The sequence below is a fragment of the Ensifer sp. Root142 genome (assembly GCF_001426785.1).
Classification (GTDB): Bacteria; Pseudomonadota; Alphaproteobacteria; order Rhizobiales; family Rhizobiaceae; genus Ensifer; species Ensifer canadensis.
The window spans coordinates 1-230,686 of sequence record NZ_LMFK01000049.1; the positions used below are offsets into that span (position 1 = coordinate 1).

General features: G+C 61.8%; 196 protein-coding genes and 2 pseudogenes (1 of these 198 cut by a window edge). 80 read left to right on the plus strand and 118 right to left on the minus strand.

Features of this window, described 5'->3' with window-relative positions; all coding sequences use genetic code 11:
* Positions 1–655, plus strand: a 655-nt coding sequence (locus ASD52_RS35005; protein WP_200954115.1) for a TOBE-like domain-containing protein, incomplete at its 5' end; no start/stop codon positions are given.
* Positions 656–719: 64 nt separating this feature from the next.
* Here ASD52_RS35005 and ASD52_RS35010 read toward each other — a convergent pair.
* The 4 genes from ASD52_RS35010 to ASD52_RS35025 all read right to left on the minus strand — a co-directional run bounded on the left by ASD52_RS35010 (position 720) and on the right by ASD52_RS35025 (position 5,516).
* Complete coding sequence (locus ASD52_RS35010; protein ID WP_057211208.1) at positions 720–2,162, minus strand: amidohydrolase family protein; 1,443 nt, start codon at positions 2,160–2,162, stop codon at positions 720–722.
* A complete protein-coding gene (locus tag ASD52_RS35015; RefSeq protein ID WP_198956823.1) occupies positions 2,155–3,261 on the minus strand; it encodes an amino acid ABC transporter permease in 1,107 nt (368 codons plus the stop codon). The genes ASD52_RS35010 and ASD52_RS35015 overlap by 8 nt, the downstream gene beginning before the upstream one ends.
* Before the next feature lie 3 nt (positions 3,262–3,264).
* The gene (locus tag ASD52_RS35020; RefSeq protein WP_057226601.1) at positions 3,265–4,413 is read right to left on the minus strand and encodes an ABC transporter permease subunit; all 1,149 of its coding nucleotides are present in this window, start codon (positions 4,411–4,413) and stop codon (positions 3,265–3,267) included.
* 74 nt (positions 4,414–4,487) lie between these two features.
* Entirely contained in the window at positions 4,488–5,516 is a 1,029-nt protein-coding gene (locus ASD52_RS35025; protein WP_057211213.1) for an amino acid ABC transporter substrate-binding protein, read from the minus strand.
* A 748-nt stretch (positions 5,517–6,264) separates the two neighbouring features.
* Here ASD52_RS35025 and ASD52_RS35030 point away from each other — a divergent pair.
* On the plus strand, positions 6,265–7,854 hold the full coding sequence (locus ASD52_RS35030; protein ID WP_057211215.1) for an ABC transporter substrate-binding protein: 1,590 nt from the start codon (positions 6,265–6,267) through the stop codon (positions 7,852–7,854).
* 199 nt (positions 7,855–8,053) lie between these two features.
* On the opposite strand, the gene ASD52_RS35035 is transcribed toward ASD52_RS35030, so the two are convergent.
* From ASD52_RS35035 to ASD52_RS35050, 4 genes are all read right to left on the minus strand, one after another.
* The gene (locus ASD52_RS35035; RefSeq protein ID WP_057211217.1) at positions 8,054–8,728 is read right to left on the minus strand and encodes an HAD family hydrolase; all 675 of its coding nucleotides are present in this window, start codon (positions 8,726–8,728) and stop codon (positions 8,054–8,056) included.
* 127 nt (positions 8,729–8,855) lie between these two features.
* On the minus strand, positions 8,856–9,524 hold the full coding sequence (locus ASD52_RS35040) for a metallophosphoesterase family protein (RefSeq protein WP_057226603.1): 669 nt from the start codon (positions 9,522–9,524) through the stop codon (positions 8,856–8,858).
* A 197-nt stretch (positions 9,525–9,721) separates the two neighbouring features.
* Positions 9,722–10,099, minus strand: a complete 378-nt coding sequence (locus ASD52_RS35045) for a hypothetical protein (RefSeq protein ID WP_057226604.1) — start codon at positions 10,097–10,099, stop codon at positions 9,722–9,724.
* 182 nt (positions 10,100–10,281) lie between these two features.
* The gene (locus ASD52_RS35050; RefSeq protein WP_025428705.1) at positions 10,282–12,012 is read right to left on the minus strand and encodes a phosphoethanolamine--lipid A transferase; all 1,731 of its coding nucleotides are present in this window, start codon (positions 12,010–12,012) and stop codon (positions 10,282–10,284) included.
* A gap of 278 nt (positions 12,013–12,290) precedes the next feature.
* Here ASD52_RS35050 and ASD52_RS35055 point away from each other — a divergent pair, with 278 nt between their 5' ends.
* The 8 genes from ASD52_RS35055 (at position 12,291) to ASD52_RS35090 (ending at position 21,492) form a co-directional block, all read left to right on the plus strand.
* Complete coding sequence (locus ASD52_RS35055) at positions 12,291–12,965, plus strand: response regulator transcription factor (RefSeq protein WP_025428704.1); 675 nt, start codon at positions 12,291–12,293, stop codon at positions 12,963–12,965.
* Positions 12,962–14,326: a HAMP domain-containing sensor histidine kinase gene (locus ASD52_RS35060; protein ID WP_025428703.1), complete on the plus strand. Its 1,365-nt coding sequence runs from the start codon at positions 12,962–12,964 to the stop codon at positions 14,324–14,326. Before ASD52_RS35055 ends, ASD52_RS35060 begins: the two co-directional genes overlap by 4 nt.
* Before the next feature lie 160 nt (positions 14,327–14,486).
* The gene (locus ASD52_RS35065) at positions 14,487–15,650 is read left to right on the plus strand and encodes an HPP family protein (RefSeq protein WP_057226606.1); all 1,164 of its coding nucleotides are present in this window, start codon (positions 14,487–14,489) and stop codon (positions 15,648–15,650) included.
* Between the two features lie 141 nt (positions 15,651–15,791).
* Positions 15,792–16,493, plus strand: coding sequence for a CerR family C-terminal domain-containing protein (locus ASD52_RS35070; protein WP_107027242.1), 702 nt, complete (start codon positions 15,792–15,794; stop codon positions 16,491–16,493).
* Complete coding sequence (hlyD, locus tag ASD52_RS35075; RefSeq protein WP_025428700.1) at positions 16,490–17,500, plus strand: secretion protein HlyD; 1,011 nt, start codon at positions 16,490–16,492, stop codon at positions 17,498–17,500. Before ASD52_RS35070 ends, hlyD begins: the two co-directional genes overlap by 4 nt.
* Positions 17,497–19,233: an ATP-binding cassette domain-containing protein gene (locus ASD52_RS35080; RefSeq protein ID WP_057226607.1), complete on the plus strand. Its 1,737-nt coding sequence runs from the start codon at positions 17,497–17,499 to the stop codon at positions 19,231–19,233. The genes hlyD and ASD52_RS35080 overlap by 4 nt, the downstream gene beginning before the upstream one ends.
* Positions 19,230–20,378 carry an ABC transporter permease gene (locus tag ASD52_RS35085; protein WP_057226610.1) on the plus strand — a complete coding sequence of 383 codons (1,149 nt, stop codon included), beginning with the start codon at positions 19,230–19,232 and terminating at the stop codon, positions 20,376–20,378. Before ASD52_RS35080 ends, ASD52_RS35085 begins: the two co-directional genes overlap by 4 nt.
* Before the next feature lies 1 nt (position 20,379).
* Positions 20,380–21,492, plus strand: a complete 1,113-nt coding sequence (locus tag ASD52_RS35090) for an ABC transporter permease (protein ID WP_057226612.1) — start codon at positions 20,380–20,382, stop codon at positions 21,490–21,492.
* Between the two features lie 3 nt (positions 21,493–21,495).
* On the opposite strand, the gene ASD52_RS35095 is transcribed toward ASD52_RS35090, so the two are convergent.
* Positions 21,496–22,098, minus strand: coding sequence for an alpha/beta hydrolase (locus ASD52_RS35095; RefSeq protein ID WP_025428696.1), 603 nt, complete (start codon positions 22,096–22,098; stop codon positions 21,496–21,498).
* Positions 22,099–22,177: 79 nt separating this feature from the next.
* A complete protein-coding gene (locus ASD52_RS35100; protein WP_057226614.1) occupies positions 22,178–23,110 on the minus strand; it encodes a VOC family protein in 933 nt (310 codons plus the stop codon).
* Positions 23,111–23,360: 250 nt separating this feature from the next.
* Here ASD52_RS35100 and ASD52_RS35105 point away from each other — a divergent pair, with 250 nt between their 5' ends.
* Together ASD52_RS35105 and ASD52_RS35110 are read left to right on the plus strand one after the other, a co-directional pair.
* Positions 23,361–25,187 (plus strand): sensor histidine kinase, encoded by a 1,827-nt coding sequence (locus ASD52_RS35105; RefSeq protein WP_057226824.1) that lies wholly within the window; start codon positions 23,361–23,363, stop codon positions 25,185–25,187.
* Entirely contained in the window at positions 25,184–26,551 is a 1,368-nt protein-coding gene (locus tag ASD52_RS35110; RefSeq protein ID WP_025428693.1) for a sigma-54 dependent transcriptional regulator, read from the plus strand. Before ASD52_RS35105 ends, ASD52_RS35110 begins: the two co-directional genes overlap by 4 nt.
* 145 nt (positions 26,552–26,696) lie before the next feature.
* Here ASD52_RS35110 and ASD52_RS35115 read toward each other — a convergent pair whose 3' ends face one another.
* The 4 genes from ASD52_RS35115 to ASD52_RS35130 are packed head-to-tail and all read right to left on the minus strand — an operon-like array spanning position 26,697 to position 31,999.
* Positions 26,697–28,298, minus strand: a complete 1,602-nt coding sequence (locus ASD52_RS35115) for an ABC transporter ATP-binding protein (RefSeq protein ID WP_057226617.1) — start codon at positions 28,296–28,298, stop codon at positions 26,697–26,699.
* A 1-nt stretch (position 28,299) separates the two neighbouring features.
* Positions 28,300–29,430 (minus strand): ABC transporter permease subunit, encoded by a 1,131-nt coding sequence (locus tag ASD52_RS35120; RefSeq protein WP_025428691.1) that lies wholly within the window; start codon positions 29,428–29,430, stop codon positions 28,300–28,302.
* Positions 29,423–30,346 carry an oligopeptide ABC transporter permease OppB gene (gene oppB / locus ASD52_RS35125; RefSeq protein ID WP_025428690.1) on the minus strand — a complete coding sequence of 308 codons (924 nt, stop codon included), beginning with the start codon at positions 30,344–30,346 and terminating at the stop codon, positions 29,423–29,425. The genes ASD52_RS35120 and oppB overlap by 8 nt, the downstream gene beginning before the upstream one ends.
* A gap of 54 nt (positions 30,347–30,400) precedes the next feature.
* Complete coding sequence (locus tag ASD52_RS35130) at positions 30,401–31,999, minus strand: peptide ABC transporter substrate-binding protein (protein ID WP_025428689.1); 1,599 nt, start codon at positions 31,997–31,999, stop codon at positions 30,401–30,403.
* A 752-nt stretch (positions 32,000–32,751) separates the two neighbouring features.
* Here ASD52_RS35130 and fba point away from each other — a divergent pair.
* Positions 32,752–33,795 carry a class II fructose-bisphosphate aldolase gene (gene fba / locus ASD52_RS35140; RefSeq protein WP_057211221.1) on the plus strand — a complete coding sequence of 348 codons (1,044 nt, stop codon included), beginning with the start codon at positions 32,752–32,754 and terminating at the stop codon, positions 33,793–33,795.
* A 202-nt stretch (positions 33,796–33,997) separates the two neighbouring features.
* On the opposite strand, the gene ASD52_RS35145 is transcribed toward fba, so the two are convergent.
* From ASD52_RS35145 to ASD52_RS35165, 5 genes are all read right to left on the minus strand, one after another.
* Positions 33,998–35,791 carry an ABC transporter ATP-binding protein gene (locus ASD52_RS35145; protein WP_057226619.1) on the minus strand — a complete coding sequence of 598 codons (1,794 nt, stop codon included), beginning with the start codon at positions 35,789–35,791 and terminating at the stop codon, positions 33,998–34,000.
* A gap of 11 nt (positions 35,792–35,802) precedes the next feature.
* A complete protein-coding gene (locus ASD52_RS35150) occupies positions 35,803–36,831 on the minus strand; it encodes a glycosyltransferase family A protein (RefSeq protein ID WP_082555518.1) in 1,029 nt (342 codons plus the stop codon).
* A gap of 1 nt (position 36,832) precedes the next feature.
* Entirely contained in the window at positions 36,833–37,936 is a 1,104-nt protein-coding gene (locus tag ASD52_RS35155; protein ID WP_057220667.1) for a glycosyltransferase family A protein, read from the minus strand.
* A gap of 15 nt (positions 37,937–37,951) precedes the next feature.
* Positions 37,952–39,151, minus strand: a complete 1,200-nt coding sequence (locus tag ASD52_RS35160) for an acyltransferase (RefSeq protein WP_057226621.1) — start codon at positions 39,149–39,151, stop codon at positions 37,952–37,954.
* Between the two features lie 321 nt (positions 39,152–39,472).
* The gene (locus ASD52_RS35165) at positions 39,473–40,285 is read right to left on the minus strand and encodes a cupin domain-containing protein (RefSeq protein WP_025428682.1); all 813 of its coding nucleotides are present in this window, start codon (positions 40,283–40,285) and stop codon (positions 39,473–39,475) included.
* Positions 40,286–40,515: 230 nt separating this feature from the next.
* Between ASD52_RS35165 and ASD52_RS35170 the strand changes: the two genes are divergently transcribed.
* The 3 genes from ASD52_RS35170 to htpG all read left to right on the plus strand — a co-directional run bounded on the left by ASD52_RS35170 (position 40,516) and on the right by htpG (position 45,465).
* The gene (locus tag ASD52_RS35170; RefSeq protein ID WP_057211377.1) at positions 40,516–41,784 is read left to right on the plus strand and encodes a 4-aminobutyrate--2-oxoglutarate transaminase; all 1,269 of its coding nucleotides are present in this window, start codon (positions 40,516–40,518) and stop codon (positions 41,782–41,784) included.
* A gap of 137 nt (positions 41,785–41,921) precedes the next feature.
* Complete coding sequence (locus tag ASD52_RS35175) at positions 41,922–43,397, plus strand: NAD-dependent succinate-semialdehyde dehydrogenase (RefSeq protein ID WP_025428680.1); 1,476 nt, start codon at positions 41,922–41,924, stop codon at positions 43,395–43,397.
* A gap of 178 nt (positions 43,398–43,575) precedes the next feature.
* Positions 43,576–45,465 (plus strand): molecular chaperone HtpG, encoded by a 1,890-nt coding sequence (gene htpG, locus ASD52_RS35180; RefSeq protein ID WP_057211223.1) that lies wholly within the window; start codon positions 43,576–43,578, stop codon positions 45,463–45,465.
* 59 nt (positions 45,466–45,524) lie between these two features.
* On the opposite strand, the gene ASD52_RS35185 is transcribed toward htpG, so the two are convergent.
* Both ASD52_RS35185 and ASD52_RS35190 read right to left on the minus strand, forming a co-directional pair.
* On the minus strand, positions 45,525–46,718 hold the full coding sequence (locus ASD52_RS35185) for a CaiB/BaiF CoA-transferase family protein (protein ID WP_057226623.1): 1,194 nt from the start codon (positions 46,716–46,718) through the stop codon (positions 45,525–45,527).
* Positions 46,719–46,728: 10 nt separating this feature from the next.
* Positions 46,729–47,916, minus strand: a complete 1,188-nt coding sequence (locus ASD52_RS35190; protein ID WP_025428677.1) for an acyl-CoA dehydrogenase — start codon at positions 47,914–47,916, stop codon at positions 46,729–46,731.
* A gap of 300 nt (positions 47,917–48,216) precedes the next feature.
* Here ASD52_RS35190 and ASD52_RS35195 point away from each other — a divergent pair, with 300 nt between their 5' ends.
* From ASD52_RS35195 to hutU, 13 genes are all read left to right on the plus strand, one after another.
* Positions 48,217–49,173, plus strand: a complete 957-nt coding sequence (locus tag ASD52_RS35195) for a LysR family transcriptional regulator (RefSeq protein ID WP_057226625.1) — start codon at positions 48,217–48,219, stop codon at positions 49,171–49,173.
* Between the two features lie 80 nt (positions 49,174–49,253).
* On the plus strand, positions 49,254–50,381 hold the full coding sequence (locus ASD52_RS35200) for an FAD-binding oxidoreductase (protein WP_025428675.1): 1,128 nt from the start codon (positions 49,254–49,256) through the stop codon (positions 50,379–50,381).
* A gap of 168 nt (positions 50,382–50,549) precedes the next feature.
* Positions 50,550–51,392 carry a phosphonate ABC transporter ATP-binding protein gene (phnC, locus tag ASD52_RS35205; RefSeq protein ID WP_025428674.1) on the plus strand — a complete coding sequence of 281 codons (843 nt, stop codon included), beginning with the start codon at positions 50,550–50,552 and terminating at the stop codon, positions 51,390–51,392.
* An 86-nt stretch (positions 51,393–51,478) separates the two neighbouring features.
* On the plus strand, positions 51,479–52,384 hold the full coding sequence (phnD, locus tag ASD52_RS35210) for a phosphonate ABC transporter substrate-binding protein (RefSeq protein ID WP_025428673.1): 906 nt from the start codon (positions 51,479–51,481) through the stop codon (positions 52,382–52,384).
* A gap of 107 nt (positions 52,385–52,491) precedes the next feature.
* Positions 52,492–53,454 (plus strand): phosphonate ABC transporter, permease protein PhnE, encoded by a 963-nt coding sequence (gene phnE, locus ASD52_RS35215; protein ID WP_057226828.1) that lies wholly within the window; start codon positions 52,492–52,494, stop codon positions 53,452–53,454.
* Between the two features lie 9 nt (positions 53,455–53,463).
* Positions 53,464–54,981 (plus strand): phosphonate ABC transporter, permease protein PhnE, encoded by a 1,518-nt coding sequence (gene phnE / locus ASD52_RS35220; RefSeq protein WP_057226831.1) that lies wholly within the window; start codon positions 53,464–53,466, stop codon positions 54,979–54,981.
* A 126-nt stretch (positions 54,982–55,107) separates the two neighbouring features.
* Positions 55,108–55,815 carry a DUF1045 domain-containing protein gene (locus ASD52_RS35225; RefSeq protein WP_057226627.1) on the plus strand — a complete coding sequence of 236 codons (708 nt, stop codon included), beginning with the start codon at positions 55,108–55,110 and terminating at the stop codon, positions 55,813–55,815.
* A 1-nt stretch (position 55,816) separates the two neighbouring features.
* Positions 55,817–56,956, plus strand: coding sequence for an alpha-D-ribose 1-methylphosphonate 5-triphosphate diphosphatase (locus ASD52_RS35230; RefSeq protein WP_025428669.1), 1,140 nt, complete (start codon positions 55,817–55,819; stop codon positions 56,954–56,956).
* On the plus strand, positions 56,953–57,540 hold the full coding sequence (phnN, locus tag ASD52_RS35235) for a phosphonate metabolism protein/1,5-bisphosphokinase (PRPP-forming) PhnN (protein WP_057211228.1): 588 nt from the start codon (positions 56,953–56,955) through the stop codon (positions 57,538–57,540). Before ASD52_RS35230 ends, phnN begins: the two co-directional genes overlap by 4 nt.
* Positions 57,541–57,733: 193 nt before the next feature.
* Positions 57,734–58,978, plus strand: a complete 1,245-nt coding sequence (gene hutI / locus ASD52_RS35240) for an imidazolonepropionase (protein ID WP_057226629.1) — start codon at positions 57,734–57,736, stop codon at positions 58,976–58,978.
* Positions 58,975–60,510 carry a histidine ammonia-lyase gene (hutH, locus tag ASD52_RS35245; protein ID WP_057226631.1) on the plus strand — a complete coding sequence of 512 codons (1,536 nt, stop codon included), beginning with the start codon at positions 58,975–58,977 and terminating at the stop codon, positions 60,508–60,510. The genes hutI and hutH overlap by 4 nt, the downstream gene beginning before the upstream one ends.
* Position 60,511: 1 nt before the next feature.
* Positions 60,512–61,330: an N-formylglutamate deformylase gene (gene hutG / locus ASD52_RS35250; protein ID WP_057218078.1), complete on the plus strand. Its 819-nt coding sequence runs from the start codon at positions 60,512–60,514 to the stop codon at positions 61,328–61,330.
* A 2-nt stretch (positions 61,331–61,332) separates the two neighbouring features.
* Complete coding sequence (hutU, locus tag ASD52_RS35255; protein ID WP_057218298.1) at positions 61,333–63,006, plus strand: urocanate hydratase; 1,674 nt, start codon at positions 61,333–61,335, stop codon at positions 63,004–63,006.
* A 43-nt stretch (positions 63,007–63,049) separates the two neighbouring features.
* On the opposite strand, the gene ASD52_RS35260 is transcribed toward hutU, so the two are convergent.
* The 6 genes from ASD52_RS35260 to ASD52_RS35285 all read right to left on the minus strand — a co-directional run bounded on the left by ASD52_RS35260 (position 63,050) and on the right by ASD52_RS35285 (position 69,824).
* On the minus strand, positions 63,050–64,261 hold the full coding sequence (locus ASD52_RS35260; RefSeq protein WP_057218079.1) for an MFS transporter: 1,212 nt from the start codon (positions 64,259–64,261) through the stop codon (positions 63,050–63,052).
* An 87-nt stretch (positions 64,262–64,348) separates the two neighbouring features.
* A complete protein-coding gene (locus tag ASD52_RS35265) occupies positions 64,349–65,791 on the minus strand; it encodes a M81 family metallopeptidase (RefSeq protein WP_057218081.1) in 1,443 nt (480 codons plus the stop codon).
* Positions 65,792–65,802: 11 nt separating this feature from the next.
* A complete protein-coding gene (locus ASD52_RS35270; protein ID WP_057226633.1) occupies positions 65,803–67,722 on the minus strand; it encodes a beta-N-acetylhexosaminidase in 1,920 nt (639 codons plus the stop codon).
* A gap of 25 nt (positions 67,723–67,747) precedes the next feature.
* On the minus strand, positions 67,748–68,524 hold the full coding sequence (locus ASD52_RS35275) for an SDR family oxidoreductase (protein ID WP_057226635.1): 777 nt from the start codon (positions 68,522–68,524) through the stop codon (positions 67,748–67,750).
* Between the two features lie 21 nt (positions 68,525–68,545).
* Positions 68,546–69,409, minus strand: coding sequence for a MurR/RpiR family transcriptional regulator (locus ASD52_RS35280; protein WP_025428659.1), 864 nt, complete (start codon positions 69,407–69,409; stop codon positions 68,546–68,548).
* A gap of 25 nt (positions 69,410–69,434) precedes the next feature.
* A complete protein-coding gene (locus ASD52_RS35285; RefSeq protein WP_025428658.1) occupies positions 69,435–69,824 on the minus strand; it encodes a RidA family protein in 390 nt (129 codons plus the stop codon).
* A 113-nt stretch (positions 69,825–69,937) separates the two neighbouring features.
* On the opposite strand from ASD52_RS35285, the gene ASD52_RS35290 reads away from it, so the two are divergent.
* Both ASD52_RS35290 and ASD52_RS35295 read left to right on the plus strand, forming a co-directional pair.
* Positions 69,938–70,429 carry a hypothetical protein gene (locus tag ASD52_RS35290; RefSeq protein ID WP_025428657.1) on the plus strand — a complete coding sequence of 164 codons (492 nt, stop codon included), beginning with the start codon at positions 69,938–69,940 and terminating at the stop codon, positions 70,427–70,429.
* Positions 70,430–70,449: 20 nt separating this feature from the next.
* Positions 70,450–71,925: a M81 family metallopeptidase gene (locus ASD52_RS35295; RefSeq protein WP_057220673.1), complete on the plus strand. Its 1,476-nt coding sequence runs from the start codon at positions 70,450–70,452 to the stop codon at positions 71,923–71,925.
* 151 nt (positions 71,926–72,076) lie between these two features.
* Here the strand turns inward: ASD52_RS35295 and ugpC (ASD52_RS35300) are convergent, their stop codons facing one another.
* The 9 genes from ugpC (ASD52_RS35300) to ASD52_RS35340 all read right to left on the minus strand — a co-directional run bounded on the left by ugpC (ASD52_RS35300) (position 72,077) and on the right by ASD52_RS35340 (position 81,606).
* The gene (gene ugpC / locus ASD52_RS35300) at positions 72,077–73,210 is read right to left on the minus strand and encodes a sn-glycerol-3-phosphate ABC transporter ATP-binding protein UgpC (RefSeq protein ID WP_025428655.1); all 1,134 of its coding nucleotides are present in this window, start codon (positions 73,208–73,210) and stop codon (positions 72,077–72,079) included.
* An 88-nt stretch (positions 73,211–73,298) separates the two neighbouring features.
* Positions 73,299–74,528: an ABC transporter substrate-binding protein gene (locus tag ASD52_RS35305; protein ID WP_025428654.1), complete on the minus strand. Its 1,230-nt coding sequence runs from the start codon at positions 74,526–74,528 to the stop codon at positions 73,299–73,301.
* A 35-nt stretch (positions 74,529–74,563) separates the two neighbouring features.
* A complete protein-coding gene (locus ASD52_RS35310; protein ID WP_057226637.1) occupies positions 74,564–75,421 on the minus strand; it encodes a carbohydrate ABC transporter permease in 858 nt (285 codons plus the stop codon).
* On the minus strand, positions 75,418–76,302 hold the full coding sequence (locus ASD52_RS35315; protein ID WP_025428652.1) for a sugar ABC transporter permease: 885 nt from the start codon (positions 76,300–76,302) through the stop codon (positions 75,418–75,420). Before ASD52_RS35315 ends, ASD52_RS35310 begins: the two co-directional genes overlap by 4 nt.
* A gap of 13 nt (positions 76,303–76,315) precedes the next feature.
* Positions 76,316–77,473 (minus strand): Gfo/Idh/MocA family oxidoreductase, encoded by a 1,158-nt coding sequence (locus ASD52_RS35320; RefSeq protein WP_025428651.1) that lies wholly within the window; start codon positions 77,471–77,473, stop codon positions 76,316–76,318.
* Positions 77,474–77,740: 267 nt separating this feature from the next.
* A complete protein-coding gene (locus ASD52_RS35325) occupies positions 77,741–78,478 on the minus strand; it encodes an ABC transporter permease (protein ID WP_057226638.1) in 738 nt (245 codons plus the stop codon).
* Positions 78,478–79,416 (minus strand): ABC transporter ATP-binding protein, encoded by a 939-nt coding sequence (locus ASD52_RS35330; protein WP_057226640.1) that lies wholly within the window; start codon positions 79,414–79,416, stop codon positions 78,478–78,480. The genes ASD52_RS35325 and ASD52_RS35330 overlap by 1 nt, the downstream gene beginning before the upstream one ends.
* Complete coding sequence (locus tag ASD52_RS35335; RefSeq protein WP_057226642.1) at positions 79,413–80,579, minus strand: ABC transporter permease; 1,167 nt, start codon at positions 80,577–80,579, stop codon at positions 79,413–79,415. The genes ASD52_RS35330 and ASD52_RS35335 overlap by 4 nt, the downstream gene beginning before the upstream one ends.
* 115 nt (positions 80,580–80,694) lie before the next feature.
* Positions 80,695–81,606 carry an ABC transporter substrate-binding protein gene (locus ASD52_RS35340; protein WP_025428647.1) on the minus strand — a complete coding sequence of 304 codons (912 nt, stop codon included), beginning with the start codon at positions 81,604–81,606 and terminating at the stop codon, positions 80,695–80,697.
* 335 nt (positions 81,607–81,941) lie between these two features.
* Between ASD52_RS35340 and ASD52_RS35345 the strand changes: the two genes are divergently transcribed.
* A complete protein-coding gene (locus tag ASD52_RS35345) occupies positions 81,942–82,409 on the plus strand; it encodes a hypothetical protein (RefSeq protein WP_057211231.1) in 468 nt (155 codons plus the stop codon).
* Positions 82,406–83,782 (plus strand): FAD-containing oxidoreductase, encoded by a 1,377-nt coding sequence (locus ASD52_RS35350; protein WP_057226645.1) that lies wholly within the window; start codon positions 82,406–82,408, stop codon positions 83,780–83,782. The genes ASD52_RS35345 and ASD52_RS35350 overlap by 4 nt, the downstream gene beginning before the upstream one ends.
* 30 nt (positions 83,783–83,812) lie before the next feature.
* On the opposite strand, the gene ASD52_RS35355 is transcribed toward ASD52_RS35350, so the two are convergent.
* From ASD52_RS35355 to ASD52_RS35390, 8 genes are all read right to left on the minus strand, one after another.
* Positions 83,813–84,964: a M20 aminoacylase family protein gene (locus ASD52_RS35355; RefSeq protein WP_057226647.1), complete on the minus strand. Its 1,152-nt coding sequence runs from the start codon at positions 84,962–84,964 to the stop codon at positions 83,813–83,815.
* A gap of 10 nt (positions 84,965–84,974) precedes the next feature.
* The gene (locus ASD52_RS35360; protein ID WP_025428643.1) at positions 84,975–85,739 is read right to left on the minus strand and encodes an ATP-binding cassette domain-containing protein; all 765 of its coding nucleotides are present in this window, start codon (positions 85,737–85,739) and stop codon (positions 84,975–84,977) included.
* Positions 85,740–85,776: 37 nt separating this feature from the next.
* Positions 85,777–86,478 carry an ABC transporter permease subunit gene (locus tag ASD52_RS35365; protein ID WP_057226649.1) on the minus strand — a complete coding sequence of 234 codons (702 nt, stop codon included), beginning with the start codon at positions 86,476–86,478 and terminating at the stop codon, positions 85,777–85,779.
* Entirely contained in the window at positions 86,478–87,191 is a 714-nt protein-coding gene (locus ASD52_RS35370) for an ABC transporter permease subunit (RefSeq protein WP_057226651.1), read from the minus strand. Before ASD52_RS35370 ends, ASD52_RS35365 begins: the two co-directional genes overlap by 1 nt.
* A gap of 124 nt (positions 87,192–87,315) precedes the next feature.
* A complete protein-coding gene (locus ASD52_RS35375) occupies positions 87,316–88,116 on the minus strand; it encodes a transporter substrate-binding domain-containing protein (RefSeq protein ID WP_057226654.1) in 801 nt (266 codons plus the stop codon).
* A gap of 30 nt (positions 88,117–88,146) precedes the next feature.
* On the minus strand, positions 88,147–88,950 hold the full coding sequence (locus ASD52_RS35380) for an arginine deiminase family protein (protein WP_057226655.1): 804 nt from the start codon (positions 88,948–88,950) through the stop codon (positions 88,147–88,149).
* A 31-nt stretch (positions 88,951–88,981) separates the two neighbouring features.
* Complete coding sequence (locus ASD52_RS35385; protein ID WP_057226657.1) at positions 88,982–89,953, minus strand: arginine deiminase-related protein; 972 nt, start codon at positions 89,951–89,953, stop codon at positions 88,982–88,984.
* Between the two features lies 1 nt (position 89,954).
* Positions 89,955–91,007 (minus strand): ornithine cyclodeaminase, encoded by a 1,053-nt coding sequence (locus ASD52_RS35390; protein ID WP_277996393.1) that lies wholly within the window; start codon positions 91,005–91,007, stop codon positions 89,955–89,957.
* 124 nt (positions 91,008–91,131) lie between these two features.
* On the opposite strand from ASD52_RS35390, the gene ASD52_RS35395 reads away from it, so the two are divergent.
* Positions 91,132–91,557, plus strand: coding sequence for an Lrp/AsnC family transcriptional regulator (locus tag ASD52_RS35395; protein ID WP_025428636.1), 426 nt, complete (start codon positions 91,132–91,134; stop codon positions 91,555–91,557).
* Between the two features lie 41 nt (positions 91,558–91,598).
* Complete coding sequence (locus ASD52_RS35400) at positions 91,599–92,120, plus strand: hypothetical protein (protein WP_038578194.1); 522 nt, start codon at positions 91,599–91,601, stop codon at positions 92,118–92,120.
* A gap of 44 nt (positions 92,121–92,164) precedes the next feature.
* On the opposite strand, the gene ASD52_RS35405 is transcribed toward ASD52_RS35400, so the two are convergent.
* From ASD52_RS35405 to ASD52_RS35415, 3 genes are all read right to left on the minus strand, one after another.
* Positions 92,165–92,593, minus strand: coding sequence for an OsmC family protein (locus ASD52_RS35405; RefSeq protein ID WP_025428635.1), 429 nt, complete (start codon positions 92,591–92,593; stop codon positions 92,165–92,167).
* Positions 92,594–92,739: 146 nt separating this feature from the next.
* A complete protein-coding gene (locus ASD52_RS35410; protein ID WP_057218105.1) occupies positions 92,740–94,329 on the minus strand; it encodes an ABC transporter substrate-binding protein in 1,590 nt (529 codons plus the stop codon).
* A gap of 10 nt (positions 94,330–94,339) precedes the next feature.
* On the minus strand, positions 94,340–95,026 hold the full coding sequence (locus ASD52_RS35415; protein ID WP_025428633.1) for an XRE family transcriptional regulator: 687 nt from the start codon (positions 95,024–95,026) through the stop codon (positions 94,340–94,342).
* 204 nt (positions 95,027–95,230) lie between these two features.
* On the opposite strand from ASD52_RS35415, the gene ASD52_RS35420 reads away from it, so the two are divergent.
* The 5 genes from ASD52_RS35420 to ASD52_RS35440 are packed head-to-tail and all read left to right on the plus strand — an operon-like array spanning position 95,231 to position 99,239.
* Positions 95,231–96,223: an ABC transporter permease gene (locus ASD52_RS35420; protein ID WP_038578191.1), complete on the plus strand. Its 993-nt coding sequence runs from the start codon at positions 95,231–95,233 to the stop codon at positions 96,221–96,223.
* 12 nt (positions 96,224–96,235) lie between these two features.
* Complete coding sequence (locus ASD52_RS35425) at positions 96,236–97,141, plus strand: ABC transporter permease (RefSeq protein ID WP_025428631.1); 906 nt, start codon at positions 96,236–96,238, stop codon at positions 97,139–97,141.
* Complete coding sequence (locus ASD52_RS35430) at positions 97,141–97,974, plus strand: ABC transporter ATP-binding protein (RefSeq protein ID WP_025428630.1); 834 nt, start codon at positions 97,141–97,143, stop codon at positions 97,972–97,974. Before ASD52_RS35425 ends, ASD52_RS35430 begins: the two co-directional genes overlap by 1 nt.
* Entirely contained in the window at positions 97,971–98,711 is a 741-nt protein-coding gene (locus ASD52_RS35435; protein ID WP_025428629.1) for an ABC transporter ATP-binding protein, read from the plus strand. Before ASD52_RS35430 ends, ASD52_RS35435 begins: the two co-directional genes overlap by 4 nt.
* Before the next feature lie 21 nt (positions 98,712–98,732).
* Positions 98,733–99,239, plus strand: coding sequence for a GAF domain-containing protein (locus tag ASD52_RS35440; RefSeq protein ID WP_025428628.1), 507 nt, complete (start codon positions 98,733–98,735; stop codon positions 99,237–99,239).
* A gap of 46 nt (positions 99,240–99,285) precedes the next feature.
* On the opposite strand, the gene ugpC (ASD52_RS35445) is transcribed toward ASD52_RS35440, so the two are convergent.
* The 15 genes from ugpC (ASD52_RS35445) to ASD52_RS35515 all read right to left on the minus strand — a co-directional run bounded on the left by ugpC (ASD52_RS35445) (position 99,286) and on the right by ASD52_RS35515 (position 117,523).
* Positions 99,286–100,377, minus strand: coding sequence for a sn-glycerol-3-phosphate ABC transporter ATP-binding protein UgpC (gene ugpC, locus ASD52_RS35445; protein WP_025428627.1), 1,092 nt, complete (start codon positions 100,375–100,377; stop codon positions 99,286–99,288).
* Between the two features lie 239 nt (positions 100,378–100,616).
* Positions 100,617–102,071 carry an extracellular solute-binding protein gene (locus ASD52_RS35450; RefSeq protein ID WP_025428626.1) on the minus strand — a complete coding sequence of 485 codons (1,455 nt, stop codon included), beginning with the start codon at positions 102,069–102,071 and terminating at the stop codon, positions 100,617–100,619.
* 41 nt (positions 102,072–102,112) lie between these two features.
* Positions 102,113–103,141: a carbohydrate ABC transporter permease gene (locus tag ASD52_RS35455; protein ID WP_057226659.1), complete on the minus strand. Its 1,029-nt coding sequence runs from the start codon at positions 103,139–103,141 to the stop codon at positions 102,113–102,115.
* Entirely contained in the window at positions 103,138–104,016 is an 879-nt protein-coding gene (locus tag ASD52_RS35460; RefSeq protein ID WP_057226661.1) for a sugar ABC transporter permease, read from the minus strand. Before ASD52_RS35460 ends, ASD52_RS35455 begins: the two co-directional genes overlap by 4 nt.
* Positions 104,013–104,945, minus strand: coding sequence for a ribokinase (gene rbsK / locus ASD52_RS35465; RefSeq protein WP_025428623.1), 933 nt, complete (start codon positions 104,943–104,945; stop codon positions 104,013–104,015). The genes ASD52_RS35460 and rbsK overlap by 4 nt, the downstream gene beginning before the upstream one ends.
* A 121-nt stretch (positions 104,946–105,066) precedes the next feature.
* Positions 105,067–105,522, minus strand: a complete 456-nt coding sequence (locus ASD52_RS35470; protein ID WP_025428622.1) for an RbsD/FucU family protein — start codon at positions 105,520–105,522, stop codon at positions 105,067–105,069.
* A 154-nt stretch (positions 105,523–105,676) separates the two neighbouring features.
* Positions 105,677–108,061, minus strand: coding sequence for an aldehyde dehydrogenase family protein (locus ASD52_RS35475; protein ID WP_057226663.1), 2,385 nt, complete (start codon positions 108,059–108,061; stop codon positions 105,677–105,679).
* A gap of 5 nt (positions 108,062–108,066) precedes the next feature.
* Complete coding sequence (deoC, locus tag ASD52_RS35480; protein ID WP_025428620.1) at positions 108,067–109,080, minus strand: deoxyribose-phosphate aldolase; 1,014 nt, start codon at positions 109,078–109,080, stop codon at positions 108,067–108,069.
* Between the two features lie 178 nt (positions 109,081–109,258).
* A complete protein-coding gene (locus ASD52_RS35485) occupies positions 109,259–109,990 on the minus strand; it encodes a DeoR family transcriptional regulator (protein ID WP_038577837.1) in 732 nt (243 codons plus the stop codon).
* A gap of 226 nt (positions 109,991–110,216) precedes the next feature.
* Positions 110,217–112,019, minus strand: a complete 1,803-nt coding sequence (locus ASD52_RS35490) for an aminopeptidase P family protein (RefSeq protein WP_057226665.1) — start codon at positions 112,017–112,019, stop codon at positions 110,217–110,219.
* A 28-nt stretch (positions 112,020–112,047) separates the two neighbouring features.
* Positions 112,048–113,061 (minus strand): oligopeptide/dipeptide ABC transporter ATP-binding protein, encoded by a 1,014-nt coding sequence (locus ASD52_RS35495; RefSeq protein ID WP_082523801.1) that lies wholly within the window; start codon positions 113,059–113,061, stop codon positions 112,048–112,050.
* Complete coding sequence (locus ASD52_RS35500; RefSeq protein WP_025428617.1) at positions 113,058–114,071, minus strand: ABC transporter ATP-binding protein; 1,014 nt, start codon at positions 114,069–114,071, stop codon at positions 113,058–113,060. The genes ASD52_RS35495 and ASD52_RS35500 overlap by 4 nt, the downstream gene beginning before the upstream one ends.
* Position 114,072: 1 nt before the next feature.
* Entirely contained in the window at positions 114,073–114,942 is an 870-nt protein-coding gene (locus ASD52_RS35505) for an ABC transporter permease (RefSeq protein ID WP_025428616.1), read from the minus strand.
* On the minus strand, positions 114,939–115,880 hold the full coding sequence (locus tag ASD52_RS35510; RefSeq protein WP_057226667.1) for an ABC transporter permease: 942 nt from the start codon (positions 115,878–115,880) through the stop codon (positions 114,939–114,941). Before ASD52_RS35510 ends, ASD52_RS35505 begins: the two co-directional genes overlap by 4 nt.
* A gap of 65 nt (positions 115,881–115,945) precedes the next feature.
* Positions 115,946–117,523: an ABC transporter substrate-binding protein gene (locus ASD52_RS35515; protein WP_057226669.1), complete on the minus strand. Its 1,578-nt coding sequence runs from the start codon at positions 117,521–117,523 to the stop codon at positions 115,946–115,948.
* Between the two features lie 230 nt (positions 117,524–117,753).
* Here ASD52_RS35515 and ASD52_RS35520 point away from each other — a divergent pair, with 230 nt between their 5' ends.
* Positions 117,754–118,374 (plus strand): cupin domain-containing protein, encoded by a 621-nt coding sequence (locus ASD52_RS35520; protein ID WP_057226671.1) that lies wholly within the window; start codon positions 117,754–117,756, stop codon positions 118,372–118,374.
* Between the two features lie 11 nt (positions 118,375–118,385).
* Here ASD52_RS35520 and ASD52_RS35525 read toward each other — a convergent pair whose 3' ends face one another.
* Positions 118,386–119,417: a proline racemase family protein gene (locus ASD52_RS35525; RefSeq protein WP_057226673.1), complete on the minus strand. Its 1,032-nt coding sequence runs from the start codon at positions 119,415–119,417 to the stop codon at positions 118,386–118,388.
* A gap of 285 nt (positions 119,418–119,702) precedes the next feature.
* Between ASD52_RS35525 and ASD52_RS35530 the strand changes: the two genes are divergently transcribed.
* From ASD52_RS35530 to hpaH, 6 genes are all read left to right on the plus strand, one after another.
* Positions 119,703–120,368, plus strand: a complete 666-nt coding sequence (locus ASD52_RS35530) for a GntR family transcriptional regulator (protein WP_025428611.1) — start codon at positions 119,703–119,705, stop codon at positions 120,366–120,368.
* 156 nt (positions 120,369–120,524) lie between these two features.
* On the plus strand, positions 120,525–125,975 hold the full coding sequence (locus ASD52_RS35535) for an alpha-2-macroglobulin family protein (protein ID WP_057226834.1): 5,451 nt from the start codon (positions 120,525–120,527) through the stop codon (positions 125,973–125,975).
* Positions 125,976–125,983: 8 nt separating this feature from the next.
* Positions 125,984–128,065, plus strand: a complete 2,082-nt coding sequence (gene pbpC, locus ASD52_RS35540) for a penicillin-binding protein 1C (RefSeq protein WP_057226675.1) — start codon at positions 125,984–125,986, stop codon at positions 128,063–128,065.
* 317 nt (positions 128,066–128,382) lie between these two features.
* Positions 128,383–129,042: a response regulator transcription factor gene (locus ASD52_RS35545; protein WP_057211243.1), complete on the plus strand. Its 660-nt coding sequence runs from the start codon at positions 128,383–128,385 to the stop codon at positions 129,040–129,042.
* A gap of 207 nt (positions 129,043–129,249) precedes the next feature.
* A complete protein-coding gene (locus ASD52_RS35550; RefSeq protein ID WP_057226677.1) occupies positions 129,250–129,861 on the plus strand; it encodes a LysE family translocator in 612 nt (203 codons plus the stop codon).
* A 146-nt stretch (positions 129,862–130,007) separates the two neighbouring features.
* On the plus strand, positions 130,008–130,823 hold the full coding sequence (hpaH, locus tag ASD52_RS35555; protein WP_025428606.1) for a 2-oxo-hept-4-ene-1,7-dioate hydratase: 816 nt from the start codon (positions 130,008–130,010) through the stop codon (positions 130,821–130,823).
* 40 nt (positions 130,824–130,863) lie between these two features.
* On the opposite strand, the gene ASD52_RS35560 is transcribed toward hpaH, so the two are convergent.
* From ASD52_RS35560 to gcl, 4 genes are all read right to left on the minus strand, one after another.
* Positions 130,864–132,132: a glycerate kinase gene (locus ASD52_RS35560; protein ID WP_057226679.1), complete on the minus strand. Its 1,269-nt coding sequence runs from the start codon at positions 132,130–132,132 to the stop codon at positions 130,864–130,866.
* Positions 132,133–132,255: 123 nt separating this feature from the next.
* Positions 132,256–133,140: a 2-hydroxy-3-oxopropionate reductase gene (gene glxR, locus ASD52_RS35565; RefSeq protein ID WP_025428604.1), complete on the minus strand. Its 885-nt coding sequence runs from the start codon at positions 133,138–133,140 to the stop codon at positions 132,256–132,258.
* A gap of 5 nt (positions 133,141–133,145) precedes the next feature.
* Complete coding sequence (hyi, locus tag ASD52_RS35570; protein WP_057226681.1) at positions 133,146–133,961, minus strand: hydroxypyruvate isomerase; 816 nt, start codon at positions 133,959–133,961, stop codon at positions 133,146–133,148.
* Positions 133,962–133,987: 26 nt separating this feature from the next.
* Complete coding sequence (gene gcl / locus ASD52_RS35575) at positions 133,988–135,772, minus strand: glyoxylate carboligase (RefSeq protein WP_057226683.1); 1,785 nt, start codon at positions 135,770–135,772, stop codon at positions 133,988–133,990.
* 169 nt (positions 135,773–135,941) lie between these two features.
* Between gcl and ASD52_RS35580 the strand changes: the two genes are divergently transcribed.
* The gene (locus tag ASD52_RS35580; protein WP_025428601.1) at positions 135,942–136,763 is read left to right on the plus strand and encodes an IclR family transcriptional regulator; all 822 of its coding nucleotides are present in this window, start codon (positions 135,942–135,944) and stop codon (positions 136,761–136,763) included.
* Between the two features lie 111 nt (positions 136,764–136,874).
* On the opposite strand, the gene guaD is transcribed toward ASD52_RS35580, so the two are convergent.
* Both guaD and ASD52_RS35590 read right to left on the minus strand, forming a co-directional pair.
* Entirely contained in the window at positions 136,875–138,230 is a 1,356-nt protein-coding gene (gene guaD / locus ASD52_RS35585; protein ID WP_057226685.1) for a guanine deaminase, read from the minus strand.
* The gene (locus ASD52_RS35590; protein WP_025428599.1) at positions 138,227–139,465 is read right to left on the minus strand and encodes a urate hydroxylase PuuD; all 1,239 of its coding nucleotides are present in this window, start codon (positions 139,463–139,465) and stop codon (positions 138,227–138,229) included. The genes guaD and ASD52_RS35590 overlap by 4 nt, the downstream gene beginning before the upstream one ends.
* 147 nt (positions 139,466–139,612) lie before the next feature.
* On the opposite strand from ASD52_RS35590, the gene ASD52_RS35595 reads away from it, so the two are divergent.
* Positions 139,613–140,527 (plus strand): LysR family transcriptional regulator, encoded by a 915-nt coding sequence (locus tag ASD52_RS35595; protein WP_025428598.1) that lies wholly within the window; start codon positions 139,613–139,615, stop codon positions 140,525–140,527.
* A gap of 34 nt (positions 140,528–140,561) precedes the next feature.
* Here the strand turns inward: ASD52_RS35595 and ASD52_RS35600 are convergent, their stop codons facing one another.
* Positions 140,562–141,542 (minus strand): zinc-binding dehydrogenase, encoded by a 981-nt coding sequence (locus tag ASD52_RS35600; RefSeq protein WP_057226689.1) that lies wholly within the window; start codon positions 141,540–141,542, stop codon positions 140,562–140,564.
* Positions 141,543–141,641: 99 nt separating this feature from the next.
* Between ASD52_RS35600 and ASD52_RS35605 the strand changes: the two genes are divergently transcribed.
* Positions 141,642–142,019: a helix-turn-helix domain-containing protein gene (locus ASD52_RS35605; RefSeq protein WP_025428596.1), complete on the plus strand. Its 378-nt coding sequence runs from the start codon at positions 141,642–141,644 to the stop codon at positions 142,017–142,019.
* Positions 142,020–142,022: 3 nt separating this feature from the next.
* On the opposite strand, the gene xdhC is transcribed toward ASD52_RS35605, so the two are convergent.
* Genes xdhC through uraH form a run of 4 tightly spaced genes read right to left on the minus strand, consistent with a single transcriptional unit; the run spans position 142,023 to position 147,115 of the window.
* Positions 142,023–142,892 (minus strand): xanthine dehydrogenase accessory protein XdhC, encoded by an 870-nt coding sequence (xdhC, locus tag ASD52_RS35610; RefSeq protein ID WP_025428595.1) that lies wholly within the window; start codon positions 142,890–142,892, stop codon positions 142,023–142,025.
* Positions 142,892–145,243: a xanthine dehydrogenase molybdopterin binding subunit gene (gene xdhB, locus ASD52_RS35615; RefSeq protein ID WP_057226690.1), complete on the minus strand. Its 2,352-nt coding sequence runs from the start codon at positions 145,241–145,243 to the stop codon at positions 142,892–142,894. The genes xdhC and xdhB overlap by 1 nt, the downstream gene beginning before the upstream one ends.
* Before the next feature lie 12 nt (positions 145,244–145,255).
* A complete protein-coding gene (gene xdhA, locus ASD52_RS35620; RefSeq protein WP_057226692.1) occupies positions 145,256–146,737 on the minus strand; it encodes a xanthine dehydrogenase small subunit in 1,482 nt (493 codons plus the stop codon).
* 6 nt (positions 146,738–146,743) lie between these two features.
* Positions 146,744–147,115 (minus strand): hydroxyisourate hydrolase, encoded by a 372-nt coding sequence (gene uraH / locus ASD52_RS35625; RefSeq protein WP_025428592.1) that lies wholly within the window; start codon positions 147,113–147,115, stop codon positions 146,744–146,746.
* A 170-nt stretch (positions 147,116–147,285) separates the two neighbouring features.
* Here uraH and puuE point away from each other — a divergent pair, with 170 nt between their 5' ends.
* From puuE to ASD52_RS35640, 3 genes are read left to right on the plus strand one after another with little or no spacing between them, the layout of a single operon-like run.
* Positions 147,286–148,701: an allantoinase PuuE gene (puuE, locus tag ASD52_RS35630; protein WP_057226694.1), complete on the plus strand. Its 1,416-nt coding sequence runs from the start codon at positions 147,286–147,288 to the stop codon at positions 148,699–148,701.
* A 9-nt stretch (positions 148,702–148,710) separates the two neighbouring features.
* The gene (gene alc, locus ASD52_RS35635) at positions 148,711–149,733 is read left to right on the plus strand and encodes an allantoicase (protein WP_057226837.1); all 1,023 of its coding nucleotides are present in this window, start codon (positions 148,711–148,713) and stop codon (positions 149,731–149,733) included.
* A gap of 29 nt (positions 149,734–149,762) precedes the next feature.
* The gene (locus ASD52_RS35640) at positions 149,763–150,248 is read left to right on the plus strand and encodes an ureidoglycolate lyase (RefSeq protein ID WP_025428589.1); all 486 of its coding nucleotides are present in this window, start codon (positions 149,763–149,765) and stop codon (positions 150,246–150,248) included.
* A gap of 71 nt (positions 150,249–150,319) precedes the next feature.
* On the opposite strand, the gene ASD52_RS35645 is transcribed toward ASD52_RS35640, so the two are convergent.
* The gene (locus ASD52_RS35645; RefSeq protein WP_025428588.1) at positions 150,320–151,168 is read right to left on the minus strand and encodes an AraC family transcriptional regulator; all 849 of its coding nucleotides are present in this window, start codon (positions 151,166–151,168) and stop codon (positions 150,320–150,322) included.
* Positions 151,169–151,280: 112 nt separating this feature from the next.
* On the opposite strand from ASD52_RS35645, the gene ASD52_RS35650 reads away from it, so the two are divergent.
* Together ASD52_RS35650 and ASD52_RS35655 are read left to right on the plus strand one after the other, a co-directional pair.
* Positions 151,281–152,534, plus strand: a complete 1,254-nt coding sequence (locus ASD52_RS35650) for a cytochrome P450 (RefSeq protein ID WP_057226696.1) — start codon at positions 151,281–151,283, stop codon at positions 152,532–152,534.
* Positions 152,535–152,602: 68 nt separating this feature from the next.
* Positions 152,603–152,923: a 2Fe-2S iron-sulfur cluster-binding protein gene (locus ASD52_RS35655; protein ID WP_025428586.1), complete on the plus strand. Its 321-nt coding sequence runs from the start codon at positions 152,603–152,605 to the stop codon at positions 152,921–152,923.
* Between the two features lie 131 nt (positions 152,924–153,054).
* On the opposite strand, the gene ASD52_RS35660 is transcribed toward ASD52_RS35655, so the two are convergent.
* Positions 153,055–154,347, minus strand: a complete 1,293-nt coding sequence (locus ASD52_RS35660) for an NCS2 family permease (RefSeq protein ID WP_025428585.1) — start codon at positions 154,345–154,347, stop codon at positions 153,055–153,057.
* A gap of 434 nt (positions 154,348–154,781) precedes the next feature.
* Between ASD52_RS35660 and ASD52_RS35665 the strand changes: the two genes are divergently transcribed.
* The 11 genes and pseudogenes from ASD52_RS35665 (at position 154,782) to ASD52_RS35715 (ending at position 163,887) form a co-directional block, all read left to right on the plus strand.
* Entirely contained in the window at positions 154,782–154,979 is a 198-nt protein-coding gene (locus tag ASD52_RS35665; protein ID WP_057226698.1) for a heavy-metal-associated domain-containing protein, read from the plus strand.
* A gap of 150 nt (positions 154,980–155,129) precedes the next feature.
* On the plus strand, positions 155,130–155,645 hold the full coding sequence (locus ASD52_RS35670; protein ID WP_025428583.1) for a DUF4396 domain-containing protein: 516 nt from the start codon (positions 155,130–155,132) through the stop codon (positions 155,643–155,645).
* A gap of 111 nt (positions 155,646–155,756) precedes the next feature.
* The gene (locus ASD52_RS35675; RefSeq protein ID WP_082571919.1) at positions 155,757–158,279 is read left to right on the plus strand and encodes a heavy metal translocating P-type ATPase; all 2,523 of its coding nucleotides are present in this window, start codon (positions 155,757–155,759) and stop codon (positions 158,277–158,279) included.
* 108 nt (positions 158,280–158,387) lie between these two features.
* Positions 158,388–158,858: a Cu(I)-responsive transcriptional regulator gene (cueR, locus tag ASD52_RS35680; protein ID WP_025428581.1), complete on the plus strand. Its 471-nt coding sequence runs from the start codon at positions 158,388–158,390 to the stop codon at positions 158,856–158,858.
* A 90-nt stretch (positions 158,859–158,948) separates the two neighbouring features.
* On the plus strand, positions 158,949–159,377 hold the full coding sequence (locus ASD52_RS35685) for a hypothetical protein (RefSeq protein WP_156613073.1): 429 nt from the start codon (positions 158,949–158,951) through the stop codon (positions 159,375–159,377).
* A 97-nt stretch (positions 159,378–159,474) separates the two neighbouring features.
* Complete coding sequence (locus ASD52_RS35690; RefSeq protein WP_063991881.1) at positions 159,475–159,705, plus strand: hypothetical protein; 231 nt, start codon at positions 159,475–159,477, stop codon at positions 159,703–159,705.
* Complete coding sequence (locus ASD52_RS35695) at positions 159,702–161,153, plus strand: TolC family protein (RefSeq protein ID WP_057226703.1); 1,452 nt, start codon at positions 159,702–159,704, stop codon at positions 161,151–161,153. The genes ASD52_RS35690 and ASD52_RS35695 overlap by 4 nt, the downstream gene beginning before the upstream one ends.
* A 14-nt stretch (positions 161,154–161,167) precedes the next feature.
* On the plus strand, positions 161,168–162,517 hold the full coding sequence (locus ASD52_RS35700) for a copper oxidase (RefSeq protein ID WP_057218306.1): 1,350 nt from the start codon (positions 161,168–161,170) through the stop codon (positions 162,515–162,517).
* A gap of 38 nt (positions 162,518–162,555) precedes the next feature.
* Positions 162,556–163,042: pseudogene (locus ASD52_RS35705) on the plus strand (plastocyanin/azurin family copper-binding protein).
* Positions 163,043–163,068: 26 nt separating this feature from the next.
* Positions 163,069–163,341 carry a copper-binding protein gene (locus ASD52_RS35710; protein WP_025428575.1) on the plus strand — a complete coding sequence of 91 codons (273 nt, stop codon included), beginning with the start codon at positions 163,069–163,071 and terminating at the stop codon, positions 163,339–163,341.
* 81 nt (positions 163,342–163,422) lie between these two features.
* Positions 163,423–163,887 (plus strand): DUF411 domain-containing protein, encoded by a 465-nt coding sequence (locus tag ASD52_RS35715; RefSeq protein ID WP_057226843.1) that lies wholly within the window; start codon positions 163,423–163,425, stop codon positions 163,885–163,887.
* Between the two features lie 26 nt (positions 163,888–163,913).
* On the opposite strand, the gene ASD52_RS35720 is transcribed toward ASD52_RS35715, so the two are convergent.
* Complete coding sequence (locus tag ASD52_RS35720; protein WP_057211279.1) at positions 163,914–164,594, minus strand: phosphoribosyltransferase; 681 nt, start codon at positions 164,592–164,594, stop codon at positions 163,914–163,916.
* Between the two features lie 193 nt (positions 164,595–164,787).
* Between ASD52_RS35720 and ASD52_RS35725 the strand changes: the two genes are divergently transcribed.
* A complete protein-coding gene (locus tag ASD52_RS35725; protein ID WP_025428572.1) occupies positions 164,788–165,969 on the plus strand; it encodes a M20 aminoacylase family protein in 1,182 nt (393 codons plus the stop codon).
* Positions 165,970–166,332: 363 nt separating this feature from the next.
* On the opposite strand, the gene ASD52_RS35730 is transcribed toward ASD52_RS35725, so the two are convergent.
* The 7 genes from ASD52_RS35730 to ASD52_RS35760 form a co-directional block, all read right to left on the minus strand.
* Complete coding sequence (locus tag ASD52_RS35730) at positions 166,333–168,114, minus strand: adenine deaminase (protein WP_113567523.1); 1,782 nt, start codon at positions 168,112–168,114, stop codon at positions 166,333–166,335.
* Positions 168,111–169,034 (minus strand): nucleoside hydrolase, encoded by a 924-nt coding sequence (locus tag ASD52_RS35735; RefSeq protein WP_057220114.1) that lies wholly within the window; start codon positions 169,032–169,034, stop codon positions 168,111–168,113. The genes ASD52_RS35730 and ASD52_RS35735 overlap by 4 nt, the downstream gene beginning before the upstream one ends.
* Before the next feature lie 6 nt (positions 169,035–169,040).
* On the minus strand, positions 169,041–170,069 hold the full coding sequence (locus tag ASD52_RS35740) for an ABC transporter ATP-binding protein (RefSeq protein ID WP_057211284.1): 1,029 nt from the start codon (positions 170,067–170,069) through the stop codon (positions 169,041–169,043).
* Positions 170,062–170,841 carry an ABC transporter permease gene (locus ASD52_RS35745; protein ID WP_025428568.1) on the minus strand — a complete coding sequence of 260 codons (780 nt, stop codon included), beginning with the start codon at positions 170,839–170,841 and terminating at the stop codon, positions 170,062–170,064. The genes ASD52_RS35740 and ASD52_RS35745 overlap by 8 nt, the downstream gene beginning before the upstream one ends.
* Positions 170,838–171,665, minus strand: coding sequence for an ABC transporter permease (locus ASD52_RS35750; protein ID WP_025428567.1), 828 nt, complete (start codon positions 171,663–171,665; stop codon positions 170,838–170,840). Before ASD52_RS35750 ends, ASD52_RS35745 begins: the two co-directional genes overlap by 4 nt.
* 110 nt (positions 171,666–171,775) lie before the next feature.
* Entirely contained in the window at positions 171,776–172,798 is a 1,023-nt protein-coding gene (locus tag ASD52_RS35755) for an ABC transporter substrate-binding protein (protein ID WP_025428566.1), read from the minus strand.
* Positions 172,795–173,898: a LacI family DNA-binding transcriptional regulator gene (locus ASD52_RS35760; RefSeq protein ID WP_082523803.1), complete on the minus strand. Its 1,104-nt coding sequence runs from the start codon at positions 173,896–173,898 to the stop codon at positions 172,795–172,797. The genes ASD52_RS35755 and ASD52_RS35760 overlap by 4 nt, the downstream gene beginning before the upstream one ends.
* A 250-nt stretch (positions 173,899–174,148) precedes the next feature.
* On the opposite strand from ASD52_RS35760, the gene ASD52_RS35765 reads away from it, so the two are divergent.
* From ASD52_RS35765 to ASD52_RS35795, 7 genes are all read left to right on the plus strand, one after another.
* Positions 174,149–174,829, plus strand: a complete 681-nt coding sequence (locus tag ASD52_RS35765; RefSeq protein ID WP_025428564.1) for a YoaK family protein — start codon at positions 174,149–174,151, stop codon at positions 174,827–174,829.
* Between the two features lie 209 nt (positions 174,830–175,038).
* Positions 175,039–176,583, plus strand: coding sequence for an ABC transporter substrate-binding protein (locus ASD52_RS35770; RefSeq protein ID WP_057211286.1), 1,545 nt, complete (start codon positions 175,039–175,041; stop codon positions 176,581–176,583).
* Positions 176,584–176,904: 321 nt separating this feature from the next.
* Positions 176,905–177,855: an ABC transporter permease gene (locus ASD52_RS35775; protein ID WP_256435857.1), complete on the plus strand. Its 951-nt coding sequence runs from the start codon at positions 176,905–176,907 to the stop codon at positions 177,853–177,855.
* Positions 177,852–178,703, plus strand: a complete 852-nt coding sequence (locus ASD52_RS35780) for an ABC transporter permease (RefSeq protein ID WP_057211290.1) — start codon at positions 177,852–177,854, stop codon at positions 178,701–178,703. Before ASD52_RS35775 ends, ASD52_RS35780 begins: the two co-directional genes overlap by 4 nt.
* Complete coding sequence (locus ASD52_RS35785) at positions 178,700–179,512, plus strand: ABC transporter ATP-binding protein (RefSeq protein WP_025428560.1); 813 nt, start codon at positions 178,700–178,702, stop codon at positions 179,510–179,512. The genes ASD52_RS35780 and ASD52_RS35785 overlap by 4 nt, the downstream gene beginning before the upstream one ends.
* A complete protein-coding gene (locus ASD52_RS35790) occupies positions 179,506–180,252 on the plus strand; it encodes an ATP-binding cassette domain-containing protein (RefSeq protein WP_025428559.1) in 747 nt (248 codons plus the stop codon). Before ASD52_RS35785 ends, ASD52_RS35790 begins: the two co-directional genes overlap by 7 nt.
* A gap of 175 nt (positions 180,253–180,427) precedes the next feature.
* Positions 180,428–181,132 (plus strand): OmpW family protein, encoded by a 705-nt coding sequence (locus ASD52_RS35795; protein ID WP_025428558.1) that lies wholly within the window; start codon positions 180,428–180,430, stop codon positions 181,130–181,132.
* Positions 181,133–181,330: 198 nt separating this feature from the next.
* On the opposite strand, the gene ASD52_RS35800 is transcribed toward ASD52_RS35795, so the two are convergent.
* From ASD52_RS35800 to ASD52_RS35850, 11 genes are all read right to left on the minus strand, one after another.
* Positions 181,331–181,753, minus strand: a complete 423-nt coding sequence (locus ASD52_RS35800; RefSeq protein WP_025428557.1) for a CBS domain-containing protein — start codon at positions 181,751–181,753, stop codon at positions 181,331–181,333.
* A 90-nt stretch (positions 181,754–181,843) separates the two neighbouring features.
* On the minus strand, positions 181,844–184,009 hold the full coding sequence (locus ASD52_RS35805; protein ID WP_057226706.1) for a hypothetical protein: 2,166 nt from the start codon (positions 184,007–184,009) through the stop codon (positions 181,844–181,846).
* A complete protein-coding gene (locus tag ASD52_RS35810) occupies positions 184,009–185,007 on the minus strand; it encodes a glycosyltransferase (RefSeq protein WP_025428555.1) in 999 nt (332 codons plus the stop codon). The genes ASD52_RS35805 and ASD52_RS35810 overlap by 1 nt, the downstream gene beginning before the upstream one ends.
* Before the next feature lie 158 nt (positions 185,008–185,165).
* A complete protein-coding gene (locus tag ASD52_RS35815; RefSeq protein WP_025428554.1) occupies positions 185,166–185,555 on the minus strand; it encodes a VanZ family protein in 390 nt (129 codons plus the stop codon).
* An 85-nt stretch (positions 185,556–185,640) separates the two neighbouring features.
* Entirely contained in the window at positions 185,641–186,741 is a 1,101-nt protein-coding gene (locus tag ASD52_RS35820) for a glycosyltransferase family 4 protein (RefSeq protein WP_225906306.1), read from the minus strand.
* Between the two features lie 370 nt (positions 186,742–187,111).
* Positions 187,112–188,356, minus strand: a complete 1,245-nt coding sequence (locus ASD52_RS35825) for a glycosyltransferase family 4 protein (RefSeq protein WP_225968515.1) — start codon at positions 188,354–188,356, stop codon at positions 187,112–187,114.
* A gap of 10 nt (positions 188,357–188,366) precedes the next feature.
* Positions 188,367–189,128, minus strand: coding sequence for a polysaccharide deacetylase family protein (locus ASD52_RS35830; RefSeq protein ID WP_057226709.1), 762 nt, complete (start codon positions 189,126–189,128; stop codon positions 188,367–188,369).
* Positions 189,121–190,452, minus strand: a complete 1,332-nt coding sequence (locus tag ASD52_RS35835) for an O-antigen ligase (RefSeq protein WP_057226712.1) — start codon at positions 190,450–190,452, stop codon at positions 189,121–189,123. Before ASD52_RS35835 ends, ASD52_RS35830 begins: the two co-directional genes overlap by 8 nt.
* A 13-nt stretch (positions 190,453–190,465) precedes the next feature.
* Positions 190,466–192,079: a GumC family protein gene (locus tag ASD52_RS35840; protein ID WP_057211299.1), complete on the minus strand. Its 1,614-nt coding sequence runs from the start codon at positions 192,077–192,079 to the stop codon at positions 190,466–190,468.
* A 127-nt stretch (positions 192,080–192,206) separates the two neighbouring features.
* Complete coding sequence (locus ASD52_RS35845) at positions 192,207–193,295, minus strand: GNAT family N-acetyltransferase (protein ID WP_244497548.1); 1,089 nt, start codon at positions 193,293–193,295, stop codon at positions 192,207–192,209.
* A 40-nt stretch (positions 193,296–193,335) separates the two neighbouring features.
* Positions 193,336–194,658, minus strand: a complete 1,323-nt coding sequence (locus tag ASD52_RS35850) for a lipopolysaccharide biosynthesis protein (RefSeq protein WP_057226718.1) — start codon at positions 194,656–194,658, stop codon at positions 193,336–193,338.
* Positions 194,659–194,945: 287 nt separating this feature from the next.
* On the opposite strand from ASD52_RS35850, the gene ASD52_RS35855 reads away from it, so the two are divergent.
* Positions 194,946–195,617 carry a HemK/PrmC family methyltransferase gene (locus ASD52_RS35855; RefSeq protein ID WP_081789000.1) on the plus strand — a complete coding sequence of 224 codons (672 nt, stop codon included), beginning with the start codon at positions 194,946–194,948 and terminating at the stop codon, positions 195,615–195,617.
* The gene (locus ASD52_RS35860) at positions 195,614–196,729 is read left to right on the plus strand and encodes a hypothetical protein (RefSeq protein ID WP_057226721.1); all 1,116 of its coding nucleotides are present in this window, start codon (positions 195,614–195,616) and stop codon (positions 196,727–196,729) included. The genes ASD52_RS35855 and ASD52_RS35860 overlap by 4 nt, the downstream gene beginning before the upstream one ends.
* A 37-nt stretch (positions 196,730–196,766) precedes the next feature.
* Here ASD52_RS35860 and nadE read toward each other — a convergent pair whose 3' ends face one another.
* The 8 genes from nadE to ASD52_RS35900 all read right to left on the minus strand — a co-directional run bounded on the left by nadE (position 196,767) and on the right by ASD52_RS35900 (position 206,260).
* Entirely contained in the window at positions 196,767–197,774 is a 1,008-nt protein-coding gene (gene nadE / locus ASD52_RS35865; RefSeq protein WP_057211307.1) for an NAD(+) synthase, read from the minus strand.
* Positions 197,771–199,318 carry a class I adenylate-forming enzyme family protein gene (locus tag ASD52_RS35870; protein WP_025428543.1) on the minus strand — a complete coding sequence of 516 codons (1,548 nt, stop codon included), beginning with the start codon at positions 199,316–199,318 and terminating at the stop codon, positions 197,771–197,773. Before ASD52_RS35870 ends, nadE begins: the two co-directional genes overlap by 4 nt.
* A 25-nt stretch (positions 199,319–199,343) precedes the next feature.
* Positions 199,344–199,610 carry an acyl carrier protein gene (locus ASD52_RS35875; RefSeq protein ID WP_025428542.1) on the minus strand — a complete coding sequence of 89 codons (267 nt, stop codon included), beginning with the start codon at positions 199,608–199,610 and terminating at the stop codon, positions 199,344–199,346.
* Between the two features lie 27 nt (positions 199,611–199,637).
* Entirely contained in the window at positions 199,638–201,575 is a 1,938-nt protein-coding gene (gene asnB, locus ASD52_RS35880) for an asparagine synthase (glutamine-hydrolyzing) (protein WP_057226723.1), read from the minus strand.
* A 143-nt stretch (positions 201,576–201,718) separates the two neighbouring features.
* Positions 201,719–201,922 carry a hypothetical protein gene (locus tag ASD52_RS35885; protein ID WP_025428540.1) on the minus strand — a complete coding sequence of 68 codons (204 nt, stop codon included), beginning with the start codon at positions 201,920–201,922 and terminating at the stop codon, positions 201,719–201,721.
* Between the two features lie 209 nt (positions 201,923–202,131).
* Entirely contained in the window at positions 202,132–202,902 is a 771-nt protein-coding gene (locus ASD52_RS35890) for an FkbM family methyltransferase (RefSeq protein WP_057211309.1), read from the minus strand.
* A gap of 99 nt (positions 202,903–203,001) precedes the next feature.
* Positions 203,002–203,466 carry a Crp/Fnr family transcriptional regulator gene (locus ASD52_RS35895; protein WP_025428538.1) on the minus strand — a complete coding sequence of 155 codons (465 nt, stop codon included), beginning with the start codon at positions 203,464–203,466 and terminating at the stop codon, positions 203,002–203,004.
* Positions 203,467–203,557: 91 nt separating this feature from the next.
* Positions 203,558–206,260, minus strand: a complete 2,703-nt coding sequence (locus tag ASD52_RS35900) for an ABC transporter ATP-binding protein (protein ID WP_057211311.1) — start codon at positions 206,258–206,260, stop codon at positions 203,558–203,560.
* Positions 206,261–206,577: 317 nt separating this feature from the next.
* On the opposite strand from ASD52_RS35900, the gene ASD52_RS35905 reads away from it, so the two are divergent.
* Entirely contained in the window at positions 206,578–207,252 is a 675-nt protein-coding gene (locus tag ASD52_RS35905; RefSeq protein WP_025428536.1) for a hypothetical protein, read from the plus strand.
* Here ASD52_RS35905 and ASD52_RS35910 read toward each other — a convergent pair.
* From ASD52_RS35910 to ASD52_RS35950, 9 genes and pseudogenes are all read right to left on the minus strand, one after another.
* The gene (locus ASD52_RS35910) at positions 207,230–208,393 is read right to left on the minus strand and encodes a glycosyltransferase (protein ID WP_128090385.1); all 1,164 of its coding nucleotides are present in this window, start codon (positions 208,391–208,393) and stop codon (positions 207,230–207,232) included. The genes ASD52_RS35905 and ASD52_RS35910 overlap by 23 nt on opposite strands.
* Positions 208,393–209,637 carry a glycosyltransferase family 4 protein gene (locus ASD52_RS35915; RefSeq protein WP_025428534.1) on the minus strand — a complete coding sequence of 415 codons (1,245 nt, stop codon included), beginning with the start codon at positions 209,635–209,637 and terminating at the stop codon, positions 208,393–208,395. Before ASD52_RS35915 ends, ASD52_RS35910 begins: the two co-directional genes overlap by 1 nt.
* A 4-nt stretch (positions 209,638–209,641) precedes the next feature.
* Positions 209,642–210,859, minus strand: coding sequence for a glycosyltransferase family protein (locus ASD52_RS35920; RefSeq protein WP_025428533.1), 1,218 nt, complete (start codon positions 210,857–210,859; stop codon positions 209,642–209,644).
* Between the two features lie 63 nt (positions 210,860–210,922).
* Positions 210,923–212,095: pseudogene (locus ASD52_RS35925) on the minus strand (ABC transporter permease); the annotation flags it as partial.
* Positions 212,092–213,090, minus strand: a complete 999-nt coding sequence (locus ASD52_RS35930) for an ABC transporter permease (protein ID WP_025428531.1) — start codon at positions 213,088–213,090, stop codon at positions 212,092–212,094. The pseudogene ASD52_RS35925 and the gene ASD52_RS35930, both read right to left, overlap by 4 nt.
* A gap of 1 nt (position 213,091) precedes the next feature.
* Complete coding sequence (locus ASD52_RS35935) at positions 213,092–214,993, minus strand: ABC transporter substrate-binding protein (RefSeq protein WP_057218195.1); 1,902 nt, start codon at positions 214,991–214,993, stop codon at positions 213,092–213,094.
* A complete protein-coding gene (locus tag ASD52_RS35940) occupies positions 214,990–216,882 on the minus strand; it encodes an ABC transporter ATP-binding protein (RefSeq protein ID WP_025428529.1) in 1,893 nt (630 codons plus the stop codon). Before ASD52_RS35940 ends, ASD52_RS35935 begins: the two co-directional genes overlap by 4 nt.
* A 122-nt stretch (positions 216,883–217,004) precedes the next feature.
* A complete protein-coding gene (locus ASD52_RS35945; RefSeq protein ID WP_082571921.1) occupies positions 217,005–217,955 on the minus strand; it encodes a polysaccharide lyase in 951 nt (316 codons plus the stop codon).
* Between the two features lie 8 nt (positions 217,956–217,963).
* Positions 217,964–219,313 (minus strand): adenylate/guanylate cyclase domain-containing protein, encoded by a 1,350-nt coding sequence (locus ASD52_RS35950; RefSeq protein WP_057226726.1) that lies wholly within the window; start codon positions 219,311–219,313, stop codon positions 217,964–217,966.
* A 389-nt stretch (positions 219,314–219,702) separates the two neighbouring features.
* On the opposite strand from ASD52_RS35950, the gene ASD52_RS35955 reads away from it, so the two are divergent.
* Positions 219,703–221,040, plus strand: a complete 1,338-nt coding sequence (locus ASD52_RS35955) for a nucleotide sugar dehydrogenase (RefSeq protein WP_025428526.1) — start codon at positions 219,703–219,705, stop codon at positions 221,038–221,040.
* Here the strand turns inward: ASD52_RS35955 and ASD52_RS35960 are convergent.
* Positions 221,030–222,190, minus strand: coding sequence for a DUF3095 domain-containing protein (locus tag ASD52_RS35960; protein ID WP_025428525.1), 1,161 nt, complete (start codon positions 222,188–222,190; stop codon positions 221,030–221,032). The two genes, ASD52_RS35955 and ASD52_RS35960, sit on opposite strands and share 11 nt — an antisense overlap.
* Positions 222,191–222,632: 442 nt before the next feature.
* On the opposite strand from ASD52_RS35960, the gene ASD52_RS35965 reads away from it, so the two are divergent.
* Both ASD52_RS35965 and ASD52_RS35970 read left to right on the plus strand, forming a co-directional pair.
* Positions 222,633–225,167: an autotransporter outer membrane beta-barrel domain-containing protein gene (locus ASD52_RS35965; RefSeq protein ID WP_025428524.1), complete on the plus strand. Its 2,535-nt coding sequence runs from the start codon at positions 222,633–222,635 to the stop codon at positions 225,165–225,167.
* A 378-nt stretch (positions 225,168–225,545) separates the two neighbouring features.
* Positions 225,546–226,376: an MBL fold metallo-hydrolase gene (locus ASD52_RS35970; protein WP_057226730.1), complete on the plus strand. Its 831-nt coding sequence runs from the start codon at positions 225,546–225,548 to the stop codon at positions 226,374–226,376.
* On the opposite strand, the gene ASD52_RS35975 is transcribed toward ASD52_RS35970, so the two are convergent.
* From ASD52_RS35975 to ASD52_RS35995, 5 genes are all read right to left on the minus strand, one after another.
* A complete protein-coding gene (locus ASD52_RS35975; RefSeq protein WP_057211321.1) occupies positions 226,363–227,133 on the minus strand; it encodes a polysaccharide deacetylase family protein in 771 nt (256 codons plus the stop codon). The two genes, ASD52_RS35970 and ASD52_RS35975, sit on opposite strands and share 14 nt — an antisense overlap.
* Positions 227,130–228,227: a glycosyltransferase family 4 protein gene (locus ASD52_RS35980; RefSeq protein WP_025428521.1), complete on the minus strand. Its 1,098-nt coding sequence runs from the start codon at positions 228,225–228,227 to the stop codon at positions 227,130–227,132. Before ASD52_RS35980 ends, ASD52_RS35975 begins: the two co-directional genes overlap by 4 nt.
* A gap of 90 nt (positions 228,228–228,317) precedes the next feature.
* Complete coding sequence (locus tag ASD52_RS35985; RefSeq protein ID WP_051509226.1) at positions 228,318–228,602, minus strand: hypothetical protein; 285 nt, start codon at positions 228,600–228,602, stop codon at positions 228,318–228,320.
* A gap of 232 nt (positions 228,603–228,834) precedes the next feature.
* The gene (locus tag ASD52_RS35990; RefSeq protein WP_057226733.1) at positions 228,835–230,289 is read right to left on the minus strand and encodes a lytic transglycosylase F; all 1,455 of its coding nucleotides are present in this window, start codon (positions 230,287–230,289) and stop codon (positions 228,835–228,837) included.
* Between the two features lie 27 nt (positions 230,290–230,316).
* Positions 230,317–230,686: the 3' portion of a mechanosensitive ion channel family protein gene (locus ASD52_RS35995; protein WP_234907897.1), read on the minus strand. The gene runs 1,709 nt beyond the window's last position; 370 of the gene's 2,079 nt are visible here — the last part of the coding sequence; its start codon lies off the right edge, out of view; its stop codon occupies positions 230,317–230,319.

Sequence of the window (230,686 nt, forward strand, 5' to 3'; positions counted from 1 at the left end):
GGTCGAGCCGAACGTGCTTCTGCTCGACGAGCCCTTCGGCGCACTCGATGCCCAGGTCAGGAAGGAACTCAGGCGCTGGCTGCGCGAGATCCACGACCGCACCGGCCACACCACCATCTTCGTCACCCATGACCAGGAAGAGGCGCTGGAACTTGCCGACCGGGTGGTGGTGATGAGCAAGGGCACGATCGAACAGGTCGGCACCCCCGACGAGATCTACGACCATCCGGTGTCGCCGTTCGTCTACGGCTTCATCGGCCAGTCGAACGCGCTTGCCGTCACCCTTGCCAACGGCGAGATCTGGTTCGAGGACCGGCCGATCGGCCTCAGAGCCCCGACCGAGCCCGACGGCCCGGCCACCCTCTACTTCCGCCCGCACGACATCGAGCTGATCGATGGCTGCGGCGGCTGTCTCGCCGGCCTGGTCACCGCCAGCCGCCGCGTCGCCGGTACCCGCCATCTCGAACTCGACCTCGGCCGCAACCATCCGCATGCCGAAATCGAACTGCCGCCCGAACGCACCACAACACAGGACCGCGCAAGGGTCGCATTCCGCCCGACAAAGTGGAAGTTGTTCAGGGAGGGGCAGCCCGTCGCGAAGTCGAAACGGGACGAAGCCGCCACCGAAAAACCGCGACTGGTCGCGCAAGCCTGACCTTGCAAGAGCGCCAGCCCTAGCCGGCGCTCTTTGGATCAATGATTACCGCCCGCGTCGTGTTCTAGGAAGGGACGGGCAGCGACAACGGCGCCAAGTCGCGCATTGGCCGCTTCTTGGGATCATTCTCAGGCGCCTTGCGGCACGCGTAATTCTGCGCGTCCTGTAGCAGCGCCACGGCTCCGTCGTAGTCGATTTTGGTCGCGCGCCCATGGCGCACGACGCATTGTCCATCGACATAGACTTCCTCGATAGCGCGCTCTGCCGCGCAATGCAGCAGATTGCGCAAGGGGTCGTAAACCGGCTGCATCGCGTGGTGTTTCAGGTCAACGATGAGAAAGTCGGCTTTTGCGCCGACGGCAATCCGGCCGATATCGTCACGGCCAAGCGCGCGGGCGCCCGCAAGCGTTGCCGTATCGAGAATATCCGCGGTCGATACGTCGAACACGGATTTGCCCGAAAGCCTCGCACAGATCATCGCCTGGCGCATTTCTTCAAGCATGTTGAAGGGATAGCTGTCAGTCCCGAGGGCGACGTTGACGCCGGCGCGGCGATAGCGCCCGACCGATTCCAGCGCCATGCCGCTGCGCGAGAACGTCACCGGGCAATGGGCGACCGTCGTGCGCCGCTCTGCCAGCAGGCCGAGATCGATATCGGTGCGCTGGCGCGTCCAGGAATGGCTGTCGAGGAAGATGCAATGGCCAAGGATCAGGTTGTCGCCGAGGATCCCCAGGCTTTCCAGATACTGCACCGCGGTCAGGCCAGTCCGGCGCAGCATTTCCTCATGTTCCGCCATGGTCTGGGCGGAGTGGATGGTGATCGGCATGCCGCGCTTGCGCGCCTCTGCGGCCGCGTCTTGCAGCAATTCGGCCGAGCAGGTCTCGATCTGCGATGGCGCCACCACCCCGCCAAGGCGTCCGGAGGGATGGGCTGCGGCAGTGTCGAGGACATCAAGCGCCCGGGCGAAAGCCTCGCGGCCTCGAGCCTTGTCCCAGATGAAATCAAGGCGATGGCTGTCTTCGACATGCCATTGCGCTTCGCGGAAGCCTGGAGCGACGAAGGCGCGAGCACCGCTTCGCGCCAAGGTCGGCAGCCAGCTTTCATGCGGCCCGGCAATGTCCAGCAGCGTGGTGACGCCGCTACGCATGAGGTCGCCGAGCATCACGGTCAACGACGCCTCGATCGCGCCATCGTCGATTTCCAGCAGGTTGGAATACTCGTAGAGGGCGTTGCCCCAAAGTGCTGCCGTACCCGCGTCTTCGAAGATGCCCTTGGAGATCGGTTCCTCGCCGGAGTGGCAATGCACATTGACGAAACCCGGCATCACCATCCGGTCGGCACCGGAGGTTTCGCTGGCAAAGGCGCCGTCATAATGTCCTCCGACATGGACGAAACCGGTATCGTCATAGGCGACGTCGACGTCGTTGAGATAGACATGGCTTTTCGTCTCGGTGTCGAAGCCGACAACCGTATGCGCCCTGCGGATGACGTGAATATTGCTAGTCATGCGTGGTCCTGAAATATTGCTCGAGGAAACGGCTATAAGCGCCCATTAATGCGCTGAAAAAGAAGTAAACGACCGCAGCAAAGACGTAGCCTTCGAGCACGGCGATGCCCTGCCATTGCGGATCGCGCATGGCGGTGCGCACGGTATCGAGAAAATCGAGCAGGCCGACAATCGTCACCAGGGTCGTATCCTGGAAAAAGCCGATGAACAGACCGACGAGCGGCGGGATAACCTTCTTCAGGGCTTGCGGCAGCACGATCTTGCGCATGATCTGCCAATAGTGCAGCCCGAGCGAATGGCCCGCCTCGATCTGCCCCTTGGGAACGGCCTGCAATCCGCCGCGGACGATTTCGGCGATGTAGGCGGCGGCAAAGAGAATGATCGCCACCTGGGCCCGCAGTAGTTTGTCGATGGTGACACCATCGGGCATGAACAGCGGCAGCATGACGGTCGCCATGAACAGGATGCTGATCAGCGGTACGCCGCGGACGATTTCGATGAAGCCGACGCCGAGAATGCGGATCGCCGGCAGGCTCGAAGCACGCGCAAGCGCAAGTGCAATGCCGAGCGGCAAGGCGCAGGCGAGCCCGACGAAGGAAAGCATGAACGACAGCGGCAGGCCGCCCCACTGGGTGGTCGGCACGACGGTCAACCCGAACAGGCCACCGGCCATCAGCGCGTAAAGCGTCGGCAGGATCACCACGATCCATGTGACCGCAAGCGCCCGGCCCCAAGTGCGCGGCACCATCGACACGCCGCAAGCGCCGAGAAACAGCAGCATCGCCGTGAGCGGTCGCCACTGCTCGTCGAAGGGATAGAAGCCGAAGAAGACATAGCGCAGCTTGGTCGACAGGAACGGCCAGCAGGCGCCGCTTGAAACCTTGCACTCCGCCGGCGTGCCGGAAAAGATCGCGTCGACGAACAGCCAACCGATCGCGAGCTTGGCAAGGCCGAAGATCGTGCCGAGGCAAAGGATGGTGATCAGTGCGTTGCCCGGCGTTCCGAAATAGGCGGAAAGCCAGGTACGGTTGCGCACCATCGGGCGGGCGGCGGGCGCCATCAGGATCGGGTCGGCAACGAAGCCTTCGAACTGGGCCATGGCTCAGCGCTCCCTCAGCGCAACGCGCGCGTTGTACCAGTTCATCACCAGCGAGATCAGGATGGACAGGCCGAGATAGACGGCCATGAAGATGGCAATGGCTTCGATGGCCTGGCCGGTCTGGTTCATGATGGTGTTGGAAACCATCACCAGATCCGGATAGCCGATGGCAATCGCGAGCGAGCTGTTCTTGAAGACCGTGAGATAGGTGTTGGTCAACGGCGGCACGATAATACGCAGCGCCTGCGGCAGGATGACGAGTTTCAGCGTGCGCGAGCGCGGCAGGCCGAGGGCCGTCGCGGCCTCCCATTGTCCCTTGCTGACGGCTTGAATGCCGGCGCGCACGATCTCGGCGACATTTGCCGAAGCGCTCAACGTCAGGCCGATCAGCAGTGCCACGAATTCCGGGCGCACGTGATAGCCGCCGGTCAGGCGGAACCGGCCGAGTTCGGGGACATCCATCGAGACCGAGATGTCGGCGAACAGCAGTGTTGCCGCCAGCGGCAGCAGGAAGGCAAGCGCCGCTATGGTGGCAACGGGCATCTGCTTGCCCGTGGCAATCCGACGACGCGCAAGGACGCGCTCGATCGCAACAGCGGCAGCGGCGCCGACGAACAGGGCGATGAGGAGCGATTCAAAGCCGCTCGCCCATCGCATGGCCGGCATGACCAGACCGCTATTTGACAGGAACACGCCCGGCAGCATCTCGATCGCCTGCTTTACCGGCGGGAAAACGGAGATGATCAGCGAATACCAGAGCAGCAGATAGAGGAGCAGCGGCACATTGCGCAGCGCTTCGACATAGGCAAGCATCAGGCGCGACAGGACCGGATTGTGCGACAGCCTGCCGATGCCGACGAGCACACCGAGGATCGTACCGAAGAAGACGGCGAGTGCCGAAACCTTCACGGTATTGGCGATGCCGACAAGGATGGCACGGCCGAATGTGTCGGTCGGCTCGTAGGCGATCGCAGTCTCGGTGATGACGAAACCTGCCTGACGCGCCAGGAAGCCGAAGCCGGTGGCAATATCCTGCTTGGCAAGGTTGGCGCTCGCGGTGCTGAACATCGCCCAGGCGACGAAGACAACAGCGCCGATCGCGATCGTTTGATAGAGGAAGGCGCGGATGCGCGCGTCATAAAACAGGGACATGGCGACACGTCTGCCGGGCAAAGGGGAACGTCGAAGACGAAAAAGGCCCGCGCCAGGGCGCGGGCCGACGAATATCAACGGAACGGCGGTGCGTAGAGCAGACCGCCCTCGCTCCAACGGGTGTTCGGCCCACGGGTCAGGCCAAGCGCGGTCTTGGTGCCGAGGTTGCGCTCGAACACTTCGCCGTAATTGCCGACGCCCTTGACGATGTTGTAGCCCCACTTGTTGTCGAGGTTGAGCATCTTGCCGAGCTCTTCGTTGACACCGAGCATGCGCTGGATTTCCGGATCCTCGCTCTTCGTCATTTCGTCGACATTGGCCTGGGTGATGCCGCGCTCTTCGGCCGCCATCAGCATCCAGACGGACCAGGAAACGATATCGCGCCAGTTGGAATCGTTCTGCCGGACCGACGGAGCGAGCGGCTCCTTGGAGATGGTCTCGGGAAGGACGACATAGTCGTCCGGATTGTTGGCAACCGCACGGATCGACGCCAGGTCAGACCGGTCGGACGAGATCGCCTCGCAACGGCCCGAGAAGAAGGCGTTGCGGTTTTCATCCGGGCTTTCGAAAACAACCAGTTCGAACTTGCCGCCGATCGTGCGGAAGAAATCGCTGAGGTTCTGGGCCGTCGTCGTGCCGGGCAGTGTGCAGATCGCTGCGTCCGTCAGCTCCTTGGCGCTGTTGACACCGAGCGACTTCGGCACCATCAACCCCTGGCCGTCATAGAATACCGTCGGGCCGAAATCGAGACCGAGCGAGACTTCGCGCGAGAAGGTATGGGTGGTCTGGCGCGACAGCATGTCGATTTCGCCTGACTGCAGAGCCTGGAACCGGGTGTTGATGTTCGTCAGAACGAAATCGACTTTTTCCGGGTCGCCGAAAACAGCCGACGCAACGGCACGGCACACGTCCACATCGAAACCCTGCATGTGGCCCTTGGCGTCAGCCGTCGCAAACCCGGGCGTGCTCATCGAGACACCGCAGATCAGCTTGCCGCGCGCCTTGACTGTCTCAAGCGTGGTGGCGGCGCTGGCGGTGAACGCCGTGAGGCCGACCACGATGCCTGCTGCGGTGGCGCAAAGTTGCAGAATTCTTTTCTTCATTTTCCCCTCCCGTTGACTTCGACAATCTCCGCCTCTGCGGGTCATGCGATCCACGTCGCATGCCTCCTCCCGCCTAGGCACACAGCGGATCAACCCGCCGTGTCACCAATTGCATACGATAGCCGGATACGAATGGCAACATTATTGTATACAATATTGACGCGTATAGTTTGGAGACACTATCGAGGTTATGGGGCATGTATTGCAGACCCGCCCGGCTTGCTTGGGGGGACAGCGTTGTCTGAGAGATCAAGTCGCAGCGAGTCCGTCTATCGGTTGTTGCGCAGGCCGTCCTGGAGCACGCGCTGAAGCCCTGCACCAAGCAATCCGAAGACACGATCGCCGATCATTTCAAGGTCAGTCGCACCAGCGTTCGCGGTGCATTCGTGCGCCTGAATGCCGAAGGTTTCGTCGATCTCAGTGCCGACAGGAGTGCGTGTGTCTCCGACCGCGGCCGCTCTCCATCCGCCTTGCCGGCGAATATCACATCCTGCTTGCCGAACTGACGGGACCCCGGCGCAGACACGGTTCGTGCGTGAGGTGGTCTCACGCTGCTTGTTGATCTTAGCCCGCTTCGCGCGTCTGCGACGGATGGACTGAAGGATTAAGGCAGAGCCGAATACGACGTTGTGTTCATCATCTGCGGCATGAACTGTCGTCGGGTGAGAATCTCAGACGTCTCTTCTCCCACACTATCCTGCAACGTTGCCGGTATGCCGGGCGCGTCTTGCGAGGGAGGGAGTAAGCGATGCCAACAGAACTGGAATACATGAGCCGACAGGTTGCAGCGGGCCGCCTGTCACGACGGGAATTTTTGGGGAGGGCAGCGGCGCTCGGGGTGACGATCGCGTCTGCGCAGACATTGCTTGGCAGTGCCGCCCGTGCGGCGGGGCCAGTCAAGGGCGGGACGCTGCGGGCGGGCCTGGTCGGCGGCGAATCGACCAACAGCCTCGACCCTGCGACATGGGCGAGCCAGGTGCCATACACGCTCGGTCGCTGCTGGGGCGAGCAACTGCTGGAAGTCGCACCGACCGGCGAGATCGAGTACCGCCTGGCCGAGTCCTACGAGGCCTCCAGCGACGCAAAAACCTGGAGCTTCAAGATCCGCAAGGACGTCACCTTCCACAATGGCAAGCCTTTGACGCCGGCTGACGTGGTGGCAACGCTCGAGCGCCACGGCGATGCAGACTCGAAATCGGCGGCCCTGCCCTTTGTGCAGGAGTTCGAGACGATCAAGGCTGACGGCGACAATGTCGTGATCACCTTGCGGCAGCCCAATGCGGACATGCCCTATATCGTCAGCGACTACCACCTGATGATCCAGCCGAACGGCGGCAAGGACGATCCGACCGCCGGCATTGGCACCGGTCCTTACAAGGTTGTCGTGAACGAGGCGGGCGTAAAACACGTCGCTGAGCGCCACGAAGGCTATTGGGGATCGGCCGAACGCGGTCATGCCGACCAGATCGAAATCGTCGTCATCAACGATTCGACCGCGCGCACCGCGGCGCTGCAAAGCGGCCAGATGCATATGATCAACCGCATCGAGCCGAAGCTTGTCGAACTGATCAAGCGCCTTCCCGGCGTGGTCATCCGAAATGTGCCGGGCAAGGGGCATTACGTGTTCATTGCCCATTGCAACACCGCGCCGTTCGACAACAACGACCTGCGGCTGGCGTTGAAATATGCCGTCGACCGCGAGGAGATGGTGGCAAAGGTTCTCGGCGGTTATGGCACCGTCGGCAACGATACGCCGATGATCAATGGCTATCCGCTCTTCGACAACGACATCGAGCAGCGTGTCTTCGACCCTGACAAGGCGAAGTTCCACTACAAGAAATCCGGCCACGACGGCTCCGTGCTGCTGCGCACGTCCGACGTCGCCTTCCCCGGCGCCGTCGATGCCGCCCAGCTTTTCCAGATGAGCGCTGCCAAATGCGGCATCACCATCGACCTGAAGCGCGAACCGGGCGACGGCTACTGGTCGGATGTCTGGAACAAGCAGCCTTTCAGCATGTCCTATTGGACCGGCCGACCGACGCAGGATCAGGTCTATTCGATTGCCTATCTGTCGAAGGCCGAATGGAACGACACGCGTTTCCAGCGCGATGACTTCGACAAGTTGATCTTCGCCGCCCGCGGCGAACTCGACGAGGCCAAGCGCAAGGCGATCTATCGCCAGGCCGCAATGATGCTGCGCGACGAAGGCGGCGTCATCGTGCCGATGTTCAACAACTATATCGACGCCACCAACGACAAGGTCGGCGGGTGGGTCGACGATCCGAACGGCGAACTGATGGGCGGCCATGCCTTGACGAAGTGCTGGGTCACGGCCTGAACCAAGAGACGGCCGGAGGCCCTGATCAGGCTCTCCGGCTTTCATCAACGTCGCGAGCCGGCACCGCCATGGCGGCCCGCGTCTTTCAAGGGCAGCGCTTAGCGCATTTCCAGGAAAGTGCGATGCCGCTTTCCGTCAGGAAATGCGTAAAAACAAACAGATAGAGCGTTTGTCCGGTTCCGTCTAAATCGGAAACGCTCTAGCGACGGTGGCGCAGCGACAGCAGGCCGTCATCGGCAATGCCTGCCTCGATATCATTGTAGCGGGCGAGCGTCAGGTGCGGCGTGTCTGCCGCGGCAGAGTGCGCGCCGGTGATCACGATGACTTCGGCGCCGGCGGCCTTGCCGGCGAGAATTCCGGCCGGAGCATCTTCGAAAACGATGCAGTCTTCCGGCCGCACGCCAAGTTTTTCGGCGGCCAAAAGATAGCCCTCGGGATGGGGCTTGCCGACCGACACGTCTTCGCCGGTGATCATCAGCTTCGGCGTGGGAATACCTGCGGCCGCGAGGCGACGAACGGCAAGGTCGAGCGGCGCCGATGTGACGATCGCCCACTTCTCCGGCGGCAGTGAATTGAGGAAGGCGACAGCGCCCTCGATCTCGATGATGCCTTCGACGTCGGCGATTTCGGCGAGCGCGAGTTCGTGCGCCTCATGCTCCGGATCAACGCCCGGCAGTTCGAGCGTGCGGATCGTATCCACGGCGCGAACGCCATGTACCGTTTTCATCATTTCGACGGGGTCGAGCCCGTTCCGGACAGCCCAGGCGCCCCAGACGCGTTCGACGACGGCCATCGAGTTGAGCAGCGTGCCATCCATATCGAACAGGAGAGCGGCGAAGTTCTTGGCAAAGAGAGATGAAGGCGCGGTATCCAACGGTGATCCCCTGAAGCTGCAATGATGGGCGAGAAAGCCCGCCCGACAGTCCCGGCACACCTACAGCCTGGAGATCAGGGGCACAACGCAATTCGGTGTGCCCGTGATCATCTTCGGCAACGGTGAGTTACGAATGGTCAGCGCCACGCCCGGTGCTCAGAAAACCGATCGGGCCACCCGGAACGTCATCGTCAAAAATCGCGCAGGACAGACTGCCGCCAAACACGGCAGCCGAATCCACATTGGTCCGGTTGCCGACGGTGCGTGGATTGGAGCGGCTCGGCGTGTGGCCATGGCAAAGGTGTTTGCCCCAATAATCGCCGGAGTGATTGTCGGGCCGCCTGATCCACAGGAAGATTTCCTCGCCCTGGCGCTCCAGCGGCATGGTTTCATCGACGCCCGCATGGACGAAGATGCGAAACGGTTCGACGATAATGGAGGGAAGCTGCATCAGCCACTTCAAATGCGCTGCGGGAATAGTGTGATGGTAGGATGCCAGTGTCTCTTTGCCGCCGTTAAGCAGCCACCAGTCGACATCGCTCTCGCCGCTGCGTGCGCCGAGCAGCATTTCCTCGTGATTGCCCTTGAGCGTCAGCCAGGACCAGCCCTGCTTCTGCGGCCCTGCCATGATCAATTCAATCACGCCTCGGCTATCCGGGCCGCGGTCGATCAGGTCACCAAGAAAGATCACCCTGCCCTCGGGCGCATAGGTTTCGATCTGCCTCAGGAGCGCTTGAAGCTCGGTCAGACAGCCGTGGATATCGCCGACGGCAAAGGTCAGATGCTGCGCGCTCATGCGCCAGTCCTCCGGTACTCGACGAAAGGGTTGACGCCGCAACGGATGTTCGGCGCTTGGATGCGAGCGCCGATAGACTGCATGGATGGCAGAAACACGGCAAGGCCAGCGATGATCAAGCCGAAAAAGCAGCCAAGGCGCCGGTCAAGGATGGTGCGCCATCTTGGGCTCGATTTGAACCACTGAGAACCCACTGATTAACGGCGGGAGTTTCCCTTGGCAATCGCCGAGCTGGCAATGGAGACCGGATCGCTTGCCGGGAAGGTATCTTCGAGACCTTCGTCGAGTTGTTCTTCCATGGTTTTACGGTCATGTGCAGTCCGCGCATTGGGGATCGGGCGCAGCGCGGCGGCACTTGCGCGCGGATCTGGCGTATCCTGCAATTTTTCATCGGCTCCGAGCGCGGCGGACAGAATGTCCTTTGCCCTCGGCACCGCATTCAACCTGTTCAGCGATCCTTCCGCATCCTGCGGACATGTCACCGTGACGACCTCGCCCTCGGCGCCAACGAACTCGACCGTCAAGCCCGCCTTGCCGGCGCGTTCAGCGGAAACCTGTATTCCGACGACCTGCATCAGTCTCTCCCTCTGCGAAAGCATGGATCGCCGGCGCCGATTGGCGCTGGCGTCTTTGCCACCCTTCGTTTGCATTGCCGCACTGTGGTGCGAACGAGTGTCCATTCAGGGAAGTGCGCAGATGGTTGCTTTGTTCCACCGGTCGATCAGATTTGTACCGGATCCGCGGTCGGACCGATCGTTTAGAGCGCCTTCGCACCCGGCATGATCGTTGCCGGGACAATCGGCGCCGGCAGGTCTTTTGCCGTATCGGCGGCCTGGAAGGCGGAACCATTCGATTTGCCGGGCGGATCCTGCCGGGTGCAGTTGGCGAAGGCATCAAGCTCGCGATTGTAGACCTTCGTCTCGACATCCATCATGCCAAGCACGGTGTGAAACAGGTTATCGTGCGATTTCGGCTGATCCGTCTCCTTGGCAAGGCAGCTTGTGTCGACGCCCATTGCCGCCTGATACGGTTTCGAGAACCATGTGACGAAGGGAACCTGAGTTTGCTCGCGCGGCGCGATCGCATAGGGCGCGCCGTGCAGATAGATACCGTTCTCGCCAAGGGATTCGCCGTGGTCGGACATGTAGATCATCGCGCCAGAGATGTCGTTCTGATGCTTCTCCAAGAGGCGGGAAACGCTTGCCAGCACATGGTCCGTGTAGAGGATGCTATTGTCGTAGGCGTTGGTGATTTCTTCGACTGAGCATTTCATCAGCTCAGCTGTGCGGCAATCCGGTTTGAACTTCCGGAACTTTTCCGGATAACGCAGATAGTAGGATGGGCCATGGCTGCCGAGCTGGTGCAGCACGATAACGCTGTTCGACTTGGTCGCCGTCAGCTTCTTGTCCAGTTCGCCGAGGAAAATCTCGTCAAGGCATTCGCCATTGTTGCACAGCGGGCTGTTCTTCTGGTTCGTCATGCTGGCGAAGCTGATGAGGTCGGCAATGCCCTTGCTGCCGGTATTATTGTCCCACCAGGACACAGAAACGCCGGCGCGGGTCAGAACGTTCACGAGGTTTTCGGTCGAGCGGGCCTTCCACTCCGTATACTCGTTGCGCGGATAGACCGAGAACATGCAGGGAAGCGAGATCGCCGTTGCCGTGCCGCAGCTCGTCGTGTCGGTATAGTTGATCGCGCCGAGAGATTTGAGCTCCGGATTGGTTTCCCTGCCATAACCGTTGAGCGAGAAGTTCATCGCCCTGGCGGTTTCACCGGCAACGACGACCACGACAACCGGCTTGCCCGCCGCGGCGACACGCGCACCCTGCCGGGCGTCAGTGCCTAACGGCTGCACGGCAATATTGCGCTCCTTATAGGTCGAGGATGCGTATTTTAACGCAGCGGAAACCGGCCCGGTGGGATTGAAGCGCTTCATCAGATCCTTGTGCTCGCGAATGACATAGGCAACGCTTGCAAAATCCGAATAGATCAGCCCGCCGCTGACGAGCACGCAGGGAATGACAATGGCAAGAGTGGTTGCTGTCTTGGGCAGGACCCGCTGGTGGCGTACCTTGACCCAGACCACGAACAGTGAAGGAACGACAGCATAGAGAAACAGATGCAGCACCAAGCTGCCGGTCAACAGATGGCTCGCCTCGGCCTGCGTCGTCACGGCAGCGTTGCCGATCATGTCCTTGTCGATGATTACTCCGAAGTAATCGATGAAATAGGCAGCCGCCGCGGAAGCGACTATGAGAAAGATCAACACCGGCTTCATGATGTACTTGGCCGACACCAGCATCATACCCGCGAAGGTTGCGAGCGTCATTGCGGCGCCGAAGGACAAAAGCGACAGTCGCGAGTGATCGAAGTAGATCGCAGCGTGCGTCCAGAAGGAATTGTTGGTGATAGCGAGCAAATAAACGCTGACGATTGCACTGAGCGTAATGCTGCCGAGCTCTGGCCGGCGGATTTTCGTGACCATCAAAACAGTCTTCTCCTGCTGCGACTGCCGGGCCGATTTTGCTTTACGGCCGATGCTGTCGCGGGCATCCAGTAGAGGCGGAGGCCACGTCATGCGGGCTCGCCGGTTCGACTACAGCCTGCCCCTGCTCTGTCGAGATACGCCCCATAAGCTGTCGAAACCCCGTCAAGATTGCTCATTACCTCTGCGGCACCCGCTTTGGTTGGCGTGCGCGGGGGAGTTGGCAGCCCTTGAGAAAGCCCATATGGTCGAACGAAGAATGGTCATGCCGAGACGACTCGATGCGCCTGCTCCTGGTTGAAGACAGTCCGCGACTGGTAGAACTGGTCGGAGAGACCATGCGCGATGCGGGCTGGCGGCTCGACGCCGTTTCGAGCGTTTCGGACGCTGAAGCGGCAATCGCGGCTCAGGAACACGACCTGATTCTGCTTGACCTCGGCCTGCCGGATGGCGACGGCCTGACACTGCTGCGCCGCGTTCGCCAGGAATATCCGGGGCTGCCCGTCTTGATCATCACGGCGCGAGGATCGGTCGATGAGCGCATTGCCGGACTGGATGCCGGCGCCGACGACTATCTGGTCAAGCCCTTTCATCACCGGGAGCTCTTGTCGCGTTGCCGAGCGATGTTGCGGCGCAATCCGCAAGCGGTGCAGCCGGTTCTCGAGGCAGGCGCCCTACGCTACGACCCTGCAACCGCGGACCTGACATGTGACGGCATTGTTGTACCGCTACCGCCGCGAGAACGCTCGCTGATCGAAATCCTGATGCGCGAGGTCGGCCGGGTCGTTCCGAAGCGCAGGCTGGAAACCGCACTTTCGGAATATGGCCAGGAGATTAGCCCCAATGCGCTGGAGTTGGCCGTTTCCAGGGTGCGCAAACGGCTGCAAGTCTACGAGACCGGCATCCAGATCGAGACCGTACGCGGGATCGGCTATCTGCTCAGGCGGGCCTTATGAAGCACTCGTCGCTGATCGGCATCGTTGCCCGCCGCATCGTGGCGTTCTCGCTACTCGCCATGGCAATCCAGATCGGCGTCGTCTTTGCAGATTACTGGTTCGACGACGACAAGCTCAGCGTTCTCATGCTGCAACAGGAGACGGAGGCTCTTTCGCGTGCCATCCACGTCCGCGACGGCGTTGTAAGTTTCGAACCGGATCGCGAACTGAGGGAACGCTATATCGACCGCCATGATCGCGATGGCTCGATCTTCCTCAGGGTCCGAACGGAGACGGGTACGCCGCTCTATTCAAACTGCACGACGGAATGCGCCGAGCATTTTCTTCCAATGAGCATCGACGCGCCGAATTTTTGGAAACGCGAAATTCAACCAGGCAAACCGTTCAGCGTCGCCGGCGGACAAACCTTCGAGCGTGCCGGGGCGACTGTCCTGGTCGAACTGGCGATCCTGAGGGACCCGAACGGCTTCATGTACGGCGCACTGCTGCACGAGATGTTCGATTCCATGATCGTGCCGATGACCTTGATGTTCTGCCTCGTCATCGGCGCGACGATCTGGTCGATCCGCAGCGCATTGAAACCGGTGGCCATGGCGGCTGCGGCGGCAGATCGGTTGGATCCCCGCGATAGCGGTGCTCGGCTGCCACTCACCCGCATGCCCGAGGAGATCGCTCGCCTGGTCAGTGCCGTCAACCGCATGCTGGCGCGGGTCGCCGACCTGGTCCAATCCCAGAAACTGTTCTCCTCCTCCATAGCGCACGAGATCCGCACCCCCGTTTCGATCGCAAAAATGGAACTCAGCCACATCAACGACCCTCGCGCCCGCAATGCCGAACGTGACCTCGATGCCCTCACGCATATTCTCGAGCAGCTGACCTCGCTTGCCCGGGCCGATGCCGTCGACCCTTCGGCCTATCAATCGGCCAGCCTCTCGCAGATCGGTGCGAGCCTCGCAGAGGCGATCGCGCCATTTGTCTTTGATCACGACAAATCGCTGGAATTCGTCGACGAAGGAACGCCTGCGGTCACGGTTATCCCGGCGCTCGTCGAAAACATGCTGCGCAACCTGATCGAGAACGCGGTCAAGCATAATCCGCCGGGCACCCGCATTGTGCTGACCTGCGGCCCTGGCGCGATCGTCAGCGTCGAGGACAACGGCAAGGGGCTCGTCGATCTTCCGGAACATCACGAAGATCTCGGCTATATCAAGCGTACGGGACAGCTCGGCCTCGGCTTGAAAATCGTCCAGCGCATCAGTGAGCTGCATGCCGCCCCGATCGCCTTCGAGACCGCATCGGATCAAGGCACGAAGATTACCATCGACTTCTCTGCCGCCCGATCGGATGGGTCGCAGACCTGACGACCGATACGCGGGAGGCCGAGGCCCGCGATGCTTCCGACGCAGGCGCCGTGCATATATTTTAATCCGTCGCGTTTTTTTGGATGTGGATTTCCTGCCCAATTCTCCGTCATGTGCTATTGGGCTGGGCAATTAGTCATTCTGCCGCCCGCGAGTTGCCATGTCGAAGGCCAGTGCCTATCTCAAGCGTTTCATCCCATCGCTCGTCCCCGTCAGCCATATGGAGCGGCTGCGCGCGTCGCTTGGCGCGCTTGTCGGCATTCTCCTGACCGGCCTCGTCAGCACTCTGGCACTTGGTGCCGATGCCAATCTGCCCCTGCTGATCGCGCCGATGGGCGCTTCCGCGGTCCTGCTGTTCGCCGCGCCGTCCAGTCCGTTGGCGCAGCCCTGGTCCATCCTCGGCGGCAACATCGTGTCGTCGCTGATCGGCGTCACCTGCGCGTTTCTCATTCCGGAACCGGTGGTCGCGGCGGCCGTTGCCGTTGGACTTGCGATCGCCATCATGCTGTTGCTCGGCTGCCTTCATCCGCCGAGCGGCGCGGTCGCCCTGACCGCCGTGCTTGGCGGCACATCGATCCATGAGGCCGGCTACTGGTTCGTGCTGTCGCCGGTCGCGATCAATTCCGCGCTCATCCTCGTCGTCGCGCTGTTGTTCAACAACGCCACCGGCCGCCGTTATCCGCACCTAGCGCCCGCCGGCAACACGCACCGCACCGATGACCCGCCGCCGATGCAGCGTCTCGGCATCGTGCCGGAAGATTTGCAGGCGGTGCTGGCGCAATATGGCGAAGTTGTCGATATCAGCCCGGACGAACTCGATGCGCTCATTCATCAGGCGCAGATCCGCGCGTTCAATCGGCGCTCGGGCGAAATCACCTGCGGCGAAGTCATGTCACGCGACGTGGCGACGGCGACGCCGGAAACCTCACTGCGCAAAGCCTGGCAGACATTGCTCGAGCACGACATCAAGGCCCTGCCGGTGGTCACGGAAAAAGAAGGCCTCGTCGGCATCGTCACCCAGACCGACTTCATCAAGCATACGATGCTGGCACAGCACGGCGGCCTCAGGCAGCGCCTCGGCAACGTCATCGGATTCGGCCCGAAGCCACCACGGCTGGTTTCCGAGATCATGACGCGTCGCGTCCAATCGGCACTGCCGGAAACGATGATCGCCAAGCTCGTCCCGCCGATGGCTGACATGGGCCTGCACCACATGCCTGTTGTCGACGCCGACAACCGATTGGTCGGCATCATCACGCAATCCGATCTGATCGCCGCCCTTTTCCAGCGAAGGCTGGAAAATGACGAGCGCGACGTCGCGTAGTCTCGCACTTTAGCGTTGGGCCTTTCGAGGGCGACACTGCCAAGCCATCTTCTAGAAAAATGGCGCGCGATCCGTCGGCTTGCTTTTATGCACATTCATTCGATTGACTTAATCACTCGAATGCCGCAATGTGCGCACGTGATGAAAAACAAAAACTCCCAGCCCACACCAAAACCCGATCGCGGCGACCTCACCAAAGAGAAGCTGCTTTCGACCTCGATCGACGTCTTTGGACGCTATGGCTTTGACGGGGCAAGTACTCGAAAACTCGCAGATGCGGCCGGCGTCAACCTGCAGGCGATCCCCTACTACTTCGGCGGCAAGGAAGGCCTCTACATCGCCGCAGCCGAGCATCTGGCGGCGATCATCGGCGGACATGTCGCCGATCTGCGAACCGTGATCCTGGAACGCCTTGCACGGCTTGATGCGGAAGGTGGCGCCATGAGCCCAACGGAGGCACGCGCCTTGCTGACGCAGATGGCCCAGCGCATGGTCGGCCTGTTCGTCAGCCGGCAGTCCGAGAGCTGGGCCCGGTTCATCATCCGCGAGCAGATGGAGCCGACGGAAGCCTTCGCACGGGTTTACGAAAACATCATGGGGCCGATGATCGGCATTGCCGGCCGACTGGTCGGCGCGATCCTTGGTGAGGACCCGGCATCGGAGCAGGTCCGGCTGAAGACGCTGTCTTTCGTCGGCAGCATCCTCGTCTTCCGCATGGCGCATGCCGCACTGCTACGGCAGATGCGGTGGGAGGCCGTCGGCCCCGCCGAACTGGAGATGCTGCAGCGCCATGCCGCCGGCCTCGTCGAAGCGCTCGGAGAGAATGGGGAGCGCCGCCCATGAACCGGAAAGTACTCATCCCGGTCGTCCTCCTCGCCGGAGCAGTCGCTGCCGGCTGGTGGTTCGAGCTACCCTTGCGGCTTGGATGGACCGAACAGCGCTCGGCCTCAGTGCTTTACGGCAATGTCGATATCAGGCAGGTGTCTCTCGGCTTTCGCGTGAGCGGGCGCATCGACAAGCTTGCTGTCGACGAAGGAGATCCAGTCAAGACGGGCGATATCCTCGGCAGCCTCGACGCCACGCCTTTTCAACAGGCGGTCGACGCGGCCGAGGCGGACCTCGGTGCGCTGCGCGCCAATCTTGAAAAGCTGAAAGCCGGTGCACGCAAGACCGAGATCGCTCAGGCGCGCGCCGCCCACGAGGAGCGTCTCGCCGATCTCCAGAATGCCGAGCTCGCCTATAAGCGCGCCCGACAATTGCGGCCGAATGGCACGATTTCGCAAGCGAATCTCGACGAAGCAAGCGCCGCTCGCGCCGCGGCGGCCGCTCGCGCCACCTCCGCCCGCGAAGCACTTGCACTGCTTGAGGAAGGAAGTCGGGTCGAAGACATCGCGGCTGCCACCGCACAGGTGCAGGCTGCCGAAGCCAAGCTTGCCAGCGCGCGCACTTCGCTTTCCGATACGCAGTTGCTGGCGCCGAGCGACGGCATCGTGCTTTCCCGTGTACGCGAGCCCGGCGCGATGATTGCGCCAGCAGATACCGCCTATGTGCTTTCGCTGAATGAGCCCGTCTGGGTTCGCGCCTACGTCGCCGAACCCGACCTTGGCCGTGTGCATCCCGGCATGAAAGTCGAGATCGTCTCGGATACGGCCCCGGACCGGCCCTATGAGGCAACGGTAGGCTTTATTTCTCCGGTTGCCGAATTCACGCCGAAGTCGGTCGAAACGCCGGAACTGCGCACCGATCTCGTCTACCGCCTGCGTATCGTGGTAACCAAACCGGGAGAGGATCTGCGCCAGGGGATGCCCGTCACCGTACGTCTGCCACCGGCTGAAGGGCGCGTGCCATGACCGACGAACCCTTCGTTCGGATCTCCGGCGTGGTAAAGCGCTTTGGCGAGCGCGCGCCCGCGCTCGATCATATCGACGGGGAAATTCTCGGCGGTCGCATCACCGGCCTGGTCGGCCCCGACGGTGCGGGAAAAACCACCCTGATCCGGTTGATGACCGGCCTGATGCTGCCCGACGAGGGCACGGTGGACGTGCTGGGCTTCGACACCGCGAAGGATCCCGCCAGCATTCAGGCGTCCATAGGCTATATGCCGCAGCGCTTCGGCCTTTATGAAGATCTGAGCGTGCAGGAAAACCTCGATCTCTATGCGGACCTGCGCGGCCTTCCGCTCGCCGAACGCACTGCGACATACGACGAGTTGCTCGAATTCACCGACCTCAAGCGCTTTACGTCGCGCTTGGCGGGCAAGCTTTCCGGTGGCATGAAGCAGAAGCTCGGGCTTGCCTGCGCGTTGCTCCGCAAACCACGCCTGCTGCTGCTCGATGAGCCGGGCGTCGGCGTTGACCCGATTTCCCGACGTGACCTCTGGAAGATGGTCGAAAACCTGACGGCCTCCGGCATCGGCGTTGTCTGGTCCACGGCCTATCTCGACGAGGCGGAGGCCTGCGACGGGGTGTTGCTGCTGAACGAGGGCAAGCTGCTTTTTGCCGGCGCGCCCGCCGAGTTGACGGGGCGCGTCGCCGATCGTGTCTTCAAGATTTCCGGCATCACGGGACGCCGCCGCGAGGCGCTTGCGCGATATCTCGACGAAGACGGCGTCGTCGACGGTGTCATCCAGGGGGAAGCCATCCGCCTTGTCATGGCATCAGGGGTAGCCCCGCCATCGGCATCGCCAGAGAAGAACGACACCGCGCCGCAAGCGACGGTGACGCCGCCGCGTTTCGAAGATGCATTCATCGACATGCTCGGCGGCGGTCCGGGCGGCCGCTCGAAACTGGCCGAGGCGCAGACGCCGTTTACGAACGAGAACGGCAGGCCAGTGATCGAGGCCCATGGCCTGACAAAGCGCTTTGGCGATTTCACCGCTGCCGACGACATCACCTTCGAGATTCCACGTGGCCAGATTTTTGGACTTCTCGGGCCCAATGGCGCCGGAAAATCGACGACGTTCAAGATGCTCTGTGGACTGTTGAAGCCGAGCGCCGGCGAAGGACGCGTCGCCGGCTTCGACCTGCGCCGCGACGCCGCCGAAGCGCGCAACCGCCTTGGCTACATGGCTCAAAAATTCTCGCTCTACGGCGATCTCAGCGTCGCGCAGAACCTCAATTTCTTTGCCGGTGTCTATGGCCTGTCCGGCGAGCGCAAGCGGGAGCGGACGCGATTGATGGTCGAGATTTTCGGTTTCGGCCGTCTGCTCGACATGTCCGCCAAGGACCTGCCGCTCGGCCTCAAGCAACGCCTTGCCCTTGCCTGCGCCGTTTTGCACGAACCGGAAGCGCTGTTCCTTGACGAGCCTACCTCGGGCGTCGATCCAATCACCCGTCGCGAGTTCTGGACCCACATCAATGGCCTCGTCGAAAAGGGCGTGACGGTGCTGGTCACCACCCACTTCATGGACGAGGCAGAGTATTGTGATCGGATCTCGCTCATCTATCGCGGGCGCTCGATCGCGCTCGGCTCGCCGGACGACCTGAAGAAGCAGGTGGCCGATGCGGCCAACCCCGACCCGACGATGGAAGACGCCTTTATCGCCCTGGTGCAGGGGTCTGAAGAAAAACAGGCCGCGGCATGAATACGTCGGCACAAATCGAAACGCCGACGACCGGACGCGGACGCCGCTTTGCAGCACTTGTGCGCAAGGAGAGCTACCAGATCGTCCGCGATCCGAGCAGCATCCTCATCGCCTTCGTCCTGCCGCTGATCCTCCTGTTCCTGTTCGGCTACGGCGTATCGCTCGATACCACGCAAACGCGCATCGGCCTGGTGGTGGAGCAGGAGATGCCCCTGACGCGCGATCTCGCCGCAGGCTTTCAGGCATCGCGCTACTTCTCTGTCGGTCTCGGCCGTGACCGTCGCGATTTCGAAGACGATCTCGTGCTCGGGCGCATCCGTGGGATCGTCATCATCCCTGCCCGCTTTGCCGCCGATCATGCCGCCGGACGACACCCGGCATTGCAGGTTCTCGTCGATGGCTCGGATCCGAACACCGCCAACTTCGTGCAGAACTATGCCCAGGCTACAGTCGCCAACTGGGAGCGCCAACGGCTCGAGGAGGATGCCGGCCGGCCGCCGGCAATCTCCGCGGAGCAACGGTTCTGGTTCAACCCGGAGCTGACGAGCCGGAACTTCCTCGTGCCCGGCTCGATCGCCATCGTTATGACCCTCGTCGGCACGCTTTTGACCTCACTGGTCGTCGCGCGCGAGTGGGAGCGCGGCACGATGGAGGCGATGATGGCAACGCCCGTATCGGCAGCGGAGCTGCTCGCCGGCAAGCTGTTGCCCTATTTCCTGCTCGGGCTGGCGTCGATGACGCTTTGCGTGCTCCTGGCCGTCTTTCTCTTCGGCGTACCGTTTCGAGGCTCCGTTGCAGCCCTCTACGCGCTTTCGGCGACGTTCCTGATGCCGGCGCTCGGCCAAGGCCTGCTGATTTCCGCGGCCACCAAGAACCAGTTCCTGGCCTCGCAGCTTGCGCTGATCTCGGCCTTCCTGCCGGCCTTTCTGCTGTCTGGATTCCTGTTCGAGATAAACTCCATGCCGACTGTCATCCAATGGATCACCTTCATCGTGCCGGCCCGTTATCTCATACCGAGCCTGCAGACGGTGTTTCTGGCAGGCGACATCTGGCCGATGTTCCTGCAGGCGATCGCCGTCATGCTGCTGATCGGCTGCGTGTTTTTCGCGCTCGCGGCCCGAAGCACCCGCAAGAGGATTGGTTGACATGTGGTGGACCCGGCTCAAGGCGTTGATCGTCAAGGAACTGCTGGCAGTGCTGCGCGACCCCAAGGGCCGCGCAATCCTGATCGGACCGCCGATCGTGCAGCTTCTGGTGTTTTCCTATGCGGCCACGCTCGAGGTGACCAATGTCGACGTCATGGTTCTCAATCGCGACAACGGCCATTGGGGACAAGAACTGGTCGAACGGATCGACGGCTCCCCGACGTTTCGAAGCATTGCGTTCACCGATGATCAGCATGAAGTTCGCGACGCCATCGACAGGCAACGCACTATTGCCGCCCTGGAGATCGGCCCAACCTTCTCGCGCGACATAGAAGCTGGCCGACCGGCCGAGGTCCAGATCATTCTCGACGGGCGTCGGTCGAATGCGTCCCAGATCGTCTCCGGCTATCTCGGACGCATCGTCGGCACGCTCGCCGCCGATACGCCGGCCGGCAAGCGCGTGTCGTCCGAGGCGATCACGGTCGTGGCGCGGAACTGGTTCAACCCCAACCTCACCTATCAATGGTTCATGGTGCCCAATCTCGTTGCCAGCATCGCGCTGTTAATCGGGCTGATCGTCACTGCGCTCTCGATCGCGCGCGAACGGGAGCTTGGCACCTTCGACCAGTTGATGGTGTCGCCGTTGCGCACCCATGAGATCCTGATCGGCAAGCTGATCCCGCCGATGATGATCGGGCTGTTCCACATCACGGTCTATATTCTCGCCGCCGTCTTCATCTTCGGCGTGCCGCTGCGCGGCTCGCTGTTCCTGCTCTACGGCAGCGCAGTGTTCTATCTCGCCGCCGTTGTCGGCCTCGGCCTGTTCATTTCCGCATTGTCGATGACGCAGCAGCAGGCGATCCTCGGCGCCTTCCTGTTCATGGTGCCGGCGATGTTGCTCTCGGGCTTCGCCACACCGATCGAAAATATGCCCGCCTGGCTGCAGCCGGTCACGCTTGTCAATCCGTTGCGCTATTTCCTGGTGATCGTGAAGGGCGTGTTCCTCAAGGACATTCCGCTGGCCGAGGTCGTGCGTCAGACGATTCCGCTCTGCGTCATCGCCCTTGTCACGCTCTCGGCCGCTTCATGGCTGTTCCGCCGCCGGCTGGAATGAATATCAACCCTTGATGAAACGCTCGATTGCGGAGATTTCATTCTGGCGGATGTCGTGCCCACCGGCATGCCATTCGATCTCGGTGGCGGTGCCCTGCGCCTTGAAATAGTCCGCCAATGCCTGCGTCTGAGGCGCCGGGCAAATCGGATCGCGCTCCCCGGCCGTGATCAGAACTTGACGCCCCGCGAGCGCTGCATTGTCTCTGGGGCGGAACGGGATTAGCGGATGCATCAGGATAGCCTTGTCGAATAGGCCGTTCTCGATCAGCACGTTGGCAAGAATGTTCGCGCCGTTCGAATAGCCGAGCCCAATGACCTCGGATGCCTGGTGTTCGCCTGCGACGGCCCTGACGAATTCGGCCATCTTTTTCGTTGCCCGCGACAAGTCCGCCATGTCATAGACACCTTCGCCGGTCCGCTTGAAGAAGCGGGCAGCGCCATGCTCCGACACGTCGCCACGCGGCGAAATGATCGTCGCTTCCGGCATCAACTGGGTGCCGAAGGTGAAGAACTGGTTTTCGTCGCCGCCTGTGCCGTGGAAGACGAAGAAGATCGGATTGCCGGGCTCGCCGGCCTTCAGTTTATGGACGTAGCCGTGATCGGCCATGGAAAGTCTCCTTGTTGCTTGCCGGATATAGCATCGGCGGCTGAGCGTCGCCCGCCGCCGTGCGCTTCAGCCAATAGATTTAGGCTTCCAGCTTCTGCAGATGGTTTTCGAGAACCGGACGCAGGTGCTTGTGCTGTTGCGGCAGCTTCAGCGCATCGCCGAGATGGGCCAGATCCTCATCACGGTTGAAGCCCGGCTCGTTGGTGGCGATCTCGAACAAGACCCCGCCCGGCGTGCGGAAGTAGATGGCCCAGAAGTAATCGCGGTCGATCACCGGGGTGACCTGGTAGCCGGTGTCCATCAGCGCCTTGCGGACTTCGAGCTGCTTTTCGCGATTGTCGACGGCAAAGGCGATGTGATGAACGGAACCCGCACCCTGAGCGGCACGGTTGAGGTTCGGCATGGTCTCAAGGTCGATCAGGCCCGCGCCGTTGCCATCAGGCATGATCAGGCGGGTGACGCCGTCCTTACGGTCCAGCTCCTCGTAGCCCATGAACTTCAGAAGTTCCGCTGTCGCCCCTTCGTCGCGCAGCCGCATTGCGGCCGAATGGAAGCCGTGGATTGCATGGTCCTGCGAAACGCCGCCATCCGTCCAAGGCGCCCGCGGATCGTCGCGCACTTCGACCAGCGCAAAGCCGTCGCCATCAGGGCCTGCAAAGTTCAAACGCTTTTCACCGAAGGTCTCTTCATCCTTGAGCCCGCTGACGCCGAGGCTCGACAGCCGCTCGCGCCAGAAGCCGAGTGCGCCCTCGGGAACGGAAAAGACGGTGGTCCCGACTTCGCCCGTGCCGGCACGTCCGCGCGGCATCTGCGGGAAAGGAAAATAGGTCATCACCGTGCCGGGCGTGCCGGCTTCATCACCGTAGTAGAGATGATAGACGTCGGGGGAATCGAAGTTCACCGTCTTCTTGACGCGGCGCATGCCCAGTGTCTTCGTGAAGAACTGATTGTTGGTGAAGGCGTCGTCCGCCATCGATGTAACGTGATGCAGGCCCTTGATCTGATTGAGCATTGCCGTGATCCTTTCTCTGCCCGCCAAGACCGGGCTTTGTTATGACGCATAGATGCGCCCATCCGGATCGTTGCGAAAGACGGCCGCGACCAAACGCATTGTCAACATACCGTTGACGACTGGAGAAAATCGTTGAACGAATAGCGAGCAGACGATCCGTGCCTTGTGGGTGGATCGGCTGCTGCTTAAGATCGGCATCGGCCACATTGTGGCTGTCGGGAACGTGCGGGAGGAGGAGCCCAGACATTCCGTGAAATACCGCCTGGTTGTTGCTGTCATCCTGCTGCCGCTGGCGGTTGCCGCGCTTGCCTGGCAAGGCAATGCTGTGGCCACGCGCAGCTATCTCGATGAAGCATCGGCGCAGGCAAATACGGCACTGAGGCTCGCAGTGGCGGCCCTCGATGGTCACCTCAACCGCTACCAGGCTCTGCCCGCTTTGATCGCCGACCACGACGACATCCGTGAACTTGCGACACGACCGCGCGACCGCCGGCTGAGAGAGGCCGTGAACGCCTATCTCAAAGATATCAATGCACTTCTCAACTCATCCGATATCTATGTGATCACGCCGGACGGCGACACGATTGCTGCCAGCAACTATGACGGTCCGACGAGCTTCGTCGGGCAGAATTTCAGCTATCGCCCCTATTTTCAGGAAGCCCTGCGCGGGCAGCAATCCCGCTTCTACGCACTCGGCACGACATCGTTGAAACGCGGCTACTATTTCGGCTCGCCAATCCGCGTGGGTGACGACATTCGCGGCGTCATCGTCTTCAAGGTGGATATCGAGAGCATCGAGGCATCCTGGCAGGGAGGCGAATACAAGATCTTCGTTTCCGACCCGGAGGGCATCATTTTCATGTCCGGCACGCCGGAATGGCTCTATGCGTCAGTCCTGCCGCTGACCCCGGAGCGGCTTGCACGCACGGAGACATCAAGGCGCTATGCCAATGCCACCTTGCGCGCACTGCCTGTCGCGCGCACCAGCCTCACTGATCACGACCTGATGACGATCGCGTCCAGCGACACTAGCCGGGAGTACCTGCTACTGTCGCAATACATGGCCGATGCCGACTGGACTGTGAATGTGCTGACCGACACGGCATCCGTCCGCACCCAGGCGCTGACCACCGTCATCGCTGCCCTTCTGCTTCTATGCCTCACCGGCCTTGCCGCCGCCATTCTCTGGCAGCGCCGCTCCCGCCTCAACGAGCGCATCTCGATGCAGGCGGAAGCCCAGGCCGAACTCGAGCGACGCGTCGACGAACGCACCGCGGACCTTGCGCGCGTCAACGTGCAGATCGAGGAAGAAGTCGCCGAACGGCGCCAGACCGAGCAACAATTGCGTCGGACCCAGGTGGACCTCATCCAGGCGGGTAAGCTCGCCGGCCTCGGCCAGATGTCAGCGGCGCTTTCGCACGAATTCAACCAGCCACTGGCGGCGGCAAAAACCTATGCCGACAGCGCAGCCTTGCTGATCGAGCGTGGGCGGGCCGAAGAGGCGAGTGACAACATCCGGCGCATCTCCGGCCTGGTCGACCGCATGGCGGCAATCAGCCGGCATCTGCGCAATTTTGCGCGCAAGCCCAACGAGAAGCTGGGGCCGGTGTTGATCGAGGATGTCGTGCGCGACACGATGGAGATCGTCGCCGTCAGGCTGAAGGCGGCTGCGGCCGACATCGACATCGACCTTGGTCCAGCGCCGCTGGTAGTGCGCGCCGGTTCTGTCCGTCTGCAACAGGTGCTGGTCAATGTCATCTCCAACGCAGCCGATGCGGTCGAGGGGCTGGACGATCGCCACATCCGGCTTCGCGCCTGGAGCGACGGCGACAAGGTCGTGCTCGCGGTCAGCGACCGCGGTCCCGGCGTACCTGCGGCGATCGCCGAGCGCATCTACGACCCATTCTTTTCGACCAAAGGCGTCGGCAAGGGACTAGGCCTTGGCCTGTCCATTTCCTACAACATCGTCAAGGACTTCGGCGGCAGCCTGACTGCCACGAACCTTGCCGAAGGCGGTGCGGAATTCCGCATCGAACTTCCCGTCGCCAATGAGCAGGGCCAGGAGGCCGCCGAATGATCGAGAGCCGCGTCCTGCTTGTCGATGACGAAGAGGAGTTGCGCCATTCGAGTGCGCAGGCGCTGGAACTCGCCGGCTTCCGCGTCGATACCTTCGCGAGCGCAGAACACGCCCTGGAGTTCATCGGCTTCAGCTTTCCCGGTGTCGTCATCAGCGACATCCGGATGCCGGGCATGGACGGGATGACATTCCTGCAGCGCATCCGCGAGATCGACGTCGAGGTGCCGGTGATCCTTGTCACCGGCCATGGCGACGTTCAACTGGCCGTGCGTGCCATGCGCGAAGGCGCCTATGATTTCGTCGAAAAGCCCTTCACCGCACAGATGCTTGCCGGCACCATTCGCCGCGCGCTCGACTGGCGCGCACTGGTACTCGAAAACCGGCGGCTCAAGGCGGTGGCCGGCAAGCGCGACGACATTGAACAACGCCTGCCCGGCCGCAGTCAGGTCATGGTCGATCTGCGCTATCGGGTCCGCGCAATCGGCGCCTCTGATGCCGACACCTTGATCATCGGCGACACCGGCGTCGGCAAGGAGGTCGTGGCCCGCACCCTGCACGATCTGAGCGGCCGGGCAAACAATCCCTTCATCGCCATCAACTGTGCAGCCCTGCCCGAAAACCTGATCGAGAGCGAGCTTTTCGGACATGAGCCAGGCGCGTTTCCCGGCGCGATCCGTCCACGCTACGGCAAGTTCGAACATGGGCGCGGCGGCACCATCCTGCTCGACGAGATCGGCTCGATGCCGATCGATCTGCAGGCCAAGTTTCTGCGCGTCCTGCAGGAGCGCGTGATCACGCGGCTCGGCTCCAACGAGGTGGTGCCGCTGGATGTACGCTTCATCGCTACCAACAAGGTCGATCTCGAGCAGGAGGTGGCCGCCGGCCGCTTCCGGCCCGACCTTCTCTATCGCCTCAATGTCGCGACGCTGCGCGTGCCGCCGCTGACGCAGCGTCGTGCCGACATTCCGCTCTTGTTCCTGCAGCTCGTACGGGAATCCGCGGCTCGTTACGGCCGCGATGAAGTCGAGGTATCGCAGAACCTGCTGGCCGAGATGGCGGAACGCAACTGGCCGGGCAACGTGCGCGAATTGCGTAACGCCGCCGAAAGGCTGGTTCTTGGGCTGGATACGGCCTCGAACGAAATCAACTCGTCCGAGCCGAACAGCGGCCGTTTGGCCGACAAGGTCGCAGCGTTTGAGAAGGGGCTGATTGCCAATGCCATAGCCACCTACGGCGGCGCCCTGAAGCCCGTATACGAGTCGCTCGGCATCTCACGGAAAACGCTCTACGAGAAGATGCAGAAATTTGGCCTCGACAAGAAGCTCGTTGCGACGGACATGTCTGGCGAAAGCGACGGGCGGTAACGTCGGCGACCACGCGGCGACGCCGGACGTCATGCGCATGGTGTCCCCGCAATACCGCGTACCCGCGACACTGCTGCGCCCAACCCAAAACGAGAACAGGGGCGCGGATGCCGCGCCCCTGCAAAGCCCTGGTAAGGGTTCCGCCTTAAACGTTGAAGGCCGCACCGATGAGCGTCTTGGTGTAAGGCTCCTTCGGTGCAGTGAAGATCCCGTCGGTATCGGCTTCCTCGACGATCTTGCCGTTCTTCATCACGATCACGTAGTCCGACATTGCCTTCACCACCGACAGATCGTGGCTGATGAAGATGTAGGACAGGCCGTGCGAGCGCTGCAGATCGCGCAGCAGCTCGATAACCTGGCCCTGGACGGAGCGGTCGAGCGCCGATGTCGGCTCGTCGAGAATAACCACCTTCGGCTTCAGGATCATGGCACGCGCGATCGCGATGCGCTGCCGCTGACCACCCGAAAACTCGTGCGGATAGCGGTTGCGCGAGGCCGGATCGAGCCCGACCTCCTTCAACGCTTCGATGGCACGACGGTCGCGATCGGCACGGCTAAGCGAGGGCTCGTGCACGTGCAGGCCTTCCGTGATGATTTCACCGACGGTCCTGCGCGGAGACAGCGAGCCATAGGGATCCTGGAACACCAATTGCAGCGCACGCCGTAGCGGGCGCATCTGGCCGCGGTCGAAGCCGGAGATGTCGGTCGTGCCGAAGCGGTAATAGCCGCTGCTCGGCAAAAGCCGCAGCAAAGCACGCCCAAGCGTCGACTTGCCGGAGCCGGATTCACCGACAACGCCGATCGTCTGGCCCTCGCGAAGCCGCAGGTTGACCTTGTCGACCGCGCGGAAGACGGCATTGCCGCGGGTGAAAAACCCACCGCCGATCGCGTAGTCGACACAGACGTCCCGACCTTCAAGGATGATCGGTGCGCTGTCCGCCGGAGGTGCCTTGCGGCCGCTCGGCTCTGCCGCGAGCAGCATCTTCGTATAGTCGGCCTGCGGCCGCTCGAAGACGTCTGCGGTCGTTCCCTGCTCCACCACTTCGCCGCGGCGCATTACCGCGACGCGTTCGGCAAAGTGCTTGACGATGCCGAGATCGTGCGTGATCAGCACGATCGCCATGCCGAAGCGCTTCTGCAACGACTTCAGGAGATCGAGGATCTGAGCCTGGATCGTCACGTCAAGCGCTGTCGTCGGCTCGTCGGCGATCAAAAGGTCAGGCTCGTTGGCGAGCGCCATCGCAATCATCACGCGTTGACGCTGGCCGCCCGAAAGCTCGTGCGGATAGCTGTCGATGCGTCGACCCGGCTCGGGGATGCCGACCAGTTCGAGCAGTTCCAGCACGCGCTTGCGCGCCTGCTTGAACGTGCCGCCGCGGTGGTGCACGATCGGTTCGGCGATCTGCCGGCCGATCGTGTAGAGCGGGTCGAGCGAGGTCATCGGCTCCTGGAAGATCATCGTGATCTTGGAACCGCGCACGCCGTTGAGCGCCTTGGGCGAAAGACCCACCAGCTCCTGACCGCGATAGCGGGCAGAACCGGTAACGGTGCCGTTCTTGGCGAGCAGTCCCATGATGCCCATCATGGTCTGGCTTTTGCCCGAGCCGGACTCGCCGACAACAGCAAGAGTCTCGCCCGTACGCACGTCGAGATCGATACCCTTGACCGCTTCGACCGTCCCGTCAGGCGTCGAGAAGTTCACCTTGAGGCCGCGAACGGCCAGGATGGTTTCGTTTGTGTCAGCCATGTCAGCGGTCCTTCGGGTCGAGCGCATCGCGCAGGCCGTCGCCGACGAAGTTCAACGAGAACAGCGTCAGAACAAAGAAGATGGCCGGGAAGATCAGCAGCCAGGGCGCCGACTGGATGTTGTTGGCACCTTCCGAAATCAACGCTCCCCAGCTCGTCAGCGGCGCCTGAACGCCAAGGCCGAGGAACGAGAGGAAGCTCTCGAGCAGGATCACCTTCGGCACGACGACGGTGACGAAAACGATGACAGGACCGATGGTGTTCGGAATGATGTGCCGGCGGATGATCTGCCAGTCCGTCAGGCCGAGCGCCTGGGCTGCACCGACAAACTCCCGCCGTTTCAGCGCCAGCGTCTGGCCGCGCACGATACGGGCCATATCCAGCCATTCGACCGCGCCGATCACCAGGAAGATCAGGATGAACGAGCGTCCGAAGAAGACCACGAGCACGACAACGAGGAAGACGAAGGGCAGAGAATACATGATCTCCACCAGTCGCATCATGACGTTGTCGACGCGGCCGCCGATGTAACCCGACGTCGCGCCGTAGACGACGCCGATGCCGAGCGACACGAGACTTGCCAAGAGACCGACGGCAATCGAGATCTGGCCGCCGAGCATGACGCGCACCAGCAGATCGCGGCCGTTCGAATCGGTGCCGAACGGGAAATACTCGCGATTGACCTGACCGGTCACCTTGAGAGTACGACCCTCGTCCTCCGTTGCCACGACCTGAGTGTCACGGAACTCGTTGGCACGATCGAAGTAGCGCGTCGCGCGGGCATCGATCGGCTGCTCCGAGGTGATCGTCGCGGTGAAGGTCTCACCGTCGATGTTGAACTCCTTGAGCGTGACGCGGGCGCGTGTTGCGATCCCTTCCATCACCCCTTGCAGGGTGGACGTGTCAGGGCGCGGCTCGAGGCTTGGTCCGATATTCACGTAGGACGGGAACACCTGGTCGTAGGTATGCGGCGAAAACAGTGGCCCGAGGAACGAGAATACTGCGATGAGGGCCAGCATGACGCAGCCGGCCATGGCAGCGCGGTTGCGCTTGAAGCGCATGGCCGCCAGCTGGAAGAGGCTGCGCCCCTTGGTTTCCGGCGTTACCGCCGGCGTCTGGACGACATCAGTCATGGCGAACCCTCGGATCGAGCAGGCCGTAGAGAATGTCGACCAAAAGATTGAAAACGATAACGAAGATGGCGACGAGAATGACCGTGCCCATCACCAGCGTATAGTCGCGGTTGATCGCCCCGAGGACGAAGTAGCGGCCGACGCCCGGAATGGTAAAGATCGTCTCGACCACAGCCGAACCGGTGAGCAATGCCGCCGCGCAAGGTGCGAGGTAGGAGACAACCGGCAGCATCGCGCCGCGCATGGCGTGGGTGATGACGACTGTCCTTGCCGGAAGGCCGTAGGCCTTGGCCGTTCGGATATGGTCGGTGTGCAGCGCCTCGATCATCGAACCGCGGGTAAGCCGCGCGAAGACCGCGAGCTGCGGCAGTGCGAGCGCGATCATCGGCAGGATCAGGAAGCGCAACGAACCGTCACCCCAACCGCCGGCCGGCAGCCAGGCCAGGACGATGGCGAAGACCAGCGTCAAGACAGGACCAACGACGAAATTCGGTACGGTGACGCCGAGCGTCGAGACCGACATGATCGTGAAGTCGAGGATGCTGTTTTGCCGGAGTGCAGCGATCGTACCGGCGGTAACGCCGCCGATCACGGCAAACAGCAGTGCGTACAGGCCGAGCTCCATCGAATAGGGCAAGCCCTTGCCGATCAACTGCGCGACGTTGTTATCCTTGTAGATATAGCTCGGGCCAAAGTCGCCGGTCACCGCATTGCTGAGATAGTGAACGTATTGGCGCCACAGGGGCTGATCGAGCTGATAGGTCGCCATCAGGTTCGCCATTGTTTGTGGCGGAAGAGGACGCTCGAGGTTGAAGGGGCCGCCAGGGGCAAACCGCATCAGGAAAAAGGAAATGGTGACGACAATAAACAAGGTCGGCACCGCACTCGCCAATCGGCGAAGGATGAAGGAAATCATTGACGTGCTCCGGAGGCGACGCGCGGCATTTTCACCGCGCGTCGTCCCTGTTCGTTATTCGGCGACGCTCAGGAACCGGCTCAAGTGCTGGTTCGGCGAGTTGTCCTGCCAGCCCTTGACGCGGTCGGAAACCAGCCACAGGTCGGCCTGGGTCAGAAGCGGAGCGATCGGCTGTTCCTTCATCAGCAGAGCTTCAGCTTCATGCAGCAGCTTGGAGCGAGCTGCCGGATCCTGCTCCTCGTAAGACTTCTTCATCAGCGCGTCGAATTCAGCGTTTTCGAAGTGGCCGTAGTTGAAGGTCTTGTTGGAGCTAAGGCTGAGAGCGAGGAAGTTCTCGGCGTCGGCGTAGTCGGCAACCCAGCCGGCGCGCGCAACGTTGAACTTGCCGCCTTCCTGCAGGTAGGCATAGTGCGAGGACACGTCGAGGTTCACCAGCGACACCTTGGCGCCGAAGGTGTTCTTCCACATGTCGGCAACGGCCGTTGCAACACGCTCGTGGTTCGGGTTGGTGTTGTAGCGCAGCTCGATTTCGAGCGGCTTGCCACCTTCGCCGTAACCGGCTTCCTTCATCAGAGCCAGTGCCTTGTCTTCGCGATCGAGCTGCGACAGGGTGCCGAACTCGGCCTTGGACGGATCACCGTAGCTCTCGATGCCCGGGGGCACCATCGAGTAGGCCGGCAGCTGCGAGCCGGCGTAGATTTCCTTGGCGAGGAAGTCGCGATCGACTGCCATCGACAGGGCCTGACGAACGCGAACGTCGCTATAGGGCTCCTGGCGGGTATCGAAGGCGTAGTAGTAGGTCGCGAGCGTCGGCGAAACATGAACCTGTTCGCCATGGGACTTGCGCAGACGATCGAGCTGATCGGCCGAGAAGTTGTAGGCGAGATCCATTTCCTTCGCTTCGAAGCGGCGAACCGAGGCGGCCTGGTCGTCGATCGGGTAGAAGATGACCTTGTCGAGCTTGACGTTGGCGGCATCCCAGTAGTTGGGGTTCTTGACGGCGGTCAGGCTGTCGTTCGGAACGTGCGCGGCGAGCGTGAATGCACCGTTCGAAACCATGACGCCCGGCTTGACGAAGTCCGCGCCATTCTTTTCGACGCTTGCCTTGCTGACCGGAAGTGCCGTCTGGTGCGCCAGCAGCTCGAGGAAGAACGGGGTCGGGCGCTCAAGCGTGATTTCGAGCGTCTTGTCGTCGACAGCCTTCATGCCGAGCTGGTCGGTCGGCAGTTCACCCTTGTTGACCTTTTCGGCGTTCTTGATCGGGAAGAGAATGTTGGCGTAGCCGGCCGCGACCTTCGGGTCTTCGACACGGCGGAACGAGAAGACGAAATCTTCTGCAGTCAACGGTGAACCGTCGGACCACTTCGCGTCAGCGCGCAGCTTGAAGGTATAGACCGTACCGTCGTCCGAAAGCTCCCACGTTTCGGCTGCACCCGGGACGATCTTGCCCGAGGCGTCATAGATCGTCAGGCCTTCGTAGAGATCCTTGAGGATGAACTCTTCGATGTTGATCGACGTATGGGCCTGGTCCAGCGTCTGCGGCTCACCGGCGTTGCCACGATGCAGGACAGCTTCGGCAAGAGCCGGGCTTGCTCCGATGAGCAACGAGCCGATCAGCGCGGCGGCGCTTAGGTTGAGTTTCAGTGATGCCATTTTGTTTCTCTCCTTCCCCTTTTTTGGGTTTGTGATCGCAGGAGAGAAGTGCAAATCTTTCTCGAACGCAAGGCGGATTCTGCAACCTGCTGCATCTTTATCTATAGAGTTGTAATTTTACGAAATCACAGGTTGTATTTCGTTTGCGGTCCTTTTCGTCGTTTTTGCGACGCAGGTGTGACAACCGGGCGGCAATCCACGCGTTTCTACTGCAACGTTTTAGATGCTGGCGCCGCTCTGTCCCCAGAACGGCAAGAATCGGCCCTGATGCAAATTTCGTGAATTCAAGGCGCAGTTTACGTAATGTGCGGAAAGAAACAGAGCCTTTGCCGCAATCTTCTTGCAAAGCGTTCACTCAGCAGCGACACTGTGTTTCCCTATAAGTGTTTTCTGTCTCGGTGCAACCCACCATCGACACACGGAAAAGTGGTATTGACCTTTCCCTACCCGCTCATCCGCGGCGCACCACTAGAAAGCGAAACGGTTAGATCCGCTGTGTTGCATCCAGTCCACAGTAAAATCGATTGAAGCGGCTTCGGCACCCCTCGCAGGGGCCCTCTTGACCGTTGCCAAACCACTTTGATGAACTATTGTGCGCCAGACTTCGGTGGGCGCGACCATTTCGCACGCGTTGTCACGCCGCACGACAATCCGGCCATCGACATTGCGTCGATGCAAGCACGTGCGGCGCTTCGCCGGACCAATTTTCGTGGCGCACCAGGCTGCGCCGAAACACTAAAGGGAGATATCGAATGGCATTGATCACATTGCGGCAACTGCTCGACCATGCGGCGGAGAACGACTACGCGCTGCCGGCGTTCAATGTGAACAATCTCGAATACATTCAGGCCGTCATGCGCGCGGCTGACGCCACTGATTCTCCCGTCATCCTGCAGGCAAGCCGCGGTGCTCGCTCCTATGCGGGCGATGCGTTCCTGCGCCATCTCATCCTTGGTGCGGCGGAAGAATATCCGCACATTCCCGTTTGTCTGCATCTCGATCACGGCGACCAGCCGTCGACCTGCATTTCGGCGATCACCAATGGCTTTACTTCCGTCATGATGGACGGCTCGCTGGAGAAAGACGGCAAGACCGTCGCCAGCTATGAATACAATGTCGCGGTCACCGCCGAAGTCGTGAAGATCGCCCATGCGGCCGGCGTTTCCGTCGAAGGCGAACTTGGCTGCCTCGGCAACCTGGAAACCGGCGCTGGCGACAAGGAAGACGGCCACGGCTTCGAAGGCAAGCTGTCGCGCGAGGAGCTGCTGACCGATCCGGAACAGGCCTTCGACTTCGTCACCAAGACCGGCGTCGATGCGCTGGCCGTTGCCATCGGCACCAGCCACGGCGCCTACAAGTTCACCCGCGAGCCAGATGGCGACATCCTGTCGATCGAAACGATCGCCAAGATCAACAAGCGCCTGCCGAACACCCACCTCGTCATGCATGGCTCGTCCTCGGTCCCGAAGGATCTGCAGGACCTGTTTAACACCTATGGCGGCAAGATGAAGCCGACCTGGGGCGTTCCGGTGTCGGAAATCCAGAAGGCGATCCCGCTCGGCGTGCGCAAGGTCAACATCGACACCGACCTGCGTCTGGCCATGACCGGAACGATCCGCAAGAACTTCGCTGAAAACCCGGAGAATTTCGACCCGCGCACCTACCTAAAGCCAGCAACGGCTCTCATGACCGAGGTTTGCAGGGAGCGTTTCGAAGCCTTCCGCACCGCCGGCAAGGCATCGAAGATCCGCACCCTGCGCTTGCCGGAGATGGCAAAGCGCTACGCAGCCGCCTGATCCGCGAACCGGCCGCCCCTCTTCCCAATGGAACGACGGGAACGGGGGTGCCCTGTTCGAGCGCTTGGCGACAGACAACAGTCGGCGCGCGGCCCGTGATCAAGCGGCCGCGCGCCGATTTCGTTTCGATCGCGATGGCTGGTTCGGCGAGCGGACGCCAGGCCACGCGATATCCAAGTACTCACTCGGCCCCAGCGCTCATTCAGGCGCGGCGCTCGCCCGCCGCTTCGTGCTCGTAAAGCTGATCCATGCTCAAGGTGGCCACGTCAGCGAAAGGCGTCTGGCTTTTCACCCGGCCACCGCCGAGGATGACGACCTCGTCGCAAAATGAAATCGTGCTGCGGTGATGACTGATGACGATGGTCGTGCGGTGCCCGGCCCTCGATTTCAGCGTCTCGACGATGGCCGCTTCGGACAGGCCGTCGACCGCGTTGGTGGCTTCGTCCAGGATCAGGATCTCGGGGTCGCGCACGAGGGCTCTGGCCAGGGCAACCCGCTGCCGCTGCCCCGCCGAGAGGCTGGCGCCTCTGTATCCGACGACGGTTTGATAGCCCTGCGGCAGGCTTTCGATGAAGCCGTGTGCTTCGGCCATCCTGGCCGCGTGCTCCACTTCTGCGGTCGTCGCCTCCCGGCCATAGGTGATGTTCTCCAGGATCGTACCATCCACCAATTCCAGGTCCTGGCTGGCGAGCGCGATCTGGTTCCGCCACTGAACCGGGTCTATCCGGTTCAGGGGGATACCATCGACGAGGATCTGCCCCTCGCCCGGTTCGACGAAGCGGCATAACAGATTGACGATCGTGGTTTTCCCGGCACCGGACCGGCCGATGACCGCCGTCGAGCGGCCGCCACGGATATTGAATGTCGCGGCATGCAGCACCACGGCACGCGAGCCAGAACTCGGATATCGGAAGGTCACCCGATCAAATCTCAGCTGCTGTCGCAGACAATCGAATGGCTCCCTCCCCTCGGGTGGCTTTGGCTTGTCGGATGCGTCCAACAGCCACCGCACCTCCTCCAATGAGCCGCTCCAGCCCTGGATCTGGCTCCAGGACAATTGCAGCGCACGCACGTGCGGCTGCAATCGATAGAGCAGGACCACGAAGGCAACGATGACGGGAAAGCTGACGCCGACAGACCAGGCGGCGACAACAACAGCCAGGAAGAGGGCGGAGTGGAGCGTCTCGGTGAGTGGCGGCAGCACGCCCTGACGGGCCTGTAGCGAGAACCCGGCGCGTCTGACCGCATCCGACGCCGTATCGAACACGGCCTTCTCCCGCGCCTCCTGGCCGAATATCCGTATCAAACGACCGGCATGAACAAGATGGAGCATTCGAGCCGCAAGCTCGCTGTTAAAGGAGGTGACTTCTCGGCTCGGCCCCTTGAGGGTTGCAGACAGGATGTAGTGCACGAGCTGGACGAGAACGAGGCCGAGCGCCACGAACAGCGTCATCTGCCAGGACAGAAGTAGGAGGAATGCCAGGAGAATGACGGCGGCCGAGCCATTCACGACCGCCGCAAGGACGGTCTGGATTGCATCGGAGGCCCGCCAGGACTCATTTGAAATGATGTTGAGCAGGCGCCCCGGATTCTCCTTCATGAAAAAGGGATAGCCGACCCGCAGGAGCTGACCCGACAGGGCGCTGCGGATCGAGTGTCCTGCCTTGCCGTTGATGAAGGTCGCGAGCACGGTGTTGGCAAAGGCGATGACGTTCTTGAGCGCGATCAAGGCAAAAGCCGCGCCTGCGATGACAATCAGCCGCTCGCCGTCGTCCAGCCCCGACCCGACCTGTTGGAACAGCGAGGAGACGCCGTTCAATGCCGCTGGATCCTGATCGCCGGCAATGATGCCCAGCATGGGGATGATGAGGCCGATACCGACGCCCTCGAGTGCTGCGCTGCAAAGGCCGAGAATCACCACGGCCGGAAGCAGACGCATTTGTCCGCCGAGCGCATCGCGCAATAGCTGCAGGCCCGGCAAGAAGATTCTGAACATGGCGACCGTCCTCAGCGGTGGAGTTGCTCTTCGGCCCGTTGCTCGGCCGGACCTGGCGATCGCTCCGCGACGAACAGGCCCACGAACTTGAGGGCACCGAGCAGGTTCATGAAAACGATCGGCCAGTGCGATAGGTGCAAGACGGGGTCGAACCGGGCGCCACCGAAGATTTCCCCGAACGCCGACCTGACGGTCCAACAGAAATGCCGCAGCAGCCACGGCGCGGTGCGCAGGTGCTTCAGGCAAAGCGCGCCATTGCCGAAGCTGTAGTTGCAATGAAGTGTCTCGATTGCCGCCCGTGCGCGACGGCCGTGATGATGGAAGACGACCATGTCGGGGACATATTCGACGGGGATACCAAGTCGATCGGCGCGCACGAGATAATCGGTGTCCTCTGCCGACAGCAACGGCGCGCCGGCGCCAAACCGTTCGTCGAAGGGGCCGACGCGCAATGCGACCTCACGATGCATTGTCATGTTGCAGCCCAGCACGAAGCCGCCTGGATGAACCTCATGCGTCAGCCGTTCGCGCACGTTCGACCGTTTGATGGTGAATGGCAAGTCGGCGGGGTTGCCGAGCTCGACACGGCCGCCGCGGATGACCCCGCCCCCGCCGCCTGCACAGTGGTGTTCCAGATCGCGCAGATAGCCGACGTCGACTTCGCAGTCATCATCAATGAAGATCAGGATCCTGCCGCGTGCATGTGCCATTGCGGTATTTCTTGCGACAGCCAGGCCCGGTCGGGTCTCGACGGCATGCGTGATCGCCATGGGTGACGCGGCCGCAATCCGGCTGATGCGATCGGGTGTGCCGTCCGTTGAGCCGTTATCCACCACAACAAGCTCGCATCGCACTGTGGCATGGGAGCGGCACGCCGCCTCGATCGATCGGATACAGGCATCGAGCGCCTCAACGCGGTTGCGCGTGCAGACGATGAAGCTTGCGAAGGTCTCTTCGCGCGCGGCCGACGTCGGCACCCACGGCGTCTCCGTCGCGTTCGCGCATCCCTTTGCCGCCCATGCCGGGCGTTCGACTGTCATATTAGACCGGGCCATGACGAGGAAGGACGTTCGCTGCCGGCACCGACTGCAGGTATCGCGACAGGGCATCCATGCGCCTCATCGCAGCCAGCGACATGCTGCTGCACCAGGGCGCATGAACGCCTGCGATGAGGCCGTATCGCTCCCGGCGCCGGATAAGCCCCCATTTGCCCGTCCGCGTTAGGAACTCATGGGTGAGCTGCGGCCGCCGCTCGTCGCTGACAAGCTGGTAGAGGAAATAGAAGAGGTTCAAGGCGCCTTCCTCATAGCCGGCGCGGCCTTGCTTCGGGTACCCGGAAATCCTGTCTTCGAGCGCCAGAATGCTGTTCGCAGCATTTCCGATCGTCTCGGCCGTGACGGCAAGGCCGATGTCATTGAGCGCCTGGGGATTGTCGCAAAGACGTTCGCGCTCGAGGTTTTCAGCAACAATCTTCAAGTGGGTACGGCGCATTTGGCGCTTGTGCTTGTTCGTCACGCTGTTGCCATGGATACGATAGGCGACCATGGCCTCGTCGATCATCATCGCCGGAAAACGGTCGGTGACACGCCGGAAGAGATCGAAATCCTCCGCATGCACATAAAGCGCGTCATATGTGAGCATATCCTCCGGAATGACATGCCTGTTGTAGACGACGGTCGAGTGCATGAAGATCGTGAAGAACATCGACAGCGCCTTCAGGTTCTCCGGCCGATAGATCGGATTGGGCGTGCCGCGGACGATACGATCGCCGATGAGCGTATCGATGCCGGTGCCGCACAGCGCGAGCTGCGGCTGTTGCATGAACAGCGACACCTGCCGCGACAGCCGTGACGGATAGGAAATGTCGTCGGCATCCATCCGGGCGATGAGATCGCCCTTTGCCAGAGCGAGACCTTCGTTCAAGCTCGCGATCAAACCGCGGTTCTCGCGGGAGATGATAGTGACGCGGTCATCGGCCTTTTGATAACGCCGCATGATTTCCAGTGAGCGATCACGCGAACCATCGTCGATGGCGATGATCTCCAGCCGCTGGTAGTCCTGCCTCAGAATGCTCTCAAGCGCCGCGGCGAGATAGGACTCGGCGTTGTAGACGGGCAGCAGGACGGAAACCAACGGAACGGTCATGAACAATCTCGAACACTATTGCAGATCTGAGGCTTGAAGCGCGTTTCCCCGGCCAGCGGCGTCCGCACGATAAGCCGGATGCGGCCGCTCGTCCCCTCGCCCCCGAAACCAGTCGACAGTGCTTCCAGCACTCGCGGATGGTGCACTTGGCCGACCGTTGGCACGAAGATAGGGAAAGTGCCGCTTCAAGCCGTTGAGCGGCCTCTCTAACGCCAGCCAGGAGAACGCCGCCACGACCAGAGTGGCGGCACCTGCGACGACCAAGCGCCCAACGCCCTGTTCCGAAACGTTGACCGGTATCCACCCCTGCGCCTTGACGACCAGCGCCAGCACGACCGGATGAAACAGGTAGACGCCATAGCTGACACGCCCAAGCGCAGTTAGCGGCGGGAGTTCCAGCAACCTGCCGAAATCGCCACGAAACCCGGCGGAAGCGGTGCCGACCAACATTACAAGCGGGACGAGAGGCAAAACTTCGAGACCGATCCAAACGATCCAATCAAGTGCCGGCCCCACCGGCATCGATCGACCCCAAAGCAGCACGAGGGATAATATGGAAAACGGCAGCCAACTGACTGTCATCCATCGCGGCCAGGCCGTGGCCGTCGATCGGTGAACAGCCAAGAGGGCACCAGCCGCCAGCGCATCCATCGATGCCGGAGGCAGCAGGTCTCGTGCAAGCGAGGGCTCCCCCGTGAGCGGCCAATAAAATCGGTATGCCAGCGAACAGGCGATGACGCCGATGCAGAGCCGCCCGATCCAGTGGCGCGGCGTCAGCAGAATGAGGAGCGGCCAGACGATGTAGAATTGTTCTTCAATGCTCAGGCTCCAGGTGTGGCAGAGCACCCACGGCGTCCACGCATCCTTGAGCGCGTACCAGAAGTTCGAGAGATAAAGCGCGTGCCATGCCCAGCCTTCCCTGGCGCCTTCCAGGTTGACCAGCCACACGAAGCCAAGCATGCCGAAATAGGGTGGGAAGATGCGCAGGGCACGGCGGATATAGAACGACCTGAGGGTCGTCGCTGCTTCGAACTGAGCCGCGGAACGCGCGTCGAGGAGCAGCCGCGTTATCAGAAAGCCGCTGAGCACGAAGAACATCCGCACGCCGAGATGCCCCCAATGGGAATCATCGGCGGCAAAGAAATGCGCGTACAGCACCATCAAAACGGCAACGGCTCTCAATCCGTCCAGTTGCCGGTCGCGCATAGTCAGCATTCAACGTCCCCTCGGAGTTCCGACCGCTGCGGTCTACTTCCTGTGGAGCCAACTCCGTGGTCAGCTACGATTTTTGCCGCGAGGTTGCCATTTGCTTCGAAGAAGCGCGAAGGGTCCGGTCGGTCGCAAGACGCGTTGAGGGCGGCCCCCAAAACCTTAGGGCCGAATAGGGCCAAACTTTGACCGCTTGATTGGCAAGCGCGCGCATTTACCGGCGGCTGGCGGCTGACGCCACGCCTGCAAATTCGGTCGCCGCTGCAGAACCGCACCGCAAGCGCTTGTTTCGTTTCAGAAACGAGCGTCCTCCAGTCAGCCCGAGGGTTAGAACGTGGGCGGCGTGTTGATCCAGAGAAGAACCGTTTCGCCGTCATGCCGGTTGGACCAGGCATGGCGGCGTTTGCTTTCGAAGTAGAGCGAATCGCCGGCGCTCAGGTCGTAAAACTGATCGCTGTCGAGAATGAACTCGACACGCCCCGAAAGCACATAGACGAATTCCTCGCCTTCATGCCGATAGGCGCCTTCGCTCGAAGCACCCGGCTCCAGCACGAAGCGATGGCAATCCATCTGGTTGCGACCGTCGGCCAAAAGCTGCACGGTGACACCGGGCGTCGTCTTCGGCCAGGTGCGCCATTCTCCCGCACGGACAACGGCTCGACCATCGGTCTCCTCTTCGCCCGACAGGCTCGATACCGTCGACCCGAAATATTCGGCGATGTTGTGCAGAACAGCGACAGACACGCCCTGCGAGGTTCTCTCGAGCGTCGAGAGGACAGAAGCGGCAATGCCGACGTCGCCTGCGACCTGTTCGAGAGTCTGGCCGGCGGCATGCCGCAGACTGCGCAGCTTGCGACCGACCTGATTGTCGAGACCGCTTTCGCCCGGTGCGGGCGCGTCGTCGTCCCCGGCCGCTTCCGCTTCGAGCGCTTCCCTGATGGCCGCGGGATTGAGACCGCGCTCGACCCGGAACCAGGAAATGCGTTTCAGCCGGGCGAGATCGCCTTCGGTGTATTGCCGGTGGCCCGTCGGTGAGCGCTCGGGCACGACCAGTCCTTGGGTTTCCCACAATCGGAGCGTCGAGGCGGATACACCCGCCAGCCGTGCAGCCTCGGCAACCTTGTAGCGCACGCCGCCCATTTTCTGTTTCCCTGTTTCGATCGCGGGTGCCGGCGCGAATCTGCGCCGCGCCTGCGCGTTGGCGAACTTACCTGCCGGGCATGACCTTTTACAAGAATGCGTCATCAGCGCCGGTGTTCTCTCGATCACCAAATTTGATTTGCATTCCATTTTGAAAGATGTACCACTTCCCAGACAATCTTGCAGAAAAAATGCAATATATTGCCTCCGCCAGCAACAGGACACGCGCCATGACTAGCCTCACCGATCGTAAGAACGCTGCCATTTCCCGCGGCGTCGGCATGACCACGCAGATCTACGCCGACCGTGCGGAGAACGCCGAAATCTGGGACAAGGAAGGCAACCGCTACATCGACTTTGCCTCGGGCATTGCAGTCGTCAACACCGGCCACCGCCACCCGAAGGTGATCGCCGCCGTCAAGGCGCAGCTCGATCGCTTCACCCACACCTGCCATCAGGTCGTGCCCTACGAGACCTATGTGCATCTCGCCGAACGCCTCAATGCGCTTGCGCCCGGCGACTTCGCCAAGAAGACGATCTTCGTCACGACCGGCGCGGAAGCCGTTGAAAATGCAGTGAAGATCGCCCGCGCGGCGACTGGCCGCCAGGCCGTGATCGCGTTCGGCGGCGGCTTCCATGGCCGGACCTTCATGGGCATGGCGCTCACCGGCAAGGTGGTCCCGTACAAGGTCGGCTTCGGCGCCATGCCGGGCGACGTCTTCCACGCCCCCTTCCCGATCGAGCTGCACGGCGTCACCGTCGACCAGTCGCTGGCGGCGCTGAAGAAGCTCTTTGCCGCCGATGTCGATCCGGGTCGCGTGGCCGCAATCATCATCGAGCCGGTGCAGGGCGAAGGCGGTTTCTACCCGGCTCCGCCGACCTTCATGAAGGCGCTGCGCGAAATCTGCGACCAGCACGGCATCCTCTTGATTGCCGACGAAGTTCAGACCGGCTTTGCCCGGACGGGCAAGATGTTTGCCATGGACCATCATGAGGTCGCGCCCGACCTGATGACGATGGCAAAGAGCCTTGCCGGCGGCTTCCCGCTCGCTGCCGTCACCGGCCGTGCCGAGATCATGGACGCACCGGCGCCGGGCGGCCTTGGCGGCACCTATGGCGGCAACCCGCTCGGCATCGCCGCCGCGCATGCCGTACTCGACGTCATCGCGGAAGAGAACCTCTGCGAACGTGCCGAACTGCTCGGCGGTCGTCTGAAGCAGCGCCTCGCCGCAATCCGCGAACAGGCGCCCGAGATCGTCGACATCCGCGGCCCCGGCTTCATGAACGCCGTGGAATTCAACGATGTGAAGACTAATCTGCCGAGCGCCGACTTTGCCAACAAGGTGCGCCTGATTGCGCTCGACAAGGGTCTGATCCTGCTGACCTGCGGCGTGCACGGCAACGTCATCCGTTTCCTCGCGCCGATTACCATCCAGGACAACGTCTTTGCCGAGGCGCTCGACATCCTTGAGGCATCGATCCTCGAAGCACGCGGTTGACGCTTTGCCGGGCGACCGCTAACGCGGTTGTCCGGGCCGATGAAATGGCTCCGGGTGTCGGGAGGAACGACACCCGCAAGAACAAACAGGAAGCGGGTCGGTCGGCGTGCGACAGGCATCGCTGGAGGACGCCCATCATGACCCTGACGCCGGCTTTGACCAAACACTTGCGCGACGGCGAACTGTTTTCCGCCTTGGACCGCATAGCGCATTTCGCCGGGAGCTGGACGGGCGAGGCCTTCGACGTCTTCAATCCGTCTACCGGCGAGCTTCTGGCGTCGTTGCCGGATATGGGCATCGAACAGGCGAGTGCGGCGATCGACGCGGCAGCCGCCGCGCAAACCCTTTGGGCGGCAAAGCCCGCCAAGGATAGAAGTGCCGTGCTTCGACGTTGGCACGACCTGATCATCGCCCATGCCGACGATCTCGCCGCCATCCTGACCGCCGAAATGGGCAAGCCGGTCGGAGAATCGAAAGGCGAAGTGCTGCACGCGGCCGCCTATGTCGAATGGTATGCCGAGGAAGCCAAGCGCATCTACGGCGAGACCTTTCCGGCTCCGGCCAATGACCGCCGCATGCTGGTCATCAAGCAACCCGTTGGCGTCGTCGGCACGATTACCCCGTGGAACTTCCCGGCCTCGATGGTCGCCCGCAAGATCGCTCCAGCACTCGCCGCCGGCTGCGCCATTGTCCTGAAACCTGCCGAACAGACGCCGCTCGTTGCCGGAGCCCTGTTCGTCCTGGCCGAGAAGGCGGGTTTCCCGGCCGGCGTCGTCAATCTGCTCTACGCCTCGGAAGGTGCTGCGATCGGGCGGGAACTCTGCAGTAACCCCAAGGTTCGCAAGATCAGCTTTACCGGCTCGACGGAAGTCGGGCGCCTGCTGATGCGCCAGTGCTCCGACCAGATCAAGAAGGTCAGCCTGGAACTCGGCGGCAACGCGCCCTTCATCGTCTTCGACGATGCCGATATCGACGAGGCGGTCGATGGCGCCGTCCAGGCGAAGTTCCGCAATGCCGGCCAGACCTGTGTTTCGGCAAACCGCATCTATGTGCAATCGGCGGTGCATGACGCATTCGCCGAGAAATTCGTCGCACGCGTGGCCGAACTCTCGGTCGGGGACGGCTTTTCCGCCGGCGTCACGATCGGGCCGATGATCGACCGGCACGCGATCGAGAAGATCGAAGCCCATGTCGCCGATGCCGTGTCCAAGGGCGCCGAGGTGCGCAGCGGCGGTCATCGCATCGGCACGTCAGGAACCTTCTTCGAACCGACGGTGCTGACCGGCATTTCGACCGACATGCGCATCGCCCAGGAAGAGACATTCGGCCCGATTGCCCCGATCATCCGCTTCGAGACCGCCGAACAGGTGATCGCCGAGGCAAATGATACGATCTATGGCCTCGCAGCCTACTTCTATGCCGAGAACCTCAAGCGCGTCTGGCATGTGGCCGAGGCACTCGAATACGGCATGGTCGGCATCAACACCGGCCGCATGTCTTCGGAGGCCGCCCCCTTCGGCGGCATCAAGCAATCCGGCATCGGCCGCGAGGGCTCCCGTCACGGGCTCGAAGACTATCTGGAGATGAAGTATCTCTGCATGGGCAACATCTGAGCGTTGCCTTCCACGTGAACTGCTTGAACCTCTCGCCTCGCCGCTGATCGCAATGTTTGTGGACTGCGGCGGGCGCAATGCCTGCCGGTACCCGGCCTGTCATAAACAGCACTTGAAATTGATCGGCGGGCTTGCCAATTGGGGCAGGAACCAAGGAACCATAGGAGTTGCCACCGCGATGAGCGAAGCTGAAATGTCCGTCGAGAAACATGTCTTTGAAGCCGATGTAGCCAGGCTGCTCCATCTCATGGTGCACTCGGTCTATTCCGACAAGAACGTCTTCCTCCGCGAACTGATTTCGAACGCCGCGGACGCCTGCGAGAAGTTGCGTTACGAGGCGATCGTCTCGCCGGAACTGCTGGCAGGCGATACGAACCCCAGCATCAAGCTGACGCTCGATGAGGAAAACAACCGCCTCATCGTCGAGGACAATGGCATCGGCATGAGCCGCGACGAACTCGTCGAGGCGCTCGGCACCATCGCCCGTTCAGGCACGCGCGCCTTCATGGAGCGCATCGAGGCAGCACAGGGCAAGGAAGGCGCGCAGCTCATCGGCCAGTTCGGCGTCGGCTTCTACTCCGCCTTCATGGTCGCCGACAATGTCGACGTCGTCTCGCGCCGCGCCGGTTCGGACCACGCCTGGCACTGGTCGTCGGACGGCAAGGGCAGCTACACGGTCGCAGCCGCCGATCTTGCTGACGCGCCGGCACGCGGCACGCGCATCACCCTGCATCTTATGGAAGATGCCAAGACCTACACCTCGCGCTGGACGGTCGAGCGCATCGTCAAGGACCAGTCCGGCCACGTTCCGGTTCCGATCTCGATCGTCGAGAAGCCCGGTGCCGAACCGGTTTCCGTCGGCGACGGCACGGCGCTCTGGACCAAGCAGAAGAGCGAGATTTCCAAGGAAGACTACGCCGACTTCTATCGGGGCGTTTCGGGCCAGTACGACGATCCGGCATTGACGGTGCATTTCCGCGCCGAGGGCCGGCACGAATATACGGCACTTGCCTTCGTGCCCGGCTCCAAGCCCTTCGACCTCTTCGATCAGGACCGCAAGGGCCGGATGAAGCTCTACGTCAAGCGCGTCTTTATCACCGACGAGGCGGAATTGCTGCCGCGTTACCTGCGCTTCGTGCGGGGTCTGGTCGACACCTCGGACCTTCCGCTCAACGTCTCGCGCGAGATGATCCAGGAAAGCCCGCTGCTGTCGAGCATCCGCAAGGGATTGACCAACCGCATGCTGACGGCGATCGAAAAGCTGGCGGAGAGCGATCGCGGGGCCTTCGACAAGATCTGGGAAAACTTCGGCAGCGTGCTGAAGGAAGGCATTTACGAGGACTTCGAACGCCGCACCCAGCTGATCTCGCTTTCCCGCTTCCGCACGACCACCTCGGAAGACGGTCACCGCAGCCTTGCCGACTACGTCAAGGACATGAAGGACGGCCAGTCGGCGATCTACTACCTGACGGGTGACAACCTCGCCCAGCTCAAGGCATCGCCGCAACTTGAAGGCTTCCGCGCCCGCGGCATCGAAGTGCTGTTGCTGACGGATCCGGTCGACAGCTTCTGGGTGACCTCGGCGCCGGACTTCGAAGGCAAGCCGATGAAGTCGATCACGCAGGGCTCGGCCGATCTGGGCAGTGTCGCAAAGCCGGAAGGCAGTCCCGACAGCGCACCAGAGGCAAGCCAGGCGGTGACGGATTTCGTCGCCTTCGCCAAGGAAACACTCGGGGAAGCCGTGTCGGAAGTTCGCACGTCCGATCGCCTGACGGAAAGCGCCGTATGCCTGGTCGCGCCCGAGAATGGCCCCGATCGCCAGCTCGAAAAGATGCTGCAGGGCGCCGGCCGCCTCGACGGAGCGGCAAAGCCGATCCTAGAGATCAATCCCGGCCATGCGCTGATTGCCGCAATCGCCGCCTGCCCGGCCGATGACAGCGCGTTTCGGACTGACGCCGTTCAGCTTCTGCTCGACCAGGCGCGCGTCCTCGATGGCGACAAGCCGCAGGATCCACGCGCATTCGCCGAGCGCCTGTCACGCGTCTTCAACCGGGCGCTCAAGGTTTAACGCACCGGTTCAAGCACCTGTAATTGCAGCGATGAAAGGGTGAGAGGGAGAAATCCCTCTCACCCTTTCGCTTTTTCGGGCGCCGCTTCCATGCCGATCTCCGCCAATACCTCCGCCGTATGCTCGCCGAGACGCGGAACACCGCGGTCGAGCACCAGCGAGGCATCGGAAAAACGGATCGGCGTACGGACGCCCGGCGAGGTCCCGCTGGCCGCACCGGAATGCGGTGTGTCGATCTGCATCTGCCGATGCACGACCTGCGGATCGGCAAAGACGTCGGCGACCGTGTTGATCGGACCGCCCGGCACGCCTGCCTCTTCCAGCAATGCCAAAAGCGCGTCCCGTTCGTACCTTGCCGTTTCGGCGCTAAGCGCCGGTGTCAGGCTCTCGCGATTCTGGACGCGGGAGGCATTGGTCAGATAGCGCTCGTCCGTTGCCAGATCGCCGCGGCCAAGCAGGTTGCAGAACTTGACGAACTGGCGGTCGTTGCCGACGGCGACGATCAGGTGCCCGTCCGCCGTCGGGAACACCTGGTAGGGTGCGATGTTCGGGTGGGCGTTGCCAAGGCGGCGCGGCGCCTTTCCCGAGACGAGAAAATTGAGCGCCTGATTGGCGAGCACGCCGGTCATGCAATCAAGCAAGGCCATGTCGATCTGCTGGCCCTTACCGGTTCGCTCGCGCTGCGCCAATGCCGCCTGGACGGCGATGACGCCATAAAGCCCGGTGAAAATATCGGCAAAGGCGACGCCGATCTTCTGCGGCTCACGATCCGGCTCGCCGGTCAGATCCATGATCCCGCTCATGCCCTGGACGATGTAATCGTAACCGGCGCGATGCGCATAGGGTCCATCCTGACCGAAGCCCGTGACCGAGCAATAGATCAGGCGCGGATTGACCTTCTTCAGGCTCGCGTAGTCGAGACCATATTTCTCGAGGCCGCCGACCTTGAAGTTTTCCAGCAGGACGTCGGATTGTGCCACCAGCCGGCGCACCGCCTCCTGCCCTTCCTCGGTGGTGAAATCGAGCACCACCGAGCGCTTGCCGCGATTGCAGGCGTGGAAATAGGCCGCGTCGAGCTTCTCCCCCTCCTCGCCGGCGACGAATGGGGGGCCCCAGGTGCGGGTGTCGTCACCCGCCGGGCTCTCCACCTTGATGACGTCGGCGCCGAGATCGGCGAGCGTCTGGCCGATCCAGGGACCGGCGAGAATGCGGGCAAGCTCAAGAACGCGAATACCCTTCAGTGGCGCTTCCATGATCGGCCGCTCAGAAGAAGGCCTGGAGGCCGGTCTGGGCGCGGCCGAGGATCAGCGCATGAACGTCGTGCGTGCCCTCATAGGTGTTGACCGTCTCGAGGTTCACCATGTGGCGCATCACCTGGTATTCCTCGGAGATGCCATTGCCGCCGTGCATGTCGCGGGCCATGCGGGCGATGTCGAGTGCCTTGCCGCAATTGTTGCGCTTGACGATCGAGATCATTTCCGGCGCCATGCGGCCTTCATCCATCAGGCGACCGACGCGCAGCGAACCCTGAAGTCCGAGCGAGATCTCCGTCTGCATGTCTGCGAGCTTCTTCTGGAAGAGCTGCGTCTGAGCGAGCGGGCGGTTGAACTGCTTGCGGTCGAGACCGTATTGACGAGCGGCGTGCCAGCAGAACTCGGCCGCGCCAAGCGCACCCCAGGAAATGCCGTAGCGGGCGCGGTTGAGGCAGCCGAACGGGCCCTTGAGCCCCTCGACATTCGGCAGCAGCGCATCTTCGCCGACCTCGACATTGTCCATGACGATTTCGCCGGTGATCGAGGCGCGCAGCGACAGCTTGCCGGCAATCTTCGGCGCCGAGAGGCGCTTCATGCCCTTGTCGAGCACGAAGCCGCGAATGGCATTGCCATGGGCTTCGGACTTTGCCCAGACGACAAAGACATCGGCGATCGGCGCATTGGAGATCCACATCTTCGAGCCGACGAGACGGTAGCCGTTCTCCGTCTTGATGGCACGGGTCTTCATGCCGCCGGGGTCGGAACCGGCGTCAGGCTCCGTCAGGCCGAAGCAGCCGATCCATTCGCCGCTGATCAGCTTCGGCAGATACTTCTGCTTCTGCTCCTCCGAGCCATAGGCGTAGATCGGGTAGATGACCAGCGAGGATTGCACGCTCATCATCGATCGGTAGCCGGAATCGACGCGCTCGACTTCGCGGGCGACAAGACCATAGGCGACATAGGAAGCGCCGACACCGCCGTAGGTCTCCGATACGGTCGCGCCGAGCAGACCAAGTTCGCCCATTTCCCGGAAGATTTCGGGATCAGTCGATTCTTCGCGATAGGCAGCGATGACCCGCGGCTGCAGGCGATCCTGTGCATAGGCTCGTGCCGTGTCGCGGATCATGCGCTCGTCCTCGGTCAACTGATCTTCGAGGAGGAACGCGTCGTCCCATTGAAATTGCGTCTTGCCGGCCATGTTTCTCTCCCATCGGATTTTTCCACTTGCGGTTATGGCAAGCAGAACCAAGGCTTTCAAACGAAATTGAGGCACCGCCTCATGCGCCTGCGGAATGGCCTCGCTGAGCGCCACACAATCGGCTGTGAAGTGCCGCCGGACTCCTTGCGCGCTACACATTGGGCGTGCCACCGGTCGCCAGGTGCCGTTCATGTTGCAAATCCGTCGAAATATGGCGACAAGAGTCGGGTTCACTTGGCGGCGCTCGTCGTCACCGCGCCGCGCCAGTGCCACGCTAAAGGTCCATGCTCGTACCCGCCAATGGCCAACGACCGCTTAGAACGCTTTGCTCACAATCTCGACTGGAACTTGCTGCGCACATTCGTCGTCGTGGTGGAGGAAGGCAGCATCACCGCTGCGGCCAACAGGCTCCTGCTGCAGCAGCCGGCCGTCAGCATGGCGCTCAAGCGGCTCGAACAGACCGTTGGGCAAAAGCTCATCGACCGCCGCCCGGGCCGCTTCGACCTGACCGATGCCGGCGCCCGATTGCACGCGCAGTGCCGCGACATCTTCGCGGCCGTCATCCGGCTTCCCAACGTCCTTGAAACGGCGGGCGAGGAAATCACCGGCCACCTCAACATTCATGTCGTCAGCCATGCCCACAACCCGGCCTGGGACCGGAAGCTCGAGAGCTTCTTTATCCAGCATCCGAAGGTAACGATTTCGGTGACGGTCGCCACGACTGTGGACGTTCTGAGCGCAGTCGAACGCAACATCGCGACGATGGGTCTTTGCGACGGCAACATCCCCACCTGGCTGAACAAGAGCTTCCACGTGCGTGAGCGCTATGCGCTTTACTGCGGCCGCGAGCATCCCCTGTTCGGTGTCGAGGGTGTTGATTTCAACGATCTTCGCGGCAATGCCTATATCGCCTTCATCGCCGATGTGCTCGGCGGACAGCATATGAACTCCGTGACGGCAGTGCGCGCCATTGGCTCGTTTGGCCAGCAGGTTCGGGCCGTCTCCTGCAATGTCGAGGAAGTGATGCGGCTGATCGCCTCCAACGTCGGCATCGGCATGCTGCCGGATCATCTGGCAGCGCCCGCCGTCGCCGGCGGACGACTTTGGCAACTGCCGCCCTACCACAACCTGCCAACGACGGATGTGTTTCGCATCTCCAACCCGAACTCGATTCTCAATCCGGCCGAGGCCGCCTTCCTTGCGCATGTGGCCGATACCGCGCCGCTTGATCACTGCCTTGATCATCAGCAGAATTGATAGCGACATTTCCCGTTATAAATTTGAACGCGTAACACGCGCTGCCTATGGTCCCACCAAATCAGGAGCGGGGTCGGGACATGCGTGAATTTGATGTGGCAATCGTTGGTGGCGGCATTGCCGGCCTTTCGCTGGCCTTTTTTCTGGCACCGCACCGCTCCGTTGCCGTCATCGAGCGGGAAGACGGGCTCGGTTATCACAGCACCGGGCGCTCCGCCGCCGAATTCGTTCTGCGGTACAACGCCCCTGAAGTGTGCAAGCTCGCGGCGATCTCCAAGACTTTCTTCGATCAGCCTCCCGAAGGCTTTTCCGACGTACCGCTGTTGAAGCAGCGTGGCGGCGTCATGATCGCCAATGCGGAGAAAGTGGCACGGCTTGAGGCGGTGTTTGCCGAGGAAAGCGCTGTCAATCCCGACCTGCGAAGGCTGACTGTCGACGAAGCAATCACCCGCGTACCGATTCTTCGGCGCGACTATGTGGCGGCCGCATTTTATGACCCGAATTTCTGGGACATCGAGGTCGAGAACCTGCTGCAGGGTTACCTGCGCGGCGCACGTCGCCATGGCGCCGAGGTGATTGAGCGCAGCGACATCGTGGCTCCGCGCCGCGAGGCAAATGGCTGGGTGCTTTCGACGAATGCCGGCGAGATCCATGCCCAGGTCATCGTCAATGCGGCTGGCGGCTGGGCCGACCCGGTCGCAAGCCTCTTCGGCGTGACGCCGGTCGGCATCGTGCCGCATCGCCGCAGCGCGATCACGGTGGACCTTCCCGCGGAGATCGATGCCCTGACAATGCCCGAGATCAACGAGATCGACGAGGACTTCTATATGAAGCCCGAAGGCGGGCGGCTGCTTGCCTCTCCTGCCGACGCCACGCCGTGCGAACCGACGGACGTGCAGCCCGAGGAGATCGATGTCGCCTGGGGCGCCCACTACGTGGAAGAGGCGACGACCGTCCCGGTCCGCCGCATCTTCAAGAGCTGGGCTGGCTTGCGCAGCTTTTCACCGGACAAGCTGCCGGTGATCGGTCACGCCAAGGATCGTCCGGATTTCTTCTGGCTTGCCGGCCAGGGCGGCTACGGCATTCTGACGTCGCCGGCACTAGGCGCGCTTGCCGCAAACCTGCTGATTGGCCTACCGGCGCCCGAAAGCTTCGCCGCAAACGGCCTTGACCCAGTCGGTTTCAACCCCGAGCGCTTCCTGAGGTAGCGACAACGCACCTCCATCCCGCTGCGATTGTCACATTCCGTTAAGGATGTCGGCGAGGCTGTGAACTGTAACATAAACTACAAGAAACTGACATTTCGCTTTCATGAAGCGCCGATATGGCAGGTGTCATACCGATGACCGGTCTCCCCGAAAGAGGGCCTGCTAGAAATGTTTCAGTTGAAGAATGTAACCCGCCAGTTCGGCAAGAAGACAGCCGTGAGCTCGGTTACCTTCGACATTCCCCAGGGCCAGATGGTCGGCGTGATCGGCCGCTCCGGCGCTGGCAAGTCGACGCTGCTTCGCATGATCAATCGCCTGGTCGACCTGTCGTCCGGCTCGATCGAGTTCGCCGGCACGGAAGTCTCGTCACTGCGCGGTGCCGCACTGCGCAACTGGCAGCGCGACTGCGCGATGATCTTCCAGCAGTTCAATCTGGTGCCGCGCCTCGACGTTCTGACCAATGTGCTGCTGGGTCGCCTGAACCATCGTTCGACGGTTCTGAGCATCCTCAACATGTTTACCCGCGAAGAGCGCATCATGGCGATCGGCGCGCTGGAGCGCCTCGGCATCGAGCAGACGGCGCTGCAGGCGGCGGGCACGCTTTCCGGCGGCCAGCAGCAGCGCGTGGCCATCGCCCGCGCATTGATGCAGCAGCCGAAGGTTCTGCTCGCTGACGAGCCAATCGCCTCGCTCGACCCGCTCAACGCCAAGATCGTCATGGACGCGCTGCGCGACATCAACGAGCGCGACGGCATCACCGTAATCACCAATCTCCACACGCTCGACACGGCGCGCAACTACTGCGAGCGGATCATCGGTATGGCGCACGGCCGCGTCGTCTTCGACGGCCAGCCGAAGGACCTGACGGCGGCCGCCGTCGCCGAGATCTACGGCGCCGATACGGGCATCGAGGAATCGATGACCTCGACAAGCATCAACATTCCGGCGGCCATTCCGCAGGAACAAACGGCATCTGCCGGCCTCCAGCCGCTGGCACTGGCCGGCATCTGACGCCCGCCAGGATCGAAGGCCCACGTCAAGGGCACCTCTTTGAAACCGAATATCATCCGGCAAAGCCGGAGAAACGGGAGAACCTTATGCTGAAGAAAGCTCTTCTGGGCGCTGTCGCCCTGCTCGCCCTCGTCGGCCACGCTCAGGCCGAAGACCTCAAGGAATTCCGCGTCGGTATCATCGGCGGCGAAAACGAAGCCGACCGCCTGCGCAACTTCCAGTGTATCGTCGACAAGCTGCCGGCTGCAATCGGCGTCGAAAAGGTTTCGCTGTTCCCGGCCGCCGACTATGACGGCGTCATCCAGGGCCTGCTCGGCGGCACGCTCGACTACGCCGAACTCGGCGCTTCGGGCTTTGCCAAGATCTACCTCGCCAAGGCCGACGCGGTCGAGCCGATCCTGACGACCGTCCAGACCGACGGTTCGACCGGCTACCACTCGATCATGGTCGCCCGCAAGGACTCCGGCATCACCAAGCTCGAAGACCTGAAGGGCAAGAAGCTCGGCTTTGCCGATCCGGACTCGACCTCTGGCTACCTCATCCCGCTCGTCACCCTGCCGGAATCGATCGGCGCGCCGGTCAAGGAATTCTTCGGTGAAACCGGCTTCGGCGGCGGTCACGAAAACCTGGTTCTCGAAGTCGTCAAGGGCACGTTCGATGCCGGCACGACCTTCGGTTCGGGCGTCGGCGAATTCAAGGACGGCTACACTTCGGGCAACCTGAAGAAGATGGTCGACAAGGGCATCCTCGACATGAATGACCTGGTCGAACTCTGGAAGTCGCCGTTGATCCCGAACGGCCCGATCGTCGTCCGTTCGACGATGAACGATGACATGAAGGCCAAGTTCAAGCAGTTCATGCTCGACCTGCCGAAGACCGATGCCGCCTGCTTCTCCGCCATCCAGGGTGGCGATTTCACTGGCTTCACCGAAGTCAACGCCGACTTCTACAAGCCGATCATCGACGCCCGCAAGGCAACGATCGGCGGCTGATTTTCCTGATCATTCAAGGACGCTGGCCGCCAAAACGGCCAGCGTTCGCCTTTTTGCTGGGGCGCCTGGAGCGCCTGTCGACAGAGGCCGGCATTGCCGGAACATTCATGGCAACTTCCATGCTCCCGAGGCATCTGAGTGAAAACGGCGCGCTGGTCGAGCGCCACTGGCAGGAGTTGAACTCGCGTCGCCGGCTTTACTCCTGGCTCGGCTTCGCCGTGCTGGTGCTCGCCCTTTCCGGCTCGCTCTGGTTTGCCAACGATTCCAATGCCGGCAAATTCTTCGACCGCCTGCCGCACTTCTTCGATTTCGTCGGCGATCTCGCGCCGCGTGATGGCCTGGAAATCTTCCGCGCCATGTTCGATCTGCCTTCGCCCTACGACGACGGCAGCTTCAAGTACAATTATCCCGAGGGTCGGCTCTACCTGACCGAGAGCTTCTACATTCCTGAGTATGTGCACAAGATGCTGGAGACCGTGAACATCGCGATCTTCTCCACCGTCATCGGCACGTTCTTCGGCTTCATCTTCTGTTTCCTTGCCGCCCGCAACCTGATGCCCAATCCGTGGGTTCGTGGTGTCGTGCGCCGGCTGATGGAGATCCTACGCGCCTTTCCCGAAGTGGTCATCGCCGGCTTCTTCCTGGCAATCCTCTCGCTCGGGCCGATACCCGCGATCGCCGCGGTTTCGATCCACACGGTCGGCGCACTCGGCAAGCTGTTTTTCGAGGTGGTCGAGAACGCCGACATGAAACCGGACGAGGGCCTGCGCGCCGCCGGTGGCAACTGGATCGAACGCGTCTGGTTCGGCATGGTGCCGCAGGTGCTGCCCAACTTCGCCAGCTATTTCCTGCTTCGCCTCGAGATCAACGTACGCGCCTCGACCATCATCGGCGCAGTTGGCGGCGGCGGGATCGGCGAGTTGCTGCGTCTGTCGATCGGCCAGGGCCATCAGGCAAAGACACTGGCGATCGTCATGCTGCTGTTTGCAACGATCTTCGCCGTCGACCAGTTTTCCGCATGGCTGCGCCGTCGCCTCGTCGGCGACCAGGCCTTCCAGCTTGCCCAGTAGGTGCGCATCATGACCTCCACGACCAGATTAAGCGCTCTCGAAATGGATGCGATCGCATCGCGTCACCCGCACTTGCTGCAGGGCTCCTCGAACAAGCGCCTGCGCACGATTGTCATCAGTGTCGGCCTCGTCGCTTACCTCATCTTCAGCTGGTGGTTTTTTTCGATCGGGCATGTTCTGGGCAACGCCAATTGGGGCATTGCCGGGACCTATCTCGCGGATTGGGTCTCCTACGAGGTTCGGCCCGAGATCAAGATCGCCCGCGACAAGACGATGACGCTCGATTACCAGCGCAACTCGCCGCTTGGGCCAAATCCGAATCCGGCATGGGTGGAACTCGACAAGGAAACCGTGACCCGAAAAGTCGAATTACCCGCTGCAACCGCACAGACTGCAAAGCCCAAGACGACGTCATCCTTCAGCTTCATGGCGCCGGGTTCAGCGCTCGGCGCGGCCAATACGCCAAGTGAGCAGAACCGCGTCGAAATGCGGACCGAGGAAATCATCACCAGGGCCGTCATCACCTATGACAGGTCGACGAAGATCGAAATTGCCGACGGACTCGTCAAGGCAACCCATCGTGGCGAGACGCTGACGATGGCCGTCGATGGCCAGGACACGGTAACCCCTCAGGGTGCCCTCCCCGCCTGGGCCACGCAGAAACGCCCGGGCGAGAAGATCACGCTCGCCTTTGGTGCAACTGGTTGGGCCGACGTCGAAGGTGACGACATCTCGATCCGCAATCGCTTCTTCGGCTGGGCCAATTTCCTCTTCGACGTCCACTCACCGTTCTTCGGCAAGGGCTATGGCGATGTATTTTCGTTGATCACGAGCGGCGAGCGCATTGATCCCACGCGCTCGAACCTGTCGCTTGCCTGGAACAACATCCTCTACAACGCCGAATGGCAGCATCTGGATGTGTGGACCAAACTGCTGCAGACCGTGGTCATGGCCTTCGTCGGCACGCTTTTTGCCTCGCTGGTCGCGTTCCCGCTCTGCTTCCTGGCGGCGCGCAACATCACCCCGAATTTCCTGACGAACCAGCTCGCCAAGCGCTTCTTCGATTTCCTGCGTTCGGTGGACATGTTCATCTGGGCATTGTTCTTCACGCGCGCCTTTGGCCCGGGACCGCTTGCCGGCATGTCGGCAATTTTCTTCACCGACACCGGCACCTTGGGCAAGCTCTACTCCGAGGCTTTGGAGAACATCGACGACAAGCAGCGCGAAGGCGTAAAATCCGTCGGCGCCACCCCGCTTGCCGTGCAACGCTTCGGCGTCCTGCCGCAGGTCCTGCCGGTATTCGCCAGCCAGGCGCTCTATTTCTGGGAATCCAACACGCGTTCGGCAACGATCATCGGCGCTGTCGGCGCCGGTGGCATCGGCCTGAAACTCTGGGAAGCGATGCGTACCAACTCCGATTGGGAAAATGTCGCTTATATGGTGCTTCTCATCTTGCTGGTCGTGTTTATTTTCGACAGCATCTCGAACGCCTGCCGCTCGCGACTGATGGGGCAGAAGGCTCATTGACGAGAAGAATTTTTTGCACCGCGGCCATCATGATGTTGTCATGGAAATCGGCTAGCTGCGCATCGCATCCCGCGAACAATCGACCCGCCGTTCCGGCGGGCCGGTCGATACAAGAAAGTGAAGACCGTGCGTTATGCAATCTACTTCGCGCCGCCGGCAGACGACCGGCTGTCGCAGACGGCGGCCCGTTGGCTCGGCCGTGATGCCTTTACCGGCGAGACCAATGAACTTTCAGCGTTAGGCAGCCTTGATGCCGCCACGCGACATGCACTGACTGCCGACCCGCGACGCTACGGCTTTCACGGCACTCTCAAGGCCCCCTTCACACTTGCCGAAGACCGCAGCGAAGCCGAGCTGGTCGCAGCCTTCGAAACGTTTGCCGACAACCTTGAACCCTTCGAGATCCCTCAACTCACGCTCCTTCAGCTTGGCCCGTTCTTCGCGCTGGTTTCCGCGACCCACTGCGAGGCGTTGCAGGAATTCGCGGCGCAGGCCGTGCAAACCTTCGAGCCGTTTCGGGCGCCGTTGTCGGACGTGGACATGGCGCGACGCAACCCGGACAAGCTTCCGGAGCGGCAGAGGGAATACTTGAGAAAGTGGGGATACCCCTATGTTTTCGAAGAATTTCAGTTTCACCTGACGCTGACCGGGCCGGTACCCGGCGAGACAGCGAAACCAATGCGGACCGTGCTTGAGAGCACCTTTGCTGATCACATCGGCAAGCCGCTTCACGTCACGTCAGTTGCGCTCTTCGTCGAGCCGCACCGTGGCGCACCGTTCCTGGTCCATTCCCTGCTGCCGCTCCGCGGCGCGACACAACGAAAGATCGCATGAGATGAGCAAAGAACAAGTCCTGACCAATGCCCGCATCGTTCTGGAGGACAGTATCCTCGACGGCTCGGTGCTGATCCGCGACGGCAAGATCGCCGATATCTCTCATGGCACGACCAACACTGGTGAAGACTTCGAAGGCGACTACCTTCTGCCTGGCCTCATCGAGCTGCACACCGACCACCTTGAGGCACATTACTCGCCGCGGCCCGGCGTTCGCTGGTTGAAGATCGCCGCGATCCAGGCACACGACGCACAGGTCGTCACGTCTGGCATCACCACCGTATTCGACTGCCTGCGCCTTGGTTCGGACGAAGACGGCGGTTTCCAGAAGGGCGAAATGCGCAGCATGGCGGACGCGCTGGCCCAGGCCAAGCAGGAAGGCCGCCTGCGCGCCGACCATCTGATCCACCTGCGCTGCGAGGTTTCGACATCGGACGTGCTCGATCACTACGAGGACTTCCAGAACGATCCGCAGGTCAAGCTCGTCTCGCTGATGGACCACGCGCCGGGGCAGCGCCAGTTCCAGACGATGGACCAGTACACGCTCTACTACAAATCCAAGCGCGGCCTGTCGGACGCCGAATTCGGAAAATTCGTTGAACGTCAGCAGGCGCTTTCGGCGAAGTATGCCGGCCCGCACCGCGATGCGCTCGCCAAGGCCTGTGCTGAGCGCGGCATTACCATCGCCAGCCACGACGACGCCACGATCGCCCATGTCGACGAATCTATCAGCTACGGCATCAAGCTCGCCGAGTTCCCGACCAGCTTCGAAGCGGCGGAAGCCTCCCATCGCGCCGGTCTTAGTGTGCTGATGGGCGCGCCCAACATCGTGCGCGGCAAGTCGCATTCGGGCAATATCGCCGCCCGTGACCTTGCCGACCGCGGCGTGCTCGACGTGCTTTCGTCCGATTATGTGCCCTTCAGCCTGATCCACGCGCCGTTCGTGCTCGCCGATGAGCTTGAAGCCATCGACCTGCCGAAGGCGATCGCCATGGTCAGCACCACCCCTGCCCGCACCGTCGGCCTCGACGATCGTGGCCGGATTGCCGTCGGCTTGCGCGCCGACATCGCGCGTGTCCACAGGCAGGAAGGTATTCCAGTGGTGCGTTCGGTCTGGCGCGAAGGTCGGCGTGTCGCATGAGCCAGCTCGAACTTAGGCGTGGCGCGCTTGTCGTCGTCGTCGGCCCGAGCGGGGCCGGCAAGGATAGCGTCATGGGCTTTGCCGCCCGACACTTCTGCGACTGCTCCGATGTCCACTTCGTTCGCCGCGTGATCACGCGGCCGTCGGACGCCGGAGGCGAGGTGCATGAAAGCGTTTCAGTCGCCGAATTCGTCGACATGGAGCAGGCAGGCGCCTTCGCTGTGTCCTGGGACGCGCACGGCCTGAAATACGGCATTCCCGAAGACGTTCGCCGCAATGTCGAACACGGCACCACGGCAATCGTCAACGGCAGCCGAAGCGCCCTGCCGGCGTTCCGCGCCGCCTTCGGCAACATCGCCGTCGCGGTCATCACGGCCGAGCCCGCCGCGCTCGCCAAGCGTCTTGCCGAGCGCGGACGCGAAAGCGAAGAGGACGTGTTGCGCCGGCTCTCGCGACAGGTGCCCGACGTCACATCGGGACCGGATGTCACGATCATCGACAACAGCGGTCGCCTTGAGAGTGCCGGGCGTCACTTCGTCGACCTCGTCGAGCGATTGCGCATGAGTGCCGCCCATCCGGCCTAAGTGTCGCGTTTTCCCAGGCGCCGTTTTTTAAGACCCTGGAGCAACCGCTCCGGGGTCTTTTGCATTTGAATGCCATCGCCCGGCGGCAATTCAGTGCGCCGTCTCCTTCCCTTTTCCTTCAGCAAGTCAATTTTCCTCTTGTCGAGACGATTATTATGTATATACATTATATCCAACGAGAGGGGATCGGCTGATGAGTCAATTTTCGACCAACGCAAACGCGTCCGGCATCTGGCGCAATCTTCGCCTTGCGACGTTGCGACCCGATCAAGACGGCCTCGGCGTGGTGGAAAAGGGCGCAGTGGCTGTCGTCGACGGACACATTGCCTTTGCCGGCGCCGAGAGCGACCTTCCCGCCGATCTATCCCGCACACTTGAAGCAACGAATTGCAACGGCCGGGTGATGACGCCCGCCTTCATCGATTGCCATACGCACCTCGTCCACGGCGGCAACCGCGCTCGCGAGTTCCAGATGCGGCTCGAAGGTGCGTCCTATGAGGAAATCGCCCGCGCCGGTGGCGGTATCGTCTCCTCGGTCAAGGCAACCAATGCACTCTCAGTCGACGCGCTCGTGGAAAGCGCTCTGCCACGGCTCGACACGCTCATTGCCGAAGGTGTTTCGACGGTCGAGATCAAGTCCGGCTACGGCCTGAATATCGACGCCGAACTCAACATGCTGCGCGCCGCGCGCAAGCTTGGCGACAAACGTCCGGTCCGCATCGTCACCAGCTATCTCGCAGCGCATGCGACCCCAGCCGACTACAAGGGGCGCAACGACGACTACATTTCCGAGGTGGTGCTTCCGGGTCTTGATGTCGCCCACGCCGAGGGCCTGGTCGATGCCGTCGATGGCTTCTGCGAAGGCATCGCCTTTTCGACCGCAGAGATCGCCCGCGTCTTCGGTCGCGCCAAGGCGCTGGGCCTGCCGGTCAAACTGCATGCCGAACAGCTTTCCAACCTCGGTGGCGCCAAGCTTGCCGCCTCCTACGGTGCGTTGTCCGCCGACCATCTCGAATATCTCGACGCTGATGGAGCGCAGGCAATCGCCAAATCGGGCACGGTAGCCGTGCTGTTGCCCGGCGCGTTTTACGCGCTGCGCGAAAAGCAGCTTCCGCCGGTGGACGCGCTGCGCGCTGCCGGAGCGCACATCGCCATCGCAACGGATTGCAATCCCGGCACCTCGCCGCTGACTTCGCTGCTACTGACCATGAACATGTCGGCGACGTTCTTCCGGTTGACGATTGCCGAATGCCTCGCCGGCGTTACCCGCGAGGCGGCACGTGCGCTCGGGCTTCTCGCCGAAACCGGCACGATCGAAGTCGGCAAGTCTGCCGACCTCGCACTCTGGAACATCGAAGATCCGGCCGAGCTCGTCTACCGCATCGGCTTCAATCCACTTCATCTGCGCATCTTTAAGGGCGAAAGGACCGGTCTATGACCATCATTCTGCATCCAGGCTCGGTTCCGCTTGAGTATCTCGAGACCATCTATTGGAGCGGCGAACCTGCCCGCCTGCATCCGTCGTTCGACGCAGGAATCGAGAAGGCGGCCAAGCGCATCGCCGAGATCGTCGCCGGCAATGCGCCTGTCTATGGCATCAACACCGGCTTCGGCAAACTGGCTTCGATCAAGATCGACAGCGCTGACGTCGCCACCCTGCAGCGCAACCTGATCCTGTCGCATTGCTGCGGCGTCGGCCAGCCGCTCGCCGAAAACATCGTCCGCCTGATCCTGTCGCTGAAGCTCGTTTCTCTCGGTCGCGGCGCCTCCGGCGTCAGGCTCGAACTGGTGCGGCTGATAGAGGCGATGCTCGACAAGGGCGTCATCCCGGTCATTCCGGAAAAGGGCTCGGTCGGTGCGTCCGGCGACCTGGCACCGCTTGCCCACATGGCAGCCGTCATGATGGGCCACGGCGAGGCATTCTTCGAAGGCGCCCGCATGTCCGGCGCACAGGCCCTTGCCAAGGCCGGGCTGACGCCGGTGGTGCTTGCCGCCAAGGAAGGCCTCGCGCTGATCAACGGCACTCAGACGTCGACCGCACTCGCGCTCGCCGGCCTCTTCCGCACCCACCGCGCCGCCCAGGCAGCGCTCATCACCGGCGCAATGTCGACCGATGCAGCGATGGGTTCGTCTGCGCCCTTCCATCCGGACATTCACACACTTCGCGGCCATCAGGGCCAGATCGACACCGCCGCCGCCCTTCGCGCGCTTCTCTCAGGTTCCGCCATTCGCGAAAGCCATATCGAGGGCGACGAGCGGGTGCAGGATCCCTATTGCATTCGCTGCCAGCCGCAGGTGGACGGCGCCTGCCTCGACCTGTTGCGCTCGGTCGCGCGCGTGCTCGAAATCGAAGCGAATGCCGTTACCGACAACCCGCTTGTCCTTTCCGACAATTCCGTCGTCTCCGGCGGCAACTTCCACGCAGAACCGGTAGCGTTTGCCGCCGACCAGATCGCGCTCGCGGTTTGCGAGATCGGCGCGATCTCCCAGCGGCGCATTGCCCTTCTTGTCGACCCGGCCTTGTCCTACGGACTGCCGGCCTTTCTCGCCAAGAAGCCTGGCCTCAACTCCGGCCTGATGATCGCCGAGGTGACGTCGGCGGCGTTGATGTCGGAAAACAAGCAACTTTCGCACCCGGCCTCGGTCGACTCCACGCCGACATCGGCCAATCAGGAAGACCATGTTTCAATGGCCTGCCATGGCGCCCGCCGGCTGCTGCAGATGACCGACAACCTGTTTTCGATCATCGGCATCGAGGCGCTGACCGCCGTGCAGGGCGTCGAATTCCGTGCGCCGTTGACAACGAGCCCCGAACTTCAAAAAGCCGCCGCAACCCTACGTGCAGTTTCGCCGACGATCGAAGAGGACCGCTATCTCGCCGACGATCTGCAGGCGGCCGGCGAGCTGATCGCATCCGGCACCCTGAATGCCGCGATTTCTGCCGGCATTCTGCCAAAACTGGAGGCTTGAGATGAGCGTCTTCGAAGTCCGCCAGGGCACCTCGCCCGTCATCCTCGGCTTTCCGCACACCGGCACGGATGTGCCGGCTGAAATATGGGACCGTCTCAACGATACCGGTCGCCTGCTCGCAGACACCGATTGGCACATTCACAAGCTCTATGAAGGCCTGTTGCCTGATGTTACCGTCGTGCGCGCCACCTTCCACCGCTACGTAATCGACGCCAACCGCGACCCGGAAAACGTCAGCCTTTATCCCGGGCAGAACACCACCGGGCTTATCCCGGAGACCGATTTCGACGGGTTGCCGATCTGGAAGGATGGCGAGGCCCCGACGGAGGCCGACACGGCATCGCGCCTGCGCCAATTCCATGCGCCTTATCACGCCGCATTTCTGGCCGAGATCGAGCGGGTCAAGGCCATCCACGGCATCGCCATCGTCTACGACTGCCATTCCATCCGCTCGCATATCCCGTTCCTGTTCGACGGCAAGCTGCCGGACCTGAACATCGGCACGGACATGGGCCGCACCTGCGCGCCTGCTATCGAGAAGGCCGCCGTCGATATCGCCGCTTCGGCCGATGGTTACACGAGCATTCTCAACGGCCGCTTCAAGGGCGGCTGGACGACCCGGCATTACGGGCGCCCGGAAACCGGCGTGCACGCCATCCAGATGGAACTGGCGCAATCGACCCATCTTGCCACCGAGGAGCCGCCTTTCGTGCTCGACGCCAGCAAGGCGGAACGCCTGCGCGCGCCCCTTCGGGCCATTCTTCAAAGCATCGAGAATACCGCATTCGACCTTAAAACGCTGACAGGGAGCGAGGCATGACCATGAACAATCCGCGCCACAATATTCGCGACGTGCGCGCCCCACAGGGCACCACGCTCAACGCCAAGAGCTGGATGACCGAAGCGCCGCTGCGCATGCTGATGAACAACCTCGACCCGAACGTGGCAGAAAACCCGCACGAGCTGGTCGTCTATGGCGGTATCGGCCGCGCCGCCCGCACCTGGGCCGACTTCGACAAGATCGTCGAAACCCTGAAGGACCTCAACGAAGACGAGACCCTGCTCGTCCAGTCCGGCAAGCCGGTCGGGGTCTTCCGCACCCACAAGGATGCGCCGCGCGTCCTGATCGCCAACTCCAACCTGGTGCCGCATTGGGCAACCTGGGACCACTTCAACGAGCTGGATAAAAAGGGTCTGGCGATGTACGGCCAGATGACGGCCGGCTCGTGGATCTACATCGGCACGCAGGGCATCGTTCAGGGCACCTACGAAACCTTCGTCGAGGCCGGCCGCCAGCATTACGGTGGCAGCCTCAAAGGCAAGTGGGTGCTGACAGGTGGTCTGGGCGGCATGGGCGGCGCACAGCCGCTGGCAGCCGTCATGGCCGGTGCATCCTGCCTCGCCGTCGAGTGCAACCCGGACTCGATCGACTTCCGCCTTCGCACCCGCTACGTCGATGAAAAGGCGGAAACGCTCGACGAGGCGATGGAGATGATCGCCCGCTGGACGAAAAACGGCGAAGCCAAGTCCGTCGGCCTGCTCGGCAACACCGCCGAAATCCTGCCGGAAATGGTTCGCCGCGGCATCCGCCCGGATATGGTCACCGACCAGACCTCCGCGCATGATCCGGTCAACGGCTACCTGCCCAAGGGCTGGACCATGGCCGAGTGGAAGGCCAAGCGCGAGAGCGACCCGAAGGCTGTCGAAAAGGCTGCGCGCGCCTCGATGCGTGAACATGTGGAAGCCATGATCGCCTTCCAGGACATGGGCATCCCGACCTTCGACTACGGCAACAACATCCGCCAGGTCGCCAAGGAAGAGGGCCTCGAAAACGCCTTCGCCTTCCCCGGCTTCGTGCCGGCCTATATTCGCCCGCTCTTTTGCCGCGGCATCGGCCCGTTCCGTTGGGCCGCACTCTCCGGCGATCCGGAAGACATCTACAAGACCGATGCCAAGGTCAAGGAACTGACCCCCGGCAACACCCACCTGCACAATTGGCTCGACATGGCGCGCGAGCGCATCTCGTTCCAGGGACTGCCAGCACGCATCTGCTGGGTCGGTCTCGGTGATCGCCATCGGCTCGGCCTCGCCTTCAACGAAATGGTCAGAAACGGCGAGCTCAAGGCTCCTGTTGTCATCGGCCGCGATCACCTCGACTCCGGCTCGGTCGCCTCGCCGAACCGCGAAACGGAAGCGATGAAGGACGGCTCGGACGCCGTCTCCGACTGGCCGCTGCTCAACGCCCTCTTGAACACTGCGTCCGGCGCCACCTGGGTGTCGCTGCACCATGGCGGCGGCGTCGGCATGGGCTTCTCGCAGCATTCGGGCGTCGTCATCTGCGCCGATGGCACTGATGATGCCGCCAAGCGACTTGAGCGTGTACTCTGGAACGACCCGGCCACCGGCGTCATGCGCCACGCCGATGCCGGCTACGACATCGCGCTCGACTGCGCCAAGGACAAGGGCCTGCGCCTGCCGGGCATCCTCGGCAACTGACGAAGATTAAGGGGCGCCGGTCTGGCGCCCCTACCCCTTGTTCTTACGGGGTGGTCGCTTTCCGATTGCCGCCTTCGAGCAAGAGCAGTAGCCCAAGGCCCGCCAATCCGCCAAGACCTCCAAGAAGTGCTGTTCCCGAATAGTCGCTGATGCGGGTGCCGAGTGCAAAGAGCGCCGCGCAAAGGCCGCCGCTCATGAAGATGTTGACCGAGATCAGCGAGCTTCCGAGCCCCGGCCGGTCGGCAATCAATTCCTGCAGGTAGGTGATGGGGATCGTGATCAGCGCGGCAGCGCCGAAGGCGCTGATCAGCGTCAGCGCATAGATGTGCCACGGCGCCGACGACAGTCCGAGCAGGACCATGTAGCCGATATAGATGACCGTCCCGAGCGCCAGTGCCTTCGCCGGCAGCAGGCTCACCTGGATGCGCGCCCAGACGAAGATGAAGACCACCTCGAGAAAAGCGACAACGCCGGCGATGATGCCGATATCCGTGACGCTACCACCGACGGCATTGGTCATGATCAGCGGCAGGACGGCCGCATTGATATGCAATGTCGAGGTGATCATTGCCACCGCGACCACGCGCGCGAAGATGCGCGGCGCAAGGATCTCGCCGAAGGATGTCCAATAGGAAAGGCGCTTGCCCAGGCCCGGATCGACGCCGCGCTCGTTCGGCAAGGAGAAGAAGACCAGAAGCAGGTTGGCCGAGCATCCGAGGCTGGCGAGCAGATAGGCGGGCAGCATGCTGTCGCCACCGGCAAGCGCAAAGCCCACCAGCCCGGGCACCAATACCCAGGCAAGCGAAATCGCCGCGCGCGCGCCGGTCGTCAGAGCGCCGGCGTCCTGCCCACTCATGCGCCGCGCGACGCTGCGCACATTGGCAAAGAGCAACGTGTAGACTGCGCCATAGATCGGCAGGAACAGAAGCACGCTGACGAGAAAGCTCGATTGATAGGGCAGGACATAGACAATGCCGTAGCCGACCACGCCGAACAGGATCGCGTTCGACATCAGCACGCGATAATTGCCGATCCGATCGGCAAGGATGCCGATGGAAACGCTGACGATGACGTTCACCGTCGCGGCGGCCAGAATCAGCAGTGAATAGAGCCCGTCACTCAGGCCCAGTTCGTTGATGCCGACCACGGATTGATAGGGTGAGGTTGCCGCCCCGGCGAAGCCGAAGAGAAAGATCGCCAGCATGCTGACCCGAATCGACGGGTTGCGCATGGCGCTGAAAAGCGAGGAAGTCATGATGATGCACGTCCACGAAGGAGGCGATTTCAAAAGGGGAGCTTGGCGCCGGCGGGTCGCACCGGCGGTTGCATTGCGGGAAGCTGCTTACACCGATTCCGACCAGCGCGCCGAGAGATTCGCCTTGGGCATAAAGTCGAATTCCTGATCGAAGGGAAATGCGGGACGAGAGCGGTGCAGGCTTGCCAGATGGGGGATGTCCTGGTTGACGACACCATCGGTCAACGCCATCAGGTTGGGGTTGGCAATCGGCGCGAGTTCCGGCGAGAGATAGCCTGACTTGACCACGAGCAACCGGACATTGCTCGGGTCGAGGCCGAGGCGGGTGAAGTCGGCGATATCGTGATAGGGTCGACGTCGCGCCGAAAGCACGACGTCGATCGCCCCAACGCGGACAACCGCCTGGCGCTCCTTTGCAGGACCAGGATCATCGAGCCGTACGACTTCCACCAGCATCTCCGCGACGGGACTTGCCGGATCGAGGCTGCCGCCGATCTTCAGCATCAGGTTTTCGCCGACGCCGGCAGCAAAGCAGGCTTCCACGGCAGGACGATCGGCGATACCGGCGATGAGTGCGCCGCGCCACCCCCGCGCAAGCAGGGCCTTCAACACATCCGCCCTATCGCCGACACCGCCGCCGGTCGGGTTGTCGCCGGAATCGGCAAGGATGATGGGGGTTGTCGTCGCCTTTTCGGCGACATCGAGCATGGCGTCGAGCGGGCCCGTCACAGGACCGAAACGGAAATTGCGACGTTCCGCCCAGTATGCCGCCGCAATGTCGACGGCTGCCTGCTCTGCCGCGGCCCGATCGGTCGCGGTAATCACGGCACAAGCCGTTGCACGCGGCTCGTCGGCCCAGACATAGCCGACCATCAGGTTGGCATCGAGCACACCCGGCCGCGCGTCGATGTCGGGCAGTTGCCGGTAGAGGCCCCTGGCCGGCTCGTCCTCGGTAGAGGTGCATTCCCCCGGCAGCAACACGGGGATCTTTGCCCACGCAACACCCGGGCGCGTCCCGCTGCGTAGCGCCTCAATGAGCATCGCCCAGGCGCGGATCATCGTTTCACGCGTGTCGATGTGCGGCGCGGTCCGATAGCCCGCGAAGATGTCGATCTGGTCGATGATACGCTGGCTGACATTGCCGTGCAGATCGTAGCTGGTGGCGATCGGGCAGTCCGGCCCGACGACAGATCTCGCGGCAGAGATCCAGTCCCCCTCAGCATCCTCCATGCCGTCGACCTTGATCGCCCCATGCATGGCGAGATAGAGCCCGTTGATCGGCAGGGCCTGTTGCAGCCGGTCGAGAAACTCCGCCTTGAAGGCGTCGTAGGTCGGTCGGGACACCGGCCCACCGGGCACGGCGCGCGCGTGCAGGAGCGGCAGATGCTCGATGCCTTCAGCGTCGAGAAAATCGAAATACTCCGCCTGGAGCAGATCCGCCCCGCGCAGCACCCGAAAATCCTCGACCGCCATCAGCACCGGCGAATAGGTGCTGCACTCCGTATGGATACCGCCGACGGCAATGCGCATGGAAGCTCCTGTCACAGTTTCGGGCTCAAGGGAGCGATCGCAGCAAAGCGCTGCCAGTCCTTGGCGGATTTCGGGGTCCATGCGGCTTCGGCGATGGCGCACAGCCTGGGGAAGACGAGCCGATTGAAGTAGCCGCGCGACAGGAAATGCTCCGACCAGATGCAGGCCTGAACGCCCTTCATGCGCGCTTTCAGCTCATCCGGAAATTCGCCTTCGGCCTCGTAGCCATAGGTATGGGCCGACGTTGCCGTCCCGGCCCAGCTGGCGCCCGGTTCCTGCCAGGCGTCGGCCTGCGCCATGTCGAGATAATAGGCCTGACCGGGCGTCATCACCACGTCATAGCCTTCCCGCGCAAGCTCGATGCCGACCTCCGGCCGCTCCCACGCCATCAGCAACGTGCCTTCGGTCTCGACGCCGCCGCCATGGGCGACCTCGTTCCACCCGGCAAGCTTGCGGCCGCGGACGGTCAGCATCTGCTTGACCTTCTTCAGGAAGAAGGATTGCAACGCAAAGGTGCCGGAAAGACCCTCTTTCTCCATCAGCTTCTTCGCCAGCGGCGAGGCAAGCCAGGAACCGTTGGCAACCTCGTCGCCGCCGATATGGATGTACTGACTCGGGAACAACTCGACCATTTCGTCGAGCACTTTCTCGAGGAAGTCATAGGTAAAGGCGATCGCCGGATTGAGCGCATTGTTCGGGTAGCCCTGAACGGAATGATAGCTTTCCGGCGCTTCTTGGCCATCGGTCAGGTCAGGCAGGGCGACAAGCGTGGCGGTGCTATGGCCGGGAATGTCGATCTCCGGAACGATCTCGACGTGAAGCGCCGTCGCCTGGGCCACCAGGGCTTTCACATCCTCTTGGCTGTAGAACCCGCCGGCGGGTTCCGCACCGTTGCCGAGTTGCGGCAACAACGGTTCGTCCGGCCCGCGCAGCACGCCGATCGTCGTTAACGTTGGAAACGCCTTGATTTCAAGCCGCCAGGCCTCGTCATCCGTCAGATGCCAGTGGAAGATGTTGAGCTTGAACCAGGCGAGAATATCGATGAGGCGGGAAATGTCCGATGTCGGGTAGAATTGCCTGGATACGTCGAGATGACAACCGCGCCAGCCGTAACGCGGCGCATCGGAGATCGTGCCCTGCGCCGGAAAACGGAATTTTTCCGGATGCGTGCGCGCGCCGTTCAGCAGCTGCGCCAAGGTCGTCAGCGCGTATTGCCGGCCGGCAGCACCACCATAGGCAAGGCGGATCTCCTTGGTCGAGAAGGCCAATTCGTAGGCCTCGGCAGCAAGCGTCGCATTCTTCGAGAAGACAATTGCCCGCCCTTGACTGGAGGCAACCAGGCTGAATGGCGCATGCCCCGCCGAAAACAGACGATGAAAAAGCCCAACCACGCTCGCGACCGCTGCCACGTCGTCGGGCGCCGTCATCGGCGCGGGGTAAAGCACGACGGGAAAGCTGTCGCCTGCCCAGGCGTCGATTTGCGCCGGCCATGGCTGCATCGAAAACGGCAGGTCGAGCTTGCCTTCGGGCAGTTGTGCTGGCGGAGGCTCGCTCATGGCATTTTCCAGGAGCAGATCGGAGACGGCGACCGGCACATGCTCGCCGCTCGAAAACGTCAGATAGGCTGACTTGGCACCATCAGTGCAGTGCTTCGCCTGTCGATGCAGGCCGCTCACCGTGAACGTCCAGCTTTCGCCGGGGCCAAGCGTCAGCCCGGCGGGTGGTGCGAATTCATGAAAATTGGCGTTGCGGCGCAGGAAAGTGGCGTTGTCGCAGGCCTCCGGCACGATTACGCGCGTGAGCGACGTGTACACCAGGCGGAAGCCCGTGAGCGGTGTGGCTGAGAAATTGAACAGCGTGAAGGTGAACCGGCCAAATGCGCCGCCGTCAGGCTGCCAGGACGCTTCGAGACGATAGGAAACGGGCGCCATGATTTTCCTCCCAGAAGTCTTTCGGTCAGTAGTAGCTAGATTGTGAGAAGGTTCGCGCCAGTTCAGCCTGGCCGGCGGTCAGACCGCAATCAACAGGCAGGCACACGCCCGAGATCGCAGCGGCGAGCGGCCCTGCGAGGAAATGTACGGCGTTGGCAACATCGTCAGGATTGACGATGCGCTGTAAGGGATACCAGCGGCGCGCTTCCTCAAAGACCTGCGGATTGGCGGCGGCACGCGCTTCCCATGCCTGCGTTCGCACGGTGCCCGGCGCAACGGCGTTGGAGCGAATGCCGAACTTGCCGTACTCCACGGCGATCAGGCGTGTCAGATGCAGCAGGCCGGCCTTAGCAACGCTGTAGGCGGGATGGCCGAAGACATTCATGCCGTTGACGGAGGCGATATTGATCACCGAGCCGCGGCTTTCCTTCAGCATGTCTTCCACCGCGCGAAAGCACAGGAAGGCAGCTTCAAGGTTCAGCGCATTGTCCATGCGCCAGATATCCGGCGTCGTATCATGCAGGCTGACGGCGCGTGCGGCGCCGGCATTGTTGACGAGCGTGCGCACCGTACCGTGCTCGCCGGCCGTCGCAGCCAATTTTCCGACGCTTGTCGCATCCGTCACATCGCACGGGACCGCAACGAAGCGCTTGCCGCCGCCGATCTCCAGCGCCGCTCTCTCGGCGGCACGGCTGTCGATGTCGGCAAGGAGGACGACATCATGATCCTCGCCAAGGCGCCTGGCGATTGCGCGGCCGATATCGCCGGCTGCACCGGTGACGATGGCGACGGACTGCGTCATGCGGAAACCTTTCGCGGCACGTCAGTCTCCCAGCAACTGGCGGTCATCACCGTCGCGGTGCGTCACCAGCTGCTGCTTGATGCGCCGAAGTGTGACCGTTGCCTGCGGCTGAACCCGGTAGGCAACGAGACTGGAGAGGATATCGAGCAGCGCCAGATAGGCGATGCGGGTGGAGGTCGGACGGTAGATGTTGTTGCCCTCGGGCAGGTCGACAGGAACCGTGATCGTCGCCGCGGCCGCGACCGGACTGTTGCTCTGGGTCAGGGCAATCGTCGGCACCTTGAGCTCGCGCGCCAGCGTGAAGGCGCGCACGAGTTCGGCGTTCCGGCCCGAGAAGGATGAGCCGATCAGAACGTCGCTTGGGCGAGCGGCGGCCGCCATCATCAGCTGCATGCTGTGGTCGGAACTGGCGGTAACACGCAGGCCGTAGCGAAAGAGCCGGTTCTGCAACTCGCTGGCTATCATCGAGGAATTGCCGCCCGAACCGAAGGCATAGATCATTTCGGCGGTTGCGATGCGCTCGACCGCCTGCTCGATCGCCGCGAGATCGAGCGAACGATGCAGGAGGAAAAGCGCGTTCTGCGCCTTGGTGATGATGTCCTGGGCGACGTCACCGGTCTCGCGGCTCTTCGGCTCCGGCTTCAGGTAGCGCATGCCGATATAGGCGGTGCGCGCCAATTGCACCTTGAAATCGGAGAAGCTGTCGCAACCGAGCCGCCGACAGAAGCGCGTGACCGTGGGAGGAGAGACATCGGCCTTGCCGGCCAGCTCGATGATCGATGCATTCACCGCGAACTCGAAGTCATTCAGAAGAATATCGGCGATGCGGTTCTCCGATTGCGAGAGCCGGCCCTTTTCTTCCTGAAGTGTCGCGAAAATATCCATCGGCTGCTGATGTCCTTAGGGTCTATCAGCCTTCCTTCGGCTTGTAGGCGATGCAGTCGATCTCGACCTTGCAATCAACCATCATCGCCGACTGGACGCAGGCCCTCGCCGGTGGATGCGCACCGAAATACTCCTGATAGATCTTGTTGAAAGTCCAGAAATCACGCGGATCGTCGAGCCAAACGCCGCAACGCACCACGTGCTCGGTACCGTATCCGGCCTCGTCCAGAATGGCCAGAAGATTGGCGATCGCCTTGTGCGTCTGAGGGATGATACCGCCCTCGATGATCTCGCCTTTTTCCATGGCGACCTGGCCGGAAACATGCAGCCAGCCGTCCGCTTCCACCGCGCGCGCAAAGGGTAATGGCTTACCGCCCGCACCGACTTGTTCAGTGCCATACCGTTTGATGGTCATGTGTGCCTTCGTGCAAATTATTTTCTTTGATCGTTGACAAGTGACCATAGAAAGCTGAATTTGACCAGAGAAAAACACCATTCATGAAAAGAATTTCAATCCAGGGCGAAAACATGCGGGATCCCTTCCTCAATCCGTTCCCCTCTTCCGACACCGCACGCCATAGCATCTGGGAGATGCTTGTTCCGCGCGATATCGACGCTTTTCTTTCGGCCGACTGGTCGATGGTGGCAGGTGACTTTGTCGAAGACGGCTTCATCGGCATCGATGGACGTCGCGAAACCAATCCCGACAATTGGCGCCTCACCTTTCCCTCGCTTTCGGCCTATCGCGATGAGTGGCTGCGCCAGGCGAAAGATTTCGCGGGCCTCTCCTTCGCGGAAGACACACGCACGGCGATCTTCACGACGACGACGCTTGAGGACATCGAGGTCAACGGCGACTTCGCGCTTGCGCGCAAGAAGTTCGACGGCGGGTTGAAGAAATCGGACGGCAGCTTCGACGTGATGAAATGGCAGACGGTCTATTATTGCCGCCTGCACGAGGGACGCTGGAAGATCTCCGGTTTCACCGGCTACCTGCCGAACCCGATGGGACCGGCCTAAAAAGCAAAAAGGCAACGGCATTGCGGATCTTCACAGCAGCGCTCGCAACGGAAACCAATACCTTCTCGCCCATCTGCATAGATCGCCGCGCCTTCGAGGCGTCGCTCTACGCGCCGCCGGGCGAGCATCCTGAGACGCCGACGCTCTGTACGGCGCCGATCACGGTCGGCCGCCGCATTGCCGCGGAAAAAGGCTGGACGCTGATCGAAGGCACCGCCACCTGGGCGGATCCCGCCGGCCTCGTCAACCGCCAGACCTATGAGAGCCTGCGCGATGAAATCCTCGACCAGTTGCGCGCCGCGCTTCCGGTCAATGCCGTCGTCATGGGACTGCACGGCGCGATGGTCGCTGCCGGCTACGAGGACACCGAGGGCGATCTTCTTTCTCGCATTCGCGAGATCGTTGGCCCTGATGTTCTCGTCTGCGCCGAGTTGGACCCGCACAGCCACTTGACCCAGAAGCGCGTTTCGGCGTCAGACTTCTTCGTCTACTTCAAGGAGTTCCCGCACACCGACTTCGTCGATCGTGCCGAGGATCTCTGGCGGATCGCCATCGACACGCTGGAAGGTCGCGTGACGCCTGTGATGTCAGTGTTCGACTGCCGCATGATCGACGTCTACCCAACTTCGCGCGAGCCAATGCGCTCCTTCGTCGACAAGCTGATGCGTATCGAAGCGGAGGACGCCGATGTCCTGTCGCTTTCGATGGTGCACGGCTTCATGGCGGGCGATGTTCCGGAAATGGGCACGAAGGTGCTCGCCGTGACCAACGGCAAACCGGAGAAAGGCGAGGCGCTCGCACGGGAACTCGGGCTCGAACTCTTTTCGAAACGCGGAACCTTCATCATGCCGCAGATCGACGAGAAGCAAGCTGTCGCCGAGGCGAAGGCTGCGACCGAAGGCCCGGTCGTCATCGCCGATGTCTGGGACAACCCGGGCGGCGGAACCGCGGGCGACGCGACGGTGCTGCTCGAGGAACTGCTGGCACAGGGTGTCACCAATGCCGCCGTCGGAACGATCTGGGATCCGATGGCCGTGCAGATCTGCATGGCCGCCGGCGAAGGCGCCGAAATCCCGTTGCGCTTCGGCGCCAAGTCGGCTCCGGGAACCGGCAATCCTGTCGATGGCATCGTCAAGGTGGTCAAGCTGGTCCGCGACGCCGAGATGCGGTTCGGCGAGAGTTTTGCCCCCTTCGGCGATGCAGCCCTCATTTCCTATCGCGGCATCGATATCATCCTGAATTCGACGCGGGCGCAAAGCTTCGATCCGAGCCTCTTCTCGGTGATGGGCCTCGACCCGCAGTCAAAGAGCATTCTGGTCATCAAATCGACCAACCACTTCTACGCTTCGTTCTCCAAGATCGCCGCGCAGATCCTATATTGCTCGGCCGGCACCCCCTACCCGAACAACCCCGCCAAGACCGCCTATCTGCGCGCACCCAGGAATATCTGGCCGAAGGTCGCCGATCCGCATGGTCTCGAAAAGGGAGCGGCGTGAACCAAGGCAGTTTATGCGGCGGCCGCGATCGAGGCGGATAGTCAGCAGATCGGCCTTCTGATCTGGCCTATTCTCATCACCAATAACGAAAACGGCCGCTGTCCTGGTCATGGACAGCGGCCGTTCTTGTCTTAGTCTAGCTACGCTCCGCTCAGGCCGCCGCCGGGTCGAGCAAGCCCATGTCGATATCGGTGAGTTCGACACGCCGCTCGAGCGCGATGCCCGCCTCGTCGAACAGATGGCAGTCGGCGGCACGTATGCCGGTCAACACCTGTTCCTCCGGGCGGATTGCCACCGTGCCCGGCAGCATCGCGCAATAGTTCTCCCCTTCACCGCTGATGGCGGCATAGGCAACGGTATGGGCGCCCAGGCGCTCGATCACCGTTGGCGTGACTGTCAGCGACAGGTCTCCGGCGCCGAGCAAAATGTGCTCGGGCCGGACGCCCAGCGTCAATGTCCGCCCAACCAGGCCATCGTGCGGCCTGACCGGGACGACAACCGTCTTCCCCTTGTAATCGACCTCTACGCCGGCATCGCTGACGCCTTTGCAGGTGACCGGCAGGAAGTTCATCTTCGGGTTGCCGATGAAACCGGCGACGAAAATGTTGGCTGGCTTATGGTAGAGCTCGAGCGGTGCGCCTGTCTGGGCGATTTCACCGGCATTGAGCACGACGATCCGGTCCGCCATCGTCATCGCTTCGACCTGGTCGTGCGTGACGTAGATCATCGTGGCCCGCAATTGCCGATGCAGCTTCGCCAATTCAATGCGCATGTCGGCGCGCAGCGCCGCATCGAGGTTAGAGAGCGGCTCGTCGAACAGAAAGATCTTCGGTTCGCGCACGATCGCCCGGCCGATGGCCACCCGTTGGCGCTGGCCGCCGGAGAGCATTCCCGGTTTTTGCTGTAGCCGCTGGTCCAGATGGAGAATGCGCGCTGCATGCTCCACCTTGGCCTTCAGTTTCTCTTCCGGCATGTTTTCCACGCGAAGCGGAAAGGCAATGTTCTCGAAGACAGACATGTGCGGGTAGAGCGCATAGGATTGGAACACCATCGCGATCCCGCGCTTGACCGGCGGCAGGTCGTTGACGCGTTTGCCATCGATCACGATGTCCCCCGAGCTGGTCTCATCGAGACCGGCTATCATCCTGAGCAATGTCGACTTGCCGCAGCCGGAGGGTCCGACGAAAACGACGAACTCACCGTTCCTGACTTCGAGCTGGATACCTTTCAGCACCTCGAATGTCCCGTAGAATTTCTGAACCGTATTGAGATTGAGCTGTCCCAAGAAACTGTCTCCGGCCACCGGCGAGAAGCGGCACGTTCGTAAGCGGATTGGCCTGGGCCGCGGACCAAAGATCCGCGGCCCGGTGATTTTACTTGTACTCTTCGAGGTCGGCGGCCGCCTTCTTCAAGGCGTCGGCCGGTTCGGCCTTGCCGGTCACCACCGACTGGACCATTGCGATGATGACGTTCTGGAAGCCCTTGTAGTCGGTAAAGAGCGGCTCCGGACCACCGAACGCGATGCCGTCGATGAACGGCTGCCAATAGGGGTCCTTCTTGACGAATTCGTCAACCATCGGCGACGGACGCAACGGCGTCAGGCCGGCCGCGCCTTGCAACTCATACTCACCTTGCGGACCGGGCGAGGTGATGAATTTGGCGAATTCGGTCGCCTTCTCTTCGACACCGGAGCCCTTGAAGATCGCCAGGCTGTCGGTAATCAGCAGCGTCCCCTCGCCCTTGGCCGATGGGCCGAGCGGCAGCGGCGCAACGCCCCAGTTGACCTTGGTGTCCTTCAGGCGCACGGCGGCACCAGACCCGCCCTGGATCATGCCGACCTTGCCGTCGAGGAAGATCGCGCGAACCTCGTTCTGTTCGTAGGCGGTCGCCCCTTCGACGGAATAGGGAGTGATGTCCTTGTAGGCCTGGAGCGCGGCGAGAACCTCCGGGCTGTCGATGACGATCTTGTCGCCATCGATCACCTTGCCGTTGTTGGTGTACACCCAGTGCATGAACTGGTGCATCGTGTTGTCGAAGGTCTTGGCCGGAAGGCCGTAACCGGCGATACCCGTCTTTTCCTTGATCGCCTTGGCGAACTCGATCTCTTCGGCCCAGGTCTTCGGCGGCTTCTCAGGATCAAGGCCGGCCTGCTTGAACAGGTCCTTGTTCCAATAGAGCGCCTTGGTCGAGAACGCGATCGGAACGCCCCACTGGTTGTCGTCGAAGGTCACCGTGTCGACGATGTTGGGGTAATAGCTCTTCTTTTCCTCGTCCGTCATCGGCACGGGAACGATGAGATCGTTCTGGGCGAACTCCTTCAGCGTGCGCGAGCCGACATAGGCCATGGCGACCGGCGTGCCGGCAGCGGCAAGCGTCGTTGCCTTATCCTGGCACTGGGCCCAGCCGACAACTTCCGGCGTGACTTTCCAGCCTGGATTCTTTTCTTCCCACTGCTTGATGTATTTGGCGTGAACCGCATCCATGGTGTCGCCGCAGTAGATCCAGCTGATCTCCTGGTCGGCCGCCTGGGCGGTGACTGCGCCAAGCGCGGTCGAACCGAGCAGGGCGAGCGCGAGTACCCCTGTCTTGAATTGAATTGACACGTTGCAAGCTCCCGTTCTCTGGTGGTTGGTTGGTCTTATTGTTTCACCGCGCCTGCGGTCAGCCCGCTGACGAGATACCGTTGTAGGAGGAAGATCACGACGACCGCCGGCGCGATGCCGACGAAACTCGCCGCCATGAGCTCGTTCCAGATCACCTCTTGGCGACCGAAATAGGCGAAGAGCCCGACCGGTAGCGGCATGTATTCGCTCTTGGAGTTGAAGGTCAGGGCATAAATGAACTGCTGGGCATAGGCGCCGATGAAGGTGGTGATCGCCACCACGGTGATGCCCGGCATGGCGATCGGCAGGATCACGCGGCGCAGCGTATAGAAATGGCTCGCGCCATCGACGAAAGCGGCCTCGTCGAGCTCACGCGGAATGCGCATCATGTAAGTGCGCAACAGCCAGATCGCCGACGGGATAAGGAAGGCGACACCCGGCATGATCATGGCGAGATAGGTGTTGAGCACGCCGAAGCTGCGCATCAGCCGGAAAAGCGGAATGAGCAGTACGGCGCCGGAGAACATGTTGACGGCGAGGAAGGCGCCGAGCAGCGCGCCGCTGCCGCGGAATTTGAAACGCGCAAAGGCATATGCCGCCGGAATGACAAGCAGCAACACGATGGCCGTGACGATGGTGGAGATAAAGAAGGAATTGAAGATGTACCGCGCGAAACCGGGCACGCTGTCCCACATGGTCCGATAGGCGGCGAATGATCCGTTTTCCGGCCAGAACTTGTAGGGGGAGGAAAAGAGCAGACCCAGCGGCTTCAGCGAAACGAGGAACCCCTCGACGAATGGCGCCAGAATGAAGCACAGGAACACAAATATCCCGGCGTAGATGGCGAGAAGCTCATACCAGCGATAGCGGTTGATCAAGGCAGGCTGGCTCATTTCTGTTCTCCCGAGGACAGGCGGCTGGTGACCCGGAAATAGGCAAAGCAGAAGATCGACAGGAAGATGCAGATCAGCACCGCGCGTGCAGCACCCTCGCCGTATTTCTTCGACCCTATGGCGGTGCGGTAGGTATCGATGATCATCGTGGTAGTTTCGCCGTTCGGACCACCCTGCGTGAGGATCCAGATGATATCGAAGGAGTTGAAGGTCGCGATCAGCGACAACATCGACATCGTGATCAGCGACGGCACCAGCAGCGGCAGCGTGATGCGCCGGAATCGATAGAAGCGCCCTGCTCCATCCGTCCAGGCCGCCTCATACAGATCCTGCGGGATCGCCTGCATCGCAGCCAGCATGTAGAGCGTGACCAGCGGCACGCCGATCCACACGTCGGTAACGATTGTCGCCCAGAAGGCCGTCTCGCCGCGTGCGAGGAAAGCGATCGGTCCGTCGATGAGACCCCAGTTCTGCAGCACGCCGGAAATCATGCCGAACTGGCCGTTGTACATCCAGCCCCACATGAAGATGCCGATGGCCATCGGGACGATCCACGGCGGCATGGTGAGCAGCCGGAAAAGCGCGCGGCCGGGCACGGCTGCGTTCAGCATGGTCGCGCCGAAGACACCGATGATCATTTTGATCGAGACCGAGAAGAAGGTCCAAATGAAGGTGCGGAAGATGACCTCGGCGAAGGTCTCGTTGAAGATCTTGTCATAGTTGGCCCAGCCGACCCATTTCGTCGTCTTCTTCAGCGACGCGTCGGTGAACGACAGGATGAAGGTGTCGACAAGGGGATAGGCGACGATGACCGTGACGTAGAGCACGGCTGGTAGGAGCAGGATCCAGGCGAAGATGATCGTGCTGCGTTGAACACTCATCCCGCTTCTCCCCTCAAGCCGCGCGCGAGTGCAAGGCTTCGTCGAACCGATCCCAGATCGGCCTGAGATCGATCACGGTCCGCTTGCGCCGGGCCTCGTCCATCGACAAGGCGAGGATACCGGCTTCGAGCGCATCGATCGTCGAGACCGGCAGCGGCCGGCCGTCACGCACATGGCCGATGATGTCGGTCGCCATCTGCTCATCGGCGCCGTAGTGCTGCGACAGCTCGGTGGCCGCGTACTTGTTCTCGACCACCTTCTTGCCGCTCAGCATCTCGTGCACGTCAAAATAGCCGCGGATAAAATCCCCCTCGGCCATGCCCCGCGATCCCATGATGCAGAAGCGTCGGAACTGGTCCGGCACATTGAGATTGGTGTGGAAGTTCATGCCGACGCCATTGGCATATTCGACGATGGCGACCTGATAGTCGATGATGTCGCCGTCGCTGTCGAACACCTTGTCGGATCCCATCCAGCCGCTCGGCTTGCGATGGAAAAGCTCGAGATCGTTGATGCCCTCGCGTGCGGGGTCGTTTGCGGGAATGAAGCTCTTGCGGCCGCCGAAGCTGGCGACACGTTCGGGACGCGCGCCGACGACGCCGTTGTAAAGATCGAGGTCATGGCAGCATTTTTCCAGCATGAAGCTGCCGGAATAGCGCTCGTAGCGGCGCCAGTCGCGCATGAAGAAGGCACCGTGATAGGGTTCGATATGTTCGGATGCCTCGATCGAGACGACCTGGCCGAGCTTTCCTTCGGCAAGGGCCGCACGCAGGTCGCGATACATCGGCGCGTAGCGCAGCACGAGGCCGACCATCAGCCGCTCATGACCGAATTTCGCCATCAACTGCGCAAGCTCCAGGCTTTCCTGGACCGTCGTCACGATCGGCTTTTCGCTGAAGACTTTGAGGCCGGCCTCGAGCCCGATCCGGATATGATCGAGATGCATGTGGTTGGGCGAACCGATCATCAGCAGGTCGAGCTTTTCATTGGCGATCAGCTCTTCAGGCGTCGCATAGGCCGTGCCGGCGGAGATGCCTTTTTCGGTCAGGCCCGGCAGTCCGGCCGGATTCGGATCGACGTATCCTGCGATCTCGAAGTTCTCATCCATGGCTTTGAAAACGTAGCCCAGATATCCCAGACGGAATCCGAGTCCGATTATCCCGACTTTCATGCGCGCACTGTTCCCTTGCCTTATGGCGTAATTTATTTTCGCAGACTGGGACAGTTTTTTCAGGTCGTCAACCTAAATCCGCGTATTTTGTAAAATTGTGAAATTCATTTTCATAAAGGTCGGAAACACCGGAAATATGGGCAATTGCCAACACAACCGAAAAGGGAAGTGACCCATTAACGCTACAACAGGGGGAAAGCGGTCCAGACCAATGCGGCTTCGCCATGTGAGGCGTCTCGTTCGCGCCAGAACGCATCGTTGACGAAACTACCGTCCCATTCGAGAGCTGACGCTTCGTTCGGCTGCCTGCAAGGCGTCGTGGATCAACACCGCGAGCACCGCGACGATGAGGCCGCCCTGAACGACGAAGGCGAGATTGTTCGACTGGAGGCCGGCTATGATCACCTCGCCGAGCGTCCTTGCTGCGACCGTCGAGCCGATCGTCGCCGTCGCCAGACTGATCACCACGGAGAGCCGGATGCCGGCGAGGATGACCGGCATCGCCAGCGGCAGTTCGATTTTCATCAGCCGCTGGCGCCCGGTCATGCCGGTGCCCCGCGCCACCTCCATGATCGAAGGCGGCAAGGTCGTAAGCCCAGTCAGAGCATTCTCGAAGATCGGCAGCAGGCCGTAGAGGAAGAGCGCAATCAGCGTCGGCTTCTCGCCGAAGCCGAAGATCGGCACGGCGAGCGCCAGCACCGCAACCGGCGGAAACGTCTGGCCGATGTTCACGAGGCTGCGCGAAAGCGGCAGGAATTCTGCTCCGGAAGTGCGTGTCACAAGGATCGCCAGAGCCAGCGCGACCACCGTCGCGCCAGCCGTTGCAATCGCGACGGTGCGCAGATGCAGAAACGTCAGTTGCAGCAGGCTGCCCTGGTTATAGATGGCCGGTGCATTCTCCTGCACAAGCGGTCGCAACAGCGGCTCGAACCACTGCGGCTGGACCAGAAACGCGATCAGAACGGCTAGAGCAAGCAGCCGGAACAGGTTGGGAAGACGCAGCATCACGATGGCCCCGCGGCACGCTGCGCCAAGCTTTCAAGACTGACCTTGCCGATGAGGACACCATCGGGGCCGACGACGGGAAGAGCCTTGCGGCCGGACCAGAGAAGCGTCGACAGGGCCTCGCGTTGACTGGCAGCGCTTGAGATCGCCTCTCCCTCAGCGGTACCCGGTTCAACGGCTGATGACACCGGCTCGATCGCCAGCAGGCGAAACGGGCGCTCACCGGCCCCGATCAGGCTCTCGACGAAAGTGGTCGCCGGTTTGACGAGCATTTCGGCCGGCGTTGCGTATTGCACCACCTCGCCCTTGTCCATGACCGCAATCCGGTCGGCCAGATGGAAAGCCTCCTCCATGTCGTGCGTGACGAGGACAACAGTCGTTTCGAAATGTTTCTGGATCGCCAGCAGGTCGTCCTGGGCCTTGGCGCGAATGATCGGGTCGAGCGCGCCGAAGGGCTCGTCCATCAGCAGCACCTTCGGCTCTGCCGCAAGCGCGCGGGCAACGCCGACGCGCTGCTGCTGGCCGCCGGAGAGTTCGTGCGGATAGCGCGGGCCGAACGCCGCGGGGTCGAGCTGAAAAAGCGTCAGCAGCTCGGCGACCTTCGCGTCTATGCGGGCGCGATCCCAGCCGAGCAGCGTCGGCACGGTGGCGATGTTCTGAGCGACCGTGCGATGTGGAAACAACCCGTGCCCCTGGATCGCATAGCCGATCCGGCGACGCAGCTCGTAGCCCGGCAACGAGCGGTTATCCTCGCCATCGAGCCTGATCGTGCCCGATGTCGGTTCGACCAGACGATTGATCATCCTAAGCAGCGTCGTCTTGCCGGAACCGGACGTGCCGACGATAACGGTAACCGTGCGCGGCGCGATCGTCAGGCGGACATCCCTGACGACAGTGGTTTCGCCATAGCGCTTGGTAATGCCTTCGATCTCGATCATGCGCTTTGCACCTGGTTGCGGTTCGGAGTAGCCGCCTCGATCACGGCGTCGAGGACGATTGCGGCCGTGAAGGCAAGGATAACGGTCGGCACTGCCCCGAGCAGCACCAGATCCATCGCCGTCTGCCCCACCCCCTGGAAGACGAAGACGCCAAAACCGCCGCCGCCGATCAGCGCCGCAATCGTCGCCAACCCGATGTTCTGAACGAGCACGATGCGAATGCCGGTGAGAATGACCGGGAAGGCCAGCGGAAACTCGATACCGGCAAGGCGTTGGAAGTCGGTCATGCCGATGCCGCGTGCCGCGTCGTTGGCTTCTCGCGGCACGCCGGCAAGCCCCACCACTGTATTGGCGACGACAGGCAGCAGCGAATAGAGGAAAAGGGCAACGAATGCCGGTGCCGCCCCGATCCCACGGATGCCGATGGCGGCAGCACCCGGAACATGGATCGCAATCCAGCCAAGCGGCGCTATCAGAATGCCGAAAAGTGCAATCGACGGGATCGTCTGGATCGCATTCAGGACACCCAAAAGGCCATCGCGCAGGCGCGTGACACGATGGCAGAGAACGCCGAGCGGAATGCCGACAATGGTGGCGGCGGCAAGCGAACCCAAGGCGAGCATCACATGCTTGCCTGCCTCGGCCCAGAAGGTGTCGGCGCGGCTGGCATATTCTTTCAGAAGCGACAGACCGTCCCAGGTGCCGGACCACAGGAGCGCGGCAATAAAACCAAGGACGGCGGCAAGGAACAGCACTCGCACCAGCGGGGATGGACGCATCCGGGTCAATGCGTCGGCCGCTAGAAGACCGAGCGCAAACAAAAGAATCCAGAACCCTGATGCCGGCGAAACGCGGGCGTAGGTATTTTCAGGCGGCGTCAGGTGGCCGGCTGCAGCACCGATACCGAGCGCCAATGCCGCGATCGTCGAAAAGGCGATGGCAAGGCGTAGCGGGCTTGGCGTTTTCAGGAGGGCGACAACCGCCGTGGCGATCACGAGGATAAGGATGATGGCAGCCCACGCCGGAGGCAACGCCTCGCCGAGCGATCTCGCCTCGCCGGCGACGATGCGGTTGGCACGAAAAGTCGCAAAGGGCGCCAGCAAGGCGCCGTAGGCGGTAAGCACGGCAATGATCACGCCAAGCTTGTCCACGCGGAGCTGCATCAGATCCCTTTTTCTCGCCCGGCTTCCGCTCGACGGACCTTGGTCGTTCTACGCCTAGAAAACAAAACGCTGGTCGGATGCGCGCATCCGACCAGCGTCGCGCATTTGCGTCAACCTATTTCAGAAAGCCGTTCTTCTTCAGGAAGTCTTCGGCAACCGTCTTGGCCGGTTCACCACCGACTTGGACGCGGCCATTCAACTCCTGCAGTGTCACCAGATCGAGTTTCTCGAAGACCGGCTTCAGCAGGGACTCGATCTGAGGATTTTCCTTCAGCACTGCCTCGCGAATGATCGGGGCCGGCTGGTAGATCGGCTGGACTGCCTTGTCGTCTTCCAACACCACGAGGCCGGAGGGGGCGATGCCGCCATCGGTGCCGTAGACCATCGCGGCATTGGCACCATTCGTCTGGTTAGCAGCCGCAGCGATTGTCGCTGCCGTATCGCCACCCGAAAGCGTGATGAGCTGCTCCGGCTTCAACGTGAAGGCGTAGGTCGTCTGGAATGCGGGAAGCGCTGCTGCCGAGTTGACGAATTCGGACGATGCGGCGAGCACGATGTTTCCGCCGCCGGCAACATACTTGCCGAAATCGGACAACGTCGCCAGCTTGTTGGCTTCAGCGACGTCCTTGCGCAGCCCGATTGCCCAGGTGTTGTTGGCCGGCGATGGCGTCAGCCAGACAATCTTGTTGGCGTCGTAGTCGAGCTTCTTGGCGGACTCGTAGGCCTTCGCCGCGTCCTTCCAGACCGGGTCATCGGCCTTCTCGAAGAAGAAGGCGGCATTGCCGGTGTACTCCGGGTAGATGTCGATCTCGCCGGCGGTGATCGCCTTGCGCACCACCGGTGTAGCACCGAGCTGTACGCGGTCTACAGTTTTGATATTATTGGCATTCAACACAGCAAGGATGATGTTGCCGAGCACACCGCCTTCTGTATCGATCTTGGAGGACACCACGACGTCGGCGTTGGCGGCGGCTGCAGTGAGTGTCAAGGCAAAGGCTGTCCCGATAAGCAGTTTGGTCAGGCGCATGGAGATCTCCCTCGAAATTCAGTCCCGCAGTTTGATCACGGAATATTCGCGTCGTCCGGGCAAGCCATTCCATATATGTCAGTCTTCGACGAAAAATAGAGCTGCACGCAGGAAGTGCGGCGCGCGAAAAATTCCAACATCAAGTAACGCGATCGAAAGCATCAACTACCGCATGGGGCAGCGTAGGATTGGACGTTGCAATCAACAGCGTTGTCGGTCACTCTGATTGAGGCCCGCCGGAAACATCCGCTTTCACTCTTGGTTGCGATGCCGCTCGATCCGAACCGCTTGGGGGCTGGCGGCGCGGGTTCGCCCGGCGAACGTTCGGGGAATTGATGTCGATCTATCTTCTCGCGCTTCTAATCGGCGTGGTCGCCGGCCTTCGCGTCATGACTGCACCTGCCGCCGTCAGCATTGGTGCGGCCGCCGGCTGGTTGCCGCTTTCCGGCACCTGGGCAGCCTTCATGGGCTTCCGCTTTACGCCTTACATTTTCGGGCTCCTCGCGCTCGTTGAATTCGTCACCGACCAGTTGCCGAGCACACCGAGCCGCAAGGTGCCGCAACAGTTCGGCGCACGCATCGTCAGCGGCGGATTCTGCGGTGCGGTGCTGGGCACTGCCGGCGGTTCGTTGGTCGGCGGCCTGGTTGCCGGCGTCATCGGCGCCGTGATCGGCACGCTTGGTGGCTATGAGGCGCGCAAGCGCCTGGTCGCAGCCACCGGCGGTAAGGACCTGCCGATTGCCCTGCTGGAAGACGTCGTTGCAGTGCTGCTCGCGCTCTGGGTGGTGTCCTCAGTCCTATGACAAAACATTTCGACGCCATCATCATCGGCGCAGGCCAGGCGGGACCGTCATTGGCCGGTCGTCTGGCCGCGGCCGGCAAGGCCGTGGCGCTTATCGAGCGCAAGCTCTTCGGCGGCACCTGCGTCAACACCGGCTGCATGCCGACCAAGGCGATGGTCGCCAGCGCCTACGCCGTGCACATGGCGCGTCGCGGTGCCGATTTCGGCGTGACAACCGGCCCGGTTTCGGTCGATTTCAAGCGCGTCATGGCGCGCAAGGACAAGGTGAGGACCGACGCCCGCACGGGCGTTGAAAACTGGCTCAAGGGGATGGAAAACTGCACCGTCATCGAAGGTCATGCCCAATTTGAGGACCCGCACACGATCCGGGTGGGCGAAGAAATCCTCACTGCCGACCAGATTTTCCTGAACACCGGCGGTCGGGCGGCAGTACCGGATTTTCCTGGTGTCGACGACGTGCCTTTTCTCACCAATGTGTCGATGATGGACCTGGATGTTCTTCCAAGGCATCTGATCATCGTCGGCGGCAGTTATATCGGCCTTGAATTCGCCCAGATGTTCCGCCGCTTCGGCTCCGAGGTAACGGTGATCGAGAAGGGCCCGAAGCTGATTGCCCGCGAAGACCCAGATGTCTCAGATGCGGTCCTTGCGATCCTGGAGAAGGAGGGCATCCGGTTTCGGCTCAACGCCGAATGCATTCGTTTCGCCAGGCGAGGCGACGATGTCGTCGCCGGCGTCGATTGCACCTCGGGCGCGCCGGAGGTCACCGGCTCACATCTGCTGCTTGCGACGGGCCGCCGGCCGAACACCGACGATCTCGGGCTCGACAGGGCGGGCGTAAAGACCGACGCGCACGGCTATATTGAGGTCGATGACGCCTTGCGGACCAACGTGCCGCACATCTTCGCCATGGGAGATTGCAACGGCCGCGGCGCCTTCACCCACACTGCCTATAACGACTTCGAGATCGTCGCCGCCAACCTGCTCGACGGCGAGCCGCGGCGCGTCAGCGACCGCATCTCCACCTATGCGCTCTATATCGACCCGCCGCTCGGGCGCGCCGGCATGAGCGAGACCGAGGCGCGCAAGACCGGCCGCAAGATTGCCGTCGGTAGGAGGCCGATGACCCGGGTCGGCCGGGCGGTCGAAAAAGGCGAGACCGAGGGATTCATGAAGGTTGTCGTCGACGCCGACAGCAAGGAGATCCTCGGCGCATCGATCCTGGGCACCGGCGGCGACGAAGCGGTTCAGAGCATTCTCGACGTCATGTACGCCAAGAAGCCCTACACCACGATCACCCATGCGGTGCACATTCACCCGACGGTTTCGGAGCTTATCCCGACGGTCTTCGGGGATCTCGCGCCGGCAAACTGACGGTCGGCAAGCCGACCGTCAGGTGTTGGTTCAGACCAGCGCAGAGCGTGCGAGATGGTAGAAATACATCGCGCCACGTTCGAGGATTTCGTCGTTGAAGTCGTAGCGCGTGGTGTGGAGCCCGCTGCTCTCACCATTGCCAATCAGCACGTAGGCGCCGGGAACCTCTTCGAGCAGGAAGGAAAAGTCCTCGCTGCCCATCAACGGCTGGGCGAGTTCGACGAACGCGCCTTCACCGAATTTCTCGCTGATCACGGCGCGCGCCTCTGCGACCGCCTCCGCGTCGTTGATGGTCGCGGGATAACCGACCTGCCAGCCGAAAGTAACATCGGCATTGAAGCTCTGCGCCTGGAAACGCGCAATCTGCTCGACGCGCTCCTGCAACTGCTTTCGCACGGCAGGATCGGTTGCCCGCATGCTGATCTCCAGCACTGCGGTGTCGGGAATGATGTTGGACGCCGAGCCCGATTGGAACGAACCGACGGTCACGACCGAGGGCTGATGCGGCGAGACGTTGCGCGACACGAGCGTCTGCAGCGCCATGACGACGCTTGAGCCGACGACCACCGGATCGACCGTCAGTTCCGGCTGCGCCCCATGGCCGCCTTTGCCCCTGATCGTCAGCGTCAGCACATCGATCGAGGCGGCCATGGCACCGGCGCGCGTCGAGAAGGTACCGGCCGGCAGACCTGGCCAGTTGTGAAGCGCAAAGACGCGCTCGCAGGGAAAGCGCTTGAACAGGCCGTCCTCGATCATCAGCTTGCCGCCGCCGAAATTCTCCTCGGCGGGCTGGAAGATCAGATGCACGGTTCCGTTGAAACTCGCATCCTGCGACAGCGCCCAGGCGGCGCCCAGCAGCATGCTCGTGTGACCGTCATGGCCGCAGGCATGCATCGCGCCGGGATGCATGCTCTGATAGGCGAGTCCTGTTTCTTCCTGCATCGGCAGCGCATCCATGTCGGCACGAAAGCCGATCGACCGGTTGCTGTTGCCGCGCTTCAGTGTCGCGACGATGCCGGTCGTTGCAAGCCCGCGCGTCACCTCGAAGCCCCAGGACTGCAGCAGGCCGGCGACGAATTCCGAGGTCTTCACTTCAGACAGGCCGATCTCCGGCATCTCGTGCAGCTTGTGGCGGATATTGACGAGTTCAGGCAGGAATTTCGACAGGATCGCGTCGCGCATGGTGTTCTCCTCAAGCCATCTGCAGGAACTGGCGCAGGCGCGCCGACTTCGGGTCACGCATGACCTGCGACGGGGCGCCGCGTTCTTCAACGAGCCCCTTGTGAAGGAAGATGACTTCGCTGGAGATGTCGCGCGCCAGCGACATTTCATGCGTCACCATCACCATGGTGCGCCCCTCCTCCGCCAGTTTCTTGATGACCAGCAGCACCTCGTTGACGAGTTCCGGGTCCAGCGCCGATGTCGGCTCGTCGAAGAGCATCACATCGGGTTTCATCGCCAAAGCCCGCGCGATCGCTGCGCGTTGCTGCTGGCCGCCCGAAAGCTGGTTGGGATAGTGGTCGCGCTTCGGCGTGATGCCGACCTTCTCCATCAGCACCTCGGCCTCGCCGACGGCGTCCTTGCGCGTCATGCCAAGCACATGCATCGGCCCCTCGATGATGTTTTCGAGGATGGTCTTGTGGGACCAGAGATTGAAGCTCTGGAACACCATGCCGAGGCGGGTGCGGATATGCTCGAGCTGGCGCTTGTCGGCGGCAACGAGCTTGCCGTCCTTGCCCTTCAACGTCCTGATCACTTCGCCCGATACCGAGATTTCGCCCTCGTCGGGCGTCTCGAGATAGTTGATGCAGCGCAGCAGCGTGCTTTTGCCAGAGCCGCTGCTGCCGATCAGCGAAATGACGTCGCCGGATTTCGCTTCGAACGAAACACCCTTGAGCACCTCGACCGAGCCGAAGCTCTTGTGGATGTTCTTCACAGACAGTGCGGTTGCGACCATCGTCGTTCCTCCCGTGGCGCCTTTGCGCGCCGTGTACCTATGCCTTCGCCGTGCGGTAGCGGGTCAGCCGCTTTTCGACGACGTTCATCACCCGCGTCAGAATGAAGACGACGGTGAAATAAATGATGCCGGCCGCGATCAACGGCTCGAAGATCAACAGCGACTGGCGCTGCAGCATGCGCGCGGTGCCCATTACCTCGAGAATGGTGATCGTCGAGGCGAGCGAGGTCGTCTTCAAAAGAATGATCAGGTCGCCCGTCAGAACCGGCAAGCAGGATCGTAGCGCCTGCGGCAGCGTGATGCGCCTGAGTATCATCGACGATCGCATGCCGATCGATTTTGCCGCCTCGATCTGCCCACGCGGGATCGCCTTGATCGCACCGCGGATGACTTCGGCATTGTAGGCCGCCTGGTTGAGGCTGAGCGCGAAGATCGCGTACCACAGGCCGTCGCGAAGATACGGCCACAGGAAGCTGTGGCGAACCCAGGTTCCCGGCAGGATCTGCCCGAGGCCGTAATAGATGAGATAAATCTGCACGAGTAGCGGCGTGCCGCGAAACGCGAAGGTGAAGACATAGGCCGGCATCGACAGGATGCGTCGGGTCGAAAGCCGGGCGAGCGCGACAAACGTGCCGATGACCAGACCGAAGACGCCAGCAACGGCGGTCAACAGCAACGTCAGCGGGGTCGCCTTGATGAGCGCCGGCAGGAAGCCGACAACATTGGAGATCGTTTCCATCAATGGTGCCCCCGGTTAAGGCGGCGTTCGATCTGCGCGATCACCAAGGCTGAGACAAGCGTAATCAGCAGGAACAGGACGGCCGTCAGCCCGTAGAAGAAAATGTATTGCTTGGTGCCCGCGGCAGCGCGGTAGCCGGTATAGAGCAACTCGCTGAACGAGCCGAGTACGCTGATGATGGCGCTTTCCTTGGTGATGGAAAGCCAGAGATTGCCCATGCCGGGCACGGCGTGGCGCATCATCTGCGGCAGCACGATGCGGGTGAAGACCTTGCGTGGCCGCATGCCGATCGAAACCGCAGCCTCGATCTGCCCGGGCGGGACGGCGAGAAAGGCCGAACGCAGCACTTCCGTCATGAACGCGCCGGAGACGAAGGCAAGCGCGATGATTGCCGCCCAGAACGAGCTGAACTGAAACGTCTCGGCGACGAGACTAAAATGCTTCAGCAGCCGCTCAGCGCCGCTTGCCACCGAGAAATACAGAAGCAGGATAACCAGGAGTTCGGGAAGCGAACGCACGACGGTCGTGTAGATATCGGCCAGAAGACGCGGCAAGCGGTGCTTCGACAGCTTTCCGGCAGCGCCCAACAGCCCGAAGACGACAGCGACCGCATAGGCGACCACGGATACCTGCAGCGTCATCACCAGGCCCCAGGCGAAATCATCGCCCCAGCCCTCGCCGCCCCAGGCAAGCAATTGCCAGTAATACTCCATCCGTCGCTACCTGTTCCCGATTGGTGTCGTCAGCCAAAGGCTGCGATGATGCCCCGGACGCTGCGGTCCGTTTGGCAATCGAGGGCGAAGGGGCTCGGCCCGTCGCCCTCGAAAACGTCTGTTATCACTTCTTGCCGAAGATCCACTTGTCGACGAGCGTCTTGATCTGCCCATCCTTTTCGAGAGCGGCGAGGCCGGCATTGACCTTCTCGAGGTTCGCAGCGTCGCCCTTGCGAACCGCATAGGCAACACCTTCGCCGAGTACGGCGTTCTTGGGAACCTCGACCTTGACTTCGTAGTCGGCGCCGTCAGGCGACTTCAGGAACGTCTGGATGTAGAGGTCCGGGATCAGAACGTAGTCGACGCGGCCGGCGACGAGATCGGCGACGGAGTTGTCGGCGGTATCGTAGCTCTTCGCTTCAGCGCCCGGCAGGTACTTGGCGACATAGGCCGACTGAACGCTCGACGTCTGGACGCCGATGATCTTGCCGTCGACGCTGGCCGGATCGATGATCTGGCCGGTGCCGTCGGCAGCGTCGATCGTCTTGATCTCGCTGGTGTCGGACTTGGCGCCGACGAAGGACGTGCCCTCGGTGTAGTAAGGCGTCGAGAAGTCGACGACCTTGCGGCGCTCATCGGTGATCGAGAAGGCACCGATTATGAAATCGACCTTGTTTTCCTTCAGCGAAGGAATGAGGCCATCCCATGCCATCTGGTTGATGTCGCACTTCACGGCCATCTTTTCGCAGAGCGCACGCGACAAATCGGCTTCAAGGCCTTCCCATTCGCCGCCGGCATTGACCTGCGTGAACGGCATGTAGGGCTCGGGCGTCATGCCCAGACGCAGCGTGTCCTCAGCGAAAGCAGCGCTTGCCGCCATGGTGAGGGCGATCCCCGCGAACAGGGCCGACTTGAAAGTTCTCATGATGTTTCCTCCGCGAATATTATGTCTGGATCAGAGCGTGTTGCTGAACCAGCGCAGCGACATGCAGGACAGGCCCGCGTCGATCTTGCCGATTTCAGTCGTCTTCATCGGCACGACCTTGTAGCCGAGCTTGTCGAGCATCTCGATCGTGCGCGGGAAGTCCGAGCCGACCATGACGACGTCGTTGACGCGCAGCGCATTGGCCGCCGGCTCTTCGCCTTCGGGAATAATGACCTGCTTGAAGCGGTCGAACACGCCGGACTTGGCAAGACGAGCGGTCGAGAGCACGGTTTCCTCATCGAGCAGCGAGCAATCGGTCTTGAAGTGCAATACGCCTTCCGGTGTGGTGACGATCTCGCTCTTGCGGCCGAGCTTGTCGAGGCACGCCTGCAGCGCTTCGGCGCCGACCTTGTCGGTGCGGGCGGAAAGACCGATCATCACGCTTTCGCGGGTCGTCAGCACGTCGCCGCCATCGGCAAGGCCGGTGCCCGGCAGATCGAGAACCGTCTCGAACATCGCGCGAAGCGTCGGCTCGATCTCGATGGTTTCCTTGACGCGGGTGGCAGCACCCGGACGCAGGAGGATCGCGCCTTCGGTGAACACCAGCGCCGGATCTTCGACGAAGATCGAATCCGGGAAGGATTCGAGCGCCGGAAGCACGGTGACCTTGACGCCCGCATCCTTCATCGCAGCGATGTAGGTATCGTGCTCGGCCTTCACGCCCTCATAGGTCGGATTGCCACGGTCATCGGCACGCAGGCCGTTGACGACGGTGGTCGAGGGCGTGCGGACGATGATGTTGTTGAAATTGTAGACGGGGCGTGCTTGCGACATTTGTAGTACCTTTGGCTTGGATGAGGTGCTTCTATCGATCGGATGTGGCGGCGTAAAGCTTTTGCGTACCGGCGGGTTCTCTGCGTGACAAATGCACGCCGGCGAGCATGCAGCGCACGGAGCCGCCGGCAAGCTCGATGGTCGGCACGTCGAAGGCGAGCACGCGGGCCGAAACCTCGATCGCCTTGACCTGGTCCGGCCGAAGCGACGCAAGCGCACGCGCCGACATCACGACGACACGGCCATCGGCGCCGTCGAGTTCGATCGCGTTGCCGGCAAAATTCTCGATCTGATCGATCGTGAGATCGATGACCTGCCGGCCCGTTTCCTCCAGCCGCGCGCAAATTTCCTGTCGCCTTGCCGCGTCGGGGATCATGCTGGTGCCGATCAGCGCGAAATCCGTACCGATGCACATCAGCACATTGGTATGGTAGATCGAGTTGCCGTTGCGGTCGACCGCACCAAACACCATCGGCTCGAAGTTGAAGTGGGTGCAGAAGCGCTCAAGGGCCACCTCGTTGGTGCGGTTCGACCGGGCCGCATAGGCCACGCGACCGATATGGTCGAGCACCATGGCGCCGGTGCCTTCAAGATAGACGCCGTCCTTTTCGAGGCCTGAGTAGTCGATCACGTCCTGGACGCGATACTCGTTCTTGAGCATCTCGATAATGTCGGCGCGGCGCTCGCTCTGGCGGCTTTCCGAATACATCGGGTAGATCGCCACATGACCGCCCGAATGGGTGGAGAACCAGTTGTTCGGAAATACCGAGTCCGGACGCGTCACCGTCTCGTCTTCGAACAGGTGGACGGCGACGCCGGCAGCCGACAGGCCGTCGGCCATGCGCGTCACCTCATCGAAGGCGGCCGTCGCGATCGCCGAGGGTTTGCGCGCCTCGTCGGTCGACTGGAAGGCATTGTCCTTGGCAGTCATCGGATTCGGGCCGAAATGGTGCGGGCGGATCATCACGACGCCCTTCGGCGCCTGTACGGACAGTCTCTTCATCTCAGGCAACGCTCCGCTCGGCAATGACAGCGGCCGCCGGCTGCTTGAACAGACCGTAGAGATCACGCGGATGCTCCGGCTGCGTCGTCAGGTCGAGCTCGGTGTAGAAGGCCGTGCCCTGGATCCTGTCACGAAGGAAGCGCAGCGCGGAGAAGTCTTCCGTGGCAAAGCCGACGGAATCAAAGATGGTGATCTGCGAGCCCGACCGGCGGCCTTCAGCCTCGCCGGCAATCACGCGCCAGAGTTCGATCACCGGGAAGTCCGGCGCCATCTGCTGGATTTCTCCTTCGATCCGCGTCTGCTCCGGATATTCGACGAAGACATCGGCACGGCGCAGGATATCGCCCTGCAGTTCGGTCTTGCCGGGGCAGTCGCCCCCTACGGCGTTGATGTGCACGCCGGCGCCGACCATATTGTCGGAGAGGATCGTCGCGTTGCGCTTGTCGGCCGTCACCGTCGTGATGATGTCGGCGCCAGCAACGGCCTCTTCCGCGGTCTTGGCGACAACGATATCGAAATCCATGTCGGCGAGGTTCTTCAGGAACTTGTCCGCCGCTTCGATGTCGATATCGAACACCTGCAGGCGCTTGATCCCGAGCAGGGCCCGGAAGGCGAGCGCCTGGAATTCCGACTGCGCGCCAAGCCCGATGATCGCCATCGAGCGGGCATCGGGGCGAGCCAGGTACTTTGCGGCCAATGCAGAGGTCGCCGCCGTGCGCAGACCCGTCATGATCGTCATCTCGGAGACGAGGCAGGGATAACCAGTGCTGACGTCCGAGAGAACACCGAAGGCCGTCACAGTCTGCAAGCCAACATTCGGATTCTTCGGGTGGCCGTTGACGTATTTGAAGCCGTAATGCTCGCCGTCGGACGTCGGCATCAATTCGATGACCCCCGTCTTCGAATGGCTCGCCAGCCGCGGGGTTTTCTCAAAAGCGTTCCACCTGCGGAAATCGTCTTCGATATATTCCGCAAGACCCAACAGGAACGTTTCAATGCCGATCGATTTGACCAGCTCGATTACGTTGCCGACACCGACATACTGAACCACGATTTCATCTCCATCGGGAAATTCGATGAGGTCAGCGTAGGCACGCAAGAAGCGAGTTGAAATTTTAAACTTGCGCAAAATCTTGCAAAAGATTGCGCAAATTGTACAACTCATCTATAAGATTTTTATGCATATCTTCGATGACCTCGATCACCAGCTTATCTCGCTTCTGCGAGAAGACGGCCGCGCGCCCTACTCCAAGGTCGCCTCGGTTCTCGGCATATCGCGTGCAACCGTACAGACGCGCATCGACCGGCTGCTGGAAACCGGGGCGGTGCTGGGCTTCACATTGCGCGTCCGCCAGGACTATGACCAGCGCGCCATTCGGGCAATCATGATGATCGAGGTCAGCGGGCGCACGACCACAAAGGTGATCAAATTCCTTCGCGGCCTGCCCGAACTCTATGCTCTCCACACCACCAATGGCGCCTGGGACATGGTGGCCGAAATCCGCGCCAACAGCCTCAGCGACTTCGACCGCATCCTGCGCGAGGTCCGCGACGTCGAAGGCGTGCTCAACAGCGAGACGAGCATACTTCTCAGCACCATCTGACATCTGCGCGTCCCCCCGCCATCACCAATACAGGCATGACCGTGAGCCACATTCCCCAGATCGATTACGACACCGCTTCCGACGCTATCCGTGCCGCCCACGACGAGGAGGTCCAAGTCCGTGGCCGCATGACCAATATGAAGCGTACCCTCTTGCATTCGCCGACGGCGCACCGGATCTATGCCGAGTGGTTCACGCTGCGGGAGGAGTTGCGGCCTGTTCTCGACGACCGGGCGATCTGGCTGCTCTCGCATGCAATCTCCGAGGCGATGAAATCGCCGATCGCGATGGGCTTTTTCCGCCGCGCCTTCGCCAATTCCGGCGCCGACTTCCATTCCCTCGTGCCGACCGAGGACGAACAGCGGCTGATCGATTTCGGCCGGGCGATCGTCGCCAATTCGAATGCGGTGCCGGCAGAGATCTGGGACGGGTTGAAAGCGCGCTATGACAATGCGGCGCTCGTCAACCTCGTGGCATTTGCGGGGATCATGGTCGCAACCGCGCTGTTCAACAACGTGGTCGAAGTCGAATTCGATAGGGAATTGGCGCCGTTCATGGATTGAGCGGGCCGTGGCCCGAGACGGTCGGGCCACTCATACAAAGAGGGTCAATCTGCGTATCGGGTCACAAATTCCGGGTTGCCGCGCAAGGTGTTGCTGACGGTGCAGATTTCATTTTCGGCAGCCTCGGCAATGGCATGCCGGGTCGCGTCGTCAAAATCGCCTTTGATGTCGAAGACGATCTCGAATTTCCCGATCCGTGACGGTTCGTCATGGGCCTTCTCGCCCGTCACCCTGGCGCTGACTTCGGTCAACCGGTCGAGGACGCCAAAACGGCTGGCGGCAATGCGGGCGCTCAATACCAGGCAGCTGGCGAGCGAAGCATAGAGCAGGTCAAGCGGTCCGTAGCCCGGCTGCGACGGGCCCGTCACGATATCCAGTTCACCGCCGGTAACCGAAGTCACGTGCGGAAAGCCGGTCCTGCCCACCACTGCCGTGGCGCCTGTTTCTCGCGTCCTTACCTTCACGTCTGCCATTTTACTCGCCTTCTCCAATGTTCGCAGAATCGGGTTCAGCCACTACGCAGAAGTCCCGATTCGGCCGTGGTGCCGCGGGTCACAAGTGGCCCGCGGCTCTGATATGTCCGCGCTCAGTTGCAGGTGCAAGTGAGCGCGGACAGGAATCAGTTCTTTTTGACGAGGCGGTAGAAGACGAAGTCGGAGGTAGCGCCGTTGACGTAACCTTCGACCTTGTCCTTCATCGCAACCTGAGTTGCGGCCTGGAACATGATCACGATCGGTGACGTTTCCTGCACCTTGCGCTGCAGGTCGACATAGAGCGCCGAACGCTTGGCCGGATCGGCTTCCTTCAACGCAGCTTTCGTCGCTTCGTTGAGCTCTGCCGGGACTGCCCAGCCGTTACGCCATGTGGTCGTCGACTGATACTTGTCGTCCGCATTGTCTTCGTTATAGGCGAAGGCCTTGGCGTTCGAGTGCGGGTCCATGAAATCAGGGCCCCAATAGAGCAGCATGGCCTCATGCGTACGGGCACGGTATTTGGTGATGACCTGGCTGCCGGTTCCCGGGATGATGTCGAAGTTGATGCCGGCTTCGGCGAAGGAAGCCTGCAGCGACTGTGCCATGTCGGTGAACGGCGTCGAGTTGATAACATCGAGCGTCACCTTGATCGGCGTCTGGATGCCGGCATCGGCAAGGATCTTCTTCGCCTTTTCGACATCGTAGGTATAAGGCGTTTCGTCGAGCGAGCCCGGGAAGCCCTTCGGCCAGAAGGCCTGGTGGACCTCCATCTGGCCCTTCAGGAAGCTGTCAGTCATGCCCTTGTAGTCGACGAGATAACGGGCTGCTTCCCAGACGGCTGGCGGCTGCAGGGCTGCGGCCTTCTGGTTGAACGACAGGAAGTGGACGGCCGCCTGTGGGTAGGATTCGACCTTCATGCCGCTCTTGGCCCCAAGGCTTGCGACCTGGTCGGGCGTCAGGTTCTTCGCCATGTCGACGTCGCCGGTTTCAAGCATCAGCTGCTGGGTTGCGGCTTCCGCAACGTGACGGATGATCACGCCCTTGATGGCCGGAGCGCCGCCGAAATAGTTCGGGTTGCTCTGCAGGTTCAGAAGTTCCCCGGCGCGGAAAGCCTTGAGCACGAACGGGCCGGAACCGGCCGAGTTCGCCTTGAGCCAGGCATTGCCGTAGTCGCCGTCGGCTTCGTTCGCCTTGACGGCTTCCGCGTCGACGACCGAGGCCGGACGTGCCGCCAGAACGTTGAGTACGAACGCCGACGAGAAGTCGCCTTCATACTTGATCGTGACCTTGTTGCCGTCGGCAGTCACCATCTTGTCGATATTTTCAGGTGTCCAGCCGAGCTGCGTCAGGATGAAGGCAGGCGCCTTGTTGAGCGCGACGACGCGCTTGAAGGAGTAGACAACATCTTCGCCACGCAGCGGGTTGCCGGAGGAGAAGGTGACGCCATCTCGCAGGGTGAAGGTGATCGTCTTTGCCGCATCGTCGGCGGTCCATTCGCTGGCAAGACCAGGCGAAAGCTTCAGGACGTCCGGCGCATCATATTGCACCAAACGGTCATAGGTCTGCGTCACATATTCGCCGGACGAAAACTCGTAGGCTTCGGCCGGATCGATGCTGACGATATCGTCGATGTTCTGGGCAACCACCAGCACTTCGGCCGGGGTCTCCGCCAAAGCTGCCGGAGCCACGCTCAGCATAAGGGATGCCGCGAAAACCGCGGCCTTGAACATTCTCATCATCGCTCTCCTATTTTCGATGAGGTTTGGTTTTTGTTGTCGTCGCCGGCTTGGGGGTTGCCTGAGGCATACCGGTCTCGTTGGGCAAGGGTGTACGGGATCGGAACAGAGGCAGGGTGCCGGTCCAGATCAGCCGGACGGGCCGATCCGTCTTGTTCCACCAGTAGTGTGGCTGGATACCCCGAAAATGCAGGCCGTCGCCGGGGGTAAGTGTGGTCTCGTCGTCATCGAGACCGAACAGGATTTCGCCCTGCAGGACGTACACCAGTTCCTCGCCCTCATGGCTGAACACCTCCGAGCGGTGTCCGGCGGGGATGGTGATGACGAAGCTGGATAGCTGGTTCCCGGCAAAGTCCGCACCGATCCGCTCATAGGACACCGGCGAGCCGCCGACGGAAAAGACCATGCGCTCGCTGGCGCGTGACAGACCGGTATCGATCGCCGGTGCCAGGATGAAGTGGTTGAGCTCGGCGTTCAGCCCCTGGGCGATCTGCGCAAGCGTGCCGAGGGAAGGCATGGCGAGATCGCGCTCGATCTGGCTGAGATAGCCAACCGATACCCCCGCAGCATCGCTCAGCGCCTGCAGCGTCATATGCATCTGCCGCCGGCGCGCACGCAACAGCGCGCCGATCCGCGGCTGGCCCGCAGTCGCGGCCCTGGCGGATGCGGTCTCTGCATCCTCAGATGGCACGGTCACAATGGATTCTCCTCACCAGTAAAATTTTTTTGATTTAAGCAAACTTATTTATATACTCCAAGCGAATTCTTGCGCTATCGACAGCCGCGACCGCAAGCGAACGAGGGATGGAATCGCCACGTGGCAAACAACAAAACGACTACAGCGCCCGCGCCGACGCGCCGCGCCGGGGCACAAAGCCCGGGCAGACGGCGCCTTTTTTCGCTGCTTGGCTTTCTCGTCACGCTTGGCGTGACCTTCATCGGGCTGCTCGCAATCACCTTCTTCATCGGCCGCATCGTGCCGATCGACCCAGTGCTCGCCGTCGTCGGCGACCGTGCCCCCGTCGCCGTCTATGAGCGCGTCCGCGAGGAAATGGGTCTCGATCGACCGCTGGCCGCCCAGTTCGTCAGCTATGTCGGCGATGTGGTCACCGGCAACTTCGGCACGGCAGTATCAACCGGCAAGCCGGTGATCGAGGATCTCGCCCGGGTCTTCCCGGCGACGCTGGAGATGGCGACGCTCGGCATCATCCTCGGCGTACTGATCGGCGTGCCGCTCGGCGTCGTCGCCGCAAGCCGCCGCGGCTCCTGGCTCGATCAGGGCATCCGCGTCGTCGGCCTGCTCGGTTATTCGGTGCCGGCCTTCTGGCTCGGCCTCGTCGGGCTCGCCGTCTTCTACGCGAAGCTGAAATGGGTCGGCGGCCCTGGTCGGGTCGATATCTTCTACGACGGCGTCGTCACCCCGATCACCGGCCTTATCCTCGTCGACAGCATCATCGCCGGCGACTGGGAGATCTTCCGCAACGCGGTCTGGCATCTCATCCTGCCGGCGTCCTGCCTCGGCTTCTTCTCGCTTGCCTATATCGCCCGCATGACACGGTCCTTCATGCTCGATCAGTTGAGCCAGGAATATGTGACGACGGCGCGGGTCAAGGGCGTTCCGGAACGGCTCGTGATCTGGCGCCATGCCTTCCGCCCGATCCGCGTGCCGCTGATCACCGTCATAGGGCTTTCCTATGCCGGCCTGCTCGAAGGCTCCGTGATGATCGAGACGATCTTTTCGTGGCCCGGCATCGGCAACTACCTGACCGTCGCCCTGCTCAACGCCGACATGGCGGCCGTCCTCGGCTCGACCCTGGTGATCGGCGCGGTCTTCATCGGCATCAACAAGATATCGGACGTGCTCTATCGCGTGCTCGATCCGCGTGCGCGCTAGGGAGAAGCGGACATGACAACACTTCGCGACTGGCTGATCGACGACAGCCCCGCCTCGCCGATGCAAGCGCGCCTTGGCAGGTTCTACCGGATTTTCGGCGCGCTGATGCACAATCCGCTCGCCGTGGTCGGCGCGATCATCATCCTGGTGCTCGTGTTGACCGCACTGTTCGCACCCTGGATCGCGACGCATGATCCGCTTCGCCAGGCACTCGGCGAGCGCCTGCTGCCGCCAAGTGCCGAGCATTGGATGGGAACCGACGAACTCGGCCGCGATATCTGGTCGCGCGTCGTCTACGGTGCACGCATCACGCTGGCGATTGTGACGCTGGTGGCGGTGCTCGCAGCGCCCGCCGGCCTGGTGATCGGTGTTGCCGCCGGCTATTTCGGCGGCTGGGTCGATCGCATCCTCATGGGCATCACCGACATTTTCCTGTCGCTGCCCAAGCTGATCCTGGCGCTTGCCTTTGTCGCGGCGCTTGGTCCCGGCATCGAAAATGCGATCATCGCCATCGCCATCACCTCCTGGCCGGGTTACGCCCGTGTCGCCCGTGCCGAGACGATGACCTTCAAGAACTCGGAATTCATCTCGGCCGTGCGGCTGCTCGGTGCGTCGAGCCTCCGGGTCAATCTCGGTCACGTCCTGCCGCTCTGCACCTCTTCGATGATCGTGCGCGTCACGCTGGACATGGCCGGCATCATCCTGACGGCAGCCGGCCTCGGCTTTATCGGGCTGGGCGCCCAGCCGCCGCTTCCCGAATGGGGTGCGATGATCTCGCGCGGCCGTTCCTTCATTCTCGACCAGTGGTGGGTGGCAACCATGCCAGGCTTTGCCATCATCCTCGTCAGCCTCGGCTTCTGCTTCCTTGGAGACGGTCTGCGCGATGTGCTCGATCCGAAGAGCGGGGAGCAACGCTGATGAACCCGCTTCTCGAAATCGAAAACCTGCGCGTCACCTTCCCGACGCCGCGCGGCGACCTTGAGGTCGTCCGTGGCCTCTCCTTCACGCTCGGCCGCGAACGCCTTGGGATCGTCGGCGAGAGCGGTTCGGGAAAGTCGATGACCGGCCGCTCGATCCTGAAACTGGTGCGCGCACCGGGCCGGGTAACGGCAGACAAGCTGACCTTCGACGGCATCGACCTGCTGACACGCTCCGAACGGCAGATGCGCCCGATCCGCGGCGCCCGCATCTCGATGGTGATGCAGGACCCGAAGTTCTCGCTGAACCCGGTGATGACGATCGGCGAACAGATCGCCGAGGCCTTGCTGACGCATCAGCGTATGCCGCGCCGCGAAGTGAACAACCGCGTTCTGACCATGCTGGAATCGGTCCGGATCGCCGACCCGGAGCGCGTTGCGAAACTTTACCCGCACGAAGTTTCCGGCGGCATGGGCCAGCGCGTCATGATCGCAATGATGCTGATCCCGGAACCCGACCTCCTGATCGCCGACGAACCGACTTCGGCGCTCGACGTCTCGGTGCAGGCACAGGTCCTCGACATCATCGACGAACTGGTCAAGCGCAAGGGCATGGGCCTGATCTTCATCAGCCACGACCTCAACCTTGTTTCGAGCTACTGCGACCGGATCCTGGTGATGAACACCGGCGAGGTCGTGGAAGAGTGCAAGGCGGGCGAATTGATGAATGCCAAACACCCCTATACCCGTGGTCTGATCGCTTCGATCCCGCGTCTCGACGAAACCCGGACCGAGCTTCCCGTGCTCGACCGCAGCGCATGGGCAAAGAAATGACGGCGCTTTCCCTCAAGAACCTCGACATCTTCTACGGCGACGCGCACATCACGCACGACGTCAATCTCGAGATTGCCGATGGCGAAAGCTTTGCGCTCGTCGGCGAGAGCGGCTCGGGCAAGTCGACGGTGCTGAAGGCAATCGCCGGCCTTGCTCCCGAGTGGACCGGAGAGATCAACGTCTTCGGCAAGCCGCGCAGCCACGGTATCGACCGGGCCTTCTCCCGTCAGTGCCAGATGGTGTTTCAGGATCCCTACGGTTCGCTGCATCCGCGCAAGACCGTCGATGCCACGCTCGGCGAAGCGTTGACCATTCACGGCATCGGAAATCGCAGCGCGCGTATTGAAGAAGTGATGTCCTCCGTCGGCCTCGACCGGAAATTCCGCTTCCGCTTTCCGCACCAGCTCTCCGGCGGCCAGCGCCAGCGCGTCGCCATTGCGCGTGCACTGATGCTGAAGCCGAAGGTGCTGTTGCTCGACGAGCCTACCTCGGCACTCGACGTGTCGGTACAGGCGGAAATCCTGAACCTGCTCAAGCGTTTGCGGCAGGAACAGAACCTGACTTTCCTCATGGTCACCCACAACCTTCCAGTCGTTTCCTTCCTTTGCGACCGGCTGGCAGTGATGCGGCAGGGCCGCATCGTCGAAGTGGCCGATGTCGCCGACCTCAAGCGTGGCGACCTCAAGGACCCCTATTCGCGCGAACTGATGCACATCAGCGCAGCGCACGCGAACTAATCAACATTCCAAGGACTTATGATGAACAGTGAACAGATCGCTGCCGCGTTGGCTGAATTCGACGCGGCGATTGCCAAGGACATCGACGCGGACGCCGTATGGGGCGCGCTTCAGACGCTTTGCCGCCAGGTGATCGGCGCCAAGCTCTTCACGATCATGACCGTCGACATGGTCAACGAAGTCGCCCGTCGCGCCTATACCTCGCATCCGGAGGAATACCCGACCTCCGGCACCAAGCCGATCCGCTACGACAGCTGGTTCGACATCGTGCACAAGGCGCATCAGACCTTCGTCGCCAATACGATTGTCGACATCTCCAAGGTATTCGGCGACCACGAAACGATCTGGGCACTCGGCTGCGGATCGGTCGCCAACATCCCCGTCGTTGTCGGTGGCGAACTGCTCGGAACCGTCAACTGCCTCGACGTCGAACATCATTACACGCCCGAGCGCGTTGCCCTGTCGAAGCATCTGGAACTGCCGGCCAAGCTGGCTTTCCTCGCCGCCGCTCGCTCGGCCAAGAACTGACATGTCGTGGCCGGGGGCATCGATTGCCCTCGGCCACGCCTTTGCCTCAGCGACCGATCGCCATGCCGGTCTGCTTCAGGAAGAAGTGCATCTTCTGCGTCTCGATCGGGACCTCGATCGTGTCGTCCGGCCTGACCCGCGATGCCGCGTGGATCTGTGCGGTGAACGCTGCCTGACCGACCTTGCCGAGCGCCAGTGTGTGCGGCCCCAGGGGCTCGATATCGCGTACCTGCACGGAGAGCTTCGGCGCATCGACGTCCGACGCCATCGTGTGCTCCGGGCGAATGCCAAGCACGACGGCCTGACCGATGAAAGCGCCGAGTTTCTCGGCTCGTGTGTCTGGTATCCTGGCTGCGATGCCACCATCCGCCTTGAACCATAGCCCGCCGTCGCCGCGCTCGAGCGTTCCCTCGACGAAATTCATGCTCGGCGCGCCGATGAATGCCGCGACGAACAGATTGCTCGGCGCCTCGTAGAGGGTGATCGGATCGGCGGCCTGTTCGATGCGTCCCTGATTCATGACGACGACGCGGTCGGCCATGGTCATGGCCTCGACCTGATCGTGGGTCACGTAGACGGCAGTCGTCTGAAGACGTCGATGCAACAGCTTGATTTCCGTGCGCATTTCAATGCGCAGCTTGGCGTCGAGGTTCGACAGCGGCTCATCGAACAGGAAAACATCGGGCTGGCGGACGATCGCGCGACCGATGGCGACGCGCTGGCGCTGGCCACCGGAAAGGGCGCTCGGCTTGCGATTGAGGTAGGCGCCGAGATTGAGAATACGGGCCGCCTCGGCGACGGATTTTTCGATGTCGGCCTTCGAAGTGCCCCGCACCTTCATGCCGTAGCCGATGTTCTCGGCCACCGTCATATGCGGGTAGAGCGCGTAATTCTGGAACACCATCGAGCAATTGCGCAGGCCCGGGCGTAAATCGGTGACGTCACGCTCGCCGATCCGCACCGTGCCCGAAGATGCCGTCTCAAGGCCGGCAATCATGCGCAGGGTGGTCGTCTTGCCGCAACCGGACGGCCCGACGAGAACGACGAACTCCCGGTCGGCGATTTCAAGATCGAGCGGCGGGATGACGGTGATGTTACCGAAGGACTTGGTGATCTGCTCCAACCGGACCTGGGACATGCTGACGCCTTTTCTGCTGACGATAGCCGGCGCGAAAAGCGACCGGGATACTGCATAATCCCTCAAATCGACATCGATCTGAGGAGAACTTTATGCAGCAGGTTTCAAGCGCCACAGCGTCTTTAGTGCGCCATATCTGACGCGCGGCGCTGTAGCGTAGCTGCAACCGGGATGGTGCGCCCCGGCCGCAGATATCGAGAAACCCGCCCCGGTCACTTCGGAGCGGGCGCTGGCTCATCCTATTTCTGTGGCAGGCCCATCGATGCGCGATAGGCAGCAAGCTGCTTGTCACGACCGAATTCGTCCGTCAGCTTGTTCCACTGCTCAGCGACGCTATCAAGCGCCTGTTGCGGTGTGACTTCGCCGGCAAGTGCCTTGGAAAGTTCGATTTCAAGCACTTCGGTGTAGGAGAAATAGCCCGGCAAACGCATGTCGAGCGCGATGTTCTTCGCGGTCACCGCCTCCTTCTGCGCGCCCAGGTACTCCTTGGCTTCACGCTCGGAGAAGATCTTCGACCAGAGATCGACATTGGTCGTGTGGGAGATGCGATAGGGATTGACGCCGGTACCGCCGGTGATCGCCGCCTGGCCGGAGACGGCAGGGCTCGACAGATACTGAATGTAGTTCCAGGCCGCTTCCTGCTTGGTCGACGATGCGGGTACCGCCGCCTGCCAGCCGCCGAACGCCATGAAGGAGGTCTGCACGACGTGGTCGAACTTGTCCCACTTCTTGGTCTTGTAGTTCCAGACCTCGTCCGAACCCGGCAAGGACGCCGAGCCGACATTGCCTGCCACCTTCGACTGCTTCGGGTCGGCGCCGATAACGCCGGTATCGCCCCAGCCGATCGACTCGGCAACCTGGCCGCCGGCAAACGCCGCGTTCACTTCGCCGAAAGAGAAGTTCAGGGCATTCGGCGGAGCGAGCTTCGAGGCGCGGATATATTCCTCGAGGCCGCGGACCCAGCCGGGATTGTTGACCTGCGCATCCATCGTGTCCGGATCGAAGAACATGCCGCCTGGATTGTCGGGATGGCTGGTGTAGCCGGCAACGTGGCTGAAGAGGAACCAGAACTGCTGGCCGCCGCGGCGGAAGGCTTCGGCCGTTCCCCACAGGTTGTTGGAGGGCTGGTTGAAATATTCGGCGATGTCGAGATACTGCTTCCAGGTCTTCGGCGGCGCCAGATCGTAGCCGTATTTCGCCTTGAAGGCCTTCTGGTTGTCGGCATTCTCGAACAGGTCGATACGATAGCTGTAAGTATGGGCGTCACCATCCATCGTCTGTGACAGGATCTTGCCGTTCCAGACCATCAACTGTTCGCGATAGACCGGTGCGATATCCTCCCAGTCGGCGCCTTTCTGCATGTCGGCGGGCATTTCCGACAGGAAATCGGTAAAGTCCGGCGCCCAAGCCGGCGCAAAGGCGATGACGTCAAAGGCATCTTCGCCCGATGTCAACGACGTAACGATTTTCGGATAGAGTTCCGACCACGGAAACTCGACCACCTTTACCTTGCCGCAGGTCTTTTCCTCCCAACCCTTGGCCGCAAGTTGCAGCGCGGACGCGATATAAGGCCCGGTCTGCGTGGTCGCCGTCAGTTCGACGCCGGAATAATCGGGGTCGCAGGCGAGTGCCGTGCCGGTGCTTGCCATGGCAAGGACACCCAGCGACGCTGATGTCAGTAGCAGTTTCCTCATTCTTTCCTCCCTTGAATGAATTCTTGCCGAAAAACAGGTCGTTATTTGATCGCCCCCAGCAGCAGACCGGAGCGCATGAGCCGGCTCAACAGCCCGGCCATGACCATCATCGGAATGATCGCCACCAGCGCGGCGGCGGAGATTGCCCACCACTCGTCGCCGCGCTGGCTGTTCTGACCGGCCACGAGGATCGGCAGCGTCTGCCATCTCGAATTGGTCAGGAACAGCGCGAACAGGAACTCGTTCCAGACGAAGGCTAGCGTGATCATGAATGTCGCGATCAACCCCGGCTTCGACATGGGCAGAACGATGCCGAAGAAAATCCGCCAGGACGGAACGTTGTCGACCATGGCCGCCTCTTCGACTTCGAGTGGCAGCGCTTCGAAGAAATCGCGCATCAGCCAGATGACGATCGGCAGCGAGAAGGCGACATAGGCGAAGGTCAGGCCGATATAGCTATCGACCAGCTTGAAGCCGAGCTTGCCCATTTCGGTGTACATCAGATAGAGCGCGAAGGCGGCAACGATTGGCGGGAACATGCGCTGGCTGACGAACCAGAAGACGATGTCGTTGTTGCCGAGTTCAGGCCCCGGCAACCGGAAGCGACTTGAGAACACCGCCAGCGCCAAGGCGGCGATGAAGGCGTAGATCAGCGAGATCCCCTGCCCGAAGCCGAGCACATTGCGACCGAGCAGGAAGCCGCCGAAGGCGATGACGACGAAGATTAGGGCGGAGGCCAGCCGGAAGCGGAAGGTAAAGCGCACCAGCGCATAAGCTGCCATCGCGCCGATGCCTGTCGCGAGGATAGACGCTGAAAGGCCGATGATCGTCGAGGCCAGGAAGGTGTTGTAGAACTGGCCGCGCTGGCCGGACAGAAGTTCGCGCCAGGCCGTGAGGCTCGGCTCGAAATCGACGAAGGGCAGATAGGTCGGCCCGCCGACGACGGCGATCGGCGTCTTGAACGACGTGATCAGGACCCAATAGAGCGGGAAGAAAGTAATGGCGAGCCAGATGAGGCAACCGCCGAGCGCGACCCAACGCCGTTTCCCCTTGAGGGTGCGCACGCTCATTTGTGCTTCTCCAGATACGGCTTGAGGATGGCGAGATAGACGAGGCCGATCACCGTGATGACGATCAGGAACAGAAACGACAGCGCCGAGGTGTAGCCGAGATTGAATTTCTTGAAGCCCTCCTGATAGGCAAAGAGCGTCAGCGTTTCGGTCGAGATTCCAGGCCCGCCGCCCGTCATCACGAAGACCGTGTCGATAATCTTGTAGCTTTCGATCAGCCGGATGAAGACGACAGCAACAGAGATCGGCAGCAGCATCGGAAAGGTGATGTCGCGGAACTGTTGCCAGGGTGTCGCGTTCTCCAGCGCCGCGGCCTCGTAGACGTCATCGGGCAGCGTCTGCAGCCCGGCCAGCAGCATCAGAATGACAAAAGGCGTCCATTGCCAAACCTCGACGGCGATAATCGACCCGAGCGCCCAACTCGGCTGCGTCAGGAACGGCAAATTGGGAAAACCGAGAGCACTCATCAACTCGTTGAGCGGACCCATCGTCGGATTGAGAACCTGACGGGCGATCAGCGCCACAGCAACCGGGGCCACCAGCATCGGCAATAGAAAGCTGACGCGAAAGATGCCCTCGCCCGGCACACGGGAATTAAGCGCAAGCGCGACGGAAAGGCCGATCACATATTGCAGGCCGACGGAGATGAACGCGATCAGCGTGGTCGTGCCCGCAACATGCCAGAAGCGTGGGTTCTGTAAGAGATCCGCATAGTTGCCAAAACCGACGAAACGCGCCGGCATCGGCGGCACCAGACGCATGCTCATGAAACTGGTGGTCAGCGAATAGATCAACGGAAAGATGGAAATCACCAGGACGATGATGAGAGCCGGCCAGATGAAAAAGTGCTTGATCGGGTCGTTGCGCGTGGTCATGCGGCCGCCCCTCGCCCAAGTAGAGCCTCTATCTCCGCAAGGGTCGGCATGGCAGGTGCTGTGCCGCGGCGGGTAACCGAGATCCCGGCCGTCGCGCAGCCGAAGCGTGCTGCCTCAACCGGGGCCAATCCCCGCGCCAGTGCCGCCGAGAACCCGCCGACGAAGGCATCGCCCGCACCGGTCGTGTCGATAACCGCGCCGCTTGCCATCGCCGGGACGAAAACGGACTGGCTCTCACTGTGGAGAAGGACGCCCCGTTCGCCGAGAGTGATCAACGCGGACTTTGCGCCCTTCTTCAGAAGGGCGTCACCTGCCCGCCGCGCATCGTCGGCCGTGGCAAGAGCAAATCCGACCAGCGCTGCTGCTTCGGTCTCGTTCGGCACGATGTAATCGCAAAGCGGGTAGATCGCATCCGGGAAGGGTTCCGCCGGCGCCGGATTGAAGACGGTGACGACACCTGCCGCATGTGCGATTTCGAGCGCTCGCTGGGCGGCAGCCGCAGGCTGCTCCAGCTGCGTGACGAAGATGCGCGATCCTTCGATCGTTTCTCGCGCCGCCTCGACATCGTCGATACCGATCGACCCGGCCGCACCGGGATAGACGATGATCGCGTTCTCGCCATTCTGGTCGTTGACGTAGATGAAGGCCGCACCGGTCGGAAGGTCGTCCATCTGGACGATCTTGGGTGTCACGCCTGCCTCGGCATAGGTACGAAGCGCCATCTCGCCGAAGGTATCGCGCCCGATTTTCGAGATGAAGGAAACCTGACTGCCCGCCCGCGCTGCGGCGACGGCCTGGTTCGACCCCTTGCCACCCGGCCCGACCGAAAAGCCGCTGCCGGTAATCGTTTCGCCGACAACGGGCATGCGCCGCGCCAGATAGGCCGTATCGGCCACGAAGATCCCCAGGATCGAAACACCAACCTTCATTCCTGCCTCCCCTGGTCAGGCCGCGACGAAGGACGAAGCGGAGATCCAGCTAAATTTCACAACTTCAAGATCTTACGACGATCAGCTCAGGCGGCTGATGCTTAGGCTAACGTATGGTCAGCTAGGCCGTTTCCGGTGGAATGACGCCCTTGGTGAAAAGGAAGCAGCCATAGAAGCGCGTCTCGCCGGTGGTTATGACGCAATAGGCCTTCTTGGCTTCCTCATAAAACGCAAAGCGTTCGATGCCGTACATCGGCGCAGGCTTGCCCTCGGCGCGGTCGATTTCGGCCTGGACCTCCTGTTGCACGCCGGGAATTTCCGTCGGCGCCCCCATGATCTCCATGCGCCCGGCCGAAGGCTGCAACGGCGTGTCGAGCGGCAATACCGACAGGACCGCCTTCACGGCGCGTGCAGCAGATACGTTGTCGATCCGCAAAAGCTTGCCGAGCGTGGTCTGCCTGGCGATCGCATCGGATGGGAAATTGGTGTCGGAGATGACCAGTGTATCACCGTGCCCCATGGAACGAAGCGCGTGCAGAACATCGGCATTGAGCGCCGGGTCCAGATTTTTCAGCATAGACAACCCTCCTCCAGACGCCCGCTCGCATGCTCCCGAGTGGCGTGAAACTGCGTGCCGCCATGTCGGCGCCACGCTCTCCCAAATCTAACCATGCAACGTTGCAGTCGCTGCATTCTCGAGCCGGCTCCCCCCGCCCCGAGATGGGGATCCCTTACTCGCCGTAAGGGATCCAGATGTTTTTGACGTCGGTGGCGCGGCGCAGATAGGCTTGTCCTTCTGCAGCCGAGCGATCGAACCAGTCGGTCGCCTTGCCATTGTCGACAAAGGTCCGCTTCAGGTTCCCTGCCGAGAGCTTTTCGACCATTGTCGAAAGCTCCTGCGTGCCGAAGGCCCAGAGCGCGTCGACGTCGTTGTGGCTTGCCAGCGTTTTTGCCAGCTCCATCGCCGAGCCCGTGACGATGTTGACGACCCCCGCCGGAACATCGGACGTCTCGAGGATCGAGTAGAAGTCCGTCGCTGCCAACGAGTGCTGTTCGCTTGGAACCGCAACGACGCGGTTGCCGGTAGCGATCAACGGTGCCACCAGACTGATGAAGCCGAGCAGCGGCGCTTCCGTCGGGCAGACGACACCGACGACACCGATCGCTTCGGGCATGGCAAGCGCGACGCCGCGCAGCGGCGGCTGATGGACCACGCCCTCGTATTTGTCGGCCCAGGCGCCGTAGCTGAAGAGCCGAGAGATCGAAGCCTCGACCTCTGCCTTCGCGTTGGCTGCCGAGGCGCCGGTCATCGCGACGATACGGTCTGCAAATTCATCCGCCCGGCCGCTCAGGTTTTCGGCGACGTAATAGAGGATCTGTGCACGATTATGCGACGTCGCCGACGCCCAGCCGGAGGCCGCATGCGCCGCAACGACGGCGTTGCGGATATCCTTGCGGTTGCCCTCACCGACCTCGCCGAGCACTTTGCCCTTCGGCGAAAGGACAGGGCGCGAATAGTTGCCATCCGGGCGCGCCTGCTTGCCGCCGATGAAAAGCTTGGCCGTGCGATCGAGCGACGGCAGCGAGAAATCGCCGGACGCCTGCTTCAACACCGGTTCTGCCGGTGCTGCACGCAGCTTGCGACCGACCCAGGCCTTGGGCTTCAGATATTCGTAGCAGCCTTCGCGGCCGCCCTCGCGGCCGAAGCCGGATTCACGCTTGCCGCCAAAACCGGCCGCAGCGTCAAAGAGATTGGTGGCATTGACCCAGACGACGCCGGCCGCAAGCTTGGCTGCGACGTTCAGCGCCAGGCCGATCGTTTCGCTCCAAACGCTTGCGGCCAGGCCGTAGCGCGAATGGTTGGCGAGCTGGATTGCCTCCTCCGGCGTGCGGAAGGTCATCGACACGGCGACGGGTCCGAAGATTTCCTCGGTCGCGACGATCGAAGTCGGCTGCACGTTGGTGAGCAAGGTCGGCGGATAGAAGCTGCCGCCCTTCGGCAGCTCGATCTTCGGCTGGTGAAGCTTCGCGCCTTCGGCGACGCCCTTGGCGACCAGGCTCTCGATGCGCTGCAACTGCACCGGCGCAACAATCGCCGCCATATCGATCGCCTTGTCGAGCGGATGGCCGACGCGCAGGGTCTGCATGCGCCGCGTCAGGCGCTCGTAAAAGAGCGGAGCGACGCCTTCCTGCACCAGAAGTCGGGAACCGGCACAGCAGACCTGGCCCTGGTTGAACCAGATCGCGTCTACCACACCTTCAACGGCGCCATCGATATCAGCGTCGTCAAAAACAATGAAAGGCGACTTGCCGCCGAGCTCAAGCGTCAGCGATTTGCCGGTACCAGCCGTCTTTTCGCGGATCAGGCGGCCGACCTCCGTCGAGCCGGTGAAGGCGATCTTGTCGATATCCGCATGCTCGACGATCAGCGCGCCTGTTTCGCCTTCGCCGGTCACGACGTTCAGCACGCCGGCAGGCAGTCCGGCTGCAGCGGCAAGTTCCGCGAAAAGCAAGGCCGTCAGCGGCGTGAACTCGGCCGGCTTGAGGATGACCGTGTTGCCCAGCGCCAGGGCCGGCGCGACCTTCCAGGCGAGCATCAGGAACGGAAAATTCCACGGGATGACCTGACCGACGACGCCAACCGGCACCTGATCGGCAAACTCGGTTTCCTGCAGCTGCGCCCAGCCGGCGTGGTGGTAGAAGTGGCGGGCGGCCAGCGGAATGTCGATGTCGCGCGTTTCACGGATCGGCTTGCCGTTGTCGATCGCCTCGACCACCGCGATCAACCGCGCATGGCGCTGGATCATGCGGGCAAGGGCATAGAGGTGGCGGGCACGTGCATGGCCCGGCAGCTTGGCCCAGGACCCTTGCGCCTTTCGTGCCGCCGCGACCGCGTCGTCCACGTCCTTGGCGCTACCCAGGGCGACCTTTGCCAGAAGAGCGCCGGTTGCGGGTTCAAAGGTTTCGAAGGCCTTGCCGGAGGAAGACGCGACAAAAGCACCGTTGATGAAGTGGCCGAACTCGCCTTTGTGGCGCGCCAGCCACTGACGAGCTTCGGTGTCGGCTTCCGGTGCGGGACCATAGGACATTTCGTCAAAATACCTTGCGACTGTCATCGGGATCATCCAATCGGGTGTCGGTTGAGGGCCGAGTAGGCGCCGGTCACGTGATGCTCCAGCTGGCGTTCGATATCGCCGAGGAGGCTCGATGCGCCGACGCGGAAAAGGTCCGGCTCCAGCCACTCACGACCGAGTTCGTCCTTCATCAGGAACTGGTAGTTGAGGATATCCTTGGCGGCCGAGATGCCGCCGGCCGGCTTGTAGCCCACCTTGATGCCGGTGCGTTCCTGATAGGCGCGGATCATGCGCAGCATCACCAGCGTCACCAGAAGGGTGGCGTTGACGCCTTCCTTGCCGGTGGAGGTCTTGATGAAATCGGCGCCCGCCATCATGCAGACGAGCGAAGCGCGGGCCACGTTGCGCAGCGTCTTCAGGTCGCCGGTCGCCAGGATCGCCTTGACATGCGCATCGCCGCAGGCGGCGCGGAAGTCGCGCATCTCGTCATAGAGAGCCTGCCAATTGCCGGTCAGCACATGCTCGCGGGTAATGACGATGTCGATTTCCTTGGCGCCATCGGCAACCGAAGCCTCGATCTCGCGCAGCTTGACGTCATGCGGAATGAGGCCGGCAGGAAAACCGGTGGAGACGGCGGCAACCGGAATGCCCGAACCTTCAAGCGCGTCGACGGCGGTCGAAACGAAACGATGATAGACGCAGACGGCGCCGGTGGTGATACCGCGACTGCCCATGCCAAGCGCATCGAGAATGTCCTGGCGAACCGGCTGGCGCGCCTTGGCACAGAGCCGCTTGACGCGTTCGGTCGTGTCGTCGCCGTTGAGCGTCGTCAGGTCGATGCAGGTCACGGCCTTCAGCAGCCAGGCGGCCTGCGCGTCCTTCTTCACCGTCCGGCGACCAGGCAGCGTCGAGACGCGCCGTTCGGCAGCCGAAAGGTTGACACGCTGGTCGACAACCCAGCCGAGATCAAGCTCCATGCCATCGTTGCGCGGCCAGTTATGGCCAGCGGCCACAGGTGCCACGGCTTTCGCGGCCACATTCTTCACAGCAAGGTCTTCCAAGCGATTGCTCCTCGAACTCCCTGACATCGCGGCACGATAGCACGGCTGTTACCCGTGTCGGCGGCGATTCTCATTTTGTTATTTTTCTATCGTATTTTTGTTAGCATTCCACCAGAAACGCGACGTGTCAAGCGACCTATCGCGTTTCGGTGAAATGCTGCCATTTTTTGGCGAGGTCTCAGATCACCGGAATGCGCGTGTCGCCGTCCTCGGTGATCACCGAACGAAAGACGTTCATCGGTGCAAAGAATGCGGGCTTCAGCTTGCCGATCTTGCTCAGGTCGACAACGAGGTGGCTTTCGCGCGCGAGCGAGATCACCTTCTGCTTCACCGCCACCTCATGAAAATGCACGCAGGTTGCACCACGTCCCGGGTCCACGCCTGCGGCCGAGAGAAAGGCGACATTGATCCCAAGCAAATCGAGCGTTTCCAGCCCAGAATTCCCCGAGAACGACGCCGAGGCCGGATGATAGACACCGCCGAGCATGACGATGCGGACATTGGGTTTTCGCGTCAGCCTGTCAGCAACATTTAACGAGTAACAGACTGCAGTAATTGAATAATTGTCCGGAATGAGATCGACCAGATACTCGAGCGTCGTACCGCAATCGATAAAGATGGTTTCGTCCGGACGAATGTGCTGCGCCGCATGGACACAGGCCTCGCGTTTTGCCGCTGCATGACTGTCGGCCTCGCGCGCCAGCTCATAGGGCATATCGCCATCGATCTCGCCCGCAGGCACGATGTGGCCGCCGAGGAAGGTGAATTGCCCGGGATTATCGGCGACATCCCGCCGGATGGTCATCTCGGAAACCCCGAGCAAGGCAGCGGCATCGCGCAGATGAAGAACGCGACGGCCGGAGAGCGCGTCGGCGAGTTGAATGATGCGGGCTGTCTTGCGGCTGGCCATAATCGTTCCGTCTGTCCGGTCGTTCGAGCCAAAACATCACAGCAGAGATGGCCGAACACAATTTGTGACAATTATCACAAAGTGTCGTTATTCGGCAAGTAACTTCACACGACCCGGCAAAAGCAGACGACGGAGACCGCAATGCAAGCCTCCGTCGTCGAAAATTGTCGCTTTGAGAATGCCGACGGCGGTAGATCAAAGAAACCCGCCGCCGCTTTTCGCTCGGCTAGCTGGCGATCGGCGCGGTACGCGCTGCCAGCCACGCTGCGGTCTCCGGATCGAACACCCCTTCCATGGTCTTGGCTACACGCCAATGGTAGGTGTCGATCCACTGCCGCTCAGTTTCGCTCAGCAGGCTGATATCCGCGAGCCGCAGATCGATCGGCACCAACGTCAGGCTGCGGAAGCTCATGAAACCATCGCGGTCGTCGATCACTTCCACCTGGTTCTCGATGCGGATGCCGTATTCCCCAGCCTTGTAATAGCCAGGCTCGATGGTCGTCACCATGCCCGGCCGCAATTCGATCTCGTTGACGCGCCGGTCGAAACGCTGCGGCTGCTCGTGCACCGACAGGAAGTGGCCGACACCGTGACCGGTGCCATGATCATAGTCGAGCCCGAGGTCCCAAAGCGGCCGGCGCGCGAAGGCGTCGAGGTGATGGCCGTAGGTCCCCTTCGGGAATTTGAGCGAGACCATGGAGATCAGCCCCTTGAGGACCGCCGTATAGGTGCGGCGCACTTCATCGCTGACAGCTCCGATCGCGGTCGTGCGCGTCGCATCCGTCGTGCCGGTAAAATACTGCCCACCTGAATCGAGCAGATAGATGCCTTGCGAGGTGATCGGCGCATCGCTCTTGGCGCTGGCCGCATAGTGGCACATGGCGGCATGGCCGGCGGCCGCCGAGATCGAGCGGAAGCTCGGCTCGACGAAGGTCTCCTCCATCTGCCGAAGGGCGAGAATACGATCCTCCGCCTCCAGTTCGGTCACCGGGCGCCCGTCCTTCTCGCGCTTGGCCGCATTGGCCTCCAGCCATGCGAAGAACCTAATCCACGCAGCACCATCATGGCGATGGCAATCGCGAAAGCCCTGGAGTTCAACGGGATTCTTCAGCATCTTGGCAAGCGTGATCGGGCTGCGCAAAAGGCGCACGCTGCCGCCAGCCTCGCGCGTCGCATGGGCGACCGCCGATGGGGCAAAGCCGGCATCGACGAGCGCCACCCGCCCGGCGGCAGCGGTCCGGACGCGGTCGAGTAACACCTCCGGCTCGGACATCGTCACGCCGTCGAGTTCGAAGTCCGAGAGGTCATTGGGCAGCTTGCGGTGGTCGACGAGCCATTCGACCCGGCCGTCCCTGTCGGCGATCATGAAGGATTGCGGCATTGGGTTGAACGCTATGTCACGGCCGCGAACATTCAGGAACCAGGCGATGTTGTCGGGCTGCGCCTCGATCAGCACGTCGGCGCCTTGCTCCGCCAGCATCTGGCCAATGCGGCGCTTCTTGTCGGCGACGCTTTCGCCGGCATAGTCGCGCGACAGGGCCATCACGTTGCCAAGCGGGCGTTCGGGCTGGTCCGACCAGATCGCATCGACGAGATCATCGGTTACGGCGACCCACTCGGCGCCAGCGGCGACAACCGATTGGCCGCAATCCATGTCCCAGGTCGACGGCAGCAGCATCGAATTGAAGCCGACGCGTTCGCCCTTGCGCAGGTTCTTCCGCAGCCAGTCCTTGAGCGGTGCGTCGTAGAAATGCTCGATGGCGAAGCTGTCGGCATCAATCTCCTGGCGAACCTGCACCTGATAGCGACCGTCGACGAAGATTGCCGCGCGGTCGCGCATGACGATCGCAACGCCGGCAGAACCGGTGAAGCCGGTGACAAAAGCGAGCCTGTTGTCATGGGGCGCACAATACTCGCCCTGATGTTCGTCGAACCGCGGGACGACGTAGCCGTCCAGCCCCTGCTCGTCGAGTTTGCGGCGCAGGGCCTCGATCCGGCCGGAAGCCTCCAGCCTGTCTTTCGATGTCATGTGGTCTTTCCCTATTGAATATTTGTCTTCACGCGCCGCCGATCGTTTCGGCGAAGTGACAGGCGGTCATGCCGTTGCCGACCGGCCGCAGTGCCGGCTTTTCCCGGCGGCAAAGCTCGGTTGCGTGCGGGCAGCGGACGTGGAAGGGGCAGCCGGGCGGAATGTCGAGCGGGCTCGGCAACTCACCCGACAGGGCTGGCGCCCTGCGCCGCTCCGTCGGGTCGAGCGACGGGGCCGCGGCCAGCAGGGCTTGCGAGTACGGGTGCATCGGCTTGGAAAACAGCGCCTCCGACGGCCCGATCTCGACGATGGCGCCGAGATAGATCACCGCCACGCGATGGGAGACATGGCGCACCAGCCTGAGGTCATGGGCAACAAAGAGCACCGTCAGCCCCAGATTGTCCTGCAGTTCCAGCAGCAGATTGACGACCTGCGCCTGAACGGACACGTCGAGCGCGGAGACGAGCTCATCGGCAACAAGGCAGGTCGGCTCCAGTGAGAGTGCCCGCGCGATGCCGATGCGTTGGCGCTGGCCGCCGGAAAACTCGTGCGGATACTTGTCGGCGGCGCCATCAGGCAGCCGCACAAGGTCGAGCAGTTCGTCGACACGGCGGTCGACGCCGGCGCCCTCGCGCATGCGATGGACAGTGATCGCCTCGCGCAGAGTATCGCGCACGGTCATGCGCGGATTGAGCGAGGTATAGGGATCCTGGAACATCATCTGGACGCGCTTGTTGTAGCCGCGTCGCCTGGCGCCCTTGAGGTCGATGACACTCTCGCCTTCGAAACGGATATCGCCCGATGTCGGCCGGTGAAGACCGGCGATACAGCGCGCAAGCGTCGACTTGCCGCAACCGGACTCGCCGACGATCCCCAGCGTTTCGGCCGGCATCACGTCGAGATCGACGCCGTTGAGCGCTGAGACGACCTGCCGCGGCCGACCGGCAAGCGTATCCGACAGCGAGCGACGCTTCTCGAACCGCATGAAAAGGTCGCGGATGGAAAGTAGCGGCGTGGCCGCTTCTTGCATCGATTGGCTCATTGCGCCGCCTCCCGTGCGCTGAAATGAACGAGGGCTTCCTCGCGGTGGTGGCAGGCGACCTGGCGCAGCCGTCCGATCGCTTCGAGGCTCGGGCGAACATCCCGGCATTCCGGCCCGGCCACGGGACAGCGTGCCGTAAACGCGCAACCGGCCGGCAAGGCGTTGAGTGACGGCGGTGCTCCGGGGATGGAATAGAGCGGCGTGCGTGGTGCGACATCGCGCGGGATAGAGCGCAGAAGTCCCAGGGAATAGGGATGCCGGGCGTCGCCGATGACATCAGCCGTCGGTCCTGTCTCGCAAAGACGGCCGCCATACATCACCGCTACACGATCGCAGGTCTCCGCCACCACGCCCATGTCGTGGGTGACGAGGATCACGGCCATGCCGAGGTCGCGGCTGAGCGCCTGAATGAGCCGTAGGATCTGATCCTGGATGGTCACGTCCAGCGCCGTCGTCGGCTCATCGGCCAGCAGCAGCTTCGGGTTGGACGCAAGGGCGATGGCGATCATCACCCGTTGCCGCATACCGCCGGAAAACTCGTGCGGGTAATCGCCGAGCCTGTTGCGCGCCGCGGGAATGCCGACCATGTCGAGCAGTTCGATCGCGCGCGCCTTTCTGGCTTTCCCATCCAGATCGGTATGGGCGGCAAGGTTTTCCGATATCTGCAAACCGACGGTCAACAACGGGTTCAGTGACGACATCGGCTCCTGAAAGATCATCGCGATCTCGCGTCCACGCACCCGTCTGAGCGCGCCCTCGTCGAGCGGCACCAGATCCCGGCCCTTCCAGAGGATTTCGCCGCCGACGCGGCCGCGTGGCCGCACGATGCCGAGGATCGAGCGCAAGGTGATGCTCTTGCCCGAGCCGGATTCGCCGACAAGCCCAAGGATCTCCCCCGCCCGCACCTGAAACGAAACATCGTCGACGGCAACAAGAGGGCGCTCTGGCAGGCCGAATTCCGTGCGCAGATGCCGGACGTCCAGAACCGTTTCTTTCTCGAGTTGGTTCATGTCAGCGCCCTTTCGGTCGAAGCAGATCGGCCAGCGCGTCGCCGACGAGGCTGAAGCCGAGGCCGGTGAGCACGATGGCGATGCCCGGCATCAGGCTCATCCACCAGGCTGTCAGCAGGAAGTTGCGGCCTTCGGCGATCAACACGCCCCATTCGGCCGCCGGTGGCTGTGCGCCCAGGCCGAGATAGCCGAGCGAAGAGCCGAGCAGGATGGCGAGCGCCATATCGGTCATCCAGTAGACGATGATCGGCGAGATCGCGTTGGGAAGCAGATGCCGGAAGATGATGCGTCGGTCGGAATAACCGAGCACGCGGCCGGCCGCGGCATAATCATTGGCCTTTTGCGCCATGATCTCGGCCCGCGTGAGACGGGCGTAGTACACCCAGTTCACCGCGGTGATCGCCACATACATGTTGACGAGGCCAGGCCCGAGCACCGCGACGATGGCGATGACCAGAACGAGGAAGGGAAAGGTGATGATCGCATCGACGCAGCGGCCGAAGATGGTGTCGGCGATGCCACCGTAATAGCCGACGAAAGCTCCGACCGTCATGCCGATCAGAAGTGCGAAGATCGTGGCGAAGAAGGCCATCTGCATGTCGACGCGATAGGCCCAGATGACGCGCGAGAGCACGTCGCGCCCGAAATTGTCGGTGCCGAAGGGATGGGCGAGGCTCGGCCCCTGCTGGATTGCACTCAGGTCGAAGGCAAGCGGATCGTAGGGCGCGAACATCCCAGGGAACAGCGCCAGCGCGATCGACAGCGCGAGGATCGCAAAGCCGATGACGAAGGACGGTCGTAAGAAGGCCCGGCCGAGGAAGGCGCGCACGCGACCCGCCTTACGGATGGGAGATTGCACGACGATACTCATGACTGACGAAGCCTCGGATCGAGCCAGGATTGCACGATGTCCGTCAGCAAGAAGACGACGGAAACCAGCACGGCGAAGGTGAGTGTGAGCCCCTGGATCAGCGGATAGTCACGCGCGAAGATCGCCTCCAGCATCAGCCGGCCGACGCCCGGAACGGCAAAGACGGTCTCGGTGACCAGCGTTCCGCTCATCAGGTTGCCGATGGAAAGGCCGAGCAGCGTCACGGTGGAGACCAGTGCGTTGCGCAGCACATGCCGGGTCATGACGATGCGCCGCGAAAGCCCCTTGGCGCGGGCGAACTGCACGTAGTCGGCATCGAGCACCTCGATCAGCGAGGCCCTGAGATTGCGAAGAATGATGGCCGAGGTGTAAAGCGCGACGCTGAGCGCCGGCAGGATCAGGTGATGAAGATTGTCGAGAAAGCCCGTTCCGTAGCCGCCGACAGGAAACCAGCGCAGCTGGGCTGCGAGGACCGTCAGCAGCACGAGGCCGATGTAAAAGACCGGCATGGACAGCCCGACCTGGAAGACGCTGCGGATTGCAACGTCGACCGGACGATTGACCCGCGACGCGGCAAGGAACGCCAGCGGCCCTGCGAGAGAGATCGCCAGCAGAACGGAATAGAGCGCCAGGAAGACCGTGGTCGGCAGGCGCGCGAGGATGATCTCGGTGACCGGAGCCTTCAGCATGATCGAACGCCCGAGATCGCCGGTCAGCGTGTTCTTGACGAACACGAGGAACTGGATCGGCAGCGGCTGATCGAGGCCGAGATTGTGGCGGATCTGCTCAAGTTGCGCGTCCGTTGCCTTGGCCTCGGCCATGGCAATGGCCGGGTCGCCGGGCAGCAGCCGGACGAGCAGGAAGATGAAAATCATCACCAGAAGAAAAGTCGGGATGATCTGCAGCAGCCGCGCCAGAAGATAGGATAACGAGGGCATGGATTGAACCTTGTAAGAGATGTCGGGCAGCTCTCGCCGCCCGACATCCTGAATTCAGGCTGTCGTCACTTGGCCCGCCAGGCCTCGGAGAAGTCGTTCGCACCGAGCGGCGTCTGCACGTAGCCCTCGATCGACTTCGAGACGGCAACGGCAAAAGGGGTCTCGAACAGGAAGAGCAGCGGCGCGCCCTCTGCATAGACTTCCTGCATCTGCTTGTACTCGTCCTTGCGCTTGGCCGGATCGACCTCGATGTTGGACGCTTCGAACAGCGTGTTGAACTGCTCATTGTTCCAGCCCGTGCCCACGGCCTGGCGCTGCTTGTAGTAGCCGAGCCAGCCGGTCACCTGCGCCGGGTCGTTGACGTCGTTTGCCCAGCCATAGGTGTGGATGTCGAAGTCGCCGGAGCGGTTCTTCTCGCCACGTGTCGGGTTGTCGACCTGTTCGACCTTGAGGTTGACGCCGAGCGGCGACCACATCTGCTGCAGGGCGGTGAACAAGGTCGCGTCGTCGGCGCTGCCGGCAAGCGTCGTAAACTTCACCTCGAAGCCGCCGCCGAGACCAGCTTCGTCAAGCAGCTGCTTGGCCTTGTCTGGATTGTAGGGGTAAAGCGGCTCAGGTCCGTAATGGAGCTGGGTGGCGGCCGACATCAACGACGTCATCGGTTTGCCGGTATCGAAAGTGACGAGCTTGATCAGCACGCTCTTGTCGGTGGCGTAGTTCAGCGCCTGCCGCACTTTTACATCAGCAAGCGGGTTCTTGGAGCCGTCCTTGCGTGTCTCGCGCGTATTGATCGGCGCGTAGACGATGCGGGTCGAGGGAAAGAGCTCCATCTTCAGCGCCGGATCGGCGCTGAGTTCGCCAACGCGAGCGAAAGGAATGAACTCCGCGGCATCAACTTCACCGGCCTGAAGCTTGAGGATGCGGGTGGCATCGTCTGGGATGATGACGAAATCGACCTGATCGAGATAGGGCAGCGGCTGCCCATCCGTGCCGGGCCGCCAGTAGTTGGGATTGCGTGCGAAGGTCATGCTCGAGCCCTGCACGCGGCTCTTCATCGTGAATGGGCCTGATGTGACCGGGCCGGCCTCGAAGAAGGCACGCGCCTTTTCCTGGTCGTTGGCGCCGGCCGCCTTCTCGAAGGCCGCTTGCGGCATGATGCCGGTGTTGAAGGTTGCGAGGATAGAGACGATGGTCGGGTCCGGGTTCTTGAGCGCCAGCGTTACCTGATTGCCATCGGCGGAGACTTTGTCGACGGCGCCAAGCAGACCCGCCCAAGGACCAAGCTCGGGATTGCGGGCCCGGTCAAGGGAAAACACCACGTCGGCGCCGGTCAGGGCCGACCCGTCGGAGAATTTCAGTCCGTCGCGCAGCTTGAGCTTGATCGAAAGCCCGTCGGCAGCAACGTCATAACCCTCGGCCAACCCTGGAACGATCGAACCGTCCGGGCCGTTGCGCAGCAGCGTTTCGTATAGGCCGGTGACCATCCAGAGGTCCGGGTTGCGATCGGCATAAACAGGATCGATGACCGTGGAATCGTCATAACGCGCAAAGGTCATCGCACCGCCACGTTCGATGGCGAGCGCAGACGTGGCCGCGGCCAGCCCAAGAGCGGCACCCAGTAAGATCGGCAACAAACGTTTCATCTCTCACTCCTCCTGTTTGATCGACCGGCTAGCGCCGGCACGACGCCTCACGCCAATTGGATATTGGATCCAATTTTTCCGAACGTTTTCCTTTGCGTCCGGATTGCAGCGAAGGCATTCTTGTTGTTCCCCTTTTTAAAGCGGTACTAAGCCGAGTTGATCAGCTTGCATAACCGACTTTAGCTGGACTAAAGTACAACAATAGACGCGAGTCAAGCGGAAAGAAAATCATGCCTCTCGATACCGATGAGGCGCCAGCGGCAGACGCCGGCGCCCCCCTCACCGACATGCCTGCGGCCGCAACGATCGGCCAGATGCTGCGCGCCCGCCGCAAGGAAATCGGCAAGACGATGAAGCAGGTCGCGCGTGAAGCCGGCCTCACGGAGGGCTTCATCAGCCAGATCGAAAGAGGTATTTCAACCCCCTCGCTGATCTCGCTCTACAATGTCGCCAATGCGCTCGGCACCAGCGTCGATACGTTCCTGTCGCAGCCGCCGCAGCACGCCCATTCCATTGTGTCTCACGCCGGCGAACGCCGCGGTTACAATGTCGAGACGAAGGAGCGTGTCTATGAACTGCTCGAGCGCGGCTTTCCCGGCGCCCAGCTCAACGGCTGCATCACCCACATGCCGGCCGGCTACGCTTCCGAGCTGACCAGCCACGACGGCGAGGATTTCCTCTATCTGATTGAAGGCGAAATGCTCTACGAGATCGACGGCAAGGAGTATGTCCTGAAAGCGGGCGACACCCTGCACTTCCCCTCGTCGCTACCGCACCGCGCCCGCAACATCGGCGCAGGGCCGGCCCGTGAACTCTGGGTCGGCACCACGCGCATCATTGCCGAACAATAGCGTCTGACGGCCTATTGCTTGCGTGGCCAGGTATCGGCCAGCCGGTAGCCTGATGGCCACGGATCGGCCGGGTCGAGCATCACCTGATGCGTACCGGTCACCCAGGCACGGCCGGAGATTTCCGGGACGACGGCCCGGCGCCCGCCAACGGTGGTTTCGCCGACGATACGGCAATCGAACGTCGAGTCGATAATCGAGTGGCCAACAAAACGCTGGCCGACCTTGATCTGGCCGCGCGCGTGAAGCACCGCCATCCGCGCGGAGCAGCCGGTGCCGGTCGGCGACCGGTCGAGCTTTGCCGGCTGGATCACCACTGTGTTGCGTCCGTGCAGGACGCCATCGCGCTCTTCCACCGGCAGCGTCAGCTGGCAGAACGAGATATGTGCCCATTCCGGGTTTTCCGGATGCGCGAAGCCGAGCTGCTCGTTGGCGGCACGGGTGATCTTGATCCCGGTCTCGGCAAGCTCTCGCGCCTCATCCGGCGTCACGGAGAAGCCGAGCATGCGAGCATCGGTGATGACGAAGCTGTCGCCGCCATAGGCGGTGTCGACGGTGAGCGTGCCAAGCCCTTCCACTTCGAGCTTGGCGTCGAGCTTGCCGGCAAACGACGGCACGTTGGTGACCGTGATGCGCTCGGCCTTGCCGTTGCGGCAGGTGGCGACGACATCGACGAGCCCGCCTGGCGCCTCCAGTACCATTCTCGTCTCCGGCTCCTGCATCGGCACGATGCCGCTGTCGAGCAGGACGGTCGAAACGCAGATCGAGTTGGACCCGGACATCGGCGGCGTGTCTTCAGGCTCCATAATGATGAAGCCCATAGTCGCGCGTGGATCCTTTGGCGGCACCAGCAGGTTGATGTGGCGGAAAACACCGCCACGCGGTTCGTTGAGCACAAAATTGCGCAAGGTCTGATCCTCGGCGATGAAGCGTCGCTGCTCCCACAGCGTCTTGCCCGGCGGTGGCGCAACGCCGCCGACGATGACATCGCCGACTTCACCCTCCGCGTGGCAGGAAACAATATGAATGACCTTGCTGCTGCGCATCTTCTCGCCTCCACGCGATGCATGCGGACCGCATCCACATGCCATGCCTTGATATCTGCCCGTCGACGATCAAGAGAACGGCTCTCTTTCGGCGACCAAACGGCCGCCGCAGCCAACGTGGAAACAGTCATAGAAAGATTGGATCCAATATACAATCTGAAATATACGATTTTTTGCGCAAAGCCGCGGCGACCTCTGTTGCCCGACCAGGGGAATGGACCTATGACCAGAGCCACGGCAGTTTCCGCACTGTCAGGGACACGAAGCCTCCGGGGTTTAGACGCGATGAAACTCGATGCCGTTGATGTCAGGCAAGCCGCTTCCGCAGCCGATATCGTCTACGAGGCATTGCGCAAGGCGATCATCGAGGGTGCGCTTGCCGAGGGGGAGAACCTGCGGCAGGACCAGATCGCCCAGATGTTCAACACCAGCCGCATCCCCGTGCGCGAAGCGCTTTCGCGCCTTGAACAGCACGGGTTGATCACGACGCAACGCTACAAAGGCGCTGTCGTTGCCGGCCTTTCGATCGAAGAGATCGAGGAGATCTTCGAGTTCCGCGCTCTTCTTGAAGCAGAGGTGATCCGGCTTGCCGTCCCCAATATGGATCGAAGGACACTCGAACTCGCCCGCCGGCATTGCGACGAGTTCGGCAAGGAATCCGATTCGGCGAAGTGGGGCGAAACCAACCGGAACTTCCACTACAGCCTCTATGAGGCCGCGCGGCGGCCTTACTACCTGCAGATCGTGCGCGCCTCGCTCGACCGTATCGATCGTTATCTGCGCGCGCAGCTGACGCTGACGGATGGCATGAAGCGCGCAGCGCGCGAGCATGAGGCGATCCTCAATGCCTGCGCCAAAGGTGACGCCGATCTGGCATCGTCGCTCACCCGGGATCACATCCTCGACGCCGGCCGTTCGCTCGTCGTTTTCCTGAAGGAGCAGAGAAGATAAGCGCCCTGTCGCAGTAACGCCGCCTCACTAGGACATGTTGCTCGCTCTCGCGTAAATTGTCGTCCAACTCTTGAACGTCCGTGGTTGACAAGGCATCAGGAACCTTGAAAAAGTGAAGCTCTATCGAGACCGGCTGCGTTGGGAGGACTTATGTCTGTGCGCGCGTTTTTCGGCCTTTCCGCTCTTCTTGTTTCTGTTTTGGCCGCCGGATATCCGGCTTTTTCGGCTCCGACCGGCCGCCAGGTCGAGATCACCCAGGACGGTGACTATTTCGGCTTCGATCTGCGAACCGAACAGAATGTCTCGCTGGATCAGTGCGAGACCGCCTGCATCGCGGACCAATCCTGCCGCGCATTCACCTACAATCCCAAGGTGAAATGGTGCTTCCTGAAGTCCGACTTCAATCAGTTGAACGACTTCCCCGGCGCCATCGCCGGCAAGATCGTCCAGGCGCAGGCCGTGCAGCCGGACCTCGGCGCGCCGCCGCGACTCTCGTTTCTCTCCGACCAGATCCTTCAGGACGCGCGCGACGCCAAGGCGAACCTTTCACTTGCCGACGATCAGCAGGGCTTCGGTGTCAACAACCTGATCGAAACGGCGCGCGCGCAGGCGGAATCGGGCATTATCGACGGTGCATTGAAGGCGTTCCAGGGCGCGCTTGCGATCACCCCTGATGACAGCGAGCTGTGGCTTGAAACGGCGCGCACGGCAAATCGCGTCACCGGCAATACCGATGTCGCGACGCAAGCCGCCCTTGCGGCGATCAACGGCTATCAGCTGACGCGGACCGCAGAAAGCCGCGCCCATGCGCTGGCCGTTCTCGCCAAGGCGCTGGAAAATGCCGAGAATTTCCGCGGCGCCCTCAATGCCTACAAGGCCAGCCTCGAACTGGTGCAATCAAAAACGGTCGAGACCGCCTACCTCGACCTGAAGGAACGCAAGCGCTTCCGCGTCATCGAAAACACCGTTGATGCCGATAGCGCCTCGCCGCGCGCCTGCGTGCAGTTTTCGGAGCAGCTACTAAAGAGCGGCGCCGACTATGCCTCCTTCGTCACACTAGACGGCGCTGCCCCGAAAGCAGTGGAAGCCAAGGGCGACCAGATCTGCGTTGAGGGTCTGTCGCATGGCCAGCGTTACAAGCTGACGCTGCGCACCGGCCTGCCCTCGTCGGTCGATGAAGTGCTTGAGGCGCCGGTCACTCTTGAGGTCTACGTCAAGGATCGCGGCCAGGTCGTGCGCTTTACCGGCGACAGCTTCGTGCTGCCCTCGACCGCGCGCCGCGGCATTCCGCTGGTTTCCGTCAACACCGACAGCGCCAAGCTCAAGCTCTACCGCATCGGCGATCGCAGCCTGGCGCAGGTGCTGCAGAACTCGCAGTTCCTGACGCAAATCGACGGCTACAGCGCCCAGCGCATTCAAGACGAAAGCGGAGAACTGGTCTGGGAAGGTTCGATCGCCATCGACAGCGTCCTCAACAAGGAAGTGGTCACCAGCTTCCCGGTCGATGAAGCATTGCCGAAGCGCAAAGCCGGCGTCTACGTGCTGACCGCAGCATCCGAAACCGGCCTCAGCCAGGATTGGGACGCCCGCGCTACCCAATGGTTCGTCGTCTCCGACATCGGCGTGTCGACCTATGCCGGCACCGACGGCCTGAACGTCTTTGCCCGATCGCTCGCAACCGCAAAGCCGATCGAAGGTGTCGAGCTGCAGCTTGTCGCCAAGAACAACGAAATCCTCGGCACGGCAACGACGGATGGCGACGGCCGCGCCACCTTCACCGCTGGTCTCATCCGCGGCACCTCCGCCCTGACCCCGGCCGTAATCACAGCCAAGAGCGGCGAAGACGACTTCGTTTTCCTCGACATGACGAGGGCGGGATTCGACCTGTCGGATCGTGGGGTCACCGGCCGTGCGGCGCCCGGCGCCATCGACGTCCTCGCCTGGACGGAGCGCGGCATCTACCGCGTCGGCGAGACGGTGCACGCGTCAGCACTTGCCCGAGACGTTAATGGCGAGGCGATCGAGAATCTGCCGCTCACCTTCGTGTTCCTGCGCCCTGACGGTGTCGAATACCGCAGGATGATCAGCGACGGCGGCAAGCTCGGCGGCCACACGCTCGATCTCGATGTTCAGGAAAACGCCATGCGTGGCACCTGGACGATGCAGATCTTCACTGATCCCAAGGCCTCGCCGATCGGCGAGAAGCAGTTTCTAGTCGACGATTTCGTGCCGGACCGCACGGAGTTCGATCTGACGAGCGAAGCAAAGGAGATCGCTGTCGGCGAACCGGTACAAGTCGTGGTCGATGGACGCTATCTCTATGGCGCACCGGCCGCCGGCCTCGAGCTTGAGGGCGAAGTGGTTCTGAAGCCGACGCGCGAAAGTGCTGCCTTCAAGGGATATTTCTTCGGCCTTGCCGACGAAGAGGCGAGCGAGGACACGCGTCTGCCGCTTGAGGACCTGACGGCTCTCGATGACGACGGCAAGTCGACCTTCGACGTGGCTTTGAGCGAAGTGCCGTCGACGACGCAACTGCTCAACGCCAATGTCACCGTGCGGATGCGCGAGGCCGGCGGTCGCGCCGTCGAACGATCCTTGACGCTGCCGGTAAAGCCGGAAGGCGCGATGATCGGCATCAAACCCGAGTTTTCGGGCGACCTTCAGGAAAACTCCGTCGGCAAGTTCCGCGTGATCGCCATCGACCCCGACGGTGCCAGGGCCGCCATGCCGGGTGCGCTCTGGAAGCTGATCAGCGTCGAGCGCAACTATCAATGGTACCGAGACGGAACCGCCTGGAAATACGAGCCGGTGGTCACCACCAAGCAGGTTGCGAACGGCACGCTCGACGTGACCGCCGATGGAGGCGAGATCGCCGTGCCCGTCGGCTGGGGCCGCTACCGTCTCGAAGTCGAGACGGCGGCCCTCGACGGACCGACATCGAGCGTCGAATTCGATGCCGGCTGGTATGTCGCATCGACATCGACCGAAACGCCCGATGGCCTCGAAATCGCGCTCGACAAGGAAAACTACGCCGTCGGCGAAACCGCCAAGCTCAAGGTTTCACCGCGTTTTGCCGGTGAACTGCTGGTAACCGTCGGCACGGAAGGCCTGATCACGACAAAGAGCGCGACGATTGTCGCCGAGGGTGGCGAGATCGATTTGCCCGTCACCGCCGATTGGGGGGCCGGCGCCTATGTCACCGCGACACTCTATCGGCCTGGTGATGCACAGGAAAGCCGCATGCCTATGCGCGCGATTGGCATCAAATGGCTGACCGTTGATCCCGCTGAGCGCAAGCTTGCCGTGGCCATCGAAGCGCCCGAAAAGACCGAACCGCGCAAGCCGCTCGATATCAGCCTGCAGGTGGCAGGGGCCGGCGCCAACGAAGAAGCCTATGTCACGATTGCCGCGGTCGACGTCGGCATCCTGAACCTGACCCGCTATGAAGCTCCGGATCCTGCCGCCTGGTATTTCGGCCAGCGCCAGCTTGGTCTTGAAATGCGCGATCTCTACGGTCGCTTGATCGATGGCTCGCTTGGGGCGACCGGCAAATTGCGCACCGGCGGCGACGGCGGCCAGGTCGCGCTGCAGGGAAGCCCGCCCACCGAAAAGCTGGTGGCGTTCTTCGAAGGTCCGGTGAAGCTCGACGCCGATGGCAAGGCGACCGTCAGCTTCGATATTCCGCAGTTCAACGGCACGGCGCGGATCATGAGCGTCGCCTGGACGAAGTCCGGCGTCGGCCATGCTGTCCGCGACGTCGTCATCCGCGACCCGATCGTCGTGACGGCGAGCCTGCCGCGCTTCCTTGCGCCGGGAGACCGCGCCGAACTGCGGCTCGACATCGCCAACACCGACGCTCCGGCCGGTGACTACCAAGTACAACTGACCACCAACGGACCGGTGACGGTGGAACAGACCGGCGCCAGCGAAACGGTACGCCTCGAACAGGGCGGCAAATCGGTTCTGACGCTGCCGCTGGTCGGCCAACACACAGGCGACGGGCTCGTTACTGTCCAGCTCACCGGCGCCTCCGGACTTTCGCTCGAACAGGCGCTCAACATTCCGGTGCGCCCGGCCACACTGCCGGTCACGCAGCGACAGGTGGTCAACCTTGCGGCGGGCAGCAGCCTGACGATCGACGGCCAGTTGCTGGCAGACAGCGTGCTCCAGGGCGCGTCGGTTTCGCTGAGCGTCACCCGGTCTGCGGCCTTCGACATTCCCGCCATCCTGATGGCGCTCGACCGCTACCCCTATGGCTGCACCGAGCAGACGACGAGCCGGGCGCTGCCGCTTCTCTATATGAGTGAATTGGCCAAGCAGTCCGGCCTTCCCGATGACGGCGAAGTGACCAAGCGGGTGCAGGAAGCGATCTACCGCGTGCTCTCCAACCAGTCGTCGTCCGGCAGCTTCGGCCTGTGGGGGCCGGGCTATGGGGACCTCTGGCTCGACGCCTATGTCACCGACTTCCTGACACGCGCACGTGAACAGAAGTACGACGTGCCTGAGGCAGCGATGGTGCAGGCACTGGAAAACCTGCAGAACGGCCTCGGCTATGACACCAATGCCAAGGATCGCGGCAACGAGATCGCCTATGCGCTCTATGTGCTCGCACGCAACCGCAAGGCCGCCGTCAACGACATCCGCTATTACGCCAACACGCTGATCAATGATTTCCCGACGCCATTGGCCAAGGCTCAGGTCGCAGCGGCGCTGGCGCTCTACGGCGATGCCCAGCGGTCAAAGGAAATCTTTGCGTCCTCGGCCAACATGTCGACCGGCCTCGTCAATGTCAGCCTGTCGCGTTCCGACTACGGTTCTTCGCTGCGCGACGACGCGGCCGTCCTGGCTCTGGCCGCCGAAAGCCGTCCGGTTCCGCCGATCATTCCGGAACTGTCGAAGATCGTGGCACGGCAATGGGAGCAGAAGAAATATACCAGCACGCAGGAACAGGCCTGGATGCTGCTTGCCGCCCGTGCCGTTCAGGGCGGCGACGAGGGCATGCTGCTTGACGTCAATGGCGCGTCGAAGACCGGCGGCTACGCCGCGCGGATGCCCGGCGATGCGCTTCTGTCTCATCCGGTGGTGATCAAGAACGAGGGGGCGGACGCCGTCTCTGCGGTGGTCACCACGGTTGCTGCCCCGGCTCAGCCACTGTCGGCCGGCGGTGACGGCTTTGCCATCGAGCGCACTTATTACACACTCGATGGTGCCGAAGCCAATGTCAGCCAAGCCAGGCAGAACGAGCGCTATGTCGTGGTGCTGAAGGTCACCGAAACCAACGATTGGCCGTCCCGCGTGCTTGTTTCGGACCTTTTGCCGGCCGGTTTCCAGATCGATAACCCGAGCCTGGTCGACAGCGCCCAGCTGACGAACTTCGAATGGCTCGGCGAGATTACCGCGACGCATACGGAGTTCCGCAACGATCGCTTCGTCGCCGCCTTCGACCGCGCTACCGGCGATAGCCGCGAGCTGACGCTCGCCTATGTCGTCCGCGCGGTGAACCCCGGTGTCTACGATCATCCTGCCGCAAGCGTCGAAGACATGTACCGGCCGCAGTTCTCGGCGCGCACCGCGACAGGGCGTATGGAGGTTCTGGCAGCCCAATAGGCCCGATAATGTCGATAAGGCAAAAATTGCTGATCGCGATCCCCGTCGGCCTGTTGCTGACGGGGCTGTCTGCCTTTGCGCTCGACAAGGCTGACCAGGCATTTCCGCCGCCACTGGGAGCGGCTGGCATCGTGTCTCGCGAGGTTCTCGACGTCGACGGCCAATTGCTCAGGGCCTTTGCAACACCTGACGGTCTCTGGCGGCTGAACACGACTGTCGGTGACGTCGACCCGCAGTTTCTGCGGATGCTGGTTGCCTATGAGGACCAGCGGTTTTTCGAGCACGCCGGCATCGACTTCCTGGCGCTCGGCCGCGCCGCGCTGCAGTTCGTCACCAACGGCCGCATCGTTTCCGGCGCCTCCACCCTTTCGATGCAGGTGGCGCGGCTGATCGAACCGCGCGAACAACGAAGCATTGCGGCCAAGCTGCTTCAGATTGCGCGCGCGATCCAGATCGAGCGTCGGCTGTCCAAGGACCAGATTCTCGACCTTTATCTCAGCCACGCACCCTATGGCGGCAATCTTGAGGGGGTGCGCGCCGCAAGCCTGGCCTGGTTCGGCAAGGAGCCGAAGCGACTATCTGTAGGCGAAGCCGCGCTGCTGGTGGCGCTGCCGCAATTGCCGGAAAAGCGCCGGCCGGACCGCAACCACGCCGCAGCCGAAGCTGCCCGCAAGCGCGTCCTGACTCGGATGGCGGTTGCCGACGTGATCGGCGAAGGCGAAGCTGAACGGGCCGCGATGACGGCCATTCCGAACCGCCGCCTTCAGTTGCCGGCCTATGCCGCCCATCTGGCCGAGACGGCGCTGCGCAAGCAACCGACGGCCGTGCAGCATCACACGACGCTGCGCCGCAATGTCCAGCGCGGCCTCGAAGCGGTTGCGCGCGAGGGAGCGGCCAAACTGGGACCGAGAGTGTCCGTCGCCATGATCATGGCCGACGCACGCACCGGCGAGATCATCGGCGAAGTCGGCTCGGCCGATTATTTCGACGCGAGCCGCTCGGGCTGGATCGATATGACGCGGATCACCCGCTCGCCCGGTTCGACGCTAAAACCCTTCATCTACGGTCTCGCCTTCGAGGAGGGCCTGGTCAGCCAGGAAACCATTATCGAGGATCGACCGGCCGATTTCTTCGGTTACCGCCCGCGCAATTTCGACATGAGCTACCAAGGCGACGTCAGCGTGCGCCAGGCGTTGCAACTGTCGCTCAACGTTCCGGCCATTCGCCTGCTCGACGTCGTCGGCCCTGCCCGGCTGATGGTCAGGTTCCGCCGCGCCGAGGTGAAGCCTGTGCTGCCCGCAGGCGAGGCACCCGGGCTGGCAATCGGCCTTGGCGGGGTCGGCCTGACGCTGCGCGATCTCGTGCAGCTCTATGCTGGTCTTGCCAATCGCGGCTTCCCGGTGCGGCTCGGCGATGGCATCACCGGCACGGCCGGTCTGATCGACGGCGAACCGCTGCTTTCGCCCGTTTCCGCCTGGCATGTCTCGGATGTGCTCTCGGCCGTCTTGCCGCCGGCGGGAAGCCGGCAGCGCGGCATCGCCTACAAGACCGGCACCAGCTATGGCTATCGCGACGCCTGGTCGGTCGGCTACGACGGCCGTTATGTGCTCGGGGTCTGGGTCGGGCGGCCGGACAATGGCGCCGTTCCGGGGCTGACCGGCTATGGCGCGGCCGCGCCCATTCTCTTTGAAGGCTTTGCCAAATCCGGATTGCCGATCACGCCGCTGCCGGATGCACCGCCGGGCGCTGTGCGCATCTCCCAAATCGAGCTGCCGATCAGCCAGCGCCGCTTCTCGATGACCGCAAGCGGCCTCGTCAACGCCTCGGCGCGCGAGCCGGCGCCACAGATCGTCTTTCCGCCCGAGGGCGCGCGTGTCGAACTTGGCATCGACCATGAGACCATGTCACCGCTTACTTTGAAGCTGCAGGGCGGCCGCGCGCCCTTCCGGTGGCTCGCAAATGGCAAGCCGTTGCCCGATCCGACCCGCCGGCGGACGACGCAATGGCAGCCCGATGGCGCCGGCTATTCCACCCTCACGGTCATCGACGCCGTGGGTCGGGCCGCCAGCGTGCGCGTCTTTATCGAATAGATGAGACCCTCAGTCGGCTGCAGTTTGCGCACGTCGCTCGACCCGGCGTGAACGGTCAGAATACCGCCGAGGCGCCCGACTGTCCGCGTATGGAGGGTTACGGTGCATCCCGCCAACGGGTCTCACCGCATCCACTCCTTCGGATCAATGGCAACCGGTAGTGGAATGACCAAATTTGCGACCAGCACCGCGTAAGATTGACGAAATAGTAGTTCTATCAGGAGAGGTTGCAGTCGCTCACGCTGTTTGCATCGCCTCCGCACGCGAACCTGTTTATGGTTGCGGACAATTGCTGATATCAATGAAGGATTGCTGAAATGTCGAAGGCCATGAACGTCATCGTTGCCGACGACCATGCCATCGTTCGCGAAGGCTTGAAGATGCTACTTTCGACGATGGCGGGCATATCTGTGGTTGCCGAGGCCGCCGACGGCGAAGCCGTGTTGGCGCTTGCGAGAAGTGAGCCGGCAGACCTTCTGACCCTCGATCTCGGCATGCCGGGCGTGGCAGGCATCCAGTTCATCGCCGACATCAGGGAACTGGCTCCGAGAATGAAGATCCTAGTGCTGACCGCCAATATCGAACCGCGAACGGTCCGCGCCGCCATAGATGCGGGCGCAAGCGGTTATCTCACGAAGAACGGCGACCCGGCCGAGCTTGCCTCTGCCGTTGACGCGCTTGGCGCCAACGAAATCTACCTCGCACAATCGATACGCTTTGCCGTCAGCCACCCGGAGCGACGGACCTTGCCGTCCGCGACCGACGAAGCGCTTTCGCCCATTCCCCTGACCCGGCGGGAGATGCAGATCCTTTCGCTCGCGGCTCAGGGCCTGACGGCTCGCGAGATTGCCGAACGGCTTGGCATCAGCCCGCTCACCGCGCGCAAGCACCGCGAAAACCTGATGCGCAAGCTCAGCCTGCATAGCGCTGCCGAACTCGCCGCCTACGCTGTGCGCATCGGCCTGCCCATTGGCTGAAATCCGCATGCCGCGCCGGCTCCAGCGGTGACATTCCCTTAACCACCACATCATTGGCCGCAGGTTCGAGGCTCCGAAATACGGCACCTGCCGTATGTCGCCGATCTACAACCAAGCGTAGTTCTCTGCCGACCCGATTCCGCACCGACGGGGTCGGGCCGAATGCCACGCTGCCGGAGGGGCAGCCGGCAAACCGGAGGAACTGCGATGCCCTCGATCGAGCACTGGATTTCGTTTGCGGTCGCTACGGCGATCTTTGCCTGCATGCCGGGGCCCGCCATTCTCTACATGACGGCGCAGACCTTGGCGCATGGCCGCAAAGCCGGTTTTTTGGCCGCATTCGGCATCCATATCGGCTGCTATGTGCATATTGCAGCCGCAACCCTCGGGCTTGCCGCCCTTCTCAGCCATGCACCGTTTGTCTATGCGGCAATCAAACTTGCCGGCGCCGTCTATCTGGTCTGGCTTGGCGGCACGATGCTGCTCGGCATCGGCAAGCATGATACGCATAAGACCGATGCCAAGCCCGGCGTGCTGCGCGACAGCATCCTCGTCGAAATCCTCAACCCTAAGACGGCGTTGTTCTTCGTGACGTTCCTGCCGCAATTCGTCGACCCGGCAGCGGCAATGCCGGTCTCCCTGCAGTTCCTGGTCTTCGGCATGCTGGTCAATCTGGCGTTGTCGGCCGCTGATGTCGCCGCTGTGATACTCGCATCCCTGACCCTTGGTCGCTTCACCGGCCAGAGCAGCCTGGTCCCGCGGGCATGCGGTTCGATCCTCAACGGCCTCGGCATGATGCTGGCAACGCAGTCCGTCTGACACGAGGGGTCTTGCGATCAAACCCTTTCCTATCCCGATTGTTTCGGCGATGATATCCGGGCCTTGAACGTCAGCGCAAAGCTCGAAGTCCTTCGGATGCCATCGCAAGGCTATGGATGACGTCCTTGCGAGAGGAAAACGGTCGCATGCTCAGCCCTGCCGAGATTTCGCAAGCAGCCGAGAGCCTTCACCAGGCCGAAATCGATCGCAGCCAGGTCGGCCTGTTGTCCCTCAAACATCCGGGGATGACGATAGACGACGCCTATGCGGTTCAATCCGCCTGGGTGCGGCGCAAGCGGGACCTCGGCCGACGGATCATCGGCTTCAAGATCGGGTTGACGTCAAAGGCCATGCAGCAGGCGCTTGATATCGACACACCGGATTCCGGCGTGCTGTTCGACGACATGCTGTTCGAGGATGGTGCAACCATTCCCGCCGATCGCTTCATCCAGCCTCGCGTAGAGGCCGAAATCGCCTTCGTGATGAAGGCGCCGCTCAAAGGGCCGCGCGTCACCATCCTGAACGTGCTCAACGCCACCGACTTCGTGATCCCCGCGCTGGAGATCCTCGACACCCGCATCGTCAGGCGCGATCCCGAGACACAGCAGGCCCGAGGGATCGCCGATACGGTCGCCGACAATGCGGCCAATGCCGGGCTGATCCTTGGCGGACGACCGATGCGCCCCGACGCGGTCGATATGCGCTGGATGGGCGCCATCCTCTCGCGCAACGCCGAAGTGGAAGAAACTGGATTGGGGGCGGGCGTTCTCAATCATCCCGCCCATGGCATCGCCTGGCTCGCCAACCGCTTGGCGCAAAATGGCGACGCGATCGAACCGGGCCAGATCGTGCTTTCCGGCTCGTTCGTGCGTGCGGTGGAGGCGCGCAGCGGCGACACTTTCGTTGCCGATTTCGGCAATCATGGCACAGTCAGCTGCCACTTCGCCCAAAGCGCCGCCTGACCCAGCGGCACCAATGTCTTAGGCACCCTATCCTCGCGTGCTATTGTACCAGGATTGCGCGGAAATCATTGACATTCGTGCCGGTCGGCCCGGGCTTGAAGATATCGCCGAGCGCGTCGAAGGCACTCCAGCTATCATTCCGTTGCAGGAGTGCTGCGGCGTCGAGACGCTGTGCGGCAAGCCGGGCGATCGTCGTTCCGTCGGCGAAGGCGCCGGCATTGTCCTCGGAACCGTCGATGCCATCGGTATCGGCGGCAAGCGCCGAAACGCCAATGGCGCCATCAATGCCAAGGGCCAGCGACAGCAGGAACTCGCTGTTGCGTCCGCCCTTGCCTGCCCCGCGCATGGTAACGGTCGTCTCGCCGCCGGAAAGAACGACAACGGGCTTCGCGAAGGGGCGGCCGCGGCCTGCGACCTCACGGGCGATTGCCGCGTGAACACTGCCGACGTCACGCGCCTCGCCTTCGATTGCGTCGGAGAGAATGATTGCCTCGATGCCGGCCTCCCGCGCCTTGGCGGCAGCCGCCTCGAGCGAGACGGAAGCGGATGCGATCAGGCGTACTTCGTTGGCAGCGAAACGCGGGTCGGACGGCGACGGCGCATCGGCAGCCGGATCGGCGAGCCACGCCAGGACCTTTTCGGGCAATTGCAGGCCATAGCGCTCGATGATCTTCAGGGCGTCGGCACGAGTGCTTGCGTCGGGCTGGGTCGGACCGGAGGCGACCAGCGCCGGGTCATCGCCGGGAATATCAGATACGATGAGTGAAACGACCTTCGCCGGATAGGCCGCGGCCGCGAGCCGGCCACCCTTGATCAATGAGACGTGCTTGCGCACCGCATTCATGGCGCTGATCGGCGCCCCCGAGGCGAGCAGCGCCCGGTTGACGGCGACTTCATCGTCCAGCGAAAGGCCTGGAGGTGGTGACGGCAGCAGGGCCGATCCACCACCGCAGACAAGAGCAACGACCAGATCGTCTTCCGACAGGCCGCTGACCTCGGCGATCAGGCGCCGAGAGGCCTGCAGACCGCTTTCATCCGGCAGCGGATGCGATGCTTCCAGCACCTCGATACGCTGGCAAGGGGCTGCGTAGCCGTAGCGGGTGACGACGACGCCGGAAAGCGGACCATCCCAATGTCGCTCGAAGGCCTGTGCCATCTGCGCCGCACCCTTGCCGGCGCCGACGACCACGGTCCGGCCCTTCGGCCGCTCCGGCAGGTTGGCGGCAATCACCAGTGCCGGGTCGGCAGCGGCAACCGCCGATGTGAACAGCGTTTCCAGAAACGTGCGCGGATCGGCAATGGCTGCCATGTCTCTCCCCTTCATCCAAGATCTCGGGCGGCGGCTCCTCCTTCCGCCGCCCGGAGGCACGATCGGCAGACGGAACGGGCCGCCGGTCGATCACGCGTATTTTCATGCTGTCGTAGCGGTGCTTCAGGCGACCTGATGGTTCGCCATGCGCTCAAGGGCACGCACCAGGCCGGAATGGTCAAGCCCGCTGTCACCATTGGCGGCGCAGTTGTTGAACAGCTCCTGCGTCGCTGCCGTGTTCGGTAGCGAAATGCCGAGGGATTTTGCGCCCTGCAGCGCCAGGTTCAGATCCTTCTGGTGCAGCGAGATGCGGAAGCCCGGATCGAACGTGCGCTTGATCATGCGATCGCCATGCACTTCGAGAATGCGCGAGGAGGCAAAACCACCCATCAACGCTTCGCGAACCCGCGCCGGATCAGCGCCGGCCTTCGAGGCGAAGACGAGCGCCTCGGACACCGCCTCGATCGTCAGCGCAACGATGATCTGGTTGGCGACCTTAGTCACCTGGCCATCACCACAATCGCCGACGAGGGTGATGTTCTTGCCCATCAGCTGGAACAACGGCAAGGCCCGGTCGAAGCTCTCCTGAGAGCCGCCGGCCATGATCGAAAGCGAAGCGTTCTTGGCGCCGACTTCGCCGCCGGAGACTGGCGCGTCGACGTATTCCGCACCGGTTTCGCGGACCTTTTTGGCGAATTCCTTGGTTTCGATCGGCGAGATCGAGCTCATGTCGATGACTAACTTGCCCTTGGAAAGGCCGTAGGCGACGCCGTTCTCGCCGAAGAGAACGTCCTTCACTTCAGGCGTGTCCGGCAGCATCAGGATGATCGTGTCGACCGCCTCGGCAAGTGCCTTCGGCGTCTCGACAAACGTCAGGCCGTTGTCGAGCAGTTCCTGCCGCGGCGGGATCGCAAATTTCGAAGTGATGATCGTATGCCCGGCATCCTGCAGATGGCGTGCCATCGGCGTACCCATGATGCCCAGTCCAATAAAGCCGATCGTTGCCATTGTGCTTAACTCCTGATCTTGATGATATCTGCGGATTGCGTGCGCTTGCGCTCGGCGCCAAGCCAGCCAAGGCCCTCGACCGTGGTCGTGCGCGGCTTGTATTCGCAGCCGATCCAGCCGTCGTAGCCCGCCTCTTCGAGCGCATCGAAGACGTACGGATAGTTGATCTCGCCCGTACCCGGTTCGTTGCGGCCCGGGTTATCGGCAAGCTGGACGTGGGCGATGCGGCCGACAAAGCGCCTGTAGGTACCGATGAGTTCGCCTTGCGTGCGCTGCTGATGGTAGAGGTCGTACTGGATGAAGAGGTTGTCGCTGCCGACCTCGTCGATGATCGAAGCGGCCTGCTCGACCGTGTTGAGGTAGAAGCCGGGAATATCGAAGTGGTTGATCGGCTCGATCAGCAGGCGAATGCCCTGCTTGCCCAGTTCGCTCGCGGCCAGCTTGAGGTTGGCGACCAGCGTGGTGCGCAGCACGGCTTCCGCGACCCCGTCCGGCGCGATGCCGACCAGGCAGTTGACCTGCTTGCAATCAAGCGCGGTCGCATAGTCGATGGCGCTCGCCACGCCCTTGCGGAACTCGTCGATCCGGTCGGGCAGGATGGCGATGCCGCGCTCGCCGCCGGCCCAGTTGCCGGCCGGCAGGTTGTGCAGCACTTGTTTCAGACCGTAACGCTGCAACTCGGCGCGCAGGCTGACCTTCTCGAACTCGTAGGGGAAGAGATACTCGACGCCTTCGAAGCCGGCTTTTGCAGCAAGGGCAAAGCGATCGAGGAACGGCGCCTCGGTAAACAGCATTGTCAGGTTCGCAGCGAACTTCGCCATGCGATTTTTCCTCCTTGTGATAGTTTTCAATCGAGAAGCGCTTCGATCGCGGTCGGTGCATCTTCGCCACGCGCCGCCAGTTCCTCGAACTCGACGACGGCGTTGATGTCCGCACCCATGGCGATGTTGGTGACGCGCTCGAGGATGAACTCGATGACGACGGGAACCTGGTGCTCATCCATCAGGGCGCGGGCGCGGTCGAACGCTTCCTGGAACTCGTTGGGGCTGCGCACCCGGATCGCCTTGCAGCCGAGACCCTCGGCAACGGCGACATGGTCGACGCCATAGCCCTTCTCCGCGTCTTCAGACGCATTGATGTTGTCGAAGGCGAGGCTGACTTCGAAGTCCATGTTAAAGCCGCGCTGCGCCTGGCGGATGAGGCCGAGGTAGGAATTGTTCACGACAACATGCAGGTAGGGCAGCTTGTGCTGGGCGCCGACCGCCAGTTCCTCGATCATGAACTGGAAATCATAGTCGCCGGAAAGTGCGACGATCGGCCGATCGGGATCGGCGGCACGCACGCCAAGGGCAGCCGGCAGGGTCCAGCCGAGCGGACCGGCCTGGCCGCAATTGATCCAGTTGCGCGGCTTGTAGACGTGCAGGAACTGCGCGCCGGCGATCTGGCTGAGGCCGATGGTCGACACATAGCAGGTGTCGCGGCCGAAGGCCTTGTTCATCTCTTCATAGACGCGCTGCGGCTTTAGCGGCGTCTGGTCGAAATGGGTCTTGCGCAGCATGGTCCGCTTGCGCTCGCGGCATTCTTGCGCCCAGCCCGACCAGTCGCGCAGCTTGCCGGCGGTCTTCCATTCCGTCGCAACGTCAAGGAAAAGCTTCAGCGCTGCCCCCGCGTCTGAGACGACGCCGAAATCCGGCGCGAAGACGCGTCCGATCTGCGTCGGTTCGATATCGACGTGAACGAACTTTCGACCCTCGGTATAGGTCGGTATGTTGCCGGTGTGGCGGTTTGCCCAACGGTTGCCGACGCCGAGCACGAAGTCGGAGGCGAGCATGCTGGCATTGCCGTAGCGATGCGACGTCTGCAGGCCGCACATGCCGGCCATCAGCGGATGATCGTCCGGGATCGTACCCCAGCCCATCAGTGTCGGAATGACAGGAACGCCGGTGATCTCGGCAAATTCGGTCAAGAGATCCGAGGCGTCGGCATTGATGATGCCGCCACCGGCGACGATCAACGGCCGCTCGGCCTCGTTCAGCATCGCAATGACCTTCTCGGCCTGCGCGCGCGTCGCCTTCGGCTTGTAGGGCTCGAGCGGCTCATACGTCTCGGGATCGAATTCGATCTCGGCCAGCTGGACGTCGACCGGCAGGTCGATCAGCACCGGCCCCGGTCGTCCGGAGCGCATCAGGTGAAAAGCCTTCTGGAAGACGAATGGCACCAGCGCCGGCTCCATGACGGTGACAGCCCACTTGGTGACAGGTGCTGCGATCTTGGAGATATCGACGGCCTGGAAATCCTCCTTGTCCAGGCGGGCGCGCGGCGCCTGCCCGGTGACGCAGAGGATCGGGATCGAGTCGGCGGAAGCCGAGTAAAGGCCGGTGATCATGTCGGTGCCGGCCGGGCCTGACGTGCCGATGCAAACGCCGATGTTGCCGTGCTTGGCGCGGGTGTAGCCTTCCGCCATATGCGAGGCGCCCTCTACGTGGCGGGCAAGGATGTGGCGAACCGAGCCGCGCGCCCTCAGAGCGGAATAAAACGGATTGATTGCCGCACCGGGCACGCCGAAGGCACAATCGATGCCCTCTTTCTCAAGAACGTAAACAGCCGCATCAACGGCACGCATCTTAGCCATGGGAACTCCTCCTATTTGATGAGACGATACCCCATTGTCATCAATGTTCAACATTTAAATGGAATTCATTTCCATCAGATGGAAATAAACATCTTCAAGAATTTCGAAACAATCAATCCTGGTCCTGCTAGAGGATGATAGGAATGACTCGGCTGCTGGAGGATGGATCATGGATGCGACAGGCAAGGGAAAACGCGGCCGAAAGGCGGGCGAAAACGCAGCGCCCGGCTCCGTGCAGGTGCTCGACCGTAGCCTGACGCTGCTGGCGGTCGTTGCCGAAAGCGACGGCTCGACATTGACGAACTTGTCCGATGTCACAGGCATGGCGCCATCGACCGTGCACCGGCTGCTGACGTCTCTGGCCAACCACGGCATGGTGATGAACGACCCCGACACCGGCGCCTGGACGATCGGCCTCAAGGCATTCGAGATCGGCAACGCCTATCTGCGCTTCCGCAAGCTCGGCACCATCAGCCGTCCGTTTCTGAAACAGCTGATGGAAGAAAGCGGTGAGACTGCCAATATCGGCATCGAAGAAGGCGGCGATGTCGTCTTCATCTCGCAGGTGGAAAGCCATGCCCCGATGCGGGCCTTCTTCCGCCCCGGCCGGCGCGGGCCGATCCATGCCTCCGGAATCGGCAAGGCGATCCTGTCGACCTGGGCCGACAAGGATGTCGCGCATCTGCTGGCTGGACGCGACCTGGCGCATTTCACCGACAAGACACGCGACAACCTGTCGGCGCTGCTGCAGGACATCCAGAAGATCCGCCAGCGCGGCTGGTCGATCGACGACGAGGAACACACGCTCGGCATGCGCTGCGTGGCAGCGCCGATCTTCAACGAATATGGGGAAACGATCGCCGGGATCTCGATCTCAGGACCATCCGTGCGCGTCAATGACGACAAGCTCTTAGTGCTGGGACCGGTCGTGCGCGAGCGCGCCGATGCCTTGACCCGGGCCATGGGCGGCAAGCGCCCCGAAGATCTCTGATAAGGAGATCTTTGACAAGAAAGCCTCCCCTTGTGGGGGGAGGCTTGCGTACGCGGCGTTGAGTTGGAACGTTCAGCGTCGAACGTTGGGAGACCAGGCTTCCGCGATGGTTCAGACCGTCTCGAGTTTCCGGCCGCCCGTGGCTTCTGTCTCGGCTGCCTGGTTGCTGGCACGATGTTTCATCGGCTTGCCGGCAACATAGGTTTCGGCCACCGATCGGTCGTCGCCCATCGTCTGCAGGATGAAGAGTTCCTCGGCGAGCGTCTTGGCCACGCGCATTCTCAGCTCCATCGACGGCTTGGCGCGACTGTCGAGCACGACGATATCGGCGTCGGCGCCGATATGCAGCGAGCCGATGCGGTCGTCGAGATCGAGCGCCCGCGCGTTGCCGAGCGTCATCATGTAGAACGAGTTGAACGGCGAAAGCCGCTGACCCTGCAGATGAAGAACCTTGTAGGCCTCATCCATGGTTTCCAGCATCGAGAAGCTGGTGCCGGCGCCGACGTCGGTTGCCACCGACCAGCGCGCGCCGAGTTTGTCGAAACGGTCGCGGTCAAAGAGGCCCGAACCGAGGAACAGGTTCGAGGTCGGGCAGAAAGTGCCGACGGCGCCGGTCTCGGCGAGAACCGAGATCTCGCGATCGCTGAGGTAAATGCAGTGCCCGAGCAACGTCTTGCGGGTCAAAAGATCGTAGCGTGCATAGATGTCGGTATAGTCCTTCGCTTCCGGGTAGAGCGACGTCGCGAAAGCGATCTCGTCCTTGTTTTCGGACAGATGCGTCTGGACGTAGCATTCCGGATGTTCGGCGACGAGCGCCCGGCTCATCTCCATCTGTTCCGGCGTCGAGGTGATGGCGAAACGCGGGCTGATGGCGTAGTGGGCGCGGCCGCGGCCGTGCCACTTGCCGATCAGTTGCTTCGTCTCGTCATATCCGAGTTGAGGCGTGTCGCGCAGCGCATCGGGCGCATTGCGATCCATCATTACCTTGCCGCCGATCATCAGCATGCCGCGGCTTTCCGCAGCGCCGAAGTAGGCATCGACACTCTCCGGATGCACCGAACAATAGGCAACGGCCGTGGTGGTGCCGTTGGAAAGCAGTTCGTCCATGAACCGGCCGGCAATGAATTGAGCATGCTCCGGCTGGCGGAACTTTTGTTCCTCGACGAAAATGTAGGTGTTCAGCCATTCGAGCAATTGCGCACCATAGGACGCGATAGCCTGCGTCTGCGGGAAATGCAGATGCGTGTCGATCAGGCCCGGCAACACCAGGTTCGGTCGATGATCGGCAACCTTGACTGCTGGCCCGGCCCTGCGGGCAACGTCCGAATGCTCGCCGATATCGGCAATCTTGCCGTTGCGAACCAGCACGGCGCCATCTTCGAAGTAGCGATAGGAGGCGTGGTCGTCGATGCCTTTGGGCGCCTCGACAAACGTCAGCACGCGGCCGCGGATCAGCAAATCGGTCATTGAACCTTCTCTCCCTTTACGACCGTCTCATACCAGGCGACGAGGAGCTTGCGCTCCTCGTCCGATATGCCGGTGACATTGGCCGGCGGCATCGCGTGCGAACGGCCGGCTTGCAGATAGATTTCGCGTGCGTGGGCGGCGATCTCGCCGTCGGTCTCCAGCGTCACGCCCTTCGGCGGCACGACCAGCCCTTCCCAGCCGGGCTCCTTGGCGTGGCACATGGAACAGCGGCCAAGCACGGTGTCGCGAACCTTCGGAAAGGCCTCGGCGGTAACGAACGGCTGCTGCGCCGCCGAAACCTTCGCCTCCTCGTCGCCGCTCAGGATCTTCGGCACGGTCGACAGCCACATGATGACAATGAAGAGCAGCGCGGTCGCAAGCCACGTCCAGGTCGGATTGCCCTTGTCGGCGTGACGGGTGTTGAAATAGTGGCGGATGGTGACGCCCATCAGGAACACCAGCGAGGCGATGATCCAGTTGTACTGGGTGCCGAAGGCCAGCGGATAATGGTTCGACAGCATCAGGAACAGCACAGGCAGCGTCAGGTAGTTGTTGTGCGTGGAACGCTGCTTGGCGATGACGCCGTATTTGGCGTCCGGCGTGCGGCCGGCGATCAGGTCGGCAACGACGATCTTCTGGTTCGGGATGATGATGAAGAAGACGTTCGCCGACATGATCGTCGCGGTGAAGGCGCCCAGATGCAGGAAGGCGGCGCGGCCGGTGAAAAGCTGCGTATAGCCCCAGGCCATGCCGACGAGGATGAAATACAGGAGCACCATCAGCTTGGTGTTGTCGCGGCCGGCCGGCGACTTGCAGATCGCATCATAGGCAAGCCAGCCGAAGCCGATCGATGCCAGCGAAATGGCGATCGCCGTCGTCTTCGATACGTCGAGCACATTGGGGTCGATCAGGTAAAGGTCAGCGCCGGCGTAATAGACCATGCACAGCATGCCGAAACCGGAAAGCCAGGTGACGTAGGATTCCCATTTGAACCAGATCAGGTGCTCCGGCATGTTTGATGGAGCCACCAGATACTTCTGGATATGATAGAAGCCGCCGCCGTGGACCTGCCATTCCTCGCCGTAGGCTCCAACAGGCAGATCGGGTCTTTTCTTCAGGCCAAGATCGAGCGCGACGAAATAAAACGACGAACCGATCCATGCGATACCGGTGATGACGTGTAGCCATCTCATGGCAAAGGTGAGCCAATCCCAGGCTATGGCATACTCGTACATGCAATTCTCCCATTTCTCCGTCGCGCATTATGTGTCATTGCTGGAGGCCGCGGGAACGTCGCTGGTTCACCAACACTTTCAAAAAAATCTATAAAATCGCGACGGAATGGATGCGTTAGATAGTGCCCGGAGGAGAGATCGGGAGGCATGTCATATCTGGACAATGTTCGCGTCTTCGTACGCGTCGTAGAGCTTGGAACCCTGTCGGCAGCTGGTCGCGACCAGCGCGTAACGCCGGCGGTTGCCAGTAATAGAATCAAAGAGTTGGAGCGCCACATGGGCGTTCGGCTGTTCAATCGGACGACGCGCAAGCTGACCCCGACGGAGCACGGCCGTGTGTTCTACGACGGTGCCGTCAAGATTCTCGAAGCTGTCAATGAGGCGGAGAACGCCATCGCGGATCTGTCGCACAATCCGAAGGGTGCGCTGAAGATTACCGCTCCGTTGGGGATAGGTCGGCGGCTGATCGCCTCGGGCATTCCGGAGTTTCACGACAAATATCCGGATATCGAGGTGCGGCTCAGGCTCTCCGACCACAATGTCGATATCCTGTCGGAAGGCGTCGATGTCGCCTTCAAGCTCGGCATCCTCGAAGATTCGAACCTGCGCATGCGTGGCATCATGAACTGCGAGCGCGTCGTCTGCGGCGCACCGGCCTATTTCGAGAAGCGCGGCGTGCCGCAAACACCCGACGAGCTTATCGCCGACAAACATGACTGTCTGCTGCTGCGCTATCCCGGTTCCAAGGAGTACTTCTGGACATTGCAGACGCCTGAGGGTGTCAGGAAGCTCGAAGTGACCGGGCCTTACGATTCGGATGATGGCGATGTGTTGACCCAATGGGCGCTCGATGGTCGCGGCATCATCAACAAGCCTCTCTTCGAGGTGAAGAGCTACATCAACACCGGCGAGCTGGTGCCAATCCTTGCCTCGACACCGCCGCTCGGCGTGCAACTGGCGGCGATCTATCCGCACAAGCGCTTCCAGGACCCGAAGGTTCGGCTGATGATCGACTATATGGCGGAGCGCTGTCAGCGGCTGATCGGCAAGATGCTCGCCTAACAGCCCCGCCTAAAACAGCGCTCTGCTTGATCGGTTAAGGCACGAGCACGATCTTACCGGTCGTGCTTCGTGTTTCCATGGCACGGTGCGCCTCTGCCGCCTGTTCCAGCGGAAACCGACCACCGAGATGGACCTTGAGCCGCCCGTCCTCCACGCGACGGAACAGATCGCCGAGATCGGTTTTCAGGGCGGACGGCGTGAGCAACGGCAATAGAGCGAACCCACGCAGGGATTGATTGCCCGAAAGCATTTGTTCGACGTCAGCGGCTTCGAGTTCGAAGCGCCCCATCGCGCCGAAGACGAGCTCACCGCCTTGCGCCAGAACACCAAGCGCGGATTTGGTGAAGGATCCGCCGACCATGTCGTAGATCGTCTCGACTGACCCACCTGCCTGATGCTGTCCAAGCTCCGACCGCCAATCCGCTGCTTTGTAGTCGATTGCAAGGTCCGCGCCGAGCGAGCGTGTGAACGCGACCTTCTCGCTGCCGCCCGCAAGCGCGATTACCGCTTTTGCACCAGCCTCTCTTGCAAGCTGAATGAGCAGCGAGCCGACACCGCCGGCCGCAGCAGTCACCAGCACGGTCTTTCCCTGCGGATTGCTTTGCCGAACGAGATGAAGCGCCGTCAGCCCCTGGATCATCAGCGCTGTCGCCACTTCGAACGAAACGTCGCCGGGGATCGGCACGAGTGCGTCAGCGTCGATCGCGACATATTCGGCGCACCCGCCCGCCCCGCGGCCGAAGGCGAACATCGGCACGGCGACACGCGTGCCGACCGCCGGCGTTTTCACGCCTTCGCCCTGCGCCTCGACAATGCCCGCGATCTCGACACCCGGCACCATCGGCAAACCAGGTGTCACCGCGTATCGGTCCTGCCGCATCAGAACTTCGAAGAAATTGAGCCCGATCGCCCCGACCCGCACCAGCACTTCGCCGTGCGCGGGCACCGGCTTCGGCATATCGATCAGCTCAAGGACTTCAGGGCTCCCGAAGGAGCGGTACCGGATTGCTTTCATGGATCTCAACCTCATTTGACTGGCTTTGATCCATAATTAGCCTTAGACTCCCGTTTGGCTCTACACACCCTTTTGTTCCATACTGACCGATTGGTAACCATGGCCGATATCATCAAGAGACTGCCATCACTGCCATCCGAGCGTGCGCTCAAGGTGATCTCCGGGCGATGGAAGGCAGTGATCCTCTATCACCTGTTCGACGGTCCGAGGCGCCTCTCTGAGTTGCGACGGCTCGTACCGGCCGTCAGCCAGAAAGTCCTGATCCAGCAGCTTCGCGAGATGGAAGAACACGGCCTCGTTCATCGCGAGATCTTTCGCGAAGTGCCGCCAAGGGTGGAATATTCGGCAACGGCACTGGGCCAGAGCCTCGAGCCGGTCCTGCTTGCCCTGTGCGAATGGGGTCAGCGTCACGCCGAAGAACTGGGTGAATTCGACCAGGTCGGCGATTGCATCATCCGGCCGCGCCAAAGCGCCTGAGCGTCAGGCGCCGACGCGCTTGCCTGGCTTGACCGAGGAGACAGCCGGCGCCTCCCAATGATGATTGAGCGCGGCGGTCATGATCTCGGCTGCGGCCAGGGCCGCTATCACCGCCGGCCTCTTGTCTTTCACGGCCGTGCCGCCGATCGGGCAGATAAGACGATCGAAAAGATCGGGCCGGCCGATTTCCCGCGACAGCCAGTTCTTGAAGGTCGAACGCTTGGTCTTCGAGCCGATCATGCCGACATAGGAAGCGTCGTCACGCCTGAGCGCCTCGGCTGCAATCAGGAAGTCGAGCGCGTGGTCATGGGTGAGGATCACGAAGGCGCTGCCGCGCGGCGCATCGCGGACCACCGCCTCGGGCATCGCGGTCAGGCAGGTCTCGATACCGTGGATATCGGCGGCCGAAAGCTCGTCCTCGCGGGTGTCGACGAGAATGGTGCGCACCGGCACAAGCGATAGCGCCATCGCCAGCGCATCACCGACATGCCCGGCGCCGAAGACGTAGACATGGGGGCGGCTGGCAATCTCCAGATCGCTGCGTTCAATCAACATGGCGGCTTTCTCCCGATCGATGCGCGTGAAGGCGAGCGCGACGCGCCCGCCGCAACACTGACCGATCTCGGGGCCAAGCGGGACCGTCATCGTGTCGGCGCCATCGCCGCGCTTCATCGCGCGACGACCGTGGTCGATCGCCATATATTCGAGCTGGCCGCCGCCGATGGTGCCGAAGAGGCCGTCCGGCGCCACCAGCATCCAGGCGTCGGTGTCGCGCGGCGTCGAGCCTGCGGCACCCGTCACCTCGACCAGAACGCAGTCCGGTTCGCGACGCAGGAAGTCCCTGATATCCTCTCGGCTCGCAACCATCGCCATCAACCCTGTGCTACAGCCCCTTGCCTTGCGGCGGCTCGCAGCCGCTCGATCGCCATCAGCACCCGCTCCGGCGTCGCCGGTGCGTCGATGCGCGGGGGAATACGATACTCCGCAACGCTCGCCGCTGCCATCGACAACGCCTCCAGAACCGAAATGCCCAACATGAACGGCGGTTCCCCGACGGCCTTTGACCGCCGGATCGTTTCCTCCCGGTTGACCGACCATTCCGCCAGGCGAACGTTGAACACGCGCGGTCGATCGGAGGCAAGCGGGATCTTGTAGGTCGACGGCGCATGCGTGCGCAGCCGACCCTTGGCGTCCCACCACAGTTCCTCTGTCGTGAGCCAGCCCATGCCCTGAACAAACGCGCCTTCGACCTGACCCAGGTCCAGTGCCGGGTTCAGCGATCGGCCGACATCGTGAAGGATGTCGGTGCGATCGACCTGATATTCGCCGGTCAGCGTATCGACGCTGACTTCGGAGCAGGACGCGCCATAGGCATAATAGAAGAACGGACGGCCGCGGCCTTCCGAGCGGTTCCAGTGGATTTTCGGCGTCTTGTAGAAACCGGCGGCGGACAGCTGGATACGGGCGCCATAGGCAAGCTTGATGAACTCGCCAAAGGGCAAGCGTTCCGCGCCGATCCGCACTGTGTTCGGCTCGAAGGCGACATCGGCCTCGGCAACATTCCAGCGTTCGGCGGCAAAGCGCACCAGCCGCGCCTTGATCTGCTGCGCCGCATTGGCGGCCGCCATGCCGTTGAGATCCGAACCGGAGGACGCTGCTGTCGCCGACGTATTCGGCACCTTGCCCGTCGTCGTCGCCGTTACCTTGACGCGATCGAGATCAACCTGGAACTCGTCGGCCACCACCTGGGCAACCTTGGTGTAAAGCCCCTGCCCCATCTCGGTACCACCATGGTTGAGGTGGATCGACCCGTCGGTATAGACGTGCACCAGGGCGCCTGCCTGATTGTACTCGGTCTTGGTGAAGGAGATGCCGAACTTGACCGGGGTGAGCGCGATGCCGCGCTTGATGATGTGGTTTTCGCGGTTGAAGGCGATCACGGCCTCTCGACGCGCAGCGTAATCGGCCGACGTTTCGAGCTCCTCGATGATGCGCCCGATGATGTTGTCTTCGACCGTCTGGTGATAGGGCGTGAGATTGCGGCCCTCGCCGCCATAGAAGTTGAGCTTGCGGATCTCGAGCGGATCCTTGCCGACAGCATAGGCGACATCCTCGATCATGCGCTCGCCGCCGACCATGCCCTGCGGGCCGCCGAAGCCACGAAACGCAGTGTTCGAGACGGTGTTGGTCTTCAACGGCTTCGAACGAAGACGGACGTTCGGATAGAAGTAGCAGTTGTCGGCATGAAAGAGCGCGCGATCGGTCACGGGTCCAGAGAGATCGGCGGAAAAGCCGCAGCGCGCCGCAAACACCGCATCGACCGCCTCGATCCGGCCCTCGTCATCGAAGCCGACCTTGTAGTCGACGTGGAAGTCGTGACGCTTGCCGGTTGCCGACATGTCGTCGTCGCGGTCAGGTCTGACCTTGACGGCGCAACGGTATTTCTTTGCGGCCAGGGCCGCCACGGCGGCGAAGATGTTGGCCTGCGTTTCCTTGCCGCCGAAGCCGCCACCCATGCGGCGCACATTGACAGTCACGGCGTTGGACGGCACGCCAAGCACGGTTGCCACCATGTGCTGGGTTTCGCTCGGATGCTGGGTCGACGAATAAACCAGGACCTCATCGTCCTCGCCGGGAATGGCAAAGGAAATCTGGCTTTCGAGATAGAAGTGGTCCTGACCGCCGATGCGCATCTCGCCTTCGACGATGTTCTTCGCCTTGGCAAAACCGGCTTCGATGTCGCCACGCTCCAGCTTCAGCGGATCGATGACCAGAGGATAGTTCGCGGCAGCAGCCTCAAGCACGTCGGTCACATGCGGCAGATCGCGGTATTCGACCTCGACCTTGACGGCTGCACGCCTCGCGGCTTCACGCGACGTGGCGATGACGGCGAACATCGGCTGGCCGTAGAACTCGACCTTGCCGGTTGCAAACACCGGATCGTCGTGCTTGTGGGCGGGGCTGATGTCGTTTTCACCCGGGATGTCGTCAGCTGTGAGGATACCGATGACGCCCTCGCTGGCGCTGACCGCGTCGAAATCGATCGACAGGATATCGGCATGGGCGCGCTGGGACAGACCGAGATAGCCGTGCAATGTGCCGGCCGGTTCCGGAATATCGTCGATATACTCGGCCGTTCCCGACACATGTTTGTGGCCGGACTCGTGCCGTTCGTTTTCGTGGACGCCACCGCGGATGCGGTCGATGGGCTGCATCACATTCATGGGTCTCACCTCCTAGACGGCTACGGCAATGTTGCGGTCGATCCGGATGTTTCCGGTCGCCTGCGTTTCAAGATAGAAGCGGCGCAACAGGTTCTTGGCCACCAGTTGGCGATACTCCGCCGAGGCGCGCCAGTCGGTAAGCGGCGTGAAGTCCTGATCGAAGGCGGAGATCGCCTGCTCGACCGTTGGCTCCTGCCAGGCCTTGCCCTTCAGCGCCGCCTCGACATGAACAGCCCGCTTCGGTGTTCCGGCCATGCCGCCAAAGGCGATCGCCGCGTCAGCGACTTCACCGGCACCGTCGAATGTCAGGCGGAATGCGCCGCAGACGGCGGTGATGTCTTCATCCAGACGCTTGGTGATCTTGTAGACGGCAAAGCTGGTGTCAGCTTCGAGGAAAGGAATGTGAACCGCTTCGACGAATTCACCGGGCTCGCGATCCTGCTTGCCGTAGGCAATGAAGAAATCTTCGAGCGCCACGGTACGGCGGCGAGCGCCCTTGCGGAGCGTCACCGACGCGCCGAGCGCAATCAATGCCGGCGGCGTGTCGCCGATCGGCGATCCGTTGGCGATGTTGCCACCGACCGTACCCATGTTGCGGACCTGCTGTCCGCCGATCCGGTCCCAAAGCTCGCGCAATTGCGGGAAATGTTCGGTAATGACGGGATAGGCTTCGGCATAGCTGACACCAGCGCCAAGCGTCACACCCTTGTCGTCGACGGTGATGCGACGAAGTTCTTCCAGGTGCGTGAGATGCACGACCGGCGCGATATCGCGCATGAACTTGGTGACCCAGAGGCCGACGTCGGTCGAGCCGGCAACGATCGTCGCTTTCGGATTGGCTTCGAGCACATCGGCAAAATCATCGACGGAAGCCGGCAGCATGAACAGTTCCGCTCCCTCGCCGATCACCACGCGGCGGCCATCCTGAAGGGCTGCGAGTTCGCTGGCGATACGATCGCGTTCGGCAAACAATGGATCCTTCCCCAGATCGCCGATGGTCGAAATCGCCTCGGCCGCGCGAATGATCGCGGCATAGCCAGTACAGCGACACAGGTTGCCCTGCAGCGCCTTCTCGATTTCGGTGACCGACGGCTTGGCGTTTTCCATCCAAAGCCCGTAGAGCGACATCACGAAGCCAGGCGTGCAGAAGCCGCATTGCGACGCGTGCGTCTGGACCATCGCCTGCTGGACGGGATGGAGTGGACCACCCGGTGTTGCCAGCGAATCCACGGTCACCACGTGACAGCCGTCGAGCGAACCGACAAAGCGGATACAGGCATTGACGGATTCATACTTGAGCTGCCCGCCGAGCAGGCGGCCGACCAGCACCGTGCAGGCGCCGCAGTCTCCCTCGGCACAGCCTTCCTTGGTTCCGCGCAGGTTGCGATCGATGCGCAGGAAATCGAGCAATGTCTGCACCGCAGAAACGTCGGAAAGCTCGACAAGGCGGTGGTTCAGGAGAAAACGGATCGTGTTGCGTATCTGAATGGTCATTGCTGATCAGCTCCCGCGATAGGTCGAATAGCCGTAGGGCGACAAGAGCAGCGGCACATGATAGTGCGCCGCCTGATCGTCGATACCGAAACGGATCGGGATGACATCGAGAAACGGGTTGGCGCCGCGCGCAGCTTCGGACCCAAGATAGTCGCCGGCGTGGAAATGCAGCTCGTAGGTGCCGGCCTGCATCAGCGATCCGCTCAACAGCGGCTGATCGCAGCGTCCGTCATCATTCGTCCTGACCGAGCGCAGATGCGTCTGGCGCTCGCCCTCGATGCGATAGAGCTCGATGCGCAGGTCCTTGGCCGGTTTGCCACTGGCCGTATCGAGTACATGGGTCGTCAGACGGCCGTCGTTTCCACCATGAGATTGCATGCGTCTTGCTCCTCCCGAAGTCATCTTTCCATTTCGCAGTATCCCGGTGAGCCAGTGCATTGAGAAGCGGGCGGATCATTCGAGACTTTCAAAATTTTTGGGGGGAATGACGGCGGAAAAATCCCGTTAGGAATCGAGGTGCAGAGACAAATGTCTGGAGGACTGCTTGCATGAGATACCCCCGCGATCTTCACGGCCATGGCCCGAACCCCACCATCGTCTGGCCCGACGAGGCGCGGATTGCCGTGCAATTCGTGATCAATTACGAGGAAGGCGGCGAGAACTGCGTGCTGCATGGCGACGCCGCATCAGAGGCTTTTCTCTCGGAAATCGTCGGTGCGCAGGCTTGGCCCGGACAGCGCCACTGGAATATGGAATCGATCTATGAATACGGCGCCCGCGCCGGCTTCTGGCGGCTTCATCGCATGTTCACGGAAAAGGGCGTGCCCGCGACAGTCTATGGCGTCGCAACAGCGCTGAAGCGTTCCCCGGCGCAGGTGGCCGCGATGCAAGACGCCGGCTGGGAGATCGCCTCGCACGGTCTGAAGTGGATCGAGCACAAGGAATTCAGCCCTGAGCGGGAGCGGACAGAGATCACAGAGGCGATCCGGCTGCACACGATCGTCACCGGCGAACCGCCGCGCGGCTGGTACACCGGTCGCTGTTCGGACAACACGCTCGATCTGGTGACCGAGACTGGCGGCTTCGACTACGTCTCGGACAGTTATGCCGACGATCTGCCCTACTGGCATGAACATGCGGGCCGCCACCAGCTGGTCATTCCCTACACGCTCGACACCAATGACATGCGCTTTGCAACGGCGCAGGGCTTCAACAGCGGTGACCAGTTCTTCAGCTATCTCAAAGACAGCTTCGACGTGCTCTATGCGGAAGGTGCGGCCGGCGCACCGAAGATGCTCAGCATCGGCCTGCACTGCCGCCTTGTCGGCAGGCCGGGTCGCGCCGCAGCGCTTGCGCGTTTCATCGACTACGTGAAGGGCCACGAAAAGGTCTGGTTGGCTCGTCGCGTCGATATCGCACGGCATTGGGCAAAGACCTATCCCTTCAAGGCCTGGGACGACCGTCCATCGCAGCTTTCCGAGGCTGATTTCGTCGCTCGCTTCGGTGGCGTTTTCGAACATTCCGATTGGATCGCCAGGCGCGCCTTTGCCAGCGAGCTATCGGCCGCCAACGACACGGCGATCGGGCTTGCTGCAGCGCTCACTGCAGTCTTCCGCGAGGCGAGGCCGGAAGAGCGTCTTGCCGTGCTCAACGCCCACCCGGATCTCGCCGGCAAGCTGGCGCAGGCAAAGCGGCTGACCGAAAGCTCGACCAGCGAGCAGGCTTCCGCCGGCCTTAACGCCCTGACCGATGCTGAACGCACGCGTTTCACCGAACTCAACAGCGCCTATGTCGAAAAATTCGGCTTTCCCTTCATCATCGCGGTCAGAGGCCGCAGCAAGGAGGACATCCTGGCGGCCTTCGAAACCCGGATCGAGAACGATCGCGACAGCGAGCTCGAGACGGCCTGCCGGCAGGTGGAAAGGATTGCGCTTCTCCGCCTCAAAGACATGCTGCCGAGCTGAGTGCAGGCGATGACGATCGACAGCGTCGGCCTGCCTGACTTCGCGCGCAAGGCGATCAATCTCGCCTCCGCCGGCCTCGGGGCAAGGCCGGTGTTTGCCACCGACGAGTTCTTCGCCCCGCTCGAACGGCTGTTGCAGGATTGTCCCGCTGTCTTTCATCCCGGCGTCTACGACGAACACGGCAAATGGATGGATGGCTGGGAAACGCGGCGTCGACGCGGTCCCGGCCACGACCATGCGATCGTCGCGCTTGCCGCCACCGGCCGGATCGCCGGCTTCGACGTCGATACGACGCATTTTACCGGCAACTACCCCTCCGCCTGCGCAGTCGACGCCTGTCTGGCGCCTGATGGGCCGGATGAAGCAACCGCTTGGACCGAGCTCTTGGGCATGAGCCCGCTTGGTCCAAGCGCCCATCACTACTTCGCAGCCCTTGCAGAGGGGACCTGGAGCCATATCAGGCTGCGGATCTATCCCGACGGTGGCGTTGCCCGGTTGCGGGTCTATGGCACGCCCGCCCTCGACCGGGATCGGATCGGCGACGACGTGGTCGATCTCGCATCCTCGCTGCTCGGCGGCCGGATCGTCGTCTTCTCCAACGGCCACTACGGTCATCAACGACTGTTGGCCCCCGGGCGGGGGATCAACATGGGCGATGGATGGGAGACGCGACGGCGGCGCGAACCCGGCAACGACTGGATCATCGTCAGGCTGGCCGCACGCACGTCGATCGAACGCATCATCGTCGATACCGCCCATTTCAAGGGCAACTATCCCGACGCCTGTTCGGTGCAGGCGGCCGACCTCGACGAGACGGATTGTACGGTCGACGCGGCGCTAACAGCATCTTCGCTCTATTGGCGGGACGTGCTCCCGCGCCAGAAACTGAGCGCCGACAGCATTCATGAGTACGGCCCGGACCTGATCAAAGAGGTCGGTTACGCCACCCATGTTCGTCTCAACATCTACCCCGACGGCGGCGTCAGCCGGCTGCGTGTCTTCGGGCGCATTGCAAGGGCCGGCACCCCGTAAACGACCAACATAGGACGGAGGAGCGTCACATGAAGGAGATCGAGATAAAGCCGCTGACACGCGAGGCATTCGCGCCATTCGGCGACGTGATCGAGACTGAAAACGCCCACAGCTTTCCCATCAACGGTGGAAAATGCACCCGCTACCATGATCTCGCCAAGATCGAAACCACGGGCGATAAGGCCCGGCCGATGATCAGCCTCGTGCGCGGCGAGCCCTATCCGCTGCCGTTGAAGCTAACCATGGTCGAACGGCATCCGCTCGGCAGTCAGGCCTTCATTCCCCTGACCGACAATCCGTTCCTGGTTGTCGTTTCGGAGGAGACGGCTGAAGGTCCGAGCGAACCGATCGCGTTCCGGACCGCGCCCGGCCAAGGCGTCAATATCGCCCGCAATGTCTGGCACGGCATCCTGACGCCGTTGGAAGACGTCTCGGACTTTGCCGTGGTCGACCGCGGCGGCGAAGGCGTCAATCTCGAGGAGCATTTCTTCGAGCAACCATTCCTGCTGCGTTAACGGCGGGTTTGACACCAGAGGACGGACCCGCTCTACCGGAGTGGGTCCCGTCATCCTTTCGTTCACGAGCCCTAGTACCCGCCGTCGCGCCTGAATCTCGTCGGGGTGTAGCCGGTCAAACGGCGAAAATCGCGGGAGAAATGATAGGGATCGGGATAGCCGCAGTGCGCCGCGACTGCCGAAACCTTCGCCTCCGGCTCGACCAGCAGACGTTTTGCCTGGTTGATGCGCTCATGGCGCAGCCAGTCCATCGGCGTCGTACCGATGGTGTCCTTGAATCTCCGAAACAGTTGCGATGGGCTGAGATGCGCGAGGACCGCAAGCTCATCGATCGTCCAGGCTTTGGCAAGGTCTTTTCGGACTGCGGCAAGCACACTGGTTATGCGATCGCGTGAGGCAGAATCGTCGGGTGCGGCAGCACCCACCAATCGCGGCGCACTCAGGTTGGCGATCAGGCCGGCAATCGCCGCACTGACCAGCGCATCCGTTGCCGACGAGCGATCGTCGAGATAGCCGATGACGGCCTGGAACGCGACGCGGGCCGCCTCGCGATCCGACGGCTCGAACAACGGCGACTGCTGCACATTGAGGAAGGCATAGACCTCGTCCAACCCATGTCCCTCGACACCCATCCAGAGATATCGCCATTCACGGGCGTCGGGCGCGCAGCGGTGTTCATAGGCCTGCGACGTGTCGAGCCAGACCGACAGGCCCTCCTCGGCGACGAACCGCTGCCCGCGCACCTCGATCAGCCCCTGCCCCGAGGTGGTGTGAACGAGCACGTGCTGATGGAAGCGCTTGCGTATCGGCGGCTCCTCCGGCAACGCCACCCGCGCGCCGGCAACCAGCGCCTTGTAGGGGAACGCGCCTGCAAAACGTGCCGGTGTGTGAAAATAGATCTCTTCGCGCTCAGCCAACATGCGCGACACACTGCATGGCGATGCGAGTTTTGTCCATTATCTCGCGAGATTGTTACATTTCCCAGTACTGCCTGATGACGCTATCATGCAGTTTTTGCAGGGAGTGCGGCAAATGGCAGAGACCTTATCGACGGAGAGCCAGGTGGAGGTCGCGTTTACTCCCTTGTCCCCCGATTTCGCGCGCGATCCCTATCCGACCTACAAGGCGCTGCGCGACAAGGACGGTCTGCATTATTTCGAGGACTTCGACATCTGGCTGGCCTCGCGCTTCGAGGATGTCTCGGCAATCGTCATGGACAAGCGTATGGTTCGCTCGCTCGAGGACATCGCGACATCAGAGGAAATCGCCAGGATCCAGCGCGCCGCCAACTGGCACGACATGCCGCATCACTCCCGCTTTGTGCAGTTTAGCCTGCTCGACAGCGATGGCGCCGTACACGACCGGCTGCGCAGACAGGTCTTCAAACTGTTCACGCCGGCGATGATTGCCAAGCTACGCGATCAGATCCAGGCCTATGTCGACAGGCTGATCGACAGCCTCGCCGATCGCGGCCAGATCGATTTCGTCGATGATCTCGCCGCCCACGTGCCCGGTCACATCATCGGCCGACTGCTCGGCGTTCCGGACGAAGACTGTCCCCAGTTGCGCATCTGGTCGGAGAACATCGTCCAGTTTTTCGACGTCGACCGGTCGGATGAACGCAAGCGCATCGCCGAGACCAACACCACCGAATTCTACGAATACCTGACGGCTCTGAAACACGAGCGCGAGCGAAACCCCAAGGACGATCTCATCTCGGTCCTGATCGAGGCGGAACGTGCCGGCGCGATGAATTCAGACGAGTTCATCTCGACTTGCATGCTGATCCTGATGGCCGGCCATGGATCGACCATCGACGTGCTTGGAAGCGGCATGCATGCGCTGCTGCGGTTTCCCGAACAGATGGCGCGGCTGCGAAAGGACCCTGCATTGATCCAGACGGCCGTGCAGGAGATGTTCCGCTACGAGTCACCGCTGCCGTTCTTCCATCGCCACTGCATCGAGGACGTGGAAATCGGCGGGCGGACTTTCGCGCGCGGCACGAAGTTCGGAGTGCTTTATGGCGCTGCCAACCGCGATCCCAAGCAGTTCGAAAACGCCGATGCGTTCGACATCGGTCGCACCCCCAACAGGCATCTGGCCTTTGGCGGTGGCGTGCATTTCTGTCTCGGCAACCATCTCGCCCGGCTCGACATGGACATCATCTTCAGCACCTTGCTGCGGCGCTTCCCGACGATCGAGCTTGTCGACGAAGAGCCCGAATACAAGCGAGGCCTTTCGGTGCGCGGCCCCAAGCGGCTGCAGATCGCCATCAAGCCGGCCTGAACGCCAACAGATGCGCCCTCCAGCGCGAAGCAATTCGCACGATTTCAGATTTGAGTGGAGACCATGCAATGCCCAGAATTGTCTTTGTGGATGCCGAGGGGAAATCGACCGAGGTTGAGGCCGAAATCGGCCAGTCGGTGATGTCGGCAGCCGTGCAGAACGGCATAGATGCCATCGCCGCCGAATGCGGCGGTTCCTGCGCTTGCGGCACTTGCCACTGCTATATCGACGGGACATGGGCCGGCCGGCTGCCATCGCCCGACTATCAGGAGCAGGATATGCTGGATTGCGTCGTCAATCCGGACGAAAGAAGCCGGCTCAGCTGTCAGATCACTGTTTCCGACGCGCTTGACGGCCTCGTGGTGCATCTGCCGGCCGGGCAATACTGATTGAGGAGCGCTCGCGCCACCAACCACCGCCAAACGCAAAAAGACCGGAGCCGCAGGAAACGCCTGCAGTCCGGCCAGCTTCGCGGGGGAAGTTATGTGAGGCCGGGGCGTTGTCTGCCCCGGCCTTTTTCCTATTCGGCGAAGAAGGCGAAGCGCACGATGAAGAGCGCTGCGACCAGCTGCGTTGCCGGATGGATGACGCTCCACTTGCCGGTGAACACTTTGAGCACGACATAGCTCACGAAGCCGAAGGCAAGGCCGTTGGCGATCGAGTAGGTGAAGGGCATGGCCAGTGCCGTGAGTGCGGCAGGCGCCGCTTCCGTCAGGTCGTCCCAGTCAACTTCCGTCAGTTCGCGCATCATCAGGCCGGCAACATAGAGCAGAGCCGGTGCCGTCGCATAGGACGGAACGGCCGCTGCCAGCGGCGAGAAGAAAAGGGCGGCAAGGAAGAGCACGCTGACGGTCAGCGCCGTCAGGCCCGTGCGGCCGCCTGCCTGGACGCCGGAGGCGCTTTCGACATAGGCGGTGGTGCTGCTGGTGCCAATCAGCGAGCCGGCAACGATGGCGGTGCTGTCGGCCAGAAGCGCCCGGCCGAGGCGGCTTGGCTTTCCTTCTTCCACCAGCTTGGCGCGCTTGGCCACACCGATCAGCGTACCCGTGGCATCGAAGACTTCGACGAGCACGAAGACGAGGATCACGTGGAGCAAGCCGCCATGGAGCGCGCCCATGATATCGAGCTGCATGAAGGTGGGCGCGATGCTCGGCGGCGCGGAAACAATGCCCTTGAACTCACTCACCCCCAGTAGCATCGACAGAATGGTGACGACGAGGATGCCGATCAGGATCGAGCCGCGGACCTTGAGCGAATCGAGCACTGCAATGACGAAGAAGCCAAGGATCGCCAGCAGCGGTCCGGTCTGCTTCAGGTCGCCGAGACCGACCAGCGTCGCCGGATTGTCGACGACGATGCCGGCATTCTTCAGCGCGATGATGCCGAGGAAAAGACCGATACCGGTCGCAATCGCGCTTCTGAGCGAATGCGGGATACCGGCGATCAACCAGCTTCTGACCCCTGTTACCGTCAGGATCAGGAAGATCATGCCCGAGATGAACACGGCACCCAGCGCCTGCTGCCAGGTAAAGCCGAGGGCTGCGACGACGGTAAACGCAAAGAAGGCGTTGAGGCCCATGCCTGGCGCCATGCCGATCGGCCAGTTGGCGACGAGCGCCATGACGGCCGAGCCGAGCGCCGCGGCAATACAGGTCGCGACGAAGACGGCATCCCTATCCATGCCCGTGGACGACAGAATGTCGGGGTTGACGAAGATGATGTAGGACATCGTCAGGAATGTCGTGACGCCGGCGATCACCTCAGTGCGCACGGACGTTCCATGCTCGTTTAACTTGAATAGTCGTTCAAACATATTTCCTCCCTTGGCGGCGTCGCCACGACGCAGCCGAACGACAGAGATCGGGCCGACAGTCTCCTCCAGTACCCGACCAGTGCATTTCGATCATCCCCGAATTATCCGGTGCGATCGCATCACGGACCATTTCCGGTCCGTGCCGGGCGGGCGATCGTCCGCCCCCTTGAGACGACGCGAATGCCCTTGTGCACAGCCTTCGGATTGTGCGTCGTCCGGCGGCCGACCGCTAGCCGTCTATTCCAGGGTTCGACAAGGAAAGACTTTCAAATTTTTCGGAGCAGTTGCGGCCGATTGGCAGGCCGATTCCTGGCACTTTCGCCACCGGGTTCGGCGGCCGAAGCACGCCGAATTAATATAGTGGAATGGCCTCTTGACCTTCCAACGGTGGGAAACCTCATGTTTGTCTCACATCGAAAAGAAGGAGACAAGCGATGCAGAATTACAAGATCGACAACATGACCTGCGGACATTGCGCCGGCGTCGTGCAAAAGGCGATCCTGAGCGTTGATCCGCAGGCAACCGTCAAGGTCGATCTCGGCGCGCGCGAAATCAGCGTCGACACCGCCGCCCCATCCGGCCCGATTGCCGACGCGCTGAAGACGGCAGGCTATGAGGGCCGCCAGCTCTAAATCAAGATCGCAACGGTGCCTCCAGTCACCGGTTGGCGCGCCTCGGCTCCCAAAGCCGGGGCGTTTGTCGTTTGACCCCGCCGCACGCCTTGACCATACAACGGTGGGAAGCTCTAGCTTGCCGGCTCCGCATCTTCACGGAGACCGAGCATGCAACACGACGAACACGGCGGGCACCGACATGATCACCGCAGCGTGACCGCCGGTCCCTCGAAATCCGAAAACATGTCACTCAACCGTCTCGCGCTCTCTGCCACGGTGCATTGCCTGACAGGATGCGCCATCGGCGAGGTGCTCGGCATGGTCATCGGCTCGGCGCTTGGTTGGGGCAATGTCCAGACCATTGCACTCGCCGTCTTCCTTGCCTTTGTCTTCGGCTACGGCCTGACCATGTTTCCGCTGCTGAAGGCAGGCATGCCGTTCGCGGTGGTCCTGAAGCTGGCGCTTGCCGCCGACACGGCGTCCATCGTCATCATGGAAATCGTCGACAATGCCCTGATGCTGTTCATCCCCGGAGCGATGGATGCAGGCGTAACGTCTCTCCTCTTCTGGGCGAGCCTTGCGGTCGCGCTCCTTGTTGCCGGGGCCGCCGCGTTTCCCGTCAATCGCTGGCTGATTGCACGTGGCAAGGGTCACGCCGTCGTGCATTCGCATCACCAGCACTGAGCATTTGAATGCGATGCCTTGCTGCATGAAGAAATGTTTCAAACCGCCCTTGACCTTCCCATCGTTGGAAGCCCCATCTTCCGATAAAAGAAAAGGAAAAGGAGCACGATCATGGGATCCGTGACCACCATCGAAACGAAGAGCGCCGTAGCAATCGCCGGCAACGCCCTGACGGCCAGCATACCGGTCGAGGGAATGACCTGTGCCTCGTGCGTCGCGCGCGTCGAGAAGGCCATCCGAGCAGTCCCAGGGGTGACATCCGCCTCTGTCAACCTTGCAACGGAACGGGCCGATGTCCGGTTCGATGGATCGACCAAGACCGCCGACATCGTCAAGGCAATCGAAAACAGCGGCTATGGCGCCGCTGAGGAATCGATCGAGCTGGCAATCGAAGGTATGACCTGCGCCTCCTGTGTCGCCCGTATCGAAAAGGCATTGAAAGCGGTGCCCGGCGTCGCTGACGCCAGCGTCAACCTGGCGACCGAGCGCGCCTCGGTGCGCCTCACCAAGGGCATTGCAACAGTCGCCAGTCTCGAAGAGGCCGTGCGCGCCGCCGGTTATGACGCCAAGCGCATCACCGGCGATGAGAACACCGATGAGGAGGCCGAAAAGCGCGAGCGCGAAAGCCGGCGTCTCAGCCGCGCGTTGCTGGTTGCCGCAGCCTTGACGCTGCCGATCTTCGTCCTGGAAATGGGCTCGCACTTCATCCCGGCCGTGCACGACTTCGTCATGATCAATATCGGCATGCAGGAGAGCTGGTATCTGCAGTTCGTGTTGACGACGCTCGTGGTCTTCGGCCCGGGCTTGCGCTTCTACCAGAAGGGCATACCGGCCCTGTTGCGTCTCGCGCCCGACATGAATTCGCTCGTCGCCATCGGCACGGCCGCCGCCTGGGGCTATTCGGTCGTTGCCACCTTCGCATCCGGGCTTTTGCCCGAGGGCACGGCCAACGTCTATTATGAAGCCGCGGCCGTCATCGTGACGCTGATCCTGCTCGGTCGGGTGCTCGAAGCCCGCGCCAAGGGCCGCACCTCCGAAGCGATAAAGCACCTGATGGGCCTGCAGGCAAAGACAGCGCGCGTCGTTCGCGACGGAGAAACGATCGAAATTCCGCTCGCCGACGTGCATGCCGGCGACACCGTGCTGGTGCGCCCCGGCGACCGCGTGCCGGTCGACGGTACCGTTGTCGATGGCAATTCCTACGTCGACGAATCGATGATCACCGGCGAGCCGGTTCCCGTCGAGAAGATCGCCGGCGCTGACGTTGTCGGCGGCACCATCAACAAAACAGGATCCTTCACCTTCCGTGCCACCAAGGTCGGTGCCGATACGGTGCTTGCCCAGATCATCCGCATGGTCGAACAGGCCCAGGGCGCCAAGCTGCCGATCCAGTCGCTGGTCGACAAGGTGACGGCCTGGTTCGTTCCGGCCGTCATCGCCATGGCAGTCCTTACTTTCGCGGTCTGGCTGGTCTTCGGCCCGGATCCGGCCTTGACCTTCGCGCTCGTCAACGCCGTCGCGGTGCTGATCATCGCCTGCCCCTGTGCCATGGGCCTAGCGACCCCGACCTCGATCATGGTCGGTACCGGCCGTGCCGCCGAGATGGGTGTGCTGTTCCGCAAGGGAGAGGCGTTGCAGACACTGCGCAATGCCGAGATCATTGCCGTCGATAAGACGGGCACGCTCACCAAGGGTCGCCCGGAACTGACCGATCTCGACACGTCTGCCGGTGTTGAGCGCAGCGAGGTGCTTGCACTCGTCGCCGCCGTCGAAACCCGGTCGGAACACCCGATCGCCGAGGCAATCGTCGAAGCGGCGAAGTCCGAAGGCATCGCCATTCCGACCGCCGCGAACTTCGAGGCTGTTCCCGGATTCGGCGCCAGCGCCACGGTGAATGGGCGGAGCGTCCATGTCGGCGCCGATCGGCTGATGACCCGGTTGAAGCTCGACGTCTCGGTGTTTGCCGACCAGGCAGGCCGCCTCGGGTCGGAAGGCAAGAGCCCGCTCTATGCAGCAATCGACGGCAAGCTTGCCGCCATCATCGCCGTTGCCGACCCGATCAAGGAAACGACGCCGCAGGCGATCCGCATGTTGCACGATCTCGGTCTCAAGGTGGCGATGATTACCGGCGACAACCGCCGCACGGCCGAAGCGATCGCCGCCAAACTCGGGATCGACGAAGTCATCGCCGAGGTGCTGCCCGACGGCAAGGTTGCCGCTCTGAAGCGCCTGAAGGCTGACGGCCGCGCCGTCGCCTTCGTCGGCGACGGCATCAACGATGCGCCCGCTCTTGCCGAAGCCGATGTCGGACTTGCGATCGGTACCGGCACCGATGTCGCGATCGAAAGCGCCGATGTTGTGCTGATGTCCGGCGATCTCCTGGGCGTGCCCAACGCGATCGCGCTCTCGAAGGCAACGATCCGCAACATCAAGGAAAACCTGTTCTGGGCCTTTGCCTATAACGCGGTCCTGATCCCGGTTGCAGCGGGCGCGCTTTATCCGGCCTATGGCCTGTTGCTGTCGCCGATCTTCGCCGCCGGTGCCATGGCGCTCTCCAGCGTCTTCGTGCTCGGAAACGCGCTCCGGCTGAGGGGTTTTCGCGGCGTCGTCGCGCAAACGCCAGCGGCGCGATAACATCAAAGCCTCTCCCCGGCGGGACACGCCCGCATGGCGTCCGCCGGGGAGAGTTCCTATATTCGACATGAATACCCGCGCTCTGCGCGCCTCTTGAAAGGTGAAGCCATGAACATCGGCGAAGTCGCACGCGCCTCCGGCGTCTCGACGAAGATGATCCGCTATTACGAAACGATCGGCCTCATTCCTCCGGCCGATCGCAGCGAGGCCGGCTATCGCAACTACGGCGACAACGACGTCCACACCTTGCGCTTCATCCGCCGCTCCCGCGATCTCGGTTTCACCGTCGAGCAGATGACCGACCTGCTGACGCTCTGGCGTGACCGTTCGCGCGCCAGCAGCGAGGTGAAGAAGATCGCGCTCGAACACGTCGATATCCTCGAGCGCAAGGCGGAGGAGTTGAAGGCCATGAGCCGGACGCTCAAGCATCTGGCCGCCAACTGCCACGGCGACGGACGACCGGATTGCCCTATCCTTGATGATCTCGCCGACATGGCCAACGAACCGGGCAAGGCTCTGGAGCCTGCGCGCTTCGGCCCGGCCGGCATCGACCCGGTCCGCAACCGCAGACAGGCCTGACGACCGAAACTGACCGAGGCTCACGCATTCGTGAGCCTCGGTCCCGTCGGTAGCATTGACAGGAATCGACAGCGTTTCTACGGATTGATGATGGAAAAGGTACGAACTGCATATCAGCGTCTGCTGACGATGCTCAAGCTGGTGACGATGCTGTCACTGGCTGTGCTGCCCTTTTCCAGCGCCGCCGGCATGACCCATGTCGCATCACACACAGCCATGCAGATGCACACGGCGATGCAAATGAAAGCGGCGATACAGACAGATGCCTCGCTTGATATCAGTGCCTCAGCGCTGAGCGAGCATTGCCCAAGTGCCGAAAGCGGCAAGACAAAACCCATTGGCGATAGCGGCAAGGCCGACAAGAAGGACTGCTGCAAGACCTTCTGTGCGGCCGTTGCCGTTCTTGCCGACGTCAGCGAAGCGCGCTTCGGCCTGCCACGCTCCACCTTGAGCTTTGGCCTGCAGTCGCAGCTGAGCCCCGGCGAGCGCGCCGGTTTGCACCGCCCTCCGAGAGCCTGATTTCGTGAAAAGCTGACCGCTACCGCGGTCAAGGTCTTGGCCTGCCCGGCTTTGCCGGTCGGACGCCGATCTCCATCATTCACATTTCAGGTTGAACATGAAACGTCTGTTTCCCATGGCGCTCCTGCCCATCCTTTTGGGCGGATGCGCGACGACAATGCCTGCCGAGGTGACAAGCCTCGCCGATCCCTCGGAAAGTACCGCCGGCGCCAACGGCCAGGCCTACCGCAGCCCTGTTACCGGTTATGTCCATCGTGAGCCTGTCGGTCCAAAACGCTGGGTGCCGCTCAACGACGCCCAATCTCCCGCCAAGGGAGGCGCATCATGATCAGGCAAAGGTTCAAGCTCGCCGCGATCATCGGCTTGCCGCTGGCGCTTGCCGGCTGCACCACAAACGCGGAATATTCGGCAAAGGACGCCGGCTTTACGGCGGTCGAGGCCAGGGTCGGCGCTGGCACTGCGAAGAGAAGCGTCTGGATCCAGAACCGCGAGCAGGCCGCAAAGGCTGAAGCACAGGTGAAAGCCCTGCTGGCACGCAAATCGGTCGATGCCGACACCGCCGTGCAGATCGCGCTTCTCAACAACAGGGGCCTGCAGGCCGCCTATGCCGATCTGGGCGATGCGTCGGCGGATGCCTGGCAGGCAACGATGCTCCTCAACCCGACTGTTTCGATCGGTACCACCGGGATCGGGGCGTCGGAGCTTCAAGCCTATCGCGCCATTGAGGGGCTGATCACCACCAATATCCTGGCGCTCATCACGCGGGAGAAGACCATCGCCGTTGCCGACGCCCACTTTCGCCAGGCGCAGCTTGCGGCGGCCCTTCGGACGCTTGCGCTTGCGGCAGAAACCCGGCGCGCATGGGTCGAGACGGTTTCAGCCTGGGAAACAGTCGGGCAGCTCAACCGGGCGCAGGCCGCCGCCGACGCATCCTCCGAACTCGCCGCCAAGCTCGGCGAAACCGGTTCCATGGGCAAGGCTGACCAGGCACGCGAGCACGTCTTCAATGCCGAACTCGCCGGCCAGGTGGCGCAAGCCCGCCTCGCCGCACGGCTCGCCAAGGAAAACCTCACCCGGCGAATGGGGCTCTGGGGCAGCGACGCCGACTACCAGGTCCCGAACCGGCTGCCCGATCTGCCAAAAGACCTCGCCCGCCGGAACAGCATCGAGGCCGAAGCGCTCAAGCGTCGCGTCGACCTGCAGTTGGCCCGCCTCGAGCTTGAGGCCGTGGCAAAATCCTATCGGTTGACCGACGCGACACGCTTCGTCAGCGATCTCACGCTCGTCGCAGGGGCAGAAGCCGAGCGCGAACGCGAAGACGGGGACACCAAGGTCGAGACCACCGGCCAGGGTGAGTTGGAGTTCTCCATCCCGATCTTCGACACCGGCCAGGCGCGCTTGCGCAAGGCGGAACTGGCGCATATGCGCGCTGCCAACCTGCTTGCCGAGAAGGCCGTCAACGTCCGCTCGGAAGCTCGCTCGGCCTATCAGGCCTATCGATCGCGCTACGATATCGCCAGACACTATCGCAACAACGTCGTGCCCTTGCGCAGCAAGATCGAGGAAGAGGCCACCCTCAGCTACAACGGCATGATCACCAGCACCTTCGAAATGCTCGCCGACACGCGCGCCAAGGTGGACTCGGTGATCCTCTCCATCAACGCCAAACGCAATTTCTGGCTGGCGGACGCCGATCTGATGACGGCCATCCATGGCGGCGGGGAAGAAGGCACTGCGGTCGAGACCGCCGCTCCTGCCGCAGCGGATGCGGATTGAAAGGAACGATGACCATGTTCAACAGACGACAAATCCTCGGTGCCGGCGCGGCACTCGTTTCTACCACCGCCTGGGCGCAAACCTCGACATCCGGCCTGCCGGAGGCGGCAGGCATGGACAACGCCGCCACCCAGAAGCCGCTCGTGCCGACGAGCGGGCCGGACTACAACCCGGTCGTTACGCTCAACGGCTGGACGCTGCCGCACCGGATGAACAACGGCGTCAAGGAATTCCATCTCGTCGCCGAACCGGTGGAACGCGAGATGGCCGACGGCATGACCGCCTATCTCTGGGGCTATAACGGCCAGTCCCCCGGGCCGACGATCGAGGCGGTCGAAGGCGACCGGGTGCGCATCTTCGTCACCAACAAGCTGCCGGAGCACACGACGATCCATTGGCACGGCATGATCCTGCCTTCGGGGATGGATGGCGTCGGTGGCCTGTCGCAGCCGCATATCCCTGCGGGCAAGACGTTCGTCTACGAGTTCGATCTCGTGAAGTCCGGAACCTTCATGTACCACCCGCACGCCGACGAGATGGTGCAGATGGCCATGGGCATGATGGGCTTCTTCGTCATTCACCCGAAGGATCCGGCCTTCATGCGGGTCGACCGCGACTTCGTCTTCCTACTCAACGCCTATGACATCGACCCCGGCACCTATGTTCCGCGCATCATGGAGATGACGGACTTCAACATGTGGTGCTGGAACAGCCGCATCTTCCCGGACATCGATCCGTTGGTTGTTGCCAAGAACGACCGGGTGCGGGTGCGCGTCGGCAACCTGACGATGACCAACCATCCGATCCACATGCACGGCTACGATTTCGAAGTGACCTGCACCGATGGCGGCTGGGTTCGCCCGGAAGCCCGGTGGCCGGAGGTCTCGATCGACATCCCCGTCGGCGCCATGCGCGCCTACGAGTTCGACGCCAAGTACGAAGGCGATTGGGCGATCCATTGCCACAAATCGCACCACACGATGAATGCGATGGGCCACGACATCCCGACCTTCATCGGCGCCGACAAGACCCAGGTCGCGGCCAAGATCCGCAAGATCAAGCCCGACTACATGCCCATGGGCACGGCCGGGATGGCCGACATGGGCGAAATGGAAATGCCGCTTCCCGACAACACCATCCCGATGATGACGGGCTGGGGCCCGCACGGCGCGTTGGAGATGGGCGGCATGTTCTCGGTGGTGAAGGTGCGCGAAGGCATCTCCGCCGGCGATTACAGCGACCCCGGCTGGTACGAAAACCCGCCGGGAACGCAGGCCTGGGAATGGACCGGCGCGTTGCCGGAAACCAACCGGGCAACCGATGCCAAGACAGTGATTACGCCGCCTCCCGCAAAAAAGGGCTGACCGCAATGACCTCTTCCAATGCAACCAAGGAAACAAAGATGAAGACGACACTTTTCGCGCTGGCGTTCCTCGCCGCTTCCTCGCTCGCCTCGCCGATGCTGGCCAGCGGCTCTCACGCCGGCGGTCATGATGTCATGTCGGTCGGCAAACCGGGCGACGCCAAGAAGGCGACCCAGACCGTACGCGTGACGATGAAGGAAACCGACGACGGCAAGATGATCTTCACGCCGGCAAGCATCAAGGTCCGCCAGGGGCAGACCGTGCGCTTCGCCATCAAGAATGTCGGCGAACTCGAACATGAGTTCGTGCTCGACGACAAGGCGCAGATCCAGGAGCACAAGGCCGCGATGGAGAAGTTTTCCGGACATGGAACACGCTGATCCGAACGCCATCCGGCTCGAGCCCGGCAAATCCGGCGAGATCGTCTGGACCTTCACCAACAATGGCACGTTCCAGTTCGCCTGCCTGGTCCCCGGCCACTACGACGCCGGCATGCATGGGCCGCTCGAAGTCGTGAAGAAGTGACTGTAACCCACTGAAAGGATGACACTATGAAAACGCTCATCACATTGTTTGCCGCGCTCGCCATCGCCGCTTCCGCCCAAGCTGCGGAATTCACCAAGGGAACAGTCAAGAAGCTCGACGCCTCGGCCAAGAAGGTGACCATCGCCCATGAAGATCTCAAGAACCTCGACATGCCTGCGATGACCATGGTGTTCCGGGTCAAGGATGATGCGATACTGGCCAAGCTCAAGGAAGGCACTGCGATCGAATTCGTCGCCGACCGGGTCGATGGCAAGCTCACTGTGACCGAGATCAAGTAATCCAATGTCCAAGGCCCGGTATAACGACAATTCCGGGCCTTGGACGACGAGGCCGAACTGAAAAGAAAGGAGCGTCCGATGATGGACCTCAACCGCAGACATTTCATCGCCGGTGCGATCATGGGCATGACGATGCTCACGGCCGGTGTGGCGATCGCAGCAGGCCCGATGACGATCTACAAGGATCCGCAATGCGGCTGCTGCGAACAATGGGCGGAAGCCATGGAGGCAGCAGGCTTCAAGGTCGATATCCGCGACGAAGCCGACATGACGCCGATCAAGACGCGGTTCGGCGTGCCGGCCGACATGGAGGGGTGCCACACCGCCGTCATCGACGGTTATGTCGTAGAAGGGCATGTGCCGCTTGAGGCAGTACAGAAGCTTGTGTCCGAAAAGCCGGACATTGCTGGCATTGCCGTGCCCGGCATGCCCGCAGGTTCGCTTGGCATGGGCAACGATCCGCAGGCGTCCTACGACGTCTACACCATCGCCAAGACCGCCGGCACTGCTGCGACCGTCTATTACGAGGTCCGGCCGGCGCAATAGCGCGGGCACTTTATCGGCGATAAGGCTCAGGCGGCGCGCCAGGCGCCGTCTTCCCCTCGGGCCAGCAACGGCGTGCGGAACACACCGACCACGCACTCCGGCCAACGCGGCGCAAGATCGGCCAGAGGCTGTCGCCAACGCTCGGTCTGCAGCATGGCTGCACCGATTGCGATCGGCTCGACGCCGCAAGTCTCCATCAGCGTCAAGCCGGCAACGATCGACGTGCCGCTGGAGATGACGTCGTCGACGAGCACAACGCGCTTGCCCTCAAGCAGCGGCAGCATGCGCGGATCGACGTAGAGCCGTTTCTTCTGGTCGGGCGTGGTGATCGACGACAGCGGCACAGAGAGATCGTCGACATACCAGAATTTGCGCGACGTTCCGAGCGGCACGTAACGGGCATGGCCGAGCTTGCGGGCGACGGCAGCTGCGAGGGTCAGCCCCAGCGTCGGCAGACCGGCGATGACATCCGGTTTTAACGGCGCGAGCCTGGTGGCCAGTTCCGTTGCCAGCGCTTCTTCGACCGCAAAACTCGCCTGGTTGATGATCAGCGAGGCCAGCGCGTGTTTGCCATCGGAGAGCTGCCGGATCGGCAACAGGATCTGGCGACCGTCTTCGAGAGTTGCCGGGAAGAAATCCCGATAACCGCTTCCAGTATCGAAACTTTTCGGCGGGAACACATCCTGCCAGAATTCATGCGGCTGCATCGGTACTGTCCTCTTCTGCGCCACCAAGGCTTCGAACGAAAGGCAATGAAAACGCCGGCGCACTGTTCTGGTTCCGGCGGTTTTCGTCTATACCGTTTACCACTTCGATCAAACCGAAAGGGCGCCCCGGCAGACGCAAATCTGGGGAATTCGACGGCCCTTCTCCGACAGACATGCAAGGAACTGCCAGACAATGCGCGTGCCAGATGGGATCACCAACGATCTGCCCTTCCTCACCGAATTCCGTCGTGATCTCCACGCCCATCCGGAGCTTGGCTTCGAGGAGGTTCGCACAAGCGATCTGGTCGCGAAACTGCTTGAAGAAGCCGGGCTTAAAATCCACCGGGGCCTTGGAAAAACCGGTGTCGTCGGCACGCTGCAGATCGGCAACGGCACCCGCTCCATCGGCCTTCGCGCCGATATGGATGCCCTCGCCATGCCGGAGTTGGCCGAGCGGCCATACAAATCGAAGGAAGCCGGCAAGATGCATGCCTGCGGCCATGACGGCCACACCGCCATGCTGCTTGGCGCCGCCCGCCATCTCGCCAGGACGCGCAATTTTTCCGGCACGGTGCATTTCATCTTCCAGCCGGCCGAAGAAGGTCGTGGCGGTGCCAAGCGCATGGTCGAGGATGGCCTCTTCCGGCTCTTCCCCTGCGACGCGGTTTACGGCCTGCACAACATGCCCGGCCTTCACCCCGACGAGATGGCCGTCGTCGCCGGACCGCAGCTCGCCTCGTCCGACAGCTGGCGGTTGACTTTCCGCGGCGTCGGCACCCACGGCGCCAAGCCGCATCTCGGCCGCGACCCGGTGACGGCAGCCGGCACGTTCCTCGCCTCACTGCAATCGATCGTCGGCCGCGTCGTCGATCCGCTACAGCCGGCCGTCGTCAGCGCCTGCTCCGTTCGCGCCGGCGACCCGAAGGCGCTCAACGTCATTCCCGATACGGTCGAGATCGGCGGCACGGCGCGCGCCTACACGCCTCATGTTCGCGATCAGCTCGAGGAAGAGATCGGCCGGCTGGCGCGCGGTACGGCCGAGATGTATGGCATCAAGGTCGACTACGCGTTCGAGCGTCGCATTCCGCCCGTGGTCAATGACGCCGGCGCCAGCGAACGCGCCCTTTCGGCAGCCCGTGCCGTCTTCGGCGAAAAGACCCGCACGCAGTTTCCGCCATCGACCGCCGGCGACGACTTCGCCTTCTTTGGTCTCGAAGCTCCCGGCTGCTACGTCTGGCTCGGCAACGGACCCGCCGTCGACGGCGCACTGCACCACAACACGGCCTATGACTTCAACGACGACGCGATTGGTCCGGGCACCACCTTCTGGACGACATTGGTGGAACAGGAACTGAGTGCTTCGGCCGGCCTCTGAACATGTAACGCCGTCGCTCAGAATGTCCGCTGCTCCGAAACGTCGCGCCCCTTCGGTAGAGGCCGGTGGTTGCCGAAGGGATCAGCGGGGCGTCAATCGACGCCTGAGCATGATGACAAAGCTTGAGAATGCCTGGTTGACGAAAGGCTCGCTCAGTTCTGCCTCATTCCTGCCCCGTGCCGGAATCCAGCGAGCTGACGTCCGTCAGGTCAAAAGACCGTTCAGCCCAAGGACTTGGGCTGGCCAGATTCCTGTGACAGGCACAGGAATGAAGGAGAATTTGGCTAACGCCGAGCCTTCCTTACTCCTCGTACTGACGTTGTCAGCAGTCTGAGGGCGACAATCGTCGCCGTGCTTGATGCCTCAGAGGACTTCGAGCACCGGATTTTCGAGAAGCTTTCCGGTTAGCACATCGGCGATGCCGCGATCGGTCTGGTGCGGCCCTGCATTGCAGGCAAGCGTTGCCCCGAAGCAGGCCTTGAAGACGAGGTAAGGCGGCTGCCAATCGACGATCCGCCCGACAGCATCGCGCAGGGCGGCAAAGCCGGCAGACACATCGGCCAACGGTGCATCGGAGACGAGGCCGCAGAGCGGCAACGGCAGGACCGCGTCGATCTTGCCCGCCGATGCGACAGCCATGCCGCCACCGGCGGCGATGACGGCATTGGCCGCCTCCATGATGTCGCGGGCATTGCCGCCGAAGACTGTCAGGTTGTGGCTGTCGTGTGAAACGGTGGTCGCGAATGCACCGCGCCACTCTCCCCAACCGGTAAGCAGGCCGACGCGCGGCTTGCTGTCGGCGCGGCCGTGGCGATGAGCGACGGCGATCAACGTTGCGCCTTGCGGCGGAACGACGAAGCCATTCTCGACCGCGGCCAGAACCTCGCCCCACTGCGTGAAGCGCGGGCGATCGACCGTAGCGACCCTCACCTTTGAACCGGTCGACGCAATGGCGAAATCGGTCTCGCTCAATGGCTCGATTTTCATGGTGCCGGCAAGCGCTTCTACATTGGTCCTCGGCAGGGCATCGATCATCCGTCCGGCAACGGCGACCTGTTTGCCGCCGGCGATCACGGCACGGGCCTCGAGATCGGTAAGATCCTCGAAGATCACGATATCGGCGCGCCGTCCGGGGGCGATGAGGCCGAGGTCGGCACGGCCGAGGCGGGTCGCGGCGTTCAGCGTCGCGGCGCGAAGCGCCCATTCGGGCCTTAGGCCATAGCGCACGAGCCGCCGCACGACGTCGTCGAGCCCACCCGAGCGATCGAGATCATCAGGAAAGACATCGTCAGTGCAAAGCGTCACGGTTTGCGGCAGATGGCCGAGTGTATTCAGCGCCTCGACGAACTCGGGCAATAGGTGATCGTGCGAGCCGCGCAGTTCGATCGAGAGCCCGGCGCGAAGCTTGGCCATCAGGTCGTCCGAAGAAACCAGTTCGTGGTCCGAGCTGACGCCCGCGGTCACGAATGCCTGCAGGTCCGCACCGGCAAGGCCGCGCGCGTGGCCGTTGACCGGCTTGCCCGCGGCAAGCCCTGCCTGGACGATTGCGTGCATGCGCGGATCGCCATCGATAACGCCGCGCATGTTCATCATCTCGGCGATGCCGCCGATCTCGGGCCAGGAAAGCATCGTGGCGATGGCATCGGCATCGAAGTCGGCGCCCGCCAATTCCAGGCCAGGCGCTGATGGCACGCTGGAAGGCGCCAGCAGAACGCAGCGCAACGGCAGGTCCACGATGGCGTCTGCAGCCCAGCGAACGCCGGCCATGCCGCAGACATTGCCGAATTCGTGCGGGTCCCAGACTACGGTCGTGACGCCGCGCGGCAGCACCGCATTGGCATAGGTTGCGGGCGTGACCATCGAGCTTTCGACATGCATGTGCGTGTCGATCAGGCCCGGCAACAGGAAGGCGCCGGAGGCATCGACCATCGAGGCGGCGTCGCTGCGGCTACCGGGGGCATGCACGCTGGCGATCAGCGGACCGACAAGGCCCACATCGGCAGCGCGCCTTTCACCGGTGACCATGTCGACGACGACGCCGCCGGTGATGAGCATATCGAATGCGTCCGCACCCCGTGCCGCGGCAACCGCGCGCGTGCGCAGCGCCGGATCCATCAGGTCCATCGGTTCCTGCAGACGCGTCACTTGGCGGCTTCCTTCATCAGGGCGCCGAGGATTTGCGCGCGCGCCGTTTCCGCATGCACGTCAGTCGCATACTCGGCATTGAAGGCTGCGTGGCTTTCACGCATCTCGACCACGGTGCGCCCACGCGTCAGCGAGCCTGCAAGCTCCGCATCGATGCGCGCCTTGCGGAAGGAAATCGCCCCCGGATTGACGAATGCAACCGCAGCGGTCGGATCGTAGATCGCCATGCCCGGCCGGCCGCGGCTGGTACCAATGGACACATAGCCGGACAGCAGATCGGCGATCAGCGTGGCATTGACACCGCCCGTGGCACGAATGGGTGCAATATCATCGGGATAGGCGAAGACCTTGCGGCAAAGGTCGAGGTCGACCATGCGCAGCGGCAATTCGTGCGCCAGCACGATCGCCAGTGCTTCCGGGTCGGCGAAAGCGTTGAACTCGGCGGAGGCCGTATGGTTGCCGCTGGTCACGCCACCGCCCATCCAGGTCAGGTCGGTGATCTTCGCGGCCAGATCCGGGCGGGCAAGGCAGAGCGCGGCAAGGTTGGTCAGCGGCCCGAGCGCCAGGATACGACGCGGTTCCTCGGCTTCCTCCAACCAGCGGCAGAGCGCGGCGAAGGCGTCGCTCGTCGGCAGCGGCGGGGCCGCCGGAAGCGTCAGGCCGACGGTCGGCATGCCGGTTTGCCCGAGGATCCGCTCCGCGGTTTCGAGCTTGCCGAGCACCGGCAAGGCGCGGCCCTCATGGATGGGAAACGACCAGCCGAATGCCATCGCCGCACTCGCTGCATTGCGCTTGACCTGCTCGAGCGGCGTGTTGCCGAACACGAGCGAGATGCCGTCAATCGTCTCATTGGCATGGAGAACGACGAGCACCGCAGCGATGTCGTCGAAACCCATATCCGTATCGATCCAGATGCCCATTACTGATTACCCGAACCGCTCGAGCCGGGCCGCCTTGGCGACCGGCAAATCGAAGGTAAGTTCCGTGCCCGGCTGATGCGCGGCGAGGCCGGCATCCTCCTCGGCCTTGATCGCGCCGAGCGGCGTATCGAGCAGGTATTCGCGTGTGCTGCCTGAGAAAGAGGCTCCGCGCACAGTGCCTTGGAAAGGACCAGAACCAAGGGTCACCATGCGCGGACGCCACGCAAGCCCTGCCGTGTCAGGCGGCAGGGATTCGGAAAGGGCGATCGGGCCGTTTGCGGCTTTGAGCTTGCCGCGTTCGACCGCAAAAATGTTCTCGAAGCCGACGAAGTCGGCAACAAAGCGGGAAACCGGACGGTTGTAGATATCCTCGGGCGTGCCGATCTGCTCGATGGCGCCGTTGAGCATCACCACGATCCGGTCAGCAAGCGACAGCGCCTCGCCCTGATCGTGCGTGACGAAGATCATCGTCACGCCAGTTTCCTTCTGCACACGCTGCAGCTCGGTGCGCATCTCCAGCCGCAGCCGGGCGTCGAGGTTCGACAACGGCTCGTCGAGCAGCAGGACCTTCGGTTCCATCACCATCGAGCGGGCAAGCGCGACGCGCTGCTGCTGGCCGCCGGAAAGCTCGGCCGGCTTGCGCGTGGCGAACTTCGACAAGCCGACGGATTTGAGGCCGGCGGTCACACGCGTCTCGATGTCGTTTGCCGGCTGCTTCTTCAGGCGCAGGCCGAAGGCGACGTTTTCGAAAACCGACAGATGCGGAAAAAGCGCATAGGACTGGAAGACGAGCCCGACCGAACGCTTGTTGGCGGAAACCCGCGTGATGTCGACACCGTCGAGGCTAATGCGGCCCGAGGCGGGCGTCAGCAGCCCGGCAATCGAGCGCATCGTCGTCGTCTTGCCGCAGCCGGATGGACCGAGGAACGCCACCAGTTCGCCCTTGCGGATCGACAGGTCGAGATCCTTCACCGCAACGGTATCGCCATAGGCGAGCGTGAGTTTTTCGAGGCTGAGGAAGGAAGCGTCAGACATAGCGGGAAAATCCTAGGAAGCGTTCGGCAAGGAAAACGATGCCGATGGACATGAAGGCGAGCAGCGCTGAAAGAGCGGCCACCGACGGGTCATAGGTGATCTCCATATAGGAGAGCATGTCGATCGGCAGCGTGCGAACGCCAGGACCGGACAGGAACAGCGAGACCGGCACCTGGTTGAAGCTCGTGACGAAGCCGAGAATGAAGGCGGCGAGAATGCCGCTGCGAATATTCGGCATCACCACCCGGAAGAAGGCTCCGGCGCGCGAAGAGCCGAGCAGCACTGCCGCTTCCTCGATATCGGAGCGCAGATTGTTGAGGCTCGCTGAGACGACACGCACAGCATAGGGCAGCACCAGCGCCGTATGCGCAAGGAAGAGCGCCAGCGTGATGTTGAAGCCGAAAGGTACGACGATATAGCGCAGCAGCGCCAGGCCGACGATGATACCAGGCACGATGATCGGCAACGACACGATCGTGCGGATGGTTTCGCCGAAGGGCAGCTTGTAGCGCGAAAGCGCGTAGGAAGCGGGAATGCCAAGCACCAGCGCCATCGCGGTACCACCGATGGCAAGGAACATCGACACGGCGAAGCTTTCACGGAAGCTTTCGACGGTGAAGACCTTGGCGACCCATTTCAGCGAGAAGCCCTGTGGCGGGAAAGCCAGGGTCTCGCCGCCCGACAGTGATGCCGCGACGATGATGAAGAACGGCCCGATCAGGAAGGCGATCACCAGAAACAGGACGAGGGGAGAAAAGACGCGGGGGGTCATCGCTTGTTCCTCGCGGTGGCGAGCCGTTTCAGGAGTAGATTGGCGGCAAAGCTCATGACGATCAGGATGAAGGCAATGACGCTCGCCGAGACGAAATCATTGGCGACGGTGACGCGCTGGTAGAGCAGCGTCTCGAGCATCAGCACCTTGGAGCCACCGAGGATTGCCGGGGTGATATAGGCAGTCAGCGAACCGGTGAAGACCAGGGTACCGCCAATGACGAGACCTTCCTTTGTGAGCGGAAGAATGACCTTCCAGAACACCTGGAACCAGTTGGCACCCAGCACGCGCGCCGCCGGAATGGCATCCTTCGGCATGTTCTCGAGCGCGCTGATCAGCGACAGGATCATCAGCGGCAGGAACAGCTGCAACAGGCCGATAAACACGGCTGTCTCGGTGAAGAGAAAGCGGATCGGTTCGTCCGAAAGGCCGATGAGCTGCAGCGCCTGGTTGACGATGCCGGTGCGCCCGAGAATGACGATCCAGGCATAGGTGCGGGCGACCGACGAAATCATAAGCGGCAGCACGACAAGGCCGATCATCTGCCCCTTGCTGCGCGGTGAAAGATTGACGATCGCAAAGGCAGCGGCGTAGCCGAGCACGGCCGAGACGGCAGTCACCATCAGACCGAGCCGGAACGTGCGCAGGAAGACCGTGCGGTTCAGCGGGTCGGTGAAGAAATCGACATACGCTGTAAGCGACCAGCTGTCGGCGCTGCGAAAGCCTTCGGCGAGCAGAATGACGACGGGCGCCAGAAAGACGATCGCCGCAAAGACCGCCGCCGGCAAAGCGAGCGCCAGTGCCTCGGCGCGGTTCTGAAACATCCCTGGTCTTCCTTTCGTCGCGTTCATTCACTGCGGGATCGGCTCAAAGGTTGCCGGCCGACCCGCAAAACTGCCCCCATCACGGCGATGGGGGCGTTTGTCGATGGCTGTTACTGGCCGACCTGGGCGTTCCACTCGGAAAGCCAGGCTTCGCGGTTGTCGAGAGCGACGGCCGACGGAATGAGCTTGAGGCTCTTCACGGTTTCCTCGCCATAGGTGAGGTTTTCAGCGATTTCCGGCGCGACCTTGACGTCCTTGTTGGCCGGGCTGTCGACCAGCTTTTCGGCAAGTGCCGTCTGGATTTCGGTCGAGAGCCAGAAGTCCATGAATTCCAGCGCCAGATCCTGGTTCTTGGCACCCTTGGTCAGAACCATGACGTTCATGCCGCCCGTCTGGCCTTCCTTCGGCGTCGCCCACTTGATCGGCAGGCCGAGCTTGGTGAAACCCTCCCAGGAGAAGCGACCGATAGGTGCTGCCCAGATTTCTTCCTGCTGCATCAGCTGCACGAGCTGCGAAGACTTGACGTAGAACGTGACGATCTCGTCCTTCTTCGCGCCGACGGCGGCGATGGCTTCCTTCAGATCCGGCGTATTCTTGCCGATCGCCTCACCGACCATGTAGAGCGCTGGCGGGCCCTGGTTTGTGGTGACGTTCGGGAAGGCGACATGGCTGGCATTCTTCTCGTCGAGCAGGTCGGCCCAGGAGTTCACTTCCATCTTGTCGGATCGGTAGACGATCGACGTTGCGTAAAAGGTGTAGCCGACGCTCATGCCGTCGCCGTTCGGGTCCTTGGCAAGGTCGTAGAGCTTGTTGAAGTTCGTGAGCTTCGTGTTGTCGATCTTTTCGATCAGGCCGGCGCGCGAGGCCGAAAGAGCGTCAGCCATGGAGACGACGGCCATATCGACGACCGGACTTGCCTTGTTGGCCTCCATCTTTGCGAGGCGCTCAACGCTGTTGCCGGTCTCGACGACCAGCTTGCAGCCGCATTTGGCTTCGAAGGGCGTGTAGACCAGTTCCTTGAAAGCGTCCTGGGCAAAACCGTAGACGGAAATGGTCAGCGTCTTTTCCTGGGCGGAAGCGGCATGTGCAGCGACGAGTAAAAGCGCGCTGGAGGCGAGCAGGATCTTCTTCATGGCTGGTGTTCTCCTTCGGGGGCTGAGGTTCTGGCGTCGGCAATCGTACTTGCGTTGGCGATCGTCTGGGCAGGCTGGAACTGTGTTCTAGGCGGCGCGGCGCTCGACTGGCGCACGACCAGCTGCATCGGCACCTCGGCGTTAGCGGCGGTCACCGGTGCGCCGATGGCGGCATCGGTCGGGTCGCGCTCGCCGATCGCTTTTACAAGTGCTTCGACGGCAATCGCGGCGATCCGCGTCATGTCCATGCGCGCCGTGGTCAGTGCCGGCGTTACCACAGGCGACCAAATGAGATCGTCAAAGCCGGTAACACTTGCTCTCTCCGGAACGTTGATGCCGGCGCGCTGCAGTTCGGTCAGCGCCCTCAGCGCATGAAGATCGGAGACGCAGGCAAAGGCGGTAAAACCTTGCGCGACCTTCTCGGCAAGGCCGAGCGGACAGCCCTTGCCCTGCTCGCGCTCGAGCGGTTCGATCCACAGGGTTTCGACGAATGCGTCCTCGGCAAGCGCCGAGCGAATGCCGCCGATGCGGTCATTCTGCACGTTGGAGGCCGGATTGTTGCCGATGACGAGCACGCTCCGGTGGCCGAGCGCTTTCAGATGCTCGGCGATCTGGCGGCCCCCGCCCCAATGGTCGGCGGCAACAGTATTGCCTGGCGTGGACGGCGTATCGATGACCGCCACGGGACAGCCGACATCGGCGATGCGGGTCCCTCGCCGCGGCACGATGACCATGCCGTCGACATCGCGATCAATCAGCCGCTCGATGGCCTTGGTCTGGGTGGTGACGTCCCCACGGGAGTCGGCGATCAGAACGCCGTAACCGGCCGAAGAGGCAGCCAGTTCGATTGCCTGCGCGATCTGCGGGAAGAGCGGATTGGCGATATCGGGAAGCACCAGACCGATGACGGCGGTGCGGCCGGTGCGCAGCGCCCTGCCCGCGAGGCTCGGCACATAACCGAGTTCGGCGGCCGTCGCGCGGATCTTTTCGGCCATTTCGGCAGAGACACGCCCCTTACCGGAGAGCGCGTTGGAGACCGTCGCCGCGGAGACGCCCAGTGCTCTGGCAATCCTCGTCAGTTTTGGTCCGGAACGCGCCAAGGCCGTGGTTTCCGTTATCGGTGATTAAACGATTAATCATGCGATATATCAGAATGCCGCAACTGTCGAATCCTTTTGCCGGCACAGGATGAAATTGTGGATCCAATCGTACCGTGGACTGTGGACAAGCGGCCACCGACTCGCGTCCATTGGTTCAGTCTGAAATGCTGACAGTAAAGCGAAGCGGTCAAATGCCACCTGTTCACCGACATCACTTAACGGCCCCAGCAAAACCCTGCAGGATACCATCATGACGTTTCAGCGGAGGCGCCGGATCGTGCGGCGCCAGCGAACCGGGACCGCGCTTCTCGTGGTCGCGCTCATTTCCTTTCTGGCCGGAATGACCGACGCCATCGGCCTGCTGACAGTCGGCGACTTCGTCTCTTTCATGAGCGGCAACACGACACGAGCCGCGACAGCCGTCGCCGAAGGCAACATCCTGCGGTCGCTCATCCTTCTCGGCTCGCTCGCGGTCTTCGTTGTCGGCAATGCCATGGGAACGATCGTTTCAAGCAGGTTTCGTGCGGGCGGCGTTCTTTTCGGCGTCACCGTCACCCTCGCCCTTACCGCCGCCGGTGGCGACCACCTGCCGAACGAACTGCGCTTCTATCTCATCGTCCTTGCCATGGGCGTCGTGAACGCCTCTGTCGAGCATATCGAGGGCCTGCCGATCAGTCTCACCTATGTAACGGGCGCCCTGTCCCGCTTCGGCCGTGGTTTGGGCCGGTGGATCATCGGCACAGGCAACATACAATGGACGATCCAGATCGTGCCCTGGATCGGCATGCTTGGCGGGGCGATCGTCGGCGCCATGCTCGAGTACCGCTTCGGACAGCTCTCGCTCTGGGCCCCGACAATCCTCTCCGGTCTGTTGTTCACGCTGGTGTTGATGATTCCGCGGCGGTGGTCGCAGCGATATGCGCAGCGCTGAACCGGCGGGAGCGGCCCTCCGGTTTTAGGAACGCCCTTCGCTTGCCGATGCCAACAGCGGGTGCAAATTTCAACTTCGCCAAACAAAACGAACCAAAATTCCCACTAAATTGGTAGGGAATTTGTATGATGCTCCGCAACCGCCCGATGTGTACATTCGGATGGCAAGCGCGACCTCGCGTGATGAGCATATATGCAGGAGTTAGGGAAATGACTGGCAACACGATCGACTTTGGCAGACTTTCAGGACCGGGCCGGAAAGGCAGGCGTTCGATCCTCGCCACCGCGGCCTTGGCCATGGTTCTGTCAACGAGCACGGCAGCGCTCGCGCAGTTCGCAAACTTCGATCCGGATGCCTCCATCGTCATCGGCTCGCTCTATGAACCGCAGAACCTGGACAACACCGCCGGCGCCGGCCAGGGCATCAACGAGGCGTTCAACGGCAATGTCTACGAGGCCCTGTTCACGCTGACCGACGCGGGCGACGTCGCTCCCGGCCTCGTGGCCGAGCAGGCGGTCAGCGAAGACGGCCTGACCTATACGTTCAAGCTTCGGCCGAACGTGACCTTCCATTCCGGCGACCCGCTGACGGCACAGGATGTGAAGCACAGCATCGAGCGCGTCGTGGCACCGGATTCCAAGAGCTCGCGCAAGAAGAGCCTGGCGACGATCAGCGAGATCCAGACCCCCGACGACCAGACGGTGGTGGTCAAGCTCTCCGCCCGCTCCATCTCGCTGCCCTATAACCTCAGCTACGTCTGGATCGTCAACGACGCGGCGAAGGACCTGAACGCCGGCGAAGATGGCACAGGCCCTTACCGCCTGGACGAATGGCGCCGCGGCTCCTCGCTGGCGCTGACCCGCAATGACAAATACTGGGGCACGGCGCCGACCAATGGCGAAGTCGTCTTCCAGTACTTCACCGATGCCACTGCGCTGAACAATGCGCTCCTGACCGGTGCCGTCGATGTCATCACCAGCGTCCAGAGCCCGGATTCGATCGCCCAGTTCAAGGACAATCCTGATTACACGGTGACCGCCGGCCAGTCGACCACCAAGGAGCTTCTGGCGTTCAACGACAGGGTCGAGCCGTTCAACAACGTCAAGGTTCGCAAGGCCATCGCCCGCGCCATCGACGACAAGAAGCTGCTGCAGTCGATCTGGGGCGAATACGGCACGCTGATCGGTTCCTTCGTGCCGCCGACCGATCCGTGGTACGTCGACCTGACCGGCGTCGATGCCTATGACGTCGAAAGCGCCAAGGCGCTTTTGAAGGAAGCCGGTTTTGCCGATGGCTTCTCGTTCAAGCTTGACACGCCCAACTATGATCCGCATCCGATCGTTGCCCAGTTCCTGCAGAGCGAACTGGCGAAGGTCGGCATCAAGGTCGAAATCAACATCATCACCGCCAACGAGTGGTACACCAAGGTCTACAAGGCGCATGACTTCCAGGCGACGCTGCAGGAACACGTCAACCACCGCGACATCGTGTTCTACGGCAATCCCGACTTCTACTGGGGATACAACAACCCGAAGGTTGTCGACCTGATCAAGGAATCGGAAGCTGCGGCCAACACCGACGAGCAGACCGCCAAGCTGACGGAGGCAAACCGCATCATCGCCGAGGACGCGGCAAGCAACTGGCTTTATCTCTATCCGCAGATCGTGGTTTCGAGTTCCGCCGTCACCGGTTACCCCGTCAACGGCCTGAACTCACAGTTCTTCGCCTACAACATCAAGAAGAGCGGGAACTGATCGCTCGTTTCCCAAGCGATCCGTTATAGTCGCGTACATGTAAGGAGCCCCCGAGCGAGTTGGGGGCTCCCTTTGCCTTGCAGCTGACGGCGATTCATTGCGTCGACAACGCTACGTCAGATCTTTTCCAAGCAACACGACAGTCATGGCGCGCCAAGGACGCATCAGCGTTCGAAACGTGCTGCATCATTCCCGTGAAATCGATGAGGGTATAAGGGATTATGCAGTAGCCTCCTCGTTGATTTTGTGCAAAAGCCAGCGCTCCGGCCCCGGGTATTACACCCGTCGGACGAAAGGAAGCCGACCATTCTCGCCTATGTCCTGCGCCGCCTCGCCATCCTGATCCTGTCGCTGCTGATTGCGGCGGTGGTGCTGTTTGTGCTGTTGCGCCTGCTGCCGGGCGACCCGGCGAACGCCCTGCTTTCCGTCGGCGCCGATCAGCAGCAGATCGAGGCCGCGCGCGAACAGGTCGGCTCCAACTTACCGCTCTGGGAGCAGTTCCTGCGCTTCGTCGGCAGCCTTGCGCGCTTCGATCTCGGAACGTCCTTCGTCAGCGGCAAGCCCGTTATCGAGGAAATCGCCGCCCGTCTAACCGTAACGGTGCCGCTGGCGCTGCTGGGCTTTGGGCTCGCCGTTATGATCGCCGTGCCGCTCGGGATCGTTTCGGCAGTCAAGGCCAACCGCTGGTACGGCGCGGCCATATCGACCGTGTCGCAGCTTGGCATCGCCATCCCGGTCTTCTGGGTCGGAATCCTGCTTGTCACCGTCTTTGCGGTCAATCTTCGGATCTTTCCGTCGGGCGGTTATCCCCGGCGCGGCTGGCAGAACGAGGGCCAGGTTCTCTATGCGCTCGCGCTGCCGGTGCTGACGATCGGGCTGGTCATGGCCGCCTCGCTGATCCGCTACATCCGATCCGCAACCCAAGATGTTCTCGGCAGCGACTATCTGCGGACGGCGCGTGCGCTCGGCGCCAGTTTCTCGCAGGCGCTGATCCGGCACGGCATTCGCAACGGCGCCGTGCCGATCGTCTCGATCCTGGGCATCGAGCTTGCAACGACCCTGCTTGGCGCGGTCGTGGTCGAGCGGGTGTTCGCCCTGCCCGGCCTTGGCTCGATGCTGCTGCTGGCGATCGAACAGCGCGATTACCCCAACGTCCAGGGCGTGTTGTTCATCTCCACCCTGCTGGTGCTGCTGATCGGCTTTGCCGCCGATCTGCTTCAGCGGCTGATCGATCCCCGCTTGCGCGAACGGGCGACAGGAGCTGCGCCATGACCGCGCTTGACCTTTCGACGGGTAGACCCGCCCGCAGACACTCGCTGTCGCTTTCCATCGGGCTTGCCCTTGTCGGCCTCAATGTCGCGGTTGCACTCCTCACCCTGTTCTGGACACCCTATGACCCGCTCAATGCCTCCGGCGGCCGGCTCGAAGCGCCGTCGCTGCTGCATTGGGTCGGAACGGATCGGCTCGGCCGCGATTACCTGACGCAAATCATGATCGGCGCGCGCACGGCGTTGATCGTCGGTACTGGCGCTGTTGCGATCGGCGCCTCGATCGGCGTGACGCTCGGCATCCTCGCCGCTTTCGCGACGCGCCTGCTCGACGATGTCATGGCCGCCACCCTGGATATTCTGATCGCGTTCCCGACGCTGCTGCTGGCGATGCTGGTGGTCGCGGCCAGCGACAGTGCTAGCCTGTGGTCGGCGACCCTGGCACTTGGCCTGGCGATTTCGGCGATCGTCGCCCGCTTGACGCGGATCCTTGCCAAGCGTGTGCTGCGCCAGGACTACATCGTCGCATCCCGGACCTCCGGCACCTCGTGGCCCGGCGTCGTCGTGCGCCATGTACTGCCCAACATCTGGCCGACGCTCTCGGTGAACTTCGCCTTGCAATTCGGCCTGGCAGTGATCGCGGAAGCGTCGCTCTCCTATCTCGGCCTGGGCGCACCGCCGCCGAACGCATCCTGGGGCAGGCTGCTGCAGGAGGCACAGGGCACGGTCTATACCGCCCCCGTCGGCGCGATTGCACCCGGCATTGCCCTCGTCGCACTGGTCATTGGCATGAACCTGCTTGCCGACGGCCTGCGGGACGTTGGCGACCCGACACGCGGGAGATCGCGATGAGCGCCTTGCTTTCCGTTCAGGGCCTGACCGTCCGCGCTAGCGGCAAGACATTGGTCTCGGACCTGTCGTTCTCCATCGGCTCCGGCGAGCGAATGGGACTGATCGGCGAATCCGGCTCGGGCAAGTCGATGACCGCTATGGCCATTACCGGCCTTTTGCCGGCGAACATCTCCGTCACCGGCTCGATCGTGCTCGATGGCCAGGAGGTGGTCGGCACTGAAGACAAGCGCCTGAACCGGCTGCGCGGGGTCGCAACCGCCGTCGTCTTTCAGGAGCCGCTGACAGCCCTCGATCCGCTGATGAGAATCGGCAAGCAGATCGCCGAGCCGGTGCGCCGCAGGCTCGTGCGCGAACAGGGACGCGCGACGCGTTCTGCGGTCGACCGCGAAGTGCTCGACCTGCTCGACAAGGTCGCCCTGCCGCAACCGGAGCGCATTGCCAACGCCTATCCGCACGAAGTGTCGGGCGGCCAGCGCCAACGTGTTGCGATCGCCATGGCGCTTGCCTGCCGCCCAAAACTTCTGATCGCCGACGAGCCGACGACCGCGCTCGACGTCACCACCCAGGCCGAAATCCTCAAGCTGCTCGACGGGCTTGTGCGTGAAACGGGAATGGCGCTGCTCTTCATCAGCCATGACCTGCCTGTTGTTGCCGAAGTGGTCGAGCGTGTGATGGTGCTGCGCGACGGCATCGCGCTTGAAGAGGGCGCCGTTGTCGACGTGTTTAGCAACCCGTCGCACGACTATACGCAGACGCTTGTCGATGCCGCGCGCATGTTCGACGAGGCCCTTGGACGGACGGGATCGTGATGCTGGACCTGCAGAATGTGAACTTCGGCTATTCCCGTCACCGCAAGATTTTGAGCGACGTGTCGTTCAGCGTGCGCGCCGGCGCCAGCGTTGGACTGGTGGGCGAGTCCGGTTCGGGCAAGACGACACTGCTGCGGCTGCTGCTCGGTCTGGAGCGGCCCACGAGCGGCACGATCCGCTTCGGCGACGATGCACTCGATCCGGCCGATGGCGCGTTCATGCGCCGTTACCGGCGCGCGGTGCAGCCGGTGTTCCAGGACCCCTATTCGTCGCTCGATCCTCGCCAGAAGGTGCTCGACATCATCGCTGAGCCGCTGCAATCGCTGCGCATCGCCGGTCCACGCAAGGATGCGGTGGCGCAAGCCCTGGAGGCTGTGGGCCTGCCGCTCGATGCCATGCAACGCTACCCGCACGAATTTTCCGGCGGACAGCGCCAGCGCATCGCGATTGCGCGCGCAATCGTCGCCCGTCCACAGATCATTCTTGCCGACGAAGCCGTCAGCGCTCTCGACCTGTCGACCCGCATCCGGATCGTCGAACTGTTCAAGACGCTGTCGGCAACGCTGACGCTGGTGTTCGTTTCGCACGACCTTGGTGTCGTCGCATCGCTTTGCGAAGAGATGGTCATCCTCGAAAAGGGACAGGTGGTCGAGAGCGGCAAGACGCGCGATATCCTGACGGCGCCCCAGCATCCCTATACACAGCGGTTGCTTGCCAGCATTCCGCGCATGCCGGCCTGAGCGCTTCGGTCACTCACGAATCTACCGTTAGCGACCCCCTCACCAACGAACAAAGTACCTTGATCTAGAACAACCCCCCGTCGAGCGGAGTTGCCCATAGTGCCGCCGGCCGCAGATTCCCTGCCGCCGCATGCCCTGAATGGCAATTTTCAACTTCTTCTGGGGGTCCGGAATCATGTCTACTCGCTCCATCCTGCCAACCGCCGCCGCACTCGTTTTGCTGGCGGCCTCGGTCACTGCGGCTCAAGCCGCGGACCTTACCGCGCCGAGCGAGGCCGCCGCTCAGCTACCGGCTGCAAGCGAGCAGAGCCCATGGATGATCCGCGCCCGCGCGCTTGCCGTTTTACCCGAAGACAAGGCATCGCTGCAGTTGAATGGCACGTCACTTGACGGCGAAAAAGTCGGCGTCAGCAACTCGGTCGTGCCCGAACTCGATATCACCTACTTCTTCACCGACAATCTTGCGGCGGAACTGGTCCTGGGCACGACCCCGCACAGCGCAAGGGGCAGCGGTTCGATCGCCGGTCTCGGCGAGATCGGCAAGGCCTGGTTGCTGCCGCCGACACTGACGCTGCAGTACCACGTCAATCTCACCGACACGATCAAGCCCTATGTCGGCGCCGGCGTGAACTACACCATCTTCTACAATGAAAAAGCCCAGGGCGACTTCTCCAGCTTCAACCTCAAGAACACCTTCGGCGTGGCCCTGCAGGCCGGTGTCGACATCAAGCTCGACGATCACTGGGGTATCAACTTCGACGTGAAGAAACTGTTCCTCGAGCCAGAGGTCAACGCGACCCTGCCGGGCGCCGGCACGGTGACGGGCAAGGTCAAACTCGATCCCTGGCTGATCGGCACAGGCATCACCTACCGCTTCTGACGTTTTTCGCCAGCGGATGACACCGCTTCAGGTCTACAGCGCCGCGCGCCATATTAGACGCGCAAAGGTCGCTGTAGCGCTTTGAATGGCTGCATGTTTTTATCCTTGAATCGAATAGGATTTAAGGAAACATGCAGTGGAAAATCTCCGCCCTCGCCGTTACACGGCGAGGGCAGCAACCAAACGGACAGTCGTACGTCATGCGTGATGGGCGGTGACGGCCTTGACCAATCCGGTCGTCAATTCACGGCTGCTCGCATGCGAAATATCGCCGAGCGACAACATGCCGACCATTCGCTTTTCGTCATCGATCACCGGCAGGCGCCGTATCTTCTTGCTCTCCATCAGGCGAACAGCCTCCTCGATCGTTTCGCTGGTGCGGCAGTAGACGATATCCCTTGTCATGACATCGCGCGCAGTCAGCAACGCAGCGTCGTCGTGCCCGTTTGCCCATGCCCGCAACGCAATGTCCCTGTCCGTCACCATGCCGATGAGGCGATCGTTTTCGCCGACCGGCAGAGCGCCGATGTCTTCGTCACGCATAATCCTTGCCACGGTGCGCAAGTCCGTTTCAGGCGCTATCCAGCGCGCGCCGGGGTGCATCGCTTCCCACGTTCTCATTGCATCCTCCTACGGTTTGGAGGAATGACGATAGCCGAAGATCGTGGCCAATCATTGATCCTGACGGCCGACTTGTTCGCCGAACGTCGCTTATCGCAACTCCAGCAGGAAGTAGGTCGTCGGGCCGGACGGGCCGTCGTTGCTCAGGCGAAATTTAACCGCACCGGCGCCATCGACGACCGGTGGGTGAACTGTTCCGTCAAGACCCACCGGTGAAATGCGCCACTTGGCCGCCGTCTTCGACAGGGAGAGATCGACAGTCCCCTGCTGGATCAACACCGGCAACCGGCCAAAACTCTCGATGACCTTCTCTTCACTGTCACGGAACGTCATGTCCGTGTTCTGGGCGTCGGTTGCAAAGATCAACAGGAAACGCCGGCTGTCGGACAGGGTTGCCGGAGGATCGAGCGCCGAGAGAGCGACAAGACCGTTGCCGTCGGCGCGCTCCACCCGCAGCACACCGAGGTCGACCGGTTCGCGCAGGGACGCAAACGCCATCGCTTCCGTCGCCGGCGTCGCTACGCGCAGCTGCCTGGCGAAACGATCGAGAACGATTTCACCGGTGCTGCTTTGATAGATGCCGGCATCGACGGTCGTTGCGTTGTCCGGCTTCAACCTACTGCTCGCACGCAGCAGCGCCAGCACATTGTCGCTGCTTTCCCGCCGCGGCTGGGTAACCGCGATCGCATCACCCAATCGCTCGGCGCGTTCCAGACCGATACGACCGACCAGGGCAAGATCGGTCAGAGACTCCGGCTCGCGCGCCTGCATGTCGTCCGTCAGATCCTCCTCGCCGCGCACGGAAAATGGGATCGTCACATCCGAGGTCGCGACATCGCCGCGCCGATAGAGCAAGGCGGCCAGGGTTTCGCCCGCGCGCGCAACCGGATCGAGGGCGATCGCGTAGGGCAGCATCGCTTGCTTATGCGGAAACGGCTCACCATAGGCGAGCGCGATCGGTCCATGGCCGTGGCGGCAAAGGGCGTCCCAGCCCTGAAGGGCGGCATAGGCCGGCATGGCAAGACCACCCTCGTAGCGGTAGCGGTTCCAGAACAGGTGGTCGTATTCGCTGACGACAAACGGTTTTCCGAGCCAGCGCGATGCAGCGATCATCCTGATGTAGTTGACGCTATCGGCAATTGAGCTGGTTTGAAGGAGTTCGCTGCCCGGCGTGTAGCCGCCGACCCAATCGTGGTAGGTGTTCGCCGTGATGACTTGGAGGTCGCGCCTGCTGAGGGCCATCTGGCTCGACGGCCAGTTGTTGTAGTTGGTGATCAGGCCCGTGTAGCCAAGGTCGCGCAGAACCTTGCTCATGCGTGCGGTGGAGGCACGCTCGGTTTCGACAAAGAATGCCTGAAGATCGCGCAGACGCGGGCTGTCGTTATAGCGGTCCCGAGGCAACCTGATCCCGCCGGTTTCAAGCACTTCCCCGGAATCAAGCACGCCCCAGACCTTCGCCAGGCTCGCCGTCGTGCCGTAACGCTTCTTCAGCCAGAGATTGAACGGCTGAGCCAACCGGTCGTCATAGGGAGCCCGGCCGGGCCGATCATGAACCACCGCCTCAAACTCCAGGCCATTCTCATTGGCCAGAATGACCAGGGCCAGGGCCTCGTCGCGGATCGGAGCTTCGCCTGTGTAAGGGTTCACGCGCCCGAGGACCGCCTGCTGCAACCGCCTCCAATGCTCAAAGGTCCGATCGTCCAGATGTAGCATGAGTTTTACATCGCCGCCCGTGTCCCAGCGGTCATCGAAACCGCCATAGGCGCCACGCGGCGACGACAGGCCGTCGATAATCCAGTGGATGCCGTTGCGCTTCAGGGCCGCAAGCAGATACTGGATCCGATCGAGCGTTTCCGGGTCGAAATCGAGATCCCGATCACGCCCGAACATCAGACTTGCGTCGACGAAATGCAGGCGCGCGATGTTGTAGCCATGCATCGCCAGCTGGCGCGCATAACGGTCCGCGCCTTCATGATCGGGGAAGCCGCCGGACGCAGGGCTCCAGGCAAGCGAGGCGCACAACATCCTGACCGGCGTATCCGGCGCTTTCGCATAGGCGAGACGTCCCTCCTTGCCGACAACCAGTCTATGACCGCCATCGATCCGGCCGTTGGGCAGGATGGACGAGAAGTCGAGCGGGCTGCCTGGTCGCAATTCGAGGGAGATCTCCTTCACCGGAACCCATTGATCCGCGGCGCGCGCAGGCACGCACATCACCGCAAGCGCCAGCACCGTAGCCAGACATCTCTGGCGCATCAAGCTACCGCTCCAAGCAACTTGCTCTCGATCGGAACCTCCGGTCTTCGCCGCCGCCCGAAAAAACCGACAGGCAGTGCAGCGGCGTGGAAGAACCAGGCGACGACCGTGTACAGCCCCATGTTCAAGCTGCCTTTGCGAATGCTCATCAACACGATGACTGCGGCGAGGACAGCGAAGACGATGCCCAGGCCGACAGCCAGGCTCGGCGAGAACAAAAGCACACAGAGCGAGAGCGCCCACCACAGATAGACGAGACACCAGAGCTTCAGCTCGGGCAGCTCACGCAGCAGCTGGAAGAAATACGGCCGACCGAGCGACGCGCGCAGAAGTTCGCCGATACCGAAGAGATATTTGCTTTTCCAGCGTCGAACCAGCAGGCGATAGGAATTGACAGTATGTCCGAAGTGCTGGACGAAACGCCGGTCAAGGCGATGCAACCCCCATCCAGCGCTTCGCAGCCGGATGCCGAGATCGAATTCTTCGTATCCATGCAGGTTGCGATCGGAGAGGTAACCGACCGCTTCGATCGCATCGCGCCGGTAGAGCCCACCGCCGTTCATCCGGTCGATCGATCCGATCCGGTTTTCCGGCGAGTTGCGATTGACGCGACGCGAGAACTCGAGATTGGACGTCAGCATCTCCTGGACATGGCCGGTAACGCCGGCAACCTCAGGATTGTCGGCGAGAAACGCCACGGCGACGGCGAGAAAATCACGGTCGAGCAACATGTCTCCGTCAAGCAGACAGAGATGGTCGCCTTTGGAGTATTGAAAGCCAAGCTGCGGGCCAATGCCGCAGCTTGGCCGCGCCGGCGGGCTGATCTGGGCGATGACGACGGGATATTGCGCGGCAATCTCGACCGTTCGGTCGGATGAGCCGCTGTCGGCGACGATGACTTCGCCACCTGTCGCTCCGAGGGCAGCAAGCGCACTTTCAATCGTGGCCGCTATTCGCTTCTCTTCGTTCAGCGTCTTGATGATGACGGATACTGACAAGCGCGCCTCCAAAATCACCGGGGCGTCTACAGCGCCGCGCGTCAAATATGACGCGCGAAGGACGCTGTAACGCTTGAATCCTGCTGCATAATTTTCTCCTTAAATCGATTCCGGTTTAAGGAATTATGCAGTAGCCAAGCGTCCCGGCGCAGCCAGTTCTACCCGCGATACTTTGAGTTTTGGTTTATTTGCACCAGCAATTGCAGCAGACGCGACCGATTGCGGATAAGGACCCAACCCGAAGCCACGCCGCATGCACCGCCAAGCAATTTGATGGCGAGGTCCCCGATCCGGGCGTGACGGTCTGCCGACACCACCTGCAGCAATTCGAACCCGATGGCGGTGGCCAAAACGAGCCCGAGGACAAGCAGGAGCCGCCGGGGATAGGCAATTGCAAAGAGCAGCCCCATCAGCCCGAACGCGCCGAACCGCTCGACATGCACGAACGTGCCCATACGCGGGCGCAGATCGAGTGGTGATAGGGTCGAATAGGCGATCACGGCGAATATGAGCCAGCCAAATAGGCCAGCGGCGCGTTTGATATTCATACTGTTCTTGTCTCTCCGCACCGCACACAACACGGCAAAAATCAGCCCGACGGCAACAGGGATGTCGCGTGCGATTGCGCGCGATCTACTTTGCCACCAACGCGCTATACACCGCGACGGTCTTTTCCGCCACGCTTGTCCAGCTATAGGCGGCTTCGGCGTGCGCCGCACGGGCGCGCATCTCGCTTTCACTGGGCGGATTGGCAAGCTTCGCCGTCATGGCCGATGCCAGCGCCTCGACATCGCCGAGCGGGAAATATTCGTCGCGTGCAAGGCCAAGCTCGACATTGGCAACGATATCGCTCGCAAGAACCGGCAAGCCGTAGGCCATGGCCTCCAACAGCGCGATCGGCATGCCCTCGTGGCTGGAAGGCAGAACGAACAGGGCCGCATTGCCGAAAAGCTCCGCAAGCCGGTCACCGGACTGAAAGCCCGTTAGAACGACACCTGCGATATCACCTGCCAGCCTTCTCACCTCCTCGGTGTAGGACGTCTCGAATTCCGCACCGCCGGCCAGAACCAACCGGAACTCCGGACTGGAACATTTGGCATAGGCGCGGATCAGATCGAGCTGGCGCTTCTCAGGCACGATCCGTGCGGCAAGCAGAATGTACCGCCGTGGCGCAAGGCCGAACTCGGCAAGAATGCCGGTCTCACCCCTGGACGGCGTGACCGACACCCCGTTGGGCACAAGGGCCATGGACACATTGTGCCGCGCGCCCATGGTCTCAGCGATATCCTTCGAAATGGCGATCCGCCCGCTTGCAAAGCGCATGCCCAGGCGTTCACCGAGCTTCAGCGTACCCTTGGCAAGAGCACCCCATTTTTGCCGGTCGTAGTCATAGCCATGATGGGTCACGACCACCTTCAGGCCGAGCATTCTCGCAAGCGGGACGAACAGTGCTGGCCCGATCGCATGGATATGCAGCACGTCGGGACGCTGCCAGCCCGCGTAGCAAACACCCATGAAAGTGTGAACGATGGCTTCCAGCGCCATCCGGCGCGGCGCCCAGAAAGGAACGACACGAATGCCATTCCAGCTGAAGGGGACAGATGCCGGAAGATATCGGCGCCGCCCGATCACGTCGACGTCCCAGCCGTGCTTCGTGAGCTTGCCGGCAAGGATCTCGACATGCTTTTCGATGCCGCCCTGCACATCCGGAATTCCGCGCAGGCCCAGCATCATCACGCGCCGCCGTCCGGTTCGCGCGCTCAGCCGACGATCTTTGCCTGTCAGCTCGCGATGATTGTGCACGAGGTGGACTCCACGCTGGGCAGTACCGCCCTTCCCGTCGACGCCTTCCAATATTCCAGATTGTACAATCTCAGTGGAAACCGACGCTGTTGCCGACGATCAACTTGCGAGACTCGTAACTTCCTGCCCATGGCGTGGCCTCAAAGATTGCGCACCCAAGGCCATTTACGTTAACAATACTTAATAAGATCGTAATTAAATCGTTAAATATCTAATTGTTCGATCAATAAACGAACATATTTAATGCCGCGGTAAGTATATTCGCAAGCCTTGGTTAATGACGCAAGGATAAATCTGCCAACTAGGTCGCCCCGAGCGCAGCGTAGAGATCAAGCGTTCTGTCGCGATAAGCATTGGCGGAGAAATCTCTGGATATCCACGCCCTGCCGGCAGCGCCCATGCGGGCGCGCGCTGTCGGCCCAAGAGCCGTCATGTCGGCCAGCGCCCTTGCCAGATCATCAGCGTCTCCCGACGTTGCCGTCATGCCCGTTTCCCCGACCTGGATCATTTCCGGAATGCCTCCGACGGCTGAACCGACCACCGGCCGTCCCAGAGCATAGGCTTCCAGCAAGCTGATGGGCGCATTTTCGTACCATTCCGACGGCAGTACGAGTGCCCTGGATGATCCGATCAATTTGTGCAGGCTCTCGCCTGAGAGATATCCGGTGAACGTCACGTCTGCATTAAGCTCGCTCGCGAGCCGACGAAGCGATGCCTCTTCGGGGCCTGTACCGGCGACGACCAACCGCTGTTTCGAAAGTGCCGCCGCCTTGATCAGCGTGGCGATGCCCTTTTCGGGTGCAAGCCGGCCTGCGAAAACGAAATAGTCGCCCTCGTCCCAGGCGCTGCTGTAATCGTCCACATCCACGAAGTTCGGAATGTGCACCATCTGCTCACGCGGCCAGCCCCATTCGACAAGCTTCTCCACGTAGAACCGGCTCGGAACGACGATCCGGTCGACCTTGTTGCGATAGAGGCCCAGCGTACGATGCAGCACCGTTTCTGCCAGCACGACACCGCTCAAGATCGCCGAGCCCTTGACGCAGCGGTGACGCAGGACGTTGTAGACCCGTCCGCCGCGACAGTCCTCGCAGATCTTGCCGTCGCGCAGCATCTTGTAGGAAGGACAGGCAAGTTTGAGGTCGTGAGCCGTCATGACAACCGGCACGCCCGCTGCCTTCAACGTCGAAAAGATCGCCGGCGACAGGTGGTGATAGACGTTGTGTGCATGGGCAACCGACGGACGCGCGCGGTCAATCAGCCTGGCGATGTTGCGCTGGCCTTCGCGCGAATAGATCACGCTTGCCGCCTGCTCTATTTTCCGCAGAAAGCTCGTTTGCCGACCAAATTCGATTTCGGAGACGAAATACTTGGACCATTCAGAGCGCTCGTTGTCCTCGTGCTCCATGGCAAAGGGCACGACATCCCAGCCAATATCGGCGAACATCTTCATATGGTCGAAGAACACCGCTTCGGCGCCGCCGCGTCGATAGAAGTAGTTGTTGATGGCGAGAAGTCGCTTGCCGGCGGCTATCGTGTTGAGCACATCGTTCTCCTCATCCGCCAAGCCGATCGAGTGCCTTGTCGACCGGCAGGACGGTGCATCCCTTCTCGACCGCATAGCGGACCAGATGCTCGAACGTCTCCGGCGTGCAGCCATAAGGCGTCGGTCGTGGCGCGATGTCGTGCGTGAAAAAGACCAGCCATCCCGGCTGCGCGACGAGGTCATCGATCCAGCGGGTCAGCGCAAGAGCGTGCGCCTCGGGCTGGCGGATCTCGACCGCCTTCAACATCATTGGATCGACTGCACCGCGGTTGATCGCCTCCCCTGCGGCCCGGCACGTTCGGTAGCGCCGCCCCAATTCCCTGCGTGCCATCGGCCAGGCGGCGTTGTAGGGAAACGCAAAGTTCCTTGCCGGCTCAGCGACGCCACTGGCTGCCAGATAGTCCGCATTTCGGTCGAGGTCGCGCGCAAGCGCCCCCCCGGTGAGACGTCTTATCTTGCTGTGGCTGAAGGTGTGGCAGCCGACTTCGTGTTCGCGCTTGGAGAGAGCCTCACAACCCGCAGCGGTGATCAAGGTTCGATCCGGCTCAACCCGCCCTTCGAGCCCCCCGGCAATGTAGAATGTGCCGCGGACGCCGTGCCGTTCAAGGATTTCGGCACCCTGGTGCAAGGCGCTGTCAGGCACATCGTCGAAGGTGAACGAGACGAGCGGAACGTCGGTCGCAACGGCGAGCTTCTTCTGAGCAAGGCGCCAGATCAGACGATTTGCCAGCCGGTCGACAAGGCCGTCAACCTTTTGCAAAAACTCAGGCATAGGCCACGCCCCTTTTTTCGGCAGATTGAGACGGCAAGGCAAGGACCGCGCGGGCCTGCAAATGCAGACCGTAGAGCGAAAACAGGAAGGTGAACCACAGCAGGTTGCCGCCCTCGTAGAACAAGCTCTCAAGGCCGGCGTTGAAGATCGTATAGAGCCAGACGCGCGTAAAGAGCCGCGTGAGATGTGAATGCTGCTCGGCGGACGCCATGCGGGCAATATTGCGCAGCGGCAGGATGAGAATCCACAACACCGTGAGCAGCAGCCCGGGAAAGCCCGTCATCAAGGCGATGTCGAGATAGGAATTGTGGCCGTTGGCAGCCGCCACCGCCCAGGTCTCGATCGCTCCGCCGCTGTGGACCAGCTCTTCCGTTTGCCAGAATGCCTTGAAACCGTAGCCGGTGATAGGCTGCTCGGCGAGCGCGGTGAACGCGAAGCGCCAGATATCCGCCCGGTTGGTGAACGTCGCGTCGATGCCAAGTTCGGTGATGAACTCGCTGAGCGGCATGAATACGGCTGATCCGACGGCAAACAGATTGAACAGCCCGACGCCACCGATGACGATCGGGATGCGCAGGAGACGGATCTTCTCGAATATCCAGGCAAGCAACAGGATCGCCGGCAGCATCGCGGTCGAGGTCTTGCCGCCGGTATGGATGAGGAAGTTGAACGACAGCAGCACGATGGCGATCCCGGCCAATCGCGACCAGCTATTCATGACGAAAAGCCCGAAGAAGGCCGCGATCACCATCGCGGCGGCCGCACTGTTCTTGTGCGGGAAATGGCCGCGCCATAGACCCGCATTCATGGGCTCGCGCAGTTCTGACGCCTGATGAATAGAGAGCATCGGCTTAAAGGCGATGCCGTAATAGGCAACGCCGAGCATGATGAGCGTACCGATGCCCAGCATTTTGGCAAAATGCCGTTCGCTGGCGGGCAACAGCAGGTAGATGCTGGCATTGACCGTGACCATGATGGCAAGAACGGTGCCCTTGATCCCAAGCATTGGGTGGGCTGAGATCACCGATACGAAAAGGAACCAGGTAAACAGCACTGCAAGCAGCGGCCGCGGCTGCAGGATGATATTTCGCATCGGATGGCATAGGCCGTAACCGAGCATGCCCGTAAACAACAAAAGAGAAACGATCTGGTTCAATCGGTTCGAATTACCGGCCGACGGATCAAGCACTGCTGCTCCCGTCAGGTCGACGAACGGGGTGATCGATATCCAGAAGAACAGAAACGTCGTCATGAACAGGACGGTGCCGACACGCAGCCGCAGCGTTTCGGCGGCATTGGTTTCGGCGTAGGCGGCGCTCGTCATTGGCGCGCTCCCGTCAGGCAGTCGCCGGCTGCGGGCGGCGAATATATCTCCACAGGCCGAGGGCGATCGCTGCCGACACACCAAGGAAAAGGCCGAGCATAGCGCCGGCGACCAGCAGGGTCACCGTACGTGGCGGCCACGTGCGTGCGTTGGGCGGCAACGCCCGCGAGATCACCCGCACATTGGTCGTATCGATCTGCTGCTGTTCGGTAATTTGCTGGGCGCGCGCAAGGTGCGTCTCGTAAATCGCCGCTTTGGCACGGGCATCGCGCTCCAGATCGCGCAGTTGCACCTGAGACTCATTGTCGGTGAAGACATTCGACTTCTCGACGTTTGCCTTACCGCGCAAGGCTTCAAGCGCCTGCTGCTCGCGATCCATGTCCGCCTTGGCCCGCTCCAGAATGCGCCGGGCCTCGTCGGCAAGCGCACCCTCGATCGTCGCGCGCTCGGATCGAGCCGACACCAGACGGGGATGCCGTTCGCCGAACGTGCGCTGCATCGAGGCAATCTGCTGCTGGAGCAAGTTGTACTGCTCGCGCAGGTTCGTCATGTTTTCGGACTCGAACTCCGACGCGCTGGCGGTTCTCCCTTGAGCGATTGCCGCACTCATCTGGTTGTAGCGTGTCTCCGCCTGGATGAAGCGCTGCTGTGCGTCCAGGACCTGGGTGTTGAGTTCACCGGAAAGCTGGTTGCTGACCAATTGACCATTGGTCGACTGCAGGCCGTTGACCCTGCGGAAATCTTCCACCGCCCGCTCGGCATCGGTCACGTTGCGGCGCAATTCGTCCAGCCGGGCGTTGAGGTTCTTGGCGACACGCCCTGCACTTTCGGCCGCCGACTGAAACAGCTCCTGCTCGAAGGCATCGACGATCGCGTTCGAGAGGGTCACGGCCTTTGCCGGCTCCTCGCTCCAAACCTTCATGACGACGACGAAAGAACGCTCCTCGCGCCGCGCCTCCACGCGCTCCGAAAGCCCGCGCATGGCTGCAAGCTCGTTGTTGACCTCTTGTTCCTGCTTCGATGAAAACAGGTTGCGCAGCGATGCAAAGGATGCCGGCTTGACGAACTCGGGATCGCGCGTGAGCTGCAATTCGTCGATCACCCGCGCCAGCACATTGCGTGACGTCAGGATCCGGAGTTTGCTCTCCACCTCCAACAGCTGCGCGTCACGCTGCGGATTGCTTGTAAAAACATCGTCGCTGACAACGTTGAGATTGGACGGGTCGACGACGATATCCGTGTAGACGGTGTATCGAGGCGACGCAGTCATTGCATAGACAAGGGCCGCAAATGTGCAAATCGTCACTGCGGCGATGATCCAGAGCATACCGTCGCGCAGCCAGCGAATACCGTCGTCTACCCCGATCTGGCTGACGAGGTGAAGCCGCGGGAAGAACAGGCCACCGACATGCGGCGTCGGCTGCGTCTCGGTCTGTGCCCGCGCAACCACCTGGGAACGCCGGACTTCCGGCTCTCTTCGCGGCGCTTGCTTTTCTTCAAAAGGAGGGAGCGCGTCCTCGTCGTCTGTCGGCAGAAGGTTGAGCAACGAACCGCCGCCGACCATCGCACGTTGACCGTGCGCTGGCTGAGGCGACCTTTGTTGTCGGGGCTCGTTCGGCCTATACATCCGCATCCCTCACGCCCGCTTCAAGACGCAAAAATCGCCGGCTTGCGCGTCTCGTATCTCCAATGAAGGATTAGAGTTGTACGGTGAAAATTCCGTTAATCGGCCCGGCAGCCGTTTACCTTGACGCTTAGAAGTCCGTCAGCAACCGGCTCCAGCTTTCGGATGCCAGACCGCCGATATAGAGGTCGTTGCGCAATGCCGCGTCCTTGAGATCTCCATGGCGCGTTACCATGCAGAAATAGCCACGGTGGCGGAACGTCAGCCAGCGTTGGCGCGAGATCGCGTTCATCAGAAATGGTTGTGCGGCGCCTGTGGCCTGGGCGTAACCTTCGCGGTCGAGGCAGGCAAACATCTCGGCCGTCACCTCAAACTCCCGACCCGGTTGGCAAAGCACATTCAGAACCGTCGCAGTCCTGTTCGCCCTGCCAAGAAAGAGGAAAACGCCAATCGCTCTTCCATCCGCCGTTACTTGTCGGAAATGCACTTCACCGAGGCCTTGGTTCTTACCGGCGATCGCGACGAGCCAATCGAACTCCTCGGTTGACCAAACGGGCCTGACCGAAAACCGTTCCATCATCGGTCGGGCGCAACCGAGAAACTCGCCGGCCCCGATCACCTTCGTCATACATCCTGAAGCCGGGGTGGGTTTGACGGATGGTCTTCGCCAGCGCAACACCCTGTCGAATGCACCAAGGACACCGAGCACCAATTTCGAACCCAATGCCGGAAATTGACGGCTGGCACGAATGGCGCTGCTGGTAGCCGGTCGAAACGATCGCTGCCACTCCAGGCTTTGTATCGGAAGCACGACCCCGCCCCCGGCAACCCAATGGTCCGCACTCACCGGCGACGAATTATCCGAGAAGCACATGTCCTGGCGCGTGGAGCGCATCGTACGAGCGAGACATGCCGCACCAACGGCACCCGCCTTGCCGTCTGACATGAACGCGCAAAGAAGCTTGCCGACGGTATGGCGACCGTGGATCGAGAATTCCATCGGCAATGCCAGGATTGCGCTGGCGATGGTGCCGTCATCGTAGACGATACTGCCATGCTCGGGAGAGTAAAGCGGACTGCCGAAGAAGACCGCTTCAAGATACTGCCGGAGGTCACCACTTGGCTCAATGTCGCGCTTGCGGAAAATCTTGCTGAAGAGCGAGCTAACTGCAGGGATATCGCCCAGCTCCATCGGTCTCACGCGGCCCGGGTGCTGCATGCGATGCCCGATGGCTGTGGCAGTTTCCAGTTCCCTCAGCTCAGCCTTCATGCGCCATCCTCGCCGGGACGACGTGCTCAACCGCTCCCTCCCTGTCGCGCCGGACGAAGCGCAGGAAGACACTCCAGGAAACGATGACCATCGCGATCTCGATCACATAGAAGGAGATGAACGTGCCCGCAGGTGGCGCATACCAAGTCGCCCACGCTGTCAACGCAGCGCCAAGGACGCTGCCGAGACCCATAACAGAGGCACGCGCAGGGTGATGCCCGGATGCTCCGAGCGCTTCCATTGCGACCGACCACATGGCAATCGGCACGACGACCCAGCAGAGAATTCGAACGAAGGACACCAACGAGACATAGTCCTTGCCGAAGAGGTAAGGCAGGACCGGCGCAAGCACGAAGACCGCGATCGCCGCCGCAATACTGATCGAAGTGGCAGCAACGAGCACCTTGCGTACCCGCTCGAAGGCATGGTGCAGGCCGGAGGCCGTTGCCTTGGCCGAACCGGGATAAATCAACCGGTTCAGCGCCTCGACCGAGAGATAGCTGCTCTCCAGCATGCGCCGCGCGACGCTATAGCTCGACATCACTTCTGCGGAGGCAACGAGGCTCAGGACGAGCAGGTCGGCATTCTGGCGCACCGCGCGCAGAATGAAGGGGATGCTGAAGTAGAGCCCCTGCGGCAGCTCTTCGCGCACGATCCCATAGACGGGCCGGCCAAGGCCCTTTACGGCATACCAGCAACCGATGGCGACAAGCACATGGCATACGAACTGCCAGACCGCCCAGGAGGCAACGGTCGCCACGCCAAAGACGATACAGGCGAGCGCCGCGGCGATGGTGCGGGCGATGGCGAAGCCGACGACAACCTTGTTGGCAGATGCGAAATTCGAGTGAGCGAGAAAGATCTGCTCCGTCAGCACGATGACGCGAACGAAGATGATGTTGGTGATCAGCATCAGCGTAATCACGGCAATGTTGGTAGCCGGGTCAGCTGACAGCGTGAAGAAGAACGGCAGCGCAATCGCGCCAAGCAAAACCAGAACGATGCCGCTGATGGCGGTCAAGATGACGTTGTGACCGAGCATGCGAGAGTACATGCTCCGATCGCGTGCGACGCGGCGCACGAGGCACTCCATCGCCCCCAGCCCGCAGAGATGCACGGCAATATTGGCAACCGCCGTGATCGCCACGAAGACACTGAACTCATGAACGCCGAGCCAACGTGCGAGGATCGCGAACGTCAGAAGCTGGGCAGCGGATCCAATGATGAGGCTGCCGCCCGAGGCGGCATAGGACATGATCATCGACAGGAACGGTCTGTGCGCGCCCGGTTCTCTGAGACCTTCCGATGCCATCCCGATCTGCCTTTGACAACAATCCGACGAAATGTGCGTCCGATGCCGGATGGGCGTTGCCGCAACAGCCGAGCACACGCTTCCGATCATCGCAAAGAATAGCACTTAGAAATGATTGCGCGGTTAACACTCCCGCATCAATTGCATTTTAGCTTCCGTTTACCTGATTGCAGTAGTGTGGATCGTGCAGCCATCGATCGACGCATGAAGGAGAGGCCGTGCCGCAAAACAACAATCCCCTTCAGGATGATCAGGCAAGCGGCGAGGCGCCGCGTCTGCACCGTTTCATGGACGTCGAACTCGAACTGGCACCCGATGTCTTGGTGCCACGAGAAGAAACGGAGCTGCTCGGACGCACGGCTTCAAGGATCCTGCATGACCGGCCATCCGGCGCAACCGTCATCGACATGTGCTGCGGCTCCGGAAACCTGGCGCTCGGGCTTGCGGCCGATGTCGTTTCCGCCCGCGTCTGGGGTGCGGACTTGACCGATAGCACCGTTGCGCTGGCCCGCAGAAACGTCACTCGCCTGAACGTCGCCGATCGCGTCACCATACGACAGGGCGATCTGTTTGGTGCGCTGGCCGACGACAATCTCGAGGGCTCGGTCGACATGATCGTCTGCAACCCGCCCTATATTTCGACATCTCGGCTCGAAGGTGACAGCGCCCACCTGCTTGAAGCCGAACCGCGGGAAGCTTTCGATGGCGGCCCATACGGCATCTCGATCCATCAGCGCCTCATCCGCGATGCTGTGGCTTTCCTGAAACCGGGCGGCTGGCTGCTCTTCGAGTTCGGCGCTGGCCAGGATCGACAGGCATCCGCCCTTCTCGCCCGCACCAAGGCCTATGAGGCCGTCACCTTCGCCACCGATGTGGAAGGCCGGCCACGCGTCGCCATCGTCAGGAAACTTGTTGCTCAAGCATCCGTTGCGGCGGGTGCCGGGGACGAGGAACGATGAGTAACATCCGGCCGCTTGAACCCGCAGACATTCCTGCGATCGCTGGAATGTTCCAGAGGGTTTTCTGCAAGGATCAGACGGAGCCGCCAGCTGCGCTCGTCGACTATATGCGGCAGCTCTACCTGGACGCACCTGGCTGCGATCGCGAGATTCGGCCCCTCGTTCACGTCAACGGCGACGGCCGCATCTCCGGTTTCGTTGGCGTTAACGCGCTGCCGATGACGTTTAGCGGTCGGCCGTTGCGAGCCGCCATATGCGGCTCCCTTATGGCCGAGGATCGTGAAAGCGATCCGATGGCGGGTGCACGGTTGCTGAAGGCCTTCCTCGCGGGTCCACAGGATCTGTCGTTCAGCGAGACCGCAAGCGAAGTATCGACTCAGATGTGGACGAAACTGCGCGGTATCGTACTGCCGCAATACAGTCTTGATTGGGTGCGTGTCATCCGGCCATCGGCATTCACGCTCAGCGTCGCCGAGCACCGGATCAAGCTCGCTCGGCTGGTCAATCCGCTCGCGCATGCGTTTGATCGTTTCTATCGCAACAGGATGGGTCGCGGGGAGCGGCGCTGGTCGGCCGTCCCCGAAAGCGGAACGGGACAGGCAAATTTTCGCGTTGGTGAAATCGACAGAAGCGGTTTCGCCGATCTCGTCGGTCCGCTCACTGCCCAATTCCCTTTGCGCCCGGATTGGGCGGAAGGGCAGCTCAACAACATCCTCGCAGACGCGGTGCAAAAACCTGATCAGGGTAGCGCAATCTTCGCATCCGTCACCGCGCGCACCGGAACCGTCGTCGGCGCCTTTGCCTATCACGCTCGCTCCGGCGATATCGGCCGCGTGCTGCAGATCCTCGCCCTTCCCGGACAGGCCGGCCCCGTCATCGATTGTTTGATCGACCACGCAGCCGCGCGCGGTGTCGCGGGTCTGCGTGGTCGGACGCAGCCAGCTCTCCTTGAGGCCATGCTCGGTCGTCGCATCGCCTTTGTGCACATGGCGTCAACCGTGATCCACTCGCGCGACGACGAACTCGTTCAGGCGTTCCGCCATTCGCAAGGATTTATAAACGGGTTGGCCGGCGAACATTGGAGCCGACTTATGGGCGGCCGCTTCGACTGACCGATGCGGCCGGATTGGCCATCGCACCCTATGCCAATCAGTCAGCAATCTCCTCAACGGTCTGGACGAGTCGCGGCCCGAGATGAAGGTAGCGCGTCGCCTTGCGTTTGGCGGCAATATCCGCCCAGACGCGATCGACCTGCGTTGCCGTCAAGCCCGCAGCCTGCGCAACCGCCTCGATCGCCAGTCCGTTGTTGAGGCCATAAAGGCATAGATCCATGCGGTCGTAGGGCAGCGAGAAATAGAACTCTTCCTGCGTCTGCTCCAACGAATAGGTATCCGTCGTCGGCGGGCGGCGGCGGATTTCCTCGGGAATGCCGAGAGAGGCCGCCAACGCGTAGACCTGCGATTTGTAGAGATGCGCTATCGGCTTGACGTCGGCGGCGCCATCGCCGTTCTTCACGAAGAAGCCTTGGTCGTATTCCAGCCGGTTCGGCGTGCCGAGGACGGCGAAATTCAGCCGGTCGGCATGGTAATATTCGATCTGCTTGCGCGTGCGCTGCTTCATGTTGGTGGCGGCAACGATACCGAGATAGACAGGCGGCGGCATGCGCAGCTTGGTCTGTTTGCCCTGTGGATCCTGGACCACCAGCGACGAGATGTTGTAGCCCTCACCTTCGAGCGCGTTGGCGATCACGATCTTCGATGCCCAGCCTTCGCCGTAGGCAGGAACAAGTTGGCGGATGAAGGCGTCGCGACGCTCGTAGCAGCCCATTGCCTGCAAGATCGGCCCGATATCCTCAACCACGGCATCGACGCCAAAGGTTTCGGCGACCAGACGGCCGAGCCTCAGGCTTTCCGGGTCGCTGTCGTTCTCGGGCATGAACAGACAAAAGACGTTCTTCGCACCCACAGCTCGCACAGCCAGGGCGACAGACACGCTGGAATCGATGCCGCCGGAAAGACCTAGCACGAGGCCGCGCTTCTTCATTCCACGCAGCTGCTCACGCAGCCCTGCCACGATGCGGTCGGTTTCAGCCGCATGGTCGATATCAAGCGTTTCGGCCGAAAACGCAGCCGTGTCCTGGGTCGGGCGAATGTTCATTCTGCAGGCTCCATCGTCTCGGCCGCAAGTCGGCGGCTAACCTTACCCGTGTCCGTCTTCGGCAACTCGATGCGAAATTCGACAACCTTCGGGACCATGAAGTCCTCCAGATGGCGCGAGCAATGACGGATGATGTCCTTGTCGCTGAGCGTCTGGTCCGAGCGCACGACAAGTGCCGCGATCGCGTGGCCGAGAACCGGGTCGGGCACACCAAGCACGACGGCTTCCGCAATGCCTGGATGGGAATGCAGGACCGTCTCGACTTCCTTCGGCGCAACTTTCTCGCCGCGGGTCTTGATGATATCGTCCTTGCGCCCGACGAAATAGAGGAAGCCCTCCGCATCGGCCTGAAACAGATCGCCGGTGTAGAGCACCTTCTCCCAAGGGTGCGGTCCCGGCCGAAGCATGCGTTCGGTCGAGGCATCGTTGCGCCAATAGCCCTGCATGACGTGCGGGCCACGGATGACGAGTTCGCCGGGCACGCCCGGCGGAACGCGCTTACCCTCATCGTCGACCACAAAGGCCTCGGTGTTGGGGATGGCGATGCCGACGGAGCCCGGCCGACGATCAAGTTCTTCGGGCGGCAGATAAGTGCAGCGCTTGCATTCCGTCAGCCCGTACATCGAGTAGAGCCGCGCGCCGGGAAAGAGTTCTCTTAGCCGGGCAATATGTGCCGGCGGCAGCGCCGCGGCAGTGTTGGAAAGATAGCGAAGGCTGGGTAGAAAACCCGGCTCCAGATCGCGCATCTGCAAGATCATCGCCGCCATCGTCGGCACGAGCGGAAATCCGGTGACACCCTCCTCGCGAATGCGCTCGAAGATCGCATGCGGAAACGCGAAGGACTTTTCGAGAACCAGCGTCGCTCCGAGCCGGACCGCCATCAGCAGCTGATAGAGGCCGTAGTCGAAGGCGAGCGGCAGGACGTTGAGGATGATGTCGTCGTGCTGGTTGCGCAGATAGGTGGTGATCGATCCGGACGCCGCATCGATATTGCGATGTGTCATCATCACGCCCTTCGGGCGCCCAGTGGAGCCGGAGGTATAGATCAGCATCGCCAGGTCAACATCGATCCCGCCGTGGACAACCGGCTGCGGCTCGCCTTCCAGGCATGTGTCGAATGCGGTGGCACCCGCAGGCACCTGGCCGTTGGGCGCCGCCGTGGAAGCAACGAACAGCATCGCGTCGCCGGCAAGCGCACGGGCATCGCCCACGACCGGCATCAGTTTTGCCTGTGTGAGGATGGCGGCTGCCTCGCAATCGCCGATGATGTAGGCCAGCTTGTCTGCCTTGGTCGACGAATTGATCGGACTGAAGGTCGCGCCTGCCTTCAGCACGGCAAAGATCGAAACAGCGGCTTCCCAGCAATTGTCCATGAACACCAGCACGCGGTCATTGCGCTTGACACCGTTCCTGGAAAGCGAGGCCGCCAGTTGGCTCGAAAGCCGATCGAACTCGTCATACCGCAGCCGCTTGCGGTCGGTGATCAATGCTGTTTTCGCCGCATGCGCCGCGGCGTTGTCGATAAGGAATTGCTCGAACCGCATCTGCGTGGACCTCACCCGTTGTCGCTTACGCCGCTACCGTCGCGCCAGATTTGGCTTCGATGAAAGCCGAGATGCGCGCGAGCGAATCCAGGTTCGCCGGTACGATATCGGCGTCCGCCATGGCGATGCCGTAGTGATCCTCGATGAATGCGACCAGCTCCAGCACGCCGGTGGAGTCAATGATATCGTTCTCGATCAGCGATGCCGTGTCGGCAAGGTCGTAGGACGTGTCGCCGAACAAGAAGTTCTCGATGACAAAGGCCCTGACCTTGTCCTTGATCGTCTCCGTCATGTCTTTTCCTTTCCTTTCCTCAGTCGTTCAGGCCGCCTGGGCGGCGTGGATGCTCGTGCCAGTGAATGTCTTCAGCCATAGCTGTGTCGACAGGATTCCGACGAACGCTGCATTGTCGCGGAAGCCGGATACCGGTTGGGATTGGCACTTTTCGTAGAGTTTCGTGACCGCCTTCGGGTTGAAGAGACCACCCGCGGCAATTCTGTCTTGGCTCATTGCCTCGCGGACGTAATCGAGTTCACCGACGCCGGTGAACGAAAGGCTATCGGGTGCTCGATAGGGTTGCTTGGTGCGCTTGCCGATCGCTTCCGGCATCAGGTCCTTGGTTGCCTCGCGCAGGATGTGCTTTTCCACCAGCCCCTTGAGCTTCATCTCCGGCGGCAGACCGGACGCAAACTCGACCAGCCGATGATCGAGGAACGGGAAACGCCCTTCGATGCCATGCGCCATCGCCATGCGGTCGCCCTGGCTCGAAAGGATATAGCCGGGCAAAAGGAACCGACCCTCGAGATACTGAGCCTGATGCAAGGGATGCCAGCGGCCGAAATCCTGAGGCAGACGGCTCGCCAGCTCCTCTGCCGCGTCGTAGCCGGCAAGGCTGGCGCGCAGATCGGGCGAGAAGAAGATCTTCGTCGCCGCCGTGCTCTTGAAGCGGGGGCGATGGGAAAAGAGCGGATCGTCTAGCGCAACGTCTCCCGCCCCGAAGAACGCGGCGAGATATTCAGCCGACTGCTGCTGTAGGCCAGGGAGATAGGGATAAAGCTTGCGGAACAGATGCGGGCGGATGTGCGAGCCAGGCTGACGCCCGCAGAACCGACGCACGCGCGCTTCCTTGAAGATATCATAGCCGGCAAAGACCTCGTCGGCCCCCTCGCCGGTCAGTACGACCTTGAGCCCCTGTTCGCGCACCAGGCCCGAAAGCTGATAGAGCGGCGCCGGCGCCGTCCTGATGATCGGCCTTTCAGCAAAACGTACCACATCCGGGAACACCCTGGCGATATCGCCGGCACGGCAGGCAACGGTGCTGTGCTGCGTGCCGAGGGCCGCGGCCATCTGCATCTGGTAGGCGCTTTCGTCGTGCTCGACGCTGTCGAACGTGACGGAGAACGTGCGCAATCCTTGCGGCGCCATACCCGCCGCCAGCGCCGCGACGATGGAGGAATCAAGACCGCCCGACAGATAGGAGCCGACCGGCACATCGGCCCGCATGCGGATCCGCGTCGCGTCGCTCAACAGCGCCCGCAATTCGTCGGCGGCTTCGTCTTCATTGACGAAGCGTGAAGTGGCCTCGCGATCCGGATAGTCGAGACGCCAATAGGGCCTGATCGTCTGACGCCCCCGCTCGGCGATCATGAAATTTGCGGGTTCCAGCTCGTGGATATCACGAAAGCCTGTCCGCGGCGAGATCGGCGCCCAAAGCGTGAAGATCTGGTCGAGCGCGATCGGGTCGATCTCGGCTACGATGCCGGGCACCTGAAGCAGCGCCTTGATCTCGGATGCGAAGTAGAGTGTGCCGCCTCTGGTCGTATAGAAAAGTGGACGCACGCCCATGCGATCGCGAGCGAGCATCATTCGGTGGCGGCGGGCGTCCCAGATTGCAAAGGCAAAGTCGCCATTGAGGACGGACAGGCAGTCCTCGCCCATCTCATCGTAGAGATGGAGGATAACTTCGGTGTCGCTCGAAGTCCGGAAATGCCGGCCCTTGGCGCGCAGTTCCTCGCGTAGTTCGACATAATTGAAGATCTCGCCGTTGAAGGCGATTGTTAGCTCGCCCGTCGCATCTGACATTGGCTGCTGGCCGTCACCAAGCCCGACGATCGAGAGCCTGACATGACCGAGGCCGGCTTCCGGCGCCACGAATGTGCCATGCTCGTCCGGTCCGCGATGCGCGATCGCGGTCACCATCCTCTTGAGAAGGGTTTCTGCTTCCCGGACCGAACCGAAATAGCCGCCAAAACCGCACATGTTCAGAACTTTCACACGGGTCAATCACAACCGAAACATAATCCGCATGAAGAGTTCATGGGTTAACCGCCGGCGTTTTCTGGTTGTATGGTAAATTCTCCAGGAAGACAAAAATACGTCATCAAAACATCACAGAAATACCTTTACCCCTGCGGAATTTTTCTTTTCGTTACAATTTTAAACATTAGATAGAAAATGAGCACCGGCCAGAAAATACAGATCACAATGCCGGCGACACGATAGACATTCCAGGGCGCGTGCGCCTGCAGACCTTCCAGATAGGTCATCGCCAACAGGAAAAGCGCAGCGATACAATAGGTTGCGCCAACAAAATACATCCAGGACATCTGACCGCTCTCATGGCACAGCAGAAAAACCGAGGAATGAAAATAGAAACTAGCCGCTTATACCAGCAGAAGTAACATTCTTAAACCAAGAATTAACCTTGTTGCAGACGTGGTTAATTCGTGGACTCAGCGCCTTTCAGCTAAGTCCTGCTTCCACAAGGCATGTATTGGCTGCGGCCGTGGCTCAGAACGTCAGCGACTGTTTCTCTTCAGCGCGCATCGTTACGGGTCGCTGACCTTGCAACAAAGAGTAGATCGAACCCGCGGAATTCACGCCGGAAGGTGGATTTCTTGAGGGCAGTCCATATCGCTGATGGATTGTCGAGGCGGAAGCCGCGAAAGCTGCGCACGAGCCCGAGGGTGGCAACGACGGTGCGCAATGCCCTGACGATTGCCGGCCCGCTCAGTGACGCAAACAGGATCTGCGGATGAACGGCGAGCAAAACGCCCGTCGTCCGCGTGCGGTCGATATCCCGGAACTGGGCCAGGGAACGGTATTCGTAGCCTTCGATATCGATCTTGAAGCATAGCTTCTCGGTTCGCGCCAGCGACTGCAGTTCGGCAATCGTGATCGTTTTCGCCTTGATCGCCTGCCCCGTGTCGTCGGCGATCAGCGCCGAGGTCTCCGAGCTACCAAATCCGCCGACCGAGTTCAGCACCAGGACGTCATCCTCGGAAAGTGCAGCATTGATCAGCGCGACCTCCCCTTCGTTCTGCGGTTCCATTTCCTTGAGGATGCCGAAGCAGACGGGGTCGGGTTCGACCGTAATGACGTTGTCGGCTATCTGAGCTGCCCAATAGGGCGTCACGCCGATCCAGCCGCCGATATCGACAAAGGTCGTGTTGCCGTCGACCAGCCGCTCGATGTTTTGAAATGTGCACGGCTCCCACTCGCCGCTTTGAAGCCGCGCAAAGAAGCGCTTCTTCTCAGGCTTGTCAGGGAAATGGACGGTCTTGCAGAAGTAGGTGATCGCACGCATGGCGCTTCTCTAGCCCATATCCCGGTCAAGCGGAATCGTTTTTGCGAAGGTCTTCCATGCGGCCAGGACATGCCAACGACGGGCGCCGCCGGTTCGATTTCACGCTTCCATGCGCTCGTTTCGGCTGCGCGCTTCCGTAAGTTCGGCCGTCGTCTGGCTGAGGCGGTCAGCGAGCACGCGCATGATTTCCACCGCCATTTCGGGGAAGTCGGCCAGCAGCTTCAGGAAGTCGTCCTTGCGGATGCGCAGGGCTTCCAGCGGTGTCGTGGTGCGCACGGTCGCCGTGCGCGGGGTGTTACAGAGAATGGCGATTTCGCCGACGATCGAATTCTGTTCCACTTCCGCAAGCTTCAGCGGCCCGCTTGCAGTCGTCACCAGCACGTCGGCCTTGCCTGAGAGAATGACATAGGCGGCATCGCCAATATCGCCCTGATAGAAAAGGGCCTCCCCGGCGCTGTACATGACCCGGTCAGAGGTGAAGGCAAGGAGTTTCAATTTTGCAGGCGGCAATCCTGAAAACAGGGTTATCCGGCGCAGCATTTCGACTTCATCCTTGAGCAACATCACAATCCGTTTCTCCGAGTATCCAGCCGGGGCGACCTGCCTCCCGCGTTGCCGCGGGACCTTATGCTGGTGCCCTGACATTAATATTACATCAAGATGCCATTTCCTTATAGTCGGGTCCTTCGTTAGCCCCCACTTCCGTTTCGTTGTCGCGAACCAGTCGGCCATTTTCGAATACGGCGACACGATCGAACAGTTCCATCACCGCCGGATTTGCGACCACCCAGACGATTGCCGGATTGCGCCCGCCCTGCCGCAAGAGCGCAAAGACGTTTCGGACCACCTGCTCCTGGACCCGTTGGTCGAGCGCCAGCAGCGGTTGGTTGAAGATATAGAAGTCGCAGATGCGGATGAGCGCGCGGGCCAGGTCAAGCTTCTGGCGCTGGCCTGCGGTCAAGCGTTTGCCGCCGGCGCCGACATTGAATTCGAAGCCGAAGGCCAGCACCTCGTTATAGAGGCCAACGGCTTCGAAAAGATCGCGCACGATCGCCCGGATTTTCTCCGATCCATCGGCGTGCTTGTGACCGATGCGCCCGAAGAGCACGTTGTCGATGATGCTGCCGGACGCGATGTAGCGGTTCGGACGATAGTGCTCGATCATGCCGGCGAGGTCCGTCGGCAGGCCCTCGTCGAACTCGCGCCGGGCAGCTACGATCTTGGACATCAGTTCGTCGGTCAGGAGACCAAAGCGGTGTCGAGGCTCGATGTAGCCGAAGCACAGCCGAATGATCTTGACTTGGTCATCCTCGGCAACGTCCGCGCGTGGTCGCCCACGGACCTTTTGCAGCAACGCCTCATAAACAGGAATTTCTTCGGCCGTCATGAATGTCAACTGCTGGAAGAACGGGTGATCCGGCGGCAGGTCGCGGAACAGTTCGACGACGTTCTCGGCGATTTCCAGCCCCATTTCGTAGAAGACGTCACGCAAGCCGACGCGCTGAAGCACGGTCTTGAAGAACGGGTGTCCCTCGAGCGCACCGTCCCACATCACCTGATCGGTAATCGTGCCGAAGAGCAAGTTTTCGCCGATGGTCGCTTCGATGTTGTACGAGCCGGGCTCGAAGAACACCACGAGATCGCTGAGCTTTTCCTGTTCAAGGCGCTCCCGAAGCGCGCTGCGCATCTCGACGATACCAGAGGCAAAGGCCGCATTGCGGTTCGGGTCGATGGTGGAGCGCACGGCAAGCGCCAGAACGTCATTGGTCAGGAGGACAGCATCAAGGACAGGCCTGATCTTGATCAGAAGATCGTCTGGTCCGGTCGCCCCGGCTGCCTGATAATCGACCCAATCGCTGTTGACGTCGAAGGATGGATTGCCTGCAAGCTTGGCTTCGACCAGCTCCCACTTGCGATGGGCCGCCCTTTCGCCTTCATACCGGACCTCGGTCATTGGCGCGTGCTTCAAGCCGTAGAGCAGGTTGTCGCCAAGGCTGCCCTGAAACACATACACGTCTGAGGAGGCATAGGAAATCCGCCGGCCAGTGACCGACTCCGGCATCTCCAGTATATCCTGACCGCCGATGACAACACGACCGCCAGCCGGCCAGATCAGTCGAGCGAAGGCCTCTGCCAGAACTTCCCCGCCGGCCTTGAGTGCGACCGCCTCGCCGGGCTGCACCTGCAGCGAGACGTGGTCGAGGAGTGTCACACCACCATCATCGGTCACCGTCAGGTTGACGGCCGCGAGCGAGCCGTTCAGCGGCGCCGGACTTGCCGCTGCGAGGGCGTGGACCTTGGGATCGAGCAGCGGTTCGATGCTGAACTGCTCGACCACCTGGGCGTACTTCACCTGCACGTCCTGGCGCGCCTGGTCCCAATCGATGAGCTCTTTCAGCGGCCCGGGCAGGTCCTTGTAGGCGCCGATGACGGCGACAAGCTGGCCGATATCGAGGCGGCCCTGAAGCGCGAAATAGCCGCCGATCGAATAGAACATGAACGGCGTCACCTGGGCGAGAAAATTGTTGATGAACTTGACCAGGAATTTCCACTGATAGAGGTCGTAGCGGATCTTGAAGATGCGCGCGAGCCGCGACGCGATGTCGGCGCGCTCGAGATTGGAGGTGTCGTGGCCGCGGATCGTGCCGATGCCGTCAACGATTTCGCTCACCCGGCCAGACAATTCGCGCGCAGTCAGCTGGCGCTCGCGGCCAAGGACGAGCAACCGCTTGCGCATGCGCGGGATGATCACCGCCTGAACGGCGACGATAACAGAGGCGATCAGCCCGAGCCAGAAGCTCTGTAGCAGGATGAAGATCAGCGCCGTCAGCGCCTGACCGCCAAGCAGTGCGGGCGACACGAAGGCATCGCCGGTAAAGCCGCCGAGCGGCTCCACCTCGTCCTTGATCATCGTTGAGATCTCGGCCGGTTTCACCCGTTTGAAATGCGTCGGTGGAAACCTCAGAACGCGATCGACAAGCTCGAAGCGAATCCGCCGCAGGAGACGCTCGCCGAGCCGCCCCTTGAAGGTGTTGATATAGAATTTGAAGAGGCCGTTGACGACAACCAGCAGCAGGAACACGAGGCTCAGGGCCAGCAACATGCCTTCGCGACCGAGTTGGAAGCCGTCAAAAAGATTGATCGTCCCGAGATAGGGCAAGTCAAAGGAGATCGCCAGGAACGCCTGCGTCGCTTCCGGGCTGTCAAAACCGTCGCCCTGAATTGGTCCGTTGACGATCTGCTTGGGCAGATCGAAGGACAGGAAGTAGGGGACCATCGAGAACGCCACGACCAACAGGATCCAGAGCTGGTCCTTGCGCGTATGAGTCCAAATGTAGCGGGAGAGGCGTGGTTCCATGTTTCTGGCAACGAGACCTTATTGAACACTGCGTTGTTTGCGGCGCGGGCAGCCACCGATACCCGGCCACGATATGCTTGCTTGTGGTCCTTTCCGACTGAACTGCCACGGGCGGCCGGTCGCGAAGGCGTTTCGGCAAAAATCTGATCCGGTTTCGAATCCGGTTTATTAGATTATGCAGGAGCGCGAGAAAACCGCAATGGACGCCTGAACGCACCTTCAAGATCGGCGCTCATGCCTCCCTGCGGCGGATCAAGGCGTGGGGAACGAAAAATGCCCATATTGCACTCCATTGTCTGCCAGCTTACAACGAGTGCATGAAACACACCAGCCATCCCCCTACTCCTGCGAGCGACTGGTACGAAAACGCTTTCGACCTGACGCGCGGTATCGCCGCCTATACCGGAAGCCCGCTGATCGATGGCATCGCCAAGGTGATTGCCAGACACCCTGACGCCGATATAGCCAATGCCTTCAATCATAGGCAGGTTGCCTGCAAGCTCTGGGCTCGCGACACGCTGCTGCAAGCGGCGGGCAAGTCTTATAAGCGGATCGTCGTTCTCGGCGGGTGGTACGGCATCCTTTCGGCGATGTTGCTTGAGGATTGTCGCTTCGAAATCGCAATGGCTGAGAGCTACGACATTGACGCCTCCGTCGAGGCTGTCGCCCGCACCCTCAACGCGACCTTTGCCGATCGTTTCCGGGCCATCACGGCCGACATGTATGCGATCGACTACGCAAGCCTCGACGCCGACCTGATCGTCAACACGAGTTGCGAGCACATCGCCGATCTGCGGAGCTGGCTTGCGCTGATCCCATCAGGCACACGTGTTCTCCTGCAGTCGAACGATTACTTCAGCGAACCGACGCACATCAACTGCGTCGAGTCCGTCGATGCTTTCGCCGACCAGGCGAAACTCGCGACGCTCGATTTCGTCGGTGCGTTGCCGACGAAGAAATATACAAGGTTCATGCTGATCGGGACGGTTTGACCGCCACTTGCGAAAGCCGCTCACGCAGGATCGCCGCCGTGTGGGCGGCGCCTTCGAGGTCGAGCGGCGGCATCGTGGGCTTGGCCCGTGCGAGCTGCGTTTCAACGTCGCGCGCCAATCGGGCCGGCGTTACCTCGCTCTCCGGCAGGACACCGGCAAGCCCGAGCTTTTCCAGTCGAACCGCACGCGTTGATTGCTCCGTTTCCCCGCCCGCCGTGAACGGGATCAGCAGCGACGCACAACCGGCGCGAATGATGTCACACACCGTATTGTAGCCGGCCTGCGAGACGGAAAGCCGCGCACCCGAAAGCAGACTGGCAAAATCCTGCCGGAAACGGAACAGCTTCACATTGCCAGGCGCGGCGGCCTCGAATGCGTCATAGTCGACCTGCGGAAGGTTTGGCCCGGTAATCATGCACCATTGCAGCCCCGGCGGCAGGAGCTTCGCAGATTCCAGACCGGCGCCAATCAGCTCCTTGCCGACTGCGCCGCCACCGGCCGAGACCAGCACATCGAAACGCTCCAACGGCGGCGCCGGCGGATCGCCCGCGACCAGACCGGTATAGGCAACCTTGTCGGCGATCTCCTGCGCGTAAGGGAAGGTCTCTTCAAGCCGAGCGAAGGCGGGATCCCCATGCACGAGTACAAGGTCAAAATGCTCCTGTACCAGATCCAGCATCTCCTCGGCACGGCCGGGCTTCGTCCGCTCCTGCAGGATATCGCGAAGGGATGTCGCCACCAGTGGGCGCGGGCTCGATGCCTCGATGAGGTCGAGCAGCGGCATCAGTTCAAACCGCATCTGGCGGCGACCGAACGGAAACGCCTCGAAGATCACGACATCCGGGTCGCAGGTGCGAAAAGCGTCAAGCAACATCTTCCGTCGGCGGTCCTTGAAGTCATCATCGACCGGATTTCCGGTTTCGTCCGCCAGGCCGGAGAACCCCTTGTCGCCGGCAACAACCGGCGGCAGGGCTACGTGTTTGAGGTCGGCGCTTGGAAAGCCGGGAACGGCCGTGCCTCCGGTGACAACCGTGACGTCGAAACCATCGGCGGCAAGTGCGCTGGCAATGCGGCTTGCCCGCGCGAGGTGGCCGATCCCCAGCAGATGCTGGACATAAAAGAAGACCCGCCGCTGCCGCATCACGCCGCTTTCCATTCGTTTGCAAACAGGGTCGTCAGTTGTTCGATGCTGGAGTGGTGGTCAAAGTGCGCCCTCACCCGTTTCTCGGCGGCAGCGCCCAGCCGGCGGCGACCCTCTGGGTCGCGGATCAGCTGTTCCAAGGCGAGAGACAGTGCCTTCGCGTCCTCGGAGAGCACGATACGACCGTTTTCTCCGTCGACCAGGAGTTCCGGCACGCCCGAGATTGCCGTAGACACACAGGCGAGCCGCTGGCTCGACGCTTCGACCAACACGTTCGGCAGTCCGTCACGGTCGCCATCTGCCGTCACCCGGCAGGCGAGCGCAAAGATATCGCTGGTGCGATAGTGGGCGAGCACGTCGGTCTGATCGAGCGCACCCTTCCAGGCAATTCTGTCCGAGATACCGAGCTCGCTACCCAGGACCTTGAGCTTTGCTGTCAATTCGCCGGCGCCGATATGCTCGAAGCGCCAGTGAAGATCCTCAGGCAAGAGGGCTAGAGCTTGAAGGAGAACATCGTAGCCCTTCTTGCCCACCGCCCTGCCGACACTGACGATGCGCACCGGGTCTGCCTCATCGGAACCGTCGCGGCTCGAATGTTCGCCGTCGAAACGCGGGAAACGCTCGAGATCGAGGCCGTGATAGCTCAGATGCACTCTGGCCTTTTGCGAGGTCAGGCTCTGCAGATGCTCGTAGCCGGTCCGGGTGCAGGTCACCGTCCAGCGCGCGCGGCCGAGCTTTTCGGAAAGCTCCCAGTCGGGCGATGTCCAGATATCCTTCGCATGCGCCGAGCACGTCCAGGGCGTACCGGCGATGACGCTGGCATAAGCTGTGACGGAAGCCGGCGTGTGGATGAAGTGGGCATGCAGCCAGCGCGGATCGCCCGGCCATTCCGATGCCAGAACCAGCGCCTGCCCGAAACGGCGGAAGCGATTGCGCGTCAGGTCCCGGCCCAGATCTTTCACAAACAGCCCAAGCGCCTTCCAGAATCCGGGCTTCGGCAGCGAACGCACCAGACCCTTGAGGACACGCAATGGCTCCTCGTGCAGGTACTCCGGCAGATAGTGCACGTCGGCGCGGATCTCGTCATGCACGGGATGGCGCTTGCCGTCGGTCGGGCGCCTCAGCGCGATCAGGACCAGCTCATGCCCCGCTTTCTCAAGTCCGAGCAATTCCTGCGCAATGAAGGTTTCCGAAAGGCGCGGATATCCCTTCAGAATGACGGCAATCTTGCGGTCCGTTGGCAATGCTTCAGCTCGATTTCTTGACAATACTCAGGTGCTCACTCGACTGCTCGTCGAGCCACCCGCCTACGATTTCGGAGATATGCACCAGCCCCTCGAGCCGCAGGCCGTTGGCACAACTTTTCGACGGCGGCGCGCGTTGCGGCAAAGCCTTCAACGCGGCGGCGAAACGCAAGGGATCCACCGCCTCGTCGGGCAGCAGCATGTCGATGAGACCCCACTCGGCGGCACGACGTGCACGGATCAGTTGCTCCTCGCGCGGCTGAATCCGCGGGACGATCAGCGCCGGTTTATCGAAAGACAGGATCTCGCAATAGGTGTTGTAACCGCCCATCGCCACCACGCCCTTGGCGCCGGCAATCAGCTCTTCCATGCGATTATCGAACTCGATGATCTTGATGAAAGGGATCTTGCTTCCTTTTTTGATCAGCTTTTCGCGCTTCTTGACCGGCATATAGGGGCCAAGGACCACAAGCGCCTTATGCGTCAACTCCGGATCCTGCTGGTAGGCGTGAATAAAATCGTGGATCAGGTCGGCACCATCGCCGCCACCGCCGGTGGTGACGAGAATATAGTCGCCTTCCGGCTTGTGACCGGGCAATTCCTCGCGCGGTACGCTCCTCTGCAGGAAGCCGACGAAGTTCATGCGCTCGCGCACGGCGGGCGGCACCTCGAGTTCCGTCAGCGGGTCGTAGAAGTCGGGCGGCCCATAAACCCAGATCGTATCGTAATACTGCTCGATCTTGCGCATGGTGTCGCGGCGTTTCCATTCCGCTTCGAGCAGATGCGGCGCATCCATCACCTCGCGCAGGCCGAGAACGAGCGTCGTGCCATGGGCCTTGAGATAGGTGAGCGTCTCCTCGACCTCGCCTCGCAACCCCATCGGCTCCTTGTCGACGATAAAGATGTCTGGCTTGAAGGTTTCCGCCGTGTGACGGATGATCGACTGGCGCATCTTCAACGTCTCGTCCAACTCGATATGGCGATCGAGAGACGTGTAGTCGCCGTTGTGCAGCTTGATGACGCTCGGAATCTTCACGAAATCGACGCGCGCGCGATAATCGAAGGCGCCGGCAATCGTCGCACCCGATATGATCAGGATATTCAAACCCCGATAATCTTCCACCAGCGAATGCGCAATCGTGCGGCATCGGCGCAGGTGGCCGAGCCCGAAAGTGTCATGGCTGTACATGAGTATCCGGGCATCTTCTAAGCGCCGCGTCATGCCAGAAACCTTTCGCTCAGGAAAAAACGAATCAAAACTCGCGACGCCGGCTTGCGGCCGGCATTTGTAGGGATCGGCGGCATCGCGCAACCCGTCTCCCAAGAAGTTGAACGCCAAAATCACAAAAATGACCGGGATCGTTGGGAATAGCAGCCAGGGGTAGAAGGCGATGACGCTCACGCTTTTCGCCTCCGTCAGCAGGATGCCCCAGCTGGTGATCGGGGGGCGCAGCCCCAATCCGAGGAAGCTCAGCGCCGTTTCGCCGAGGATCATCCCTGGAATGGAAATGGTCGCAGTGGCGATGAGATGGGACATGAAGCCCGGAACCAGGTGTCGACCGATGATGCGGCCGCTCTTTGCGCCCATCAATTGCGCGGCAAGAACGTAGTCCTCCTCGCGCAGCGCAAGCAGTTTCGAACGCACCGCTCGGGCAAGCCCGGTCCAGTCGAGAAGCCCGAGGATGATCGTGATACCCAGATAAATCAGGATCGGGCTCCAGGTCGCAGGCATGATTGCGGCCAGCGACAGCCAGAGCGGAATGCTCGGGATCGATTGCAGCACTTCGATGATGCGCTGGACGATGAGATCGAAGACACCGCCGTGGTAGCCGGCGAGACCGCCGATGACGATGCCGAGCACGAAGCTCACCGTAATGCCGAGAAGGCCGATCGTCAGCGAAATGCGCGCACCATAGATGATGCGCGACAGGACATCGCGGCCGAGCCGGTCGGTGCCGAGCAGGAAGAGCTGACCGTCCTTTGCCGGGCATGCCAGGTGCACATTGCTTTCGAACAGGCCCCAGAAGCGGTAGCTGTCACCGCGGCAGAAGAAGCGGATCGGCTCGACGTCCTGCAGGTTGTCGGTGTAGTTGCGCTTCAGCGTCTCCATATCGAGTTCCATCGTCCGCCCGTAGACGAACGGGCCAACGAACTTCCCCTCGTGGAACAGGTGCACAGACTGCGGCGGCGCATAGATGTAATCCACATTGCGCGTGTGCAGATTGTAGGGTGCGAGGAACTCGCAGATCGCGATCATCAGGTAGAGCGCGACCAGGAAAATGCCTGATATCAGCGCCAGCTTGTGCCGGCGGAACTTCCACCACATTAGCCGCAGCTGCGAAGCCTGGTTAACCCGCACCTGTTCTTCCGTCATCGCTTCGACGGAATAGGGATCGAATGGTGCTGTCGATACGTAGTGCGGCAGCGGTTCGCCGGGCGCCGGAAGGAATGACGTCACTTGGTGCTCCTGCCTTGCAGCCGTATCCGAGGATCAAGAATGGCGAGCGCGAGATCGGAAATCAGCACGCCGATGACGGTCAGAAATGCGAGGAACATCAGGAACGAGCCGGCCAAGTACATGTCCTGGCTCTGCAACGCCTTGATCAACATCGGGCCGGTCGTTTCGAGAGACAGCACGATCGCGGTGATTTCCGCGCCGGAAATGATCGCCGGCAGGATGGAACCGATATCCGAGATGAAGAAGTTCAGCGCCATCCTGAGCGGATACTTGACCAGCGTACGCATTGGCGAAAGCCCCTTTGCGCGGGCGGTCACGACATACTGCTTCTGCAATTCGTCAAGCAGGTTGGCGCGCAGACGCCGGATCATGCCGGCGGTCCCCGCCGCACCAACGATGATGACCGGTATCCAGATATGTTCGAGGATCGATTTCGCCTTCGCCCAACTCATGGGCTCTGCCAGATATTTCTGGTCCATGAGATGGCCGATCGAGATGCCGAACCAGATATTGGCAAAGTACATCAGGATCAGCGCCAGCATGAAGTTCGGAATGGCGATGCCAATCAGCCCCACCAGCGACAGCCCATAATCGCCCCAGCTATACTGGTGAGTCGCGGAGTAGATGCCGATCGGGAAGGCGATCAGCCAGGTAAAGATGATGGTGACGAACGAGACGAGGATCGTCAGCCACATCCTGTCGCCGACGACGGCGCTGACCGGCAGTTCGTACTCGAAGGAGTAGCCGAAATCGCCCTGCAGCATGCCGCCGAGCCAATGAACATATCTCAGCAGCGGCGGCTGATCGAAGCCGTATTCCTTCCGGAGAGCCTCGATCTGCTCCATGTTGACGCCTTCGCCCTGCGCCCTGATCTCGGCGACGTAACTCTCGAAGTAGTCGCCGGGCGGCAGCTCAATGATGGTGAAGACGAGCGCTGAAATGATGAGCAAGGTCGGGACCATCGCCGCGATGCGCCAGAGGATGTATCGCAGCATGTCAGCCTTCCTGCTCGATCCAGAACGTATCGGGTTTGTAGACGCCGAAATAGCTCGTCGGATCGAATCCGTAGAGCCCTGCTTCCGGGACATTCTTGATCTTGTTGGCAACGAGAATTGGCTGCAGGGAGGCATTCACGATGCCGATCGAGAAGACCTGGTCGGTGTAGATCGACAGCATCCTCTCCCAGACCTCGGTGCGCTCGGCATCCTCGGCCGAGTGCCGCCAACGCTGCAGAAGCTCGGTTAGCTCAACGACGGCCGGAAGATCGGGCGCCTGCCCCATCTCACCATGCGAGAGATAGTTGAGCCCCCAAACCGGCCATTGCAGCTGATCGTCCGCAGTCGGCGCCAATTGGCCTGGGTTCATGTCCGCAGTCGGCACACCATTGTCGAGTCCGAACCACATGGACATGACGATCTCACCGCCGACGGCACGGCTGCGGAAGGTGTCGCGTTGCGACGTGCGGATGAAGAGCGAAATGCCGATCTTCTGCCAGTAGTCGGTGATCAACTGCAGGACATCGGTCTCCAGGGTGCTTTCGCCTGCGGTCTCAACGACGATCTGAGCGGCACGGCCGTCAGGGAGAATACGAATGCCATCGCTGCCGCGGTTCGTCAGGCCAGCCTCATCCAGCAACGCATTGGCCTGCACCGGGTCGTAGGCGATCCAGGCGGAGGCGAACTCCGGCCGGAACAGCGGGCTGTCCGGCAGGACAGTGTCGGCGCTCTCCTTGGTCAGTCCGTAGAAGACGGCCTTGTTGATTTCAGAACGATCGATCGCCAGCGACAGCGCCCGGCGGACGCGCACATCCTGCAGCAACGACCGCCAGACCGCATCGGAGCAATTGAGATTGGGAAGCAGCGCGACCCGTGAGCCTTGCGTCTTCTTCCAGAGGAGAACCTTTACCGGATAGCGCTTTTCCGCATCTTTCAGGAAGGTGTAGTCGATAAAGTCGATATTTGTCGCCTGCAGGTCGCTCTCGCCGGTGCCGGCCTTCGCCGGGATCAGCGCCGGAGAACTGACGTTGAGCACGAACTTGTCGATGTAGGGGAGCTGCAACCCGTTCTCATCGACCCGATGATAGAAGGCGTTACGCTCGAAGACAAACTGCTCGGCCGGCAAGGATGTTGTGTTGCGCCACGGGTCAAGCGTCGGCAGATCGGGATTTTCCGGGCGGTAGGAACGGGCCATGCGCATATGCAGCTGGTTCCACTTCTTGACCCTTTGCTCCTTCAGAAGCGCCTTGAGTTTGTCCTCATCCTGATATTTATCGTGGAACTGCTTGAGGTACGTCGCCGGCATCACCAGCACCAAGGGCTGTGGTGCGGCGAGCTTTTGCAGAAAATCGGGATTGGGCGTGGACCAGGTGTAGCGCACGGTCCGCTCGTCGAGCACCTCGAACTTTGCCGCCTCGCCGTCGATCACCAGCGCCATCGGCAGGCCCGCCGGGCTCAGTTTCTCGTTGAGCAGAACATCTTCCCAGCAGTAGCGGAAATCGTCCGTCGTAAGCGGGCTTCCGTCCGACCACTTGTGTCCCTCGCGCAGATGGAACGTGAAGATCCGGTCCTCGACCGTCTCGAAGCTTTCGAGCACGTCCGGCTGCAGTTCGAGTTCTTCGTCGTAGCCGACCAGGCGTGAGTAGCCGTAAACGGTCATCAACCGTATGTCTTTCGCGCTGCCAATCAGGCTCTGCACGGTGCCGCCGTGTTTGCCTGGCTGGCGTCCCATGGCCGCAACGTTGATGACGCGCGGGGTCTTCGGCAACCGTTCATTGACGGGTGGCAGCTTTCCCTCGGCGACAAGCGCCTCGAAAAATTTCGGCTCGCTTGCCGCTGCAAGAAGGTACTTGGGAAACGCCACTGTTGCGAGCAGGGCGAGCGCAGTTCGGCGAGTGATCATGGCCGTAACTCCCTTGCATCCACTGACTTGCGCGCGAGAACATAGTGGTCGCCACCGAGGTCAGCAGGAAAAAGCGCACCTTCCTCGCCGTCGTCGCTGAACTGCGGTCCCCAGCGCCGCATGTCCGACCCCTCAATGGCCTTGAGCAGATCGAAGTCCAGCGGACGATCGAGATCCGGATAGGGGACGGCAGCGAGCAGCGACTTCGTATAGGGGTGCACCGGTTTGCGCATCAGAACTTCGCGCGGCGCGAGTTCGACGATGCGCCCCGCACACATCACCGCGATCCGGTCGGCCATATAGTCGACCACCGCGAGATTGTGCGAGATGAACAGGCATGTAAGCCCAAGTTCCTTCTGCAGATCCTTGAGCAGATTGAGGATTTGGGCCTGGACGGAAACGTCGAGCGCCGATACCGGCTCGTCACAGATCAGCAGTTGCGGCACCAGAGCGAGCGCCCGCGCGATACCGATGCGCTGGCGCTGGCCGCCGGAAAAACTATGCGGATAGCGGTTGACGAACCGCTGGTCGAGCCCGACGGCCTGCAGCAGCGAGCGCACCGTCTCGACACGCGACTTCGCCGTTCCGCGCCCGTGGATTTCGAGCGGCTCGCTCAGGATATTCCTGACAGTCATGCGTGGCGAGAGCGACGACACCGGATCCTGAAAAACCATCTGGATCTTCGAGCGCAGCGTCTTCAGCTCATCACCTTCCGCCTTGAGCACGTCGATCGGACCTTCGCCGTCATCGAAGCTGACGCTGCCGCCATCAGGCGTGATGGCCCGCATCAAAATCTTGCTGACCGTCGTCTTGCCGCAGCCGCTCTCGCCGACCAGACCCAGACACTCGCCACGACGGATATCGAAGCTGACATCGTCCACCGCGCGATGGCGAGACGGGTCCTTCTTGCCGAACCACGAGGTCTTGCGCGTTCCATAGGTCTTGGAAAGGTTGCGTACGGACAGGAGAACGTCGGGGCCAACCGCCCTAGTGGAGGCCTTGGCACCCAGCAGTGTCCCAGCCTTGACCGGCACCTCCCGCAATGCCTTCAACCGCTCGCCCGGCTTCATGTCGAAATGCGGGACCGCGGCCATCAGGCCCTTGAGATAGGGATGCTGCGGATTGCGGAAGATCGCATCGACCGGACCTGCTTCGACAATCTGGCCGTGATAGATCACCACGACTTCGTCAGCCATATTGGCAACCACGCCGAGGTCGTGGGTGATCAACAGCATCGCCATGTTGAGCTTGACCTGCAGCTCGCGCAGCAACTGCAGGATTTGCGCCTGCACCGTCACATCGAGCGCAGTCGTCGGCTCGTCGGCGATCAGCAGCGCCGGTCGGCAGATCAGCGCCATGGCGATCATGGCACGCTGGCGCATGCCGCCGGAGAGCTCGAAAGGATACATATCATAGGCACGCTTCGGGTTCGAAAACCCGACATAACCAAGAAGCTCTTCCGTTCTGGCGCGCCTTTCAGCTTTTTCCGCATCCGTATGAATTTTCAAGACTTCGGAGATCTGGTTGCCGATCGTGTGAAGCGGCGACAGCGACGTCATCGGTTCTTGGAAGATCTTGCTGATGCGGGTGCCGCGCAAGGCACGTATTTCTTCACCTTCGCGCTCCAGCGAAAGCAGATCGATCGGCTTGCCCTTGGCCGCCGGATCGTTGAACAGGACATGTCCACCGACCCGCGCGACATTCGGCAGGATACCCATGACGGCCTGACTGATGGCCGATTTCCCGGAACCGGACTCACCGACGAGGGCGGTCACCTTTCCTGGCAAAATTCTGAAATTCGCTTCCTTGACGGCTTCAACTTCACCGCCGAGCACCGAGAATGTGATCCGCAGACCTTCAACTCGAAGCAGGTCCGCCCCTGATGTCATCACAACACACTTCCCTCATTGCCCTTGTATCCGCCGCCTCTAAAAAAGACTATCGCAGCTTCAGGGGGCTGTCCAGCTTAGCCCCTTGCAACCACAGCATAGTTTACGGTCGCGTCGCAATCTCAGGGAAGAGGGCAAGTTTCTTGGGGCAGCACGTCGGCGCAGCGCGGCGATCGACGGAAATCGTCATAATAGAGCGTCCAGTCGGTCGCATCGGCCGCGCGATAGGGGCCGAACTTGAAATACTGATTATGGCCGAGCCCCTTGTCAGCATGCCCGACGTGGCCCTTGACCGTGATGATCGGCTTACCATTGGCAAAGAGCTCGATATGGCCGGTGCCGTCGGCGCCCGGCTTCGTATAAATCGCGAAATCGATCCAGCCCGACTTCGGATCGGGCAATGGATTGCCGTGGTTCGTCACCGTGATCGCATCTGTGCAGCCATTGAACAGATTGCCGTCATCCGCCTTCCACGCCGGATCAGCCGCCACGAGCATGCGCATCTGGTTGACGCCCGGGCGTCCCCATACCGGCACTTCACCCGGCTTGCAGGCGGCGGCGACCCCGTCCGGCCCGGTGGAAACCGGCGCGATATAATTGGTCTCGATAGTTGCGAACAACTTTCCGAAGTTCATGCGCAACGCCAGGAACGGGCTGAAATCGCCTTCAGCACCCGGGTCGATCTCGCGTTTCCATTGCGCCACGAGATAACGATGATCGCCTGAGGGGATCGGGTCGGCAAACTTCATGGAGAACCCGTACCAAATACCCTGGTCGTAGGGCACCCGCAGCGCCGTCTTCTCCCAGATTTCCGCTCTCTCACTGCAGCCGTCGAGCGAATCCGGACAGATCGGCACGACGCTCAGCTTGAGTCCGCCATTGCCGTTGCGCTTGACGATGCTCTGAAACTCGGCCGTCCCCGCGCTCTGCTCGAAATTCTCCCGGTAGTAGAGCCCGCCGTCCGGCGAGAAATCCTTTCCCTCGAACCCGTCGAAAAGCTTGGTTTCCCACGGCTGCGCTGCTGCAACGCCAGTGATGAAGAAGCTCGCGACGATGAGGGCTGCCCGGAACATTGAGGTCCTTACTGAAGCATCTTGTCGATAAGGCCACGCGGCGGTTGCAGCGGGCGTGTGTTGCGATGGAGCAGCATGACATGCTCTGCTTCCGAAAGTCCATCCTGCAAAACATCATCGAGGCGCTCATCCGGCTTTGGCAGAAGCGCTGCCTCATTCGGGTAGAGAATGGTGAATTTCTGGCGCACGCCGCGCAGCTTTTCCTGTCCGAGCGCGGTCCAGTCGCCGCCGCAATAATTGGCGAATGCCTCGCTGGCGACAACGCTGTGGGCGTATTTCTTCGTCAGGTTCTGCAGCCGCTGCACCTCATTGACCGCCGAGCCGAAGGCCGAGAACGTCAACCGGTCGCGAAGGCCGACATTGCCGAACATTACATTGCCGACATGAAGCCCGACGCCATAGCCGATCGGGTCACGCCCTTGCTTGCGCCGCTCGGAATTGAGCAATTCCATGCGCGCGGTTGCGGCGCGCACCGCGCCGAACGCCTCGCGCGCGGCAAATTCGGAAGGTTCCTTGTGCCGGCCGCAGGGATAGACTGCCAGGAAACCATCACCGACAAAGCTGAGGATATGGCCGCCGTTGCGGTTGAACGGCGCAGCAATCGCATCGAAGTAACCGTTCAGCGTTTCGATATAGGATTGGCGGCCCTCCTTTTCGGCAAGCATGGTCGAGCGGCGCATATCCGCCATGACAAGGATCGCACGCACCGTCTCGCCGTCGCCGCGCCGGACCTGCCCGCTCATCACGCGGCGGCCGGCGCTCGAGCCGAGATAGGTGGTCAGCATGTTGTCGGCGAGCTTGCCGAGAACGGCCATCTTGGCCGCAACAGCGAGATGGTTCTGCAGGCGCAACAGCGCGCCGATGACGTCATCGGTGAAGCCGCCGTGGCGGTCCGTCGTCCAGGAGCCGACCATACCGTGGCCGGAATCGGCGCCGAGCGACTGCATGAAGGCGATGTAGTCGGTCGCCCCCTGTTCCTTCAGCTCGTCGAAGATCGGGAACTCGGACGGCGTATCCTTGTAGAGGCGCCGACGGACATGATCGAGATTGTTGTTGAGCAGGTAATAGTAGGGGCTGCGCAGGAACCGCTCCGGATTGAGCGCGAGTTCCTCGTGCCGCAGGCCGCTGACCTCGACGCCCTTGCCGCGCGCCCAGGTGAAGCCGAGCGCGTCATAGAGCGGATGCAGCATGGAAAAGGAAAGGTGCACGCGCATTAACGGCAGGCCGGCAGCTGCCAGCCGCTCGCAGAAGCCCTTGACGATCGTCTCCAGCGACTCGTCGCTGAGCGACGTCCGCATGAGCCAGTCCGCGACCTTGTCGATCAGGATTTCAGATACGTTATCGTTTACCGGGCCCATTTCGCGTCCTCACCGTGACAGACAGTCCAGCACCATGCCCAATTGCGATGGGCGAACGGCCCGACGATGTGTCGGCGTTCGCTCGCGGCGGCTGATGATGATACGTGCCCGTTAAGAAAATGCTCCAACCGATTCCGGCGTCGATGACGTGCAGGCACCCGGAATGCGGCACTTATATACTGCAGATATTGATGGCCCTCTGCAATTTCCAGAGGCGCGCGAATTTTTTGTTTCGCGCCGCGGCCACACGAAGATTTGATGGCACGCCAATGCACCGCAGTCAGGGGAAGGCATCCGCGCCACGCTTGACTTGTACCTTGTTTCTATCCAACAAACCACGACATGTCGCCAGGCTGGCGCCTCCCGTTCACAAAAGCTGGAACCGAAAATTGACCTCACCCCATCACGAAAGGCTGCTGGCGTCGATTTCGGCTCGCACGGCCCATGTCGGCGTCATCGGACTTGGTTATGTCGGCCTGCCGCTCGCAGTTGCGGCGGCACGCGCGGGCTTTTCGGTGACCGGATTCGACATCGACCCGGCAAAGATCGTCGCGCTCGACGCGCACAAATCCTATATCGCAGCCGTACCGGACGCCGTGCTGGCCGAGCAGGCGACAGCCGGGCGCTTCAGCTCCACCACCAATTTCGGACAGCTGGGCAGTTGCGATGTCATCGTCATCTGCGTGCCAACGCCCCTGACGAAACACCGCGATCCCGACCTTTCCTTCGTTGAGAATACGGCACGTGCGATTGCAGCAACGCTCAGGGCCAGCCAGCTCGTGGTGCTCGAATCGACCACTTACCCGGGAACGACCGACGGCGTCGTGCGCACGATCCTCGAGGAGACCGGCCTCAGGTCGGGCGTTGATTTCTTTGTCGGCTTTTCACCCGAACGCGAAGACCCCGGCAACCCGGTCTACGAGACGACCAGCATTCCGAAAGTTGTGGCAGGCGACGGGCCGCTCGCCGCAAGCCTGATGGAACGCTTCTATGCCGCGGTGGTCAAAACGGTCGTACCGGTATCGTCCAACGCCACCGCCGAAGCGGTCAAGCTAACCGAGAACATCTTCCGCTCGGTCAACATCGCCCTCGTCAACGAGCTGAAGATTGTCTTCGAGGCGATGGGCATCGACGTCTGGGAAGTGATCGAGGCGGCGAAGACCAAGCCGTTCGGCTACATGCCGTTTTATCCTGGGCCAGGGCTCGGCGGGCATTGCATACCGATCGATCCCTTCTATCTCACCTGGAAGTCGCGCGAATACGAATTGCCCACCCGGTTCATCGAGTTGGCCGGAGAGATCAATTCGGCAATGCCACGCCACGTGGTCAGCCGGCTCGCCGAGGCGCTCGATCGCCATGCGGGCAAGGCGCTCAGCCGTTCGAAGGTCCTTGTCATCGGCCTCGCCTACAAGAAGAACGTGCCCGATATTCGCGAAAGCCCTTCGCTGAAATTGATCGAACTGATCGAGGAACGCGGCGGTCGGTGCGAGTACCACGACCCCTATGTCGCCGAGATTCCATCGACGCGCGAATACAGCGCTCTGAAGGGCAGACGGTCCGTGACGCTCGACGAGCAGTCGATCCGGCAGTTCGATGTCGTGCTGGTGGCAACCGACCACGACCAGGTCGACTACGCCGCCCTTGCTAGCGCCTCACCGCTTATCGTCGATACGCGCAACGTGTTTCACCGCCACGGCCTGACCGGCGCGCACATCGTCAAGGCCTAGCCAAGGCCGCCTTCAGCTTGCTGGCGGCAACCGCATAGCCGCCTGAGGCTCCGTCCACGAAATGCATGTGATCCCGGCTCATCGGGGTGGGCACGATGCAGGTCATCAGTGCAGAGTCCTGTTCGTGCAGGCCGTAGCGGCCGACGCCGGCCGCCTCGGCCCGACGCAGCCGCGCCTCGATCAAGGCGAGGCGCGCGGCGCTGATATCGATCGTCATCTTGAGGCCGTCATCGAATTTGCGGAAATCGGTGTTGTTGGCGAGATCGCGCCGATAACGGGTCGTATCGAACGTGCCGAGGTTCCAACCCATGCGAAAACAGACGAACAGCGCCAGTGTCTGTAGCGTGATCCAAAGGCGCGCCAGAAGCCGCCCTCCCCGCGGCGCCCTCGCCCGCGCCTCGGCTTCGATGCCTTGAGTGGAAAAGCGTGGTTCGGGCCCGAGCTCGGGAACCGGATGCGCGTGTCGCTCTTCCTCGTCGGCAAGAGCAACGATGTCGGCGATCAGCGCCTGAAATTCCGGTCCGCTGCCTTTTTCGCCGGGCACTGTAATGATCGAGGCGATCGAGCCGTGTCGTGACTGGATTGGGTTCCATCGGCACGACAGACCTGTGAGATCGGGCCGCGTGCCCGGCGGTGCTGCCTCCACCTGGTAACGCCCCGCCTTCATGGCCGCTTCCGCCCAGCTTGCACCGCCGCCAGCAAACATCGCGTAGGAAACCTCCTCGCTCGCCTTGAAGCGGGCGACGCGCATGTCGAGGCCATCCGCCCTGATATCTCTGACCGGCACCAGTGCCGCGCGCAACTCGAGCCCGAGTTCTTCAAGGACCCACGTTTTCACCGCGGCAAGCGCCGCTTTCGCGCGCTCCGCCATCGATGATGGCAGGACCGCCAGCGCCCCGTCGCCTCCGAAAACAAACGGCATGGATTTCTCGTCAAGCCCGTTCATCAGCGCGGAGATGACGCTAGCGCCGGCCATGTTCACGGTCTTGTAGCGGCCCTCGGCGATCGCGCCGGTTGAATTGACGATATCGGCGAGCGCGAGCATCCAGTCGTCCGGTAAGGCACGGTAATTCGTTTCGTCGGCAACCCCTTCGAACGCGTCGAAGAGCGGCACGCTGTCGTAGAATCGTGTTCCACTCGTCTCTGCCATCGATGCTCCGAGCTTTTACCCACTGGCTATGTCGATAGATGTTCCACGCAAGACCGCAAGAAAAAGTTTCAAATCCCGATACCCGTGTTGAGGGAACCTGCGACGACCCCGGCAACGCAAGAGGCCCGCGAAGCGGGTTTCAGCATCAGCCGTCAAAGACCTTGGCAACTGGACGTAACGCCTTGGCAACAATCCTCGATTGTCCGAGTTTCCTCCTAAAATTTGACGGTTGTCAGGTCTCGGCACCCGTGGCCCTATCCATGTCGCTAGAACAATCGCCGATCATCAGCCTTGGATTGAAAACGGCGTATTGGAGCAGGGGGGGGCCATCATGCATCTTGTAACGCAAGGCCGCCCAGACGGCATACCCCTCTCTTTGCTGCGCTTTCGGCGCCAACGAACGGAGGACTGTCCTTGCCGGCCCTGGCGTCGCGTCGCCCTAATGGCCTCAACCGCGCTCGGCCTCATTCTGATCCAGGACGTAACGGCTAACGCTGCTTGCACGTTCGCCCCTACCGCGGGCGACGACGTCTATGTCTGCGACAGCGGTACGTCGGGCAGCCTCAGCGACCTCGGCGGCAACAACAGCCTCACGCTTCCCGCCGGTGGCACCGGTACGATAAACGGCACCGTGACCTTCGGCCCCGGCGCCGACACCGTCGCGATTCACAGCGGCACCATCACGGGCAACCTGCAACAGGGTGACGGGATCGACGATTTCACCATATCCGCCGGCGTTCTCCAGTCGCTCAACCAAGGCGGTGGCTTCGACACATTCTTCATGTCCGGTGGCAGAATCGTGAATTTCTTCGACGACGGGGATCATGCGGTCATGACCGGCGGTCGGATCGGCCGCGTCAACATGCTTCTCGCAGATAACGTCTTCGACATGTCCGGCGGTGCGATCGACAACAACCTCGTCACCGGCTTCGGTAACGACACAATCATCCTTTCCGGTGGCACGATCGGCGGCAATATCAGCGTCAGCGGCGGCACGGACAACGTCACCGTGACGGGTGGATCCCTCGCTGGCGACGTGTTGATGAGTTTCGGGGCTGATACGTTTACCTGGGATGGCGGCGGCGTCATCCAGGGCACAGTCGAACTCGGCGCTGACAACGACACCGCGACGCTGCGCAACCTCACAAGTGCGAATCTTGGCGGCACGGACGCGATCACGGGCGGCCTTGGCATTGACAACCTGACACTCGCGAATGTCACGACAAACGGCGTCGCTCGTCTGCAGAACTGGGAAACCATCGCTGCCACCAATGGCACAGTACTGACTTTCGATGGAAATCTGACGCTTGGCGACAGCGGCACCGGAACGGGGACACTTGATGTCGATTCATCAAGCACCCTTCTGGCGGGCGGCACCAATGTCGCGATATCAGCTGCCACAGCCGGCCAATTCGCAAATCTCGTCAACAGCGGCAGCATCGACCTCACGAATGGCGCAGCAAGCACGAGCGACACTTTCACGGTCAACGGCAACTACACCGGCAATGGCGGCCTGCTCCTGCTCAACACCGTGCTCGGCAACGATTCTTCGCCGTCCGACCGACTGGTCGTCTCGGGGGGCACGGCTTCCGGCACCACCGGCATCGGTATCGCCAACACTGGCGGGCGCGGAGCATCGACGTTGCTGGACGGCATCATGGTGGTCGAGCTTACCAATGGTGCAACGGCGGCCGCCGGCGCGTTCGGGCTCAATGGGCGGGTTGCGGCCGGCGCCCGCGAATATTTTCTCTTCAAGGGCGGTGTTTCAGCCGGCACGGAGGAGAACTTTTACCTGCGCTCCACCCTCATTGCGCCTCCGGTTGTCACACCACCGGTGATCGTCCCGCCGGTAGAGATCGTCTCGCCGCCGGTGACGACCCCGCTGCCGGAGGTCGTGACGCCGGAAGTGGTCATCGTACCGCCTGGACCTGGCGTTACGCCCCCTTCAGAGGATGCCACGCCAGTACCCCCCGAGGTGGTGGTTGTGACGATAGACGGTACGCCGACAGCTGTGGAAGTCGTTCCACTCTACCGTGTCGAGGTGCCTACCTACGCGGCCGTGCCGCCCGTTGCCCAGTATCTTGCCCTCTCCAGCCTCGGCACGTTCCACGAACGTCGCGGCGAGCAGGCATTGCTTGACGGCGCAGGAGCGCTGCCGACAAGTTGGGCGCGTGTTTTCGGCCAGAACACCGAAATGGAGTGGGATGGAACTGTCGCGCCGGGATTCGATGGCAACCTGTTCGGCTTTCAGGCCGGTCAGGACCTTTTCGGATGGGAAACCGATACGGGCCATCATGACCGCGTCGGTCTTTTCCTCAGCCACGTCCGCGCCGACGGCGACATCACCGGCCAGGCGCTCGGCTGGAACAATCTGAGCGTCGGCGACATCGAGGTCGACGCAAACAGCCTCGGCGGATATTGGACCCATATCGGCCCCAATGACTGGTATCTCGATGCCGTTTTGATGGGTACCTGGTTCGACGGAGATGCGAACTCCAACGGCGGCACCGGCATCGGGGTTGACGGAACCGGCATTACGGCATCGCTGGAGGGCGGCTATCCGATAGCCTTGACCGAGAGCTGGACGCTCGAACCGCAGGCACAGTTGATTTGGCAACATCTCTCGCTGGACGAGCAACAGGATGCATTCTCGACGACGTCCTTCGACAGCGAGGACGCTGTTACCGGCCGTTTGGGCTTTCGGTTGCAAGGCGACATTCCGACAGAAACGGCAACGCTTCATCCCTACGTCAAAGCCAATATCTGGCACGGCTTCGATGCGGACCAGCGCATAAACTTCGGCTCAGACGCGATCGTCACCAAAGTCGGCGGCACCGCTTTGGAAATCGGCGGTGGTCTCGTTGCAAAAATATCGGAATCGACCAGTCTCTTCGCGACGGCGGACTACACGACCAACCTCGGCGGAGACAAAACGCAAGTGCTGGAGGGGAATATCGGCATCAGCATAAAATGGTGACATCGTGACCAGACGCTGCCGCAAACGTCATGAGTAGAGGCAGAAGCAACGCTTGGGATGTGCCGCTTCATATCCGCTGGCGATTGCAAGAATTCGCTGCATCAGCTCGAGGAGGAGCAACAGCTGCGATGGCCACGTCGCCGGATAAGCTCCCGAAAAGCCTGACGATTGTTGCAAAACGGCCGTTGGCCACTGCCCGCAACAAGGCTTCGGACCACCCGACACAACATCGAATATGCCATCGTCATTTGTGGGCATTGATAAGGTTAATGTCTAAACAATAACCCATGCCATTGCAGGGGGGTGGTCATATGTGCTTGTCTATCAGTTAAGCGCAGGCAACTAGGCTTGCGCGGACAGCGTGAAGCCGAAACAGGAATGCAAGAAGACAATTTTCGAGTGCGGTTCTGGGGCGTAAGAGGGAGTTTGCCGGTATCCGGCGAGCAGTTCCTGCGCTATGGGGGAAATACATCCTGCATCGAAATTCGATGCGGCAAGGAAGTGTTGCTCTTCGATGCAGGATCAGGATTGCGCGAAGCGGGCGCCTCTTTGATTGCCGAAGGCGTCGATAATTACGACCTCTTCTTTACGCACAGCCACTACGACCACATCATCGGCCTTCCGTATTTCAAGCCAATCTACAAGTGTCAGTCGTCGGTGCGGTTCTGGTCGGGGCATCTGCACGGCTTGATGACGACCAAGGAAATGATCCGCGATTTCATGCGGCCGCCATGGTTCCCCGTCGATCCGGATATCTGTCAGGCAAGCCTTGAAGGCGTCGACTTCAAGCCCGGAGACGTGCTGACACCGCGCGAGGGCGTGACGATCCGCACGACGAGCCTTACCCATCCCGGCGGCTGCGTCGGCTATCGCGTCGAATGGAACGGCCGCGCAGTGGCGCTCGTCTACGACACCGAACACGAACCCGGCATCCTCGACCCGGCGGTCCTTGAGCTCATCGCCGGCGCCGAATTGGTGATCTACGACTGCACTTATCTCGAAAGCGAGATGACGCATTTTCGCGGTTTTGGTCATTCGACCGGGATGCATGGCGCGCGCCTTGCGATGGCCGCCGGCGTCAAGCGCTTGGCAATGTTCCATCACGACCCCGCGCGAACAGACGCACAGCTGGACGCGATGGAAATCGACGTACAGTCCATGTTTGCCGGTGCGTTCGCTGCCCGTGACGGTCAGATCATCGATCTATGAGGTCTTTCGCCTGACGCCACTGGCAACCGGGGTGCCCGGCCGTGACGGTGAAGAGCTTCTCGAGAAAATCCCAGACGGCCTCGTCGTGCACGAGGTGATGGGTCAAGAGACCGACCGTGCGGCCCGACTGATGCTCCTTGCCCTCTATGTCGCCGCTGACCTGCCGCGTGCGCGAGACGATATCGGCAATGATAAGCCCGTGGTCCCGACATCCGCGCGTACCGCGCCAATCCATGACGTCAACATGAGTGTTGACCAGCGGGAAAGGCGACGGCTTCTCCGGTCCGAAAACCGAAAGGGCGGCAAATCCAGCCTCGGGCAGTCGTTGCAGCAGGGCCGGATCGATCCGGTTCCACGGCGGGACGAGCATCGGAATGAAATGTTCGGGAAAGAGCGTTTGCAGACGCTCGACGCCGCATCGCAATTCATCGAGGATCAAGACGTGCGGCCGGTGGGCACCGAGTTCCTGCTTTTTCTCGCCAGGCGGCGCATGATTGCGGTGCGCCCAGCCATGCACCGTCACGCAGACATCGGCAAGGCCGGCGAGACGTCGCGCCAGCGCTTCGGTTGCCGGCGCAGGCGGCACGGCGAGCGTCACCGGCACCGCATGGCTTGCGGCAAGTAACAGAAGCCGGTCGAGCGGAACACTCGGCTCGATGGCATCGTCGTCCCTCAGCCAGAAGTCGACCTTTCGTCCCCGCACGTGCGCGCGATCGAGTTCATCGACGAGTAAGTGCCAGTTGGCATCAATGGTCACGCGGGCTCCTCCAGAAATTCTTTGAAAATCTCGCCCAATCGCCGTGCTGCGGCGGGGAAGGACCGCTCTTCGTGGACGAAACGTCGGGCATTTTCGCCAAACCGTTGGCGGGTCTCTGGGGTGTTGATCAGACAGCGGATCGCTGCCGCATAGGCATCGACGTCCCCCTCGGGTGTCAACAGCCCGGTCTCGCCATCCCGCACCACCTCGGGCACGCCCGCTGTGCGCTGCGCAACGACAGGCAGTCCGGCAGCCTGTGCCTCGAGATAGGCCAGCCCATAGGCTTCACCGCAGCCCGGCCAAAGATAAAGCGCGCTTTCACCGAGGATGCCTGGGATGTCGCTCGCATCTTTTTCGCCAAGCCAAATCAATCGGTCTGCCGGCAAAGTGGAAAAAACGTCGTGGACATCCTGCCGGCACGGCCCATCACCCACAACGGTCATCGTCCAGGGCCGATCGACAACCAGCGACAGGGATCTGGCAAGCATACGATAGCTCTCCATCTTGTCGCCGCTGCGCATCATCGCCACGGTGACGAGGCGACAACCATCCGCAGCACTGCGGAATGCCCGTGTAAACGGAGCCGTATCGATGAAGGGGGGAAGCATCGCCTGCCGGCAGGTGGGTGCTGCCTCGACCAGGCCATCTCGATCCCGCTGCGTCAGGCAGATATTGACCGCGGCCTGTTCAATGGCGCGCAGTACATGCCGTTGAGCAACAGCGCGAACGCCTTCATTGCGGCGGAAGGAGTAGGAGGCCTCGGCTGTGACGTAGGGAATGGAAAACTCGGCAGCAAGCCCTGGCCCGATCAGATCCGGCGCCTTGTAATAGGGGTGATAGCAAAACCAGACATCAGGTGGCGTTAGGGACTGCCAAAGCGTGCGAAGACGCTCCGTTTCGCTGGCCGCGGCTGCCGCCAGCGACGCGAATTGTACCTCGCTGGCATCCGCCATGAAGCTGCGCAAATCGCTGGCAATCCACACTTCATGTCCCGCCTGCCGCAGCGCGTCGATCAACAGGCGCGCCATCAGCCGGTCACCGGATGGAACGGGGTGGCTGGGGGATTTCAGCGGTGCGTAGAAGGCGATTTTCATGCAGATCGAGCTATCGCGTCTTCGTTTGACACTGTCAACGGCAGCGGCAGTGCAAGCCGGCCTTCGGGCCGCACACGGACCTTAACCGGATCAATTGACAGGTATGTCGAAATAGTCCCTTCGAACAAGCCTGAGCGATCGATCCGGCTGGATAATGTATGTCTCTTTGACAAAGCTGTTGCCGCTCACGAAAGTATGCGGCACCATGCTGCCCACCGGCGCCTTCGTCAGCTTCGTCCTCGGCTGGCCGCCATAGGTGATGCTTCCCGGTATCGGCTCCAGATCCGGAGTGGTGCAGCCGGCCAGAGCCAGGCCCAACACTGCAAGCAGCACCAATGGCCCGCAGGGACGGAACGCGCGTCTCGATACAACCATCACCAAAACCTCCTTCGGGCCGGCCCCGGACGAGGCGCTCGTGACCCAGTATCCAGCGCCTCAAAAACGTACGTCATGGTCGCCGCAACATTTCACACTCGCCCAAAAATGCCTTCATCCGATTGATTGAAGGCATCATTCAATAGGCCGGTCGGCACCATCAGGTCCAGTTGGCTTTCGGGTCTCTGTCGTCAAGAAGGGCGCGGGCCACTCAAGACGACGTGACGCAAATCTACTGCGCACTGGCATTGGCAGCGGCCGAGGATTTTATTGTGGTGGCTTCCTGAGCCTGTTCCGCCAGCAACCCGTAGGCAACGTAGTATTTGTAGATGTTGCTGACATATTGAACCGTCTCGCGCCCAACAATCGCGGCCGCGGCATTTTCGACATTGCCGAACCACAAATTCGGATCGAGGCCCATGTCCTTTGCCTTTGCACGGAACTTGCGCAAATTGCCGGGGCCGGCGTTATAGGCCGCGAAGGCGAAGAGCATGCGGTTGCGCGGCGTGACCGCCGGGTCATCGAGATAGGTATCGATCAGGTACCTCAGATACTTCGATCCGGCCTCGACATTCAGGTTCTGGTCCTTGTCGATGCCATGGATGCCGACAGCCTTGTCGGCGGCGGTAGACGGCAGAAGCTGCATGATGCCGACTGCACCGCGCGGGCTGCGCCGGGACTGGTCAAGCTGCGATTCCTGATAGCCCTGCGCCATCAGCATCAGGTAGTCGAAGGAATAGGTACCGCCGTGCTTGCGGAAAATCTCGACCAGCTGCTGGAAGCGCTCCATGTCCTCAGGCGCATAGGCACGCTTCAGCATCTTGTCGCTCTTGTAGTAGGTGTTCTTCAGGATGTTGCCGAAGGTGGTGCCGACCCGGTGGGTCTTGACGAAGGCATCGAGCGCGGTCTTGAGCCGAGGACTATCCTTGCGGATCGCCCAGGCAATCTGTCCGTGATCGGACACAACGATATCGTCACGCATCTTGATATCCGTGAACACCGTAGCCCAGATGCTGCCTTTGTATCTGTCGACCACCGCCCAGGGCAAAAGGCCGGCATTCACCATCTCGAGAATGTCCTCGTCTTCGAGATTGTCGTCCATCTCCTTGATCGTGATCGGCGCGCGCCCAGCCTTGACGAAACCATCGCTCAGCGCGACCAGATGCTCGTGGTAGCTGCTGGACGTACGAACCCGGACTTCCCGGCCGCTCAGATCGTCCAGATTGGCGATCGCCGGCGCCGACGGTCCCGTAACCAGTACTTCCTTGGCCTCGTTGAACAACGGATCGGTGAAGTCAACCTTGGCCAGCCGTGCCTCGGTGATCGTGAGATTTCCCATGACGATGTCGCCAAGGCCTTCCTCGAGCGCCGTCAACAGGTGCCCACGTGCCATCGGCACGAATGCGACCCTTATCTTTTCGATCTCCTTCTTTCGCCCGGCATTCAGCTCTTTTTCGAGCGCCGTTCCGAACTCGACTGCCGTGCCGAGCTGCCGACCGCGATCGATAAAGTAGATTGTCTTGCTGAAGGGCACGATGATCCGCACCAGCCGCCGCTTCTCCATGACGTCGAGATCACCCATATGCGGGGCGATGATCGGCTGGAATGTACTTTCGTCCGATTGAGCCCATAGACGTCCGGTCCCCGCCACGGCGAAGAACAGCAGAAACAATGCGAGGCGTCTCATTTATGGCCTCCCCAGCCAGAGAAAACCCTATTCCGGTGGTGCACCCTCGGCGAGCGCTGCCGCTGCATTCTTCTTGGCGATCGCATCGCGCGTCGCGGCTGCCGCAGCCGCGTTCTGTTCGTCGCCGGCCACGTGCATTGTCGGCGAAGCGAAGGAGATGCCGTTCTTGTCAAAGGCCTCCTTGATCATCGCCTGTGCCCGGCGCCGGACCTGTGTCTGATGTCCCGGCTTGGTCGTCATCGCAAAACTCAAGGTGATGCCATAGTCACCGAAGCTCTCGACGCCCTTCATCTTCACCGTCTCGATAATCGTCGGCCCCAAGTCGGGATCATCGAGAAGCGCCGCGCCAATGCCCTTCACCACCTTCTTCACCTTGGCGATGTCGGCCTCGTAGGAC

Bases quoted from the DNA above. Each gene is read 5' to 3' on its own strand.
- phnN (WP_057211228.1), top strand. From the start codon at position 56,953: ATGAGCCAGCTCGAACTTAGGCGTGGCGCGCTTGTCGTCGTCGTCGGC.
- ASD52_RS35110 (WP_025428693.1), top strand. From the start codon at position 25,184: ATGATCGAGAGCCGCGTCCTGCTTGTCGATGACGAAGAGGAGTTGCGC.
- ASD52_RS35230 (WP_025428669.1), top strand. From the start codon at position 55,817: ATGAGCAAAGAACAAGTCCTGACCAATGCCCGCATCGTTCTGGAGGAC.
- ASD52_RS35475 (WP_057226663.1), bottom strand. From the start codon at position 108,061: ATGACAGTCGCAAGGTATTTTGACGAAATGTCCTATGGTCCCGCACCG.
- ASD52_RS35840 (WP_057211299.1), bottom strand. From the start codon at position 192,079: ATGTATAGGCCGAACGAGCCCCGACAACAAAGGTCGCCTCAGCCAGCG.
- asnB (WP_057226723.1), bottom strand. From the start codon at position 201,575: ATGTGCGGTTTTGGCGGCTATTTCGGTTCGGTCCGGGAAGCAGAAACC.
- phnC (WP_025428674.1), top strand. From the start codon at position 50,550: ATGTTTCAGTTGAAGAATGTAACCCGCCAGTTCGGCAAGAAGACAGCC.
- ASD52_RS35965 (WP_025428524.1), top strand. From the start codon at position 222,633: ATGGCCTCAACCGCGCTCGGCCTCATTCTGATCCAGGACGTAACGGCT.
- ASD52_RS35485 (WP_038577837.1), bottom strand. From the start codon at position 109,990: ATGGCCAGCCGCAAGACAGCCCGCATCATTCAACTCGCCGACGCGCTC.
- alc (WP_057226837.1), top strand. From the start codon at position 148,711: ATGACGATCGACAGCGTCGGCCTGCCTGACTTCGCGCGCAAGGCGATC.
- ASD52_RS35945 (WP_082571921.1), bottom strand. From the start codon at position 217,955: ATGTTCCGGGCAGCCCTCATCGTCGCGAGCTTCTTCATCACTGGCGTT.
- ASD52_RS35805 (WP_057226706.1), bottom strand. From the start codon at position 184,009: ATGCGCCAGAGATGTCTGGCTACGGTGCTGGCGCTTGCGGTGATGTGC.
- ASD52_RS35725 (WP_025428572.1), top strand. From the start codon at position 164,788: ATGCGCGTGCCAGATGGGATCACCAACGATCTGCCCTTCCTCACCGAA.
- ASD52_RS35495 (WP_082523801.1), bottom strand. From the start codon at position 113,061: ATGAGCCAATCGATGCAAGAAGCGGCCACGCCGCTACTTTCCATCCGC.
- ASD52_RS35330 (WP_057226640.1), bottom strand. From the start codon at position 79,416: ATGATCGAGATCGAAGGCATTACCAAGCGCTATGGCGAAACCACTGTC.
- ASD52_RS35660 (WP_025428585.1), bottom strand. From the start codon at position 154,347: ATGTTTGAACGACTATTCAAGTTAAACGAGCATGGAACGTCCGTGCGC.
- oppB (WP_025428690.1), bottom strand. From the start codon at position 30,346: ATGATTTCCTTCATCCTTCGCCGATTGGCGAGTGCGGTGCCGACCTTG.
- ASD52_RS35750 (WP_025428567.1), bottom strand. From the start codon at position 171,665: ATGTTTCAGAACCGCGCCGAGGCACTGGCGCTCGCTTTGCCGGCGGCG.
- ASD52_RS35700 (WP_057218306.1), top strand. From the start codon at position 161,168: ATGTTCAACAGACGACAAATCCTCGGTGCCGGCGCGGCACTCGTTTCT.
- ASD52_RS35310 (WP_057226637.1), bottom strand. From the start codon at position 75,421: ATGAGCCAGCCTGCCTTGATCAACCGCTATCGCTGGTATGAGCTTCTC.
- ASD52_RS35940 (WP_025428529.1), bottom strand. From the start codon at position 216,882: ATGACATCAGGGGCGGACCTGCTTCGAGTTGAAGGTCTGCGGATCACA.
- ASD52_RS35655 (WP_025428586.1), top strand. From the start codon at position 152,603: ATGCCCAGAATTGTCTTTGTGGATGCCGAGGGGAAATCGACCGAGGTT.
- cueR (WP_025428581.1), top strand. From the start codon at position 158,388: ATGAACATCGGCGAAGTCGCACGCGCCTCCGGCGTCTCGACGAAGATG.
- ASD52_RS35560 (WP_057226679.1), bottom strand. From the start codon at position 132,132: ATGGCAGCCATTGCCGATCCGCGCACGTTTCTGGAAACGCTGTTCACA.
- ASD52_RS35320 (WP_025428651.1), bottom strand. From the start codon at position 77,473: ATGAAAGTCGGGATAATCGGACTCGGATTCCGTCTGGGATATCTGGGC.
- ASD52_RS35345 (WP_057211231.1), top strand. From the start codon at position 81,942: ATGTCGATCTATCTTCTCGCGCTTCTAATCGGCGTGGTCGCCGGCCTT.
- ASD52_RS35525 (WP_057226673.1), bottom strand. From the start codon at position 119,417: ATGCGCAGCAGCAAGGTCATTCATATTGTTTCCTGCCACGCGGAGGGT.
- rbsK (WP_025428623.1), bottom strand. From the start codon at position 104,945: ATGAAGGTTGGTGTTTCGATCCTGGGGATCTTCGTGGCCGATACGGCC.
- ASD52_RS35115 (WP_057226617.1), bottom strand. From the start codon at position 28,298: ATGGCTGACACAAACGAAACCATCCTGGCCGTTCGCGGCCTCAAGGTG.
- ASD52_RS35520 (WP_057226671.1), top strand. From the start codon at position 117,754: ATGCCTCTCGATACCGATGAGGCGCCAGCGGCAGACGCCGGCGCCCCC.
- phnD (WP_025428673.1), top strand. From the start codon at position 51,479: ATGCTGAAGAAAGCTCTTCTGGGCGCTGTCGCCCTGCTCGCCCTCGTC.
- ASD52_RS35435 (WP_025428629.1), top strand. From the start codon at position 97,971: ATGACGGCGCTTTCCCTCAAGAACCTCGACATCTTCTACGGCGACGCG.
- ASD52_RS35055 (WP_025428704.1), top strand. From the start codon at position 12,291: ATGCGCCTGCTCCTGGTTGAAGACAGTCCGCGACTGGTAGAACTGGTC.
- ASD52_RS35820 (WP_225906306.1), bottom strand. From the start codon at position 186,741: ATGATGCTGGGCCTGCGCGGAATTCCGGATGTGCAGGGCGGCATCGAA.
- ASD52_RS35020 (WP_057226601.1), bottom strand. From the start codon at position 4,413: ATGTCCCTGTTTTATGACGCGCGCATCCGCGCCTTCCTCTATCAAACG.
- ASD52_RS35920 (WP_025428533.1), bottom strand. From the start codon at position 210,859: ATGACGCGGCGCTTAGAAGATGCCCGGATACTCATGTACAGCCATGAC.
- ASD52_RS35380 (WP_057226655.1), bottom strand. From the start codon at position 88,950: ATGTCGCAAGCACGCCCCGTCTACAATTTCAACAACATCATCGTCCGC.
- hpaH (WP_025428606.1), top strand. From the start codon at position 130,008: ATGCTCAGCCCTGCCGAGATTTCGCAAGCAGCCGAGAGCCTTCACCAG.
- ASD52_RS35065 (WP_057226606.1), top strand. From the start codon at position 14,487: ATGTCGAAGGCCAGTGCCTATCTCAAGCGTTTCATCCCATCGCTCGTC.
- hlyD (WP_025428700.1), top strand. From the start codon at position 16,490: ATGAACCGGAAAGTACTCATCCCGGTCGTCCTCCTCGCCGGAGCAGTC.
- ASD52_RS35315 (WP_025428652.1), bottom strand. From the start codon at position 76,302: ATGAGTGTTCAACGCAGCACGATCATCTTCGCCTGGATCCTGCTCCTA.
- ASD52_RS35785 (WP_025428560.1), top strand. From the start codon at position 178,700: ATGAGCGCCTTGCTTTCCGTTCAGGGCCTGACCGTCCGCGCTAGCGGC.
- ASD52_RS35395 (WP_025428636.1), top strand. From the start codon at position 91,132: ATGCATATCTTCGATGACCTCGATCACCAGCTTATCTCGCTTCTGCGA.
- ASD52_RS35440 (WP_025428628.1), top strand. From the start codon at position 98,733: ATGAACAGTGAACAGATCGCTGCCGCGTTGGCTGAATTCGACGCGGCG.
- ASD52_RS35670 (WP_025428583.1), top strand. From the start codon at position 155,130: ATGCAACACGACGAACACGGCGGGCACCGACATGATCACCGCAGCGTG.
- xdhA (WP_057226692.1), bottom strand. From the start codon at position 146,737: ATGACCATTCAGATACGCAACACGATCCGTTTTCTCCTGAACCACCGC.
- glxR (WP_025428604.1), bottom strand. From the start codon at position 133,140: ATGGCAACGATCGGCTTTATTGGACTGGGCATCATGGGTACGCCGATG.
- ASD52_RS35430 (WP_025428630.1), top strand. From the start codon at position 97,141: ATGAACCCGCTTCTCGAAATCGAAAACCTGCGCGTCACCTTCCCGACG.
- ASD52_RS35045 (WP_057226604.1), bottom strand. From the start codon at position 10,099: ATGCAGGTCGTCGGAATACAGGTTTCCGCTGAACGCGCCGGCAAGGCG.
- ASD52_RS35970 (WP_057226730.1), top strand. From the start codon at position 225,546: ATGCAAGAAGACAATTTTCGAGTGCGGTTCTGGGGCGTAAGAGGGAGT.
- ASD52_RS35665 (WP_057226698.1), top strand. From the start codon at position 154,782: ATGCAGAATTACAAGATCGACAACATGACCTGCGGACATTGCGCCGGC.
- ASD52_RS35185 (WP_057226623.1), bottom strand. From the start codon at position 46,718: ATGGAAGCGCCACTGAAGGGTATTCGCGTTCTTGAGCTTGCCCGCATT.
- ASD52_RS35530 (WP_025428611.1), top strand. From the start codon at position 119,703: ATGAAACTCGATGCCGTTGATGTCAGGCAAGCCGCTTCCGCAGCCGAT.
- ASD52_RS35085 (WP_057226610.1), top strand. From the start codon at position 19,230: ATGAATACGTCGGCACAAATCGAAACGCCGACGACCGGACGCGGACGC.
- ASD52_RS35985 (WP_051509226.1), bottom strand. From the start codon at position 228,602: ATGGTTGTATCGAGACGCGCGTTCCGTCCCTGCGGGCCATTGGTGCTG.
- ASD52_RS35175 (WP_025428680.1), top strand. From the start codon at position 41,922: ATGACCCTGACGCCGGCTTTGACCAAACACTTGCGCGACGGCGAACTG.
- ASD52_RS35590 (WP_025428599.1), bottom strand. From the start codon at position 139,465: ATGTACGAGTATGCCATAGCCTGGGATTGGCTCACCTTTGCCATGAGA.
- ASD52_RS35145 (WP_057226619.1), bottom strand. From the start codon at position 35,791: ATGTTCAGAATCTTCTTGCCGGGCCTGCAGCTATTGCGCGATGCGCTC.
- ASD52_RS35765 (WP_025428564.1), top strand. From the start codon at position 174,149: ATGACGTTTCAGCGGAGGCGCCGGATCGTGCGGCGCCAGCGAACCGGG.
- ASD52_RS35040 (WP_057226603.1), bottom strand. From the start codon at position 9,524: ATGAGCGCGCAGCATCTGACCTTTGCCGTCGGCGATATCCACGGCTGT.
- ASD52_RS35190 (WP_025428677.1), bottom strand. From the start codon at position 47,916: ATGGCCGGCAAGACGCAATTTCAATGGGACGACGCGTTCCTCCTCGAA.
- ugpC (WP_025428627.1), bottom strand. From the start codon at position 100,377: ATGTCCCAGGTCCGGTTGGAGCAGATCACCAAGTCCTTCGGTAACATC.
- ASD52_RS35080 (WP_057226607.1), top strand. From the start codon at position 17,497: ATGACCGACGAACCCTTCGTTCGGATCTCCGGCGTGGTAAAGCGCTTT.
- ASD52_RS35070 (WP_107027242.1), top strand. From the start codon at position 15,792: ATGAAAAACAAAAACTCCCAGCCCACACCAAAACCCGATCGCGGCGAC.
- ASD52_RS35090 (WP_057226612.1), top strand. From the start codon at position 20,380: ATGTGGTGGACCCGGCTCAAGGCGTTGATCGTCAAGGAACTGCTGGCA.
- ASD52_RS35905 (WP_025428536.1), top strand. From the start codon at position 206,578: ATGAAACACACCAGCCATCCCCCTACTCCTGCGAGCGACTGGTACGAA.
- ASD52_RS35410 (WP_057218105.1), bottom strand. From the start codon at position 94,329: ATGAGAATGTTCAAGGCCGCGGTTTTCGCGGCATCCCTTATGCTGAGC.
- xdhC (WP_025428595.1), bottom strand. From the start codon at position 142,892: ATGGCGATGGTTGCGAGCCGAGAGGATATCAGGGACTTCCTGCGTCGC.
- ASD52_RS35930 (WP_025428531.1), bottom strand. From the start codon at position 213,090: ATGCTGCGATACATCCTCTGGCGCATCGCGGCGATGGTCCCGACCTTG.
- hutU (WP_057218298.1), top strand. From the start codon at position 61,333: ATGAACAATCCGCGCCACAATATTCGCGACGTGCGCGCCCCACAGGGC.
- ASD52_RS35510 (WP_057226667.1), bottom strand. From the start codon at position 115,880: ATGCCCTCGTTATCCTATCTTCTGGCGCGGCTGCTGCAGATCATCCCG.
- ASD52_RS35685 (WP_156613073.1), top strand. From the start codon at position 158,949: ATGGAAAAGGTACGAACTGCATATCAGCGTCTGCTGACGATGCTCAAG.
- ASD52_RS35740 (WP_057211284.1), bottom strand. From the start codon at position 170,069: ATGTCTGACGCTTCCTTCCTCAGCCTCGAAAAACTCACGCTCGCCTAT.
- ASD52_RS35715 (WP_057226843.1), top strand. From the start codon at position 163,423: ATGGACCTCAACCGCAGACATTTCATCGCCGGTGCGATCATGGGCATG.
- ASD52_RS35650 (WP_057226696.1), top strand. From the start codon at position 151,281: ATGGCAGAGACCTTATCGACGGAGAGCCAGGTGGAGGTCGCGTTTACT.
- ASD52_RS35200 (WP_025428675.1), top strand. From the start codon at position 49,254: ATGCGTGAATTTGATGTGGCAATCGTTGGTGGCGGCATTGCCGGCCTT.
- ASD52_RS35690 (WP_063991881.1), top strand. From the start codon at position 159,475: ATGAAACGTCTGTTTCCCATGGCGCTCCTGCCCATCCTTTTGGGCGGA.
- ASD52_RS35265 (WP_057218081.1), bottom strand. From the start codon at position 65,791: ATGCGCATTGCCGTCGGCGGTATCCATACGGAGTGCAGCACCTATTCG.
- pbpC (WP_057226675.1), top strand. From the start codon at position 125,984: ATGTCGATAAGGCAAAAATTGCTGATCGCGATCCCCGTCGGCCTGTTG.
- uraH (WP_025428592.1), bottom strand. From the start codon at position 147,115: ATGCAATCTCATGGTGGAAACGACGGCCGTCTGACGACCCATGTACTC.
- ASD52_RS35550 (WP_057226677.1), top strand. From the start codon at position 129,250: ATGCCCTCGATCGAGCACTGGATTTCGTTTGCGGTCGCTACGGCGATC.
- ASD52_RS35770 (WP_057211286.1), top strand. From the start codon at position 175,039: ATGACTGGCAACACGATCGACTTTGGCAGACTTTCAGGACCGGGCCGG.
- ASD52_RS35365 (WP_057226649.1), bottom strand. From the start codon at position 86,478: ATGGAAACGATCTCCAATGTTGTCGGCTTCCTGCCGGCGCTCATCAAG.
- ASD52_RS35780 (WP_057211290.1), top strand. From the start codon at position 177,852: ATGACCGCGCTTGACCTTTCGACGGGTAGACCCGCCCGCAGACACTCG.
- ASD52_RS35170 (WP_057211377.1), top strand. From the start codon at position 40,516: ATGACTAGCCTCACCGATCGTAAGAACGCTGCCATTTCCCGCGGCGTC.
- ASD52_RS35325 (WP_057226638.1), bottom strand. From the start codon at position 78,478: ATGCTGCGTCTTCCCAACCTGTTCCGGCTGCTTGCTCTAGCCGTTCTG.
- hutI (WP_057226629.1), top strand. From the start codon at position 57,734: ATGAGTCAATTTTCGACCAACGCAAACGCGTCCGGCATCTGGCGCAAT.
- ASD52_RS35695 (WP_057226703.1), top strand. From the start codon at position 159,702: ATGATCAGGCAAAGGTTCAAGCTCGCCGCGATCATCGGCTTGCCGCTG.
- ASD52_RS35120 (WP_025428691.1), bottom strand. From the start codon at position 29,430: ATGACTGATGTCGTCCAGACGCCGGCGGTAACGCCGGAAACCAAGGGG.
- fba (WP_057211221.1), top strand. From the start codon at position 32,752: ATGGCATTGATCACATTGCGGCAACTGCTCGACCATGCGGCGGAGAAC.
- ASD52_RS35335 (WP_057226642.1), bottom strand. From the start codon at position 80,579: ATGCAGCTCCGCGTGGACAAGCTTGGCGTGATCATTGCCGTGCTTACC.
- hyi (WP_057226681.1), bottom strand. From the start codon at position 133,961: ATGGCGAAGTTCGCTGCGAACCTGACAATGCTGTTTACCGAGGCGCCG.
- ASD52_RS35425 (WP_025428631.1), top strand. From the start codon at position 96,236: ATGACAACACTTCGCGACTGGCTGATCGACGACAGCCCCGCCTCGCCG.
- ASD52_RS35270 (WP_057226633.1), bottom strand. From the start codon at position 67,722: ATGGCGCCCGTTTCCTATCGTCTCGAAGCGTCCTGGCAGCCTGACGGC.
- ASD52_RS35155 (WP_057220667.1), bottom strand. From the start codon at position 37,936: ATGACCGTTCCGTTGGTTTCCGTCCTGCTGCCCGTCTACAACGCCGAG.
- ASD52_RS35095 (WP_025428696.1), bottom strand. From the start codon at position 22,098: ATGGCCGATCACGGCTACGTCCATAAACTGAAGGCCGGCGAGCCCGGC.
- xdhB (WP_057226690.1), bottom strand. From the start codon at position 145,243: ATGAATGTGATGCAGCCCATCGACCGCATCCGCGGTGGCGTCCACGAA.
- ASD52_RS35015 (WP_198956823.1), bottom strand. From the start codon at position 3,261: ATGGCCCAGTTCGAAGGCTTCGTTGCCGACCCGATCCTGATGGCGCCC.
- ASD52_RS35850 (WP_057226718.1), bottom strand. From the start codon at position 194,658: ATGGCATCGGAAGGTCTCAGAGAACCGGGCGCGCACAGACCGTTCCTG.
- ASD52_RS35060 (WP_025428703.1), top strand. From the start codon at position 12,962: ATGAAGCACTCGTCGCTGATCGGCATCGTTGCCCGCCGCATCGTGGCG.
- ASD52_RS35875 (WP_025428542.1), bottom strand. From the start codon at position 199,610: ATGACGGAGACGATCAAGGACAAGGTCAGGGCCTTTGTCATCGAGAAC.
- ASD52_RS35885 (WP_025428540.1), bottom strand. From the start codon at position 201,922: ATGTCCTGGATGTATTTTGTTGGCGCAACCTATTGTATCGCTGCGCTT.
- phnE (WP_057226831.1), top strand. From the start codon at position 53,464: ATGACCTCCACGACCAGATTAAGCGCTCTCGAAATGGATGCGATCGCA.
- ASD52_RS35900 (WP_057211311.1), bottom strand. From the start codon at position 206,260: ATGGAACCACGCCTCTCCCGCTACATTTGGACTCATACGCGCAAGGAC.
- ASD52_RS35500 (WP_025428617.1), bottom strand. From the start codon at position 114,071: ATGAACCAACTCGAGAAAGAAACGGTTCTGGACGTCCGGCATCTGCGC.
- ASD52_RS35340 (WP_025428647.1), bottom strand. From the start codon at position 81,606: ATGCGCCTGACCAAACTGCTTATCGGGACAGCCTTTGCCTTGACACTC.
- ASD52_RS35545 (WP_057211243.1), top strand. From the start codon at position 128,383: ATGTCGAAGGCCATGAACGTCATCGTTGCCGACGACCATGCCATCGTT.
- ASD52_RS35675 (WP_082571919.1), top strand. From the start codon at position 155,757: ATGGGATCCGTGACCACCATCGAAACGAAGAGCGCCGTAGCAATCGCC.
- ASD52_RS35960 (WP_025428525.1), bottom strand. From the start codon at position 222,190: ATGGCAGAGACGAGTGGAACACGATTCTACGACAGCGTGCCGCTCTTC.
- ASD52_RS35710 (WP_025428575.1), top strand. From the start codon at position 163,069: ATGAAAACGCTCATCACATTGTTTGCCGCGCTCGCCATCGCCGCTTCC.
- ASD52_RS35515 (WP_057226669.1), bottom strand. From the start codon at position 117,523: ATGAAACGTTTGTTGCCGATCTTACTGGGTGCCGCTCTTGGGCTGGCC.
- ASD52_RS35845 (WP_244497548.1), bottom strand. From the start codon at position 193,295: ATGCAGCACCCGGGCCGCGTGAGACCGATGGAGCTGGGCGATATCCCT.
- ASD52_RS35165 (WP_025428682.1), bottom strand. From the start codon at position 40,285: ATGGGCGGCGTGCGCTACAAGGTTGCCGAGGCTGCACGGCTGGCGGGT.
- ASD52_RS35470 (WP_025428622.1), bottom strand. From the start codon at position 105,522: ATGCTGAAAAATCTGGACCCGGCGCTCAATGCCGATGTTCTGCACGCG.
- ASD52_RS35275 (WP_057226635.1), bottom strand. From the start codon at position 68,524: ATGACGCAGTCCGTCGCCATCGTCACCGGTGCAGCCGGCGATATCGGC.
- ASD52_RS35405 (WP_025428635.1), bottom strand. From the start codon at position 92,593: ATGGCAGACGTGAAGGTAAGGACGCGAGAAACAGGCGCCACGGCAGTG.
- ASD52_RS35745 (WP_025428568.1), bottom strand. From the start codon at position 170,841: ATGACCCCCCGCGTCTTTTCTCCCCTCGTCCTGTTTCTGGTGATCGCC.
- ASD52_RS35720 (WP_057211279.1), bottom strand. From the start codon at position 164,594: ATGCAGCCGCATGAATTCTGGCAGGATGTGTTCCCGCCGAAAAGTTTC.
- ASD52_RS35290 (WP_025428657.1), top strand. From the start codon at position 69,938: ATGCGGGATCCCTTCCTCAATCCGTTCCCCTCTTCCGACACCGCACGC.
- ASD52_RS35890 (WP_057211309.1), bottom strand. From the start codon at position 202,902: ATGCGTGCGATCACCTACTTCTGCAAGACCGTCCATTTCCCTGACAAG.
- ASD52_RS35025 (WP_057211213.1), bottom strand. From the start codon at position 5,516: ATGAAGAAAAGAATTCTGCAACTTTGCGCCACCGCAGCAGGCATCGTG.
- ASD52_RS35910 (WP_128090385.1), bottom strand. From the start codon at position 208,393: ATGCGGCAGCGGCGGGTCTTCTTTTATGTCCAGCATCTGCTGGGGATC.
- gcl (WP_057226683.1), bottom strand. From the start codon at position 135,772: ATGGCTAAGATGCGTGCCGTTGATGCGGCTGTTTACGTTCTTGAGAAA.
- ASD52_RS35280 (WP_025428659.1), bottom strand. From the start codon at position 69,409: ATGGATATTTTCGCGACACTTCAGGAAGAAAAGGGCCGGCTCTCGCAA.
- ASD52_RS35855 (WP_081789000.1), top strand. From the start codon at position 194,946: ATGGACGTCGAACTCGAACTGGCACCCGATGTCTTGGTGCCACGAGAA.
- ASD52_RS35860 (WP_057226721.1), top strand. From the start codon at position 195,614: ATGAGTAACATCCGGCCGCTTGAACCCGCAGACATTCCTGCGATCGCT.
- ASD52_RS35370 (WP_057226651.1), bottom strand. From the start codon at position 87,191: ATGGAGTATTACTGGCAATTGCTTGCCTGGGGCGGCGAGGGCTGGGGC.
- htpG (WP_057211223.1), top strand. From the start codon at position 43,576: ATGAGCGAAGCTGAAATGTCCGTCGAGAAACATGTCTTTGAAGCCGAT.
- ASD52_RS35030 (WP_057211215.1), top strand. From the start codon at position 6,265: ATGCCAACAGAACTGGAATACATGAGCCGACAGGTTGCAGCGGGCCGC.
- ASD52_RS35935 (WP_057218195.1), bottom strand. From the start codon at position 214,993: ATGATCACTCGCCGAACTGCGCTCGCCCTGCTCGCAACAGTGGCGTTT.
- ASD52_RS35895 (WP_025428538.1), bottom strand. From the start codon at position 203,466: ATGTTGCTCAAGGATGAAGTCGAAATGCTGCGCCGGATAACCCTGTTT.
- ASD52_RS35990 (WP_057226733.1), bottom strand. From the start codon at position 230,289: ATGAGACGCCTCGCATTGTTTCTGCTGTTCTTCGCCGTGGCGGGGACC.
- ASD52_RS35010 (WP_057211208.1), bottom strand. From the start codon at position 2,162: ATGACTAGCAATATTCACGTCATCCGCAGGGCGCATACGGTTGTCGGC.
- ASD52_RS35460 (WP_057226661.1), bottom strand. From the start codon at position 104,016: ATGACCACGCGCAACGACCCGATCAAGCACTTTTTCATCTGGCCGGCT.
- ASD52_RS35490 (WP_057226665.1), bottom strand. From the start codon at position 112,019: ATGACATCGAAAGACAGGCTGGAGGCTTCCGGCCGGATCGAGGCCCTG.
- ASD52_RS35830 (WP_057226709.1), bottom strand. From the start codon at position 189,128: ATGCCTGAGTTTTTGCAAAAGGTTGACGGCCTTGTCGACCGGCTGGCA.
- ASD52_RS35800 (WP_025428557.1), bottom strand. From the start codon at position 181,753: ATGAGAACGTGGGAAGCGATGCACCCCGGCGCGCGCTGGATAGCGCCT.
- ASD52_RS35130 (WP_025428689.1), bottom strand. From the start codon at position 31,999: ATGGCATCACTGAAACTCAACCTAAGCGCCGCCGCGCTGATCGGCTCG.
- ASD52_RS35755 (WP_025428566.1), bottom strand. From the start codon at position 172,798: ATGAAGAAGATCCTGCTCGCCTCCAGCGCGCTTTTACTCGTCGCTGCA.
- ASD52_RS35375 (WP_057226654.1), bottom strand. From the start codon at position 88,116: ATGAGAACTTTCAAGTCGGCCCTGTTCGCGGGGATCGCCCTCACCATG.
- guaD (WP_057226685.1), bottom strand. From the start codon at position 138,230: ATGACCGATTTGCTGATCCGCGGCCGCGTGCTGACGTTTGTCGAGGCG.
- ASD52_RS35795 (WP_025428558.1), top strand. From the start codon at position 180,428: ATGTCTACTCGCTCCATCCTGCCAACCGCCGCCGCACTCGTTTTGCTG.
- ASD52_RS35150 (WP_082555518.1), bottom strand. From the start codon at position 36,831: ATGACAGTCGAACGCCCGGCATGGGCGGCAAAGGGATGCGCGAACGCG.
- ASD52_RS35600 (WP_057226689.1), bottom strand. From the start codon at position 141,542: ATGAAAGCAATCCGGTACCGCTCCTTCGGGAGCCCTGAAGTCCTTGAG.
- ASD52_RS35980 (WP_025428521.1), bottom strand. From the start codon at position 228,227: ATGAAAATCGCCTTCTACGCACCGCTGAAATCCCCCAGCCACCCCGTT.
- ASD52_RS35355 (WP_057226647.1), bottom strand. From the start codon at position 84,964: ATGCGCGACGCGATCCTGTCGAAATTCCTGCCTGAACTCGTCAATATC.
- ASD52_RS35360 (WP_025428643.1), bottom strand. From the start codon at position 85,739: ATGGTCGCAACCGCACTGTCTGTGAAGAACATCCACAAGAGCTTCGGC.
- ASD52_RS35195 (WP_057226625.1), top strand. From the start codon at position 48,217: ATGGCCAACGACCGCTTAGAACGCTTTGCTCACAATCTCGACTGGAAC.
- ASD52_RS35950 (WP_057226726.1), bottom strand. From the start codon at position 219,313: ATGGGCCCGGTAAACGATAACGTATCTGAAATCCTGATCGACAAGGTC.
- hutG (WP_057218078.1), top strand. From the start codon at position 60,512: ATGAGCGTCTTCGAAGTCCGCCAGGGCACCTCGCCCGTCATCCTCGGC.
- ASD52_RS35870 (WP_025428543.1), bottom strand. From the start codon at position 199,318: ATGCGGTTCGAGCAATTCCTTATCGACAACGCCGCGGCGCATGCGGCG.
- ASD52_RS35640 (WP_025428589.1), top strand. From the start codon at position 149,763: ATGAAGGAGATCGAGATAAAGCCGCTGACACGCGAGGCATTCGCGCCA.
- ASD52_RS35260 (WP_057218079.1), bottom strand. From the start codon at position 64,261: ATGACTTCCTCGCTTTTCAGCGCCATGCGCAACCCGTCGATTCGGGTC.
- ASD52_RS35645 (WP_025428588.1), bottom strand. From the start codon at position 151,168: ATGTTGGCTGAGCGCGAAGAGATCTATTTTCACACACCGGCACGTTTT.
- ASD52_RS35595 (WP_025428598.1), top strand. From the start codon at position 139,613: ATGTCATATCTGGACAATGTTCGCGTCTTCGTACGCGTCGTAGAGCTT.
- ASD52_RS35835 (WP_057226712.1), bottom strand. From the start codon at position 190,452: ATGACGAGCGCCGCCTACGCCGAAACCAATGCCGCCGAAACGCTGCGG.
- puuE (WP_057226694.1), top strand. From the start codon at position 147,286: ATGAGATACCCCCGCGATCTTCACGGCCATGGCCCGAACCCCACCATC.
- ASD52_RS35285 (WP_025428658.1), bottom strand. From the start codon at position 69,824: ATGACCATCAAACGGTATGGCACTGAACAAGTCGGTGCGGGCGGTAAG.
- ASD52_RS35580 (WP_025428601.1), top strand. From the start codon at position 135,942: ATGGATGCGACAGGCAAGGGAAAACGCGGCCGAAAGGCGGGCGAAAAC.
- ASD52_RS35350 (WP_057226645.1), top strand. From the start codon at position 82,406: ATGACAAAACATTTCGACGCCATCATCATCGGCGCAGGCCAGGCGGGA.
- ASD52_RS35605 (WP_025428596.1), top strand. From the start codon at position 141,642: ATGGCCGATATCATCAAGAGACTGCCATCACTGCCATCCGAGCGTGCG.
- ASD52_RS35455 (WP_057226659.1), bottom strand. From the start codon at position 103,141: ATGAGCGTGCGCACCCTCAAGGGGAAACGGCGTTGGGTCGCGCTCGGC.
- nadE (WP_057211307.1), bottom strand. From the start codon at position 197,774: ATGAACATTCGCCCGACCCAGGACACGGCTGCGTTTTCGGCCGAAACG.
- ASD52_RS35735 (WP_057220114.1), bottom strand. From the start codon at position 169,034: ATGGGCATCTGGATCGATACGGATATGGGTTTCGACGACATCGCTGCG.
- ASD52_RS35385 (WP_057226657.1), bottom strand. From the start codon at position 89,953: ATGAAGAGACTGTCCGTACAGGCGCCGAAGGGCGTCGTGATGATCCGC.
- hutH (WP_057226631.1), top strand. From the start codon at position 58,975: ATGACCATCATTCTGCATCCAGGCTCGGTTCCGCTTGAGTATCTCGAG.
- ASD52_RS35450 (WP_025428626.1), bottom strand. From the start codon at position 102,071: ATGAGGAAACTGCTACTGACATCAGCGTCGCTGGGTGTCCTTGCCATG.
- ASD52_RS35505 (WP_025428616.1), bottom strand. From the start codon at position 114,942: ATGAGTATCGTCGTGCAATCTCCCATCCGTAAGGCGGGTCGCGTGCGC.
- ASD52_RS35815 (WP_025428554.1), bottom strand. From the start codon at position 185,555: ATGAATATCAAACGCGCCGCTGGCCTATTTGGCTGGCTCATATTCGCC.
- phnE (WP_057226828.1), top strand. From the start codon at position 52,492: ATGGCAACTTCCATGCTCCCGAGGCATCTGAGTGAAAACGGCGCGCTG.
- ASD52_RS35160 (WP_057226621.1), bottom strand. From the start codon at position 39,151: ATGCTGACTATGCGCGACCGGCAACTGGACGGATTGAGAGCCGTTGCC.
- ASD52_RS35100 (WP_057226614.1), bottom strand. From the start codon at position 23,110: ATGCTCAATCAGATCAAGGGCCTGCATCACGTTACATCGATGGCGGAC.